The sequence below is a fragment of the Lentzea sp. NPDC058436 genome (assembly GCF_042721515.1).
In the GTDB taxonomy this organism is placed as follows: domain Bacteria; phylum Actinomycetota; class Actinomycetes; order Mycobacteriales; family Pseudonocardiaceae; genus Lentzea.
Genome location: NZ_JBHXLF010000002.1, coordinates 228,836 through 451,818 on the forward strand (window position 1 = coordinate 228,836; position 222,983 = coordinate 451,818).

Sequence of the window (222,983 nt, forward strand, 5' to 3'; positions counted from 1 at the left end):
ACGGGTAGACGCCGTGCCCGCCCTGGTCCGCGGTCACCATCGTGGCCCGCTGTCCGAAGGCCTTGCGCAGCTCACGTGCGCCGGACATCGGCGTGCCGGGGTCGCGTTCGTTCTGCAGCATCAGCACGTTCGACGGGCCCCGGTCCCCGATGCGCACCGGCGGTTCGGTGCGTTCGCGCGGCCAGAAGGCGCACGGACCGATGTTCGCCGTGACCCCGCCCAGCATCGGGTGCTCCTCCCGGTCCACGGCGACCGCGCGCTGGTAGTCGCGGACCGAGTCCGGCCAGCGCGAGTCACCGCAGATCACGTAAAGCCGGGCGGACATGGCGTTGTCGCGGTCGACCGACGGCGGCAACAGCACCGGCTGGTTCGTGTCGATCGCCTGCCACGTCTTGGCCAGCGCGAGCATCGCGGCGTCGCTGTAGAGGTACTCGAACGTGAGCCCGCGGAACGCCAGCCCGGTCACGCCCTGCACCGGCGCGGCGTCCAGGCGCCTCGCCAGCTCGAAGTACTTGGCGGTCACCTGTTCCGGCGTGGTGCCGAGGCCGTACTCGGGACGCGCGGCGGCGTACGCGGCGAAGTCCGGGAACCGCTCCTCCAGCCCACCGGCCATCCTGCGCAGAGCCGTGACGTCGTACCCACCGGCACCCAGGTTGCTGTCGAGCACGATCCGGTCGCCGCGCTGCGGGAACATCGTCGCGTACGCGGCACCGAGGTACGTGCCGTAGGAGGCGCCCAGGTACGAGATCTTCTTCTCGCCCAAAGCTTTCCGGATCCGGTCCATGTCGCGCGCGGTGTTCGCCGTGGTGGTGTGCGGCAGCATCTCCGCCGTCGGCGAGGTGGCGCACTGCTCGGCGATGGTGCGGGCGTACGCGGCCTCACGGGTGACGTCGTCCGAAGTGTGCGCGTACGAGGCGAAAGCACCGCGTGCCTGCTGTTCCGGGGTCAGCCCGCAGCTCACCGGCGTACTGCGGCCGACACCGCGCGGGTCGAACCCGATGAGGTCGTAGGTGTCCAGCACCTCCTTGGGCAGCCCCGATTTCGCGAGCAGCGCGGGGTAGCTCAACCCGTCGCCACCGGGACCGCCCGGGTTGGTCAGCAGGACACCGCGACGCTGCGCGGGTCGTTCGCTGGGCAGCCGGGAGATCGCGATCGTGATCTGCTTGCCACCGGGATGGCGGTAGTCCAGCGGGACTTCGAGGGTCGAACACTCCAGCCTGGGCGCCGCGACGCCTTCCGGGCACGCACCCCACGCCACGGTGTCCACTGCCGCCGCCGAGCCTGCGGGAACGGCGGCGGCCATCACGGCGGTCGCGGCGAGAGCGACCGGCAAGGTCCTGCGCATTCCTGTCCTCCAGAGTCGAAGCCGTGCTTGCGGTGACGAGTCTGTCCACTCCGCACCGCACGCACATCGGTCCGGCGAATGGACCGCACTGGACCCAGGTCGAAGGCGGTGATGCGACCTGAGTAGGGGGTGCTCTGGCCTTCGGACTCCTGCGCCGCCGTCGAGACTTCGCGACAATGACCAGGTGAGCACGGACAGGACACCGAGGTCAGCGAACTGGCTGGGGCAGGCGTGGCGGTTGGCGGCCGCCGCGCTGCTCGGCATCCCCTTCTGGCTCATCACCGCGACGCTCGTGCCGCCGGGGTGCGCGGCGACCACGTGTTCCTGGCTGACCACCGGCGACCCGCTGATCGCACTCGCCAGCCTGGTGCTGCTGTTGTGGCGACGCCGTTTCCCCTTCGCCGTGGCAGTGGTGGTCACGGTCGCCTCGGCCGGGTCGACGCTGGCCGCCGGCGCGGCGCTGCTGGCGTTGTGCTCGATCTCCACCCGCCGCCGCCCGGCCGAGATCGCCGTGGTGGTGCTGGCGTTCCTGGTCAGCTCCCAGCTGCTCTACGGCGTCTACCCGCTGGAGGTCCCGCCGGTCTCGTTGTGGCTGCAGCCCATCTTCCCGGCACTGAGCGCGGGCACCGCGGTGGCCGTAGGCGTCGCCATCGGCGCCCGTCGAGTCGAGGTGCGGTCCCTGCGAGAACGAGCCGAGAGCACGGAACGCGAGCAGCACGCCCGAGCCGCGCAGGCCAGAGCCCAGGAGCGCAACCGGATCGCCCGCGAGATGCACGACGTGCTCGCGCACCGCATGTCCCTGGTAGCCATGCAGGCAGGCGTGCTGGAACACCGCCACGACCTCACCGCCGAGGACAACCGCCTGCTGGTCCAAGGCATCGCCGAAGGCTCCCGCCAAGCACTAGAAGAACTGCGCGACGTCCTCGGCGTGCTCCGAGGCGATCCAGACCGCCCGGAACCACCACAACCCTCGCTGGACCACGTGCCCGCCCTGATCACGGACTCCCGCGGCTCCGGCCTGGACGTGACTCTCACCGACACCACGACAGGCCGGCCGTCCGACGCCATCGGCCGCACCGGCTACCGCATCGTCCAAGAAGGACTGACGAACGCCGCCAAACACGCCCCAGGCTCCCAGGTTCGCGTCACCCTGACCGGAACAGCCGGAAACGACCTGCACGTCGAGGTCCGCAACTCGCCCGCCACCGCACCAGGCAACCGGACACCGACCTCCGGCTTCGGCCTGCTGGGCCTGAAAGAACGCGTCGCCCTGGCAGGCGGCGCACTGGACCACGACCCCACGCCCGGCGGCGGCTACCGCCTCACCGCACGACTACCCTGGCCGGACCAGAACCTGCCCGAGGAGACCGTGTGACCAGCGAGCCGGTGCGCGTGGCCATCGTCGACGACGACCAGCTGGTGCGCATGGCCCTGCGGCTGATCCTTGAAGGCGAACCAGACCTGACCGTGGTAGCCGAGGCGGCAGACGGCGACGCGGCGCTCACCGCCGTGGACGAGCACCGCCCGGACGTGGTCCTGATGGACGTGCGCATGCCCGGCCGCGACGGAATCAGCGCCACCAAGGAACTTCTCACCCGCCCCGCACCACCGAAGGTGCTCATGCTGACCACCTTCGACTCCGACGAACTCGTCCTCGGCGCCCTGCAGGCCGGAGCACTCGGTTTCGTCTTCAAGGACACCCCGCCCCCACGCATCGTCGACGCCGTGCGCATGGTCGCCGAAGGAAACCCCGTGCTCTCCCCAGCGGCCACAGCGCGCGTGATCGCAGCCGCCACCAGCCCGCAGTCCTCCAGCACCCGCCGCGCGTCCCGCGAAGCCGCACGGGCGAAGCTCTCCGCCCTGACCGAACGCGAACTCGACACCGCGCGGGCCATCGCCGACGGGCTCAGCAACCCGGAGATCGCCGAACAGCTGCACATCAGCGTCGCGACGGTGAAAGCCCACGCCGGCAACCTGTTCGCGAAGCTGGCGGTCGAGAACCGGGTGCAGATCGCCCTCGTGGTGCGGGACGCGGAGGACTGAGTTCTCCAGCGGGGCGGTAACGGATGCGATCCGGGGACGCGCGGACGCGTTGCCCCTGCGAAAACCATTGGTGAACCGACTTGCCCCGCTGATCTACTGATGTGCCACGGTGAGTCTGCCGCGTGACGGAGGTAGTGGTTGTGACGAGTTATGACGCCCTCGCCGAGGTGTACGAGTGGCTCATCACCGATGCGAAGCTGACTCCGGCCGAGTTCGCCGCGTCGTTCGACGATGTCCTCAGTCTGCCGTCGAACGCCCGCGTCCTCGACTGTTCGTGCGGAACCGGCCAGTTGGCGGTCGGCCTCGCCGGTCTTGGCATCGAGGTTGTCGCAACCGACGCCAGCGAAGCGATGGTTCGTCGGACCGCGGAGTTGTCCGAGGAGTTCGGGGCAACTGTCCAGACAATGCGGGCGGACTGGGAAGAGCTACCCGACCATTTCGATGACGCCACCTTCGACATGGTGTTCTGCGTTGGCAACTCGCTGCACCATGCCGAGGGCGCGCGAGGCAGGGTTGCTGCGCTGGAGTCGATGTCACGACTTCTGCGCGGTGGCGGGCGCCTGGTGCTCACCTCCCGCACGTGGGAACTCGTGAGGGCCAGAGGTTCCCGGTTGGACATCAGTGACCGACTCGTCCGCAGGAACGGTCGCGACGCCGTCGTGGTCTACCGTTGGGACATCGCGCCGAATTGGGAGGACGAGCACCACATCGAGATCGCGATCGCGCAAGTGGATGCGGCTGGGCCGGTTCTCGCCCGCTCGGAACTGCTGTCGAGCTGGCCCTACCGATACGAAGAACTCGAAGTCGAGTTGCACCGGGTCGGACTTCGAGTGGAACTGAGCACGTTCAACCTTGAGGCCGAGAACTACACGGTGGTGGCGCGCAAGTTATGGACAACGGGCTCTTAGTCCGTGGCCGGCCCGCGCGGTGGCGACCAAGAGGCTTGCGTCTTCTCATTGGCATGAGCGAACTCGAGCAACGAGGTCAGCGGCATGAGAGTGCGTTCGCATGGTTCTGGTGGGGGAGGAACTGCTCCTCTGTTCGGGGTGACGCTCCACAAGTGTCGAAGTCGGCGCCGACTGGCGGAAAGGTCAGTGATAGTCCACAGCGCGCACCTGTGACCTCCGGGCCCGCCACGAAGCGTCGTCCGACTGTGCGGCCTTCATCCGCGCTGAGGGTGCCACGGCAGCTCATGGGCTGAGCCCATCCCATGCAATTGGAGCCAGATCCACAGCGCGTACTTCAGTTCGGGGACATTCGACGGCATGCGCAACGGCTACGCCGTCTTCCAGGTCGGTTCCGGCAAACACACGTTCCGCGCCGGAGCATGAGGCCGAACCAGGACTTCGGTCAGCACCCCGCGAATCACACGCCAAGGGCGACGCGCAGTTCGGCGATCGTCGCGTTGACCCCGACAGTCCTGCGAGCAGTCGTGAAGCCCATCCGGTGGTTGATCCTGATCATGTGGTCGTTGTCCGCGTTGGTGCCCGTGTAAACCCGGTCGACCTCAGACCGCTCAGCGCGCAACAGCCGCGCCATGTGCGCCTTGATGCACAGCCCGAGCCCGTGGCCGCGATGAGACGGCTCCACGACCGTGTCGAGTTGGTGGCCCCAGGTCGGAGCCGTGGAATAGATGTCCATCCTGGTCAGCCCAACGACCTCACCGGTGGACTCGCACACAGCGGCCACAACTCGTCGCTCGACACCGGTTTCGCGCGTTTCCGTCTCGCTGGCGCGGACACGCTCAACTGTCCACTCCGGCTGCTGAACGCTGGAGGTACCCGCCGGTGCGTCCCTCATGGCCGAGAGCGCGTTCGCGTAGGAGGCGACCAGATCTCCCGGTGTCGCGTCAACCCAGCTTTCCAGTCGGTAGCCGGTGGGAACCGGCACTTCCCACGTCGCCGGATCGACGTCGGCGAACTTCAGCAGTTGTATGACGGTCGCTTTGGCGGTGTGCATCTCCACGGCATCGGCCCATTTGTGTCCCGCACCGCCTTCGGTCAGATCCCAGCCTTCTACGACCGTGCGGCCCTGTGCTTCCAGTTCGGGCAGCACGGCCCTCAGCGTGGCGGTGCCCACGCCATTTCGCCTCAGCTCAGGCGACACGGTGATGTCAGTCAGCGCGACACCGCTGTTCTCCTCTTCGAGGTACGACACGATGGCCGAGGCCACGATCCTGCCTGCGTCCCGGGCGACCCAGATCGCGCGAGTTCCGAGACCCGCGGAAGGCTGACGCGCCGCGGCCACCCACTCGTCGAAGGAGTAGGCCACGTCGTCTTCGGGGCGATCCACCGCCCGAGCCGTCATCCAGAGCTCGTAGAAGGCTTCGAGGTCAGGTCGCTCAGCCTGTTCGAGGTCGAACTGTGCGACCTCGACGGGATCGGCGATCTTCTTCGTGCTCATCCTCATGTCTTCTTTCTGTTGGCACACACACTATTACCAGCACGCCGATCACCGCGATGCCGAACGCGGCCAACTGCATGAAGACGATGATCCCGGCGTGCAACCCGACCCCGAGCACGAACGCGCACCACCTGGAGCGCCGCCCTCCCCAGATCAGCACGGCCATCGCCAGCTGAACGGCGATCACCAACCAGCCCGCTGTCGCGACAGGCCAGTACGAGCGGAGCACTGGTTCCAGCAGCTCCAGCAACGCACGCGGAAATCCCGCATAGGGGTGGTGGGCGATGGCCAGCATCACGCTTCCCTGCCGCCACAACGGATCCATGAGCTTGGTCGTGGCAGCGGTGAGATAGATGACGCAGAGTTGCACCCTGAGCGCGATCATCCCGGTGAACGCTGCGCCTCGCCAGACGTCAGGCATCGGATCACGAGGCCGGGTCCATTGCCACGCACGATCATCACCGAGGCACACCGGGATCAGCAACATGGCCGCCACCTGCAGGATGCGGTCCGCGCCGTCCGAGTCCGGCATCGCGGTGGCCATGCTGAACGCCACGTACCAGTGCGGAATGCAGATGAACCTGGGGCGATACCCGGCCAGCACGAGGAGGAGAACCGAGATCGCCAGTGCCCGGCTGACGAGCAGGCCGTGGTCGAACACCCTTGTCACGCACCACAACGACGTCGACGAAAGACCGCTGCACACAACCCCGCCAGGAGACGTCTCCGTGACGAAGAACAGGTCGGGGTCCGCGCTGAACGTCAGCGTGGCGAGCTGGGCCAACGCCAGCACGCAACGCCCGATGGAGAGTGGAAGACCCCTCGGCTCGGCTCGCTCAGCACGCAGGAGCAGCCGCGTTCTCAGTTCCCCGAAGCGTTTCATCGTCCACAGTCGAGATCTACGAGAGCGACGCGGAACACCGTCCGCGCAGCGGACGGTAGCTGTGCCGCGGACGGAACTTCGGTCTTCTCCAGGGAGAACGCCAACCTCCCGCACAGGTGCGAACCGGGAAAGCCCGCCACCATCGGAAAGACGTCACTCCCGTCGAGATCGAACCCGCAGTCGACGGGGACAAGGCGTGTACACGACTGCCAGTGATCGTCCGGCACCCTTCGCGCGAACTGCCACGCTTCACCGTTGCGGGTCTCGGCCGCACGGCCGAGGCCGTTCCAGCCGATCTCGTCGAGCGGCGCCAATGCTCGTCCCGCATCCACGAAGCGGTAGGCGACGACCTCGTTCTTGTACAGCCCTGTGAAGAACGACCAGCGCTGCGGCCACATGACCGAGAACCCGTGCAGCCCGGGAATCCCGAGCTGCGCGAGCCATCCGAGTGTGAACCCGATCGTCAGCACCAGCGCTGTGAGCGCAAGACCCCTCGCACTCGTACGTGCAGCGCCGTCGTCAAGCACGCCACCGGACGCCGTGCCTTGCATCACTGCGTCGGTTTGGGAGGCCTCGTGAGGGCGTCTGGTCGGTCATCTGTGATGACCGAGTTGGCTGGCGACACCTCGCCGGACTCGCCCGCTGATGCGAGTCCCGAGACCCAGACAGCGGCGAACGCGGTGATGACCACCACAACTGCCTTCTTGCTCAACATTTCCCCCGAATCGATTAGCGCGCCGAGAGTGCTTTCAGTCGTGCGCCTCGGTCAGCACGTAGTCTGCCAGCGCTGCTACCCATCTGCTACCGAAACGCTACTCGAAGTGACGATCGCCCGTATGCTGGTCAGGTGAAATCGGAGTTTCGGCTGCTCGGACCCCTCGAAGTGATCTACTCCGGCAAGCCCGTCAAGGTCGGCGGTGCCCGTCAGCGCAAGCTCCTCGCGATTCTCTTGATCAATGCCAACCGTGTCGTCTCGGTGGACCAGCTCGTGGACGAGCTGTGGCAAGATCCGCCCCGCTCGGTGCGACAGCAGATCCACAACGCCGTCGGCGGTCTGCGCCGCTCGCTGGCGGATGCCGCCGGTGAGGTGCGGATCGTCAGAACCGATGTGGGATACCGCCTGGAAGTCCTTCCAGAGTCGATCGACTTCCAGCGCTTCAGCGACTTGGCCCGCAGAGCGGACAGCGCCAAGGCGCGAGGCGAGTTGTCCGCGGCGATCGAGCAACTCGATGCCGCGTTGTCCGCCTGGCGAGGCGATGCGTTGAGCGGCCTCGACAGCCCGGCGATCAACGCCGCCTCGGTGAGCATGAACGAGAGCAGGTCGACAGCTGTTGAGCAGATGTTCGCCTGGCGCCTCGAATCAGGCGAGTCGAGCTCGCTGGTCAGCGAGCTCACCCAGCTCGTCGCACAGCACCCGCTGCGGGAGTCGCTACGCGGAAGTCTCATGCGGGCGCTCTACCGAGGCGGTAGGCAGGCCGACGCGCTCGCCGTCTACGAGGAGGGCAGAAAGGTGCTGGCGGAGGAACTCGGCCTCGATCCCGGCGTCGCGCTCCGCGAACTGCACCTCGCCATCCTCAACGACTCAGTCGCCACACCCGCGGTGCCGAGCGGTGACGACGCGAAGACTGCCCGGCTGTCCGCCTCGTCCAGCCGGAGCCGCTCCAAGTCCTTCCTGCCTCATGACACGGTCGACTTCTCCGGACGGGCGGCGGAGCTCACCAAGCTGATCGAGGAAGTGGAGCGGGCACAGCCGACGACGCTCGTCATCTCCGCGATCGATGGAATGGGCGGTGTCGGCAAGACCACCTTGGCCATCCGGCTGTCCCACCAGGCCTCGCGAACCTTCCCGGACGGTCAGTACTTCCTCGACCTGCACGGGTTCAGCGCCGGCGTGGAACCGATCACCGCGGAGCAAGCGCTGGAGCACCTGCTGCGCGACAGCGGCGTCCCGCCAGAACTGGTGCCGTCCGAGACCGATGCCCGCAGCGCACTCTGGCGCGCGCAGCTGGCCGGCACGCGAAGCCTGGTGCTGCTCGACAACGCGATCGACGCGGCCCAGGTTCGCCCGCTGCTTCCGGGAAGCGCCGGCGTTCTTGTCATCGTCACCAGCAGACGCAGGCTCTCCGCGCTCGATGGCGCGGTCCCGCTGTCACTCGACGTGCTGTCACCGCGCGAAGCCGTGGAGATGTTCACGAAGGTCGTCGGCGAGTGTCGCGCTGAGGCCGAACCCGACGCGGTCGAGGAAGCCGTGCGGCTGTGCGGCCATCTGCCGCTCGCGATCCGCATCGCGGCCGCACGGCTTCGCGACCGCACCAGCTGGACCGTCGCCAACCTGGTCGACCGCATCCGCGACCAGGTGCGACGAGCTCAGTTCCTCGAGATCGAGGACCGCAATGTGATGGCGGTGCTGAAGGTCTCCGATCGGTACCTGCAGCCCCTGCAGCGCAGGGTGTTCCGTCTGCTGAGCCTGCACCCCGGCACGAGGTACGACGCCTACTCGGCCGCGGCGTTGGCGGACATCTCGGTCGATCAGGCCGAGTCCTGCCTGGACGCGCTCTACGACCTCAACCTGCTGAAGCAGGACTTGCCTGAACTGTTCTACTTCCACGACCTGGTCCGCGACTGTGCCCGGCAGTTGCTCGACGAGGCGGAAACCGCGCGGGAACAGCACGAAGCGGTAGGGCGTCTGCTCGACCACTACCTCGTCTCCACCGAGACCTGGTGCCGTGCGCTGTCCACCGGCACGTCCTTGAGCACGTTGAGCGAAGGCACATCGCAACGACAGGTTCGTCCCGTCGCCTCTCCCGCGGAGGCGGCAGCGGTACTGGAGCAGGAGTTCCCCAACATCCATGCCACCGCGAAGTTCGGCGCCGACCACGGCTGGCACGGCCACGCGTGGAGACTTGTGTGCGCTTCGGAACCGTACCTGCGGCTGATCAACTATGGCGGCAGATCGTACGAACTGTATGTCGACGCCGCGGCCGCCGCACACAAGGACGGCGACGTCTTCGGCGAATACCTCTGCTGGATCGGACTCGGGTCGGTGTGCGGGGAGCGCGGGGCGAAGGACGAAGCAATCCGCCACTTCGGCCATGCGCTCGATCTGGTGAGGAAACTCGGCGCGGCCGACCGCGAGGCGTCGGTGCTCATCCATATCGGTGTGATCCACATGGACATGGAGCTGCACCTCCAGGCCGAGCAGGAGCTCCGGACGGCGCTCCACCTGCTGAAGGACTACGACGACCATCCGAACCACGACGTGATCGTGCACAACCTCGCGGTGGCCTGCCGTGAGCTCGGGAAGTTCGACGAATCGCTCGATCACCTCGACACAGTTCTGTCAACGACTCTCGCTGACGACCAAGCGGGAAAGCTGGCGACCAGGTGCAATGTCGCGCTCGTGCTGCAGGAGCAACGGAAGTACTCGGACGCGGTCCGGGAGTTCGAAGAGGTGCTGGCAGGATGCGTGAAGATCGACTACAAACCCGGCCAGGCATGGGCTGAGCTGGGACTGTGCACCGCACACCGGCCACTCGGCAATCTCGTTGGCTCGATCGAGCACGGCCGTGCCGCCCTCACGCTGGGACGGCAGCTCAACATGCCCGACGTCGAGTGCGAAGCGCTCAATGCGTTGGGCGAGACCGCATTGGCCAGCGGCGACATCGACCACGCGGAAAAGGTGTACGTGCAGGCCGAGGAGCGAGCAGTGCACTTCGACTCCGCCCGCAACCGGGCGCGTGCGAAAGAGGGCTTCGCGCACATCGCTTGTGCGCGCGGCGAAACCAGCACAGCCGAGAAGTACTGGCGCGAGGCAGTTGACCTTTATCCCGCCGGATTGCACGAAGCAACACACGCGCGACAGCACCTCGACGGAATCGGCGATGAGCACACCACCTGTTTCCGGTGCGAGACCCTGGCGATCAGCAACGCTTGAATCGTGGACTGACGAGTAGCCGGGCGGGTAGTGCGGTGCTGCACCGTGACAGATGGATGCCCCCTGCTGGGGTGTGGGCACCCCGGAACTGATCTCATTTGCGCGCCCCTGGCACAGCCGGCTCGCTCGGCGGTGTTGTCGTGGGCGAAATGCGGAAGCCGATGCGGCTCAGTCGGCCGCGTAGCCTTACCGAAAGGCGCTGCCTCTTCAGTTGTGCCGCCTTTCGGCTTTCCGTCCGCGTGGGCTCGTGAGTGGATTGCGAGTGTGCGGGTCAGCCTGTGGTCCGGCGCGGACGGACCCAGTGGTAGCGAGCGCCGTCGTCTACTTCCCGGACAACGAGAACAGTCACTTCGCGTCGACGGAGATCACCGTGGCGCCGCAGCGACGGCGCGAGGGGGTGGGCACGGCTGTGCTGCGGGCGCTGTTGCCTGAGCCGGACAAACACGGCAGGGACCTTGGCCGAGGGACGGGATCTGGTCAAGGACGGAGCGGGAGACCGGTGGGCGGCGGCGGTTCGCTTGCGCGTCGCCAAGTCGGTGGTCTCGCAGACGCTGAAGGTCGAGGACGTCGACAGGTCGCTCTGGGACGTGCCGGTTCCTGACGGCTATCGCGTGGCGGCTTGGGCTGGTGCCGCGACCGAGGACCTGGTGGCGACCTACGCCTGAGCACTCTTCGCCATGCGCGACGCACCCGTCAGCGACTCCGCCTACAAGGTCGCCGAGTGGACTGCCGAGCGCGTGCGCGAGGAAGAGGCCGATCGCCGCGTGCAGGACGTTGTCCAGCGAGTGGTGGTGATGATCGACGAGGCGACGGATGAGGTCGTGGGCCTGCCCCAGATGGACTCCTACACGACCTATCCCAACAGGGGCATCCGGCAGGACACGGCCGTGGTCTCAGCCCATCGCGGCCATGGACTCGGGCGGTGTGTCAAGGCGCATCTGTTGCGTTCGCTGCTCGCGAAGCTGCCGGAGATCAACAGGATCTTCACCAACGTCAACGCCGGCAATGACCACATGGTCAGGGTGAACCGCCAAACAGGCTTCACGACCACCAGCACGACCGTCGCGGTCAGGGCGGTGATCTCCGATCTGGTGGATCGCGTCACACGGTCCGAGTAGCCGACGGATGCCAGGTGAGTAGCGCGAAACAACAAGGTCGACATAGGCCGCCCGCCCTGGGGGTGCGGGCGGCACACCGGCGTTCGGACTGTTCAACGAGTTGATCGGTGAGGTATCCATGTCGGCACCCACTGCAGATCTTCCGCCGCTGCGAAGCGCGCACTCGTCGAATCGCGGAGTTGAGTCGCGGGTGAGTGGAGCAACAACACGATGACGGGAAACACAATCGGCAGTGCGCAGGCTTCCGAGGCGGCCTGCGAGGAGTGGGAACACAACGCAGTCGAACGTAGTCCTGGGGGGACGATGAGCGTTGACGGATTCGTTGCTGCCGAAAACGAGGTCGACTGGCCGAGCGGCGGTCTCCGCCTAGGGGAAGCAGCGTCGGAACGAGTTCCGATCGCTCTGCTGCTCCCTGCGGATTCACCACGGCTGACAGGGGAGAAGATCGAACACGCGCGGCTCCTCGCGGAGGCGGGCTCGCCACTTCCACCAATCGTCGTGCACCGCACTTCGATGCGGGTGATCGATGGCATGCACAGGCTGAAAGCCGCGCGAATGCGCGGTGACGACAACATCGCCGTCCGGTTCCATGACGGTCTTGACGGCGACATGTTCGTGCTGGCGGTCGAACTGAACCGGGCACACGGCCTGCCACTGTCGCGTGCCGACCGGCGAGCAGCGGCACACCGCATCATCAAGTCGCACCCCGAGTGGTCCGACCGTCGTATCGCGAGCATCGCCGGACTCGCGGCGGCCACGGTCGGATCGATCCGCCGGTGTTCAACCGTTCAGTCCGAGCAGTCGAACACCAGAGTGGGCAAGGACGGCAGGTCCCGGCCCAGCGACGGCGGCGCGGGCAGGCGCCGGGCCGGCGAGTTGCTCACCCAGAACCCGGGAGCCTCTCTGCGCGACATCGCCAGAGCCGCAGGGATCTCCCCTGCCACGGTGAGGGATGTGCGTGACCGGCTGGCTCGTGGCGAGACACCTGACATCCGGCGGCAACCGGTTGTTGCCGCTGTCGGAGTTCCGGACGTGCCGCACGAGAACGCCGCCGGCGCGGTGGGTCTCATCACCAGCTTGAAGCGGGATCCCTCACTGCGCTTCACAGAGCTCGGCCGGGTCCTGATCCGACTTCTGGACTGCTCCTCGATGGACGTGAGGCAGCTGGACGAGCTGGTTCGGTCCGTTCCACCGCACCAGCGCGCCACCGTCGTGCGGTTGGCGCGCGAGTGCGCGGGTGTGTGGCAGACCTTCGCGGACCGGCTGGGACGGGAGTCTGACAGCGAGATGCGGTCAGCGTGAACGGACTGCTCCCGGTGGGCGCCGACCTCAACCCCAAAAGAAGTCTTTGACAGTTGGCCGGCCGGTCGGGCACCCTGCTTCGGTGACCGATGAACGGATCAGTGAGCTGCGGGCGGTGGCGCACCCGCTGCGGCTGCGCTTGCTGTCGCTGCTCACCGGCGCGCCGATGAGCAGCGCTGAAGCCGCTCGAGAGCTGGGTATCTCCCAGGCGAACGCCAGCTACCACCTGCGTCTGCTCGAGCGAGCGGGGCTGGTGGAGGTCGCTGAGGAGGTGAAGGTCCGGGGCGGTCGCGCCCGCCGTTACCGCGAAGTGGCGTCCCGGCGGGAGCGGTCGTCCTCGCCTGAGGCCGAGGTGGCCAAGTCGTCGACCGAGGCACGCGAGGTGTTCGTCCGAGCCTTGGTCGACGAGTTGGTGCGCCGCAACGCCCATCGTGTCGCGGGGCCTGTGCTGGACGTCGATGCCGAGCTGTGGGTGCCGTCGGAGACTTGGAAGGAATGTGTGAACGTCATGGGGGAGGTCGCGGTGCGATTGCACGCTGCTGCGAGCAAGCCTCGCACCCTGGGGACCGAGCGGGTCGCGGTCACGGTCTCGATGTTCCCGATGGACGCGTCGTGACGGCGGTGGGCCAGGTCAGCTCCTATCGAGGCTTGACGAAAAGCTTTTGGCTGTACTGGTCCGCTGTCACGACATCGGCCACCGGAACTGCGATCTCCGTGGTGGTGACGCCGCTTCTCGCAGTGATCACGCTCGGTGCCTCGCCCGTCGAGGTCGCCGTGCTGGCAGGGGTCGGGATGGTGCCGCCGCTGTTGCTGCAGGTGCTCACCGGGATGTGGGCGGACTCTGTGACGTCCCGCGTGCAGGTCCTCGTCGTCGCTGACGTCCTGAGGTGCCTGCTGACCGCCTGCATACCCGCGCTGTGGTTGGCCGGGTGGCTGACCTTCCCCCTGTTGGTCGTGGTCTCCGCGGCACGAGCGATCGTGGGGGTGTTCCACGGCGCGTTCTCGCCGGCGGTGATCGTTCAGATCGTTCCCGCCGACGCCCTGGTCAGTGCCAACGGCAAGCTCAACGGCACGCGGAGCGCCACGGACGTCGTCGGGCAGGGGTTGGGCGGTGTGCTGGCTTCGGCTTTCGCGCCCGCCCTGGCCATCATCGCCGACTCGATCTCGTTTCTGGTTTCGGCGGTGCTCTTCAGCCGCATCCGTGTGGCGGACCAACCGCCTCCCGACAGCGTCCAACGACGGCGATCCTTCTCGGTTCGCGATGTCGCGGGGCTGGCTGCCACGCTGGCAGGCCGTCCTGGCCTGTGGGTTCTCGTGGCGCTGGCCGCTGCGGGCGGCATCTCCGAGACCGTCTTCATCATCTTCTGCGTGCGCACCCTCGGCCTGTCGCCGTTCGCCATCGGGCTGCTCCTGGCCGTGGGCGCGATCGGCGGCGTCATCGGGGGCTTCACGACGGGCTGGTTGTCCCAACGGCTCGGGCGGTGGACCGGGCTCTTCGGGCTCGCGGCCACCGTGTGGGCGCTCGTGCCGCTGACCGTTGCCGAGCCGGGGATCACAGGCGTCATCGCCACGATCAACTTCGAGTTCGCGGGCGCGCTGGGCGGGACTGTCGCCCTCGCGAACGTCTTCGGACAACTGCAGGCCGGTGCTCAAGGGGGAACCATCGCGCGCGTCATGGCATTGGCAGGAAACGCATTGCAGATCGCGGCGTTGCTGGGCGTCGCGGCCGGCGGGCTGCTGGGCGAGCTGCTCGGTCCGCGCGGCGCGTTCATCGTGGCTGTGGTCGTGCTGGCACTGGCCTTCCTGCCGATCGCGGTCAAGGTCGCCAAGCGCACGCTCTAGTACGCCCGTTTCTGATTTCCGTCTCCACGCGGCCGGTTCGAGCTCTGCAGGCGCAGGCTCGTGCCGGCCGTTGTGCGTCGGGGCACGGTTTCTGGCTGCGTTCAACTCCTGAACACTTCGTACTTGCCCGTTCAGGTCAACTTCCTCATCGCTTGAACTGCCCGATCTGAATTCGTAGGCTCATGCCCCGTCAGTAGAGAGCACTCCACGAGCGAGTTTCTTTCGGTGCGTGCTCGGCTGGTCTTTTCGGGAATGCGACCGTTGATGGGGCTCTTTCGAACCGTCTTGGGGGTATTGGTGGATAGCCAGCGTTTTCAGGATTGTCTTTCGACGGCTGACCCGATGCCTGCTGAAACGGCTGGGCTCGCCAAGTCGTTCATGCGATCGCGCGTGCGGAAGTTGCAGTCGGTCCTGGCGGCCACGGACGACGGGCACATGATGGACGCCGTGCTGTGGCTGGGCCCGGAGCTGCATTTCTGCGCAGCGGTGGCTGAGCGGCATCCCGACGAGATCGCCGACCTTCCAGCGCGGCTGCGAGAGATGCTGGCCCGCAACCGCGGACCGGCGACCGAGCTGACCGCTGTGACCGCGGGCGACGGACCTCAGTGGGTCTCTTCGCTCATCGCCTCCATGAACCGGGACATCGGTGCTGTCGACAAGTCCGGCGCGATCTCTTCTGCCGGTCGTGCTCAGGCGGACGAGTGCCTGCGGACCGTGCGACGCGCCCAGTCGATCCTGACAGCGGCGTGGCCCGGCGCCGCAGTCGAAGTCGACCTGTTGATCCGCAGCATCGTTCCGGTGGTCGGTCACGCGTACAACTCGGGGTGCATGTTCGACTACTTCGGCGCCGTTCTTGTCTCCACGAGAACGCTGAACTCGGACGAGGCAGCCGTGGAGTTCCTCCTCCACGAGACCGGTCACACCGTTCACCACCTCATGTCCGCCTTCACGAAGTACGTCGAAAACGGCGACGAGCTGGTGGTGCACCCGTTGCGTCCAGACCCTCGTCCTGTCTCCGGAACCCTGCACGCCGCTTTCTCGCTCTACCGGATGTCCGAGGGCCTGTCGCGGCTGGCGGACAACGGTTACGGGTCGTCAGAGCAAGAAGAGCGGTTTGTCATGCATCGGGACAACCTTCGTCACACGCTCGACGTGCTCGGCGAATCGGCTCAGTGGACTCCGGCAGGCGAGAAGTTGTTCTCCAACCTGTCGGCGCGCGCCTACGCGTGATCGATCGAATTCATGTTCGTGTGGATGCAATCGGTCCGTTGATGAGCGTGCTCGCATAAATGAATGCACGACATCCCGGCTGCTTCCTGCTGCCGGGAGAACAAAGGAGTATCACATGTCACCGCAGCTGGTTGCCGATGTCCGCATCGATGACGAGAAGCACAAGGAACTGCTCGCTGAAACCATGCGGATGCTGGCCGCGGAGGAGCCGGCCGACGTGCACCTTCCCACGGTGATCGACCGGGACCTGGAGACCGCGCCGATCGCCTGGTACATCGCCTACGGCCAGAACGTCAGGGAAGAAGACATCCCCCAGGCGTGACCCAGGGGTGTCCTGCGACTCGGGCACGTCGTCCGGGCAGGGCACCGGTACTGAAGGAGGTGCGGCCGGGCCCCGGTCCGGCCGCACCTCCCGGCAGATCCACTTCCACTGACCTGGAGCACAACCATGACTGCCAGCACGGCCAACTCACCGTCCCTCGAGCATCAGATCCTCGAAGGAGTCACCAAGCTGCTCGACGACTACGCGGCCGTCAAAGCAGACGACGTCTGTCTGATCGCCTACAGCCCCGACACGCGTGCCTATGCCGCGCACATCCAGGTGGCGCTGACGTTGCGAGGCATGCGGGCCAAGGCGTTCGCCATGCGCCCGTTCATCGACCCCGAGGTGCGCGACAAACTGCACGCGCTCCTCACCCCTCCTCACGAGCTCACCGGCAAGCTCATCATCTTCACGATGGAACGGGACTCCATGTCCCACTACGACGTGTTCGCCGAGCTGCTCACCATGTATCCCAAGAACCAGCTCAAGATCATGCGCATCATCAGCGCATCCGACGAACTGTTCACCACGGCGTTCAACAAGACGCCGCGCGAGCTGGCCCTGCGCAACGCCACGCTGCTGAGCAAGATCAAGCAGGAGTCCCGGATCCGGGTGACGACTCCCCAGGGCACCGACCTCGACATCGAGCTGGACCACGACAAGTTCGACTGGATCAGCAACCGCGGAGCGTGGCGCCCAGGAGCGTTCACCATCCTGCCCGCCGGGGAGATCGCCTCTTACCCGGCGAACGTGAACGGCGTCCTGGTCGCCGACGGGGCGCTGAACGCCAACGTCGCGACCCGGATGGACATGCGGCTCGAGCACAACCCCCTGACGATCACGATCAAGGACTCCGTCGCCGGCGACTACGAGTGCTCCGACCCGGAGATCACCAGGCTGGTCGAGGGATGCTTCAACAGGGAGAACGGCCGCAACATCGGCGAGCTCGGCTTCGGCACCAACAACGCCACGCAGGAGTTCGTGGCCGACAACTCCCACATGAACGAACGCTTCCCCAGCCTGCACCTCGGGTTCGGCCAGCACAACCAGCCCGAGACCATCGTTCCGTACGTCGCCGAGATCCACCTCGACGTCATCACCAACGATGCCGACATCTACTTCCCCAACGCCGACGAGACGATCAGGATGTCGAACTTCGTCCCCATCCCGGGTATCGAGCACCCCGTTCTGATTCGTGACCAGGACATCACCGGCGACTGCTGCACCAGAGGATGTGCACCACGGCTGAAACTGGCGTGACGCCTTCGCGGGCGGATTGCGGCGAACCCGGTAGCGGAGCGCGGTCGGGCGCTGGGATCAATCGGATGCAGGCCGAAATCGAGAATCCATGCGCCTGATGCCGAGCAGTCGGCCTGACGACAAAACCATCGACAGGTCGACTGCTCGGGTGAAACACGCTGTGCCCAGCGTCCCTTCTTTCGATGGGTGAACCACTCCGCAGCGCAGGCGGGCGAGGTCCTCGATCGACGACCGGTTCGCTGGGAGAACCAGACCGTCGGGTCCCGCAACTTCGACCAAAGCTCTAGGGACACCAGGAGCCAGGAAGTGCTTCCGTGGTCGGTGTGCAGCCAGCAAGCCCGTACTGGAGCCAGCGCGTTCGGTGAGGTTGCGAAAGCGAGTTCCGCTGCTGTCGGGCCGCCCTCGAGTCGTCCAACCCGGCCGATTGACTCCAACGTCCGCCAGGTCCGACGTCCGCACATCGGCATGGTCGGACGTGCCTCGCGAACCAAGCACGGCGTCTGCGAGTTCGACGGCTGTCTTTCGAAGCCAGTAACCGCGTCCGGACCTTCGCGTGCGCCTGCGTCACGTCGAGCTGGTTTCGTGCTGGTGATCGCGGGACTGCCGGCGGGCACTGGACCGAGGTGCGCGCCCAGCGACCACGATGCGTTCGTGGAGGCCGGACTTGCTCAGCTGGAGACGATGAGAGTCGGCAGCGGTTCTTGCCACCCCGCCACTCGGGTCGATCACGGTCAGCTGCCGAAGCAGACAAAGGGGATCAGTGGTGCGATCAGCGAGGCCTCCGCCAGCGCACGAGGAGCTGGGACGCCTCTGCTGAGCCAAGCGTGGTAGGCGGCCATCACGTCGACGGCCGCGTCGTCCGCCACCCGGCAGAGACTCGCGACGACGGTTCTCGTTCCGCCGTAAAGCAGCGCGGCGGTGAACCCCAGCATTTCGTCACCGGCACGCACGACTGTGCGGCCAACGTCGCACGACGACAGCACGACGTGTTCGGGCACCTGATTCAGCTGGTGGATGTCGTAGGCCATCAGCGGGCCACCCACGAGGTCCAGCCGGGAGAACAGCACGTTGCCCGGCTCATGGTGCCCGTGGGCGGCGAAGTGCGCGAACTGTCTGCCGTCCAACGCCTGTAGGGTCGCTGGCACGGTCGCGTCAGCGCCGTCGAGCACTGTGCTGCCCGGCAGGATTGACGCGATGCGGCGCACCTCGGTGCTCGCGTGCGCGAGATCGGGCCCCGCGACGAGCAACTGACCATTGCGGCGCGCTGTGGAGGCGCGGCGGCGTCCGCGCATCCAGGCGGACGCCGACGGAGTGACGGTGACCGGTCGGCCGCGCAGGTCTGGTAGCAGCCCCCAGGGGATTGTGAACAGCGGCCCGGTCGGCACCACGACGAGGTCACGGTCGCCGATGTGCCTGCGAAGTGGCGAGATGAGGTTCTCGGTGAGCACGGTTAGTTGGTGCCGGATCGATCTGGTGATCACCTCGACCAGTTCGCTGCGCAGCACGCGGCCGCACAGTGCGTCGAGGTCGCCGCGCAACCGTGCCACCGCCTCGGAAACGGTGGCGAGGTCGCCCAGGTCGACGAGTGTCCCGCCGCCGCCGCCGGCGATCACAACGGCTCGGAGCCGGTCGCGGTCTGTCAGGAAGCTTGCCATGGCGCGGCTCTCGCCGAGTTCCTCTGCAGTGGCACGGAATCCAGCCACCGCGTCCGGTTCGCTCGCGCCTTCCGCCTGCCATCCGCGTGCCCTGATGTCGCGCTCCAGCGCGGCGCAACGCCGTACGGTGTCAAGGTCGCGCCTGCCCGCGAGCTCTGCGGTGCGGGCGAGCGTTGCCAGCCGCCGGAGTTCTGCCACCGCTTCGACAGTGTCTTGATCCGCAGACGGGCGCACGGGGCGCAACCGGAACGCTTGTGCGCGAGTGCGTTCAAGCCACGCGAACAGGGTGGCGGGCCGTCCGTGCCGCAACGAGTCCGCGAGACCGATCCCGGCCAGTTCGACGCCGAGCGCGGTGGTGCCCGTCTGCAGGTCCACGCTGCCGAACCGTCTGCGGTGCTCGCTGATTTCCGTCAGCCCGGCGCGGGCACGGGCCAGCGCACCGGACCGGTCGCCGATGGCCATTCGGAGTTCCGCACAAGCCAAGCGCCGCAACAGGATCAGCTCCAGCACAGGGTGGCCGCACCGGTGTGCCGACAGGTGTGCCTTCGCTTCGGCCAGCCTCCCCAGAGCAGTACACGCGCGCGCAGCCGTCAGCGTAGCTACCTCCGCGTCGTGCCTGAGCCCCAGCGCGAGGAGACGGTTCGCCAACGCGGGCGCCGCATCGGCCACCGCTCGGAACCGTCCGTGGCGCAGGTCGGCCCGCAGCCGGGTGAGCACCGCGATCGCGGCCCAGCTCTCGTTGCCGCGGCGGCGGAACCGGTGTTCGGCCCGGCGGGCCCACCGCCGGGCCGAGGTCAGATCTCCCTGTGCCACTGCGATCTGAGCTCGGGTCAGCTCAGCTTCGGCTCGCTCGTGTGTCGCGCCGGAGAGGCCGTGCAGCCCGGTCGGGGCATCCAGCTCGGCCGCCGCCTCGTCCGCTAGCCCTGCGCAGAGGAGCGCCCGTGCCCGGTCCACGGCCAGTACCGGCAGCAGCGCGGGAGCGTGCGCCGCGAACCCTCGCTTCGCTTCGCCGAACACCCGCAGTGCGGCCGGAATGTCGCCGACGAGGGTGTCCGAGTAGCCGCGGTTGAGCTGGATCTGCGCTAGCAGCAGGCGCTGGTCTGTTGCGGCAGCAAGCCGTTCGCACTGCTCGAGATCGGCACGCGCCTGCCGAACTCTCCCGGCGAGGTCGTGCACGAAACTGCGGTTGAGCAACGTTTTCGCGAGGCGGATCGGATCGGATTCCGCGGAGATCAGCGGAATCGCCGCGTCCAGGTACCCGACCGCCTCCTCCATCCGGCCGACCAGCATCAGCAGCAGGCCTCTTTGCTGGAGCAGGATCGCGCGGTCCTGCGGCGCGACGATCTCCTCCGCGCGGTCCAGCAGCTCGAAACCCCGCTCGTGGTGGCCGAGCTGGACCTCTGCGGCGGCGAGACTGATCAGCAGCTTGGCCTCGAGTGCCGGATCGCGGACCGCGCGCAGGCCTGCACGCAACAGCCGGGCGCCCTCCGCCGGGCGCCCGCTGCTGATCGCGTGGACGCCGCGCTGGTGCACCTCGCGCACGTGGCCGCTCATCAGAGCACAATCGACGGAGTGGTCACGGTTCCGTTGACGTGCAACAGAATCTGCGCCAGGCCACGTGACGCGCGGTCGAACGCGAACCTGCCGGCGACTGCCGTCATCTCCAGAGTCTCGCCCGACGCCAGCCGCAGCTCGATCCGCTGGCTCGCGGCCGGAATGAGCCACTCGTCCAACCACACAGCGTCGTCCGCGAGCACGAGGATGTTGACCATGACGGTCAGCAGGTCGCCGTCGAACGTGACCAGACGGGTGTTCGCGTCGCCACGAGCGCCGACGAACTCCTGCCTGCCGCTCCTCAGCACCTCCGTCGACGGCGTGGTCGTCTCCAACGCGAAGCACGTCAGGTTCACGAGCGTCGTCGGCGGCGGATCCAGCTCCGACCACATGGCCCGCGACTCTCCCAGCAGCCACTCGTCGACCGGCTCAGCCATCGGAATCCCCGATCAGTCCACTCAACTGCGCCAGGCATCGGCCACGCGCAGGACCGATTGTGCCGCGCGGCATCCCGAGCGCCGCGCTGATCTGGTTGTAGTCCGGCCGACGAACGAACGCGACGATCCGCGACAGCTGTTGGCACCGAACGGAAAGCTGCCGTACGGACTGCCAGAGATCGCGCGACACCGCCAGCTCCTCCGGGCCGGGCGCGTCGTCGGGCTGGTGGACCAGCGCGGTGTCGTCGACGAGCAACTTACTTCCGCGCTCCCGGACGATCCGCCACGCTTCCCGCTTGGTTACCGTAACGAGCCATGCCACCAACGCGGTCGGGTGCGAATTCCGTCCAGTCCGCCGATAAGCGTGAGCCATGTGCTGGACGACGTCCGCAGTGCTCTCGCGGTCCGCCCCTTGCGCGCGAGCGACGTGGCAGAGCATCGGGGTGAACTCACGTACGATCTCGTTCAACGCACCTTTGTTGCCTGCACGCGTCGCCTCGACCAACGACGCGAGCCGTTCGTCTGCCAGTCGTGCGGGCGAAGAGGTCATGTCTTGAGGAACCCCATGTCCCTCGCCAGTTCCGCGGCCAGCACGGGCGCGGCGAACGATGTTCCGCTCCACATCGAGAATCCGTTCGAGTAGTCGTCCGGATCGACCGTCTCACGGATGAAGTCGCGGGTCTCCACCCTGCGCGTTACGCCGCCGGAACCGGTGACCTTCGGGTACGTGCTGATCACGCACGCACCCGGACGCCAGTCCGTGACGTAGTCGCCCTGGTTGCTGAACCACGCCCGTGTGCCGTTGGGGTTGAGGGCACCGACCGCCCGCACCAGCTTCGCCCGCGACAGGGCCCCAGGGTAGAACGGCCTTGTCGTCGCGTCGTTGCCCGCTGCCGCCACGACCCGGACACCCCGGTCCACAAGGTCTTTGATGGTCTTGGTCATCGCCGAGGTGTAGAGGGCCGCGTTCACCGACTCGCTGTAGTAGCCGAGCGATAGGACGATGACGTCGACGTTCGTCGGCAACATGGCCAAACCGACGAGCACGTCGCCCTCGTGAGCGACGTTGTCCGAGCGGAGCACGCGCATCATCACCACCTCGGCGTCGGGCGCGTGCTGGTGGATGATTCCGGCGATGAACGTTCCGTGCCCGTAGGCGGAGTTGATGTCGTTGGAAACCGTGTCCGTCGTAATCGGCAGGTCGGCCGTGCTGGTGAGCACCGAGGTCGTCTCCCAGGGATATCTGCCTTTCAGCAGTTCCGCACGGACGACCTCTGGCCGCACGACGGCGCCGGTCGTGCCCAGTTCGCCGAACCACTCGTGCTCCGCCACACCAGTGTCCAACACCGCGACCACGGGCCTGCGGCATCCTTCGGGAACAACGTCCGTGCGTTGGGGCCGAACCGGTGAAGCCGCCGGCAGTCGACCGTATGGAGAGAGCATGGGGTACGCGCCGTAGCCGCCACCAACGCTGGCGTGCGGACCGTTCGGCGAATAGGTCGGTACACCGGCCAGCACCGCCCCCACGAGCAGGTGCTCCAGCGACGTGCCGTCAACAGCGCTTCGGTCCGTGGGTTCGGAGATACGACCACCCGCCGCCGCCTCCTCACGCAGTCGTTGCAGCACCGGCCAAGCGTCGACGACAGGCAACGCCCGCGCAGTTCGCTGTGCCAGGTCGAGAGGCATGATCCGGACCGGGAAAGGCAAGTGGTCCAGTTCGTCGGGCAGCGACGGAGGCTCGAGTGCGACGCCCAGTTCGCTGAGCACCACGTTGATCGGATTGTTGATGTTATCGGGGTTCGTGAGCCTGCGGACGTCGCGCTGCGGCATCAACAGGTGCTCGGCGAGATAGACCGTCTGACTCGGCGCTCGGTACACCGAAGCGCGATTCTCATCGTACCGGACCTCCGGAACCGCCTCGGCGGGTCTGAGCATCTTCGCCCGGTGCCTGTCGAGCGCCCATCTCGGCCACTCCGGCACATCGGCGTACTCGTCCTCGACCGGCTGATCCGGCCTTTGGATCACCATCGGGCATCCCCTCGCTGTAGCGGTTTCCGTATATCGCTGAGTGTGCATCCAACCCTCGGCAGATCCAGAAATTCGATAACAATGCGGTCACGAACATCTGAAATCGCTATCTGTTGCCAGTCCATCTGCCGCGGGTCTACCGTGCCGTGGGCAGGAAATCGCCGGAACTGCATTATTCGGCGATTGATCGAGAAGGGGGATTCCATGCGAAGGAAATTATTGAGAGTTGCTGCGACCATGATCCTGATCGGCAGCGTGATCACGGGGACCGCGGCCGCGGGGCACGCCGCACCGGTTGTGCCTCCGGTGTCGACGGAAGTCGCACCTACTGGCGTCGCAGCGAACCAGGCCGGGACGAGCGACCCGATCAGGCCGCTGATCTGCAGTGGTCACGCCATCGAGCACGGCAATTGGGCCAACATCGATCCGAACGCGAGTGGTATCGCGCGAATCGAATTGCGCGACTGCCAACCGGTCACGATCTGCAATGGCGGCGCGTGTCAGATCGTGCATGATGCGGGATGGATCATGCGTGTGTTCGGAAAGTGCTCGCCGGTGAATTGCGACTGGGGCTGGAGCAAGTCCGAGTTCCGGCTCTCGTCCGGCCACATTTACGGATCCTACGACCACGGCCATGCCGAGCGATATGTCTATGCGAAGATGTCGCAGTATCGGCCGGGTCACCTGTGGGTCTATTGGCGAACTGATTTCGTCGATTCGAACCGCCCTGACTACGAGATGCAGGAGTGGTTCAGTCGCGTGTGAAGGTGTCAAGCGGCATCGTTCCTGCTCAGCCGGGGACGATGCCGCGCTCGACGGTGTGCCGGGTTCTTCGACCCACCTAGGCGTGTCGAGAGTGGACAGTGCGGTCAACGGAGTACTGCCCATCGGGTGTGGCGGTGGAACTGAAGGTGCGTGGGCCTGCTGTCGAACGTCGGAAGTCGGCGCGTCGCTACCTCGTCGACGGCCTGATCCCATCCGACGCGACGCCCATTCACACCGCTTGGCGGCATGAGAGCGCGTTGGACGGCCAGCGACGTTCCACTGAACCCAAAGAGGTCGAATGCCTCACCAGGCCTCGACGTGCTTATGCAGTCCGCCACCGACGTCCGCATCGCCTTGAGTGAAGCACCAGCGCGGCGGGCCACCGTTGAAGATCAGCGCTGTTCTTGCACCGCTGATCTTCTATCGTCCTGCACGAGTCGCCGGAAGGGCGGCTCGTGCAGAACAGAACGTGGTCAGCGGTAAGCCTGCTCGGCAGCGGCCGGCATGGCCTCAGCCCGATCAGACGTCATCACACCATCCACCCTGACCAGGTCGTCGACTGGCTTTTCAGGGGCAGCACCGCCGACGAGCTCGTTGCACATCCCCTGCGCTGTCAACACTTCGGAGTCGCCGCTGACGCTCGCCGGTACGCCAGTAGCCGAGAGGGCGGCAAGGTGCTTGGCACGCCTGTCGATCGGTCTCGCGGACTCCCCACGCGAGGTGGTCACCTGCGTCGAACTGGTCGTTGGTGCCGCAATGCTCGACGTGCTCGGTTCCGAAGCCGGAGGCGCCGACATGTCAGGCGAGGAACCTCACCCGCAGCGGTGAGCGCAAACAGGACCACACCAACAGCAGCCAGGGCGAGCCGAACCCCGGCGGCAGGAGAGTACGTTCCCACTGACGAAGGAACGTCGTTGCAACTGTGGCCGGTCGGTCCAAATCGCGCGGTGGAACTCCACCCGGGATACTTCGGTCATCTGTACGAAGGCTTGCTCGCTCGCGATGACTGCGTCCGCAGGCGCCGGGCGTATGAAGCCGGGCCGGTGTGCGGGCGTGAGCGCCACCGCACCTCATGACGCCACCGTGGCCGCGACCTCGACGCTGTACCTCACCTTCCGCGGCGGGCCTGCTTCAGACCACTGCCGAACCTGGCGCGGGCGTGATGACTGAGCGAGACTGCGTCGATGGTTTCCGAATACGCCCAGAGCGACCAGTTCCGCGGCGCTCGTATCCACCTGTGCAACCTCGATGGTCTCGAGATCCGCGATTGCGAGGTGACCGGTCTGAAGATCGTCGACTGCTACGGCAGCGACGTCTACCTCGGTGGCCACTTCGAGCGCCTCGTCGTCAACGACGTCGACGTGACCGCCTACGTCGAGGCCGAGCTCGACAACCGGCACCCAGCGCGAGTGCAGGCGCGGGAGGCGGCTTCCCCCGAGGACTACCGGGCTGCCTGGGACGCCATCGAGACCCTGTGGGGCGCGACGCTCGACCGGGCGAGGCAGTTGCCCGAGGCCGCACTGCACGAGCAGGTCGGCGGCGAGTGGTCGTTCGTGGAGACGCAACGGCATCTGCTGTTCGCCTGCGATGCCTGGTTCGGCAACGCCGTGCTTGAGGAGGAAACGCCCTACCACCCGTTGGGCTTGCCCGCCGGGGGGACGCCGCCGGAGGAGGCGGCGAAGCTCGGCCTCACCCTCGAAGCCACCCCGACGCTCGATGAGGTGCTGGCGCCGCGGCTCGCCCGCATGGCCGCGATGCGGCGTGTCGTCGACGGGCTCACCGCGGCCGAACTCGACCGGGTGTGCGGCCGCAAGCCCGCGGACATGTATCCCGAGCAGGAGTACGTCGTGCGCCGCTGCCTCAAGGTTGTGCTGAAGGAAGAAGCCGAGCACCACCGGTACGCGGTGCGCGACCTGGCGGTACTCGAGGCAGGTGTGCCTGGATGAGAGTGCGTCCCCGCCGTTGTCGAACGTCGTTGCAGATGTTGGCCGGCTGGATCATGATCGCGCCGTGGAACTCGACTGGGGCTACTTTCGGGAGCTGTACGAAGGGTTGCTCGATCACGACGACGGCGTTGGCGAGCGCCGGGCGTACCTGAGCAGTCAGAGGCCGACCGCAGCCGAGCATCTGGCCGAGTTGGAGCCGCTGCGGAAACGGGAGCGAACACCTGCCGGCGGCTACTCCGGAGACGACGAGCAGTTGTGGCGGATCATGAAGCTGTACGGGCTCAGCCGTGTCAGTGACTACCTGATCGAAGCGTTCTGCACACGGGGAGAACCGCCCACCGAGTTCGGCACGACCGGAGAACGTGCCGACACCAGGGGCGGCGTCACCAGTGGGGTGAGGTCCGACGGGCTTGCCGTGCACACGGAGTTCTTCTCGGGCATCGGGCTGACCCCGTTCGACCACGCCGAGGCGTTCTCCCCGTTCCACCACGAGATCTTCACCGTGGTGCAGGATCCCTCGGCGACGAGCGTGACCGTGGAGGAGGTGTTGTGGCCCGGCCTGTGGTTCGGCGACCTGCTGTTCAGTCGCGCCGGTGTGCGAGTGCGGGCGCCGCAGCACCTCATCGACGCCACGGCGGCCACGACCTCGACGCTGTACTTCACCTTCCGTCGCCGGCCGCGCCCTACTGATGACTTGTCGCACGGCTGGGGGTCGAACTCGCAGTGGCGGACGTGCTTCAGCCGGTTCTACTCGGATGAGGAGGGGCTGCATCTCAACTGGGACGGCGAGGTGGACATCGCCGTCGATCCTCCAGCACCCCGAGCCGGTTGGTCCGAGCACGAGGTGGAACCGCTGCACCAGCGCCGAGAACTGCTGCTGCATCGTTGTCTCGTCAGCGATCCGCTGCCGGCTGACGAGAACGACCGGCACCCCTACGGCGATCGACTCAGCCTCACCTCCGCGGAGTGGCCGCTACGTCCGGAGTCACTCGTCGACATGTCGAGTGCCGAGTAACCCGACCGGCCTGAGCACCGTTTTAACGGTCGTCTCAGGTCCGCTCGGTATGAAGTGGGCATCGCCGGGTGACACGGCCCAGCAGCGCGGGAGAACCTCCGCGCGCCCCTGGAAAGGCAGCCATTCATGATCTCCGTGCTCGTGGTGGACGCCCAGCCGTTGCAACGCTTCGGGTTTCGCATGCTGTTGGAGAGCGCCCACGACACCGAGGTCGTTGGTGAGGCCGAGAACGGCACCGAGGCCGTTCGGCGGGCCGCTGAGCTCCGTCCCGACGTGGTGCTGATGGACCTCCGCATGCCGGGTGTCGACGGGATCGAGGCCACCCGGCGCATCGTCGCCGCCGGCGGGCGTTCGCGGATCCTCGTGCTGACGACGTCCGATGTGGACCGTTACGCGTTCGCCGTGCTGCGGGCCGGGGCGAGCGGGTTTCTGCTCGGGGACACGCGCCCGGAGGAGCTGCTCGCCGGCATTCGGGCCGTCGCCGCCGGGGACGCGGTGATCTCGCCGGCGCTGACCCGGCGGCTGCTCGACACGGTCGCCGGCCAGCTCGACGACGACCTCTGCTGGCCCGTGCGGAGGGATCCCCGGCTGGACTCCCTGACCGGCCGCGAGCACGAGATCCTGGTCGCCATCGGCCACGGGCTCACCAACGGCGAGATCGCGCGACGGTTCACGCTGTCGGAGTCGACGGTGAAGACGCACGTCGGGCGGGTCCTCGCCAAGATCGGCGCACGGGACCGGATCCAGGCCGTCATCCTCGCCTACGACCTGAGACTCACCCGCCCGGTCCAACGCTGTTGACCACCGGAACCCGAAGATCAGGCGAGCACCACCTGGCCTTCGACGACCTTGATCGGGATCTTGGTCAGCGGTGCGGGCGCCGGCCCTCCGGTCACCTGTCCGGACTCGTCGTAGGTGGCGCCGTGACAAGGGCACCGGAACCCAGGGCCGACGTAGGCGACCGGGCAGCCTTGATGACTGCAGGAGGCGTTGAACGCCAGGAAGGTGTCCGGCGCCGGGCGGAGGAGGTGGGCGGGCGTGCCGTTCGGCATCGTGAAGCTCTTCGACGACCCGACGGCGACGTCGTCGACCGCGGCGATCACCTGGCCGTGGACCACCGGTTCCGCCGGCGTGCCGGCAGGGCGCCGGGCGAGCGCCAGCACGCTGCCCGCGGTGACTCCGGCAGCGGTCACCGCCCCCGCGATCAGACCGCTCCGCAGCAGGGTGCGCCGCTCGACATCGTCCTGCACCGTCCCGTCGGGACGTGCCGGCAGGCCGAGCCGCACCTTCGCACGCAACAGCGCATTCAGGGACCACACCCCGGCGTCGCCCGCGATCAGCAACGGTGTCCAGGCGAACGCGAACACGATGTCCGCCCCCACGTAGTACGGCCGGGTCGTCCAGCTCACCGCCAGGAAGAAGCTGAGCGAGAGCAGGACACCGCCGAGCGCGGCGAGCCGGGTGAACAGCCCGAGCAGGGTGCCGAGTCCGACCGCGATCTCCCCGAACGCGATCGCCAGCCCGGCGACGGTCGCGTGGTCGGCGGCCAGCGAGACGAGCGGGCCGATCGGGGAGGTCGCGGCGGCGTTCACCATCTGCGCGTGGACACCGAGTGGAGAGGTGCCGTCCAAGTAGTGCGTGTCGAGGAGCTTGGAGAGACCGGCGAAGGCGAAGGTGCCACCGAGAAAAGCACGCAGTGGCAGCAACATCCAGGCCGGCGACCTCGGGGAATCCAGACGCAGCCGGGTCACTTGCGGGGAGAGACCGTCATGATGCCCGTGCACATCTCGTCGCTGGTGCCGTCGCCCCACACCACGTAGCGCGGCGGCAGCTTGCTCAACTGCGGCAACCGTTTGCGCAGCCCCGCGTCGTGAGTGCACGTCACCCGGAGCGTGTCCCCCGGACCGATCTCCACCGGTGACGGCAGCTTCACCAGCCGCTGGTTGTCGAAGTCGAACTGCGGCACGTCCAGCACCACCTTGGCGTTGGGCGTGCCGGGGTTGAGTTCGACCTTGATGGCGCGCCCGAGCAGGTGCATGTGGCCGAACCCGGCGAACAGCGTCATGGGCGCCTCCACCGCGTGGTCGCAGGTCTGGGTGTCACCGGGTTTCGGCGCGCTCTGGCCGCACTCCTCCAGTTGCTCGTCCGCGGTGCCGCCGACCTCCTGCCCGAACCGCTTCGTCACGTCCGCGATCGAGGCCGCCCGGTCGCAGAGCGGACCCGACTCGTCGGCGGTGCACGGCAGGTCGGTCGGTGCGTCGAGCGGCAACGTGTCGAGTTCCCGGGTCTGCGGCGTGCCGTCCGTCAGCCGCAGCCGCACCGCCGAGCGGTCGGACCCGGCCGGCTTGCCGTCGGTCGCGAGGAGGTTGTAGTGGAGCTGGAGGACGATCAGGCTGCCCGGTTCGAGCTTGAAGCCGACGTCCTGGGTGAACAGCGTCTCCGAGGCGCCGGGCGCCCAGGTGTCCACCCACGCCGCTTCCCCCTCCTCTACTTCGGCGCCGGCCACGCCGGTCCCGCCGAAGCACTGCCAGCCGAGGCCGGGGGTTTTCGCGTCCTGCTCCCGCACCGCGGCGGCGCCGCCCGGTGGCACCGCGTACACGATGGCGTGGTGCGCGATGGCGATGTTCTCGGGCGTGACCTGGGTTCCGGTCAGGAACGCCGTCTTGGTGAGGCCCGGATCGATCACCTGGCACCGGTACTCGTCCGTGCCGCCGCCCTCCGGCGGTGCGGGCGTGTAGGCCTCGGGCATCTTCAGGTCGACGAAGCGCTCGCCGGCGCGCAGCGGCAGTTGTGCGGCCGGCGGCTGGCCCGAGTGCGCGTTGTGCCCGCCGGGTGAGGTGGGCGCCGCACCGTTGCCGGCGTTCGACCCGCAGGCGACGACGGTGAACGCCGTCGCCAGCGCCATGGCGGCAGCCCCAAGCCTCCACAGTGGACCATCAGGTTTCTTCATGTCCTGAACGCTAAGACGAAATCCGTCCCGTTTCGTCGTACCGCGGTCGTCATCTTCGGGACGCGGGCGGCACGACGGTACTACTTCTCCGTCTTATTAACGGTCCTCTCATATTCGCTCGGTAGGAAGTCGCTGCCAGACAGGCGAAGCAACACATGTGGAGGAGGCTGGGAATGGCAGTCAACACAGCGAAAGCAGCGGCAGGCCGGTGGGTGCCGTGGCTGGTGATCGGCTTGTGGTTGGTGCTGACGGTCATCATGGGGCCGTTGAGCGGAAAGCTGAGTTCGGTCACCACCGACAAAGCCGCGGACACCTTGCCGGCCAACGCCGAGTCCACCAAGGTCGCGGTGCTGGAGGACGGTCTTCCCGGCGGGAACGACAACACGTTCGTCTTCGTGTACCACCGCGACAACGGCATGACCGACGCCGACCGCGCGACGGTCGAGCGCCACTACGACAGCCTCGCCAAGCAGTACCCACCCAAAACAGTGACCCCGGCCGGCGAAGACGACGAGGGCCCGCAGACGAGACCTTCCGCCGACGGCAAGGCGATGATGTTCACCCTCGACGTGAGCACGAGCTACGGCGCACCGGAGGCCGTCGTCGGCCCGCTGCGTGACGCCGCGAAGGACCGCCCCGCCGGTCTGCGACTCGACGTGACCGGACCGGCCGCGATCGAGGGCGACATGGACGCCGTCTTCGACGGCATCGACCTGCAGGTCCTGCTCACCACCATCGTCGTCGTGACGCTCCTGCTCATCATCACCTACCGCAGCCCGGTGTTGTGGCTCATCCCGCTGGTGGCCGTGGGCGCGGCCGCACTGACCTCGATGGCGACCGTCTACCTGCTCGTCAAGGGTTTCGGCATCGTGGTCAACGACCAGAACTCCGCACTGTTGACGATCCTGGTGTTCGGCGTCGGCACCGACTACGCGCTGCTGCTCATCGCCCGGTACCGGGAAGCGTTGCACCACCACGAGAACGTCCGGGTCGCGATGATCCACGCGTTGCGCGGCGCGGCACCGGCCATCGTCGCTTCCGCGGCCACCGTGGTCGCCGGCCTGCTCTGCCTGCTCGTCGCGGACCTCAACAGCACCAGCGGACTGGGCCCGATCGGCGCGGCCGGCATCCTGTGCGCGCTGGTCGCCATGCTGACGCTGTTCCCGGCGCTGCTGGTGGTGCTCGGCAGGCGGATCTTCTGGCCGGCCATCCCGCGGTTCGACACGGCCGCGGTGGAGAAGCCGGGGCTGTGGGTGCGGCTCGGCGCCGCCATCAGCCGCCGCCGGTGGGTGGCGACGCTCGGCTCGCTCGGCGTCCTGGGCGTGCTCGCCCTCGGTCTGACGGGCAACACCGGCGCCCTGCGGGAGCAGGACCAGTTCGTGTCCGCGCCGGAGTCGGTCACCGGCTTCACCGTTCTGCGGCAACACTTCCCGGAGCTCGCCGGCCAGCCGATGACGGTCTTCACGCGGCCGGCGCACCAGGAGCGGGTGCTCGACGTCGTCAAGGGCACCCAGGGTGTGGCAGTGGCCGTTCCAGGGGAGACCCGCGGTGGCTGGACCGACATCTCGGTGTTCCCGAAGGACGCGCCGGACACCGCTGCGGAGTACGACACGATCAAGCGGGTGCGCACCGCCGTGCACGCGGTGAACGGGGCGGAGGCGATGGTCGGCGGGCCCAGTGCGGAGCACCTCGACACCGCGGAGACCACCAGCCGCGACGAGAAGCTGGTGATCCCGTTGGTGCTCGTCGTCGTCCTGATCGTTCTCGCGCTGCTGCTGCGAGCGGTCGTGGCCCCACTGGTTTTGATGGCCACCGTGGTCGTCTCGTTCGCGGCGGCCTTCGGCGGCAGCGTGTTCGTCTTCGACACGATCCTCGGCTTCAAGGGTGTCGACTACTCGGTGCCACTGCTGGCGTTCCTGTTCCTGGTGGCGCTCGGCGTGGACTACAACATCTTCCTGGCCAGCCGGGCTCGGGAGGAGACCGTGCGTCTGGGCACCAGAGACGGCATGCTGAAAGCGCTTTCCGCCACCGGTGGCGTCATCACCTCGGCAGGCCTGGTGCTGGCGGCCACGTTCGCGGTCCTCACCACGCTTCCGCTGGTGATGCTGATCGAGGTCGGGTTCCTGGTCGCCTTCGGCGTGCTGCTCGACGCCCTGCTGGTGCGGTCGGTCCTGGTGCCCGCCCTCACCCTGCTGATCGGCCGGCGGATGTGGTGGCCGAGTCGACTGTCCCGGCCGGTCGAAGCGGTGCCGGAAGTTCAGCGGCCGCTCGTTGACGACGAGAAGCCCGCGCTGCAACGGTGAGCACGGAGGAGATCCGGGTCGGGGACTCAGTTCCCGGCCCGGATCTTCTTCACGGGCCCGACGGCCAAACGAGCGAAACAGCCGGAAGTTCGACCCGCAGCAGCGCGCCACCGCGTGCGGAACGGGCGACGGTGGCCCGGCCGCCGTGAGCGTCGACGACCCGCTGCACGATCGACAGCCCCAGACCGGATCCCGGCAACGCACGAGCGCTGTCGGCACGGTAGAACCGGTCGAACACCCGCGGTACGTCGGCCGTGTCGATGCCCGGCCCGGCGTCGTCGACCTCGAGCACCGCCGACGCGCCCAGGTCGCGGAGCCGGACCTGGACCGGCTGGTCCACGGGGGACCACTTGCCGGCGTTGTCGATGAGGTTGAGCACCGCCCGCTGGAGCGCGGCGGGACGCCCGCTCACCCACACGGAGGTCACGTCGAGCGCGACCTCGACGTCGGGCGCACGGGAACCTGCCTGGGCCGCGGCGGACGCCACCACGTCGGCGAGGTCGAGCAGTTCGGCGCTCTCGTCGCTGACGTCGCCGCGCGCCAGGTCGGTCAGCTCGGCGGCAAGCGTGCTCAACTCGGCCACCTGGGCGCCGAGGTCGTTGAGCAGCCGGGTCCGGCTCTCCGAGGGCAGTGCGCTGTCCAGGGTGCCGCGCCGATCGAGCCGGATCAGCAGCTCGATGTTGAGGCGCAGGCTGGTGAGCGGGGTCTTGAGCTCGTGGGCGGCGTCCTCGGCGAGCAACCGCTGGGCCTGCCGGGAGTCCCGGAGCGCGGCGAGCATGTCGTTGATCGACCGGATCAGCTGCCGGATCTCCCCACCGCCCTCGTCCGGGATGTCCGCGTCGAGATCCCGGGTGTGCGCGACACGGACCGCGGCGGCGGTCAGCCGGTCGATCGGCGCCAGCCCGGTTCGTGCCACGGCTCGCCCGACGAGGGCGCCGCAGACCACGCAGAGCAGCCCGATCAGCAGCATGCCCAACCCGAACGTGTTGATCGGGCTGTCGTCGGCGGCGCGGGCCACCTGGACCGCACCGCCGCCCGCCCGCACCGTGTAGACGAGGTAGCCGTCGTCGTCGCTGTCGCCCGACTCCATCAGGTCGGCCGACGCGCCCTGAGCCACGCGCGCGGCGTGCTCGCTGACCGGGGGCAGCGCGGGTTGGCCGACCGGCGTCCGGATCGAGCCGTCGGGCAGGACGACCCGCACCAGCCGGCCGGATCCCGGATACGGCGGCAGCTCGACCTGCGCCAGACCGGCGCGCTCCGCGTTCGCCGCGAGGAGGCGGGAGTCGGCGCGCAGCTGATCCTCCGCGCTGGCGCGCAGCTCCCCGTCCAGAAGCTCGCTGGCCACCTGGAAGGCCAGGAACACGCTCGCCGCGATGGCCGTCGCCGCGATCACCGTCAGCCTGGTCCGCAAAGACCGCCGACGCCACCAGCGGGTCAACCTGCTCACGGAGGAGTCTCCCGCAACGTGTACCCCAGCCCGCGCCGCGTGTAGATCAACCGCGGCTCGCCCCCGGCCTCCAGCTTGCGACGCAGGTAGCTCACGTACACCTGGAGGTTGTTGGACGTGACGCTCATGTCGAAACCCCAGATCGCCCCGAACAGCTCGCCTCGGGTCAACACCCGCGTCGCGTTGCGCACGAGGACCTCCAGCAGGAAGAACTCGGTCCGGGTCAGGCGGAGCGGCCGCCCGCCCCGCCACGCCTCGAACCTGTCGGGATCGACCCGGACGTCGGCGAACGTGAGGATCTGCGACTCGTCGTCACCCGGCGCCCGCCGGCGCAGCAGAGCCCGGACCCTGGCCAGCAACTCCTCGGTGGCGAACGGCTTGGGCAGGTAGTCGTCGGCGCCCGCGTCCAGCCCAGCGACCCGGTCGGAGATCTGATCCCGTGCGGTCAGCATCAGCACCGGCAGGTCCCGGCCCGCCGCCCGCAACCGCCGGCAGGTCTCCACCCCTCCGAGGCGGGGCATCATCACGTCGAGGATCAGCAGATCCGGCTCGTCGCCGGCGATTCCGTCGAGCACGGCGAGACCGTTGGCGACGGTGCTGGTGTCGTACCCCTCGACCTGGAGCACCCGCTCCAGCGACTCGCGGATGGCCGCCTCGTCGTCCGCGATCATGATCCGCACGTCGGCCCGTCCCTCCAGTCGATGCTTCGGCCGCTCATCGTCCCCGACCAACCTGAGGCCAGCGTTAGAGCGTCGCCGAGGAACCAATTCTGAGCGGCCTCCTTTCGGTTGTGCGATTACTGAGCAATGGGCGGAACGTGGCGTTTCCTGCAATAGCGTCTGTTTCATTCGTCGTGCGGGACTCCTAGCGGAGCAACGAACCAGGAGCGTTCGACCATGGGCGACACCGCCATCATCGGAGGCACCTCAAGCCTCGTTCGTGAACCCGTTGTGGACGCTTTCGCCGATCTGCGGGCCCCGCGCCGCGCAGACCAGGCACGTGCTCTGGGCCTGTACCCGTACTTCAAGGCCATGGCGCGGCACGGCGGCGGCACCGTGGTCGTGGACGGCGAGCAGTACGTCCTCACCGGTTCCAACGACTACCTGGGACTGACCCAGGACGAACGGGTGCGTGAGGCCGCGCGTGCCGCCGTGGACGACTTCGGCATGTCCGCCTCGGGATCGCGCTTCCTCACCGGAACACTCGAACTCCACGAGACCCTGGAAGCCGAACTGGCGGACTTCCTCGGCAAGGAGTCCGCGCTGATCTTCAGCGCCGGCTTCCTCGGGACCGCCTCGGCCGTCGCGTCGCTGGGCGGACGCCGCAACATCGTGTACTTCGACGACCAGAACCACGCGAGCATGATCGACGGCTCGCGGATGGCGGCGAACAAGCCGCGGCGCTTCCAGCACAACGACGCCGCCGATCTCGAACGCCTTCTCAAGGAGGACGAAGGACTGTCGGGTGGCCGTGTCGTCTACACCGAGGGCATCTTCTCGATGTCCGGCCACATCGGCGCCATCCCCGAGGTCGTGGAGGTCGCCAGGCGGTACGGCGCGCGGGTGGTGTGCGACGACGCGCACGCGACCGGTGTGCTCGGGCCGCGTGGCGAAGGGTCGCACGCGCACTTCGACCTGACCGACGAGGTCGACGTCGTGGCGGGCACGTTCTCGAAGGCCATGGCGTCCGTCGGCGGGTTTCTGGCCGGCACGACCGATGTCATCGACTACATCAGGCACACCTCACGGCCGTTCATCTTCAGCACCGCTCTGCCCGCGCCGAACATCGCCGCCAGTCTCGCGGCGTTGCGCATCATCCGCTCCGAGCCCGAGCACCGCGAGCAGATGTGGTCGAAGGTCGACTTCATGCGCCAGAACCTCCTGAGCCTGGGCTTCGACCTGCTCGGCTCCAACAGCCCGATCGTCCCCGTGCTGGTCGGCGACGAGAGCACCGCTTTCCAGTTCTGGCGCGGGTTGTGGGAGGAGAAGGTCTTCGCCACACCGGCCATTCCCCCTGCCGTGGCCGCCGGACGGAGCCTCATCCGCACCAGTTTCAACACCGCGCACAAACTTGAGCACCTGGAGCGCGTGCTGGCTGCGTTCGAGAAGGTGGGCCGTTCGTTGCGAGTGATCTCGTGACGCACCAGCAGGAGACGCGCCGCCTGTCGATCAGCACGGTGCCGGTGCCGGGTTGGCTGGAGTCGCGGGCATTGCGCGGCGGATCCGCGCGGACCAAGCACCTGGCCGAACCGCCGCCGGGCTCGGGCCTGCGGGCCGTGCCCGGTGACGCCGGGCTTCCCCTGGTCGGTCAGGGGCTTGAGTGGATGCGGTACGGCCCGCGGTTCGAACGCGCCAGGGTGACGCGGTACGGGCCGGTGTCGTGGATGAAGGCGTTCGGCATGAAGATGGCGATGGTCGGGGGCGCCGACGCCACCCAGGCCGTGCTGACCAACAAGGACAAGGCGTTCTCGCAGTCCGGGTGGAACCTGTTCTTCGACCCGTTCTTCAAGCGCGGCCTGCTGATGCTCGACGCGGAACACCTGCAGCACCGGCGGATCATGCAGCAGGCCTTCACCCGCCCCCGGCTCGCCGGCTACGCGGGGGTGGCGGGGCAGGTCGTCCGTGCGGGACTCGCCGACCTGCCGGACCGGTTCACCGTCCACCCGGCGATGGCCCGGCTCACCATGGGCATCGGGTCGCAGGTGTTCATGGCGAGCGCTCTCGAAACGAACGAGCCTGTGCTGCAAGCATTCCGGGCCGCGGTCGACGGCACCACCGCACTGGCGCGGTTCTCCGTGCCAGGCGGCAAGTGGCAGGCGGGATCGCGTGGCAGGAAGATGCTGGAGGAGTACTTCACGGCTGCCCTGCCCGGTAAACGGTCGAGCGACGGCAGCGACCTGTTCTCGGTGCTGGCCTCCGCGCAGGACGAGGACGGCCAGCGGTTCACCGACACCGAGATCGTCGACCACATGATCTTCCTGATGGTGGCCGCGCTCGACACCTCGGCCACCACGGCGACGGCGGCGATGTACTACCTGGCCCGCCATCCGGAGTGGCAGGAACGGGCCCGCGCCGAGTCCGTCGCCCTGGGGCCGGCGCCGGACATCGACGGCCTCGATCAGTTGACGACGCTCGACCTGGTGGTGAAGGAGTCGCTGCGCCTCGTCGCGCCCGTGCCCACCTTCGTGCGCAGGACGGTCCGCGACGTCGACCTCACCGGCTACCACCTGCCGGCCGGCACGACCACGATCGTCATGCCCGCCGCCAACCACTACGACCCGGCGTACTGGCGCGAGCCCGACGCGTTCGACCCCGACCGGTTCGCCGAACCGCGCAGGGAGGACCAGGCGCACCGGTTCGCGTTCGTGCCCTTCGGCGGCGGCGCGCACAAGTGCATCGGGATGGTGCTGGGCTTCCTGGAAGTCAAGACGATCCTGCACGAGTTGCTGCTGCGCCACCGGTGGCGGCTGCCGGAGGGCTACCGGATGCGGTGGGACTGGTCGAACACCCCGGTCCCGACCGGCGGTCTCCCCGTCCACCTCGACCGCGTCTGACACGTCCTGTGTGGACGGAACGCCGAAGATCCAGCACTGCTAGGGAGTTCCAATGAGAGTGGCGATTCTCGCGCACGGTTCGCGGGGAGACATCCAGCCGATGGTGGTGCTCGGCGACGAACTGCGGCGCCGGGGCCACTCGGTGGTGATGACGGTGAACGAGAACCTCGCGGCGTGGGTCGCCCGTGCCGGCATCGACGTCGTCCCGATGAAGCCGGACATGAACGCGCTCCTGACCTCCGAGTCGGCGCGGAACCTCATGGCGCAAGGCAAGGTCCTCGCGTTCCTCAAGGCGATGACCCAGGAGGAGCGCGAGGCGAACCGGTCGATCATCGACTCGTGCGTCACCGCGGCCCAAGGCGCCGACCTGGTGATCTCGACGATCACGACCGTGTACCGCGGCGAGTGCGTCGCGAAGGCGCTCGGCGTGCCGCACCGCACGTCCAGCCTGTACCCGGTCCTCGACGCGGAGAACCACGCGAGCTTCCTCTCGCCCGTCCGCGACCTGCGACTGCGCCGGCTGAACCTCGCCACCTGGCGCCTGCTGGACGCCGCCTTCTGGCAGGAGAACAAGCCGATCATCAACGAGATGTGCGACGTGCTCGGCATCGAGAGGTACGAGCGCGCCCCGCGCGTGGAGCTGATCCCGTCGGTGGCGATGTTCAGTGGCGAGGTCGCGTCGAGGCCGGCGGAATGGCACCAGCGGCACGAGATCGCTGGCTGGCAGGCGATGTCCGCCGACCTGCGGACCCGCCTCGGCGAGAACGTGCCGGACGCCCTGGACTCCTGGCTGGACGCAGGCAGCGCACCGATCTTCTTCGGCTTCGGCTCAACGCCGGTGGGCGACCCCGCGGCCATGTTGCGCGACATCGCCAAGCTGACACGAGAGCGCGGCCTGCGCGGACTGATCTGCGCCGGCTGGAGCGACTTCGGTGCCGACGGCGCCGAACTGCCCGACCACCTGTACCTCGCGAACAACGTCGACTTCGACGCGGTGCTGCCGCGCTGCCGGGCCGCGGTGCACCACGGCGGCTCGGGCACGACCGCGTCCGTCCTGCGCGCGGGCCTGCCGTCCGTCATCGCCGGAGTGCTCGCCGACCAGGCCTACTGGGCGTGGCGCGTCGAGAAGCTCGGCGCCGGCGTGCGCCTGCCGTTCCACAAGATCACGGGGGACCGGCTCGGCGCCGCCGTGGACGCGGCGCTGGCGTGCACCGCCCAGGCGAAGGAGCTCGGCTTGCGGGTCTCGGCGAACACCGTGCGGACGGCCGCCGCGGACGTCGTCGAGCGCTGGGCATCGGAGCTGGGAATCCAGCCGGTGGTGCACAACTGACGGGTCAGCCGCCGAACCGCCGGCGGGACTCGCGCACGTCGTCGAGGTGCGTGTCAGACCACTCGACGATGCTGACGAAGATCGGCCGCAACGAGGTCGCCAGCGGGGTGTTCTCGTACTCGACGCGCGGCGGCATCTCGGGGTGGTAGGAGCGCGAGACGAACCCGTCGCGCTCCAGCTGGCGCAGCCGCTGGGTCAGCACCTTGGGCGTGACGGCGGGGATGTGCTGCCGCAGTTCGCCGAACCGCATCCGGCCGTGGTGGTCGAGGGTCCACAGGACGTGCGACGTCCAGCGCCCGAACACCAGCTCCACGACGGGCGCGATCGGGCACGGGTCCGCGAGGTCGTCCACGCGCGTCTCCCAGTATCTTCTTGGTAACTAGTATCTTGAAGATACTAAAGTTCGCGTCGTACTTCCGACGACCTCAGGAGACGACGTGACGCAGCAGCAGGCCGAGACGGTTCCCGCTCGCAGCGGTCCCGCCCCGGCGACGACCCCGCGGACCCCGCACGTGCAGCTCGACCAGTTCGCCCCGGCGGAGATCCAGGCCGAGCTGTGGAGCCGGATGGCCGCGCTGGAGGGTGTCACGACGGGTCCCAGCGGCATCTCCTTCCCGTCGTCGCGCGCACTGCATCTCGACGAGGACGCCGCGACGGGCCCTGAGGACGCCTTCCTGGTGGGCACGGAGTTCGCCCACCTGCACGGCGACGGCAGCGGCAGTCTCCACCTCGCGCTGCCGCTGGACGTGGCGCACGAGGTGATCGCCGCGGGGTGGGCGGAGCAGCATCCCGTTGTCGCACTGGGTCTCGCGCACCCCACGCTCGTCATGCTCTTCGGGCCGCGCGACGCCGACGAGCTGGGGCTGGTGTGGGGACTCGTGCGGACGAGTCACGCCTACGCGCGGACCGGGGACGTCGTCCGCGCTCGGTGACGAGGTGTGCCGCACCCGGGAAGAGCGCGGCCTGGTTGCCGGGGCCGCGCGCTCGCAAGATCGATCGCATGGACGAACGGACTCCGGAGAACGTCGACGTGGTGGGCATGTGGGTCACCGCGGACGGTCACATCCGCCAGGAACTGCGTGCCGACGGCCGGTACGACGAGGCGCGGGGCACCCGTGCCAGTGCCTACACCGGCAGCTACTCGGTGACCGGTGCGCACCTCGACTACGTCGACGACACCGGGTTCACCGCCACCGGTGACATCCGCGACGGCGTGCTGCACCACGAGCATCTGGTGCTGTACCGCGAAAAATGACCACGCTTCCGGTGTGAAGCGACCCTCCTTGACGCAGGCGGTTCGCGCGCTAATATTTAGCGCGCGAACTAATGGAGGGACATTGATGGAACTCGTGCCCGGCAACACCCTGATCACCGCGACCCCCGACGAAGGACGCGCGCTCGCCATCAAGCTCGCCAGGCTGACCGTCAAGGCGACCCAGCCCGACGCCGACGTCCGCCAACGCCTGCGCCAGGCCTACGCGGAGGACCACCACAGCCTGATCGCCATCGCCCAGGTCGTCGCGACGGAGTACGCGACCATCGCCGCGGCGAACGACCACTGGCGCTGAGGAACGGGCAGGGCATGGGTGAGACTGGAGGCATGAAGGTGCACCGCATGCCGGACCAGCCGTGCTTCGCGCTCTACAGCGCGGTGAACGCCATCACCCGTGCCTACCGCCCGCTCCTGCAACCGCTGGACCTCACCTACACGCAGTACGTCGTGATGATGACGTTGTGGGAGCAGGACGGCGTGGACCTGCGCACCCTCGCCGAGCGCACCCTGCTCGACCCGCCGACCCTGACCCCGGTGGTGAAGCGGTTGGAGGCCAAGGGATTGCTCGCCCGCAGGAGGGCGGACGACGACGAGCGCCGCCTGGTCCTGACCGTCACCGAGGAGGGCCGGCGCCTCCAGTCGGAAGCGAACGAGGTGCCGGAGAAGATGCTCTGCCAGGTGGGCCTGACGCCCGCCGAGGAACGGCAGCTGCGCGCGCTCTGCGGACAGGTCACCGACGCCCTCGCGTCATCGAGGTGAGGCGTCCTCACGGCCAGGACCGCTCGACCCCGGTATCGCTCGGCTCGTCCAGGAACCCGGTGAAGCGAGGCTGACGACGTACCGCGGCCAGCGCCTCGTCACGGGTGCGCTGCACCCGCAACAGGTCCTGGGTGTCGGTCAACCGGATGGGCCGTGCCACCGTTCGCCGCCCTGCCACAACGGCGAATCCGATGCCCAGCTGGTCGGCGTGTTGCCGCGTCTCTAGCAACACGGCGATGCCGATCGAACCGAAGAACCCCACCTGGTCGAGATCGACCACCACCGCGGCGGCCCCGCCGGCGGTGCAGGTGAACAGCGCGTCCCGGATCTCGCGGAAGGTGTCGTGGTCGACATCACCGTGAACAGCGGCGATCACCACACCCTCGGCGGTGATGACCTCGACCTCGTCGTGCATGCTGCCCCCTCGACCCACAGACACGCGCCGGATTCGCTCCCGCTGCAGTCTGTACCCGCGCGGGATCCAGCTGACACTTCGTCTTGGGCGACCACGACGGCTGGGCCGCCTTCGGGAGACGCCCCGAAGACGGCCCGTCCTGTCAGGCCTGCTCGGTCCACCACTTCTGCCCGGTCTCACCCAGCGTCGAGATCGGGTCGTAGTACGGGTAGCGGCGGTTCAACGCCTCCGGGTCCTCCAGCTCGATCCCAGTCCGGTAGTTCTTGGTCCAGTAGGAGATCCCGAGCTCGCGGTCGTACTCCTCCAACTGGTGCACCCAGCGCTTCCCGACGTACGGCACGTCGCACACGATCCGCGGCGTGGCGTACCCAGGCAGATAGCCCATGATCGAGTGCTGGAGTTCCTGCGCCTCCCACACCGACACCCGCCAGTGCTCCGCGTTGGGGATCATGTCGCACATGATTCGGCGCCACGCCCGGCAGCAGCGTGACCTGCGGCAACGCGTCCTAATCGACGAAGATTCTGATCATGGGGCCCCTGTGGGTCCCTTTTGGATCACGCAGTTCGATCATGAACATTAGCTGGTCGCAGACCTTGCTTTGATCTTGGGGTTGCGATCGGAGATGCTGAGATCGGCTGTCTAGCCATGCATCATCCGCAAGTCCCTAGATGTCGCGGCTGCGGGGCATGCGGTCATCGCAACCCGCTGATTAAGAGTCCTCGGGTGGACCCTGGTGGAGGTGTCGGCTGATGTCGGCGGGTGCAGTTTCTGCACTTCAGGTGCAGGATCTCGAAGCATCACGTGCTGCCCGGTGCCAGTCTGTGTCGTCGCAGGTCAGGCTTCTCGGGTCCTCCCCGGGCTCGCAAACGGGCGCATTGCGAGACGTGTCGCGGGCGGTGACGGTGATCATCGCGGCGGTTGTGCCAGTCTGGCGCGAGAGGGCGGTGCATGGTGTATATCTTGCGCGGCGCATCGATGGTCTGATCACCTTCGCCGAGGGCAGGAACGTCCCTGAGCTGTGGTGCGGGCTGTGCAATCAGTTCGTCGTCGAGGGATCCCAGCAAGCCTCTGAGCTGTGAGCTTCCATTTTTAGGCATGATGCTGCACCGGTGCAGATGTCAACAGAGCTGTTTACATCGGTGTAGAGTTCCACGCGGCTGAGTGCGGCGCGGCGCTGAAAACACGCCGCCCCGCACTCATCTACTGGGTCAGCTACCGGAGAGCCACTTCAGTAACTCGATAGCCGCACCCGCCAACCCGACGGCGCAGGTCGTGTAGGCGATTACGATGGAGTGTCCGCTCCATCTAGCCCGTGACCTGCGCCTCGGATCTCTTGCACGACGCACCTCGCGTCGTTTCTTGTCACGACGCACATCGCGTCGCTTTCGAGGGCGAGTCAACCCTAGAACCCTTCTGTCGCAACAAGAGGGCAGGCGGTATGCCTACCCACGTGTCGCAGGCATGCCGGTCCGGGATGTGATCAACCTCGGCGTGAGTCAACGGCCGCTGACGCACGATCAGATTCTAGGACGCGATTGGTATAACCCCAACCGGGTGGCGCGCCCCTCGCTTCATGGCCTACGCGAATACGTTTCAAGATGTATTCGCAGGCAGAGCGTCTCGACCGCCTGACAAAAAGCTCAAAATTCCACTTCAGTCGTCCAGCTTGAGCGGGAATAATTCCTGAACCATTTAGGCGCGACAGAAGAAACTGCTGGGCTAGGCAGGCAAACCGGGAAGATTTGTTTTTTGCAGGAAAACCTGCTCGTCTACCGAAGTGAGGCGAAAAAATTTCTCCGCTATAGGGTTCGGCGCGAAAAATCGTCTCACTGCCTAGGGTGGGACAAGAACATTGCCCCGCAACAGCGTTCGGCACGAAAAATAACCTAGCCGCCCAGGTGCGGCAAGCCGTGCGTTGCAGTTCAGCAAGGGTGACCAAGCTTCTTGCCCGAGCGAGGGCAGTCTGGAACGACTTTGCGGACGACGTTGAACCTGCTGTTGCAGAGAGCTCGGCACATCAGCTGAGATCCACCAGATGACGTAGTGCTCCGAGGCGTACTGGTAGGGCGCTTGACCGCAGTCAAGGGTTTGCCGACGCCCACCAACAAGTGGCACTCGCTTCCGCTTCATGCAAGTAGTCGAGCTGCCGACGGTCTTCGAACCCGCACAGTGCCCACGGCTGTTGTCGAGCTCGCCGCCCACGGCCGCGCGGAGGTGACGTCGATGGGCATGCGGGGCAGCGGTGCTGTCGTCGTGCGCGACGGTCGTCTTGTCGCGGCGGCTGATCACACCTCGGTTGAGGCGGGTGCGCTGCGTGTGCCATATCCGCGGGACTGGCCTGGTGGAGCCGGCTTGACGCTCACAGCGGCAGTTCGGTGGTGAGCTTGATCGTCTGCATCGGGATCTCGGTCTTCACGGTCGTCACGCCTTTGATCCTGGTGAGGCGCTTGACCTGGAACAGCCGGTAGGGCTGAAGGTTGGCGGCGACGGTACGCAGGGGAAGTCCGTCTCGCTGACCATGAGGTGACACGAGACGACGTCGGGGAGCAGCAGGATCTGCTCGGTGAAATGGTCGATGGTCTCACCGTCCTGGCTGGTGAGCTCGACGCGGGCGAACACGGTGAAGCCCTTGCCGACGCGTGCCGCGTTCAGGATTGCCACGTAACGGCCGAAGATGCGGACTCGTCCAGCGCGGACGCGGCGGGAGCCCGATCGGGCGCATATTGTTCCGTGGGCCAAGGTCCGGGAGCACAGCTTCGACAACCTCATTGCGCTTTGCCCTACCTGCCACACTCGCTACGACCGTGATGAGATCGATCAGCCGGCGATGAGGCAGTACAAGGCCAACCTTGGGCTGCTCAACAGTCGGTATGGCGATGTTGAGCGTCGTGTGCTGACTCACTTCGCGATGAAGCCTGAAGTCAACGAGGTCTATCTACCTGGTGCTTCCAACTTGCTCGTGATGTACCTCGTCCAGGACGGGTACCTGGTGGAGGCGGAGACCTATCAGAGCCGGGCCACGCCAGACGGCTTCTTTGAGTTCGATGTCCCGGTGCTGCAACGGTATGACTTGACCGCGGCTGGCCGGGAGTTCGTGGAGCGATGGAGCAGGGCAGCAGCCCTGGTCTAGTCGCTCAAGCCGACCACCTGCTGTACCTGGACGTCCCGCGGCCCGCCAGAGTCTACATGGGGTCTGCCGCGCCGTTAGGTGACAGCGGAGGTGGTTCGCCGAGCATCGGAGCCGAGGCAGACTGCCTTCCATGCAGGTCGAGTCTGACTTGGTGATGGCTGCGGCTGGAGCGGCAGGATGTGCGACGACGGCTGCTGGTGGGTGAGCACTTGGCTATTGCGGAGTGGGTGAGTCCTTCCCGAGGCGTGTGCGCTTGCTGGCGGCTGGGGATGAGCGGCCGCTGAAGGGATGTCGTGCCCGCCGTGGCGCTGGTGTGAGCACAGGACCATTGACTGCTGGCGTTCTCCCGCTGACCCGAGTGCTGCCGAGGTGTGTGAGGTGTTGTTCGTCTGTGATGACTGGGCTGAAGGTCATCACGACATCGAGATCATGGACGCGACCGGCCGCACACTGGTCGCACTCCGGCTACCGGACGGGATGAAGGGATCACGCGCTTGCACGCGCTGATCGCCGACCACTCCGACGGTGTGGCATCGGAGCAGGTGCGGATCGCGATCGAGACGGATCGTGGGTGACAGGCCTCATCGCGGCGGGGTACCGGGGGTTCGCGGTGAACCCGCGCCAGACCGGCAGGCTCCGCGAGCGGTTCGTTCTGTCTCGCATCGCGTGGTCCCGGTACGGGATCGCCCACCGCGAGGAACGATCCACCTGGGCGGAAGACGTTCCCGTAGAACGCCATCGCGATGTCAGGGCTCGCGGTACTGGACGGTCCACCGCCTGCCGCGGTCGAGGCATCAGCGTGCCGCCTAGGTCGTCGCGCAGTGCTGGTCCCCAGGAAGCCAGCAGCGACTCTTCGCCCAATACCTGCTGACCGATTCCGTGCACGCACACGACCGACGGCACCGCACCCACCCAACATCGACATCCGGTTCAACGAGAGCATCGTTGCCGACCTCTCCTGTATTTCATGCCGTGTCGACGGAAGCCTGCCGTCACGGCCTCGGCGTGGCTGCAAGGTCTGCGAAAGCCAGGCTGGCATCACTGCGCCGACCGCATCGACCGGACGGTTTGAGTGAGTTGGTTGGTCAGCTTCGGGCGTTGACAAGCTGATGTCAAAGCGGTGCCCCAGCGCCCTGTTGTATTCGATTCCGCTTGGCATTGCGGTCGTAACGATCTCGGGCGGTTCAACGAAGTCAACCGAAGCGACGGGTTGAGGTGGCGCATGTTGGACGGGTTTTCTGCTCTATTTGAGGGGCTTGCCCCGGCCGCTGACGGAGTGTCTGGAGTGGCTGCGCTGGTCGCGCTTCTCGCGTTTCTGACGGAATTCGTTAAGGGGCGCAGTGATACCAGGTCATTTCGCCCGGTGGTCGGGTGGTCGGTCGCGATCGTCAGCTCGTTCGCCCTTGTCGTGGCGCTCTACGCGCTCCAGCGTACCGGCCTGTCGCCGATCGAAGGAGAAGGGCGTGCTCTTGGCACCGTCGCGGTTGCCAGCATCTTGCTTGTCGCGGCCGGAATCCTCACCGCTGTACTGACTCCGTCGGTCGATCGAAGCGCTTTCAGGGAACTGGCGAGTGCCGTCGAAGCGTTCGTACAGGGCTGCGACCCGGACGACCGGCTCGCGCGTTCGAACCGCGTTGCCCTCGGGCTCAAGGTGTCCTACGAAGTCGCTTGGTCGGGATCGACAACGACCAGCCGGGCACGAGACCTTGGCGCTGTTCGTCTTCCGACCGCGGCCGTGGCGGTGCTGGCCGGCCCGAGCGGCAGCGGTAAGAGTGTTGAGCTGCGCAGCCACATCATCTCGATTTGCCGCCGTGCCAAGCAACACCGCAGGCCGAGAGAACTCGCTGTTTACGTATCGGTGCGCATGCTGAAGGCCATCGAAGGGAAGATCACTCAGGACACGATCGCGGAGCAGTTGAGCGAGGCGGTTCGCCAGGACAACCGCGAGCTGGGCAGCCGACTGCTCGACTACCTCAACGGACGGCTCGGCCCGAGCTGGTTCTTCGCGTTCGACCTCGACGGCGAGCTGACGCGAGAACAAGAGACCGAGTACTTCGAAGCGGTGCGCAACTTCATGCGCCATCGGGACCGCGATCGCGCGGTGATCGCAGTGCGCCGCCGTTTCCCCGACGCCCAGCCGGTCTGCACGCCGTGTGAGCCCACTCCTCAGCGAGTCCGGGAACTGCTGCACATGCAGGACATAGTGGACGTTCCCGAAGGCATGCCGCAGGAGATCGCTGCAAGCCCTGCGATGATCATGCAGTTCGGTGCGCCGACCAAGCCGCTCGCAGCTGTGCTCGATTCCTTTGTTGCACAGTCCTTTCGGCACAACTCGCTGGGTGAGTCGACCAAGGCCATGCGTGCTCAGGCGGAAGACGTGGCATTCAGGCTGCTCTTCAACGCGTCCGAGCCTGTGCTGGACCGAGAGATGGAACCACTTCTGCGCGCGGGACTCGGACGCGTGGAGTGCGGCTCCTTCTCGTTCCGATACGAAGCTCTTCATGTCCACCTGGCCGCGTCTCATCTTGCGCGGTCCGCCGATGAGGTCTCCCTGACGCAGCTGTGCCAGGGAGACCTCAACCGCGCAGTTCTGCTGGACGCACTGCGGTGCGGCGGTGAAGGGTTTCTTGAGCGTCTCCTCAAACTCGTTGAGGAGTGGGTGAACGCCAACGTCGATGTGCCGGAGATCCTGGACACCACGTTGCCGCCGGCGTTCAAGTTCACCTGGCCCCCGACGCTGTCTCACGTCTTCGGCGTGCTCTGTGTCGCTCTTGACGAAATCCTGCCCATCAAGCTGAGCTCGCGCCTGCAGCACGTGATTGATCACCTCGTGTGGCTGGGAATGTTCGGTGGATCCAGAACGGATCGCGAACGCACGTTGGTCCTTCTAGGACTCGCGTCGCCTGGCCGCGTGCTGGACCTATATCGGCAAGCAGTGGCACTGGGAATATTTGACATCAGAACGATGTCCCTGATTGCCCTGCACATTAGGCAATCGCCAGCCGATGATGATCGATTGACGCTGCAGGATCGGGTGCTTATGCTTATCGGTGCACTGCTCGCCTGGACGGGAGGGCAGTTCTTTCCGAAGCGGAGGAGATTTGGGGAACCTGCGCTGCTGCTGGCGATGATGCGAGGAGTTATTGCAACGAACGTTGCTGTTTCTGCTGTTGGGTCTATGGCGTTGTTCATCCTCGGGTACAGTGGTGTGGGTCTCGCTGTTGGTGCCGTTTTCGTGACGCTGTCGCTGTTCTTGGCGTTCTTGGCGTGGAAAGTCCGGTCAGGCCCTCAAGATCTGAGTGTCTGGGCTGCGAAGACAGTATTCTGGTCTGCTTTCATTGGAGTGGTGGCTGCGGCCTATCTATCGCTGATCGCGTTCTTTAGCATGCTGAATGATATCTTATCAAGGGATTTTGCGTCTGCTCTGATTGGTCCACTGCTGCTTTGGCTCTTCAGTTGGCCGGTTGCCATGCTTGCCCAGGTGGTTCACGATCCGTTTCGTCAGCGTGGATGGCTGCTTCCGCAGCAAATATTTCTCGAGCTGCCAGCGTATCGATCTGAATTGACGCAGCTGAAGCGCATGCTGGTAAGGATGACCAGTCATCTGCGTTCGCCCAGGCGATGGATTGCCATTGGGATACCTGGTGCAGTTATTGCGTCGCTTACGTATGATCTTCCGATCCCTGGGGAAACGGAAATTGGTGTAGATGGCTCCATTGCGATGGTTTCGATGGTCGCGATCGGGGTCCTTCTTGTGCGTGCGCCTCGTGCGAAGAAGGTGGAATCTCCCGAGGTTGTGGGTCGGCAGATCGTTGATGGAACGATGACGAGTGACTTGCTGCTTCATGAACTCGCAACCAGGGCTGAGCAGGGTAGCGAGCGGATAACTGAACTTCTGAAAATGCTTGCAAGTGCACCGAGGGGCGCGCTCTTTGCTGTCGCAGATGTTTTGAACTCGTTTGAGAAGCTGTTGGAATTCCTTGAGCATACTTTGCCTACCCCTTTGACGCGAACTAGTAGTATTGGTGTGGTCAAGCGTGGTTTGTGGTTGTATGCCCCAGCAGGTAGTGTTCCTCAGTTGGTTGACTTGGCTGTGTCCTTTGATAAGGAGCACTCCGGTCTTCTGGTTCGCTTAGCTCATTCCAAAAACGACAGAAAATTACTCAGCGACGCGATCAAGGCTGCGACTTCCTGAGTGAGTCGGCTGTTGAACCGGCAGGTACTGCCCCACGCACGTGCCCTGCTCGATCACACCACCCCCGACACCGATTCCCCGCAGACCGGCCAGGTGCTCGACGCACTCGGCCGCTACCTGGAGGAGCAGGGCGAGATCGGCACTACCATCGCCCATCACACTCGCGCCACCAGCATCCAAGAACGCCTCCACGGCCCAGACCACCCGGGCACGCAGAATTCGCGGAGCAACCTGGCTCACGCCTATGAGTCGGCGGGTGATCTGGGCCGTGCGATCACGCTGTACAAGGCGAATCTCGCTGACTGCGAGCGGGTGCTAGGTCCCGATCACCCCACGACCAAGGCTGTCCGCTGGAACTTGGAAACTGCCAGAGACAGCTGAATGGCCTTGCTGTCACACACTAAACGCGCGACTCCATGTGCTACCCGGCAACGCCAGCAACATCTGCTCATCGGCAGTTGCGGACATCGACGCAAACGCCACATCGCATCCGCCCGGTCTCAATGAAACGTCTCCCGGGTCGGTCGTCCAGTGGCCGTGGGTGGGCATCAGCAACCAGCGGTTCCAGGCGCGCCAGAACCCGCTCGACTTCGTGAGCCTCAAGTCGCGGATCGCCGGCACGAGCAACAACTGCCTCGACCGACCGAGAGGTTGTCCGCAGGGGGGCGCGTTGCAGATCTGGGTCTGCAGCGGTACCGCCGCGCAGTCGTTCGGCGTTTTCCCGTCTGACGGCAGACCAGCTGCAGCGACCTGAGTCGTCGCGGCCGAGCTCTTGCCCGGACAGCGGGAGATGATCAGCTTCACTAGGCTTGGCGGAGTGGAGGGCACGACGAAACGCGCTGGGCTGCCGCGCTGGGCAGGCCCGTTCTACCTGGCCGCCGGCGTGATCACGCTGATCTGGGCAGGTGTGCTGTTCAACGACTTCCTGAACGTGCCCACCCGCTGCCCGGACACCAAGCTGCGCTGCGGCGCGTTCCTGACCACCTCGCTTCGCCAGTACACGCTCTCCTGGGTGGTCTTCGACATCGCGCTCGCGACAATGCTGGTTGTCACCGGCTGGCTGGCCCTGCGGCGGCGCGACCACGTGCAACTGCCCGCCGCGGTGACCGGCGCGTTGCTGTTCGTGGACGCCTGGTTCGACACGATGTCCAGCCCGCGCCGCGACCGCCCGCTCGCCTGGGCCCAGGCGCTGTTCGTCGAGCTGCCGCTCGGCCTGCTCTGCCTGTGGATCGCGTCGCGGGCGGAACGCGTCCGCAGGCAGCGACTCGCTGACGCGTTGCGCCGGCTGGAGGTCGGTAGGTGAAAAGGGGAAGTCCGCGGTGCCGCCGCCTGCGTCTTCCGCACCGCCTGACGATCGTCACCCCGGCTGAACACCCGACGAGTACGACAACCCGGTTCCCCTGCTCGACTACGGCCAGCGGCCTGCCGCCGCGTCGTGGACGGGATGCTGCAACCCGCACCAGCGCCACTACCGCCGAGCCCGGCCGCCAGGCCGTCACCGGCACGTGGTGGGCGTTCACCCTCGACCCGATCCACGCGCGCGAGCGCGTCGAGTACGACGGCCGCGTCTACCAGGTCGAGGGCGCCCCTGAACACTGGGAGCCCGGCTGGGTCGAGTTCATTTCGAGGCGACTCTGACCCACGTTGACGGGTAGGTAGACCGCGCCGGTTCGCACGGACGAAATCGGTCAACGCACGGATGATGGCCGGGCGCTCGCTCGGCTTCGCGCCCCAAGGAGCAGCCACCAAGATCCACACAGGAACGCTCGCCACGACAGCGGCGGCGGCCAGGGGCACCAAAAGTTAAAGAGGCACCACTTCCATATAGTCCATAACTGGCCAGAAGTGTCAAATGATCTTTCTGGCGGCCGTCAGAATCGATTCCGAGCGCCACTGCAGACGACCGATAGGGTGAAATTCGAACGCGTGTGCGGTCGTGGCTAAAGCAATGACTCCGCAGGAACGTGAGCGCTACGAGGCGCTCGTGATCGAGTTCCGCCGTCTCGTCAACGGTGTTCCCCGCTGGGATGTTCGCGAGGGATCAGACGGCCAGTCACAGATCGTGGACAGCACTTTCGATGAGGAGATCTTCCAGCCCTGCGGTCCGTGGGTGCCGAACCTGGTGCGGTATTTCGCACACGTGCGGCACGACTCGTCGCTGAAGCTGCTCGGGCTGCTCGACGCTGCGAGCGGACCGGACACGCGACGGTACGCGCTGGACTTCCTGGAGTCGCTGCGCTGCGCCTGCCCCCGCCTCCCAGCCTCCGGCCGAACCAAGGCTGATGACGTTCGCACGGGAGGTGACGCCCTATGGGTGACTTCAAGCCCGACCGCGCCGGTATCGCGGCGATCCTCAAGAGCGGCGAAGCCCGCGACATCGTGCGCATGGTGGCTCACTGGTCGCGAACGACGTCCAGACGCTGAGCCACGCCATCGAGGACAGGACACCGCTTCCGGTCGAGGTGAACGAAGAGAGCAACACCGACCAGCGCACCTGATCCAGCACAGCACCCTCAATGCCACCACGAAATCCGATTGCGGCGCAGCGTAGCGGGCTGACCGCGACGTTCTACTGCCACGACTCGGGTGAATCTTCCGCGCAATCCGTTCTCGTGCTAATGATTCCGGTCGCCGTGCCGACTGGCGTGGTGGCTAAGGGAGCAGCCGCGACTGATCTCGACCGTGAGGGGCTTCTGGGAGTGACCGATCATGAAGACCTCGCACGAAGCTGCACCTGTTCCAGGGACGCGCCGGACACATCGTGGTGAGCGGGGCTCGTGACGTGAACGCCGACGGTGGCCTTGTGCGGGCGGACGCGTCCGGTTCACCGGTAGCGCCTCGGTGGAGGGTCACGCGTTGTTCGGTTCCGGTAGTGATGCAGCGCATCCGCAGCCCGCCGTGGCGTCGACCCGTGCCGGCAATGTCTTCCAGCGTCCCCGCGCGGCCGCCGCGCAGACCGCGGTCTCCACCTCCGTCGGTGCCACGTCGCGGGGCCTGACCGCGGGCGGAGTCGGACTCGCCTCCGAGATGGCCGCTCAGGTGGTCAGCCAGCTCACCACGCCGGAGCCGACGATGTCCGGCCGCGGGGTCGAGGTGATCCGGTTCGTAGCGCAGGGCCTGAGCAACCGGGCGATCGCCTCGTCGCTCTTCCTCGCCGAAACCACGGTGGAGACGCACCTGGTCCGTCTCCACCGCAAGCTCGGAGCCGACAATCGCGCGGGCGCGGTGGTCGAGGCAGAGCGCCGCGCAGTTGTCGATCCCTAACAGGTGTCTTGGGCTCAAGCTGCGAGCCGCGCGGTGCGGGACCGACGTAGACAGGAGTTCAGTGCTTCGCCGCCGGAAGGCAGGCCTTCATCGTCGTCTGCTTCGGCTCCTGCTGGCCGCGAGGGCGCGTTTGACGGCCAGGGTCGCGCCGAGCGCGACCGCCGCGATGACAGCCGCAATCCAGGTCCTGTCTTCAGCGGGACGCTTGCGAGCAGGTTCATTCGGGCTCTCGACGATCGTGGCGTCCTGAGGACGGTCGGTAGCGATGCGTTCCCGCTGTCCCAGCACCACACCGCCGATGATCGTGAGAGCCATGAAGACGAAGGCCGCGTGGTGGACGTAGACACCCGCGGTCACGATCTTGCCTGGCCATCGTGTTGGTCCCGCGTCGCCGTTTCCAGTCAGTGCGGTCCAGACGTAGTAACAGGAATCGCCCAACGCAGTCCAAGGGTTCGACCGGTCAATGCGCTCGAACGGATCGAAGAGGATGGTGCTGCAGAACGTCGCGAGGACGCCGGTTGAGTAGGCGACGATGACCGCACCGACGAAGAAGGTGATCTCCGCAGTGCGGTTGTTCTGGAGGGCTAGGGCAGGGTTGTAGTAGGCCGTCCACGAACCCATGATCAGATGGCACAGGACGAGCTCTGTCGCGATCGACACTGAGCCGATCAGCAAAAGCAGGACAATCGCGAAGTGTGCGCTTCGTCCCCAGAGTCCCAGCTCGCGCACGTCGACCACAGAGGCGGAGAAAACCGTTGTGCCGCCGACAAGTCCTACGAAGGCGTAGTACGGCCAGGTGGATCGGATCAATCGCCACCACCCGGTCAGAGCGTGTCGCCGCCAGCCGGGACTTGTCCGGGCAAGTGTGCGACGAAGCCGGCCGAGACGCACTCCGAACGAGCGAAACAGCGCACCGGTGGTCTCGTACAGGACCGTGACCTGGTCGAAATCGGCCAAGCTCGCCAGGGACATCTCCCGGCGCCGGGAGGCGTAGTCGTTGCCTTTGGTCGCGATCCAGAGGAGTGCTCGTAGAAGCTCGTACACGCGTACGGCGGTCACTACGAGGAGCGCCGTCGCTGCGATCGCATGGGCGGTTCCGCTCACGGTGTCTCCTTGTACCGCATCTTCCTACGGGGCGTGGTGGGCGGCCTGGGGCGTCAGCCTGCGCATTTGGAGTAGGCGGTGCGCTCTGCAGAGAGCCTCGGTGGTGCGACCAGAAAAGTGGTGTGTCTTCGCGGCTAGTGCGAATCAAGGTTGAGGTTGCCTGCCCGCAGAGCGGTGACGAAGCCGGCGATGTCAGGGAACAACTGACGGTAGCTGCGGTTGTAGGTGCTTTCGAGGTGTGGCAACAACTTCCGCTTGAGAGCGGCCGGTATCACCAGCACGACGAAGGGCAGTTTCTTCGGCCGACCCGCTTTGCGAGATTCGGGAGCGAAGAGGGCGTTCAGGGCCTTGGAGCCTGGAGCGTCCGCCTGGTCGAGTGGCAGGCCGTCTATGCCTCGGGCGTTCAGGCCATCTGGAACGGCACCTGTCAGGAAGAGTCCTTCCTGGGCGACCATGCGCTGGTCCGGATACGACGGTCGGACCAGGAACGGGACTGCCTTCTCGTAGGAGATGGAGAGTGCGTTCTCCAGGTGCCAACCAAGTGGATCTTTCACCGTCCCCCAGGTTGCCGGCAGTTCATGGGCCGCGGTGGCGAGAACGTCGAGGCCGGTGACGTCAAACGCCATGAGTGCACCAGAAGTGTCCCGGCTCGATGTGGTTCTCTCGCAAGCGAACCACAGGGCGGTCATGGGATTGCTAGTGACATCAAGGAGCCGTGTGGGCGCTCCGTGATGCTGAAGGGTCGCGAGCACCTGTAGATCCGTTGCTGCTGCTCCGAGTTCCTTGCAGATACCCCACGACCGTGCTGCTCTGATCAAAGCCAGCTCTCGTAAGCGCACGTCGTCCTCAGCGATGAGCGATCCAGGGGTTCCCTTCAGGATCAGATCGCGGAGCAGCGACGACTGCAGCCGCCATTGACAGTTCGCCACGCCTCGCCACACGTAGCGCCTGCCCACCTGCAGAGTGCCCACGCGGCCTATCGCGCGCATGATGTCGTCGGCCGACTTGACCTTGTGCGCGAACCCGTTCCGGATCCAGTCGGCGGGGCTGTCGTAGGGGGTCATGAAATCCCTTCTCGAACCTCGGTCTGTGCTGGAGTCCAGATCACGGCTGTCAGGAGTGAATCGATTGGCTCGAGTGTTTGGTTACCGGCAGGGAGCTCTTGGAGGCTTTGCGGTCGGTCTTCTCGTGCAGCAGGCTGCCAACGTGACGGTCGAGGTCCTCGCGACGGGGCTGCCACGGTGGGCGAGAGTTGTTGCCGTGCGCACGAGGTGCCGGCTCGAAGACTCCGGGGTTCTGAAGGTGATGTGCTTGGCCGCTGCGACGACAGCTACTCCAGCGTCACCCCGGGCAGCAACCCGTGGCCGACCAACACAGCGTCTTCGACTGACCTTCGTCGCAGCTCCTGGATGAGGCTCGCCAGAACGAACCCCGGCTTTGGCGGGAGCCCTGCGACCGCGTGATGGGCAAGCAATTCCAGCATGTCCGGCGGAGCGGTCACTCCTATCTCGTGACAAGTGACCAGCGTTGCAACAACGAGCTGCTGGTAACGCTGAGTTCCTCTGGCCAAGCCGACCTCGGCGACCGCGCCAGCCAGTGCGGCTTTTGTGATGTCCACCAGCGCTGTCCTCGACTGAGCAGCAGCCACGGCGGCAATCGTCCGCCACACGCTCTCCCAATCGGGCAGGGAGCGCCACCAGCCTGGCCGGCTCAGCGCGACGTGCGCCGGTCCGATCTCCCAGTCGTGGAGTCTCGCCACGGCAACGATGCACTCCGGAGTGAGAGGCAGATCCACGACGTTGTGGAAGGCAAGGCGTTGGAGAACGACAGGTGAGTTCACAGAGCTGGACCGTTCTGACAGAACGGACAGCAGGTCTACCGTGCTGAACGTCCGAACGCCTCGACCACGAGCGGTCTGTCGGAGTACCGCGTCATCGCACCACAACGGAAGGTCGAGCTTGTTCGCCAGCGCGATGGCTTCTACGGCGGCACCCAGTCCCATGACGTCGGCGCGTTCGATGATCAAGCCTGACGCCAACACCTCGAGCGCCTCGGCCTGTTCTTGCAAGATCGCTCGCTGGGTGGGGCTGAGCTTGGTCCGCTCCACCGTCCCGTCCGCGCTGAGCGACGCGACAAAGGTCGCGATCGCCAACCCACGCACGGTGGCGCGGGTGTTGACCGCGTCGCCCACCGCTCCCCATGGTGCGATGAGTCTGGGGATCGCCGCCTTCAAGCGGCGCTTGTCGTCGTTGTCCAGCAGGGTGAGAAGGTGGATTGCGGAGAGATCGATCGTGCCCGAGCCTTGGTCGAGAGCCTCGTTTGCCGCTGCCTCACCTGCTCGGCGAAGACCTGTCGTGAGGTCGGACGCGAACAGAACTCCAGCCGGAGATTGCAGCAGTGCCGCACCGTAGGGCACTCGAACCAGCTGTGCGATGTCAGCACTGCTCTTCAGCCCGGAACGAAGCTGGTCGAGGTAATGCTGAACTGCAACCGGATCTGCCTGTTCCTGAGCGAGAACAGCCTGCAACGAAGCATCATCGCCCTTGACCTTGCGCACGCCGCGCGAGTCATGGCTGATTTCCTCGGCGAACCCCTTGACGGCCTCCGCCACCGAAGGACTGTAAGTCTCGTAGTCGCCAGTTGGTGCGTGGAACACTTCGCTCACGAGATGACCGATGATGGCGCTGCGTAGATCTCCTGGCGGCAACCTTCGCACCAAGTCGACCATGAGCAGAGCATCGTCGGCCGACAGCGAGACCCCAATGTGTAGCTGCATCCACAGTCTGATCTCGGCGTCCGTCGTGGGAACCGGCTTGTACCTGGCGAGAACTGCGCGCGCCTGTACTACATCGCCCGCACCGTGCAGCGCGGCAAGCAGGTTCCACGCGAGGTCGGGGTCTTCGTGCACGGCGAGGCCGATTCTCGCCACTCTGGTCGCTTCGGTGTACTGGCCATCCGCGACTTTCCGCGACAGGAGCCATTTGCACGCCTCAAGTCGTATGTCCACCGACAGAGCGTCGTTGGCGAGGATGGCGGCGCTGACTTCCTCAGCGCGGTCCAGCAGGTGATGACGGCGCAACAGATCAGCCAACAGCACCATCATGGTGGGGTCGGTTCGCGACCGGATCTGTTCCTCGCACTCCCGGATAGCCGCCTCAGGGCCGACCTGCTCCTCGAGGAGCGCGACCAGCGCGTGCACTGCTTGTGAATCACTGGAGATCAGTTCACGCAGCCGCGCGACACCCAGTTCCCGATCTGTGGTCCTGGCGAGGTGCTCGGCGCGCAGGATCTCCAGCGTGATCGAGGGAAGGATGCTCCGCCGCACCAACGAGTCTGCTGCCGCTGGCCACACCCCTAGACGCACCAACTTGGACACAAAACGTGCCGTGGCAGCGTCGTCCTTCGATTCCTGAGCCAGCTCGGTCCACATCGCTATACGTTCGGGCAGCGGGAGCCCGGCGTCCGTCTCGATCGCGGTCAACTCACGCAGCCGCGGGCCGGTCGGCAGCACCTGCTTGAAGAACTCCAGAGTTGAGTTGTTGCCCTCACCGAGCGCTGCCAAGGCGCCTAGGTGGGCGACAGCTTCGGAGACCGACTCGATCTCAAGGGCTGTTCCTCCTTGAGTGGTGGGTAAAGCCGTCTTGACTGCTTCGCGGTACTCGGCGTTCGACAGCTGGATCTCGACGAGCACCATCACCGCCTCCGCACTGGGGCCTGCCCAGCGTCGACGGTCCTCGACAGCTGCCTGAGCATGAGCGATCGCCCGTCGTCGCTCTTGCGGAGAGTGACTGCCTTCTTTCATCGCGCGTTGCCAGATGTTGCGGGCCAACTCAAGGCGGATACCACTGTGCGGCTCGCTGGACGTGTCCACTGCACGTTGTCGATAGGTGATCGCGGCGTTCAGATCGCCCCGGCGCACCGCGACTTCGCCGAGAAAGTTCAGCACCGTCGGTTCGCTGTCGAGCTCAGCCTCACTGGCCTCCCGGATGGACTGCGGCACCTCGACCTGTCCAGCAACGTCAACAGGAATAGCCAAGATCATGAAACCCACGTCAGCCAGCAGGATCTGGCCTCCATCGCGCGCACGACCGAAAAGTTCAGGTGCCCGCGACCGATCGTCGAACACCAGACTGAGCCCGGCGAACGCGAGGGCCCGCGCTGAACGCGGGCCTTCCGCCTCGGCCGCACGTTCGAACGCGTCGGCAGCTGCTCGATGACCTTCGTGGTCGCCTGCGTAAGCAGCAACCGCCATCCACAAGTCCTGGGCGACTTCGCTGTTCTCCAGCCAAGTCGGCCGTGCCGCTGTGATCGAGGCCGCTGTCATTGTCGGCTGCATGCGTCCGGTCGAGAGTCGGTCCGCAAGTTGAGCTGCTGCCAGTGAGTCCACCTGCGCCGCCCGACGCAGGTTTGCCACCGTGTCCGGTGGGAGGACACGGTAGTGCCGATACAAGGAGCCGACGAGGGTCTCGCTTCTTCCCCCGACTTCGAGCAGCTGGGCGAGCGCCGACCTGTCGAGCTGTTGTTCGCGAGGAACCGTCAGTTTGTAGGCCTTCTTTGTTTCCGTCACCGTGCTGGTGGACACGACTTCCCAGTAGGCCGTTCTATCGGCTTTGACGAGTACGACGACGACCGGAATCGAATGCCCGAGCCAGTACGAGATGTGGTCGGCATCGGGCCGGAAGACCCACCCGTCTGGAACTTCTTCGTTGAACCAGGACGGACCACTCTTGATCTGCAGGGCGATCAACCGGCCGGTCACCAGGTCATCGTCCGCCACGATCTCGGCGTGCGCGTCGATGCCGTAGTCCTTGACAGGTTGCTCGCGAAAGATCCAATCAAGTTCGTCTTCCACGAGGTCAGCGACGGCCCGGACCCCGCGGTCAGCGGCGCGGTCGGTGTTACCGCGCCGCATGCCGGGCGCTCGTTTGCCGTGAGGTCTGGCATCCTTGGACGAGCTGTCCGGCTGGGGTTCCACCGGCTGATTATCGAGCTGCAGGTGGTGTCCCGCAGGGAGAAACGCCCGGCGAAGTACTCACGACCTAGACCTGAGGTGACGGCGCTGCTCGCCGTCTTGCTCGTGCCCAGCGGTCGGCGTGAGACTGCATTGGCCTGATTGCAGGTCAGCCAGGATGCGGGACTGAGGTCGCACCGCATCCTGGCGGACACCGCGACGCCGATCACGCACGAACCGAGGCCCTGATGCTCGCGCCTTGTCACCTGCGATCGAGGTCGGCTGATGACTGTGCTCGCTCGGGCGTGCCTCCCGCCAGCTCCGTGCAGGACAGAAGCAGCGATACCCTGCTTACGCGGCCCTCTCGACCTCTCCCATCACCGCAAACTACCTGCGTTGTTGAGAGGCAGCTCGTCGCTCTTCGAGCGAAGAACCGCTTCGGACGCAAGTGCGGGAAGCCCGCAGCGCTTGGGCAATGACTTGACGATCAGGCTTTCAGCGCTCTCGAAGTACGTGGAACGGCGCCAGTTGGTCAACCAAGCGAATCGTGTTCCGGTGGCCGTCGGCATAGCTGATCTCGTAGTTGACAACGCCGAGCCAATCACCGTCGACACTGGGAAACGCCCGTGCAGCAGCCCATTGGCCGTTCCGGTCAGGTCGAGACCGTCAGCCACCCAGGTTCCCTGTCGGTGAATACGGCCTCGCAGTAGGCGTAGGCCACTGAGATCGCGTCGATGTCGGTGATGGGATTCGACTTCCACACGTGGGCGGGGTTCTGGTGAAACCGTGTCTTCACGCTGATTGCAACCTGGGCCTGCGACATCGAGGTAAGGAGGGTTCTCATCTGATCATCGGTGGGCTCGAACGCCGGCTGGCCGGAGTTGACTCGGTCGATTCTGATGCGTGTGAACATGTCGAGCCACTCATGCACGAACTCTCGGGCGGTGATGAGATCTCGTAGCCGACCGCGGTGCAGCTTCGGATTCTCCTTCAGAACGCGGGCTGTATCTCGCTCGAAGCCGACACGGCTCTCATGAGTCGCCAGCGGAATTTCTGGACGGTAGCCGTACTGGTTGCGCAGATCGTCGACCTCGTCGTCGGCGGGGCCACGCAGGGCATCGTGCTCAAGCTTGAAGTTGAGCTCGGCCATCGTGCGGTCGAACTCCACGGTGCCGGTGGCGCGACGAAAGTCTTCCGTCTTGTCATTGCCGTGCTCGTCGACGATCTTGAGTCCGCCGACCAGACCGAACGCATGTCCGATAGTCGATCTTATGAGCGGGTAGGCGAGTTCATCGGGCAACGGTTCACCAGTGATCGAGGCGATGCCGGCAATGAACTCAAGATGCCCTAAGGTGGGACGACCAAGCATGTACTGATACCCGGTCAGGGGTTCAAGGATGTCCGCCAGCGCACGACGTTGCTTCGGGTCGACGATCTTGGCGATCTCCCAGACATGGGATTCGCTCAGCGGAAAGGTCGCACGAGGTTCGCATGCTGCGCGACGCGCCGATTCGACAGGCGACCGTATGCCTGGACAGCCTTCGGATGACCTGTCCGCACTCTCGCCATCGCGACGATGTGATTCAGGTCGAGGTACACCAGCGGGATCTTTGGTCGCATCACTTGCGCCCAGACCAGCTTGTCAGCCATGGGCACTCTCGGCTGGCTTGTCACTGCACCTCTCCTTCCCGGATTCTCGGGTGGCGGCACATTACCTTCGGTCAGGCCTTGCTGACACTTCCTTTTGATGTGGCCGAATCGAACCGTCGGATTTCTGGCGCCTTGATGTCCGAAGGTGGTTTTAGTGAAAGGCTCTCCGGCTCACGGCGGAGGCAACGCAGCCCCTGGCTCGGTCCGCCATGGGGCGAGGTCGCTCGTCTGAGGAGAACGGCGCCCTGCTCGATCGCAAGGGGGTGTGTCGTCGTGCACTGGACCATTGCCCGGTCGAAGGACGTCCACTATGGATCGCGGCGACCGTCCATTGTGGACTTCTGGGGCCCCTTCTGGGCCCCTTCTCGTCGAGACTCAATGAGTCACGATGGGTCTGAACAGGCAAAACATGCCGATGGGGCCGTCCTCGGAAGGTGCTCCGAGAACGGCCCCATCGTGACCCATCAGGTCTGATCGGTCCACCACTTCTGGCCGGCCGTGCCGAGTGTGGAGATCGGGTCGTAGTAGGGGTAGCGACGGTCGAGAGCCTCCGGGTCTTCGAGCTCGATCCCGGTGCGGTAGTTCTTCGTCCAGTAGGAAATGCCCAGCTCACGGTCGTATTCGGCGAGCTGGTGCACCCACCGCTTACCGACGTACGGCACATCGCACACGATCCGCGGCGTCGCATACCCAGGCAGGTAGCCCATGATCGAGTGCTGGAGTTCCTGCGCCTCCCACACCGACACCCGCCAGTGCTCCGCGTTGGGGATCATGTCGCACATGTAGAAGTAGTACGGCAGGATGTTCGCTTCCCCTTGCAGCGCAAAGCAAAGGTCCAGCAGGTCGTCCGGCGTCGCGTTGACGCCCTTCATCAGCACGCCCTGGTTTCGGACGTCCCGCACGCCGACCTCCAACGCCGTACGCGCGGCCTCGGCGACGAGGGGGGTCACGGACTGTGCGTGGTTCACGTGGGTGTGGATCGCGAGGTTCACGCCGCGGCGTGAGGCGGTGCGGGCGACTCGCTCCAAGCCCTCGACGACCCGTGGCTGGAGCCAGTGCTGCGGCAGGCCCGCCAGGGCCTTGGTGGCGAGGCGAACGTCGCGGACCGTGTCGATGTCGAGCACGCGCATCAAGAACGACTCGAGCTGCGGCCACGGCACGTTCGCCACGTCGCCGCCGGAGACCACGACGTCGCGGACGCCAGGGGTCTTCTTCAGGTACTCGATCATCTGGTCCTGGCGGTCTACCGGCTTGAGCGAGAGCTTGTGCTTGTCGATCAACGGCGTGGAGTTGCCGACGAGGTCCATGCGGGTGCAGTGGCCGCAGTACTGCGGGCAGGTCGACACCATCTCGGCGAGGACCTTGGTGGGGTAGCGGTGCGTGAGGCCCTCGACGACCCACATCTCCGCCTCGTGCAGCGAGTCGCGCTGGGAGTGCGGGTGCGACGGCCACTGGGTGTCGCGGTCCGAGGAGACCGGGAGCATGTAGCGGCGGACCGGGTCGTTCAGGAACGCCTCGGTGAACGCGTCCGGGGTGAGGTCCGCGTCGACCGCCATCGTGTTGAACATCTGCGGCGGGATCAGCATCGACATCGTCGCGAAGGCGTCCATGTCCTTCGCGAGGTCGTCGTAGAACCTGTCGGTGAGCAGGTCGCCCGCGACCTTGCGGAGCTGCTTCACGTTCTTCACGCAGTTCACGCGCTGCCACTGGGCGTCGCGCCACTGCGCCTCGGTCACGTGCGACCAGCCGGGGAAGCGGCGCCAGTCCGGTTCGACCAGCTCTCGGCGGACGTACGTGTACGGCTGGCGGTCCAGCCGCTCCAGCGCCGTGGGGGCGTCGTGCAGCGCGGTCATCCGTACTCCTCAGCGTCGAGGTGGCGTAAAGATATCCTGTCATATCGCTAGGCTGCCGTAAATATTTCAGCTCAACGCCTGGTCGTGGGGCGGTTGGGAGCAAAGACGGGGTGTCGTGCGTTGAGGAGGTATGCCCCTCTTCGCGCTGCTGCTGATCGGCTTCTTCGCCGAGATCGCGGTCCTCGTCGCCGTCGGCAACGCCATCGGCGGGCTCTGGGTGATCGCACTGCTCCTGCTCAGCACCCTCGTCGGGTTGTCGCTGGTGCGCCGCCAGGGCGCGCAGACGATGGCCGCGTTCCGCGAGTCGGTGTTCCGGCGTCAGGAGCCGCACCAGGAGATGGCCGACGGCGTGCTGATCGCGACGGCCGGCGCGCTGATCATGGTGCCGGGCTTCATCAGCGACGTCGTCGCGTTGTTCCTGCTCTTCCCGCCCACGCGCCGGCTCGTGAGCCGCCGGATCGCGCGCAAGGCGGAGGCGGCGGCGCTCAAGTTCGAGCACGACCGCCGCTTCGGCGCCGGTCAGGTCGTCGAGGGCGAGGTCATCACCGTCGACGCCGACCCGGTCGTCATCACGGAGCGGCGCGAGATCAGGTGATCCGCGCGTACCGGCCCGGCGACCTGGACGCGCTGTACGACATCTGCCTCGACACCGGCAACGGCGGCCAGGGCGCGCGTCACCTGTTCGAGGACCCGCGTCTGATGGGTCACGCCTACGTCGGCCCGTACGTGGCGTTCGAGCCCGACCTGGTGTTCGTGGCGGAGGACGACGAGGGTGTCTGCGGCTACGCGCTCGCGACGGCCGACACGGAGGCGTTCGAAGACCGCTGCGACCGCGACTGGTGGCCTGACCTGCGCGTCCGCTACCCGTTGGTGCGGGATCCGAACCGGATCGTGCGGCAGATCCACGCGCCCGCGCGCGTCGACTCGATGCTGATCAAGGACTATCCGGCGCACCTGCACGCCAACCTGCTGCCCCGCGCGAAGGGCAGGGGCTTCGGCGGCACCCTCGTGCGCACCGTGCTCGAACGCCTGGAGAAGGGCGTGCATGTGCACGTGCGGCACCACAACACGCACGCGATCGGTTTCTGGGAGCACCTCGGCTTCCGCGTGATCGACTCCGCCGACAAGCTCGTGCTGGGCCTGCGCCTCTAGCCCAGGAGATCCTTCAGCAGGAGGTCGAAGTCGAAGACCTCCTGCCCGGCCGGCACCGCCGCGTAGGTCGACTTCAGGAACCGGCGCAGCTCCTCCGCTGACAGGTGGAACACCGCGTGCGAGTCCTCGGTGAACAGCTCCAGCACCAGGACGTCGCCGTCGGCGGGCCGCAGCCGCACGTCGCCGAGGCCGGTGGGGGAGAGCAGGCCCTCGGAGAGCAGAGCGCGCCCGACGAGCCAGGTCGACTCCTGGTCCCGAGTGTGAAAACGCATGGTCACGGCATGCGGATCGTCTGATCGGTACTGGAGGTCGACGCTCATCGGCTCGGCCGAGCCGTCGGGCCGGATGAACTCCACGACGGTGGCGGTGCCGAGCCTGGTCTCGTTGAACATCGCCGTTCCTCCTCCACGGTGAGGGTGCTGCATTCCACACGGCTCGTGGTTCGGATCGGTTCAACGCTTCCTCGAAGAAGGTTTTGGGTACCTGGAAGCGCATGACCGTTTACGGCATCCATGCGTCCCATGAGCAGGTCCACCCAACCGGTCTGCTGGCCGCCGTGAACCGGGCCGAGGAGGCCGGGTTCGTCGCCGCCATGAGTTCCGACCACTTCTCGCCGTGGAGCGCGCGACAGGGCCAGTCGGGCTTCGCCTGGTCCTGGCTCGGCGCGGCACTGCAGGCGACCGACCTGCCGTTCGGCGTGGTCACGGCACCCGGCCAGCGCTACCACCCGGCGATCACGGCCCAGGCGATCGGCACGCTCGGCGCGATGTACCCCGGCCGGTTCTGGGCCGCGCTCGGCACCGGCGAGGCGAGCAACGAGCACATCACCGGTGACGGCTGGCCCCGCAAGGACGTCCGCACGCAACGGCTGCGCGAGTGCGTCGACGTCATCCGCGCGCTCCTCAACGGCGAGGAGGTCAGCCACGACGGCCTCGTCACGGTCGACCGCGCGAAGCTGTGGACGCTGCCGGACGAGGTGCCGCTGCTGCTCGGCGCCGCGGTGAGCCCGGAGACCGCCCGCTGGTGCGCCGAGTGGGCCGACGGGCTGATCACCGTCAACGCGTCGCCCGACCGCCTGAAGGAGGTCGCGGGCGCCTACCGGGACGCCGGCGGCAAGGGCAAGCTCCACCTGCAGATGCACCTCAGTTGGGCCGAAGACGACGACACGGCTCTCGCGATCGCCCACGAACAGTGGCGCAGCAACGTGTTCCGTCCGCCCGTGTGCTGGGACCTCGAATTGGCCGAGCACTTCGACGTCGTCGCCGAGCACGTCACGCCGGAGGCGGTCACCAAGGTCGTGGACGTGTCGTCCGACCTCAAGTGGTACGCCGACCGCCTGCAGGAGTACGCCTCGCTGGGGTTCGAGGAGATCTACCTGCACCACGTCGGCCAGGACCTGATCCCGTTCGTCGACGCGTTCGGCGAGCACGTGTTACCGGAGGTGAAGGCGTGATCCGCACGTCCGACGTCTGGTGGAAGAACGCCGTCCTCTACTGCCTCGACGTGGAGACGTTCTCCGCCGAGGGCTTCCGCGGCGCCACCGAACGCATCGACCACCTTCACGCCTTGGGCGTCACGTGTGTGTGGCTGATGCCGTTCTACCCCACGCCCGAACGCGACGACGGCTACGACATCACCGACTTCTACTCGGTCGACCCCCGCCTCGGCACGCTGGGCGACTTCGTGGAGTTCGTGCGCGCCGCACGCGACCGTGGCATGCGCGTGATCGCCGACCTCGTCGTCAACCACACCTCCGACGAGCACCCGTGGTTCCACGACCCGGACAAGCGCGACTGGTACGTCTGGGCCGACGAGCCGCAGGAGGACGGACCGCAGGGGATCACGTTCCCGGACAAGGAGAACAGCCTCTGGGAGTACTCCGAGGAGGTCGGGAAGTACTACCTGCACCGCTTCTACAAGCACCAGCCCGACCTCAACGTCAGCAACCCCGAGGTGCGCGACGAGATCGCCCGCATCATGGGCTTCTGGATGGAACTGGGCCTGAGCGGCTTCCGCGTCGACGCCGTCCCGTTCCTGTTGGAGCACAACGACCCCAAGGACGCCGTCGACCTGCCCGACCCCCACGACTACCTCACGGACCTGAGGGCGTTCCTCAACCGCCGCAACGGCGAGGCAGTGCTGCTGGGCGAGGTGAACCTGCCGTACAAGGACACGATGCCCTTCTACGGCCAGGGCGTCGGCGACGAGCTGACCATGTGCTTCGACTTCGTCGGCATGCAGGCCATGTACCTGGCCCTGGCGCGGAAGTCGACCGGCCCGCTGGTCAAGGCCCTGCAGGAACGCCCGCAGCCGCCGCGCGACGGTCACTGGGCCACGTTCGTCCGCAACCACGACGAGCTCACGCTGGACAAGTTGCCGCTAGACGAACGCCAGGAGGTCTTCGACGCGTTCGGCCCCGACCCGAAGATGCAGCTGTACGGACGCGGCCTGCGCCGGCGGCTGCCCGGCATGTTCGACGGGGACCAGCGCCGCATCCGGATGGTCTACAGCCTCCTGTTCACCCTGCCGGGCACACCGGTGCTCTTCTACGGCGAGGAGATCGGCCTGGAGGAGGACCTGTCGCTGGAGGGCAGGCTCGCGGTCAGGGTGCCGATGGACTGGGAGACGGCGGGCAGGCAGCGCCACGAGAAGGACTCGCTGCTGACGTGGATGCGGCAGCTGGTCGAGTGCTACCGCGAGTGCCCCGAGCTGGCCTGGGGTGACGTGAAGGTGCTCGACGTCGGCGACCCGTCCGTGTTCGCCCACCGCGCCGAGTGCGACGGCGGCGTGGTGATCCTCGTGCACAACTTCGCCGACCAGGACGTGACCGTGCGCGTCCCCGCCGAGGGGGTGCTCACGAACGTGCTCACCGGCGAGGACGTGAAGCCGGCGAAGACCGGCGCCAAGGTGGACCTCGCGCCCTACGACTGCCGGTGGTTCCGCCTGAACACCGAGTGATACTTGCGCAGTCTTTACGCTTCACGTGAAGATATCTTCGAGACAGCGTCGTCGACCGAAGGATTTTCGCGTGAGCGCGTACGGACTGCACCGCGTCCTCGAACCCGCCGGCGTCCTGCCGCAGCAGGCGTGGCGGCTCGACGCGGAACCCGTGCCCGCCGCCGACGAGGTGGTCGTCGCTGTCGAGCGGCTCAACCTCGACGCCGCCTCGTTCCGGCAGCTCAGGGAGCAGCACGGCAGCGGTGCGGCGGTCCGTCAGGCCGTGCTCGACATCGTTGCCGAGCGCGGCAAGATGCAGAACCCGGTCACCGGGTCGGGCGGCATGCTGCTCGGCACCGTCCTGGAGGTGGGGCCGGAGTCGCCGCTCGGGCTCAAGGCCGGTGACCGGATCGCGACGCTGGTCAGCCTCACGCTCACGCCGTTGAAGATCAACGACGGCCTGCAGGACTGGGACGGCGAGGACGAGCAGGTGCCGTGCCGGGGGACCGCGGTGCTGTTCGGGAGGTCCATCGCGGCCGTGCTGCCGGACGACATGCCGAACGAACTGGCCTTGTCCGTGCTCGACGTGTGCGGTGCACCGGCGCTGACGGACCGTGTGGTGCGCAAGCACCCTGGTGGGTCGGTGCTGGTGCTCGGCGGTGGCGGTAAGTCCGGGTCGCTTTCTCTCGCGGCCGCGCGTCAGGCCGGTGCGTCGCGCCTCGTCGCGTTGGTGCCAACGGAACGTGAGGCCGCGCAGGTTCGTGAGTCCGGCCTCGCGGACGAGGTCGTGATCGCGGACGCACGCAATCCGGTCGCCGTGGCGGAGGCCGTGGGCAAGCAGGTCGACGTCACGGTCGTGTGCGTGGACGTGCCGGGGTGCGAGCACGGCGCCATCCTCGCCACCGCGGACGGCGGCACGGTGATCTTCTTCTCGATGGCCACCTCGTTCAGCGCGGCCGCCCTCGGTGCGGAGGGGCTCGCGGCGGACGTGGAGATGATCGTCGGCAACGGCTATGTGCCTGGTCACGCCCAGTTCGCGTTGGACCTGGTCCGGAGCCGGGCGGGTGTGCGCGCCCTGTTCGAGCAACGGCAGACTGCGTGACGTGAGTACGCAACTTTTGGTCGGCGGCCGCATCTACGCACCGGATGCGACGGCGATGGCCGTCACGGACGGTGTGGTCGTGTGGATCGGACAGGACTCGGTCGGGCACGCGCTGCACCCGGACGCCGAGGTCGTCAACCTCGACGGCGCCTTCGTCGCGCCCGCGTTCGTCGACGCGCACGTGCACGCCACGTCCGCCGGGCTGCTCCTGACCGGCCTCGACCTGACCAGGACGTCCTCTGTGGACGAACTGCTCCAACGCGTCCGCGACGCCGAGGGCCCCCTCGTGTGGGGGCACGGGTGGGACGAGACGCGCTGGCAGGAGAACCGTCCGCCGACGCGCGCCGAGATCGACGAGGCCGCCCAGGGCAAGACGGTCTACCTGTCGCGCATCGACGTTCATTCGGCGCTGGTGTCCTCGGACCTCGTAACCGACGAGGCCCGTGCCGCCGACGGCTACTCGGAGGACGGCCCTCTCTCGCGTGCCGCACACCACCACGTGCGCGGCACGGCGAAAGCCGCCATCACGCCCGAACAGCGCGAGGCCGCTCAACTGGCGTTCCTGCACTACGCGGCGTCACGCGGCATCGCGTCCGTGCACGAGTGCGCGGGCCCGGACATCTCCGGCGAGGACGACCTGCGTGAGTTGCTCGCGCACACCGAGGGCCCCGAGGTGGTGGCCTACTGGGGTGCCCACGAGCTGCCGTCGGTGACGGTGCGCGGCCTCGCCGGCGACCACTTCGTCGACGGCGCGATCGGTTCCCGCACGGCCGCGCTCGTGGACCCCTACGCCGACGCGGACACGAGCGGCGCCCTCTACCTGGACGCACGCCAGATCGCCGAGCACCTGGTCAAGTGCACCGAACTGGGGATTCAGGCGGGCTTCCACGTCATCGGCGACGCGGGCATGGCCGCGGTGGTCGAGGGCTTCGAGATCGCGGAGAAGGCGCTCGGCACCCCCGAACTCGCCTCCGCCCGCCACCGCCTCGAACACGTCGAGATGGTGTCGAAGGAGCAGGCGGAGAAACTGGCCGGGTGGGGTGTCATCGCCTCCGTCCAGCCGCTGTTCGACGCCGAGTGGGGCGGTCCGACCGGCATGTACGTGCAGCGCCTCGGGGACGAGCGCGGAGTGGGGCTGAACCCCTTTTCACGTCTCGCGGCCGCCGGTGTCGTGCTCGCGTTCGGTTCGGACACCCCGGTGACCGCCATCGACCCGTGGGCCGCCGTGAAGGCCGCTGTGCACCACAGGACCGACGGCCACGGCGTCTCACCGCGGGCCGCCTTCACCGCCCACACGCGGGGCGGCTGGCGCGCGGCGGGCGTGGACGACGGCCTGACCGGCACGCTCCAGCCCGGCGCACCCGCGACGTACGCGGTGTGGGAGACCGGCGACCTGGTCGTCGCCGGAAGTGACGCGCGCGTGCAGCGCTGGTCGACCGACCCGCGCTCGGGCGTGCCAGGACTGCCCGACCTCACCGGTCCCGCGCCCGTCTGCGTGCGGACCGTGCTGAACGGCCGGACTATCTACGAAAGGAAGTGACACATGGCGTTGCTCGACCTCGATCCGAACGTGGTCGCCACCGCGCGCAGGCTCGCGGCGCGGGCGGCCGAACCGGTGGTGTCCCTCGCGAAGGCGCACACCACCGTCGCCGTCGAGCGCGCCACACTTCGCCTCGCGGGCATCACCGGCGCGGACTCCACGCACCGCGCCGGTGACGTCCCGTGGGTCAACCGCGTGATCGACACGGTCCGCGAGCAGTGCGGGCTGGAGCACGGCGTGGTGCTGCCGGCGTTCCACGCGTTGAAGCAGCACAACCTGGGGTCACTCACGGAACTCGCCGAGGCCACCGCGGCGGGCCAGGTCCAGTTCACGATCCCGGCCGGCAAGGACCTGACGGCGGCGCGCAAGGCCTCGACCTCGGCCGTCGCGAAAGGACTGAAGACGGTCGACCGCAACCGGGCCCAGCGCGACAAGCTCGTCGCCAAGTGGGGCGACCCGGCGCAGCGCCCGTGGATCTACCTGATCGTCGCGACCGGCGACATCGACGAGGACGTCGTCCAGGCCCAGAACGCGGCCCGCGCGGGCGCCGACATCATCGCGGTGATCCGCTCGACGGGGCAGTCGCTGCTCGACTACGTGCCGGAAGGCGCGACGCACCACGGGTTCGCGGGCACGTACGCCACGCAGGAGAACTTCCGGATCATGCGGGCGGCGCTCGACGACGTGTCGAAGGAGGTCGGCCGGTACGTGCGGCTGACCAACTACGCGTCCGGCCTGTGCATGCCCGAGATCGCCGTGCTGGCAGGACTCCAGCGCCTCGACATGATGCTCAACGACTCGATGTACGGGATCCTCTTCCGCGACATCAACCCGATCCGCACGTTCGTCGACCAGCGCTTCTCCCGCCAGGTCCACGCCCGCGCGGGCATCATCATCAACACCGGCGAGGACAACTACCTCACCACCGCGGACGCCGTCGACGCCGCGCACACCGTCACCGTCTCCCAGTTGCTCAACGAGCACTTCGCCCACGAGGCGGGACTGCCCGACCACCTGCTGGGCCTCGGCCACGCCTTCGAGATCAACCCGAAGGTGCCCGACTCGTTCCGGCTGGAGCTCGCGCACGCGTTGCTGGCGCGGGAGCTCTTCCCCGACGCGCCGCTGAAGTGGATGCCGCCGACCAAGCACATGACCGGCGACGTCTTCGACGGCTACCTGCTGGACGGGTTCTTCAACCTCGCGGGTGTCCTGACAGGACAGTCCATCCTGCTCGTCGGCATGATGACCGAGGCCGTCGTGACGCCTTTCCTGTCGGACCGCGACCTGGCGCTGAAGAACGTCCGGTACGTGCTGAACGCCGCCGGCAGCCTGGCGGAGGACTTCCGCCCCGCGCCGGACGGTCTCATCGTCAAGCGCGCGCACCAGGTGCTCGGCGAGGCCGTCGACCTGCTGGAGCGCGTCGTCGACGACGGTCTGCTCAACGCGATCGCCGACGGCACGTTCGGCCTGATGAAGCGCCCGGCGGACAAGGGCAAGGGCGCCGACGGCGTCGTCGAGAAGGCCGAGACGTACTTCAACCCCGCGAGCGAGATGCTGGAGGCGAGCGATGTCTGACGCCAAGAAGTACGTGCGGCCGTACGGCGACACCACCGGCGACGGCATGATCCAGACGTCGTTCACGCTGCCGGTTCCCTTCGGTCCCAAGGCGGACGGCGCCGCACTGCAGCTCGCGAACAAGATGGGCATGGACCCCGCGATGGTGGTCCACTCGAACCCCATTGGCGACGACTTCACGTTCTTCGTCGTCTACGGCTCGGTGAAGCACCTCGTGGACCTGGACGAGGTCAAGGTCGTCGAACGCGAGTACCCGCTGCTCTCACCGTCCGAAGTGAACAGCGCGCTCAAGAAGGTGTTGCGGCGCAAGCTGGTCGTGGTCGGCGGCTGCATCGGCACGGACGCGCACACGGTCGGCATCGACGCGATCCTGAACATCAAGGGCTTCGCGGGCGAGAAGGGCCTGGAGTACTACCGGGAGCTGAAGGTCGTGAACCTCGGCGCCCAGGTCTCCGTTCCGGAGCTCGTGCGGTCCGCCCGCACCGAGAAGGCGGACGCGGTGCTGATCTCCCAGGTCGTGACCCAGCGGGACGCGCACATCCTGAACACGCAGGAGATGTCGGCGGCGTTCCGCGAGGCGATGGGGGACCGGCGGCCGCTGCTGGTGGCGGGCGGTCCGCGGTTCGACCCGCTGATGGCGGGCGAACTGGGGGTTGATCGGGTTTTCTCCCGGGGTACCACGCCGGGTGAGGTCGCGAGCTACCTGGTGCACGCGATGCAGGCAAAGAGAGGGGTCGCCGCGTGAGCGGGGCTTTGGTCGAAGGTTTCTCGGTGACACACCGCCGTTATGTTCCGCACTCGCACGCGCACTACGGCGGCAACCTGGTCGACGGCGCCTACGGGCTCGGCATGTTCGGGGACGTCGCGACCGAACTGCTGATCCACACGGACTCCGACGAGGGGCTGTTCGCGGGGTACAGCTCCGTGGAGTTCGCGGCGCCGATCCAGGCCGGTGACGTCGTCGAGGCGACGGCGACACTGGTGCGCGTCGGAAAGCGGTCGCGCGAGATCGAGTTCGAGGCGCGCGTCGTGTGCCGTTCGGCGCCCGAACGCGGTCCTTCGGCGGCGGACGTACTGCCTGAGCCGATTGTCGTAACGCGGGCCCGCGGCACGGTCGTCGCGCCGAAAGCCGCCGAATAACCCCAAAAATTAGTCCGAACCGTCTGGCGTCCTGCTTCGAATCCCCGCCGTGGGAAGGGAGCAGGACAATGCCAAGTAGCAACAAACAGCGATTACGCCGGGGTGCGATCGCCGCGGCCGTGGTCGCGGTGGCGGCGGCGATACCGGCGGCGCAGGCCTCCAGTCACCGCGAGGCACCACTGATCGCGGCGGACCCGGCGGTCGACAACACCGACGTGTACGCCTTCACCAGCCCCGACAGACCCGACACCGTCACCCTCGTCGCGAACTGGTTCGGGTTGCAGGAACCCAACGGCGGCCCCAACTACTACCCCTGGGCGACGGACGCGCGGTACGACCTCAACGTCGACTCCGACGGCGACGCCGTGCCGGACAAGACGTTCCGCTTCACGTTCACCACGGACGACCGGCGGGGCAAGGCGAACACCTTCCTCTACAACAACGGGCCGGTCACGTCGATCAACGACGACAACCTGTTGTTCCGCCAGAACTACACGCTCGAACTCATCGAACCGGGCAAGACCACCCAGCTCGTCAAGGGTGGCCGCGCGGCGCCCTCGAACACCGGCCCCGCCTCGTTCCCGAACTTCGGGGCGATCAGGGACCAGGCCACGGCGAAGATCCCCGGTGGCGGCCAGGTCTACGTGGGACCGTCCGAGGACTCGTTCTTCCTGGACCTGCGGGTGTTCGACCTCCTGTACGGCGGCAACCTGAAGGAGGTCAACCAGGACACCCTGATGGGCTACAACGTCAACACCATCGCCATCCAGGTGCCCAAGACGATGCTCGCGCTGAAGGGCGACCCGAAGCGCAACCCGGTGATCGGCGTCTGGAGCGACACCGAGCGCCGCACGCTGAAGCTCGACCCCGGCAAGGCGACCCCGCAGGGCAACTTCGTGCAGGTGTCGAGGCTCGGCAACCCGCTGGTCAACGAGGTGGTGTCGTCCGCGCCGCTCAAGGACGCGTTCAACGGGCTCGAACCCGTCAACGACGCGAAGGTCCAGGCGCTGCTGGACCGGGTGAACGACCCGGAGCTCGCACGGCTGATCCAGGCGATCTACGGCATCCCCGCGCCGAAGACGCCCCGCGCCGACCTCGTCGAGATCTTCCTGACCGGCATCACCACCAAGGCAGGCGGACCGATCAAGGCCGATCTCAACTCGCAGCTGAACAACGCCGACGTGGACCCGAAGAGGTTCCAGCCGTCGGAGATGTTGCGGCTCAACATGTCCACGCCGGTGACGCGCAACCCGAACCGGCTGGGAGTGCTCGGCGGTGACCTCCAGGGGTTCCCGAACGGGCGCAGGCTCAGCGACGACGTCGTGGACATCGAGATCCAGGCCGTGGTCGGAGCGGCGTTGACCGGCAAGCTCGTGCCGGCGCTCGCCAAGGGTGACCGGGTGAACGGCAACGACGTTCGCTTCGGTGACCGCTTCCCGTACGTCGGACTGCCGAGCAACCAGGCGGTCAACTCCCGCTAGACGAGGGTGCCTTCGAAATGTGGAAACCACTTCCGCTGCTGGCTGCCCTTTTAGCCGTCGCCGCCTGCGCTCCCCCGCAGGCGGCGACGCCCGCCGCCACGCAGACCTCCTCCTTGCAGCGCAACGCGGAGTCGTTGCAGGCCAAGCTCCGCAGAACCCCTCAGGACGCGGCCGCCTGGGCCCGGCTCGGGGCCACGCACGTCGAGCTCGCCCGCGTCACGTTCGACCCCCAGCACTACCCCCGCGCCGAGAAGGCGCTCACGGAGTCGTTGCGGCTCAAGCCCGACAGCAACGGCGAGGCGTTCATCGGCCGTGGAGCACTGGCGAACGCCCGCCACGAGTTCGCCGACGCCCGTGACTGGGGACAGCGCGCGGTGACGGCACTGCCGGACTCCGCCGCGGCCCAGGGCGTGCTGGTCGACGCGCTGACGCAGCTCGGCGACGACGCCGGTGCTTCCGTTGCGCTGCAACGCATGCTGGACCTGCGGCCGGGCGTGGCCTCGTTCACCCGCGCCGCCTACCACTTCGAGCTGCACGGCCGTCTGGACGAGGCGCGCGGGGCGATGGAGCGGGCGCTGGAGTCCTCCACCTCGCCCGACGAGGCCGAGTTCTGCCGGCTGCACCTGGACGAACTGGCCGGGCGCGACAGGCCGCTGGAGACCCACCGCGAGCTGGCGTCGAAGACGCCGTCGCCGGAGCACCTCGTCAAGTACGGCAAGGCTCTGGACAAGGCGGGCAAGCCCGCCGAGGCACGTGCGCAGTACGACCTGGCGTTGCGGCAGCTGCGTGCGCTGGGCGGCGACGACCTCACCGCGGCGTTGATCGCGGCGGACCACGGCGACCCCGCCGAGGCGTTGCGGTTCGCGGAGAAGGAGTGGGCGAAGCGGCAGAGCGTCTTCACCGCGGACGCCCTCGCCTGGGCCCTGCACGTCAACAAGCGGTCGGCGGAAGCGCTGCCGTTCTCGGACAAGGCGGTTGCCCTGGGCTGGCGTGATCCCGAGGTCCTGCGGCACCGCGAGGCGATCCTGGGGAGTCTGCGATGAGAGTTCTCCTGCTGGTGCTGTTCGGGATGCTGGTGATGGGCGGGGTGGCGCAGGCCCACCCGTTGAGCAACCTCAGCGTGAACCACTACGACGGGCTGAGGGTGTTCCCCGACCGGATCGAGCTGCGGTCCGTTGTGGACAGCGCGGAGATCCCGACCCTGCAGGACAGGGAGTTCGTCGACCCGCGCAAGCGCTGCGCCGAGCGCGCGAAGTCGTTGAACGCCATGGCCGACGAGCAGGAGATCCGGTTCGAGGTGCGCGACGCGGGCGTCGTGCGCCCGCCGGGGGAGGCCGGCCTGCCCACGATGCGCCTGACGTGCGAGTACACCGCGCTGCTGCCGTCGCGCGGTGAGGTCGAGGTGACGTTCAGCGACTCGTACCTCAAGGACAAGCCCGGCTGGCGCGAGATCACCGTCGTCGGTGTCGACATGGCGGTGTCCGGCGCGCCCGCCGAGTCGGTGAGCAACGAACTGCGCACCTACCCGGACGACCTGCTCTCGTCGCCGTTGGACGTCCGGGCGGTGCGGTTCCTGGCACAACCAGGCGAGGGGTCCGTCGTGACCCCGCCTGGAGCACTGGGTGAAGCCACGAAGGCGGCCGTCGGACTGGTGGGTGATCTCACCCCGGTGGTCGGAATCGGTGCGGTCCTGCTGTCTCTGGTGCTGGGGGCGTCGCACGCGGCGCTGCCCGGCCACGGCAAGACCGTGATGGCCGCCTACCTGGCGGGTTCGCGAGGAACCCGCCGCGACGCATTCCTCGTGGGAGCCACGGTCACCATCACCCACACGGCGGGGGTCCTGGTGCTGGGGTTGCTGCTCAGCGCGTCCAGCGCGATCGCGGGCGAGTCGGTGTTGCGCTGGCTCGGCATCGCGAGCGGCCTGCTGGTCGCGGTGATCGGAGGAGTGCTGCTCCGCTCGGCGGTGCGGTCCCGTGGTCGTACGCGGCACGACCACGGACATGGTCATGGGCACGGTCATGGACACGGCCACGGTCATGGTCATGGGCACCGCCGGGCGGGGCTCGTCGGAATGGGGGTGGCGGGCGGCCTGGTGCCGTCCCCCTCCGCCCTGGTGGTGCTGCTGGGCGCCATCGCGCTCGGCCGCACCTGGTTCGGCGTGGTGCTGGTGCTCGCCTACGGCCTCGGCATGGCGGCGACGCTGACCGCCGCCGGCCTGCTGCTCGTCTCGCTGCGGGACCGCTTCGGGCCACGTCTGGCCCGGTTCCGCAGGTTCACGGACTTCACGCCGCTCGGCACCGCGGCGCTGGTGATGCTCGTCGGAGTCGGTCTGGCCACGCGTGCGCTGGCCGGTTGATCAAGGAGAAGGAACATGAAGAAGCTCATCGTGCTGGCCGCCACCGCTCTGGCCCTGGCCGCGTGCAGCACCACCGAAGGCACCCCCACCGCCCAGTTCGACGACGAACGACAGGCGGACATCTCCTGCATGAAGCACCAGGAGCAGACACCGGGGGAGGCGTACTTCGACGAGGGCAACTGGGACACCGTCGTCTCGCTCTCGATCCTGCGCTACTACACCTCGAACGGCGCGAAGCCGTACTGCGACGGCAAAACCGCCACCGACGCCGACCAGGGCTGGCGCAGGCTCTACGTGCAGATGGGAGCCGAGAAGAACAACCTGCGCTGAATCCGACCGCAACCTCAGCCCCGTTCTCCCGTTGGTCAATACAGAAGTAGCTACATGTCGGGGAGGACGGGCGCAGTGAAGATCGACCACCAGGGTGAGACGCCTCCGTACGAGCAGGTGCGAGTGCACTACGCGCACGCCATCTCGAACCGGGAACTGCCGGTGGGCGCGAAGCTGCCCACGGTGCGTGCCCTGGCGAAAGACCTGGGCCTGGCGGTGAACACGGTGGCACGCGCCTACCGCGAGCTGGAGGAGGCCGGCCTCGTCGAGACCAGGGGCAGGGCCGGCACCGTGGTCAGCGCCAACGGCGACAGCAACCGCGAGCGGGTGCGGGCGGCGGCGGCCCAGTACGCGACGATGTCCGCGGAACTGGGCCTCTCGTCGCAGGAGGCCATGGAGATCGTGCGGGCGGCGCTGCGGCCGTAGTCACTCTTCCGGGTGGAATGCGGTTTCTTGAACCGGGACGTTCCACAATGGTCGTGTTCCGGGTCTACAGCGGCAACAGGTCCTGGGCGAGGCGGTTCGTGATCTCCCGCGCGCCGTCCTCTTCCCCGGCCATGGGGAATCCGCCGTTCTGGAACGCCCAGTTCAGGTAGGAGACGAACGGGATCGTGGTCTCCTCCCATCGGAACAGACCGTCGGCGCGGCCGTCGGGCAGGACGATTCCGTAGGGACCGCCGCCGCTGACGTTCTCCTTGTGGAGGCGGTCCGGCGCGAGCGGGAGCACGAACGGCCCGAGGCGCTCCTCCAGCCAGGCTGCGTGCGCGGCCGCCCCGGTGGTGGGAGGGGTGTGCGGACGGGTGGGGGTCCGCTCGTCGTCGTTGCGGTGGAACAGGAAACCCTCGCCGCGCAGCCGTTCGACGATCAGCTCGACGTTGTGCCTCGCCCGGCGGGCCATCTCGTCGCACACAGCTTGCGCCTCGTCGAGCCGGCCGGACTCCCGCACGTCGCCGATCTCGGCCAGTTCGTGCCACACCAGGTCTCGCTGCCCGTCCCGGTACCGCGTGAGCCAGTCGGTCATGCCGTGATGATCTCCCATCGGGCGTCGGCGATCGTGCGCGGGTGGTCACTGCTCCAGGGGCCCGTCGGCGGCCGAACGGACGTGTCAACCCACCGATCGGCGATCGGCGGTCAACTCCCCGTGGGCCTTCGGCGACACAGCGGGTACAACCCCGGCGACCAGCGCATATGTCACCCGTTCGCGCTCTTCTTTCGTCTCCCGGCGGAGCTAGGCTGCCTCCTGTACCGAGAATAACTGACTCGTCAGTCAATTTAGGAGTGCGCGATGGGGCGGACCGTCCGCGACGGCCTGCGGCTCACGGCGGAACAGCAGCAGTTCGTCGAGCTCGCCAGGAAGTTCGCGGCGGAGGAGATCCGCCCGCGCGCCCGTGCCGTCGACGAGGCGGACACCGAGTCGCCGCTCGACCTGTGGGAGAAGGCGGCGGCGGTCGGACTGACCTCGTTCATGCTTCCGTCGTCGGCCGGTGGTGGGGGTGCGGACCTGCTGACCCAGGTGCTGATCCAGCAGGAGCTGTGCCACGGGGACATCGGCATCGGCAACCTGATCACGTCCAACGGGTTCTTCAGCGCGCCGATCGAGCACCTCGGCACGTCCGAGCAGCAGGAGCGGTTCCTCGCGCCGCTCACCACCGAACGGCCGCCGATCACCGCCGTCGCCGTGACGGAGCCCGGCAGCGGGTCGGACGCGGCGAGCATCCGGACGTCGGCACACCTCGACGGCGACGAGTACGTCCTCAAAGGACAGAAGACCTGGATCTCCAACGCCCCGTACGCCGAGCTGTTCGTGATCTTCGCGACGGTGGATCCCGCGCTGAGGTCGCGTGGTGTCACGGCTTTCGTCGTGCCGCGGGACGCGCCGGGACTTCGGGTCGGGCCGCCGTTCAGGAAGATGGGGCAGCGGGCGATCGTCAACGCCGAGGTGTTCCTCGACGACGTGCGCGTGCCCGTGCGGAACCGGCTGGGTGAGGAGGGGCAGGGGTTCGCCGGACTGATGCGGACGTTCGACGCGTCGCGGATCCTCATCGGCGCGGCCACGACGGGACTGGCCCGTGCCGCGCTGGACTTCGCCACGGCGTACGCGGCGGAGCGCGAGCAGTTCGGGGTGCCGATCAACCGGCACCAGGCCGTGGCGTTCCGGCTCGCGGACATGGCGACCCGCGTCGACACCTCGCACCTGCTGACGGTGCGCGCGGCGACGTTGTACGACGAAGGGCTCGCCGTCGGGCAGGAGGCGGCGATGGCGAAGCTCGTCGGGTCCGAGAACGCCATGTGGTGCACGCACGCGGCCGTGCAGACGTTGGGGGGCTACGGATACTCCCGCGACTACCCCGTCGAGCGGTGGATGCGGGACGCGAAACTGGAGGAGATCGAGGAAGGCACGTCGGACATCCAGCGACTCGTCATCTCCAGAGGCCTGGGTGCGAGATGATCTTCTCCGATCCCGCGTCCGTCGCCGTGGTGGGCGCCAGCGACGACCCGGCCAAGTGGGGCCACTGGCTCGCTCGCGGTGCCCTCATCGGCCATGACCGCCGGGCCGTGCACCTGGTGAACCGGGGCGGCAAGGCCGTGCTGGGACGGCCCACGGTGCGCTCACTGTCCGAACTGGACGAAGCTCCCGAGCTGGTCGTTCTCGCCGTGCCGGCCGCACACGTGCCGGCTGTCGTGGACGAGGCACTGGCCGTCGGTGTGCGCGGGTTCGTCGGCATCACCGCCGGGATCGACGAGGGCGTGATCCGCCGGATCCGAGAGGCGGGCGCCCGGTTGCTCGGGCCGAACTGCCTGGGCGTGTTCGACGCGGCGACGTCGCTGCACCTCGCGTGGGGCCGGTTCCAGGCCGGTTCGCTGGGCGTGGTGTCGCAGAGCGGGCAGGTCGGTCTGGAGATCGCGGGGCTCGCGGCGTCGTCGGGCATCGGCGTCTCGCGGTTCGTGTCGGTGGGCAACCAGGCCGACGTGACGGCGACGGAAGCGTTGCTGGAGCTCGTTTCCCACGACCTGACCACCGTCGTGGGCGTCTACCTGGAGAGCTTCGGACCCGGCATCGTGGCGGCCATGTCGGAACTGCGCGCGGCCGGCAAACCCGTGGTGCTGCTGACCGTCGGTTCGTCCGTCGCGGCCCAGGAAGCCGCCCTGACGCACACCGGCGCCCTGACGTCCTCTTTGGACGTCGTCGACGCGGCCTGCCGGAGGGCGGGTGCGATCCGAGTCCTGACGCCCGCCGCCCTGGTCGACCTCGCGGCCGTGCTGACGTCCGGGGTGCCGCGCGGACGCAGGGTCGGCGTCATCTCCGACTCGGGTGGTCAGGGCGCGATCGCGGCAGATCTGGCCGTGGCGAACGGATTGGCTGTTCCCGAACTGTCCGCTGTGGATGGTCTGCCCGCCGGTGCGTCGAAGCGGAACCCGATCGACCTCGCGGGAGCGGGGGAGCAGGACATGACGAACTACGCCCGCGCGATCGAAGTCCTGGTGCGCGGAGGCGAGGTCGACTCCGTCGTGCTGTCCGGCTACTTCGGCAGCTACGGGGAGGACACACCGTCACTGGAGTCGCTGGAGGTGACCGTCGCCAACGAGATCTGTTCGCTGGCACGAAGACCCGGCGTCACCGTCGTCGTGCACAGCATGCGCGACGACTCCGCCGCGGTACGAGAACTACGGGCGGGCGGCGTGCCCGTGCACCACACGATCGAACGCGCGGTGGCCTCCCTGGGCCACGCGAGCCGGCTCACCGCGAACTCGCCGCAGATCACCCCGCGCGACACGACGACCAGCGCGTTCCAACCGGGCTACCTCGCCGCCCGCGAACTCCTGAACTTCGTGCGCTTCCCACGAGCCCACGCCGTCACCACGACCGCGGATGTCGAAACGACCACCCTGACGGGCCCGTTCGCGCTCAAGGCCGACTGGCTGACGCACAAGAGCGAGCACGACGCCGTGAAGATCAACCTCACGGACCCCGCGGCGGCGTTCGAGGAGATGAGGGCACGCCTCGGCCCCGGCACGTACGTCCTCGAAGAGATGGACACGCGCGAGCACACCGTCGAACTGATCGTCGGCGCCAGGCGCGACGACTCGTTCGGCCCGGTGGTGCTGGTGGGTGCGGGCGGCATCCACGCGGAACTGTTCCGGGACACCGTCGTCGAGCTGGCCCCCGTCACCGCCGCGACCGCGCGCGACATGCTGGCACGCCTCGCCTCCGCCCCGCTCCTGGAGGGCTGGCGAGGTGCCCCCGCACCCGACGTCGCAGCGCTGGCCGAGGTGGTCGCACGGGTCTCGGAGACGCTGGCGGCGAGGCCGGACCTGGCCGAGATCGAGCTGAACCCCGTGCGCGTGGGCCCCGACGGGGTCCTGGCCGTCGACGCGGTGGTCGTGTCCGGAATAACAAGCGCGCCGTTGACGTTGTCTGCTACAGTCCGTTTGTAACCGGCGGTGCGCCCAGGGCGCACGTAAGTTCCGATCCAGCTGCTGGACCATCCGAGATCCGCAGCGAACACCCGTCAGTTTCCCCAAGACCGGCGGACTCCAGATCAGCGCTCTCCTCCGGCACGGCCCACGGCCTGTGCGCGGAGTCGACGAGGCGCATCTCAAGCAACCCTCCTGAAAGGACAGACCCGATGCAGATCGGTCTACTCGACATACGCAACAACAAGGCATTTCTCGTTGACGGGCCTCAGGTTCCGCAGAGTCTCGTCAGGCAGTACGACCTGCGGCGCGGCGACCGGATCACCGGTGAGGCCGAGAACGACAGGCTCGTCAGCGTCGACACGGTGAACGGGCGCAAGCCGCACCAGCGGCCCAAGTTCGAGGAACTGACGCCGCTCTACCCCAACGAACGACTGCGGCTGGAGCACGACCCGGACGAGCTGACGAGCCGGGCGATCGACCTCGTCATGCCGGTCGGCAAGGGGCAGCGGGCGCTCGTCGTCGCGCCGCCCAAGGCCGGCAAGACCATTGTGCTGCAACAGATCGCGCAGGCGATCGCCAAGAACAGCCCCGAGGTCCAGCTCATCGTCGCGCTCGTCGGCGAACGGCCGGAGGAGGTGACCGACATGCGAACCACCATTCCCGGCGAGATGTTCACCTCGACGTTCGACGAGCACCCCAACGAGCACATCCGGGTCGCCGAACTCGCTGTGGAAAGGGCCAAGCGGCTCGTCGAGGACGGGCAGGACGTGGTGATCCTGCTCGACTCGCTGACCAGGCTCGGGCGCGCCTACAACCTCGCGCAGCCCAACGGCGGGCGCATCCTCAGCGGTGGCATCGACGCGAGGGCGTTGACGCCGCCGAAGCAGTTCCTCGGAGCCGCGCGCAACATCGAGGACGGTGGCAGCCTCACGATCTTCGCCACGGCGCTCGTGGAGACCGGGTCGCTGGCTGACACGGCGATCTTCGAGGAGCTCAAGAGCACCGGCAACGCCGAGCTGAAGCTCGACCGCAAGGCGGCGCAGCGGCGGATCTACCCCGCGATCGACCTCCAGCAGTCCAGCACCCGCAAGGCGGAACTGCTGGTGTCGCAACAGGAAATGGCCATCACGGACGCGTTGCGCCGGGCCATGGCCGACAGGGACGTCGACGTGCTGGTCGACGGGCTGCGCAAGACCCAGAGCAACGCCGAGTTCCTCCTCCAGATGTCGAGGTGATTGACTGACGGATGAGCTTTCTCCAGGTCACGTGGACCGATCCGGCCACGGGAGCGCGCGGTTTTCTCGTCATCGACCGGCTGGTGCGCGGGGTGAGCAGCGGGGGACTGCGGATGCGCGCCGGCTGCACGCTCGACGAGGTCCGCGGACTGGCCGAGGGCATGACCGCCAAGGAAGCCCTCAACTACGACCCCGACGCGCGGTACGTGCCGCTGGGCGGCGCCAAGGGCGGCATCGACTTCGACCCCTACGACCCGCGTGCAAAACAGGTTCTCACGGCCTACCTGTACGCCATGTCGCCCTACATCGAACGGTTCTGGACGATGGGGGAGGACCTGGGGCTGCGGCAGTCCACCATCGACGAGGCCATCGCGGAGATCGGCCTCCAGTCGTCCATCCAGGCCGTCTACCCGCTCCTGGACGACGAGCACAAAGCCCGCGAACGCCTCGCGGAAGCCTTCAGGACCACGGTCGACAGCATCAGCCTCGACGAACTGGTCGGCGGCTACGGCGTCGCGCAGGCCGCGTTGGCAGGGATCGAGCACCTGCGACTCCACAACCCCACCGCGTTCGTGCAGGGGTTCGGCTCGATGGGCGGCGCCACCGCCAGGTACCTCGCGAAAGCCGGAGTCAGGATCGTCGGACTCGCGGACGTCCATGGCGTCGTCGCCAACCCCGACGGACTGGACGTGGAAACCCTTTTGAAAACAAGAGATTCGCACGGCGGCATCGACCGCACGAAGCTGAGGCCGCAAGATCAGGAACTCGACGGCGGCATGTGGCTCGACGTCCAGGCAGACGTCCTGGTGCCCGCCGCCACGAGCTACGCGATCAACTCCGGGAACGCGAGCAGGGTCGCGGCGAAGCTGGTCGTCGAGGCCGCCAACATGCCCATCACCGCTGACGCGCGCCTCAACTCGCTGGTGATCCCGGACGTCATCGCCAACTCCGCCACGAACTCCTGGTGGTGGTGGACCCTGTTCGGCGATGTCGAACCCACCGCGGAGTCGGCGTTCGCGAAGATCAGCACGACCATGCGCCGGCTCGTCGCGCAGGTCGTCGACCAGCCCTCACCACGTGAGGCGGCACGAGAACTCGCCGCCGCCGCGCTGAAGGAGATCGACGCGCGGTTCTAGGCGTGTCCGCGACGTACAGTGGCGGTGAGGGGGAGGGGACAGGGTGTTCGGTTGGAAGAGGAAGCTCAACGGTCTCAACGGTCTGAGTGATCTGATGTCGCAGATCAGGCCCGACCTGAGTCGGGAATCGCTTGGTGTCGGGCCCGACTTCCCGGGCGTCGCCCCGAACCCGGCCCTGAGCAGTGATGCGCAGAAGCGCAACGCGGAACTGCGCACAGGGGTGCTCGCGCTCGGCGTTCTCGTCGGCTGGCGGGAGCTCAACAGCAATCCGCGCGTGGTCCTGATGTTCGACGTGGAGACCGCCGACGGCACGTCGTTCCGCGGTGTCGCGGACGAAGACCTCACGATCACCGAGCTCACCCGGCTCACCCTGGGACAGACGTTGCCCGTGCGCTACCGGCCGGCCGTCATGGACCACTACGTCGCCCTCGCCCGGGACGCGGATCCCGCCCGTGTGCGGCAGCTCTTCGACGAGATCGCGAGCCGCAGGCGGACCTGACCCGAAGCAATCGCATGGAATCAGGTTCTGCCGGACACCTAGAATCGGCTCATGCCAGGCCTGCAGACCACCAGCACGATCGCGGCCCCTCCCGAACGGGTCTGGGCGGTGGTCGCCGACGTCGAACGCTGGCCGGAGCGGATCCCGACCGTCGACTCGGCCGAACGCCTCGACGCCGGACCGCTGGCCGTCGGAGCGAGGACGAAGCTCAAGCAGCCCAAGCTGTCCGAGGCGGTGTGGACGGTCACGGAGCTGACCGAGGGCGTGTCCTACACCTGGGAGTCGAAGTCGCCCGGCGTCACCGTCGTCGCCACGCACCTCGTCGAGCCCCACGGGCAAGGCACGAAGCTCACCCTGTCGCTGACCGTCAAGGGGCCGTTGGCGGGCCTCGGCTGGCTGCTCACCAGGAAGATGACGCAGCGGTACGTCGAGACCGAGGCCGCCTCGATCAAAAAGGCCGCCGAGGGCTACAGCGGTCCGAGGAGCCAGGCGCCGGGCCCGTCCGCGTCCTCCGAGAAGTAGTACGCCCGCAACGCGGACAGCAGGTCCTCGGTCCCGATCAGACCGTCACCGTCGTGGTCGAGCCGGGCGTGCGCGGCCCGTGCGTCCGCCTCGGACACGTTCATCAACGCGCGCGACCACAGGACGTGCTCCTCGATGCCGAGGAAGCCGTCGCCGTCGTGATCGGCGACGGCCAGCAGCGCGTCCAGGTACGGCACGTAGACGTCGTCGAACGCTTCGGGACGGCCCAGCAGCCCGCGCACGAACGCGGACTTGTACTCCGCCAGGCTGATCCGCTCGTCGTCGTTGGTGTCGGTCATGGCGGCGAGGTGGCCCCACACGCTCAGCAGCTGCTCGTGGAACCGCTCGGCGGGCACGTCGTCGGCGGTGAGACCGAAGGCCTCGGTCAGCCGAGCGCTCGCCAGGTCGAAGTCCGAGCGCTCGACGAACCCGTCCTGGTCGCTGTCGTAGGTCGAGAACCTGCGACTGAGCCTGCGGTCCAGGAACGGCGTGATTTTCATACCCCCTTGTTACCCGCTCACCGCTTCTTGCGACGCGCCGGGGCGCCCACGTAGTCCGCGAGGTGCTCGCCGGTCAGCGTGGTGCGGCCGGCGACGAGGTCGGCGGGCGTGCCCTCGAACACGACCTTGCCGCCGTCGTGGCCTGCGCCGGGACCGAGGTCGATGATCCAGTCCGCGTGCGCCATCACGGCCTGGTGGTGCTCGATCACGATCACCGACTTGCCCGACTCGACCAGGCGGTCCATCAGCGCGAGGAGCTGTTCGACGTCCGCGAGGTGCAGGCCGGTCGTGGGTTCGTCCAGGACGTAGACGCCGCCCTTGTCCGCCATGTGCGTGGCCAGCTTGAGGCGCTGCCGCTCACCGCCGGACAGGGTCGTCAGGGGCTGGCCGAGGGACAGGTAGCCGAGGCCGACGTCCCGCAGGCGCTCCAGGATCGCGTGCGCGGCAGGCGTACGGGCCTCGCCGGAGCCGAAGAACTCGACGGCCTCGGCGACGGGCATCGCGAGCACCTCGGAGATGTCGCGGCCGCCGAACTTGAACTCCAGCACCGCCTGGTCGAACCGCTTGCCCTCGCAGACGTCGCACGGGGACTCGATCGTCGCCATGATGCCGAGGTCGGTGAACACGACGCCGGCGCCGTTGCAGTTCGGGCAGGCGCCCTCGGAGTTCGCGCTGAACAGCGCGGGCTTCACGCCGTTGGCCTTGGCGAACGCCTTGCGGATCGGCTCCAGCAGCCCGGTGTAGGTCGCGGGGTTGGAGCGCCGCGACCCCTTGATCGGCGTCTGGTCGACCACGATCGCACCCGAGTCGCGCGGCAGCGACTGGTGGATCAGCGAGCTCTTGCCCGACCCCGCCACGCCCGTGACGACGGTCAGCACACCAAGAGGGACGTCCACGTCGACGTCGCGCAGGTTGTTCGCGGACGCGCCCCGGATCTCCAGGACGCCGGTCTTCTCGCGCACCATCTCCTTCAGCGACGCGCGGTCGTCGAGGTGCCGGCCGGTCACCGTGTCCGACTTGCGCAGCCCCTCCAGCGAGCCCTCGAAGCAGATCGTGCCGCCGTTTCGCCCTGCACCGGGCCCGAGGTCGACGATGTGGTCGGCGATCGCGATCGTCTCGGGCTTGTGCTCGACGACCAGGACGGTGTTCCCCTTGTCCCGCAGGCGGAGCAGCAGGTTGTTCATCCGCTCGATGTCGTGCGGGTGCAGGCCGATCGTCGGCTCGTCGAACACGTACGTCACGTCGGTCAGCGCCGAACCGAGGTGCCGGATCATCTTGACGCGCTGCGCCTCACCGCCGGACAGCGTGCCGGCTGGCCGGTTCAGCGACAGGTAGCCGAGGCCGATCTCCACGAACGAGTCCAGCGTGTGCGCGAGCTTGTCGATCAGCGGCGCGACGGACTTGTCCTTCACCCCGCGGATCCACTCCGCCAGGTCGGTGATCTGCATGTCGCACAGGTCGGCGATCGACACGCCCTTGATCTTGGACGACCGCGCCGCCTCGGTCAGCCGGGTGCCGTCGCAGTCCGGGCACGTGCCGAACGTCGCCGCGCGGTCCACGAACGCCCTGATGTGCGGCTGCAGGGCCTCGCGGTCCTTGGACAGCATGGACTTCTGCAGCTTCGGGATCAGGCCCTCGTAGGTCAGGTTGATGCCGTTGACCTTGATCTTGATCGGGTCCCGGTAGAGGAAGTCGTGCAGTTCCTTCTTGGTGTACTTGCGGATCGGCTTGGCAGGGTCGATGAAACCGGACTGCGTGAACGTCTGCACGGTCCACTGGTTGTCGACGTTGTAGCCGGGCACCTTGATCGCGCCCTCGATGATCGACTTCGACTCGTCGTAGACCTCGGTCAGGTCGATGTCGGACACCTGGCCGCGGCCCTCGCAGCGCGGGCACATGCCGCCCGTGATGGAGAACTCGCGGCGCTCCTTGACCTTCTGGCCTGCCTTCTCGATCGTCACGGCACCCGCGCCGGAGATCGAGGCGACGTTGAACGAGAACGCCTGCGGGCCGCCGACGTGCGGCGTGCCGAGGCGGCTGAACAGGATGCGCAGCATCGCGTTCACGTCGGTCGCGGTGCCGACGGTCGAGCGCGGGTCGGCGCCCATCCGCTGCTGGTCGACCAGGATCGCCGTGGTGATGCCCTCCAGCAGGTACACCTCGGGACGCGGCAGCGTCGGCATGAAGCCCTGGATGAACGCGCTGTAGGTCTCGTTGATCAGCCGCTGGGACTCCGCGGCGATCGTGCCGAACACCAGCGAGCTCTTGCCGGACCCCGAGACGCCGGTGAAGACCGTCAGGCGGCGCTTCGGGATCTCGACGTCGACGTCGCGCAGGTTGTTGACCCGCGCGCCCTGCACGCGGATCAGGTCGTGGGTGTCGGCATCGTGCGCCGCCGCTGTCCTGGTCATGGCGCAAAACTAACTCGGGGACCGCGCTCCTGCCTTCTTGATTCCTGATTACCTACGCGCGGATTCGGTAGTGGTAGGTGCAGACCTCGCGGAACCCCGTGCGTTCGTACAGCCGGAACGCCGTGGTGTTCGCCTTCTCCATCTGCAGGTACATGTGGTTCGCCTCGCGCGCGGCCGCCCACGAGGCCAGTGCAGCGAGCACGGACCGTGCGGCGCCCTGACCGCGTGCGTGCGGGAGCGTCGCCATGCCGAACACCCCGGCCCACCCCTCCTCGGCCACGGCGCGGCCCACGGCCACCACCTGACCGTCCACCTCGGCGTACGCGTAGGCGGACGGGTGCTCGACGCGGCTGAGCAGGTCGCGTTCGGCGCTCACGTCCCGCGTCGTCACCGCCTGCCAGGCCGCCAGCCACTCGTCGGTCGCCCGGACCGTCACCTCGCCCGCGTCGGCGTGCGACTGGCGCAGCACGTCGGCGGTCGAGGCGATCTGCAGGGACATGTCGTGACCCCTCGCGTAGCCCCGGTCACCCAGCGTCCGGTCGAGGTCGTCCGCGCACACGCCCGGCGTGATCTGGAACCGCGCCCCTGACCCTCGTTCGGCGCAGAACTCCTCAGCCAGGTCCACCCTGTCCTCGCGGTCGTGCGGCAGCACCGCGCTCACCCACCAGGCGTCACCGGGGGAGTGCCGCAGCCACCAGCCGCCCGCCTCCTCGACGTGCGCGGCCGGCTGAGCCCGTGCCGCGTACTCCTGCAGCGTCTTGAGCAGCACGTCAGTCCAACGACCCCAGCAGCCAGTTGCCGGCCTCGGCGGGGTCCTCCGAGAAGTAGAACTCCCGGATCGCCGCCAGCAGGGCCTGTGTGGACAGCAGTCCGTCCTCGTCGGACAGCAGGTCGTGGATGCCGCGAGCGTCGCGTTCCGACAGACCCATCAACGCGCCGGTCCACTTCACGTGCTCCTCGACGGTGAGCTTGCCGTCGTCGTCGCCGTCCGCGACCGCCATCACGGCGTCGAGGAACGGCACGTAGCCCTTGTCGAACGAGTCCGGCGTCTCCAGCAGCCCGTTCGCGAACGCCGTCTTGTACTCGTCGGCGCTGATCCGCCCGTCGTGGTCCTGGTCGGTCACCGACACCAGGTGTTCCCAGAGACCTAAGAGCAGCTCGTGGAACCGGACGGCTTTCGGATCGTCGGCCTCCAGGCCGAAAGCCTTCGTGGTGCGCTCGCCCGCCTGTGTGAAGTCCTCCCGCTCGATGAACCCGTCGCCGTCGGTGTCGTACGTGCGGAAGCGGCGGGCCAGCTTGCGTTCCAGGAAGGCGGTGATTTCCATGAGGCCCCTTTTACCTCATTCGGCTGCGAAGCAACACGCCCGTTTCCGTTGAGTGAGGCGATCTTCACCTTCAGCGGCGGCCGCCTCCGGACAACGCGCTCGCGACGACGACCATGCCGATCATCCCGAGCACCGCCGCCATTCCGCCGGCAGCGGGTTTCGAAACCTGTTCTACCTGCGCGATCTTGCGAGGGGGCTCCGGCTGGCCGGGATTGACCACCGGCGGCTCGGGTTCGGGCGGGACCGGGGCGCTCAGCGACTCGATCCGGACGACCGCGCTCTCGCTGACCGCGCCGGCGGCACCCGCGCCGGACACCGTCAGCCGGGAGTTCACCGGTGCGACGACCTGGCACGTGTAGGTGACGCGTTGGCGGGGCTCCAAGGTCGGGAACGTCCTCAGGCACGCGGCGGGCTCGCCCTCGACCCGGACGTCGGCGACCGGGACGTCCGACGGGTTGCCGACCGTGACGGTGACCGTCACCTCCTCGCCGTCGAACGCCCGGTCCTTCGACCAGGCCGCGGCGATCGTCAGCCGCGGGTAGACCACCTTGACCTGCACGGACGCCGACGCCTCGACCTTGCCGCCGAGCTTGTCGGCCGCGGTGACGGTGGAGGTGAGCGTGCCGCTCTCGTCGCCCGCGGGGACCGTGCAGTCGACGGCCGCCGTGGCTCCGGGGTCGAGTTGGCCCTGCATCGGGTCGCAGGTTCCCCGTGTACGGGCTGCGAGGCCGAAGAGCGGGGTGTCGCCGGTGTTCGTGACGGTCGTCGTGAACTCGACGGCCTGGCCGGGGAGCGCGGTCTTCGGTTCGGCGGCGGTGGTCGCGCTCAACGCCGGGCGCAGCACGTCCACGGTCGTCTGCTTCTGCGTCGCGAGTGGATCGCCCGCAAGGCTGGCTCCCGTCGCCGCGACGGTCGCCGGGTAGTCGTCGTCGGCCGCCGTGGACTCGCATGTGTGTGTTGCGGTCGCGTGTGGAGCGATCGTGCCGATCTGCTTGCCGCACACGGTCACGTTCGCCGCCGGTGCGTCGCCGACGTTGGTGACGGTCGCGGTCTGGGTGACCGTGTCCTTGGCATGCGCGGCGGGGTTCTCGGGGGTGACGGCGAGGGTGAGCTCCGGGAGCGGGAACGACCACGTGACGCTCTGGATGAGGAACGCGTCGTCCGCGCGCTTGAAGCCCAGTTCGGCGCTCTTGGTGCCGGGCTTCAGGACGTTCTCGTCCACGGTCACCGTGCGCGCGTCGACGCTCATGTTGTTGGGGTACGCGGCACCCTGTGCGGACGACACGAACGCGTTGCGCCCGCCGATCGACGTACCGTTGACGAGCATCTGGTCGCCGTCCGTGGCCCAGTCGCCCTCGTAGGCGGTGAAGCCGACCTTCACGACCCCGCCGGTGGGGTGGGTCGGCGCGATCGGCGTGGTGAGCACCGGTTTCTGCGTGGGGAGCCGGACATGCCCGCCGTGCACCGCGATGTGGCGCTTCGCGGGTGCCGCAGCGGTGGCGTTCGCGAACTTCCACACGACCGTGAGCGACCAGCCGCCGAAGCAGTCGAACCCTTGGGGCGCCCAGACGTTCCCGACCGTGACGGTGCCGCTGGTGAGGGCGCGGGTGACGTCGGCTTCGGCGCTGTAGAAGGTGTTGTCGGTGTGGGAGAGGTCGTCCGGGGCGTCGATGGCGAACGTGCCGGGACTGACCGGGGTGCCGTTGAAGGTGACCGGATCCCTTGGTGCGCCAGGCGGGTTGACGGCGTCACGACAGGTGGCGCTGCCCGCCCAGCCGAGCTTGGCGTACGCGACGGTCGCGCCGGCCGGGATCGTCAGTTCGGCGGTGGAGGAGTTGAACGTGGCGGGATCGGCGTCGGCGTCGTTCCACATCATGCGGTGGCCGTTGTTGAGCGCCGAAGGCCCGCTTCCCTTGCGGTTCAAGGCGTCCACACAGGACTGCGGCGGGTATTTGGGGTAGTGCCCTGCCTGCTCGGGCGTCGGGCAGGTCAGGACGGAGTTGCCGACGACCACGACGTCCCCGTACACCGCCTCGTCGAACTGCGTGCGCCACACCTCGGCCGCGGCGACCGGCCCCGGCGTGAACAACGGGAGCAGCACCACGACGGCGATGAGGATCGGTACACGCATGCCACGCCTTCCGGTCGGGTCGGCGCACAGGTTGGCACGCTTCCGCGCGCTTGTCACCGCCCGTTGATCACCGCCTGATCACTCTCCGTCGAGGGTCTTGTGGTTCGGTTCTCCTGTTCGTGTCAAAGGCTTCCGCTTCTGGGATCCGATGTGGACGGGCTGTGCGTCGGGCGCGGGTGCCGTTGCTCTTGTCGAGCGCAGAAGAGTGCCGGGAAGCGTGGTGTTGGTGGTCAAACGGTGCCGGCTGTGGGGAGATGGAGGCCATGTGGACCGCGCTAGTCATCGTCCTCGCCTCGGTGGTCGTGACCGCCGTCGCCTGCCTCCTGTTCGGCGCTTCCCGCGCCCACGACCAGGCCGACGACAAGGACGCGGACTCGCGCGGCTTCCTCGGCGCGGTGATCAGCGGCCTGTTCATCGTCGCACTGGCCTTCTACATGGTGATCGTCTGGGAAGAGGGCGGCGCCGCCGAGGACAACGCCTCCCGCGAGGCAGCAGCCGTCGCCGACGTCTACTGGCAGACCGCCGCCATGCCCCAGCCCCAGCGCGACCACATCCGCTCCCTGCTCACCGAGTACCCGAAACTGGTGGCGGACAAGGAATGGCCGCTCCTGGCCCACGGCGAGTCCGACGCCTCGACCGCCGAGACGCTGAACTCCCTGCACGTCGAGATCGTCTCGCTCCCGGCCACCCCGGACGAGGTGAAGAGCGCGCGCGAACGGTCCGTGCAGGCGTTGCGGGAGATCACCGACCTGCGCCGCGACCGGCTCGACTCGGCCGGTGGGCTGGACAACACCGGCAAGATCATGCTGTTCGGGACGATCGCGGGGGCCATTGCGATGATCGTGTTCCCGTTGATGATCGGGTTCACCTCTCGGAAGCGGCACATCTTCCAGATGAGTCTTACGGCGGCACTGTTGTCGTTCGTGTGCGTGTTGTGCGTGGGGATGACGCAGCCGTTCGACGGGTGGTTCCGGGTGGAGCCGGAGTCGTTCACCAGTTTGACGGAGGAGTTGGCCGGGATACCGGTGGAGGAGAACCGGTGAGGTCGTAGAACCCTTCCAAGCCTGCTTCTTTCCGGTCAATTTGGGCCCGAAATGCTGGAGGGTCGGGGAGTTGCGGCGCTAGCTTCGCCCGCATGCCAAAGAGAGTGTCCACTGTGCTGGGTCGCGAGTTCGGCGACACCCTGCGAGAAGCGATCGCACGAACCGGCATGAGGGAGAGCGAGCTCGCGCGAAGGCTCAAGTGGGAGCACGCCAAACTGTCGGACCTGGTCAACGGCAAGGCCGGGGTCTCCCTCGACGACTTCACCTACCTGCTGGGCATGTGCCAGACCGCGCCGGACGAGTTCAAGTACTTGAAGGATCTCTACCTGGAATCGCGGGAGCGAGGCTGGTTGCAGCTCTACGACTCCCCGGTGCCGCCCCGGCTTCGAGCGCTGACCCGCAACCAGCAGATCGCGAAGACGGTGGTGACCTGGAGTTCGATGTTCCTGCCGGGCCTCGCCCAGATCGAGTCGTACGCTCGCGCTCTCGCCGAGAACTCGCCCTTCGTCGAGGCCAAGGACGTCGGAAAGCTGGTCACCGCTCGCATGGAGCGGCGAGAACTCGTGGCGAACACCAGGCGGTTCGTCTTCTACGTGTACGAACCGGTGTTGTGTTCGCCGGTCGGAGGTCTCGACGTGCTGGGGGAGCAGCTCCACGAGATCCTGCGCCTGATGGTTCGTCCGTACATCAGCGTTCGGATCGTGCCGGCCGGTCGAGCACTCACTGGCGACTTCACCATGCTGTCCTTCGCGAAGTACGAGCCGATGGCCTACGTCGAAGGCCTGAACTCGGCGCTGTTCCTCGACGACAGGTCCTCGATCGCGCTCTACGCGAAGGTGCTGGCAAAGCTGGACGAGGTCGCACTCGGCGAAGACGCTTCGCGGAGGTGGATCGATCGCCTTCTGACGCGCGGCTTCAGCCCGCACGACCCGCCCGTCGAACTCCTCGGGCGTGCCGGCACGTACTGAAACGCGCCGCCCGCCCCGAAGGACGAGCGGCGCGGTTTCCAGCGGCGGATCAATAGCCGCGGTCGGGCATGATCACCCAAAGCACGATGTAGACGACGAACTGCGGTCCGGGCAGAAGGCAGGACAGCAGGAACAGAAGGCGCACGGTGCCCGCCTTCATTCCCCAGCGCTGGGCGAGCCCCGCGCAGACACCCGCGATCATCCGGTTGGTCCTGGGCCTGCTCAAAGCAACTGTCGTGGTCATGTATCCAGGATGCCCACCACGAGCAGTTCCTAGCATCGGGACCAACCCTGAATTGACCCGGATGAGCGGCGTCACGCGAATCCAGGGATCCGAACTGCAACAGGACGGCCCTGGAAAGCGTTAGGCGACGGACGCGGTGGAGAGTTGGTCGACGAAACGCAGGCAGATGGTGCGCATCGTGTCGACCGTCATGGCCTGCGAGCCCGCCAGCACCTGCAGGGCCAAGCCGTCGAGCATGCTGACCAACATGTTCGCGAGCTCCACCGGGTCGCCGGACGCGGTGATGTCGCCGGAGGCCTGGCCGGCGCGGAAGATGCTCGCCACTATGTCGCGCCACTCGCCGTAGAAGCGCTCGTTGAGCTCCTGCAGTTCCGGGTTGCGGATGGCCTCGACCCAGAGCTCCACCCAGACCTTCCACGCCTCGACGGTCTCGGCGCCCTCGGGGAGGTACGACTCGACGACCATGCGCAGGCGGGTCAGTGGGGGCTCGTCCGACTCCAGGATCCAGCGGCGGCGGGTGACCGAGACCTCGAAGCAGTGTTCGAAGGCGGCGTCGGTGAGTTCGCGCTTGGTCTCGAAGTAGTAGTGGACCGTGCCACCCGAGACGCCGGCGTCCTTGGCAACGTCGGACACCCGGAGATGGCGGAAGCCCTCGGCCGCGATCACCTTGCAGGTCGACGCGAGTATCTGCGCCTTGCGTTCCGCTTCCACGCTTGGACGGGGCATCCGTCACCTCCTGGTCTGTGACGAACCTTACCGAAAGAGTGAACGCAGCTTGCGCTTGTCGACCTTTCCGACCTTCGTCAGCGGCAATTGAGGCAGGACCGTGACCCCTCTGGGCTGGTAAAGCTCACCCAGTTCGGCCACAACCGAATCGCGAATCCTGTCGACATCGACATCCGGTCCCTCCGCGACCAGGAACAGGTGCACGACCTCGCCGAGCGCGTCGTCGGGCTTGCCGACCGCCGCCGCCTGGCGGATTCCCGGAAGCGTCACGACGAAGTCGTCCAACAGGCGCGAGTAAACGTTGTCAGAGGTCCTGCCGGTGACGATGACGTCCTTGCTGCGATCGTTCAAATAGAGGTATCCGTCGGAATCCAAATGGCCCATGTCGCCGGTGTTGAACCAGCCATCGGCCGTTTCGCTCAACGGGGGTTCGCCCCTTCGGGTGTGAGTCGACACGCTTTTCGTCGACTCACACCCGGACCAATCTTGATGATCGGCGGAGCCCTTCATCACGAACGGGCCGCGCACCCACACGTTGTCGTCGCGGATCTCGACCTCGGTCAGCGGGTTGGGCTTGCCGACGGTGCGCAGCGTGTCCGGCTTCGCGAGGTCGACGGACGTCGCGGGCATCATCGAGATCGCCATCGCCTCGGTCATGCCGTACGCCTGGTTGACGACCGGGCCCCACCTCTCGATCGCCTGGCGCAGCCGCTTCGGGGCGAGCGGGGAGCCGCCCACGAGGACGGCGCCGAACTGCGGGCCGGGGCACTCGGGGTGGTCGAGGACCTCGTACATCATCGGCGGCACGAACATCGTGACGGTGATCTGCTCGTCGCGGGCGAGGCGCACGAAGGTGTCCGCGTCGAACGTCGAGGGGCCCAGCACCAGCTTCGACCCCGTGACCAGGGCGAGCTGGGTCGCGGCGGCGCCGCTGCCGTGGGTGATGAGCGTGTTGCACAGCAGGTTCGAGGGAGGCGTGTCCGCGAACGCCGCCCAGCGGTTGTCGTGGTGGTGGACCGCGAGCTTCGGCAGGCCGGTGGTGCCGCCGGTGTACATGACGGTGGTGAACGCGTCCGCGGGCGTGCGTTCGACCGGGTCGCCGGGGAGGTCGGCTAGGTGCCAGCCGTCGAGGCGGGTGCTGAAGGCCGGGTCGACGACGACGCCGGAGACCTCGGCGCGTTCGACGAGCGCCCTGAGTTCGCTCGGTCCTGGCTCCGGCGGCACGTAGACCAGCCGGGCGCCGAGCAGGTGGACGGCGACGGTCAGCAGGACCGCCTCGGGGGTGTTGCCGACGTACGCGGCCACGCCGTCGCCGGGGCCGATGCCGCGCCGGACGAGACCGTCGGCGAGCCGGAACAGCAGGTCACGGGCCTGCGCGCGGGTGAGTCTGGTGTCGCCGCCGATCAGTGCCTCGCGTTGGTCGTCCGTGGACAGCCGTTTCAACACAAGATCGACGTAAGTCATACGTCCTGTGTACTCCTGGGCCTCGTACGCTGATCGGGTGGTCGCACCCCCCATCGCGCCGGAATCGCCGGAATTGCCCGCGCGCAGGCGAAAAGTGAGCCGTCCTGTGCTGTTGCGCGTGGCACTCGCCGTGGCCGGCGGCGTGCTGGTCTACCTCAGCTTTCCGCCGCGTCCGCTGTGGTTCCTGGCTCCGCTCGGGTTCGCGTTGCTCGCCTATGTGATCTACGACAGGCGTGCGCGCGCGGGATTCGGGTACGGGCTGTTGTTCGGCCTCGGGTTCATGGTGCCGTTGCTGCGGTGGACCGGTGAGTTCGTCGGGCTGATCGCGTGGCTGCCGCTGGCGCTCGCGTGCGCGTTGATGATCTCGATCGGCACGGCCGCGATGGCGTTCGCCTCACGCGTGCCCGGCTGGCCGCTGTGGGCGGCGTGCCTGTGGGTGGCGGACGAGGCCCTGCGCGGGGTGTTCCCGTTCGGCGGCTTCACCTGGGGCAAGATCGCGTTCGGGCAGCCGGAGGGCTGGTTCCTGCCGCTCGCGTCGCTGGGCGGGGCGCCGCTGGTGACGTTCGCGGTGGTGCTGACGGGGTTCGGGCTGTTCTGGCTGGTCAGGAACTGGAAGCTCGCCGCGCCGCTGGTCGTCGTGCCGCTGGCGGTGGGCCTGGTGCTGCCCGTGGGGGTGGACGCCTCCGCCGGGACCGTCACCGTCGCCGCGATCCAGGGCAACGTGCCGCGCGCCGGCCTCGACTTCAACTCGCAGCGCCGCGCCGTGCTCGACAACCACGTGAAGAGGACCGTCGAACTCGCGGCCGACGTCGCCGCGGGCAAGGTCGAGCAGCCCGACGTCGTCATCTGGCCGGAGAACTCCTCCGACATCGACCCCTTCCGCAACCCCGACGCGGCCGCGCGCATCGACGAGGCCGCGAAGGCGATCAAGGCGCCGATCGCCGTGGGCGCCGTCGTGGTCGACAAGAACGACGGGCTGCCGCGCAACCAGGTGGTGCTGTGGGACCCGGAGAAGGGCGCCACGGACACCTACACGAAGCGCAAGCTGCAGCCGTTCGGCGAGACGATGCCGATGCGGTCGTTCTTCCGGCTGTTCGCGTCCGAGGTGGATCGAGCGGGCGTGTTCCAGCCCGGCACGGACCCCGAGGGTTTCGTCATGGGGCCCGCGAAGGTCGCGATTGACACATGTTACGAAGTGGCGTTCGACTCAGTGGTCCGCGACTCCGTGACGGCCGGCGCGACGATCATCGCGATCCCGACGAACAACGCCACGTTCGGGTACACGGAGATGACCTACCAGCAGCTTTCCATGTCCCGCGTGAGGGCGGTGGAGCACGGGCGGGCGGTGGTCGTGGCCGCCACGTCCGGGGTGAGCGCGATCGTCGAACCCGACGGTTCCGTCACTCAGAAGACTGGGCTTTTCGAGCCTGGTGCCCTGGTCGCGACACTGCCGCTGCGGTCACAGACTACGCTGGCGACTTGGCTAGGAGCCTGGCCCGAGTGGGTGATTGCCGCTGCGGGTCTTGTGGCGTTGGCGCCGGGCTTCATACGACGACGGAAGGACTCGAATGGCGCGGCAGCCTGACCAGGAACTCGGGCAGGTGCTGGTGGTGATCCCGACCTACAACGAGCGGGACAACATCGGAAAGATCGTCAAGAGGCTGCACACGGCACTGCCCGAGGTGCACGTCCTCGTGGTCGACGACGGCAGCCCCGATGGCACCGGCCAGCTCGCCGACGAGATGGCGGCCGCGGACGACCGGGTCCACGTGATGCACCGCACCGAGAAGGCCGGTCTGGGCGCCGCGTACGTCGCGGGCTTCCAGTGGGCGCTCGACCGCAACTACGGCGTCATCTGCGAGATGGACGCCGACGGCTCGCACGCGCCGGAGCAGCTGCACCGCCTGCTCGACGCGCTGCCGAAGGCCGACCTGGTCCTGGGCTCGCGCTGGGTGCCGGGCGGCGAGGTCGTGAACTGGCCCGCGCAGCGCAAGTTCCTGTCGCTGGGCGGCTCGCTGTACTCGCGGCTCGCGCTGGGCGCGAACGTCCGCGACATGACGGGCGGCTTCCGGGCGTTCCGCGCGGACACCCTGCGCAAGCTCAACCTCGCCTCGGTCGCGTCCGCCGGCTACTGCTTCCAGATCGACCTGCTCTGGCGGACGATCGAGCTGGGCTTCCGGGTTCGCGAGGTGCCGATCACGTTCCTCGAACGCGAGTTCGGCGAGTCGAAGATGAGCGGCAACATCGTCCGCGAGGCACTCATCCGGGTGACGAAGTGGGGCCTGCGCCGCCGAGGCAACCAGGTGAAGGCCCTGTTCACCGGCAAGAAGAAGTAAGCGCTGTTGGCGTGTCCGGCGGTTGCGAGGGCGACCGCCGGGCCGCACTGTTGGACGCATGGGCCTCGCCGACCGGATGATCCGCCTGCTCTGGGCGGTCGGCGGTGAGGACGTGGCGTCGCGCATCCTGAACGCGCATTGGCGGCTGCTTCCGACCGACGACCCGCTGGGCCGCGCGTTGCGATCACGCCTGGTGGAGGCGCTGCGGGCCGAGCTGCCCGGTCACGACGCCCAGATCCGCGAGGCCGTGCTGGTCGACGAGCTCACGCTGCTGGGGCCCGGCCGCGAGAGGCCGAGCCGGGCGGCGGTCCTGAAGATCGTGCGTGCTTTGCCGCGCTCCTGAACGGGTATCACCCGTGGCATGACGCTCGTATCCGAACGGCACCCCGTCCGCGCGCTCGGCCTGTTCGCGGGGGCGGTGCTGGTGACCGCCGTGGTCGGGTCGCTGTTCTCCGTGTCGGCGGGCTCGACGTACATGGCGCTGGAGCAGCCGTCGTGGGCGCCGCCCGCCTGGCTGTTCGGTCCGGTGTGGACGACGCTGTACGTGATGATCGCCGTCTCCGGGTGGCTGGCGTGGCGGGCCGGGGCGACACGCGGTGAGCTGGCGTTGTTCGGCGGGCAGCTCGTGCTGAACGCGCTGTGGACGCCGTTGTTCTTCGGTCTCGGCTGGTTCTGGGTGGCGTTCGCCGAGATCGTCGTGCTGTGGCTGGCGATCGTCGCGGTGCTCGTGGCGTTCTGGAGGCGCAGCACGGTCTCCGGGGCGCTCTTGCTGCCCTACCTGGCGTGGGTGAGCTTCGCGGGTGCCCTGAACCTGTCGATCGCGCTGCTCAATTGACGGGGGAGTCGCTGCGGGAACGTTCGACGGCGGTCGCGGCCACTCCAAGGCCGATCATCGCTGCGCCGAGGCCCAGGTGGAGCCAGTTGTCGGCGGTGTTGACCGGCAGGAAGTTCGAGTCGCCGTGCTCGCCGATCGCCGAGCCGTAGACCCACAGGAGCACGTAGAGGCCGCCGCCCGCCACCAGGAACATGCGGGAGAACTGGGTCGTCTTCGCCGCGAGCAGAGCGAACACCCCGAACAGCAGGTGCACGAGGTTGTGCAGGACGGACACGGCGAAGAGGCCGAGCAGGAGAGCGCCTGAGTGGCCGGCGAAGCCCAGCTCGTCGTAGTGCGTGGTGACGCCAGGGACGAACCCGAGCACACCGACGAGCAGGAAGGCCGCACCGACCACTGAGGACGCTGTTTGAACTGGTCGCATGCCAGGCGGCTACCCGGTGACGGCCGGGATGAACTCCCGCAGCACCTCCATCCCGGTCATCGCGGGGGCGCCGGCCGGTTCCGGGCCGAGCACGCGGGCCAGCACCGGGCCCAGGACCTCGCGGAAGAAGCGGTCGGCGTGGTCCTTCGAGTCCCACACGGCGATGACGCGGAACTCGCCGTCCGTCTGGCAGGCGTAGCGGGCGCGCAGGCCGTCGGGAGTGGTCGAGCCCATCACCTCGTCGAGCTGGCCGAGGGAACGGGTGGGCGGGGTCGCGATGGTGAGCCACATGGGGTCCTCCTTCAGTCGTCGCTGCTGAAGGTAGGGAGTTCGCGCAGGTCAGCCATCCGCCGCACTACTCGGTGCGGTACTCATCCACGCCGCGATCTGGCTGCGCGTGCTGAAGCCGAGCTTGGTGAGGATGTGCTGGACGTGATTCTGGGCGGTCCGCTCGGAGATCACCAGCCTCCGTGCGATCTGACGGTTGGTCATGCCCTCGGTGACCAGTGCCGCGACCTCGTGCTCGCGGCTGCTCAGCTCGGTCGTGGTGAACGCGGTCATGCCCAGCGCGCGGATCGTGCGGTCGGCGGCGCGCTGCACGGCGTCGGCGTCCCGGCCGAGAGCGCGCAACGCCGCCGCGAGGTGCCAGCGAGCCTCGGCGGCGAACGCGGGCGCGCCCGCGCGGGAGGCCTCGTCGACGGCGGTGGTGAGGTCGGCGACGGCCTGCTCGTGCTCGCCCAGCGCCAGGTGGCCGCGACCCAGCGCGAGGGTCACCGGTCCCATGTACGCGACGCCGTTGCCGGCCGCGTGCTCGCCGCGGAACTCCGCGAGCCGCGGCAGGACCAGCCTCAGGTCGTCGGTCAGGCCCAGTCCCGACGTCACGAGCACGGCGTCGACCAGGCCGGGCAGCACGAAGAACGCGGGCAGGTCCCACTCGGCGACCGGTCCCGACCGGCGGTAGAAGTCCAGCGCCTCGTCCCGGAAACCCGCGCGCAGCAACAGGAACGCCCGCGTGAGCTTCGCCATCAGCCGGAACCGCGGCGGCGGGTCGTGGAAGTGGCGTGCCAGCGCGAGGCCGTCCTCCGTGACGCCGAGGTGGCAGGAAAGCCCGCACTGCAAGGCGAAGTAGGCGCCGGACGCTGGTTCGCGCTCGATCGCCCGCATGCGGTCGTAGGCCCTGCGGCCCGTCTCCCGCGCTTCGGCGAACCGGCCCTGGGCCTGGGCGAGGCAGGCGGTCACGACTTCGAGGTGCCACAACGGGACCTCGCCCCCGACGCGCTCGCAGGCGAGTCTTAGTGCAGGCAGTTCTTCTTGCGCGGCAGCGAGTTCGCCGCTCTCCACCAGCGCGTGCACGCGCCACAGCGAACCCCACATCGCGCCGCGCGGGCTGTGCGTGCGATGGGCGAGAGCGATCATCTCGGTGGCGAGCCCCAGCCGTTCGGCGCGACCGGCCGGACCGGGACACGCCTCCTGCCTGGCGTGCAACGCTTCGGCGAGCGCCCGGTCGTCGCCGCGCGCGAGGGTGAGGGCCTCGCGGCTGAGCTCGTCGAGCCGGTGCTGTTCGCCGCTGTAGAACGCGAGATGGCTGCGTTGCGCCAGCAGACGGGAGCGGGTCGCCGGGCTGACTTCGTGCCGCAGAGCGTTGTCGCACAACGGGATCGCGACCGCGTTGACGCCCGCGCCGGGTGCGGCTTCGAGCACCAGTGCGGCCTCGGCGATCTGCTCGGGTGTCCCGGCCAGCTCGGCGGCGCGTTGGGCGGCCTGGACGCACGCCGCGAGGTCTCCGGCGAAGTAGGCGGCTCTGCCCAGCGCGACCTGGATCTCGTTGCTGTCTTCGAGTTCCGCGGCGGCGCGGTAGAGGCGCACACCCTCCTCGTAGGCGAGCCGGACCACCGCGTCCTGTGCCGCACGGATCGTCCACTTGAGCGCCTCTTCCTTTGCGCCGCAAGCGTTCCAATGCCGTGCGACATCGGCGTAGCGCGTGCTGTCCGTCATCGCCTCGGCGATCCGGCGGTGCAGGGCGCGGCGTTCGGCGGGGGAGAGCGCGGCCTCGACGGCGTCCCTGGTCAGCGCGTGCACGAACCGGTGCCCGGTCGCGTCGATCAACGTCGTCGCCTCGTCCAGCACGCTGATCGGCAGGTCCGACGCCCTGGCGGCGAGGTCGAGGTCGAAGTCGCGCCCGATCAGCGCCGCGGTCCTGAGAACGTGACGGGCCTCGGGGGAGAGCCGGGCGAGGCGTGCGCTGACGATGTCACGCACGCTGCGCGGAGGCCGGTCCGCGCGCCAGGTGCCGTCGTCGAGCGCGCGGGCGATCTCCGTGACGAACAACGGGTTCCCGCCGGTCAGCTCGGTGACCACGGCCGCGTGCTCCGCTCCGACCAGCTCCGCGACCTCGCCGGCGGACAGCCCGTGCAGGTCGATCCGGTCGGCCGAGCGCATGAGGTCGGCGACCGCCGGGCACGGATCGCGGAAGGTCGCGAACACCAGCACGTTCCTCAGGTGCGTGGCGAGGTGGCCGAGCACGAGCAACGACGCCTCGTCGGCCCAGTGGACGTCCTCGACGACGATCACCAGCCCGTCGCGGTCCAGCGCCGCCGCGACCGCGTCGAACACCCGGAACCGGTCCTGCGGCACCTCGGCGTCGTGCGCCAGCACGTGGTCCGGATCGGCCCCCGCCGCCTTCAACACCTGCCGCCACGGCCAGAACGCGGGCGCCCCGGCGGTCTCGACGCAGTGCCCCCACACGACCTCCCGCCCGACGGCGAGCGCGTGCCCGGCCAGCTCCTGGGCCAGCCGCGTCTTGCCGATGCCGGGCTCACCGCCGCAGAGCACCAGCCGTCCGGTCTCCGCCGCGAGCCACGACCGCGCCGCGGCGAGCTCACGGCCGCGCCCCACGACCTGCACGTCCTGGATGTCGCTCGGGCGCGCGACGACGTTTCCGCGATTAATCGTTCGCCAGCCCGTTCTGGATCAGGCAAGGTGGTCCGCATGCGCCGTTATCGCAGCTATCAGCCCAGCTCAGGCTCTCCGTCGTGACGCCGTAAGGCCTCGTCCGACGTCGAGAGCCGCCCGCCCGTGCGAACGGGTCGGGCGGCTTTTTCGTGCGCTTGAAATGTGTTCGAACAATGGTGGAGACGGGGCTGTGGAGCCCCGCCCGTCTGTAAAACGGGAGCCCTCGCGCAGAGTCGGTTCGACTCCGACCTCCACCACCGTTGCGCCACCGGGGTGAACCCCGGCAACGCACCCCGACCCGCCCACGACTTACCAGCGGAGGAAGGGGAAACATGTCCATCGACGTACAACAGCCCCGCCCGCTCGGCCTGGTCGGCAGCCGCGTGCACATCGCGGGCACGGCGGGCGGCGCGTTCGAGGCCCAGTTCGGCTACCGGATCCACGAGGGGCACGACGAGGTCACCGGTGGGTTCACCGCGGGGGACGGGGTCGGCGGCCACGGCCAGTTCCAGGTGCGGGTCGACGTGTCGGGGGCGTCGTTCGCGCTCGACCGGCTCTTCGTCGAGGTGTTCTGGGTGTCGCCGAAGGACGGTGCCGAGCTCGACAAGGTGATCGTGCCCGTCGTGTACGGGCCGCGGATCGTGCCCGGTTATCGCGTCTACCAGGAGTACGAGGTCAAGGCCGGCGACACGTTGTGGTCCATCGCCACGCAGTTCTACGGCTCCGGCAACCTCTACACGCGGCTGGTGCGGGCCAACCCGCACGTCATCACGGACCCCAACGTGATCAGCCAGGGGACCGTGATCAGGATCCCGCAGCCCTGATGTGACGCTGTGGGAGGACCGGGAGTTCAGGAGGTTCTGGCTCGCCGGGCTGATCTCGAACGCCGGGTCCGCGCTGTCGGGCGTCGCGCTGCCCGTCCTCATGTACTCGCTCACCGGCAGCGCCGCGTACACGGGAGCGCTCGCGGCGCTGACCGCGGCGCCGTACCTCGTGTTCGGGCTGGTCGCGGGCGCGCTCGTCGACCGCATGCGGCGGCGCTCGGTCATGGTCGTCACGGACCTGGTCAGCGCCGGGCTGCTGGCGAGCGTGCCCGTCGCGGCCGCACTCGACGCGCTCACGCCACTGCACCTGCTGCTGGTCGCGGGCGGGGTGGCTAGCGTCGGCGTCTGGTTCGACGCGGCCGGGTTCGGGGCCGTGCCCGCGCTCGTCGGCACCGACAACCTCGTCCGCGCCAACAGTGCGATCTGGAGCACCGCCACGGCCGTGCACATCGTGGCGCCGTCGGTGGCGGGTGTGCTGTTCGCGATCCACGGGCCCGCCGCGACGATGGCGCTCGACGCGGTGAGCTTCGCCGTGTCCGCGGCGCTCGTCCGGACGATCCTGCGGCCGCTGAACCCGGCCCGGCAGCCCCGCGCGTCCCTCACTTCGGACATCCGCGAAGGGCTCGAGTTCCTGTGGAGGGAGCCCGCGGTCCGGTTCTTCCTCGGCCTGGGACTCGGTCAGGCGGTCGCGGGTGGCGCCGTGTCCGGGCTGCTCGTCGTCTACGCCTTCCGCGTGTTCGACGTTCCGCAGAACGACGCGCGCGTGGGCGTGCTGTTCAGCGCGCTGGCCGCCGGGTCGTTCGCCGCCACCGTGCTCATGCCCGCGCTCAGCGACGCCTGCGACCCCCGCCGCATCGCCGCCGCCGGGCTCACCGCCGGGGTGGGCGTGCTGGGGCTGCTGGTGGGGGCGCGGGCGTGGTGGCTCGCCGTGCTCGGGATCGCGCTGTGGGGCCTGACCTCGACGGTCGTGATCGTCAACGGCATCACCGTGCGTCAGCTGATCACCCCTGATCGACTTCAGGGCAGGGTCAACCTGGTCGGGCGCATGGTGACGTTCGGCGTGGGGCAACCCGCCGGTGCGCTGGTAGGAGGCGTGCTGGCCGACGCGCTGTCGGTCCGTTCCGCGCTGGTGACCGCGGCATTACCGCTCGCTGTCGCCGCTGTGGTCGGATGGTCACGGGTGGTCAGCGAGAGCGGTGGTGAGTTGGGACACGGGCTCAAGTGAGGCTGTGCCGAGGACCTGGTGCCTTGTTGGTTTCATACAAAGCACGCTGCTCAACTCGTTCCGATCTAGCGGTTTTGCTACCGAGTAGTAGACGAGAGTGTGTACATCGATTGGGCGGCGTGTGCCGCTGGGGTCGTAATGTCCGCGAGGAGCCAAGTCGTTGTTCAGTCGTGTAGCGATCGTCAACCGCGGGGAAGCCGCAATGCGGCTGATCCACGCCGTCCGTGAGCTCGCCGCCGAGTCAGGGGAACGGATCGAGACCGTTGCCCTGTACACCGATGTCGACAAGTCGGCGCCCTTCGTGCGCGAGGCCGACCTGGCCTACAACCTCGGCCTGGCCGCTGACCGGCCGTACCTGAACCTTCAGGTGCTGGAGAAGGCGCTCGTCGAGACGAAGGCCGACGCCGCGTGGGTCGGCTGGGGCTTCGTCGCCGAGATCCCCGAGTTCGCCGAACTGTGCGAGAAGGTCGGCGTCACGTTCGTCGGCCCGTCCGCCGAGGCCATGCGCAAGCTCGGTGACAAGATCGGCTCGAAGCTGATCGCCGAGGAGGTCGGGGTCCCGGTCGCGCCGTGGTCGCGCGGTGCCGTGGAGAACCTCGAACACGCCTTGAAGGTGGCCGAGGAGGTCACCTACCCGCTGATGCTCAAGGCGACCGCCGGTGGTGGCGGCCGGGGCATCCGCAAGATCACCTCTCCTGCCGAGATGGAGGAGAACTTCGAGCGCACCAGCCTGGAGGCCGCGCGCGCGTTCGGCTCCGGCGTGATGTTCCTGGAGCGCCTCGTCACCGGCGCCCGGCACGTCGAGGTGCAGGTCATCGCTGACGGCCAGGGCACGGCGTGGGCGCTCGGCGTCCGCGACTGCTCGGTGCAGCGACGCAACCAGAAGATCATCGAGGAGTCGGCCTCGTGCGTGCTGGAGCCGCACCAGGTCGACGAGCTGAAGTCCTCGGCCGAGCGGCTCGCGAACGCGGTGGGCTACCGCGGCGCGTGCACCGTCGAGTTCCTCTACCACCCCGGTGAGAAGCTCTTCGCGTTCCTGGAGGTCAACACCCGCCTGCAGGTCGAGCACCCGATCACCGAGATCACCACGGGCTTCGACCTGGTCAAGGCGCAGCTGCACGTCGCGGGTGGCGACAGGCTGGAGGGCTCCAAGCCCACCGAGCTCGGCCACGCCGTCGAGGCCCGCCTGAACGCCGAGGACCCGGACCGCGACTTCGCGCCGTGCCCCGGCACGATCGTTCGTCTGGAGCTGCCCGCAGGCCCCGGCATCCGCGTCGACACCGGTGTGGCCGAGGGCTCGCAGATCCCCGCCGACTTCGACTCGATGATCGCGAAGATCATCGCGTACGGCCGCGACCGCGACGAGGCGCTCGGCAAGCTGCGCCGCGCCATGGCGGAGACGACCGTCATCATCGAGGGCGGCACGACCAACAAGAGCTTCGTGCTCGACCTGCTCGACGAGCCCGCCGTGATCGACGGCTCCGCCGACACCTCGTGGATCGACCGCGTCCGCGCCGACGGCGGCCTGATCTCGCACCGCCACTCCGCGATCGCGCTCGCCGCCGCGGGCATCGAGGTCTACGAGGACGAGGAGCAGATCAACCGCACCGAGCTGCTGGCGTCGTCGCGGGGCGGCCAGCCGCGCACGAACCACGAGGGCGCGGCCAAGCTGGAGTTCGTCCTGCGCGGCCAGCCGTACGTCGTCAACGTGGCGCGCGTCGGTGCCGCGAAGTACCGCGTCGGCGTGTCCGCCGCGGACTCCGAGACGGTGCTGACCGGTGACGTCGACGTCGAGCGGTTCGACCACCAGATCGGCCAGATCACCGTCAACGGCACGCGGTTCCGCGTCGTCACCGGCACGCACGGCGTCGTCCACCAGGTCGAGGTCGACGGCGTCACGCACCGCGTCACCCGTGACGAGGGCGGTGTCCTGCGTTCGCCGATGCCCGCGCTCGTCGTCGCCACGCCGCTCGCGGTCGGTGCCGAGGTCGAGGCCGGCGCGCCCGTGCTCGTGCTCGAAGCGATGAAGATGGAGACGGTGCTGCGCGCGCCGTTCCGCGCCCGGCTCAAGGAGCTGAACGTCGTCGTCGGCACCCAGGTGCCCGCCGGTGGCGCGTTGCTGAAGCTGGAGGAGGTCGAGGACGAGGCCGGCGCCGCCGAGGTGGCGAAGCCCGAGTCGTCGGTCGAGCTGGAGCTGCCGGAGCCGCCCGCGGACGTCCGTCCGGAGGAGCTCGCCGCCCGCGGTCGCGACGACCTGCGCGCGTTGCTGCTGGGCTTCGACACCACCGCGCTGGAGACCGCGCGGGTGCTGTCGAACTACATGGCCGCGCGCCTGGAGTCGCAGGAGCGGCCGCTGGTCGAGGAGGCCGAGCTGCTCGGCATCTTCGCCGACCTGAGCGACCTCTCGCGCAACCGCCCCGCCGGTGAGGAGACCAAGCCGGAGAACCACATCCACTCTCCGCGCGAGCACTTCCACACCTACCTGAAGACGCTCGACGCCGACCGCGCGGCGCTGCCGGAGAGCTTCCGCGCCCGGCTGGCGAACGTGATCGGCCACTACGGCATCACCGAGCTCGACCGCACGCCGGAGCTGGAGCAGGCCGTCTTCCGGATCTTCGTGGCGCTGCGCCGCGGTGTGTTCGACGCGGCCGTGGCGACCGCGCTGCTGCGCCAGTGGGTGGAGGAGGCGCCGCCGGTCGAGTCCGATCGCGTGCGCGTCGGCCTGGTGCTGGAGCACATCATCGCCGCGACGCAGGTCCGCTACCCGCAGGTGGCCGACCTCGCCCGCAGCGTCGTGTTCACCTGGTTCGCGCAGCCGCTGGTGCGCCGCACCCGTGCCCGCGTGCACACCGAGGTCCGCAGGCACCTGATCCACCTCGACGCCAACCCGCAGGCGGCGGACCGCGAGGAGCGGATCGTCGCGATGGTGGCGTCCGCCGAACCGCTGGTGCGCCTGCTCGGGCAGCGCATCGGCAAGCCCGGCGCGGACAACACCCCGTTGCTGGAGGTGCTGGCCCGGCGCTACTACACCAAGAAGGCGCTGGAGAACCCGCGCGTGAGCGGCGCGTTCTTCGTCGCGGAGAACGAGCCGGAGCAGACGCGTCTCGTCTCGACCGCCGTCGAGTTCCCGTCGCTGGCGGACGCCGTCGGTGACGTCGTCAAGCACGGCAACGGAAGCGCCGTCGTCGCGGACCTCTACGTCAACTGGGCCGACGGTCCGTCCGACCAGGACGAGATGGCCGCCGGACTCGGTGCGGCGCTGGCCGCGCACCAGCTGCCGCCGTCGATCACCCGCATCACCACCACGGTGGCGGGCCGTCGCGGCGAGTCGATGCACCACCACTTCACGTTCCGCCCGTCGTCCGGCGGGTTCGCGGAGGAGAGGCTGGTGCGCGGGCTCCACCCGCGCATCGCCGAACGCATGCAGCTGGAGCGGTTGCGGGAGTTCGACCTCACGCGTCTGTCCTCAGTGGACGAGGACGTGTACCTGTTCCGCGCCGTGGCCAAGGCGAACAAGTCCGACGAGCGCCTCGTCGCGCTGGGCCAGGTCCGCGACCTCACGCCGTTGCGCGACGACGAGGGCCGCATCGTGGCCCTGCCCGCCGCCGAGGACGTGCTCGCGACCTGCCTGGACGGCATCCGCCGGGCCCGCGCGCAGGCCGGTGGTCGCACCCGTCTCGCGACCAACCGCGTGGTGCTCTACGCGTGGCCGCCGACCGAGCTCGGGTCGAAGGACCTGGACGCGATCGGTCAGCGCGTGCTGCCGACGACCGCCGGCCTGGACCTGGAGGAGGTCCTGTTCCTGGCGCGCCGCAGGGATCCCGTCTCCGGTGAGCTGACCGACATCGGCGTGCGGATCGCCCAGGACGCGGGCTCGGGCGTGCGGTTCTCGTTCGTGCAGCCGCCGACCGAGCCGATCCAGCCGCTCGACGACTACCGCCAGAACGTCCTGCGCGCCCAGTCGCGCGGCACGATCTACCCGTACGAGCTGGTCGACATGCTCGTCGGCGACGGCGGGTCGTTCGTGGAGCACGACGTCGTCGACGGCACCCTGGTGCCGGTCGACCGGCCGCGCGGTGGCAACAAGGCGGGCATCGTCGTCGGTGTGGTGACCACGCCGACCCCCGCGTACCCCGAGGGCATGAAGCGCGTGGTGCTGCTCGGCGACCCGACCAAGTCGCTGGGCGCGCTGGCCGAGCCCGAGTGCTCGCGGGTGATCCACGCCATCGACCTCGCCGAGTCGCTCTCCGTTCCGCTGGAGTGGTTCTCGCTGTCGTCCGGCGCGAAGATCTCGATGAGCTCCGGTGTCGAGAACATGGACTGGGTGGCCGCGGCGCTGAAGCGGATCGTCGAGTTCACGCAGGACGGTGGCGAGATCAACGTCGTCGTCAACGGCATCAACGTCGGCGCCCAGCCGTACTGGAACGCCGAGGCCACGATGCTCATGCACACCAAGGGCATCCTGGTCATGACGCCGGACTCGGCCATGGTCCTCACCGGCAAGCAGGCACTGGACTTCTCCGGTGGCGTGTCGGCGGAGGACAACTACGGCATCGGCGGCTACGACCGCGTCATGGGCCCGAACGGCCAGGCGCAGTACTGGGCCCCGAACCTGCGGTCGGCGTTCGACGTCCTGCTGGCGCACTACGAGCACAGCTACATCGCGCCGGGTGAGTCCTCTCCGCGTCGTGTGTCCACTTCGGACCCTTCTGGTCGCGATGTCTCGTCCTACCCGCACGTCGTCGGCGACAGCCCGTTCACCACGGTCGGCGAGATCTTCTCGATCGAGTCGAACCCGGACCGCAAGAAGCCGTTCGACATCCGCACGGTGATGCGGGCGCTGTCCGACCAGGACCACGAGGTGCTGGAGCGCTGGGCGGGCATGGCCGACGCCGACACCGCCGTGGTGCAGGACGTCCACCTCGGCGGCATCCCGGTCACCCTGCTGGGCGTCGAGTCGCGCGGTGTCTCCCGCACCGGCTTCCCGCCCACCGACGGCCCGGACACCTACACCGCCGGCACGTTGTTCCCGAAGTCGTCGAAGAAGGCGGCCCGCGCGATCAACGCGGCCTCCGGCAACAGGCCGCTCGTCGTTCTGGCGAACCTGTCCGGCTTCGACGGCTCCCCGGAGTCGATGCGCGAACTGCAGCTGGAGTACGGCGCCGAGATCGGCCGCGCGATCGTGAACTTCCGCGGCCCGATCGTCTTCACGGTGATCTCCCGCTACCACGGCGGCGCGTTCGTGGTCTTCTCGAAGGCCCTGAACCCGTCCATGACGGTGCTCGCCGTCGAGGGCTCCTTCGCCTCGGTCATCGGCGGCGCGCCCGCCGCGGCCGTGGTGTTCGCCCGCGAGGTCGACGGCCGCACGGCCAACGACCCGCGCGTGAAGAAGCTGGAGTCGGCCGTGGCCGAGGCCTCGGGTGCGGAGCGGGCGGCCCTGACCGCCGAGCTGGCGTCGACGCGTCAGTCGGTGCGGACGGAGAAGCTGAACGAGATGGCCGCCGAGTTCGACCGGGTGCACAGCGTGCAGCGCGCGGTGGAGGTCGGGGCGGTCGACGCGATCATCTCGGCGGCGGAGCTGCGGCCGGCGATCATCAAGGCGATCGAGAGCGGTCTCGCGAAGAAGTAGCCCTTTAGGATCAGGCCCGGTCATCCCGTTGGGTGGCCGGGCTTTTTTCTTCCTGGGGGATCTTCATGCGTGACAACTCCGAACTGACCGATTCGGACGGTCCGGGCCGGCCGGTCGTGAACTCGGCGCTCGCTGAGCTTCTCGCGCACCGCTCCGACTACGACCACCTCCTGATCGCCGGCGCCATCGCCGACCACGGTGTCTTCGTTCCGGTGGCGGCCAACGGCTCCGTGATGTTCATCGAGGGGCCCTGGCTGCCGTGCTTCGTCAGCGAGGAGAGCTGCGCCGAGCGGATGCCGGAGGCGGCAGGCGCCCTGTTCTGCGACGCACTGGGGCTGTTGGACATCTGCGAGCTGACCGGCGTCGTGACGGTGGTGATGCACTCGCCAGAAGGCCTCACCGGCCTGCCGGTGTCACTGCTGCTGCGCACCTTGCGGGACCGCGGCTGGGACACGGCGGGGGAGCGGTTGCTGCCGCGTCCGTCCACGCACGCGCTGGCCGAGGCGCTTCGCGAGGCGGTGGGACGGCGGATCGCGGAGTTCCCCGCGGTCAAGATCGTCTGGGTGTCGCAGGGGCGGCTGGCCGACACCGGTGACGTGCACGTGATGGTGCACATCGCTGTGGAGGAGCGGAGTCCGTCGTCATCAGCGGGCGCGTTGCTGGATGCGCTCGCCGGGGACGTGGTGCGCGGTGATGGCGATCCTCGGGTCGTGGCGCTCTCGCTGAACACCACGGCGGACGCCGAAAGTGTGACGTGGCTGGAGGGCAGGGGGCTGGACCCGGTACGGGCACCGGCGCGGGCGAAGCGGTGGTGGAGCCGCTGATCACTCGTTGCTGACCCCGAACGGCACGTGCACGCACGGCACCGTGGAGATCAGGTGCCCCCGCTGGTCGTCGAAGAAGATGTGCGGTCGCAACACGTCCAGGATCGGCGCCTTCTTCAACCCTCCCAGGAAGAACGCATCGTTCACCGTCAGCCCCCAAGCCTTGAGGCTGTTGATCGCCCGCTCGTGGGCGGGCGCGGACCGAGCCGTCACCACCGACACCCGGATCCGGTCCTCGGCGACGCGCTGGATCCGGTTGACGCCCGCGAGGAAGTTCCGCAACGGCCCGGGGTCCAGCGGCGTGACGACGTTGGTGGCCTCGTGCTGCTGGAACCGGTCGAGCCCGCCGCTCTGGTAGATCCGCTCGGACGCGTCGTCGGCCAGGACGCCGTCGAAGTCGAACGCGATGCGCAACGCCGGGTCGTCATCGTCCTGGAACGACGACTTGAGCACCTGGCCCGCTGGCATTCCGGCAGCCGTGGCCTTGCGGACGTCGTTCTCGTTGGCGGACAGGAAGAGCGACATGTTCAGCGCCGGCATGAACTCGTGCGGGGCGCGGCCCTCGGTGAAGATCGCGCGCGTGATCGTCAGGCCGTGGTGCGCGGCGGAACGAAGGATCCTCAGGCCCGTGTCGGGGGAGTTGCGGGAGAGCACGATGACCTCGACCAGGGGCCCGAGCGCGTTGAGGTGCAGCAGGCGGCGGAGGAACGGGAACGCGACGCCCGGTGCCAACGCGTCGGCCAGGTGCGCTTCCTGGTAGGCGCGGTAGGCCTGTTCGCCCTCCGACACGAAGACGGCGTCGGACTGCGTCAGGTCGAACAGAGCGCTCGACGCGACGCCTACGACCAGCAGGTTCTCCAGGCTGGGAGCCACAGCGGTGATCGTAGCCGCCGGTTCTGGTACGGTCGTACCAATGTACTGGGTTGTGCTGGTGGTCTCCGGGGTGCTGGAGGCCGTGTGGGCCACGGCGCTGGCGGCGTCGAACGGGTTCCGCCGTCCGTGGCCGGTGGTGGTGTGGGCCGTGACCATGACGCTGAGCCTCGTCGGGCTCGCGTGGGCGATGCGGGGGATCCCGGTCGGCACGGCGTACGCGGTGTGGGTCGGCGTGGGAGCCGTGCTCACGGTGCTCGTCGCGGTGCTGCGCGGTGAGGAGAAGCTCGGAGTGGCGCGCGCTTTGCTGCTGGTCGCGTTGATCGGCTGCGTCGCGGGCCTGAAGGTGGTGAGCTGATGTACTGGGCCGTGTTGCTGGTGAGCGCCGTGCTCGAAGCGGTCTGGGCGACGGCGCTGTCCCAAGGGGCCTACGTGCTGTTCGTGGTCGCAGCCACGCTGAGCATGGTCGGGCTTTCCTTTGGTATGAAACGCATTCCCGTCGGGACCGCGTACGCCGTATGGGTCGGCATCGGTGCTGCCCTGACGGTGGCGTGGGCGATGATCACCGGCGAGGAGTCGGTCTCCGTGTGGAAGATCGTGTTCCTCACCGGGATCATCGCCTGCGTCATCGGCCTGAAGTTCCTGAAGTCAGGAGGTTCAGGCGTTGATCGTCCACCGCTGGTTGGCGGTTCCGGCGCAGTCCCAGAGCTGAAGCCTGGTGCCGTCGGCGGAGCTGTTGCCGGTGGCGTCGAGACACCTTCCTGACGCCGCGTTGCGCAGCTGACCGTTGGCCTCGGCCGTCCACTGCTGGTTGCCCGCACCCGTGCAGTCCCACAGTTGCGTCACGGCGCCGTTGGCGGTGCCGGACGCGTCGAGGCACTTGCCCAACGCGCGCAACGTGTTGCCGTTGCGGGTCCACTGCTGGGCGTTGGTGCCGTTGCAGGAGTAGAGCTGTACCGCGGAGCCGTTGGCGGAGTTCGCCGCGGCCACGTCGACGCACTTGCCGCCGAAACCGGTGATGGTGCCGCCGGTCGGAGGCTGGGGGTTGCCGTTGCCGGCGGTCTCCCAGATGGCGTTGAGCAGGCTGGTGCTGCCGGTCGTGTCCTGGGAGAGCTCCCAGTTCATGATGCCGCCCGCGTTGGCCAGCGCCCACGTCGTCTTGCGCTTGATCGTGGGGATGCCGTTGTACTGGTTGCCGTTGTAGCTGTCGCGGTTGGCGTTGGCCGGGTCCTGCGCGACGAGGTCTCGGTAGGAGATGTAGGTCGGCCGGCTGTAGAACGGCACACCGAGAACCGCCTTGCTGGCGGGCAGTCCGCGGTTCTTCCAGAAGTTGACGGAAGCGATCGACCAGTCGTAGTTCGCGTGCGGGCTGCCGCCGTCGTAGGCCATGATGTTCAGCCAGTCGACGATGCCGAACACCGCGGGCTGCACGCCGTTCGCCGTGCCGCCTTCACTCACGACCGCGGCCGTGAGCAGCTTGCCGCGGCTGTGCAGCTCGTTGCCCAGCTGCTGCATCATCGCGGTGTAGTTGTTCGCCGAGGTGCCCGGGTCCGGGTACTCCCAGTCCATGTCGACGCCGTCGAGGTTGTACTGGTTGACGAGGTTGACCAGGCTGTTGACGAACGTCGTGCGCGAGCTCGCGTTGCCGGCGAGCTGCTCGAACGCCGAGTCGTTGCCGTCGTTCCAGCCGCCGACCGCGATCGAGACCTTGACGCCCGCGGCGTGACCGCGGCTCACCAGCGTCTGCAGCTTCCCGGGGTCCGGCACGCCCTGGAGCGTCCCGTTGCCGTTCGGCAGCACGAACGAGTAGTTGATGTGCGTGAGCTTGTTGTAGGGGAGGGAGTTCACGTCGCCGGACCACGACGGCATGTAGCCGACGCTCTTGAACCCGGCGGGGTAGGCGGCCTGCGCGGCAGGCGCCATGACTGTCAGTGTCGCCGCGGCGGCGGCCAGCGCTAGGCCGGCGGCACCGAGGCGGGAGCGGAATGAACGCATTGCAGGGAGGCCTTCCACTTCGTCGAGCGCCCACGGCGACGTTAGTGGTCTAGACCGGTTGCGGGAAGATCGACTAGGTACCGGAACTGATCCCGGTCTACCTGCGGAAACGTCACCGCAGGTAGGAGGCCCCGTTCACATCCATGACCGTGCCGCTGGCCCAGAGAGCGCTTTCCGACGCGAGCCAGGCGACGGCCGAGGCGACCTCGTCCGGCTCTCCCACGCGCCCGAACGGGCTCTGCGCCCGGATCGCGTCGCCGGCGGGGCTCGCCAGGAGGTCGGTGACCATGCCGGTCCGCACGAACCCCGGCGCGACGGCCGCGACCGCGATGCCCTGCGGCGCCAGTGACTGCGCGAGCGACTGGGTCATCGCGTGCAGGCCCGCCTTGGCCGCGCCATACGCGGGAGCGTCCGGCTCACCCCGGTACGCGCCCCGCGAGCCGACGTTGATGATGCGGCCGCCCTCGGTCATGTGCCGCACGGCGTGCCAGGCGAGGTCGGCCGGTCCGTACAGGTTGAGCTCGACCGTGCGGCGCCAGGCCTGCTGCCACTCCTCGAACCCGGTCGTCGCGATCGGGTGGTGGAAGTAGATGCCCGCGTTGTTGACCAGGACGTCGAGACCGCCGAGCTTCTCGACGGTCTCGCTGACGATCTGCTCCGCCTGGTTCGCGCCGAGGTCTCCCTGGACGGTCACGTGGCCGTCGCCGGGCAGGTTCGCGGCCACCTGTCGTGCTTCGTCCGCGCCGGAGCGGTAGTGGACGGCGACCTGGTGGCCGGCCGCCGCGAGCGCGTGGGCGATGGCGGCGCCGATGCCGCGGGAGGCTCCGGTGACGAGTGCGCGTCGAGTCATGCGGAGATCATCCCTGACTGTTGATCAGCCACTTCCCGTTCTGCTGCACGAACGTGAACGTGGGCGTCTCGGTCATGGCGACGTTCGAGCCCTGCATGTACTGCAGCGTCACGGTCACGGCGTTGTCGCCCTGCGGCACGAAGTTCGACAGCTGCACCGAGGTGTACTGGCGCCAGAAACCCTGGTAGCCGTCGTAGGTCAGCCCTCGCCCGGCCTTGAAGCTCTCGGTGAGCAGGGACCAGCCGGTCTGCAGGTCGCCGGGGATCAGCGCGTAGTACGCGGTGATCGCCTCCTGCGCGTTCTTCGGTCCCGCGGGCGGTTCCGGCTGACCCTGGCCCGGGGTGCTCGCGGGCGGGTTCGTCTCGGAGTTCGCCGGGGGCGGCGTCTGGCTGTTCGCCGGGTCCGACGCGGGAGGCTGGTTCTGGCTCGTCGTCGGCTGGTTCGACGTGGTGCTCGTGCCCGTCTGGCCGGTGGCCGGCGGCTGGGCGTTGTTCTTCTCGCCCTTGGGCCACAGCAGGAACGAGCCCACGCCCACGGCGATCACGAGCAGCACGATCGCGATGGGGACCAGCGGGAACTTGCGGCGGTTCTCGTCGGGTTCCGCCGGGGGGACGGGCGGGGTGGCGGCCGGGGGAGTCGGAGCCGGGACGGTGGGGGCCGGGGTGGGGGCCACGACGGTCGGGCGGGCCTCGGGTTCCGGAGCCGCCTGTTCCGGGGGCGCGACCGGTGCAGCCTGTTCCACGACGGGCTCCGCGGCCGGTTCCGCCACAGGCTCCGGCGCCGGTTCCGGCGTGGTCTCAGGCTCCGGTTCTGGTTCGGGCTTCACGGGCGGAGCGGTCAGGCCGGCCGCCTCCACGGCTGCCGCACCCGCGACCAGACCGGCCGCGGCGGCCGCGGCCTCCTGCTTCGCCTTCTCGGCCGGTTGGGCCTCGATCGGGAGCTGCACGGTCGCCGGGATGATCACGGTCGCCTCGGACACCTGCGGCGTCTCGTTCACGACGGCGGCCAGCAGGTGCACGGCCTCCTGCATGCTCGGGCGGCGCTCGGGGTCGGTCGCGAGCAGCCGGAACAGCACCGGGGACAGCAGGGGACCCGCGTTGGCCGGAGGCATGATCGAACCGCCGGCGACGCGGTGCAGCATCGCGAGGTGGTTGTCCGCGGTGCCGAACGGCGGGCCGCCCTCGACGGCGTTGTAGAGCGTGGCGCCGAGCGAGAAGACGTCGGAGGGCAGGCCCGCGTCCTCGCCGCGCGCGACCTCCGGGGAGAAGAACGCGGGCGTGCCGACGGTGCCGGTCGCGGTGGCGGTGCCGTCGTCGGTGGCGCGGGAGATGCCGAAGTCGGTGATCTTGACTTCCTGGTCGCCGATCAGCACGTTGCCGGGCTTCACGTCCCGGTGCTGGATGCCGTGGCGGTGCGCGGCGGCCAGCGCGGCGGCGGTGTAGCACCCGATCCGGGCGACCTCGCGCGGCGGCAGCGTGCCCTGCTCGGTGATGACGGCGGCGAGGCTGCGGGAGGGCAGGTACTCCATGATCAGCCAGGGGCGGCTGTCCTCCTCCACGACGTCGTAGACGCGGATGGCGTTGGGGTGCTCCAGGCGGGCGGCAAGACGCGCCTCGCGCATGGCCCTGGCCTTCGCACGGTCCACCCTGGCGTCGTCGAGGCCGTCCAGCGCGAGCAGTTCCTTGGCGGCCACCACGCGGTGTAGTTGCTCGTCGTAGGCCTGCCAGACGACTCCCATCGCCCCTTGGCCGACCTTCTGCTTCAACTGGTAGCGGCTGCCGATGAGCCTGCTGCTCTCCTCCACGCGGGTGCTCCCGTCCCCTCTGATCACTCACAAGTGTGACGGTTGCCGCGTTCGTCGTTGACTGTAACCCCACTTGGGGGTACATATGGGGTTATGCCGAAAATCAATGTATATCTGCCCGATGAACTCGCGGAGACCGTGAAGGACATGAACATTCCGGTCTCGGCGATCTGTCAGAGAGCGCTCGAAGGCTCGGTGAAGCGGATCGCCGCGATTCGGGCACTCACGGTCGAAGACCTCGAACGCGACACCCTCCCGCAGTTCACCGCTCGCGCCTGGAACGCGCTCCAGATCGCCGCCGGGCTCTCCCTGGGCACCGGGCTCGGCACCGCGCAGCTCCTGGCGGGCATCGTGCGGGAGGAGGGCAACCTCGCCCTGGACGTCCTCCGCGCCCTGGACGTCGACCCGCGCGGCCTGGCCACGTCCGTCCAAGCCGGTGAGGGCGAGAAGCCCGGTTTCGCCGACGACGGCGCCGCCGCGCTGGAGTTGGCGGTCGTCGAGGCCATCGCGCTGGGACACAACTACATCGGCTGCGAGCACCTGCTGCTCGGCGTCGTCGCCGAACCGAACGGTCCCGGCGGTGCGGAATTGCGCGAGCTGGGCGTGGAGATCAAGGGAGCGCGCCGAGCCGTTCAGACGGCACTGGCGGGCATCATCCACTTCCAGAAGCAGCAGAAGGCCGCCCCGGACGCGGCGAAGGTGCTGGAAATGATCATGACCCGGCTGGCTCGGCTGGAGCAGCACGCGAGTATCGGCTGACGAGCTCCGCGCCGATGCGCGCCAGGTGGTCCTGCACCTCGGGCGACTCGACGGTGATCAGACCGCCCCACCCGGCGACGTTGCGGGCGATGTCGAGCGGGCGTGGCGCCGTCAGCTCGACCCTCGTGTGCTCGCCCTGCTCCTCGACGACCGTGCAGTGGCGTCCGTGCTGGTGCTGGAAGACCTTCAGGAACCTCGTGGGCACGAGCACGGTCGCCGACGTCTCCGAGCGCTTCGCCTCGACGGCCGTGACGACCTCGTCCCAGGCGCCGGCGAGCTCGAAGCCGGCGGGCCGGGAGGCCGGGGCACCGGTGAGGGACACGCCCAGGATCCGGTCGAGCCGGAACGTGCGCTGCCCGTCCGCGGTGCCGGCGACGAAGTACCAGGTGCCGTCCTTGTCCACGAGTCCCCACGGGTCGACCTCGCGTCCCTTCGGCGCCTCGCCCCGCTTCTGGTAGGTCAGCCGCACGCGCACCTGTTCGACCACGGCCCGTTGGAGCTGGGCCACCAGGACGGGCCTGTCCCTGGTGTCCTCGCCCCACGCGGCCGTGTCGACGACAGTCGCGTCCGCGGCGGCCTCCGCGTCGGCGCGGAACGTCTGCGGCAAGGCCCTCACGAGCTTCCTGAGCGCGGACTTGATCTCCGGGGCGACGGACGCCGCCGGCCCCGCGATCAGGAACAACGCCTGCGCCTCGGCCGAGGTCAGCCCGCTGAGGTCGGTGCGGGCGCCTCCCACGAGCGCCCACCCGCCGCCTCTGCCCGGCTGGGGGTACACGGGCACTCCCGCCGCGGACAGCGCTTCGAGGTCGCGCCGGGCGGTGGCGTTCGAGACCTCGAGCTCCGCGGCCAGTTCCTTCGCGGTCACCCGGCCGCGGGCCTGCATCAGCAGGAGGGTGGCGACGAGACGGTCAGCGCGCATGTCTCCAGGTTCCCGCAAAAAGTGCTCACTGGATGAGCACTTTACGGCCGAAGCTCGAACCACACCGACCCGAAGTTTTCTGGAGGCAGCTGTGTTGCGAGGAATGTCGACCGTGTCCTACTTCGCCGACGACGTGACCGAGGCCCGCGACTGGTACGCGCGGTTCCTCGGCGTCGAGGCGTACTTCGAGCGGAGCACCCCCGACGGCGTGCTCGCGTACGCCGAGTTCCGCATCGGCGACTACCAGGCCGAACTGGGCATCGTGCAGCGCCGGTTCGAGGTGACGCCGTCCGACGGCCCGGCGGGCCAGATCCTCTACTGGGCGGTCGACGACCTCGACGCGACCCTGGCGAGGCTGTCGGCGCTGGGCGCCAAGACCCACGACGAGCCGCGCGTACGAGGGGAGGGGTTCGTGACGGCGTCGGTGGTCGACCCGTTCGGCAACATCCTCGGCGTCATGACCAACGTCCACTACATGGCGGTCGCGGAGCAGCGGCGCCCGCCTATCCTGCCTGGATGACGAGGCTCGCCATCACCGGCCACCGCGGGCTCTCCGCCGAGGTGGAGGCGGAGGTCGACCGGATGATCCGCGCCGTGGTGGGCGAGGCGCCAGGCCCGGTGGTCGGCATGTCGTGCCTGGCGGACGGTGCCGACGCGGTCTTCGCCCAGGCCGTGCTGGACGTGGGAGGCGCGCTGGTCGCCGTGCTGCCCGCCACGACGTACCGCGAGGCGTTGCCCGAGAACTACCTTCCGGTCTACGACAGGCTGCTGGCGCGGGCGGACGAGGTCGTGCGGCTGCCGTTCGAAGCACCGGACCCGCACGCGTACATGGAGGCGAGCAAGCGGATGATCGACGAGTCCGACGTGCTGCTCGCCGTCTGGGACGGGCTGCCGGGGCGGGGTCCCGGTGGCACGGCCGACGCGGTGGCCCACGCGCGGTCGAGGGGCGTTCCGGTCACGGTGCTGTGGCCGGAGGGCGCCGTCCGTTGAGCACGAACTCCTTGGGGGAGCTGTGAAGACCATCGAACTGCCTGACGGCGCCGTCATCACGGGCCGCGGCCTGCGCGACGGCAAGCTCGTCGAGCCGCACCCCGAGTACGGGGTGTACCTGCAACCCCGGCCGGTCGACGTGCCGTGGCCGCACGACTGGATCGAGTGGCCGGACTTCCGACTGCCACGCGACCACGACGCCGCGATCGCGCTGATCCGCTCGCTGCACGCCCGCGCGTTGTCCGGCGAGAAGGTCGAGGTGGCGTGCAGTGGTGGCGTCGGCAGGACCGGGACGGTGATCTCGTGCCTGGCCGTGCTGGCGGGCGTTCCGGCGGCCGAGGCCGTGGCGTGGACGCGCGCGCACTACCACCGCCGTGCCGTCGAGACGCCGTGGCAGAAGCGGTGGGTGCGGAACTTTCCCGGCTAGGCCCTGTGTCGCGGACCTGACTTCGACACAGGCTTTAGGAGTCGAGCTCGACCACGGTGCGCTTGTGCACCAGGTCGACGACCTCGGGCGGTACCGAGTCGCCGGCCGCGAGCAGCCGGGGCAGCAGCGCGGCCTCGGTGGTGACGGCGCGGAAGAACAGCTCGACCGTGACGTCGTGGTCGGGCCGGTGCACGACGGTGATCTCGTCGCCCGGTCCGACCAGACCTGCTTCGAGAACGCGGAAGTAGGCGCCGGGCCTGGCTTCCCGGGTGAACCGCTTCACCCAGCCGCGCTGCCCGAGGAACTCGGCGAACGTGCGGCACGGGATGCGCGGCCCGGTGACCTCCAGCAGGGCCGTGCCGATCCGCCAGTGCTCGCCGACGAGTGCGTTCGTGTGGTCGATGCCCTGCGTGGTCAGGTTCTCGCCGAACTGGCCGTTGTCCAGCGTCACGCCGAGCTCGGACTGCCACCGGTCCAGATCCTCGCGGGCGTAGCCGTACACGGCCTGGTACTCGCCGCCGTGCACGGTCCAGTCGGCGATCGAGTCACCCGCCACGCCACCGCCCGCCGAACCCTTGGGGCCCACCGGGCTGATCTGCAGCGGCCCGTCGACCGGGCGTTTGTCGATGCCGGTGGCGCCCGCTCGGGCGTAGTCGACGGGAACGGTCTTCCTGGCGACGTTCAGCGAGAGCACGACGGGCATGCGCCCGAGGTTATTGCGCGACGGCGCGGGCGTCGATCGAATTGACGTAGTCCTGGTAGACGCCCACCTTGTGCGTGATCAGGTCCATGCAGTCCTGCAGCTGCTCCATCTGCAGGCGGACGCGTTCCTGGTGCTCCTTCAGGATGTCCAGGCGCTGCAGCTCGTTGCCGTCGCCCTGCCGGACCAGGTCCGTGTAGCGGCGGATCTCCGGCACCGGCATCCCGGACATGCGCAGCATGATGCACATCCGCAGCCAGGCGAGGTCCTGCTCGGTGTACACGCGACGGCCACCCGGTCCTCTGTGGACCTGGTGCGCGAGGATGCCTTCCTTCTCGTAGAACCGCAGCGCGTGCACGCTCAGTCCGGTGCGTTCGGCCACCTGTCCGATGCTCAGCCCCATGTCCCCGAGCATAGGCTTGACCTAGAGTCGGCTCTACTTCGTAGGTTCTGCCGCATGAACATGCGCTATCGCGTTCTCGGGGGAACAGGCATCGAGGTCAGCCACCACTGCCTCGGTGCCATGATGTTCGGCTCCGTCGCCAACAACGACCACGAAGAGGGCGTGCGGATCATCCACCGCGCCCTCGACGCGGGCATCAACTTCGTCGACACCGCCGACATGTACTCGGCCGGCGACTCGGAGGAGATCGTCGGCAAGGCTTTGAAGGGCCGTCGCGACGACGTCGTGCTGGCCACGAAGGTGCACTTCCCGCTGGGGGAGGGGCGCAACCGCAGCGGCAACTCGCGGCGGTACGTCCTGAAGGCCGTCGAGGACAGCCTGCGGCGGCTCGGCACCGACTGGATCGACGTGTACCAGGTGCACCGGCCGGACTACCGGACCGACGTCGAGGAGACGCTGTCGGTGCTCACGGACCTGGTGCGGGACGGGAAGATCCGGGCGTTCGGCTGTTCGACGTTCCCCGCCGAGGAGATCGTCGAGGCGCACCACGTGGCGCTGAACCGCGGGCTGATGCGGTTCAGGACCGAGCAGCCGCCGTACTCGATGCTGGCGCGCGGGATCGAACGCTCCGTGCTGCCGACGGCGCAGCGGCTCGGCATGGGTGTGCTGGTGTGGAGTCCGCTGGCCAGCGGGTTCCTGTCGGGCAGGCACCGGCGGGGCGCGTCGGCCGAGGCGTTCCGCGCGACGCTGACGCCCGAGCGGTTCGACGAGTCGCTGCCGGGCAACGCGGCGAAGTTCGAGGCTGTGGAGCAGTTCGCGAAGCTCGCCGACGAGATGGGGGTGTCGTTGCCCGCGCTGGCGATCGCGTTCGTGACGGCGCATCCGGCGGTGACGTCGGCGATCACCGGGCCGCGCACGATGGAGCAGCTGGAGTCGTTGCTGGAGGGCGCTTCGCTGGTGCTGACCGACGACGTGCTCGACCGCATCGACGAGATCGTGCCGCCCGGCATCGACACCTACGACGTGCACGGGGCCTGGAAGCCCGCGTCGCTGCTGGAGGTCCACCAGCGACGCAGGCCGCTCGATCAGCGCTGACTCACCACTCCTGGGTGGTCAGGCCGGTGCCCAGGTAGATCTGGTCGAACCCGTTGCCGTCGTTGTCGTCGGTGTAGACGACGGTGACGCGGCCCCACGGGTCGACGCCCACGGCGGGCTCGTCCTGCCTGCCGGTGGCGTTCGAGACCGTGAGCTGCCGAGCGGGACGGCCCGTGGTGGTGCCGTCGGGGTTGTAGGCGCTGGTGTGGACGTCCTGCGCCTCGGTCGTGGTCACCGCGACCCCGAGCTGGTCGTCGATGCCGATCTGCGGGTCGGTGCCCGTCGTCGCCGCCACGGCACCCCGTGAGGTGCCCGCCGCGGTGAACGACTGGACGCGGACGCCCGACTGCTGCCAGGCGATCGCGAAGTCGCCGTTGAAGTTGGCCGCCACGGCGGGACATGTGCCCTGTCCCGTCGTGGTCTGCGCCAGCTTCACGCCTCCGGCCGGTGCGACGATCTTGCGGGCGACGTTCGCGTCCGCCTCCCACACGATCACGGCGTTGCCCGCCGCGCCCATCGCGACCTGCGGCTTGGCGTGCGTGCCGCCGGCGTTGTTGACCTGGGCCTCGTAGGACTTGGAGCTGAGGGACGCGAACATGCTCACCCGCGCGGTGGACGGGTTCGTGCCCTGCTTGTCCTCCCACGTGACCGCGAAGCCGGCGGAGTCAGGGTCCGCCGCCACGCTGGGGAAGTACTGCTGGCCGTCGGCGTTGGCGTTGGCCGTGCCGGAACCCGAGACGGTCCCGGTCGCGCTGACGGAGCGGACAGCGATGTTGTAGTAGCCGTTGCCGTCCGGGTCCTCCGACCACACGACGACGGCGCTGCCGTCCTCGCGCACCGAGACGTCGGGCTGCCAGTGGCGCCAGTTGCCGGTGCCGCCGGTGGAGAGCTTCTTCTCGTAGACCGACGCGCCCTCCTTGTAGAGGCGGATCCAGACGTCGGAGTGGATCGGGTCCTCGGGCGCGGTGGTGTCGCGGTCGTCCTCCCACACGACGGCCGTGTAACCGTTGCGGGAGGCCGAGACGGACGCGTTGTCCTGGTCACCGGTCGAGTCGCTGTTGACCGTGGACCACGTCATCGGGGCGGGTGCCAGCAGGAGGCTCGCGATCAGGAGTGTCTTCACGGCGCCTGCAATCCGGGGTTGGCGGCCTCGACGACGTAGCTGCCGACGGTCTTGACCGGGTAGTCGCGCACGGTGACCTTGTCGACTGCGCGGAAGTCGACGTTCATCTGCGTCGAGGTGGTGCGCGTCTTCACGTAGCCGCGCAGGTTCTTGAAGTACTTGACGTGCGGGTTCAGCGTCGGGTTGAGGCTGTTGTCGGCCGCGTTGCCGTCACCGCCGGACGTGATCGACGTGGTGACGAGCTCGGTGCCGATGATCCGGTTCTGGGTGCCGTAGTTCTGCATGAGGTTCGCGCCCCAGCTGCGGTGCACGTCGCCGGTGAGCACGACCGTGCCCTTGTTGCCGTTGGTGTCCCACGCGTTCTGGATGCGTGCGCGGTTGGCGGTGTAGCCGTCCCACGAGTCCATGCTCTTGGACCCGTCGGCGGCGGCGAGCCGTTGCGCGAAGAACACCTGCTGGCCCAGGAGGTCCCAGGTGCCGAGCTTCTGCCTCAGGCCGTCGATCAGCCACGTCTCCTGCGAGGAGCCTGTGAGCGTGCGTGCCGCGGCGTCGGCTTCCGGGCAGACCTTCGTGCCGTCGCCGCACGCCTGGTCGTCGCGGAACTGGCGGGTGTCGAGCATGTGGAACGTGGCGAGGCTGCCCCAGCGGACCCTGCGGTGCAGCAGCATGTTCTCGTTCGTCGGTGCCTGGGCGCTGCGCAGCGGCATGTGCTCGTAGTAGGCCTTGTAGGCGGCCGCACGTCGTGCCTTGAAGTCACCGGCGGGGCTGCTGTCGTTGCGGACGAGGTTCGCGTAGTTGTTCTCGACCTCGTGGTCGTCCCAGACGACGAGCCAGGGCGCGGTGGCGTGCGCTGCCTGCAGGTCCGGGTCGGTCTTGTACTGGGCGTGCCGGACGCGGTAGTTCGCGAGCGTGCTGATCTCGGTGGCGGGCGCGAACTTGCGGACCTTCGTGGTGGTGGCGGCGCCCTCGTAGATGTAGTCGCCGAGGTGCAGGATCAGGTCGGGGTGTTCCTCCGCCATCCGGCGGTAGGCCGTGAAGTAGCCCTCCTCGTAGTGCGAGCACGAGGCGAAGAGCATGGTGAGCTCGGGCTGGGTGCCGACGGCCGGTGCGGTGAGGGCGCGGCCGACGGGGGAGATGTGGCCACCGGTGCGGAAGCGGTACCAGTACTCGCGTCCCGGCTCCAGACCGGTGAGGGTGACGTGCACGGAGTGGGCGCTCGCCTGGGCCGTGGTGAACGTGCCCGTGCGGGCTATCGCGGTGAAGCGCTCGTCGGTGGCGACCTGCCATTCGACGGCGGTGGCGGTGTTCGGCATGCCGCCGAGGCCGTCGGCGTTGAGGGGGTTGGGGGCGAGGCGGGTCCAGATCACGAACCCGTCCGCCGATGGTTCGCCGGACGCGACACCCAGGGTGAAGGGGTACCCGATCGCGTTGGCCAGTGCGGGAAGTAGAACTCCGGCGCTCGCTCCCGCGAGGCCACCCACGATGAAGGTACGTCTCCGTAACGTGGTCATGGGACGGAGAGTTACCGGACGCGGGTAAAGGCCCGCCTAATTGAGTGTGGCTTCAAAGTGGTTTCCCACCAGGCGAAGGCGGCGCGGTCGTCGAGGTGGATGTCGAACGCGTCGGCGAGCAGTTCGGCGGCGCTGAGCGGCAGGCCGGTGTCGCGGACGGCGCGGTAGAGCAGGGCGACGTGGTCGCGGGACCAGGTGTCGAGGCACAGGCCGGGTAATCGCTCCGCCTCGCAGCAGGGCTGGGCGCACACGACGACGTCGAACCACTCGTCGTCGTGGTCGTTGAACGCGACCGTGACGCCGAACCGGTCGGGGTGCAGCCCGGTGACTCTGCTGCGGCGGGTCTCGTAGTGCAGGTCGTGGGGCAGCGCGGCGAGCCTTCTGGCCGCGCAGCGGTCGGGGCCGGTGATCAGCACGGGGTCGTGGTGGGCGCCGCTGTCGAGCACGACGACCTCCCACGTGCTGCGGGTGAGTCTGAGCGCGGTGGCGAGGCCGGAGACGCCGGCCCCTACGACGAGTGCTGTGGCCATGACCAGCCCCTTCCCCTAGGATTGAGGCTAGCGAATGTTCAGAAATTTCTGAAGACAGGGTGGCTGTGACGGGCGAGACAGATCGCAGGGAGGCCGCCGAGCACCTGGCGCTCACGCTGGTCGGCGCCGGGATGCAGCGCATGGGGGCGCGTGCTCTGGCGGCGTTCCTGTTCTCGGAGAAGGACACGCTGACCGCGGGGGATCTGGCTCACGAACTGGGTGTGAGCGCGGGTTCGGTGTCCGGCGCGGTGAAGATGGTCGCGCAGATGGGCCTGATCGAGCGGATCCACGTCGCGGGCAGCCGGCGTGAGCACTTCCGGATGCGCGACAACGCCTGGACGACGCTGTACTCGCGTCAGCACTCCGTGGTCGACGACGTGCTGCGTGCCGTCGAGAAGGGCGTGGACGCGGTCGGGGCCGGTCGCGCGCACGACCGGCTCGAGTACATGCGGGACTTCTACACGTTCCTGCTCAACGAGGCGCCGATGCTGGTGGAGCGCTTCGAGCGGCAGCGTCGTGCAGGACGCCGTTCATGATCAGGTCGAGCATCCGCCTCGCCTGAACCGGGTCGCCGTTCTGGGCGACGCCGACCAGCAGCGCCATCAGGTCCATGGGCTCGGTCTCGGCGCCCAGCGGCTCCAGCAGGCTCGACACGGCCTCGGTCATCTTCGCGCGGCTGTGCTCGAACGGGTTCAGGCCCAGCGCGATCACGGCCTGCAGCGCGTCCTTGAGGTCCCGTTTCGTGGCGGCGTAGGCGATGAAGCGGTCCATCCACTCCCTGAGCGCAGCCTCGGGCCCGTGCGTCTGCAGCAGTTCGGGCGCCGCGTCGCAGAGCTTCTCCAGTTCCGTGCGGTAGACCGCCTCGATCAGCGCCTCGCGGGTGGGGAAGTGGCGGTAGAGCGTGCCGATGCCGACGCCCGCCTTCTTCGCGATGGCGCCGAGCGTCACGTCCTTCTCGTGGGTGAACGCGTCGAGCGCCACCTCGATCAGCAGCCCCCGGTTCCGGACCGCGTCTGCACGCACTTCATCACTCCTATGGGGTACGTCACTTGCTAAACGGAGGCCCCTCCGCTTACTGTGGAACTCGAACCGGAGGCACCTCCGTTTCAGTGTACGACACAGGTTGGGGAAATCTGATGAGCGAGCGCATCACCACCCCGTTCGGGTTCGAGAGCACGGCTCTCGAGGTCGTCGAGGGCGTCGACCTGTCCGGCCGTCGCGCCGTGGTCACCGGTGGGGCGTCGGGCATCGGCGTCGAGACCGTGCGGGCTCTGGCCGCCGCCGGAGCCGAGGTCACCATCGCGGCGCGCGACGTCGAGGCGGGCCTGCGGGTCGCCGCCGAGGTGTCCGCGTCGACCGGCAACAAGGCCGTTCTGGTCGCTCCGCTGGAGCTGACCTCGCAGGAGTCGGTCAAGGCCTTCGCCGCGGCGTGGGACGGGCCGCTGCACCTGCTGGTCAACAACGCGGGTGTCATGGCCCCGCCGCTGACCCGCACGCCGGAGGGCTGGGAGCTCCAGTTCGCCACGAACCACTTCGGCCACTTCACGCTGACGCTCGGCTTGTTCGCCGCGCTGCGCGCCGAGGGCGCCCGCGTCGTGAACGTCAGCTCCGCGGGCCACCTGAGCAGCCCCGTGGTGTTCGACGACATCCACTACGAGCGCCGCGAGTACGACCGCTGGCAGGCGTACGGCCAGTCGAAGACGGCGAACGTCCTGTTCGGCGTCGAGGCGGGCCGTCGGTGGTCCGGCGAGGGCATCACGATGAACGCGCTGATGCCGGGCGGCATCCTGACCGCGCTGCAGCGCCACATCACCCCGGAGGAGCTGGAGGAGCGGCGCCGCCTGCGCGGCGGCTCGAACCCGTTGCGGCTCAAGACTCCGGAACAGGGCGCGGCCACCACGCTGGTGCTCGCCGTGTCCCCCTTGGTGGAGGGCCGTTCGGGCCTCTACTTCGAAGACTGCGAGGAGGCGCTCCCGCACGCCGAGGGCATGAGCAACGGGCTGGCCGCCTACGCGACCGACCCCGAGGCCGCCGCCCAGCTGTGGAAGGTCTCCGAGGAAACGCTGAAGGTGCAGGCATGATCACCACAGGATTCGGTCCCGAGACAACGGCACTCCAGGTCGTCGAAGGCATCGACCTCTCGGGCCACCGGGCCGTCGTCACCGGCGGCGCCTCGGGCATCGGCGTCGAAACGGTGCGCGCGCTGGCGGTAGCCGGCGCCGAGGTCACCATCGCGGCCCGCGACATCGACACGGGCGAACGAGTCGCGACCGCGCTCGCCAAGTCCACCGGCGCGCACATCACGGTGGCGCACCTGGACCTCTCCTCACAGGCATCGGTGAAGGCCTTCGCCCGCAACTGGGACGGCCCGCTGCACCTGCTGGTCAACAACGCGGGCGTCATGGCAACCCCGCTCACCCGCACGCCGGAGGGCTGGGAACTCCAGTTCGCCACGAACCACCTGGGCCACTTCGCCCTCACCCTGGGCCTCTTCAACTCCCTGAGGGCAGAAGGCGCCCGCGTCGTGAACGTGAGCTCCTCGGCCCACCTCATGAGCGACGTCGTCTTCGACGACATCCACTACGAGCACCGCGCCTACGACCGCTGGCAGGCCTACGGCCAGTCCAAGACCGCGAACATCCTGTTCGGCGTGGAGGCGGGCCGCCGCTGGTCCGGCGAGGGCATCACGATGAACGCCCTCATGCCCGGCAGCATCGCCACGAACCTCCAACGCCATCTGACGCAGTCAGAACTACAAGACCGCATCCGCCAAAGCGGCGCCACCACCCGCCGAGTCAAGACCCCAGAGCAGGGCGCCGCCACCACCCTCGTCCTCGCCACCTCACCGCTCCTCAAGGGCGTGTCCGGCAAGTACTTCGAGGACGGCAACGAGGCCGGCCCGGCAGAGCCGGGCAACTACGTCCGGGGCATGGCCCCGTACGCCCAGGCCGAGGAATCGGCCGCCCACCTGTGGAAGGTCTCCGAGGAAACCCTCTGGTCCCTCAAGGCGGCCTGACCCCAGCTGGCGGGGGAGATCGAGGTGTCGGCCAGAGAGGGGGCGGCTGGCTTCGGTCAGGCCTGTAGTGCGACCAGTTGCCCGGCCGGGTGTGCAGCCCGGCCGGGCATGTCGTGCTTCCGGCGGTTCGCGAGCTGGCGGCGGCATGATCTAGGGCCGCACCTCCTGGCAGCCGACAAGGCCAACGTGCCTTGGGAGGGGTGGCGCGACGGCCGCCGAGTCGTTCGCTGCAAACGCCAATCGCTCTGGCTGGCGACATGCCGCAGCGCAGTTCCGGCAGGTGACATGGTCAACGTGCCTGGGATGGCGACGCAACGGCCGCCGAATCGTTTGCCACAGCCGTCATCTGCGCCGACTGGTGGCCATATCTGCGCCGACTGGCGACATGGCGGCCACCCGCGTGGGCCAGCGGCATATCCCCTGCCGCCCTGGAGTTGTCGCGCCAGCCCGTCGGTGAAGCGCGACCCAGGTGAGGCCGCACATCCGGTAACTGCGCCCGAATGCAGGTTGCCGTTGTGCAACGGGCAATCCGCTCACACGGCCACCCGTCAGCCGCGCGTTCGTGCGAACAGACCCGGCACCGCACCCCAACGCACCAAACCGAGAACACTGTTCTTGACTTTCGTTCGAGAGGTGCGCTTGACTCTGCCCGAACCGAGAACACTGTTCTCGCAAATCGAGCAGAGGGGCAACGCCATGACCACGACCACCGAACGCCCTGTCGTCTCCCGCCGCTGGGACCACATCGGCCGAGGCGTGATGGCCTTCAACTCCGTTCTGACGTTCGCCGTCTTCGTCAACGGGTTCTTCCTGATGGCGGCCGCGAACGACGACCGGCTCATGGTCGAGGGGTGGCGCACGTTCGGCTATTTCGTGTTCAGTGCGATGTGGGCGCTTCTCGCGTTCCGCCCGCGCCAGGTGCCGGGAATCTGGGAACTGGTGCTGTTCCACAAGGTCGCCGCGTCGGTGCTGGCCTTCAGCATCATCGACACCGTCGAGGGCGCGCAGTCATCGATCAGCGATCCTTGGGTCGCGCTGTCGACCGCCTTCGCCTACGTGGCGTGCCGCGGCTGGTTGTCGTGGGGATCGCTCAAGCGCGACAAGGACCCCGCGCTCGTCGCGTGACCAAACGCGAAACGAGAACACTGTTGACTGTAGGGTGGGCGCGTGGCCACGACGCGACAATCAGCACGTGAACAGATGATGCGCGACATCGTGCGCGTCGGCCGGGAGCACCTCACCTCGGTTCTCCCGGCTGATTTGTCCCTTCGCGCCGTGGCGCGGGATCTGGGCGTGGTGCCGTCGGCGCTCTATCGCTACGTGCGTGACCGTGACGCGCTGATCACGTTGCTGATCGTGGACGCGTACGACAGCCTCGGGGACGAGGTCGATGAGGCGCTCAAGGCGACGTCGCGTCGCTCTTACCGCAAGCGTCTGGAGGCTGCGGTGCTGGCGGCGCGGGCGTGGGCGGTCCGTGAACGGTCCAGGTTCGCGCTTCTCTACGGTGCGCCCGTGCCGGGTTACGCGGCGCCGGGGGAGCAGACCGTCGCGCCGGGCACGCGGGTCATCGCGGCCATCGCCACGCTCGCCGACGACGCGTGGCGGGCGGGTGATCTCCAGCCCGTGGAGGCCACGCTGAGCCGCACCGTTCGCACCGACATGGAACGGCTGCGTCGCACGTACGGGATCGACATGCCGGCGAACAACGTCTCGCGCGTGTACGGGCTTTGGTCGGCGATCATCGGTGCGATCCTGTTCGACGTCTTCGGGCACTACGCCTCGGACACGCTCACCGAGCCGGAGGAGTTCCTCCGCGCGCACGTGGACGCGCTCGCCGCCACGATCGGCCTCTGACGGGTAGAGGTCTGGACCACTTCGTGCTCTAATGACTGTGGGTCGCCGCCTGTATGCGAGAGGTGAGCGAATGTCCGCCCGCTTGTTGCCGAGGGCACTGACAGCCCTGCTTCTGCTCATGAGCACCCTGCTCATCCCGTCCACCGCCCAGGCGGCCGACACGTGCGCGCTCAAACCCCGTCCCGCTGGCAAGGTCCTGCACGGGTACTGGGAGAACTGGGACGGCGCGTCCAACGGGGTCCACCCGCCGTTCGGCTGGACGCCGATCACCGACAGCCGCATCAAGCAGCACGGCTACAACGTGATCAACGCGGCGTTCCCCGTCATCCGCTCCGACGGCACCGTGCTGTGGGAGGACGGCATGGACACCGGTGTGAAGGTCGCGACGCCTGCCGAGATGTGCGCGGTCAAAGCCGCCGGGGCGACCATTCTGCTGTCGATCGGTGGCGCCACGGCGGGCATCGACCTGAGCTCGGCCGCCGTCGCGGACCGGTTCGTCGCGACCGTCGTGCCGATCCTGAAGAGGTACAACTTCGACGGGATCGACATCGACATCGAGACCGGGCTGGTCGGCAGCGGCAACATCAACCAGCTGTCGGCCTCGCAGGCCAACCTGGTCCGCATCATCGACGGCGTGCTCGCGGCGATGCCGGCCGGGTTCGGGCTCACCATGGCGCCGGAGACCGCGTACGTGACGGGTGGCAGCGTCGCGTACGGCTCGATCTGGGGCGCGTACCTGCCGATCGTCAAGAAGTACGCGGACAACGGCCGTCTGTGGTGGCTGAACATGCAGTACTACAACGGGTCCATGTACGGCTGCGCCGGCGACAGCTACTCGGCCGGGACCGTGCAGGGCTTCGTCGCGCAGACGCAGTGCCTCAACAAGGGGCTGGTCGTGCAGGGCACCACGATCAAGGTGCCCTACGACAAGCAGGTTCCCGGGCTGCCCGCGCAGCCCGGTGCCGGCGGCGGTTACATGAACCCCACCCTGGTCGGGCAGGCGTGGAACAGCTTCGGCGGCCAGCTCAAGGGCCTGATGACCTGGTCGATCAACTGGGACGGCTCGAAGGGCTGGACGTTCGGCGACAAGGTGAAGTCGTTGCAGGGGCGTTAGAGCACGATGGTGTTCTGCCCCGCGGCGATTCGCCAGCCTTCGTCCTCTTTGGACAGGATGTAGATCGGCGAGCCCTCGTTCTGGTCCAGGATGAGGGTGCCGTCGGGGCGGACCGGGCGCTGGCGGATCTTCACGGCCGCCACGTCGGGCCGGATGAACAGGACGTGCGCCACCTCGTACGTGGCGGTCGCCTCCTTCGCCGCGCCGGGCAGTACCTGGCGGGTGAAGGAGGCGATCTCGTCACGGCCGTTGAGGCGCTTGCCGTGCGCGGTGGTCCAGATCGCGTCCTCGCGGAACAGCGAGATGAACTCCTCGGCGAGCTCGTTCTGCTGGGAGTGCTGGACGGTGGCGACGAGCGCTTCGATGTCTGCGAGATCGGTCATGCCGAAGATCGTCGTACCTCGACCAATCTGGAGGTCAAGGCCCGGCCGCGCACAGCGTTTCGGAGGCGGTGTGCGCGGCCGGGCCTCGCGGGTCACTTTCGGGGCGCGACCCGGGACTCGTAGGACGCGGGCTTGTACCAGGGGTTGAAGAAGCAGCCGGTGCCGTACTTCTTGTCGTGGACCGAGCAGGACGCCGCGATCAGGAACGAGTTGGAGCGGACGCCCCACTTCTCCCAGGTCTGCAGCGACTGCATGGCCGCGGCGTACTCGGAGTCGCTGAACGCGCTGTGCGTGGCCTCGGTCGTGAAGGTCTGCACGAGGTTGTACCAGCGGCCGGCCTTCTGCACGGTGTCGCGATAGGCGGACTCGTGCTCGACGAACGCCGTGGGGTCGCCGATCGCGTGCACCGACAGCACGGGGATGTCGATCTTGCCGGTCAGGTCGCTGTCGTACGCGAGCTGCGCGCGGGCCTCGGGGTCGGCGGCGAAGCGGGCGACGCCGGCGTTCAGGGCGGCGTCGTCGTGCGAACCCTTGTACACCACACCGGTGTTGCTGAACGGGTTCTTGCCGCCCAGCCGGTTGTGCACGATGTCGCGGAACGTGAACGTCGCGAAGTTCAGGTGCGAGTTCAGCGTCTCCTCGGGGATCTTCGTGACGGTGAGGACGTCGGTGAGCTTCTGCTGCTGCTCCGGCGTGCGACTTCCCGCCACACCAAGGCATTCCTCGATCCGCCCGCGCAGCCCGGCGGTCGTCATCGTCGAGTCGGCGCGCAGACCCTGCCACAGCGGGTACTGCACCTCGGACGGACGCGGGTGGTTGCCGCAGTAGTACTGGTAGACCGCGCGCAGGTCGACGCGGTAGTCGTAGCCGCGCGAACCGCCGGCCATCACGCCGCTCGTGAGCAGGGCCGCGTCATAACCCTTGTACAGCTCGATGGTCTTCGCCGCGACGTTGCCGCCCCACGACTGCCCGTGGATGTACACCTTGCTCGGCTTGAGCATCGCGCTGACCATCTTGCGCAGGTTGTCGGTGTCCTCGGCCGCCATCCGCGTGCCGTACCCGCCGCGCCGGTAGGAGGTGCCCGCCCACGCGTAGCCCTCCTTGACCATCACGGACCACCGGTTGAGGTCGTCCCGCGTGCGCTCCGGCGTCGGCTCACCCAGGTCAGGTCCGCCGTGCGAGTGCACGACCAGAGTCTTGTTCCACTTCTTCGGCACGGCGATCGTGTAGTACGCGCCGTTGGCGTCCCGGCCCTCGTAGCAGGTGGTGCCCGCGGGGACGTTCTCCGGGCACGGCGCGGTCGGGGGCAGGTGCACCGGAGACGTGAGACTCGCGGTGAGTGCGAATGCCAGCAGGACGTTCATGGCGGGAATCGTGGGTCCAGCCGGGATAGTGGTCCAGCTCACCCGCGCAAACTTGGGATTTACCTGACGTTACGAGCGCGTCACGCGGCGGAAGCGGACGCTGTTCAGCACGTGCCGCGCCCACGCGTGGTCGGCCAGGTCGTCGTGCACGCACGTCACGACGACCATCTCGCCGAACCGCGCGACGTGCCCGTGGAACTCGTGCCGCGTCACGCCGTCCGAGCTGGTCGTGAGCCACAACGCGTGCCGCAGCTCGACGCCGTCGCGCACGAGGAACTGCTGCTCCTCCGGCACGTCCGGCGCGCCCTCCAGCGCCATCTCCAGGAACTTGTCCGCGGGTGTGCTCATGGCGCGGCGGACGTCCACGAACACCGCGCGGCCGGGGCCCGCGAACCGCAGGCCCTCCTCCAGCAGGTGCGGGGTGAGGCCTGCGGTGCGTTCGATGCTCCACGTGCCGGGCAGCTTCTGCCGGATCGAGATCGGCAGCTCGATCAGGTATCCGCTGAGCACCTCGTCGCGGTCCCAGGTGGTGCCGAGCAACGGGTGCTGAACGTATTCGGGCAGGTCATCGGCCTCGCGGACCTCGGCGACCACCGGTGCGCCGCGCAGGCCGTCCCACGGTTTGACGTCGTGCGCGAACGTGCCGGTGAACCGCAGCGAGGCGTAGCCGGGGCCGTCCCAGACCTCGTGGGCGTGCCGGGCGGCCTCGGGCTCCACGCGCATCCAGGCGCCGAACCACAGCTCCAGGTCGCAGGTCAGCTCGACGGGCAGCACGCAGCGGACGTAGGCGGCGTCGTCGGCCAGCAAGACGTTGCCGCCGGCCTTCAGAGACGGGTTCCGCACGCCGGGAGGCAGGCCCAGGTCGAGGTCGATCGCGCCGGAGTCGTCGGACTCGGCACCGCAGCACTCGCAGGCCGTCACCCGATGAACCGGACGCTGTTGAGCACGTGCTGCGCCCACGAGCGGTCCGCCGGGTAGCGGTGCACGCAGCGCACGGAGATCATCGTGCCGGGACGGACGACGTGTCCGTGGAACACCTGTTCCTCGTGGCCGTCGATCACCTCGCTGAGCCAGAACGCGTGACGCAACTCGGGGCCGTCGTGCGACACGGAGTGCTCGGCGCTCGCGGGGAAGCCGTCGAGGACCGCGCCCAGGAAGTCGCTGACGCTGCCGCCGGTGAGGTCGGCGTAGACGTCGAGCGCCACCCGGCGGTCGGGGCTCGTGAACCTGACCGTGCGGCCGTCGACCGCGCACCGCATGCCCTCGCTGCGTTCGACGGTCCAGACCTCTCCGAGCGTCTCGCGGACGGGGATCGGCAACGGGTGCCGGATGCGGCACAGCACCTCGTCGCGGTCCCATTCCCGCTCCAGCAACGGGTGCGAGGTGAAGTAGGGCAGCTCGTCGGTGTTGAGCACGGTCGCCTCGACGGGCACCCCCAGCAGGTCCCACGGCTTGATGACGTTCGCGAACGTGCCGGAGATCCGCAGGTTCGCGTACTGCTCGTCGTTGTCCCACACGGCGTGGGCGTACATCGCGTCGACCTTGGAGATCTGCGTCCACGCGCCGAACACGATCTCGGTTCCGCCGGTCAGCCGAACCGGGAGCAGACAACGGATGTAGGAGTCGCCGTCCGGCCCGACGAGCAACCCGCCTGTCGGCGCGCCGAGCCGCTCGCCCGGCACGCCGAGCAGTTGCTCCGGACGGTTCAACCTGTAGTCGATGCGGTCCGTAGAGGTGATCTCGGCTCCGCAGCATCCGCATTGGACGGTCATGCGGAAGAGATTAGAGCTCCTCGTCCGTCAGCAGTCGAGAGCGCACCAGAAAACGCACTCCCAGTGGTGCCTCCAGCGAGAAACCGCTCCCACGACCGGGCACGACGTCGATCGTCAGGTGCGTGTGGCTCCAGTACTCGAACTGAGACGCGGACATCCACACCGGCACCACGAACGAGTCCACGGCCAGATCGCCGAGGTGCACGTCCGACGCGCCCGTGCGGAACTCCCCGAGGGGATAGCACATCGGCGCCGAGCCGTCGCAGCAGCCGCCGGACTGGTGGAACATCAGGTCGCCGTGGTCGGCCCTGAGGCCGCGGAGCACGTCCGCGGCCTCAGGGGTCAGTGCGACGCGGGGCATCAGAAGAAGCCCTGGGCGTTCTGCGAGTAGCTGACGAGCAGGTTCTTCGTCTGCTGGTAGTGGTCGAGCATCATCTTGTGGTTCTCGCGGCCGATGCCGGACTGCTTGTAGCCGCCGAACGCCGCGTGCGCCGGGTAGGCGTGGTAGTTGTTCACCCACACGCGGCCCGCCTGGATGTCGCGGCCGGCGCGGTAGGCGACGGAACCGTCGCGCTACCACACACCCGCGCCGAGGCCGTAGAGGGTGTCGTTGGCGGTCTTGATCGCGTCGTCGTAGTCGGCGAACCGGGCCACGGAGACGACCGGGCCGAAGATCTCCTCCTGGAAGATCCGCATCTTGTTGTCGCCCTCGAAGATCGTCGGCGTCACGTAGTAGCCGCCGGACAGCTCGCCGCCGAGGTCGGCGCGCTCGCCGCCGGTCAGGATGCGGGCGCCCTCCTGCTTGCCGATGTCGATGTACGACAGGATCTTCTCGAGCTGGTCGTTGGACGCCTGCGCGCCGATCATCGTGTCGGTGTCGAGCGGGTGGCCCTGCTTGACGGCCTTCGTGCGCTCGACGGCGTCGCCCAGGAAGCCGTCGTAGATGTCGCTCTGGATCAGCGCCCGCGACGGGCAGGTGCAGACCTCGCCCTGGTTCAGCGCGAACATCGTGAAACCTTCGAGAGCCTTGTCGTAGAAGGCGTCCCGCTGCGAGGCCACGTCGTTGAAGAACACGTTCGGCGACTTGCCGCCGAGCTCCAGCGTGACGGGGATGATGTTCTCGCTGGCGTACTGCATGATCAACCGGCCGGTGGTCGTCTCGCCGGTGAACGCCACCTTCGCGACGCGGCGCGAGGACGCGAGCGGCTTGCCGGCCTCGACGCCGAACCCGTTGACGATGTTCAGCACGCCCGGCGGGAGCAGGTCGGAGATCAGCTCGTTCAGGACATGGATCGACGCGGGCGTCTGCTCGGCGGGCTTGAGCACGACCGCGTTGCCGGCGGCGAGGGCGGGCGCGAGCTTCCAGACCGCCATCAGGATCGGGAAGTTCCACGGGATGATCTGCGCGACGACGCCGAGCGGCTCGTGCAGGTGGTAGGCGACGAGGTCCTCGTCGATCTGCGAGATGCCGCCCTCCTGGGCGCGGATGGCGCCAGCGAAGTAGCGGAAGTGGTCGATCGCGAGCGGCAGGTCGGCGGCCAGGGTCTCGCGGACCGCCTTGCCGTTGTCCCACGTCTCCGCGACCGCGAGCATCTCGAGGTTCGCCTCGATGCGGTCGGCGATCTTGTTCAGGATGTTGGCGCGCTCGGCCACCGACGTCTTGCCCCACGCGCGGGCGGCGCCGTGGGCCGCGTCCAGCGCTCGTTCGACGTCCTCGGCGGTGCCGCGGGCGATCTCGGTGAAGTCCTCACCGGTGACCGGCGAAGGGTTGGCGAAGTACTGGCCCTTGGCGGGCGGCACGTACTCGCCTCCGATGTAGTGGTCGTACCGGTCGCGGAACGTGACCACGCTGTCCGGCTGTCCTGGAGCCGCGTACTTCGCCATGGGGCTTGCCTCCCGCGTCGTTGCGAACAGGCGGCGAACGTAGAACCGGCAACGTTTCACCCACGTTGCATCCGATCGGAGTACTCGCAGGCTTGCTCACGCGGTGCTATGGACTGCATCCTGGACCGATGGACCCAGTGGACCTGGGTGCCGCGCGTCCGGTGATCTCCGAGTCGTGGCGGCGCTCCCTCGCCGCGCACATCGACCCGGACAGACACGAGGCGCCGGTCGTCTACGCCCCAGACGAGATCGCCGACCTGCGCGGCACGCACCCGCTGGCCGCCACCGTGCCGCTGCTGCGGCACACGCTGTCGATGGACGACACGATCATGATCGTCACCGACACCCGCGGCCACATCCTCTGGTGCGAGGGCGACAACCAGGTCCGGCACAAGGCCGAGCGCGTCCACCTCACCGAGGGCTCGCGCTGGAGCGAGGACGTGATCGGCACGAACGCGATGGGCACCGCCCTCGCGACCGGCAAGCCCGTCACCGTCCACTCGCGCGAACACCTCGTGCGCACCTACCACGGCTGGACGTGCGCGGCGAGCCCGATCCACGACCCCCACACGGGGCTGTTGCTCGGCGTCGTGGACGTCAGCGGGCCGCTCAAGACCATGCACCCGGCCGTCGCGCAGCTCGTGTCCGCCGCCGCCCAGCTCGCCACGCACCACCTGCAGCGGTTCGCGCCGCGGCAGCACGTGCTGACGCTGAACTTCCTCGCCGGGCTGCACGCCGACCTGGACGGACGGCCGCTGACGCTGACGTTGCGCAACGCCGAGGTGCTGACGGCACTCGCCCTGCACCCCAAGGGCCTGACGGCCGAACAGCTCGCGTTGTTGCTCTATGGTGAGCGCGGGAACCCGACGACGGTCCGCGCGGAGCTGCACAGGCTGCGTGCGCAGCTCGGTGCTGTCCTGTTGACGAGGCCGTATCGGCTGGACGCGGTGGTGCGCGGCGACTTCCTGGACGTGCGGACGGCTCTGCGGTCCGGCGACGCGAGCGGGGCGACGCGGCACTACAGCGGTGATCTGCTGCCCCGGTCGGACGCCCCGGTGATCCGCGAGGAGCGGGTCGACCTCGCCGCCGCGGTGCGCAGGGGCGTGCTGGAGCGCGGGGACCTCGATGCGCTGCTGTCGTTCGCGGACAGCGGTGACGACGCCGAGGTGCTCGAACGGCTGCAGGTGCTGCTCCCGGCCACCGACCCTCGTCACGCTCTCGTCTCCTCGCGCCTGCGAAGGGCGCTGGAATAGGCTTTCCCGCAAGGGGAGGGCAAAAGTGAAGCAGTGCATCAACTGCATGACCCGGTTGCCGCGCAAGGACGTCACCGAGGTCGCGTGGTGTGCTTTGTGCGAACCGTGTCTGCTGCTCGTCGCGGACCAGATGAAGGTGGTCCACGACCGTCCGGGCGGCGCGGAGGTGCAGATCCGGCAGTGCGGCTGGTGCGGTGTCGCGCGCTCGTGCGGCACCGGCTGGCGCACGAGGTGCCTGGTGTGCCTGGACGACAGGTCGGTGCCGGACCCGGCGGTGCAGAAGAACGCGCACCGGCTGGAGCTCGGCGGGACGTGGCGGGAGAACTCGGAGTTCCTCGCCGCGACGACCGTGAAGCTCCGGCTGGCCAAGTACTTCCGGCCGGGCTGGACCGTGCTCGCGACGGACGTGCACGGGCTGCCGTGGACCGGATACCGGTGGCTGACGAAGTCGCACGGCACGTGGGGCCGCAACGACGAGACAGGGGAGGTGCAGCGGCTCAAGCGCGTGCGCGGTGAGGCGGCGCTGCTCTACCTCGTTCGGTACGGGAAGGTGCTCACGTTCGGTCGCGGCACCGAGGACAGGGTGAGCGGGCACGTCGCGCAGGGCGCGGTGCCGGTCCTCGTGCTGTCCGCGCCCAGCGAACGGGTCGTGGTCGCGCGGGACGGGCTCAAGCGCGTCCACCGCAGCGAGATGGTCTCGCAGCGGACGCCGGTCGACCTCTTCCAGGCGCTGCCGGACGGTCTCGACGTCACCGATCGGTTTCTGCCGAGTTGATCGGGCCGCCGCCGGGTAGTCCAGGACCGTGGACGACGTCGTGGTGGTGGGACAGATCGCGAGGGACCTGGTCCTCGTCGTGGACGAGGTGCCGGGTCCCGGCGGCACGGCGCCCGTGCGGGAACGCCGGGAGTTGCTGGGCGGCAAGGGCGCGAACATCGCCGTCGGGCTGGCCCAGCTGGGCGCGCCGGTCGCGCTCGTGGGCGTGGTCGGGGACGACGAGGTGGGTGCCCGGCTGCTCGCGCGGGCAGGGGCGGACGGCATCGCGACCGGCGGGGTGGTCGTCCGGCCGGGCTGCCGGACCGGGCTGATCGTGGATGTCGTCGCCGATGGCTGGCGCTACCTCGAAGACCTCCCCGACGGCGTGCTGCTGCGCGAGGACGACCTGCCGATGGACCTCATCGCACGCGCGGGCGCCGTCGTGGTGCAGCTCCAGCAACCGCCTGAGGTCGCTCTCAAGGCCGCACGGGCCGCCTCCGGGCGGGTGGTGCTCGACGGAGCCCCCGAACGGCTGCGAGACGAACTGCTGGCGTGCGCCGACGTCGTGCGCGCCGACCACCACGAGGCCGAGCTGCTGACCGGCCGCCGGATCACGACCGCGGACGACGCGCTGGAGGCGGCACGCGAGCTGAAGGGCCTCGAACTCGTCGCGTTCGCCGTGAACGACGTGGGCAACGTGTTCGCGTGGGACTCCGGGGAGCTGGTGGTGCCCCTGGGAGACGTCGAGGTGGTCGACACGACCGGGGGCGGGGACGCGTTCGTCGCGGCGCTCACGTTCGCCCTCACGCGTGGAGACGGTCCCGAGGCGGCGGCGAGGCTCGCCGTGGAGGCCTCCGGGGCGACCGTGACCCGTGCGGGAGGACGGCCGAGCCTCACCGGACGCTGATCAGCCGAGTTATCGTTACTGCACGTCCGGTGAGGGGAGGGGTCCGCGTGCGAGTGATCGCCGTCGTGCTGTTGCTGCTGCTGTCCGCCACGCCCGCGCACGCCGCGACCGGCACGTACCTGCGCTTCGGGCACTTCTCGAAGGACCAGGCGCGGGTCGACGCCGTGCTCGACGGGGTCAAGCTCGGCACGCTCGACTACGCCGACCTGGACAACTACCGCCGCGTCGAGCCGGGGGAGCACGTCGTCGAGTTCCGCATGTCCGAGCCGGGCAGCCCGCTGCTGCGGTCGCTCACGGTGCGGGCGGGCTCGGGCAACGCGTACACGGTCGTCGACCTGTCGTCCACGATGAAAGTCCTGGAGGACGACGTCAGCCTCCCGGCGAACGGGCAGGCCCGGCTCCGGGTGATCAACGGCGGCGACGCCGAGATGGACCTGGTGCGGGCCGGCGTGTCCGTGCACCGCGCCGTGCAGGCGAACTCCTCGACCGGGTACCTCGACCTGGCGCCCGGTTCGGACGCGCTGGAGATCCTGCAACGCGGCAAGGACGCGACGCGCCTCGAAGCCGCGATCGAACCGGGTGGCGTCTACTCGCTGCTGGTCAGCGCCCGGCGGATCGAGCTGCGGACCGACGCGAAGGCCGCGGAGGTCGTGCCCGGCGGCGGGCAGGAGACCGGGTTCGGCGGCATGGCGGGCGGCTGGGACTGGCTCACCGCCCTGGTGATCATGCTGATCGTCGGCGTCGCCATGTACTCGGTGCGCGGCCGGCTGTTCCGGTTCGGCTGATGGCCAAGGCCAAGCTCCTGATGGGAGCGGCGATCGTGGTCACGCTGATCTACGTGGTCAAGGGGCCCGGCGGCGACGAGGCGCCCGAGCCGGTGACGGTGCTGATCCCGTCGATCGGCGTCGACACGACGCTGGAGGCCCTGGAGGTCGACTCCGCGGGGGCGCTGGAGGCGCCGAAGCGCGCGGACACGGCCGGGTGGTACGCCAAGGGCGTCGCGCCGGGGGACCGCGGCCCGGCGGTGATCGCGGGACACGTCGACTCGAAGACCGGGCCCGGGGTGTTCTTCCGGCTGCCCGAGCTGCGGCCCGGCGCCGAGGTGCTGGTCGAACGCGAGGACGGCAGCAAGCTCACGTTCGTCGTCAGCGGCACCCACACGACCGAGAAGACCCTGTTCCCGACGGCCGCCGTGTACGGTCCGACGCCGTTGTCGGAGCTGCGGCTCGTGACGTGCGGCGGCGAGTTCGACCGGGTCGCGGGCAGCTACCGCGACAACATCATCGTGGACGCGGTGCTCAAAGCCTGACCGTCTCGTCCGCCCACCTGGTCAGCAGCGTGGCGTCGTGCGAGATCGCGAGCACGCCCGCGCCGGAGCGCTCCTGGTAGGCGCGGATCACGCCGACCAGCGCCGCGGTCGTGGAGGCGTCCAGCATCGTCGTCATCTCGTCGCAGATCAGGTAGCGCGGGTCGAGCGCGAGCGCGCGGGCGAGGCAGGCGCGTTGCAGCTGGCCGTCGCTGACCTCGTGCGGGCGGCGGCCCAGCAGGTCGTCGGTGAGCATCACGAGGTCGGCCAGTTCGTCGACGCGGTCCGTGCTCTTCAGCGGCTCCGCGATCGCCTGGCGGAGGGTGAAGCGCGGGTCGACCGACAGCCTGGGCTGCTGGAACAGCACGCCGATCTTCGTGCGCTGGGGCGCCTTGAACCGGAACCCGGTGACCGTCTCGCCGTCGATCTCCACGGTTCCGGCGAACGGCTTGTGCAGCAACGCGAGCACACGGGCCACAGTGGACTTGCCCGACCCGCTCGGCCCTGCCAGCCCGACGGTCCGTCCGGGGTGGACGGTGAGGTTGACCCCGGTGATCACCGGGGTGCTGTAGCCGGCGGTCACGTCCTTCGCGGTCAGCACGGGCGGTGGCACGCGACGGCGTGCGGGTCGTCGGTCAGCACGGGGCGGTCCTCGCAGATCGCGGTGGCCTGCTCGCAGCGCGGGGCGAACGCGCAGCCCGCCGGCAGGTCGGTGAGCAGGGGCGGCTGGCCGGGGATCGGCAGGAAGTCGCGTTCCGGCAGGGCGTTGGCGAGGCCTCGGGCGTAGGGGTGCTTCGAGCGGTCGAGCACCTCGTGCGCCGGGCCGACCTCGACGATCCGGCCCGCGTACATCACCGCGATCCGGTCGGCGACCTTGTGCGCCGCCGCCAGGTCGTGCGTGATCAGCAGGACGGCGTGGCCGTCGTCGACCAGTCTGCGGAACTCGTCCAGCAGCCCGTCCACGAGGTCGCGGTCGAGGCCGGTGGTCGGTTCGTCGGCGATCAGCAGCGGAGGGTTGCCCACGAGAGCCAGGGCGTTCGCGACGCGTTGCGCCATGCCGCCGGACAGCTCGTGCGGGTAGCGGTCGAGGTGCTCGGGCAGCAGACCGGCCCGTTCGGCGGCCTGGTCCGCGTCGCCGCCCAGGACCTTCGCGGCCTCCTGGAGCTGGGACCGCGCGGTGCGGACGGGCGTGAGGTGGCTGGCAGGGCTCTGCGGGATCAGCCCGATCTGCCGGCCTCGCACGGTGGTCGCCAGCTCGTGGTCGGTCGCCGCGAGCAGGTCCACGTCACCGAGCCGGGCGCTGCCGCTCGTCTCCGCGTTGCCCGGCAGGAACCCGAGCAACGCGCTCGCCAGCACCGTCTTGCCGCAGCCGCTCTCGCCGACCAGCGCCACGCACTCGCCGGGCCGGATGCGCAGCGACACGTCGTTCACAGCCTCGACGGTCGCGCCCTTGAGCGCGAACCGCACCGACACCCGGTCGATCTCCAGGTTCACCACGTCAACTCCGTGCGCCGCTTGGGGTTCAGCCGGTCCCGCCACACACCGCTCACGCCGGACACCGCCAGCGTCGTGATGATCAGCAGCAGTCCCGGCGCCAGCGACATCCACCAGCCGCCGATCAGCAACGAGCGCTGGGCGTCGTTGATCATGTTGCCGATGCTGGCCGCGTGCGGCGGCAGTCCGAGGCCCAGGAACGACAGCGCCGTCTCGTGCCACACCGCGTGCGGGACCATCAGCGTGGTGGCGAGCAGGACCTGCGGGGCGACGTTCGGCAGCAGGTGCCGGGTCATCACCTGGAACCGGGAGGCCCCGCCGACGATCGCCGCGTCGATGAACGGCCTGGTGCGCAACGACAACACCTCCGACCGCACGATCCTGGCGGCGGTGAGCCAGTGCGTCAGGGCGATCGAGATGATCACGGCACTCAGGCTCGGCCGCAGGATCGCGACGATCACGATGCCCAGCAGCAGGTGCGGCACCGAGGCGATCGCGTCGACCACGCGCATCATGATCCGGTCGAACCACCCGCCGATCGACCCGGCCAGCGCGCCGACGGCCGTGCCCGCGACCGCCGAGATCACCGCGGCGACCACACCGACCGTCAGCGACACCCTGAGCGCGTAGACGCAGCGGAGCAGCACGTCGCGGCCCAGTTCGTCGGTGCCGAACAGGTGTGCGGCGGACGGCGGCTGGTTGGCGATCGCGAGGTCGACGTACTGCTCGTTCAGTTCGACGAACAGCGGCACGACCAGGACGGTGAGGGCCACCAGGCCGAGGACGACCGCGGACGGCAGGAGCCGCCACTTCGGTGAGCGGGGCGGGCTCGCGGCGGTGAGGCGGCTGCGCGGGGTGGGACGCCAGGTCAGGTCAGCCATCGAGCGCCACCCTCGGGTCGGCCAGCGCGTACAGGACGTCGGCCAGCAGGTTGCCCACCAGCACCACGCCCGTCGCCATCACGGTCAGCGCGCCGAGCAGCGCGAAGTCGACGTTCAGCGCGGCCTCCACGGTCGCCCGCGCGATGCCCGGCCACGAGAACACCGTCTCCACCAGCAACGCGCCGGTGATCAGCTCCGGCAGCCGGGCGCCGAGCAGCGTGAGGAACGGCAGCAGCGAGGTGCGCAGCGCGTGCCCCGACACCACCAGGTGGTCCGGCAGTCCGCGGGACCGCGCGCCGATCACGTGGTCCTGGGTGAACGACTCCAGCAGGTTCTGCCTCACGAACAGCACGAACCACGGCGCCTGCGAGATCGCCAGCACCGCCACCGGCAGCACCATGTGGACGGCGACCCCGCCGACCGACACCGGTTCGGAGCCCGTCGTGACACCACCGCCGGGCAGCCATCGCAGCTGCAGCGCGAAGACGTACAGCACGGCGAGGCCGAGCCAGAAGACCGGCGCGGCCTCCAGCGCGTAGCAGCTGCCGGTGATCGACCTGTCGAGGAACGACCCCTGCCGCCACGCGGCGAGCGTGCCCAGCAGCAGCCCGAGCACCAGCGCCAGCGTGAACCCGACCGACACCAGCAGCACCGTCCACCCGAGACGGTCGCCGATCACCGCGGACACGGGTTGCTGCAACGACAGCGAGTCGCCGAGGTCGCCGGTGACCGCGTGCGTCAGCCAGGCCCAGTACTGCGCGACGACGGGTTCGTCGACGCCCCAGTTCGCGCGCAGCTGGGCCACGCGTTCCGGGGAGGCGCCGATGATCCGGACGCCGAAGTAGCGCTCCACCGGGTCGAACGGGCTGGCCTTGGCCAGCACGAAGAGGGCGAAGCTGACCACGAGCAGCACCGGGACCGCGAAGGCCAGGCGGCGCAGCGCGAGCCGGCCGATCGCCTTGCCCCGCGTCACGACTTGGGTGTCCAGCGTTCGAGGTTCCACCACACGGCGTGCACGAGGCCGTGGTCGTGCGGCTCGACCTGGGTCTCCTGGCCGTTCCACTTGTCGCGGATCACGTAGGTGTGGTCGAGGAAGACGAGGAAAGCCCAGCCGGGATCGGCCGAGTAGGCCTTCTGGAACTCGTCGTAGGCCTTCTTGCGAGCGGCCGGGTCGAGGCTGCGGCGCGCGGTGTCGAGCGAGGTGTCCACAGTGGAGTTCCGGTACAGCGTCATGTTCACGTAGCCGTCCTGGCCCGCGTACCTGCTGTGCAGCAACGTGTAGGCGGCCGTGTCCGGGTCGTACGGGTCGCCGCCGCCCCACACCGACGCGGCCTCCTTGCGGCGCTGCAGCATGATGTCGAACGTCGTGGCCTCGACGGGCGCGTCGATGCCGAGCTTCGCGATGTCGGACGCCGTGGCGAGGGCCAGTTCCTTGCGCAGCACGTCCGGCGCGGGGTAGAGCACGGGCAGCTTCGCGGGCTGGCCGTCCTTGGCGCGCTTGCCGTCCGCGCCCTTGCGCCACCCTGCCTCGTCGAGCAGCCTCCCGGCCTCGGCGACGTCGTAGCGGAACGCGGAACCCTCGTCGTACCAGTCCTTCAGGTACGGCGAGATCGGCGTGGACGCGGGCTTGCCGGAACCGGCCAGCACGGCGTCGATCATGGCCTGGCGGTTGATGCCGAGGTTGATCGCGCGCCGGACCTCCGGGGTCGAGGTGAACGGCAGCTCGGACGGGATGCCGAGACCGCGGTAGTCCGCCGACGGGTTCTGCACGATCTTGTAGCCGGACCTGTCCCTGTAGGTCTGCGCGAGCTTGGGCGGCAGCACCGTGCCGTCGAACTCACCGGCGGCCATGCGGGTCGCGCGGGCGTTGTCGTCCGGCACGAAGACGACGGTCACGGACTTCACCGCGGGCACGCCGCCCCAGTACTTCTCGTTGGCCTTCAACACCATCCGGTCGCCCTTGCGCCACGTCTCGACCGTGTACGGGCCGGTGCCGACGGGCGTGGTGTTGAACGGCGCGCTGTTGATGTCCGCGTCCTTGAGCTTCGCGGCGGGCACGATGCCGAGCGCGAGCTGCTGCGCGAACGGCGCGTAGGGGTAGGAGAGCGTGAACTCGACGGTGGCCGGGTCCTTCGCCACGACGTCGGCCAGCGCGTCGAACCGGGACGCGATCGTGGAGTTCACCTTCTTGTCCACCACGGACTTGTAGGTGAACACGACGTCGTCCGCGGTGAGCGGGGTGCCGTCGGAGAACGTGATGTCCTTGCGCAGCTTGGCCGTCCACGTCAGGCCGTCCGCGGACGCCGTCGGCAGCTCGGAGGCCAGCGCGGGCTTGAGCGCGAGCGAGGCGTCGCGCGCGACCAGTCCGTCGAAGATCTTGGCTGCGCCGTCGGGCGCGTAGCCGAGCACGGGGTTGAGGTTCTCCGGTTCGCTGCCCGCGCCGATGACGATCGACGTCGCCGGTGCGGTGGTCGAGCCGTCGGGTGAGGTGCACCCCGCCAGCAGAACGAGGGCCAGCAGAGCCGCGCGCCGCATCCAGTTCCTCCCAGGTGTCCGTGTTGCCGGGAGAAGCTAACAGCAAGCATCTTGCAATAAGCAATACCTTGCACGACTGCGCGCAGGTCACGGACGTGCCAGCATGCGTGGCATGACCAACGGAGTGCACACCCACGAGCACAGCCACGGTGACACGACTCATACGCATCCCCACGGGGCGCATGCGCACGACCACGTCGAGCACGAGCACACCCACACGCACGACGGCGAAACGCACTCACACGCGCACGTGCACGACGCGGGCCACGTCGAGGAGCATTCGCACTCCCACTAGTGCGACTCGCGGGTGACCTCGCTGCCGCTGGAACCGACCAGGAAGTCCAGGTCGGCTCCGGTGTCGGCGCCGAGCACGTGGTCGACGTAGAGCCGTTCCCAGCCGCGCTTCGGTGACGCGAACGCCTGCGTCATCGCCGTGTTCGGCGTGCGCTGCAGGAAGTCCGGCGCCTCCACGTCGATCCGCCGGTTCTCCACGTCCAGCACGACGACGTCGCCCGTGCGGACCAGCCCGAGCGGTCCACCCGCCGCCGCCTCCGGCGCCACGTGCAGGACGACGGTGCCGTACGCCGTGCCGCTCATGCGCCCGTCGCAGATCCGGACCATGTCGCGGACACCCTGTTCCAGCAGCTTCTTCGGCAACGGCATGTTCGACACCTCGGGCATGCCGGGATAACCGCGCGGGCCGCACCCCCGCAGCACGAGCACGGAGTCGGCGTCCACGTCGAGATCGGGGTCGTCGACGCGGGCGTGGAAGTCCTCGATGCTGTCGAACACCACGGCCTTCCCCCGGTGCCGCAACAGGTGCGCGGACGCCGCCGCCGGTTTGATCAACGCACCCGACGGCGCCAGGTTGCCGCGCAGCACCGCGATCCCGCCCTCGGCGATGATCGGCTCGGTCCGCGCGCGGATCACCTCGGGGTCCCAGATCGGCGCGTCGTCGAGGTGCTCGACGAGCGGCCGGCCCGTGACCGTGAGCCCGTCGGGGTCGAGCAGGTCGCGCACCTCCCGCAACACGGCGAGCAGCCCGCCGGCGCGGTGGAAGTCCTCCATCAGGAACCGCCCGGCCGGCTGCAGGTCGACCAGCAGCGGCACGCCCGAGCCGACGCGGTCGAAGTCGTCGAGCGTGAGGTCGACGCCGAGCCGTCCGGCGATCGCGAGCAGGTGCACCACGGCGTTGGTCGACCCGCCGATCGCGGCCAGCGCCACGATCGCGTTGTGGAAGCTGGCCTTGTTAAGGAACGTGCTGGGCCTGCGGTCTTTTGCTATGAGTTCCACGATCAGTTTTCCGGTGCCGTGGGAGGCTTCGAGGAGCCTGCTGTCCGGTGCAGGCGTGCCCGCGACACCGGGGACGACGGTGCCCAGCGCCTCCGCCACCAGCGCCATCGTCGAGGCGGTGCCCATGGTGTTGCAGTGGCCGCGGCTGCGGATCATCGCCGACTCGGAGCGCAGGAACGCCTCCTGCGACAACGTGCCCGCGCGCACCTCCTCGGACAACCGCCACACGTCCGTTCCGCACCCCAGCGGAACACCGCGGAACGTGCCGGTCAGCATCGGCCCGCCCGGCACCACCACGGCGGGGATGTCGACGGACGCGGCGGCCATCAGCAACGCCGGAATGGTCTTGTCGCACCCGCCCAGCAGCACCACGCCGTCCACGGGGTTGGCGCGCAGCATCTCCTCGGCGGCCATCGCGGCCATGTTGCGCCACAACATGGCGGTGGGGCGGACGTTGGTCTCGCCCAGCGACACCACGGGCAGGTTGAGCGGGATGCCACCGGCCTCGTAGACGCCGTTGGAGACGGACTTCGCCACGTCGTCGAGGTGCGCGTTGCACGGCGTGAGGTCGGAGGCGCTGTTGGCGATGGCGATCTGGGGGCGGCGGAAGGCGTCGTCCGGGGTGCCGCGCCGCATCCAGGCGCGGTGGATGTAGGCGTTGCGGTCGTCTCCGGCGTACCACTGCTCGCTGCGTAGTCCCACTGCGCGCCTCCTAGCGGTCGTTCGCTGAGCATAGGGGGAGTGGTTTCTGGTCATCCCTATTGCTTCAGTGTGGACCGAAGTCAGTCGCCTCCGTTGCACGAGCGAGAAGGAGTGCGGAGGTTCGAAGCAAACACGCTGCCGATCGGGAACGTTCCGTTCGGTGATCGGGAGCCTGGCCGCCGGTGATCGGGAACGTGCCGGCCCCAATCGCCGGGTCTGCCCCCGCACTCCCGCGCCTTCTGCAATGATTCGGGCAAATCGGTCAATCCGGCGCGTGTGGAAGGAACTGTTGATGGAGTGGATGGCGAGCCCCGAGCTCTGGGTCGCGTTCGCGACCCTGTTGCTGCTCGAGATCGTGCTCGGGATCGACAACGTCATCTTCATCTCGATCCTGGCCGGGCGCCTGCCGGAGGAGCAGCGGCGGCGGGCCCAGGTCGTGGGCCTCTCCCTGGCACTGATCACGCGCCTGCTGCTGCTCGCGTCGCTGGCGTGGGTGATCGGGCTGACGGCGCCGTTGTTCACGGTGTGGGGCCAGGAGATATCGGGACGTGACCTGATCCTGGTGCTGGGCGGTCTCTTCCTGCTCGGCAAGGCGACGTTCGAGATCCACGAACAACTTGAGGGCGCCGACCACGCCAAGGAGCGCAAGGCCGTCTCGTTCGCGAGCGTGATCGCGCAGATCCTGGTGCTGGACATCGTCTTCTCGCTCGACTCGGTCATCACCGCGGTCGGCATGGTCGACGAGCTGGGCATCATGATCGCGGCCGTGGTCGTCGCGATGGTCGTGATGCTGTTCTCCGCCAAGGCGATCTCGGAGTTCGTGAACCGCCACCCGACGGTGAAGATGCTCGCGCTGTCGTTCCTGCTGCTGATCGGCGCGAGCCTCATCGCCGAGGGCTTCGACCAGCACATCCCGAAGGGGTACGTGTACGGGCCGATCGCGTTCTCGGTGTTCGTGGAGTTCCTGAACCTGCGGATGCGGGCGAAGCGGTCCAAGCCGGTAGAACTGCACGGCACGTACGTGAAGGACTAGAGCAGTTCGTCGGACACGGTGAACTCGGTGTCGCACGCCGGGCAGGTCGCCTGACCGAAGAAGTGCCGGAAGACGCGCACGGCCTTGGACTGGCCGTGCGCGTCGGCCGTTTCGCAGACCCGCCGGCCCACGCCGTCGAGCTTCGCGGGGTCAGCGGGGCGCAACGGTCGTTCCTCGTCCTCTTCGGTGCGGCTGACGCCGTCGCCGATGACGATGTACATCGGCGTCTCGCACTCGGGGCACTCGACCTCGTACTCCTCGTCGCTCATGCCCCACGACAGGACGTCCGCCGCGTCGAGCACGCCTTCGAGCACCAGAAGGCCCTCCAACAGGTAGGAGTAGGTGTCCTCGTCGGCGTCGGGCAGCAACGCGCTCGCCGTGGCCTGCAGCGTGGTGATGGAGGTCGCGTGCTCGGCGCGGACGGTCTCGTCGCCACCGTCGGCGATGATGCCCGCCGCGAGCAGGACGGCGTCGGCGTTGTTCATCGCCGCGAGGTGGGGGAGCGCCGCGTAGCTGGCGGAGTAGCTGGTGCCCTGGTGGCACAACGAACTCCACAGTTCGGTCCACGCCTCCTGGTCGCCGGTGGCCGCCCGGTCGAGGAGGGCGGGAACGTTCTCGGCGGTGCCGTAGGCGTGGTGCAGAACAGAAAAGTCCGTCATGCCCGTGATCAGATCACGGGCATGACGGACCGTTGAGCGGGGTCAGCCGACGGCGACCGGCTCCTTCTTGTCCTTCTTCTCGATCTCGTCGAGCGCGGTGCCCTCGACGTCGAGCTCCGGCAGCCAGCGCAGGAACTTCGGCAGCCACCAGGCGCGCTCACCGAGCAGGGCGAGCGCGGCCGGCACGAGCACCATGCGGACCACGAACGCGTCCACGAAGATGCCGACGGCCAGGGCGAACGCGATCGACTTCACGGTCGGCTCGCCGGCCGGGACGAAGCCCGCGAACACCGAGAACATGATCAGCGCGGCGGCGATGACGACCGGGGCCGCCTGGCGGAAGCCGGTGGTGATGGCCTCGATCGGCTTGGCGCCGCGGTGGTGCGCCTCGTGCATCCGGGACACCAGGAAGATCTGGTAGTCCATGGCGAGGCCGAACAGGATGCCGATCACCAGGATCGGGGTGAGGCTGATCAACGGGCCGGTGCCGTCGAGGTTGACCGCGTCCGCGAGCCAGCCCCACTGGAACACCGCGACCGTGGCGCCGAGCGACGAGCCGATGGTCAGCAGGAAGCCGAGCACGCCCACGAACGGCACGAGCAGCGAGCGGAACACCAGCACCAGCAGCACGAGCGCGAGGCCGACGACGACCGCGAGGTAGATCGGCAGCGCCTTGTCGAGGGACTTGGCCACGTCGACGCTCACCGCGGTGGCGCCCGTGACGTACGCCTTGCCACCCTCCACACCGGACAGTTCGGTGCGCAGGTCGGCGACGAGCTTCTCGGTCTCGGCGGTGTCAGGGCCGGACTTCGGGATCACGGTGACGAGAGCGGACTTGCCGTCCTGGCTCGGCTGGGCCGGGGTGACCAGTGCGACGTCGGACAGCTTCGTGATCGGCTCGGACGCCTTGGTGGCCGTCGCGGCGGCGCCGTCGCCCTCGAACAGGACGATGATCGGGCCGTTGAAGCCCTCGCCGAAGCCCTTCGCGAGGATCTGGTCCGCGCGCTCCTGGGTGGAGTTGGCCGGCGCCTTCTGGATCAGCGTGGTGTCCATGGACGCCACCGGGATCGAGACGATGCCGAGCGCCACGACCGAGAGCAGCAGCGCGGCGACGCGGTTGCGGGTGACGGCGCCTGCCCAGCCGCGGACGACACCGCGGTCCTTGGGCTCGGAGGCCTCCGCGGCGCGTTCCTTGCGGGTCAGCACCCGGCGTCCGAGCATGCTCAGCACCGCGGGCACCAGCGTGATCGCGATCAGGACCGCGACGACGATCGTGGCGGCGGCCGAGACGCCCATCTGCGTGAGGAACGGGATGCCCGCGATCGCGAGGCCCACCAGCGCGATCACCACGGTCAGGCCGGCGGTGACGACGGCGGAACCCGCGGTGCCGACGGCGGTCGCGACGGCGTGGCCGACGTCCGAACCGCGTCGTAGCTCCTGGCGGTAGCGGTTGATGATGAACAACGCGTAGTCGATGCCGACCGCGAGCCCCAGCATCGAGGCGAGGATCGGCGTGGTCGACTGCAGGTCCATGAACCCGGTGGCGATCGTGATGCCGAGCGCGCCGATGCCCACGCCGATGGCGGCGGTGAGGAGGTTCATGCCCGCCGTCACGAGCGAGCCGTAGGTCAGCGCGAGCACGACCAGCGCCAGCACGACACCGATGGCCTCGGTGGCGCCGCCGATGTGCGGGACCTCCTGCATCGCGGTGCCGCCGACCTCGACGGTCAACCCGGCCGCGCGGGCCTTGTCGACGGCCTTGAGCAGGTCGGCGCGCTGCTCGGCGGTGACCTCACCGGGCTTCACGTCGTAGGTGACGGTGCTGTAGCCGACGTTGACGTCCTGGTTGACGCTCGGCGCGGCCGGGTCCAGCGGGTTCGTCGCCGATCGCACGCCCTTCAGCGCTGACTCGTCCGCCACCAGGTCGGTGATGGTCTTGAGGTGCTGCGGCAGCTTCTGGCCGTCCGGCGCCTGCAGGACCACCCTGGCCTGCGCGGTCTCGCCGGAGCCGAACGTGTCCTGGATGCGCTCCAGGGCCGTAGTCGACTCCTGCCCGGGGATGGACATCGAGTTCGACGTCTCACCACCGAGCGTGAACGCGCCGGCACCGGCGCCGATCAGCACGAGAAGCCAGATCAGGACGACGGGGAGACGGCGCCGGTGAGCGCTCATTCCCAGTTTGTAGAGCAGTTTCGCCATGATGGTCAGGCCTCCTGGTGCCCGAGTGCGTCGTAACAGGTGGAGAGGATCAGGGGACGCCACAGCGTCTTGTCACCCTGTTGGTTGGCCAAAAGGGTGAGCACGGCCATGGCGCTCAGCGCGCCGACGATCCGGATGGCGCGCGGCAGTTCGGCGGCGGGGTCGATCACGAACATCTCGTTGAGCAGCAGCTCGTCCTGCGCCTGCTGCGGGTCCTCGCCGGGGGCCGTCATCGACCGGAAGAGCAGCGCGACCATCCCCGGCCGGTCGAGCGCGTAGTCGGTGAGCAGCTCCAGCGAACGCCGGTCCCGCTCTGGGCCGGCGGGGATGTCCTTGACCAGGTCGAGGACGTGCTGGGTGATGATCCGGCTCTGCGCCCACGCCGCTTCGAAGAGAGCGTCCTTGCTCGGGAAGTGGTGCAGCAGGCCCGCCTTCGACAGGCCGACGGCGTCCGCGAGGGACTTCAGCGACGTCTGCTCGAAGCCGTGCCGCGCGAAGAGCGCGGCGGCAGCGTCGAGGATGTTCTCGTCGACCGCGGTCCTGGGCTGTCGTGGCATGTGGACGACTTTACGGCGTTCACCAACCGATTCGGTAGGTTTACCGACCGAAATGGTCGGTGGCGTTCGTCACCACAATGGATGAGTGATCACGATGCAGCCGGTCGTCGAAGTGACTTGGAGTGACGTCGTGGCGTTGTCCGGACGGATGACCCGCGAGGAGTTCGACGTCGTGGTCGGTCCTGATCTCGTGGATGAACTGCTCCACGAGGAGATGGTCATCCTTGCGGGCGGCGTGCGGGTGTCGGACACCTCGACAGGCCTGCGGATCGAACCCGGATGTTGCTTCGGGCTGGAGAACTGGCGCGACTGGGCCGGCGTGCTCGACGGCGAGGTGTCGTGGCTCGGGCACTCACCGGCCCCCGGCGTGGAGCGTGCCGACGGCGTCCTGCGGCTGTGGCGCGACGAGAGTCGCCGGGACGAGCCCGCCTGCGAGTTCCCCCTCGCGGACCTTCCGGGACATCTGGAGGGCGTCCGGCAGGACCTGATCGCGTTCCTGGGGCTGCTGCGCGCGTGGGCGCCGGACGGCCTGGGCGAGCGGCTCGCGGCGGCGTTCGACCACCACTTCCACGTGAGTCCGCCTCTGTGAGAATGGGCCGATGTTCGTCTTCGACGCGGAACTCTGGCTGTGGGACGCCCGCCGCATGGACACCTGGACCTTCGTGACGCTCCCCGAGGACGTCTCGGACCAGATCCGCGACGTCGCCACGCCCGGCACCGGCTTCGGCGCGGTCAAGGTGCGGGCCGGGGTCGGTGCCAGCACGTGGTCGACGTCGGTGTTCCCGGACAAGCAGTCCGGCTGCTACGTCCTGCCGGTGAAGGCCGCCGTGCGCAAGAAGAACGACGTCGGGCCCGGCGATGTCATCGAGGTGACGGTGGAGCTGGTCTAGGGGACGTCCGGGGCGCTAGAGGGTCCAGTCGATGTCGGCGTAGATGGCGGCGTGGTCGCTGGCCGCGTGCACCTCGTCGGTCATGGTTTCGTAGACGTCCCAACGGTTGCGAGTGCGCGGGCCGCGCCACACGCCCTTGCGGAAGATGCCGCCGCCGGTGGCCTTCGCGAACAGCGGGGGCGTGAGCAGGACGTAGTCGATCTTGCCCTTCTCGTTGACGCCGCGGTAGGTGCCGAGGCGGTGGTCCCAGTCGAAGTTCTCGTGCTCGCTGATGTCCCGCAGTCCGGTGCGCTGGAACAGCGGGCGCAGGCACTCGCTGTCCGCCGTGTCGTTGAGGTCGCCCACCACGGCGATGTGTTCGTGGCCCTCGTCGCGCAGACGGTTCACGATGCGGGCGATGCGGACCGCCTGGCGGAACCGTCTGCGGGCGCCGAGCGGGTCGCCGGGAGTGCTGTAGCCCTTGGACTTCAGGTGGTTCACGAGCACGACGACCTCGGGTCCGGCGGGCGTGCGGACGTGGTACTCGGCGCAGTCGCGGGAGAAGACGAAGCCCGACCTGTCCTGTGCGTACACGTGCGTGCGCATCATGATGACCTGGTGTGCGTCGCGGGTCAGCAGGCCGACGTTGATGCCGCGCTCGTCGTTGCCGTCGACGAGGTGGACCTCCTCGTACGGGGTCCAGCCGACGTGCTTGAGCATCGACGCGGAGAACATGTGCAGCAGTTCGCGCGACTCGGCCTCGACGACGCCGAGCACCTGGGCGCCGACGTCGCGCATCACCTGGGCGGTGTGCCGGGTCGCGAGTTCGCTGATGGGTTCGGTGGTGAGCTCGACCCAGCCGACCCACGACTCGCGACCGCTTGCCACGACTGAGGTTTCGCCGGTGCGGTGCCGGGCGAGGAACCGGCCGCGGATGCGCCGCAGGATCGCGTACCTGCTCCGGTCACTCCTGAGCAACTCCAGCGTCGTCAGGTGTTCTTTGAGCTCTTCCTTGACTTCCGGGGTGTAGGTGTCGGCGGCGATGAGTTCGTTGAAACGGGCGTGGGCGGCCAGGATCGGAGCCGCGTGCTTGGTCGCGTTGCGGCCCATCACTTTGGGGCGCTCGAACATGTTCTCCACGTTGAACGACCCGATTCGCGTGGTGCTCACGAGTTCCAGGGTCGCATGTGGAGGAACGTGTTCGCCCTGGTCCGCTCGGGTGATCTTTCGACACAGGCACTACACCCGGCTCAGCTGCCGCCCGCTCTCGATCAGCTCGTCGGTGAACGAGTCGAGCGCCTCGGCGAAGTCGCGCTGGTCCGGCTCGTGCCAGTCCTGCAACTGGTCGAGCAGCCACCGCCGCCACGCCACCACGAGCTGGGCGAACACGTCCGACCCCCGGTCGGTGAACCGGTAGCCGTCGTCACCGAACGCCAGGTGCCCCGACCGCACGAGGGCCCGCGCGGTCGGTTCGAAGATGCCGCCGGGCACCTTCGTCATCTCGGCGATCTCGTCCAGCGTCGCCACGCCGTCGTCCGTTGACGCCCGGTACACGCGGCCGAGCAGCCACGCCTGTTCCAGCGGCAGGTCGACGCCGGAACGGCGCAGCACGGCCAGACCGGGGTCCTCCGGGGACTTCGCGACCACCGTGGAGACCAGCTTGCGCAGCTCGTCGTAGGAGTTCGACGGCGGCGCGGCGAAGCTCTCGCCCACGCCGCTGTTGCCCGACGCCGACGCACGGGACGTGTCCCGCAGCTGCACCTGCGGCAGGAAGACCGCCACCAGCAGGGCGACCAGGCCGATCGGGGCGGCGATCAGGAACATCATCTGCACGGTCTCGGCGTACCCGGCGACGATCGGTGCCCTCACCGCGTCCGGCAGTGCGTGCACGGCGGCCGGGCTCGCGATGGCGCGCGGGTCGACGCCCGGCGGGACCACGAGGTGCTTCGGCAGCTGGTTCGCGTAGATCGTGCCGAAGATCGCCACGCCGAACGAGCTGCCCATCGTGCGCAGGAAGCTGATGCCGGACGTCGCGACGCCGAGGTCGGTGTAGTTCGTGGTGCTCTGCACGACGATCACCGGCACCTGCATCACCAGGCCGATGCCCGCGCCCAGCACCACCATGAACGCGCCCATCGCCCAGTAGCTGGTCGACGCGTCCAGGAGGGACATCAGGAACAGGCCCGCGGTGAGGACGACCGAGCCGACGATCGGGAACGGCCGGTAGAGGCCCGTGCGGCTGATCGTGTTGCCGGTGAGCAGCGCCGTGGACATGAGCCCGGCGATCAGCGGCAGCATCCACAGCCCGGACGCCGTGGCCGACTCGCCGCGCACGTACTGCAGGTAGATCGGCAGGTACGTGATGCCGCCGAGCATCGCGAACCCGACGACGAAGCTCAGGATGCCCGACACCGTGAACACCCTGCTGCGGAACAACCTCATCGGCAGCATCGGCTCGGCCGCGCGCTGTTCCACGAACACGAACGCGACGAGGAGCACCACCGATCCTGCCGCCATCAACAGGATCGTCGGCGACGTCCACGCGTACTCGGTGCCGCCCCAGCTCGTGACCAGCGTGAGTCCGGTGGCCGCCAGCGCGATCAGCGCGATGCCGGCGTAGTCGATCTTCGGGCGCCCCTCGGTCCTGATCGTGGGCAGCGCCGCGACCGCGACCAGCACCACCGCGATGCCGAGCGGGATGTTCACGTAGAACGCCCACCGCCAGCTCAGGTGGTCGACGAACAGCCCGCCGAGCAACGGCCCTGCGACCGTCGCGACGCCGAACACCGCGCCCGCGAGGCCCTGGAACTTGCCGCGTTCCTTCAACGGCACGACGTCCGCGATGATCGCCGTCGAGGTGACCATCAACCCGCCCGCGCCCAGGCCCTGGATCGCGCGGAACGCGATGAGCGTCCCCATCGACTCCGACCAGCCCGCGAAGAACGACCCGACGAGGAACAGCGCGACGCTGACCAGGAACGTCTTCTTGCGCCCGTAGAGGTCGCCGAACTTGCCGATCAGCACCGTCATGATCGTCTCGGCGAGCAGGTAGGACGTCACCACCCACGACAGGTGCGCGCCGCCGCCCAGGTCGGCCACCATCGTCGGCAGCGCGGTGGACACGATGGTCTGGTCGAGCGCGGCCAGCAGCATGGAGAGCAGAACGGCCGCGACGACCAGGTTCCGCCTGCGGGTGTCGATCATCTCGGGCACTCGGGGATGATCGCGCAGGTTGGACGACCTCGCAGGGGGAGGAACACGGGTGGGTGCCAGGGCGGCGCTGGTGGTGTTCGGCGACGCGCGGGCGGTGCGGCGCGGTGGCGTGCCGGACCGGTCGGCGGCGGAGGCGGTGGTCCGCGCGCTGCGGCCGGGTTGCGCGGTCGAGCCGGTCGAGGACGGCGAACTGGCCGACGAGATCTGCCCTGCCGACGGGTTCACGTACGTGGCGGTGCTGCCGGACGCCACGATCGTGTGCGACCGGGAGTTGGCGACCGTGCCGGTGGCGGAGCACGTGCTGGACTACGCCGGAGACCGAGCGCTGGCCGTGTTCGCCGGGAGCCCGCTGGCCTTCGCCGAGTGGGCGGCGGACGGCACGCTGCTCCGCGCGCAGCACGCCGGATCGCACGAACTCGCGGACACCGTCGCCCTGGAGATGTTCGGGTTCACCGCGGAGAACCCGCCCGCCGGCCTCGTGGTGCACGGTTTCCGGGTGACGCGCTCGGAGCCGGCAGGTCTTCGCGTCACGGCGGCCGAGCGGTCGTTGACCACGCAAACAGACTAGGGTCGAAGGCGTTCAGCCGAAGGAGGCCGTCTTGATCTTCATCACCGCCAAGTTCCGCATCCTGCCCGAGCACGCCGAGGCGTGGCCGGAGATCAGCAGGAGCTTCACCGAGGCCACCCGCGCCGAGCCCGGCTGCCTGTGGTTCGACTGGTCGCGCAGCCTCGACGACGCGAACGAGTACGTCCTCGTCGAGGCGTTCCGCGACGGTGACGCGGGCGGCGCGCACGTGAGCTCCGAGCACTTCAAGAACGCTCAGAAGGAGCTGCCTCAGTACCTCGCCGAGACGCCGCGCATCGTCAGCCAGAACGTCGAGCAGGACGACTGGTCGCGGCTCGGCGAGATGGAGGTTCCGCCACGCGGGTGAGCCTGGCCCGGATCGTTTGGTGCAGGCGGTTCCTCCGCCAGAGGATGGCCCGATGGACGCCTTCGTGGAGTTGTCCGCCGAGCTGACCGGGTTCTCGGCGGAGGAGCTGAGGTCGACCGGACTGGTCGAGCAGTACCGCGCGCTGACCGACGGCGCGTCCGAGGCCGAGATCATCCGGCTCTGGTACACCGGGGTCTGGCGCGGGGTGATCCCGAGCGAGCGCGCCTACGCCGAAGGCCTGGCGTGGAAGGCCGTCGGGGTCGCCGCGCCGGGCACGGCGGGGCCCGGGTTCGGCAGCTGGGAGTCCAGACCGCGCAGAGGCGCCCGGTGAGGGCCGTGGTCGTCGGCGCGGGGTTCGCCGGCTCGATCGTCGCGAAGGTGCTGGGGGACAACGGGTTCCGCGTGCTCGTGCTGGAGGCGGGCGCCGAGCCGAACGAGGACGCGGTCGGCAGGTACCGCACGGCGCTGGTGAAGTCGCCGCTCAAGCCGTACCGCACGACCGCCGCCGCGCCGTCGAGCGACTACCTGGTCAACACCGGGCCGCACGCCTACTCCAGCCCCTACCTGCGGATGAACGGCGGCACCGGCACCGCCTGGACCGGGATCACGCCCCGGATGCGCCCTGACGACTTCCACACCGCAGACCTGGGCCATGGCCGCAACTGGCCGCTGGGCTACGACGACCTGGAGCCCTACTACCGCGCGGCGGAGTGGGAGATCGGGATCGCGGCCGACGCCGACGAGCAGCGCCAGCACGTTCCCGTCGCGGACGGCTACCGCTATCCCATGCACGCCTTGCCCCGCACGTACCTCGACCACGCCGTCGCGTCCGTTGTGGACGGTGCCGTCGTGGACGGCCGTGAGCTGCTCGTCACGGGCACACCGCAGGCGCGCAACGGGGTTCCGGTGCCGGGCTACCGGCCGGACGGGCACCGGTGCGCCGGCTTCGCGAGCTGCGTGCCGATCTGCCCGGAGAACGCCAAGTACACGCCGCACCGCACGCAGAAGCAGTGGTCCGCCAACGTCGAACTGCGCACCCGTTGCGTGGTGAACCGCGTGCACGCCGACGAGTTCGGGCGCGTCACCTCGGTCGGCTACCAGCGCTACGAGGACGACACCTCCGGCAGGCACACGCGGCACTCGGCCGAGGCGGACGTGGTGGTCCTCGCCGCGCACGCCATCGAGAACGCCAAGCTGCTGCTGATGTCCGGGCTCGCCAACAGCAGCGACCAGGTCGGCCGCAACCTGATGGACCACCCCGCCCTGCTCACGTGGGCGCTCATGCCGCAGGCGGTCGGCCCGTTCCGCGGTCCCGGCTCGACGACGGGCATCGAGGCGTTCCGCGGTGGCCCGCAACGTCGCGGGCGGGCGCCGTTCCGCATCGAGATCGGCAACTGGGGCTGGGGCTGGTCGGCAGGCAGCCCCGACTCCGACACGGCGGAGTTCGTCGCGGCGGGCCTGCGCGGCACGGCACTGCGCGAGGCGGTGGCGGACCGCGTCAGCAGGCAGTTCGCCCTCCAGTTCGAGATCGAGCAGGAGGCGGACCCGGCGAACCGCGTGACGCTCGCGGCGGAGACGGACCCGCTCGGCAACCCGCGCCCGTCGATCCACTACGGACTGTCCGACTATGTCAAGGACGGGCTGCTGGCCGCGAAACGCGTCTCGGACCGCATCTTCGAGCTCCTCGGCGCCGAGGACCACACCTCGTACAAGCCGGACGAGGAAAGGTACTTCGAGCACGACGGCGAACCGCTGCGGTACTGGGGCGCGGGGCACAGCGGCGGCACGCACGTGATGGGCGCGTCGCCGCGCGACTCGGTCGTCGACCAGTGGCAACGGTGCTGGGACCACCCGAACCTGTACGCGGTGGGGTGCGGCAGCATGCCGTCGCTGGGCACGTCGAACCCGTCGCTCACGATGGCCGCGCTGGCGCTGCGGACGGCGGAACACCTCGTGTCACCCGCGCGCTGAGGAAGTTCCGCGCAGAATGTCGAAAGCTCCGTGACGTCGATCGACGCAGGGGTGGCGGCGCGGCGCCGCCAGTCGACACCGAGGAGACGACATGCGTTTCATGCTCATGCACCGCGTCCAGGAGGACGACCCCGCTTCGTGGGAACCGAACCCCGAGCTCATCGCGCGGATGAACGCGTTCGTGGAGAAGCTGACCGCGAACGGCGTGATGCTCGGCGCCGAGGGTGTGCAGAAGCAGGGTGCGGTGGTGCGCAGGCGCGGCACGGCGATCAGGTCGGTCGACGGGCCGTTCGCGGAGGCCAAGGAGGTGGTCGGCGGGTTCCTGCTGATCAACGCCGCGGACCTCGCCGAGGCCACGGCCGTCGCGCAGGAGTACATCACCTGCTTTGCGGGCGTCGAGGAGATGTCGGTCGAGGTCCGGCGGGTCGCCGAGGCCGAGGACATCGAGCCCTACCTGGACAGGTAACCCAGTTCGACGACGAACCACTCGCCGTCGAGCTCGACCGGCCCGCCGGGGTCCAGCCGCACGTCCTCGTCGTCCAGCGCGACGAGGACGTGCGGCCCGTCGAGGTCCAGGGCCTTGTCGACGACGGTGCGGACGCTCACGTCGTCGGCGCGGATGTCCAGCGGTTCCGGCACGTTCTCGCCGAGGTCCTTCAGCTCGACCAGCCGGTTGCGGTAGGAGGTCGTGCCGGTGTTGGTGAGCCGGTGCACGGGCGACACGGGCCGGTAGACGTGGCCGCCGCGGTGTTCGGAGATGAGCCGGGGTTCGCTGCCGTCGAGCCAGTCCATGCGGCCGTCCGAACCCTCGACGCTGAGCACGACGTACGGGTTGTGGTGCAGATGCCAGGAGTGCGTCTCGCCGGGTTCGAGCGCGACCTCCCACACCCTGATCACCGGGTCGTCGTGCAGCACGCGCTGACCGACGTCGACGAGCACGACCTCCTCGCCGGACGGTGAGATCACGACGTCACCCCGCAAGGCGCACCTCCTGCAGATAGCGGTTCTGTACGGACTGCCACGACGTGGCGGTCCACGGTTCGACGTGGGCGATGTGCGCGTCCGGCCGCAGCAGGACGACGACCTCGCCGAAGCGCTCGCGCACCGAGTCGCCGGGGTCGAAGTAGGCGCGGGCGCGCAGGCCGGAGTGCGGCGCGTCCCACCGGCTCACGACCACCTGCCTCAGGCCGGGTTCGTCCGGGGGCAGGAACGGCCGGCGGCGCGCGTCGGTGAGGTGCAGCGCCAGGAACGTGTCGCGGCACAGCTCGTGCAGGTGGACCGGGCCGCGCAGACCGAAGATCCGCAGGTCCGGGGCCCGGTCGCCGACCTGCAACGGACCGGTGCGCGTCATCGACCAGTCCGCGCCCAGCCGCACACCGAGCAACGTCCGCGTCATCGCGTCCTGCCAGCCCGCGACTGAGTCCGAGCGCCGCGACATCACCGCGCGCGCCGCCTCCGCCATCGCGCCGGAACCGTGCACGGCCACCGGTTTCTGCTCGGCCTCGTAGCCGTCGAGGAGCTCGGGAGCCGCCCACCCGCGCAGCACCCACGCCAGCCGCCACGGCAGGTTGGACGCGTCGAGCACCCCGGTGTTCAGGCCCAGCGCCCACATCGGAGTGATCAGGTGCGCCGCGTCGCCCAGCAGGAACACCCGCCCGTCGCGCCACGACGACGCCACCCGGTGGTGCACGGTGTAGACGTTGCTGCCCAGCACCTCCAGCGAGTCGACCTCGCCGACGAAGTGACGCGCCTTGTCCCGCAACTCTTCGACGGACGGCTCGGCGCGGCCGGGTGCCAGCGGGAACACGAACCGCCAGCAGTGCGGCTGCCGCACCAGGACCATCCACTCCTCGCGGTCGCCGAAGTAGGCCAGGTACGGGTAGTCGCGCGGGTTGCCGACGTCGAGGTCGCACACCAGGTCGACCAGCACGTACCGCTGCTCCAGCGTGTGCCCCTCGACGCGCACGCCGAGCCGTTCGCGCACGGTCGACCGCCCGCCGTCGCACCCCAGCACGTACGCGGCCTCGAAGCCGACGATTCCATCCGGAGTGGACAGTCGCAGCGTGACACCGTCGTCGTGCTGCACGAAGTCCGTGAGGCGGTGCCTCATCCGCAACGCTCCGGGGGCGCGTTCGTGCAGCACCTCGGCCAGCACCGGCTCCAGCTCGTGCTGCGGAACGTTGACGACGAACGGGAACCGCGTCTCGTCAGCCAGTGCGGAAAGGAACACGCTCCCGGTCGACGTCCCGGTCGCCCGGTCCACCTCGCCGATCTCGTCGAGCCGCAGCGACGCCTCCAGCACCGGACCCAGCGCGTCGTACCGGTCGAGCACCTCCAGCGTGCGCGTCAGGACCGTGCCCGCCCTGGTCTCGCTCGACAGGTCGGCGCCGGCCTCGAAGACGACGACCGGAACCCCGTGCGCCACCAGGCCCAGTGCGGTGATCAGCCCGACCGGGCCCGCGCCGATCACGGCCACCGGACGATCGGACGTGTTCATGCACCCTCCCCGCCCCCTATGTTCGACCATGAGGGTGCTCTCGGGGGAGGGAACATGAGGAAAGCGTTTTCAGTCCTGCTCGTCCTGATGGCGGTCGCGGCCTGTTCGTCGCCTGCCGAGACCAAGCAGAAGGTCAACTACCTGACGTCGTTCGGCTCGTTCGGCCGCGACGCCTACGTGTACGTGGCCCAGGAGAAGGGGTTCTTCGAGCAGGCGGGGCTGGACGTCACGATCACGCCGGGCACCGGCAGCGTCGACGTCCTGAAGCTGGTCTCGACCGGTCGCGCGGACTTCGGCATCGCCGACTTCACCGCCACCGCGATCACGACGGCCAAGGAGAAGCTGCCGGTCACCGTGCTGGCGGCGGTCCAGCAGCGGTCGCTGGCCGCGATCGTCGCGCTGGAGGGCGGCACGATCGGCAAGCCCGCCGACCTGGAGGGCAAGAAGATCGGCGACCAGCCCGGTTCGACGAACCAGGTCATGTTCCCGGTCTACGCCAGGGCGGCCGGCATCGATCCCGCGAAGGTCCAGTTCGTCCCGTCCGCGCCGCCCGCCCTGCCGCAGCTGCTGGCGGCGGGTCAGGTCGACGGCATCGGCCAGTTCGTCGTCGGCAAGCCGTTGATCGAAGCCGCGGCGAAGGGCAGGAGGGCCGTCGTGCTGCCGTACGGCGACCTGGTGCCCGACCTCTACGGCAACGCCTTGGTCTCCTCCAAGGACACCGCGCGGAACAAGCCGGAGCTGGCCAAGAAGTTCATGGACGCGTTGCTCAAGGGCCTGGAGTATTCGATCGAGCACCCGGACGAGGTCGGCCCGATTCTCAAGAAGTACCAGCCGACCCAGGACGCGGGCGTGGCGAGCGCGGAGGTCGGGCTGATGGCGCCGTACGTCAGGCCGTCCGGCTACAGCGGACGCGTCGGCGGGATCACCGAGGACCGGGTCGGCAAGGTGGTCCGCACGCTCGTCGAGGCCGGTGCGATCCCGGACGGGTCGTTGGCGCCCAACGACTTCGTGTCCTTCGGGAACTCGCCCAAGTGATCACCCTGAACGGGGTGTCGCACGCCTTCGGCGGCGTGCGCGCGCTTGACGGCATCGACTTGGAGGTCGGCGAGCACGAGTTCGTGGCGGTGATCGGGCGGTCGGGCTGCGGCAAGTCGACACTGCTGCGGCTCGTCGCCGGGCTGCTCACGCCGTCCGCCGGCGAGGTCGTCGTGGCGGGGGAGCGGGTCACCCGGCCGCGGCGCGACGTCTCGGTCATGTTCCAGCGGCCGGCGTTGCTGCCGTGGCGGACGGTGCTGGCCAACGTCCTGCTGCCGGTGGAGATCTTCGGCCTCGGGGATCACCGCGACCGCGCGCACGAGCTGCTGGAGCTGGTGGGGCTCGGCGGGTTCGAGAAGCGGTTGCCGCACGAGCTGTCCGGCGGCATGCAGCAACGGGTATCGCTGTGCCGGTCGTTGATCCAGAGCCCGCGGGTGATGCTGATGGACGAGCCGTTCTCCGCTCTGGACGCGATCACCCGCACCGAGCTCTCCGAGGAGCTGCAACGGGTCCAGCTCGCCCGGCCGCGCGCCGTCCTGTTCGTGACGCACTCGATCGACGAGGCCGTGCTGCTCGCCGACCGGATCGTGGTGCTCAGCCCGCGGCCCGGCCGGATCCACTCGGTGGTGGACGTCGGCCTGCCCCGGCCGCGTGCGCTCGGGCGGGTCGAGCTGGACGCGGTGAGCCGTGAGCTGCGCGGGCTGCTGGTGACGGCATGAGGGCCGTGCTGCCGGTGCTGGGACTGCTGGGGATCGTCGGCGTCTGGTGGCTCGCGACGATCGTGTTCGGGATCGAGCCGCTGCTCGTGCCGTCGCCCGCAGACGTCGTGCGGTCGTTCCTGGAGCTACCCGGCTACCTGCTCGAACAGACGCTGATCACCTTGTGGGAAGCCGTCTCCGGATTTGGACTGTCCATTGTGATCGGTGTCCCGCTCGCGCTGCTGATCGTCGGGTCGAGCGTGCTGGAGCGGATGTTCTACCCGCTGCTGGTCGCCCTGAACGCCGTGCCGAAGGTCGCCATCGCGCCGATCGTGGTGGTGTGGTTCGGGTTCGGCGTCTCGTCGAAGGTGCTGATGGTCGTGCTGGTGTGCGTCTTCCCGATCGTCATCTCGACGGCGTCCGGCATGAAGTCGACCCCGGCCGAACTTGTCGAGCTGTTCCGGTCGCTCGACGCCACCCGCACGCACGAGTTCTTCAAGCTGCGCCTGTGGCACGCGCTGCCGCAGGTCTTCGTCGGCCTGAAGGTGTCGATCACGCTGGCGGTCATCGGGGCGGTGATCGGCGAGTTCGTCGGGGCGAACGCCGGGCTGGGGTACGTGATCATGCTGTCCGGGGCCAGTGCCGACACCTCGCTGGCGTTCGCGGCGATGGGGCTGCTCGCGATCGTCAGCGTTGCGCTCTTCTATGCCCTGACCTGGGCCGAGCGGAAGCTCGTGCCCTGGGCGGAGGAACACCGCCAGGATCAGTCGTGAAGGTAGCCTGAGGCGCATGGCACGCCCCCGCAAGTTCGTAGAACGTGACGTCATCAGCAGTGCCAGCGAAGTGTTCGTCGTGAACGGTCTCGCCGCCACGACGCTGGACGATCTGGTGCGGGCGACCGGGCTGGGGAAGCAGAGCCTCTACAACGCGTTCGGCGGAAAGCGGGAGCTGTTCCTGCGGGCGCTCTCGGAGGACCGCGACGAGGCGGCGCGGGCCGTCTCGGAAGCGCTCCAGCACGGTGACGCGTCCCCGCTGGAGCGGGTCAGGGGCCACATGCTGCGCATGGCGATCGAGTTCAGCCGCAGCGACAGCCGGGTCTCGCTCGCCACGCGTGCCCTCGTCGAGTCGACCGGCGAGCAGGACCAGCTCTCGACGGTGACCAGGGCCGGCATCGAGGAGCTCGCCGGGATCTACGAGCACTGCCTCGGGGACGCCCAGCGCAACGGCGATCTTCCGGAGGACGCGAACCTGCCGTCGCTGGCGATGTACTTCGTCGCCGTCACCAGGGGGATGGAGCTGCTCGGCAGGTCGGGGGTCGGTCGTGCCGCGCTCACCGCTGTCGCACTAGACGCACTTCGCGTGCTCCCCGGCCGGGCGGACGCGGATCCCGCGCAGGCGTAGAGCCTCCACGGCTCCCCATGGCGTCGCTCACACCTCTCCCCAGTTATTGCCTGTCTGGTCAAAAACTGTTTTATTGACCAGGTAGACAAAAACTAGGGAAGAGTGGCCATGAGCGTTCTGAAGGACAAGGTCGCGGTCGTGACCGGCGGAAATGCGGGCATCGGCCGAGCGATCGCACGGGCGTACCACGCCGAGGGCGCGCGGGTGTTCGTCACCGGTCGCCGCCAGGCGCAGCTCGACGAGGTCGAGGCCGAACTCGGTTCCAGGGTGACCGGGATCCGCTGCGACGTGGGCCGGCTCGACGATCTCGACAGCCTCTACGCGACGGTCGCCGAGCAGGCCGGCCACATCGACGTCCTGGTCGCCAACGCCGGGATCGGCGTCGTCGCCCCGCTCGGGGAGATCACCGAGGAGCAGGTCGACGCCATGTTCACCACCAACGTCAAGGGCCCGCTGTTCACCTTGCAGAAGGCGCTGCCGCTGCTGTCCGAGGGAGCGTCGATCATCTTCACCGGATCGTCGGCCGCCACCCGGCCGCAACCGGCCCTGCCCGTCTACGGGGCGACCAAGGCCGCGCTGCGCAACCTGGTCCGCGGATTCGCCCACGGCGCCGGGGCGGGCGGATACCGCATCAACATGCTCTCGCCCGGCGGCACTCGCACCCAGGGCCTGATCGACCTGATCCCGGCCGACCAACTCGCCACCATCGGGTCCGTGATCCCCCTCGGCCGCCTGGCCGAGCCCGAGGAGATCGCCGCGGCGGCCGTCTTCCTCGCCTCCGACGCCTCCAGCTACCTCAACGGCTCCGAACTCGCCGTCGACGGTGGCAGCGCGCAGATCTAGGCCTGTCCACGCCAAGCGCTAACGGGCCAGGCGGTCGAGCAGTTCGCCGAGCAGCGCGCGTTCGCCCGGCGTCAGGTCGCCGGGATCGTCGGCCACCTGGGCGCGCAGGGTGAGCGCGGTGCTCGCGCGCGTCGCCGGCGCGCCGGCTGACGGCGCGTGCAGCACGCCCGCCAGTGCGGCCTCGCGGACCCGTTCGGACAGCCCGAAGTCCGGCTCCGGCTGCGTGATCAGGGTCAGCGTGATGCCGACGTTCGCGGCGAGCACCTGCTCGGCGGCGTCGTCCGCGGGCACCTTCAGCAGGCCCTGCGCGGCGGCCTCGGTGAACCGCTCGCGCAACGCGGCGTGTGCGGGAGCTGTTACGGCGCAAGGCTTTCCCGGCTCGGCACGGCCGTAGAGCAGCGCGTAGAACGACGGGTGCTCCAAGCCGAACCGCACGTGCTTGTCCCAGCCCTCGCGCAGGTCGCCGAGCGGGTCGCCGGAGCTCTCGACCGCCGTGTACTGGGTGAAACCGTGGTTCACCACGGCGTCGATCAGGCCCTGCTTGCTGCCGAAGTGGTGGTACAGCGTCGGGGCCTGCACCCCGGCGCGGTCGCACACCGCCCTCGTGGACACCGTGCCGCCGCCCTCCAGCAACTCCGCCGCGGCGAGCAGGAGCCGATCCCGTGCGTTCTGCATGGTTGCTACATTACCGCATGTAGCGCTACATTGCGTTCTATAGCGGAAGGAGAAGTCCATGAGGACTTGGTTCATCACCGGTGGGACGCACGGCGGGTTCGGGATGGTCTACGCGGAGGCGGCGCTGGAGCAGGGCGACCAGGTCGTGCTGACCGCGCGTCGGCCCGCTGAGCTGCGGGAATGGGCTTCGCGGTACGGCGACCGCGTGCTGGTGCTGCCGCTCGACGTCACCGACGGCGAGCAGGTGCGTGCGGCGGTCAGGACGGCGGAGGAGCGGTTCGGCGGGATCGACGTGCTCGTCAACAACGCGGGCCGCGGCTGGTTCGGCTCGGTCGAGGGTGCGCCCGACGAGACGATCCGCCGCACGTTCGACCTCAACCTGTTCGCCGTGGTCGAGGTGATCCGCGCGGTGCTGCCGGGGATGCGGGCGCGCGGCGACGGCTGGATCGTGAACATGTCGTCGGTGGCGGGCCTCGTCGGCGCGCAGGGTTTCGGCTACTACTCGGCCGCGAAGTTCGCGCTCGAAGGTCTGTCGGAGTCGTTGCGTCACGAGGTCGAGCCGCTCGGCGTGCGCGTGCTCGTCGTGGAGCCGGGCGCGTTCCGCACCAAGGCCTACGCCGGCTTCCAGGACGAGCCCGTCAACGAGGTGGTCGACGCCTACGTGCCGATGGTCGAGGGCGTCAAGGCGGCGTTCGTGGACCACAACGGCAAGCAGGAGGGTGATCCCGAACGCGGAGTGCGCGCCGTGATCAGCGCGATGAACGCACCTGTTCCGCCGCAACGGATCGTGCTCGGCAACTCCGGCTACGACGTCGTGGTCGCGATGCACGAGAACGCTCTCGCGGAGCTGCGCGAGAACGAGAAGCTCTCGCGCAGCGCGGACTTCTAGCCGGCCGAACCACCGGCGGCCAGGCGCATCAGGTCGGAGTCGAGGTCGATCGTCAGCTCCGTGCCGCCCGCGCTGCCGTACTCGTGCTGGTAGCTGCCCCACGACTCGTCGCGCACGGACTTCTCGAAGCCCGACGTCATGAGCGCCACCAGTTCGAGGGCCGCGCGGTCGATGCGCTTGTTCAGGCCGTTGTCCTGCCAGTCCTCGGTCGAGGCGAACAGCGACGTCGGCACGACCACGGTCCGCAGGTAGGCGAACAGCCCGCGCATCTGGTCGTCGACCACGAGCGCGTGCCTCGCGGTGCCGGCGGTCGCGGCGAGCACGACGGGCTTCGCGATCAGCAGGTCGTTGTCGAGGATCTGGAAGAACGACGTGAACAGCCCGCTCGCGCCCGCCTTGTAGACAGGGGTGCTCGCGACGATCGCGTCCGCGTGCTGCAGCGTGGCGATCGCCTTCTGCAGCTTGGGTCCGACGTGGTTGGACACCAACGCGTTCGCGATCTCGGAGGCGAGCTCGCGCAGTTCGATCACGCTGGTGCCGACGGTCTGCGACCGCTTGCCGGCGAGCGTGGTGACACGTCCGGCGACGCGGTCGGCGAGCAGGCGGGTGGACGACGGGTCGCTGGTGCCCGCGGACACCACCACCAGCTGGAAGTTCTGGCCCATTACTCCTCGCTCTGGCTGAGCTTGCCGGTGATCGCGGCGAGCTGGTCGAGTTCTTCTGGTGTCAGCACGCTCAGGGCGCGCGTGACGCTGCGTGCGTGCGGGCTGCCGATCTGCCGCTGGGTCGCCCGGCCCGCCGGGGTGAGCGACAGGCGCACACCCCTGCGGTCGCCGGGGTCGGGGCACCGGTCGACGTAGCCCCGTTCGACCAGGCGCTCGACCATGCGGGACAGGGCGGGCTGGCTCAGCAGCACGTGGCGGTTCAGCTCACTCATCCTGAGTGGACTGTCGCACTTGGACAGCTGGTACAGCACGTCGTACTCCCGCATGGTCAGGTCGCCCCAGATGTCCTCCGCGTTGAACTGCTTCATCAACACGGAGTACGCCTTCATGAGCGACTCCCACGCCTCGTTGGCTCTGGTCACTTCTCGTCCTGGTACGGCGAGCCACCCGTGACGTTGTCACCCCGGTTGGCGTTCGGCCGCGGCTGACGGGCGGGCTTGTCGCCGTACTTGTCCTTGACGCGTCCCGCGTGCGTCGGCGGCTTGGCGGTCTCCGGGTCCTGCCGCGCCTCCATCTCCTTGCGCAGCACCGGAACGACCTCCTCGCCCAGCAGGTCGAGCTGGTTGAGCACGGTCTTGAGCGGCAGGCCGGCGTGGTCCATCAGGAACATCTGGCGCTGGTAGTCGCCGAAGTGCTCGCGGAAGGTCAGCGTCTTGTCGATGACCTCCTGCGGGCTGCCGACCGACAGCGGCGTCTGCTCCATGAAGTCCTCCATCCGCGGCCCGTGGCCGTAGACGGGGGCCTCGTTGAAGTACGGGCGGAACTCGTTCAGCGCGTCCTGCGACCGCTTCGCGATGTACGCCTGACCTCCCAGGCCGACGATGGCCTGCTTCTCCGTGCCGTGGCCGTAGTGCGCGTACCGCTGGCGGTAGAACTTGATCAGCCGCATGTAGTGCTCTTTCGGCCAGAAGATGTTGTTCGCGAAGAACCCGTCGCCGTAGAAGGCGGCCTGCTCCGCGATCTCCGGCGTGCGGATCGAGCCGTGCCACACGAACGGCGGCAGGTCGTCCAGCGGACGCGGCGTGGAGGTGAAGCCCTGCAACGGCGTGCGGAACTTGCCCTCCCAGTCCACGACGTCCTCGCGCCACAACCGGTGCAGCAGGTTGTAGTTCTCCAGCGCCAGCGGCAGGCTCTGCCGGATGTCGGCGCCGAACCACGGGTAGACCGGCGCGGTGTTGCCGCGGCCCAGCATCAGGTCCATGCGGCCCTTCGCCAGGTGCTGCAGCATCGCGTACTCCTCGGCGATGCGCACGGGGTCGTTCGTGGTGATCAGCGTCGTCGCGGTGCTGACGATCAGCTTCCTGGTCTTCGCCGCGATGTGGCTGAGCAGTGTCGTCGGCGCGGACGAGAAGAACGGCGGGTTGTGGTGCTCGCCGATCGCGAACACGTCGAGCCCGACCTCCTCGGCCTTCTCCGCGATCTGCACGATCGCGTCGATCCGCTCGGCCTCGCTCGGGGTCTCGCCGCTCACCGGGTCCCTGGTGATGTCGCTCACCGAGAAGATTCCGAACTGCACGGCACCCGCCTCCTTCAAAGTTAGTGACTAATGCGTTTGCATCTACTCTAACGCCTGGGCGCCCGATCCATTCCCATTACCCTGATCACATGTCGCTGGGCGTGGGGGACGCCGGCTTCGGCTACGGCGGAGTCCCCGTTTTCGCAGGTCTGTCGTTCGCCGTGGAGCCCGGCGAGGCCGTGGCCGTCGTCGGCGCGAACGGCACGGGCAAGTCGACGCTGCTGCGCTGCCTGGTCGGCGCGGAGGTGCTCGACACCGGCACCGTGCTGTTCGAGGGCTCCCCGCTGGACGAGTCGTCAGCCGCGTTCCGCGCCGCCGTCGCGTCGCTGCTGGACGACGCCGACTACTTCCCGGATGTCTCCGTCGTGGAGCACCTGCGGCTGCTGGCCTGGTTGCACTCGTCCGACGAGGACGTGTCGGGGGTGCTGGCGGAGGTCGGGCTGTCGGCGGTGGCCGACCAGCTGCCGCCCACGCTCTCCTCGGGCCAACGGCACCGGCTCGGGCTCGCGTCCTGCTTCGTGCGACCGCGTTCGGTGCTGGTGCTGGACGAACCCGAGCAACGCCTGGACGTGGCCGGACGCGCCTGGCTTCGCGCGCGGCTGCTGGCGGAGAAGGCCGCCGGGGTAGCCGTGGTGTTCGCGTCGCACGACGCCGAACTGGTGGAGGCGGTGGCGTGCCGGACCGTCGTGCTGTGACCGCGTGGGCCGTGGACCGCCGGTTGCGGACGCCGCTGCCGTGGCGGTTCGTGGTCGCGCGGCTGTACTCGCGGCTGGTGGTCTTCGGGATCATCGGCCTGGTCGGGTACGGGTGGGCGTACGCCGGGCTGACGAAGGCGCCCCAGCCGGGGAGCGCCTGGAGTGCTTTGTGGTTGGCGGTGCTGGGTGCCGCCGTGCTGATGAAGGTGGCGCTGGCGTTCGGGCCGGTGTTCGCCGGTGCCGACCGGATGTTCTGGGTGTTCAGCTCGCCGGTTCCGCGCGGGGCGTTGCTGCGGCCCCGGTTCTTCGGGCTGCTGCTGGTCGGGGCAGGGGTGGGTGCCGCCTGGCCCGCGGTGGTGTTCGGGCTGGTGGGCGCGGTGGTGTCGCCGCTGGTCGCGGTCGTGTGCGGGGCTGCTGCAGGGGTCGCCGTGGTGGCCTCGGCCGTGGTGGCGCAGCGCGGGCGGGTGCGGCCGCAGGGGTGGCTGAGCGGCCTGGTCGGGGTGGCGGTGGTGGCGCTGCTGGTGCCTCTCGGCCTGCGCGCCGAGCCGGGGGCAGGACCGGGGGTGGTGGGCTGGTCCAGCGGGGAGGTGGGCTGGTCCGGTGGGCCGGTCGGGGTGGCCGCCTGGGTGGTGGCGATCGGCCTGGCCGTGGCGGCGAGCGCGTCGGTGCGGCGACTGCGGCGGTCCGACCTCGCGGCGGGAGGTGCGCTGGCCGGGGTGGCGAAGGTGTCGGTGAGCTGGTTCGACCTCGCGCTGCTCGGGGCGATCCTCGCCGAGCGCAGGGCGCGCGCCCTCGGGCGGGTGAAGTCCACTCGGCTGGGGCCGCCCCTCGGGCGGGTGAAGTCGGCTCAGCTGGGGCCGCCCCTCGGGCGGGTGAAGTCCGCTCGGCTGCGGTCGCGCGGGCCGACTCCGTTCTCCCGTGTCGCCGCTCTCGCCTGGACCGACGTCCTCCGCCTGCGCCGCACCCCCAACGCGGCCCTCGTCTGGACCGCGCTGCTCCCGGCCCCCGCACTCGTGGCCCTCGGAGGCGAGCTGTCGTTCGCGCCCGCCGCCCATGTCGTCGCCGCGTTCCTGGCCACCGACCGGCTCGCCGCGGGGCTCAAGTTCGTGTGCCGGTCACCCGCGATGCGCCGGATGCTGGGCCTGCCCGACAGGACGTTGCGGCTGGCGCACCTCGTGTTCCCCGCGGCCGGGGCGGTGCTGTGGTGTGCCGTCACCACGGCGTTCACGCCGCACGTGTCCGTGCTCAACGGGCTCGTGTCGGCGGTGGGCGCGGTGGCGGTCGTCTACCGCATCGCCACCCGGCCGCCGGTCGACCACGGTGCCGCGATCGTCGACTTCGGACTGTTCGGGCCGACGCCGCTCGGGCTGATCGTGCAGCTCAGCCGCGGTCCGGCGTTGCTGGCCGTGCTCGCAGTGGTGCAGATGTCGCTCTAGGCGAGCAGTCCGGCCACGCGGGCGGCGGTGGCGACGGTGGACTGCGGGTTCTGGCCCGTCACGAGGGTGCCGTCCACGACGACGGTGCTCGACCACGGCTCGCCGCCCGAGAGGCGGGCGCCCAGGGAGGTCAGCCGTTCGGCGACCGAGTAGGGGACGTTCAGGCCGCCCTGGCGCTCCTCCTCGTCGGTGAACACCGCGATCTCCTTGCCGGCGAACACGAACGTGCCGTCCGCGCGCACCGCGCTGAGCAGGCCCGCCGGTCCGTGGCACAGGGCCGCGACGACCTTGCCGTTGTCGTGGAAGTCCGCGAGAAGGGCGCCGAGCGTCTTGTCGAACGCCAGGTCCGCCATCGGGCCGTGCCCGCCGGGCAGGTACACGGCGTTGAACGAGCCGGCGTCCACATCGGACAGCGAGACCGGCGAGCGCAGGTCTTCGAGTGAGGCGACGGCGTCGTCGAACGTGCCGTCGAGGCTCGCCTTGTCGACCGTCGGCACGACGCCGCCGGGCGTTGCCAGGGTGACCTCGACGCCGGCCTCCCGCAGCACGCGCACGGACTCCACGACCTCCTCGGCCCAGAACCCCGTCGGGTGGCTCGACCCGTCCGCCAGGGTCAGCGAGTCGGCGGCGGACACGACCATCAGTAGCTTCTTCATGTGTCCCAGGACATCACAGATCCGTAGAACGTGCCGATAGAGCTATAAGCTGAGTTATGGCTACGAGCTTGACGGACCTCGACCTTCTGGTCACGTTCCTGGAGATCTACCGGGGCGGCTCGCTGACCAGCGCGGCGTCGCGCCGGGGGCTCACCCAGCCGGCGGTCAGCGGTCAGCTCGCGAAGCTGGAGAAGGAGCTCGGCGCGACGCTGTTCGTGCGCACCAGCCGCGGGGTCACGCCCACACCCCGTGCCGACGACCTGGCCCGCCGGGTCGGGCAGCACCTCGACCAGCTCACGAAGGCGCTGGACCCCGAACCGGCCCTCCACGGCACGGTCCGGATCGGGGGAGCGGCGGAGTTCATGACCGTCAGGGGCCTGCCCGCGCTGGCCCCGCTGACCCGCGGCGGACTTCGGTTCGAGGTCGTGTTCGGCCTGGCGAACGACCTGCTCGCCGACCTCAGGGCCGCGAAGCTCGACGTGGTGCTGTCCTCGGTGCGGCCGCCGGCCGGGTTCACCGCGACACCGCTCACCGACGAGGAGTTCCTGCTGGTGGGGCCGCCGCTACTGGCCAGGACCGTGGACAGGGACCTGCTCGCGCAAGACCCGGCGCGCGCCCTCGAACACCTGCCGCTCGTCGCCTACTCCGGCGACCTGCCGATCCTGCGCCGCTACTGGCGCAGCGAGTTCGGCAGGCGCCCGCGCACCACCGCCACGATCACCGTGCCGGACCTGCGCGCGGTGCTGGCCGCCGTGATCGCCGGGGCGGGCGTGTCAGCCCTGCCGCGCTACCTGGCCGAACCGGCGCTGGCCGCGGGGTCCGTCGAGCAGTTGCACCACCCGGAGGTTCCGCCGCTCAACACCCTCTACGTGGTCACCCGAGGCGCGACCACGGCAGCGACCGACGCCGTCGTGGAGCACCTGAGGTCACGCGACTGGGGCGTGCTCTAAACGCTGCGCAGCACCGACACGACGATGCCGAGGATGACGGCCTTGTCGCCGTCGATCACCGGGTAGGCCTCGTTGCGCGGTTCGAGGTACACGTGGCCGCCCTTGCGCTGGTACACCTTGACGGTCGCCTCCTCCTCGATCATCGCGGCGACGATCTGCCCGTTGTACGCCTCGTGCGTCTGCCGGACGACGACCGTGTCGCCGTCGCAGATCGCGGCGTCGATCATCGAGTCACCGCGGACGCGCAGCGCGAACACGTTGCTGCCGCGGCCGACCAGCCCGCGCGGCAGGTGCAGCACCTCGTCCACGTGCTCGATGGCGGAGATCGGCGCGCCGGCGGCGATGTCACCGACGACCGGCACCGAGATCGAGTCCCCCGACGCCCTGCCCGGCACGACGGGCGCGCCGCTGAGGAACACCCGCACGTCCATCGGGCGCGTGATCGAACCGCCGCGCTTGAGGAAACCCCTGTCCTCCAACGCCGCCAGGTGCTTCGAGACGCTGGACGACGACTTCAGGCCGACGGCCTCGCCGATCTCGCGGGTGCTGGGGGAGTAGCCGTGCTCGACGACCCAGTCGCGGATGGCGACGAGGATCTTCTGCTGGCGTTCCGGCAGCACCGTCGTGTCGAGTTCGAGATCGTCGTAGGCGGTCATCCGGCGATAGTAGTAATCCGCTTGCCAGACACGATCGGGTGGTCGTTCGATCATGAGATGACCTCTGCCTGGGTAGGAGAACTCGTCCGGCTGCGCGGTGTCGAACCGGAGGACTGGGAGGCCTTCCACCGGTTCGACGACAACACCGGCGACATGAGGCGGATGGACCGGATCCACCCGCCGCGATCCGCTGCCGCGCAACGGGAATGGGCGCAGAAGACGGCGCTGAAGGACCAGGACGAGAGGGTGTTCCTCGCCGTCGAGTCGTTGGCGGACAACGCGGTCGTGGGCATGATGACGACCAGCGAGATCGACCACCGCGCCGGCCGGTTCATGTACGGGGTCGCGATCGGCACCGGCCACAAAGGACGCGGCTACGCGACGGAGGCCGTGCGGCTGCTGCTGAGCTACATGTTCGGCGAGCGGCGGTTCCACAAGTGCGAGGCGGGCGTGTGGGCGTTCAACGACGCCTCGATCGCGTTGCACCGCAAGCTCGGCTTCACCGAGGAGGGCAGGCTGCGCGACCACGAGTTCTTCGCCGGACGCCACCACGACGCGGTGCTGTTCGGGATGACCGCCGCCGAGTTCGCCGCCCGCCACCCGTTCCCGCGCGAGATCTGACCGGCTGCCCCACGATGTGGCCGTGAGCACACGCCGGGAACGCTCGTGGGGCCTGCGACCAGGTAGGTCCGTGCGAACCCGAGAGGCGCCGGTGGCGCTGACACCCGGAGTGGCGCCGGCCGTGCTGGACGAGGCCGCGCTGCTCACCCTCTACGAATCGACGGCCGAACGGCTGCACCGCTACGTGGCCAGGCGGGTCGGTGCCGACACGGCGCAGGACGTGGTCTCAGAGGCGTTCCTCGTGCTGTGGGACCAGCGGGCGGGCCAGGCCTACGACGCCGACGCCGTCCGCGCCTGGCTCTACGGCGTGGCGACGAACCTGCTGCGCGGCCACGTCCGCGCCGAGGAGCGCAAGCTGCGGGCGTGGAGCAAGGAGCACGCGGCGCGCACTGACGTGGCCGACATCGGGGAGCGGGCCAGCGCCGCGGCGGACGCCGGCACGCTCGCCGGACCGCTCACCGCCTGGCTCGCCGAACTGCGCGTCGAGGAACGCGAGGTGCTGCTGCTGCACGCGTGGGCGGACTTCACGCCGGCCGAGATCGCCGTGGCGCTCGACGTCCCGGTGGCCACCGTCCGCACCCGCCTGCACCGCGGCCGGGCACGGCTGCGCACCCGCCTCGCGGCGACCGACCACGACTTCAAGGAGGACAGCCATGTCTGAGCCCACCAAGCCCGAGACCCTCGACCGCGTGCTCGACGCCGCGCTGTCCCGTGCCGGCGACGAGCCCGTCGCGTTCGACGTGGCCGCCGGCAGGACCGCACTGGCCACCGCGCTGAAGGACCGCGCCGCACGACCGGTCGAGAGCAAGCCCCGCCGCACCCGCTGGCTCGCCGCCGCGGCCGCCGTCACCGTGCTGACGGGAGCGGGCCTCGCCGCGTCGACCGTCGACCTCACCGGCGGCAACTCCGCGACCGCCGCCGAACAGCTCGTCAAGGCCGCCGACCTGGCCTCCCGCGTGGTCGAACGCCCGGTCGGACCCGGCCAGTTCCGCTACGTGCGCAGCCGCTACCACGGCATCACCGTCGAGTACGGCTCCACCAAGGCGTGGACCACCGACGCGGGGACCGACGAGTGGATCCCCGCCGACCGCCGCGACGAGTGGCTGCAGAAGATCGTCGTCGGGCAGGTCGAGTGGCTCGACGGTCACGAGGGCGAGGGCAGGCCGGACGGCGGCCCGTTCAAGGACGGCCAGGAGTTCCGCGGCAAGTGCGGCAGCTACTCCTTCTACGCCGAGGGCCAGCCGGACCGGTGCACCAACGGGACGTTCTCCAACCCGACGCCGGAGTTCGTCGCGTCGCTCCCGAAGGACCCCGCGGCGATGCTGGACAGGCTGAGGGAGCAGGGCCACGCCGGTGACGCCGGCGCGCTCATGTCGGCAGGCGAGGCGCTGAACTCGGGGCAGTACCCGGCGGAGGTGCGGGCGACGATCTTCCGCGCGCTCGCGCTGATCCCCGGCCTTGTCGTGACCGACAAGAAGGCCAACCTCGACGGCAAGGAAGGCGTCGCGCTCGGCATGAAGTACTTCGACGACTTCATCGAGTTCATCGTCGACCCGGAGAACGGGGACTACATCGGACGCCGGGAGACCGTCGCCGAGGACCTTCCGCAGGAGAAGGGCGGGCTGGAGAAGGGGACCGTCCGCAGTTCGTCGGCGGTGACCACGAAGATCGTGGATTCACAGGGCGCCCGCTGACGACCCACATGCAACCCTGGGGTTGCGCATCCTCGGGGGGATGTGCAACTCTAGGGTTGCACTTATTGGCCGACCTGGGAGTTGTCGTGAGCGTGGACCGGATCGAACGCGAGACCCTGATCGAGGCACCGCTGCAGCGGGTCTGGCAGCTGGTGACCGAGCCGGGGTTCTGGGTGGCCTCCCAGCCGTCCGGGACCGCGGTCGAGGGGGAGACGACCCTGTGCCGGCACGAGGAGCACGGCGAGTACCCCGTGCGGGTCGTGACCGTGACGCCGCAGACCTACGTGGCCTACCGCTGGGCCAGCGCGTTCAGCGGGCAGGAGCTGACCGCGAACAACACGACGCTGGTCGAGTTCACCCTCACGCCCGAGGGAGCCGCGACCCGGCTGAAGGTCGTGGAGAGCGGGTTCTCGCAGCTCGCAGGCTCAGAGGAGCTGCGCGCGCAGGCTCATCGGGACAACACGGGCGGCTGGGCCGAGGTGCTGGAGGCGTTCGCGAAGAAGGCCGCCGCACTAAGTTGAACGCGTGCCCAAATCAGCCGACCGAGGCCGCCGCACCCGTGAACAACTGATCGACGCCGCCGCGCAGCTCGTGGGCGAGGTCGGCTGGGGTGCGGTGACCACGCGGCTGGTCGCGGAACGGGCCGGCGTCAACGCCGCGCTCGTGCACTACCACTTCTCGTCGGTGTCCGAGCTGCTGGCGACGGCCGCGCTGCAGCACGCGACCCGGATGCTGGCCGAGTCGGCGGACGCGCTGCGGGAGGTGTCGCCGGCCGAGGGCGTCGAGCGGCTCTTCGCGGACCTGTCCCGCTTCACCGGAACGGATCCCGAGTCGTTGCTGCTGGCCGAGGCGTTCTTGGCCGCGCATCGGCTGCCGGAGCTGCGCGAGGGCCTGGCGGCGCTGGTCGCCGACTTCCGGGGGCGGGTCGCCGACTGGTTGCGGGCGTCGGAGGTGAAGGACGCCGACTCGGTGGCGTTGTTGCTGGGTGCGGCCATCGACGGGCTGGTGCTGCACCGCGCGCTCGACCCGTCAGTCGACTTCCGCGCGGTCGCGGGCCCGTTCCGGCGTCTCGTCGCGGGCTGACCAGCGCGGCTCCCCGCCGGCCTCGGCGAACGCGGCCAGCGCCTCGACCAGGCCGTGCCGCAGGTGCTCCGGCATGCGCGCGACGATCCTGCTGATCTCGGCCCGCCTGCGGGCCATCACCTCGGTGACGACCCTGCTGCCCTCGGCGCTCGCCACGACCACGACCTCGCGCTTCGTGGCCGGGTTCGGCTCCCGGTCGACCATGCCGGACGTGATCAGGCGGTCGATCATGCGCTTCGCCGTGGACGGGTTGACCTCCAGGAGGTCGGCGAGCGCGGTGAGGCTCATCGGGCCGCGGCTGTCGAGCAGCACGACCATCCTGAGCTGCGGCAGCGTGAGCGTCTCCTCGACGGCCGCGAGCGACCGCGCCGACACGGCTACCAGCAGGCGGGACGCGGTGAGCACCGCGTCGGTCAGTTCGTCGACATCGCTCACTCCCCCAGTTCTAGCAGGATGCGCTCCTGGTAACGAAACGATAAACATTGCACTGTGCAACGGTCGACGCGCCGTGGTCTGTCCGTACCTCTCGGCATGCGGATACTTCTGGTCGCGGTGCTGGTGTTGATGGTCGGAGCGCAGCCCGCGTTCGCTCAGCAGGATCTGGGGCCGGACTACGTGCAGACGCGGTTCGGGCCGATGGGGCCTGCCGGGCGCGACCTGCTGCAGAAGGTGGCGCTCGCGGGGTTGTGGGAGGGGCCCGCCGGGCGGATGGGGCTGGAGAAGTCGTCCAGCCCGAAGGTGCAGGAGGCCGGGCGGCACCTGATCGAAGGGCACGCTGACCTGGACCGGCGCACCGTCGAGCTCGCGCGGACGCTGAACGTGGACCTGCCGACGCGGCCCAGCGAGGCGCAGCAGGGGTGGCTGGACGAGATGGAGGCCGCGCCCGCGCGCAGCCCCGAGTTCGACCGCGTGTTCGCGAACAGGCTTCGTGCGGCGCACGGCGTGGTCTACAAGTTCCTGGCCACGGTGCGCACGGGCACGCGCAACACCGCGATCCGCGACTACGCCAAGGTCTGCATGGACACCGTCCTCGACCACATGACGGTGCTGGAGGCCACCGGGGTGGTCGACTTCAACGACACCGAGGCGATCCCGCTGGCGCTGGTCGCGCAGCCGTCTTCCGTCGCGCCGTCCGCTCCCGTCGCGCCGCCTCAGCAGTACTCGCAGCCTCAGCAGCAGGACGACAGCGTGTCCGACGGCGCGATCGGGCTGGGCGTGTTGGCGCTGGTCGTCGCTGGTCTGTGGTTCTGGACGAGCGGGCGGAGCAGCCGCCGGATGCATCCGTAGTGCTAAGTTGGGCATATGCCTAAGTCGAATGCCCAACGTGCGTTGATCGTCGGAGCGGGGATCGCCGGGCTCACCACCGCGTGGTGGCTGGAGCGCGCCGGCTGGGACGTCCTGGTCGTGGAGAAGGCGCCGTCGTTCCGCGAGGGCGGCTACATGATCGATTTCTTCGGGCCGGGTCACGAGGTGGCGCGGCGGATGGGCCTGCTGCCGGAGCTGGAACGGCGGCGGGCGCCGATCTCGTCGGTGACGAGCGTGGACTCGCGCGGCCGGCGGCGCGGTGAGATCTCCGCGGACGCCTACGAAGCGGTCGCGGACGGCGTGATCAGCCTGTTGCGCGGCGACCTGGCCGCCGTGATCCGCGACGACGTGCGCGCTCCGATTCGTTACGGCACAACGGTTTCCGCTGTCGACGACGGGCTGGTGACGTTCTCGGACGGGTCGACGGGGGAGTTCGACCTCGTGGTGGGCGCCGACGGCGTGCACTCACGGGTGCGGGAGCTGGTGTTCGGGCCGTCGTTCGTGCGGTACCTCGGGCACCACGTGGCGGCGTTCTCGATCCGGGACGCTGAGCTGAGCGCCCGGATCGGCTACCGGTACCAGATGCTGACGGTCCCGCACCGGATGATCGGGTGCTACGCCGTGCGGGACGGCTCGATGGCCGCGTTGATGTTGCACCGGTCGCCTGTGGCCGACCTTCCCGCTGATCCGGCGGCAGAGCTGCGGACGCGGTTCGGCGACCTCGGCTGGGTCGCGCCGTCGTTGCTCTCCGTTGTGCCGCAGGACGTCTACTACGACGAGGTGTCCCAAGTGGACATGCCGGTGTGGCATCGCGGCAAGGTCGTGCTCGTCGGCGACGCGTGCGGGGCGGTCTCGCTGTTCGCCGGCCACGGGGCATCGCTCGCGATGACCGGCGCGTGCGTGCTGGCGGAGGAGTTGTCCGCGGGCCTCGACGGCGCCTTCGAGCGCTACCAGGCCCGGCTGAAGCCCGCCGTGGAGCGCACCCAGGAGTTCGGGCGGCGGTTCATCGGCTGGATGGCGCCCTCGTCGGCGTGGCGGATCTCGTTGCGCGACCTGGTGTTCCGGCTCTCCGGACTGCCCGTCGTGCGCACCCTGATCCGCGGCTCGCTGGTGCCGGACGTCGACGGCGTGCTCACACCCGCAGCACCCGCAGGCACAGCCGCCTGAGCACCTCGCGCAGCTCGTCGTCGGTCAGGTGCGGGAACGCGGCGATCACCGGGCCGACGTCGCTCGCCAGGAACCACGCGGCCCGCTGGTCGTCGCTCGGTTCGGGACCGTAGAGGAGCTCCATGGCCCGGCCGGCGAGCCTGGCCAGCTCGGCGTTGATCCGCTCGTTGCGGCGCACGCTCGGATCGGTCTGCCCGAGCGGGGACAACGCCCTGTTGGCGATCACCTGGTCCACGAACCCCGCGACCACGTACTCCGCGCGCGCTCGCTTGCCCTTGATCTTCGCGGTCTCGTCTAGCATCGACTCGAAGAACGCGATGGTGTTGTCCAGCAACGCTTCCAGGATCGCCGACTTCGTGCGGAAGTAGTAGTAGACGTTCGCCTTCGTCACGTCCATCTCGTCCGCGATCGTCTGCAGCGACGTCGCGTCGTACCCGTGGCTCGCGAACAGCCTGCGCGCGGTGACGAGGATCGTCGCACGGGTGCGTTCGGCTTGGGCGGCACGGGTCATGCGGCGATGGTACAGTCAGTTTCGTTAGCCGATCGGCTAACAAAACAGGAGGTTGGTCGTGACTGTTCTGGTGACCGGCGGCACGGGGTTCGTGGCCGGCTGGACCATCGAGGCGTTGCTGGAGCGCGGCTACGACGTGCGCACGACGACGCGTGGCCGCCGTCCGGTCGTGCCCGGCCGCTACGAGGTCGTGACGGCGGACCTGATGTCCGACGACGGCTGGGCCGAGGCGATGAAGGGCGTGCGGTACGTGCTGCACGTCGCGTCTCCCATGACCGGCGGTGACGACCTGGTCGGCCCGGCGCGCGACGGCACGTTGCGCGTGCTGCGGTTCGCGGTGGAGGCGGGCGTGGAACGCGTCGTGATGACGTCGTCGTGCGCCGCGGCGACGCCACCGCGGAACGCGACCGGCTCGTTCGACGAGACGGTGTGGACGGACCCGTCGGGCGTGAAGATCGACGAGTACCGCCGCTCCAAGCTGCTGGCCGAGCGGGCGGCGTGGGAGTTCATGCGCGACAAGGACACCTCGCTCGTCACGGTGCTGCCCGGCGCCGTCTTCGGCCCGATCCAGACGCGCGACAACATGGGTTCGGTGCGGGTGATCGAGCGGATCCTCGGCGGCATGCCGGGCGTGCCGCGCATCGGTCTCAACATCGTCGACGTCCGCGACGTCGCCGACCTGCACATCAGGGCCATGACGGCGCCTTCCGCGGCGGGGGAGAGGTTCATCGCCGTCAGCGAGTTCATGTGGATGGCCGACGTGGCGCGGTCCCTCTCGGTGGCGTCCCGCGAGCTGCCGGACTTCGTGGTGCGCGCGGCCTCGTTGGTGGCCAAGGACATGCGGCCGCTCGTGCCCATGCTCGGCCGCGACTACACCTACTCGCACGCCAAGGCGTCGTCGATGCTCGGCTGGGCCCCGCGCCCCGCCCGCGACACCGTCGTGGAGTGCGCCGCGAGCCTGCGCTAACGGGCGTCGTAGGTTTCGCGGTTGATCAGCACCTCCGAGATGTGCTCCTCCGCCCACCGGCACAACGCGAGCAACGGCTCGTGCAGCGTGAGCCCGAGCTCCGTCAGCTCGTACTCGACCCGCGGCGGCACCTCCGCGAACACGTGCCGCGTGACGAGCCCGTCGCGTTCGAGGTCTCGCAACGTCTCCGTCAGCACCTTGCCGCTGATGCCGTCGAGCTGCGCCTTCAGGTCACCGAACCGCGCGCGGCCGTTGCCCAGCACCGAGACCGCCATCGCCGTCCACTTGTTGGCGATGCGCGCCAGGCTCGTGCGCGACGGGCAGGTGGCCGCGAGCACGCTCCAGTCCGGCATGGTCTGTGACATGGCGCACATCCGTCCAATGGTTACGTTGAGGTAATTGGTTACTTTTCGTGAGCATAGGTCAACCGCAAGGAAAAGGAGAGACTTATGACCACCCCGCTCGCCGTCGTCACCGCCTACTTCGAGGCCCTGGAGTCCGGCGACCTCGCCACCGTCGCCGCCCAGTTCGCCGACGACGTCGTGTGGCACCAGCCCGGCGACAACCAGTTCTCGGGCCTGCACCGCGGCAGCGACGCCGTCGGGGCCATGATCGGCGGGATGATGGCCGTGTCCGAGGGCACCTTCTCGTTGAGGCGCAACGCTCCGCTGGGGGTGAACGGAGACCTGGTGGCGGGCTCGGTGCACTGGACGGCCACGCGGCCCGGAGCCGAGATGGACGGCGTCGGCGTCGACCTGATGCGCGTCGTCGACGGCAAGGTCGCCGAGGTGTGGCTGTTCACGGCCGACCCGGCGGAGGAGGACGCGTTCTGGGGCCGCGGGTGAATTCGGCGCGTCCCGCCACCCGAACGGGCTAGATCACGACAGACTGTGGGCGTGGAACGGGATCGCAGGTGGGCGGACAAGGGTGAGGCCATCGGGCACGGCGTGAGCTGGCTCGCGCGGTGGAGTCTGCGGACGGCGCTGGCCGCGCTCGGCTTCTGGATGGTGTTCTGGCTGATCGGCACCCTGTGGGTGGTCGTGATGCCGGTGCTGCTGGGGTTGCTGATCACGACGGTGCTGTGGCCGCCGGCGCGCTGGATGATGTCGAAGGGCCTCAACTCGGCCCTGTCGGCGACGATCGTGCTGATCGTCGGGCTCGGTGTGCTGGGCGGGGTGATCGCGGCGATCTCGTCGTCGATCGCGTCCGGTGTGCCGGAGATCGCGCAGAGCGCGCAGAAGGCGATCCAGCAGCTCCAGGACTGGGCGTCCGGGCCGCCGTTCAACCTGCGCGGCAGCGACCTCGACCGGCTCATCTCGCAGGGCGTCGACCAGCTCAAGTCGAGCATCGGGTCGATCGCGGGCGGGCTGCTGACCGGGGCGGGCGCGGTGACGTCCGGCCTCGTGACGGGGCTGGTGGCGCTGCTGCTGGCGTTCTTCTTCGTGAAGGACGGCTCGCGGTTCACGCCGTGGCTGCGCGGCGTCGTCGGTGAACGGGCCGGCGGCCACCTCACGACGGTGCTGGAGCGGGTCTGGGTCACGCTCGGCAGCTTCATCCGCAGCCAGGCGATCGTGTCGCTGATCGACGCCGTGTTCATCGGCCTCGGCCTGGTCATCCTGGGCGTGCCGCTGGCGATCCCGCTGGCCGCGCTGACGTTCCTCGGCGGCTTCATCCCGATCATCGGCGCGTTCATCGCCGGCGCGCTGGCTGTGCTCGTCGCCCTGGTGAGCAACGGCCTGACCACCGCGATCATCATGCTCGCGATCGTCATCGTCGTGCAGCAGGTCGAGGGCAACGTGCTGCAGCCCATCCTGCAGTCCCGCAGCCTGCGCCTGCACGCGGCCGTCGTCCTGCTCGTCGTCACCGCCGGCACGTCGCTCTACGGCATCGCGGGCGCGTTCTTCTCCGTCCCGGTCGCCGCAGCCGTGGCCGTCGTCGTCCGCTACCTGGGCGAAGTCATCGAAGCCAGGTCCGTAATGGTTACGTCACAACCTGACGGGGATGAATCGGGCGAGACCGAGCGTTCTCCTGAGTGAACACCGAGAAGAGGAGCGTCACAGTGACGGAGAAGGCAGTTCTCGCAGGCGGCTGTTTCTGGGGCATGCAGGACCTGTTCCGCCGCCACCCCGGCGTCGTCGCCACCCGCGTCGGGTACACCGGCGACCCCAGCACGCCGAACGCCACGTACCGCCGCCACGGCAACCACGCCGAGGCCATCGAGATCACGTTCGACCCGGAGCAGCTCAGCTACCGGCAGATCCTCGGGTTCTTCTTCCAGATCCACGACCCGTCGACCCGCAACCGCCAGGGCAACGACATCGGCGCGAGCTACCGTTCGGCGATCTTCTACACCGACGACGCGCAGAAGAAGGTCGCGGAGGAGACCATCGCCGAGGTCGACGCCTCGGGCAAGTGGCCGGGCAAGGTCGTCACCGAGGTCACGCAGGAGTCGGACTTCTGGCTGGCAGAGCCCGAGCACCAGGACTACCTGGAGCGCTACCCCAACGGCTACACGTGCCACTACGTGCGGCCGGAGTGGCAGCTCGGCGAGCGTTGATCGAGATCGTCGCGCTGCACGTCTCACCCGTGCACGCCTTCGAGGGCCGTCCGTCGGACGGCCCTCGTCCCGATCCAGGGCCCGTGTCGCGCGATCGCGTCGAGATCCGCGCGGGGCTGGGCGTGGTCGGCGACCGCTACTTCAACCACCCCGCGCACCGCAACGCGGCGATCACCTTCATCTCGGCCGAGTCGGTGGAGCCGTGGGCCGTGGATCCGTTGCTGGCGCGTCGCAACGTCGTGGTGCGCGGGTTCGACGTGGACTCGCTGGCGCGGGGGACCGTGTTCAGCCTGGACAGCGGGGACGGGCCGGTGCGGTTCGAGGTCCACCGGCCGGCGCACCCCTGCGCGTGGATGGACCAGGTGATCGGGCCGGGGGCGTTCAAGGGGTTGCGGGGCAAGGGCGGCGTCCGCTGCGTGCCGCTGGACGACGGGGTGCTGAGCACCGGGGAATCGACTGTCGTGGTGGGCGCATGAAGTGGTTGCGCCGCAAACCGACGATCATCGCCGCCGTGGGTCTAGTCGTGGTCTTGATCGCCGCGGTCTCCCTGTGGAACGTCAGCAGCGCCCGCACGTTCCAGTTCTTCGGTGACCTGGTCGCCCGCGGCGAGACCGGCGACAGGCTGGTGGCCCTGACCTTCGACGACGGCCCCGACCCCGCCGGCACGCAGATCGTCCTGGACCTCCTGAGAGCCGAGCAGGTTCCGGCCACGTTCTTCCTCATGGGCCGCGACCTCGACAAGCACCCAGACCTGGGCAGGCAGATCGCCGAGGCCGGCCACGAGATCGGCAACCACACGTTCCACCACCCCCGCATGATCGGCGTCCTGCCCGGCACGGTGGCGAAGGAGATCGAGGACACCGACGACCGGATCCGCAGGACGGGCTACACCGGCGACATCCACTTCCGGCCGCCCCACGGCAAGAAGCTCTTCGCCCTGCCGCACTACCTGAAGCAGCACCACCGCACGACGGTCATGTGGGACGTGGAACCGGATTCCGCGGGCACGCCCACCGCGCAGGAGATCGCCCGGCGGACGCTCGCGGAGACCAGGCCGGGCTCGATCATCCTGCTGCACCCCATGTACGCGAGCCGCGACCAGACTCGCCAGGCTCTCAAGCCGATCATCACCGGTCTCAAGGAGCGCGGCTACCGGTTCCTCACCGTGTCCGCGCTCCTGCGCCACCGCTAGATCAGGTCGGCCAGCTCCACCCGCCGCAGGAACTCCCCGCGCACCCGGTCCGCTACTGCGTTCACAACCTCGGCGCCATCGGACGACGGGTCGACGTGCACGCGGAACGGAGGCTGCGCGGCACCCACCACGTCCACGATCGCGTCCGCCACCGCACCGACGTCCGCCCACGACGGCTCCAGCTCGGCCAGCCGCTCGCCCACCTGGTCCATCAGACCGGGGTAGAGCTCCTCGTACTCCGCCGCCCGCGCGGTGTCGGCGGGGGTGCCGCTGTGCGCGAAGTGGTTGGTGCCGTGGGTGAACGCGCCCGGCACGACGATCGTGGTGTCGATGCCGAACCGCAGCAGCTCGGCGCGGTAGGAGACCGCCACGGCGTCCATCGCCGCCTTGGCCGCGAAGTACGGCGCGAGGTACGGGGGAGTGCCGCCGCGCGTCGAGCTGGAGCCCACCCACACGACGTGGCCGGAACGCTGCCCGCGCAGGTGCGGGAGGGCGGCGCGGTTCACGCGCTGGGTGCCCAGGACGTTGACGTCGTAGAGGGCCGCGTACTGCTCCGGCGTGAACGCCTCGGCCGGGCCGGTGACCATGTGGCCCGCGTTGTGCACGACCACGTCCAGCCGTCCCTGGTCGGAGATGATCGACTCGATCGCGGCGTCGGCGGAGTCCTGCGACTGCACGTCCAGTTCGACGGCGTGCACGTCGGCCTTGTTCTCGGCACCGAACTTCTGCAGCTCCGAGACGGCGGAAGCGTTGCGGCCCAACGTTTCCCGCATTCCCGCGTAGACCGTGTGGCCGGCGAGGGCCAGCCTGCGGACGGCGAGTGCGCCGAAGCCGCTCGATGCGCCCGTGACGACGATGACCTTGCCCATCAGATGATGCCTCCGTTCGCACGAATGGTCTGGCCGTTGACCCAGCGCGCGGGGCCGGCCAGGAAGGAGACGACCTCGGCGATGTCGGTGCCCTGCCCGAGGCGTTCCAGGGGCGGCTGCTTCGCGAGGGTGTCGATCGTCGCCTGGTCCTTGCCGTCGAGGAACAGCTCGGTGGCCGTGGGGCCGGGGGCGACGGTGTTCACGGTGATGTCGCGGCCGCGCAGCTCGCGGGCCAGGATCAGCGTCAGCGCCTCGACGCCGCCCTTCGACATCGCGTAGGCGCCGTACTGGGGGAAGCGCAGGCCCACCACGGACGACGAGACGTTGACGATCGCGCCGCCGTCGCGCAGGGTCCGCGCGGCCTGCTGGTTCACGACGAACGTGCCGCGGGCGTTGGTGCGCATGATCTTGTCGAACGTGTCGAGGTCCATGTCCGCGACGGTGCCGAGCGGCATGATGCCGGCGGAGTTCACGACGACGTCCACGCCGCCGAACGTCTCCGCGGCCAGCGCGAACGCGGCGGCAACGGCTTCCTCGTCGCCGACGTCGGCCTGGGCCGCGACCGCCTGGCCACCGTCCGACCTGATCTTCTCGACGGCCTCGTCGGCCGCTGTCTTGTTGCCGGCGTACACGATGACGACGGCCAGGCCGTCGGCGGCGAGACGTTCGGCCGCCGCCCGTCCGATGCCCCTCGATCCGCCGGTGACGATCGCAACGCGAGTCATGTCGAAGCTCCTAGCTGCTGTTTCCGTCGTTACCTCAATCAAGTTAGCACTGATATCGAATCAGCGCTACTGCTCGCGTGTTATCGTTGTTACATGGACACGAGAGAGCGTCTGGTGAAGGCTGCGGCCGACCTGCTCGTCGAGGGCGGCAAGGAAGCGGTCTCCACGCGCGCGGTCGCGACGGCCGCGGGGGTGCAGGCGCCGACGCTGTACCGGTTGTTCGGCGACAAGGACGGGCTGCTCGACGCCGTGGCGGCGCACGGCTTCGCGGGCTACCTCGCGTCCAAGCAGGAGATGGGGGCCACCGGCGACCCGGTGGACGACCTCCGCCGGGGCTGGGACCTGCACATCGGCTTCGGCCTGGCGCGGCCCGCGTTCTACCTGCTGATGTACGGCGAGCCGCGCAAGCGTGAAGCGCGGCTGGAGGCGGACGCGATGCTCCGCGAGATCGTCGGCCGCATCGCGTCGGCGGGTCGCCTGACGGTCCCGGTGGAGCAGGCGGCGCAGTTCGTGCACGCGACGGGCCTGGGCGTGGTGCTGGCGCTGATCGCGACGCCGGAGGAGGACCGCGACCTGGGGCTGATCACGTTCACGCGCGAGAACGTGATCAGGGCGATCACGAAGGACGCCTCACCGGACGAGTCGACGGACATCCCGAGCCGCGCGATCGCTCTGAAGGCCGCACTGGAAGAGGACCCGCCCCGGATGCTGTCGCACGCGGAACGGGTCCTCCTGGCCGAGTGGCTCGACCGAGTGGCGAAGTGATCAGGCGTTCGGGTCGAACGGGATCCCGGCGGGCTTCGCGATGTTCAGGTTGTGGTTGAACGCGCCGTCCTTGATCGCCAGGGACGCGCTGCCGAAGTTCGCGTTCACGAGCTTGTCGCGCACGCCGGCCGGGAAGCGGTCCCAGCTGACCAGGTCGGGGTACTGGTAGACCCCGTAGTGGTTCTCGGCCTGCTCGCCGTTGCCGGCCAGCCGGAAGCAGTGCGTGCTGGCGCCGTCCTTGTGGTAGATGATCTTCGGGTGGGTGCCTTCCCACTGCACGTTCGCACGCGGGTGGGTCTTGTACTTGCCGTGCTCCGACGTCGAGACGAACTGGGCGACGTCGTTCTGCACCCAGACGATCACGTGCTCGATGTCGTGGCGGTGGCCGCAGCAGTCGATCAGCGGAACGGCCTGGTCCTTCTCGAAGTACAGGTCGTACAGGTAGGCGCACCAGCCGTTGTTGCACTTGGAGCGGCTGTAGGAGTTGGTGTTGTCCAGGTCCGACCTGTCGTGGCAGTTGCCGTTCAGCGCGCCCGAGTTCTTCAGGCCCGGCGCGATGTCACCGGTCGGCGAGATCGCCGGGGTGGGGTAGCAGCCGTCGCCGTCGTAGTCGAACGCCGGCTGCCACTTGCCGTCGGCCTCCTCATAGTTCGCGGGGATGGCCCTGGGCGGGTCGGCGAGCGCGACACCCGGGACGAGCACGGTGATCAGCAGGGCGCCGGCGAGCGCGGACAGGAGTTTCTTCCTCAACGTCAGCCTCCGGTGAGCAGGGGAGCGGAAGGCCTTGCGAGGCAGAAGGTGGTACATGAACGGCGTTCACGTCTAGTGACTTCGCCAAATCTTTGCCGTACCGGGAATTTAACAACCCCGTCGCAACGGGTTGATCCACCGGAGTTCACCTGGCACCGTTTGGCATCGTTCGACGTGCCCCCGCGCCGAGGAGCTGTGGTGAGCTTTCACTGGGAGAGCCCGGTCTTCCTCGACGAGGCGGATCAGAACGGGCTCCTTCAGCCCTCGCGGTTCGTCCTGCACCTGGAACGCGCGCAGGCCGCGTTGCACGCGTCGATGGGGCTCGACCGGACCAGCGATCTGACCTTCGTGGTCAAGGAGTTGCACGTCGAGTTCGGCGCGGTCGTCACCGTGCCCGGCGTGCTCCCGGTCGAGATCACCGCCGAGCGCATCGGTTCCACCAGTGCCCGCTACGGATTTCGGTGCGGGCACCACGCTTCGGGCTACCGGGTGATCGTCAAGGTGGGGCCGGACGGCCGCCCTGCGGAGTGGAGCGAGTGGTACCGCACGGCGTTCGAAGGGCTCCGCTGAAGCCCGTCACCCGCGCGCAGAGCCGACCTTCCAGTACCCGCTGAACATGATCGCCTTGCGGTCCACCCCGCGGTCCTTGGTCAGGTGCCGCCGCACCCCGCTCGCGAGCCCAGACTCCCCACACGCCCACGCGTAGTCCACAGTGGACGGCGCCTGCTCCTGGATCGCCTTCAGCACCGCGGATCCGGGCTCGGCGTCGCCCCGGTACACCCACTCCACGTCGAGGTCGAGCTTGTAGGACTCGTCCGGCACCTCGACGAACACGTGCAGCGGCCGCGTCTCCACCTCAAGGATCGCGGCGAGTGCGGGCAGTGCGGTCTCGTCGGCCGCGAGCAGCACCGAGCCCTCGGCGGGCGGGCGGTAGGCCTAGCCGCCGGCGCGGAAGCCCGCCTGGTCGCCCGCGACGGCGCGGCGTGCCCAGCGGGTGCCGGGGCCCGCGTCGCCGTGCACCACGAAGTCGACGTCGATCTCGGCCACGTCGGGGCGGTGCGCGCGGACGGTGTACCAGCGCAGGTCCGGCCTCGTGTCCTCGGGCATGTCGCGCAGCGCCGTGCGGACGTTGATGCGGTCGTCGGACGGCATGACGAGGTCGCGGCCGGTCGCGACCATCAGGCCGAAGTACTCGTCGGGGCCCGTGACCGCGTACGAGGTGAACTCCGGCGCGTGGAAGGTGATCCGGCGCATGTGGTCGCCCAGTTCGGTGACCGCGGAGACGGTCATGACGAACTGCTCGAAGACCTCGCGGCGGTTCGCGGGGGCCATCATCATCTCGGCGGCCTTGGTGGCTGCCTTGAGGGTGAACCTCTCGAAGGCGGAGTAGCGCGTCATGCCCGCAAACTACACCTTTGGTTAGGCTTGCCTAAACCCTCGGGCGAAATCGAGATCATTGCCGCACACTGCGGAGATGTTCCCCAGGACCGCGCAACAGCAGTGGTGGTTCGAAGAGCCCGCCAGCAAGAACCGCAGCCAGGCCCTCGGCCTGAGGCTCGCCATCGCGTACCACCAGCGGGACGCCGAGGCCGTCGAACGGATGCTGCCCGACGACGAGGGTGAGGTCTGGCTCGTCATGGGCGCGCTGGAGAACGGCCTGCTCGGGCTCAACCAGATCTACCCGCCCGGCCCGCCGGACGAGGTGTGGGAACGGGTCACCCCGATCATCGACGCGTCCGCCCCGAGGGGTGTCGCGGCACAGATGCGCGCGCTGCTCGCCGCGATGTCGCACGCCATGTACAACGCCACGCTCGGCGAGGTCAACGCACGCAAGGAAGAGGAGCCGTACGTCGGCGCGCACCTGTACGCGGCCATCACGGCGATGCGCGCTGACGAGCACGAGGGCAGTATTCAGCGGATGCGGGCGAAGGCCGACGAGCTGGATCTCGCGTAGCCGACCTGGGAAAACGCGGTTGAGGCGTAGGTAACAGCAACCCGGACGTGCATGCTCATACATTGTCGTGCATAATTCTCAATGTGTCCAAGGTGCTCACTTCACTTCCGGCCGGCGAACGCGTCGGCATCGCCTTCTCCGGTGGTCTCGACACCTCCGTCGCGGTCGCGTGGATGCGTGAGAAGGGCGCTGTGCCCTGCACGTACACCGCGGACATCGGCCAGTACGACGAGCCCGAGATCGAGACCGTCCCCGGCCGCGCAGGTACCTACGGTGCCGAGATCGCGCGACTCGTGGACTGCCGTGCCGCGCTCGTCGAGGAAGGCCTCGCGGCGCTGGCGTGCGGCGCGTTCCACATCCGCTCCGGCGGTCGTGCCTACTTCAACACGACGCCGCTCGGGCGGGCCGTCACGGGCACCATGCTCGTGCGCGCCATGCTCGACGACGACGTGCAGATCTGGGGCGACGGCTCCACCTACAAGGGCAACGACATCGAGCGGTTCTACCGCTACGGTCTGCTCGCTAACCCGTCGCTGCGGATCTACAAGCCGTGGCTCGACGCCGCGTTCGTGACGGAGCTCGGCGGCCGCAAGGAGATGTCCGAGTGGCTGCTCGAGCGTGACCTGCCCTACCGGTCGAGCGTCGAGAAGGCGTACTCGACCGACGCGAACATCTGGGGCGCGACGCACGAGGCCAAGTCGCTCGAACTGCTCAACGAGGGCATCGAGATCGTCGAGCCGATCATGGGCGTCAAGTTCTGGGACCCGTCGGTCGAGATCGCGACCGAGGACGTCACTATCGGCTTCGACCAGGGCCGCCCGGTCACCATCAACGGCAAGGAGTTCCACGACGCCGTCGACCTGGTGCTGGAGGCCAACGCCATCGGTGGCCGCCACGGTCTGGGCATGTCCGACCAGATCGAGAACCGCATCATCGAGGCCAAGAGCCGCGGCATCTACGAGGCGCCCGGCATGGCGCTGCTCTACATCGCCTACGACCGCCTCGTGAACGCGATCCACAACGAGGACACCGTCGCGGCGTACCACAACGAGGGCCGCAAGCTCGGCCGCCTGCTGTACGAGGGCCGCTGGCTCGACCCGCAGTCCCTGATGCTGCGCGAGTCGCTGCAGCGCTGGGTCGGCGCCGCCGTCACCGGCGAGGTCACGCTGCGGCTGCGCAGGGGCGACGACTACTCGATCCTCGACACGTCCGGCCCGGCGTTCAGCTACCACCCGGACAAGCTGTCGATGGAGCGCACCGAGGACTCGGCATTCGGCCCTGTCGACCGCATCGGCCAGCTGACCATGCGCAACCTCGACATCGCGGACTCGCGCGCCAAGCTGGAGCTCTTCGCGGGCCTCGGCATGGTCGGCAACCGCCAGTCGGCGCTCATCTCGGCGCTGCCGGAACCGACCCAGCTGATCGGCGAGGTGCCGGACGGCGGCGCGGAGGCCATCGCCTCGCGCGGTGAGGTCTCGGCGGCCGACGAGCTGCTCGACGCGGCGGCCATGGAGTTCGGCACGGACTGATCTTCAGCACGAACGGGGTGGGCGACCGCGGGTCGCCCACCCCGTTGTCACGTCTGGGGCCACATCGAGTAGATGACGTTGTCCTCGTCCGCGCACACGACCTGCGGCATGATCCCCTCGGGGACCTGGTTGCACGACATCGGCCCGATCTCGATCGCCGGCAGGCCCGTCTTCGGGTCGGAGCGCTGGGCGTAGTAGTCGAACAGCACGGCGCCGGCCTGGTCGCAGTTCAGCCTCCCCGCCGGGGTCTCCACCACGACGGCCAGCATCGGCTTGCCGAGCGCCCCGGTGAACGGCGTCTCGCAGTACTGCGACGGCATGCCCTCGTACTGGTCGGGAGACACCCCGTTCAGCGCGGTGGTCCTGCTCGCCGTCGTGGTCGTGGGCGCGGACGTGGTCTCCTGGCGCGTCGTCTGCTCCTGGGTCGTGCGGTCCGGAGTGGACTCGCCGGTGGAGGGTGTCCCGGTGACGCTCGGGGCGCAGCCCGCCGCGAGTACGGCGAGCAGCACAGGTGTGATCGAGAACCTCATGCCCCCGAGGTCGGCGTGGACCCGGATCTCGTTACCCGACCAGGCCCTGTCCTGCAAGTTCGTTTGGTGAGAGACGCGGGCGAGAGACCCGGAGGCGCCGCCGCCGCGGCGGCCTCATACCGGGCGTATTCGGACGTTGCGGCGGTGGCGCCTCCGGGTCCCTCGGCCGCCGCTCTCGCCCGACGAGACTTGCGGGACAGGGACTAGTCTTCCGGCCCGTGTCGATCAGGGAGAACTTCGCGCGGCCGGCGGTGCTGCTCAACCCGGCCGCCGGCGAACCGACGGACGCCGACAGCCACATCGGCGGGCCGGTGCTGTGGCCGATCGACGAGCCGTGGCCGTGGTGCGAGGGCGACGGCCACTACGACATCAACGTCAAGTCGGAGGGCGTGAGGCTGCCGTTCGTCGGTGCCTTGCAGCTCTACCGGCGCGACTTCCCCGAACTGCCGTTCCCCGAGGGCACGGACCTGCTGCAGGTCTTCCTGTGCACGGTGCACCACATCGGGGTCGGTGGCCCTGACGTGCGGCTGGTGTGGCGCGACTCCTCGACCGTGGTCGAACTGGTCGAGGAGGAGCCGGAACCCTCCGTGCAGGAGGAGATCTACGTGCCCACGGTCAACGTGCTGGAGCCGATCAGGTTCACCGAGTATGCGCACCCGTACGACCGGCCGGAGGAACTTGAGGACGAGGAGTGGCCGGAGACGTCGGCCGGCACGAAGATCGGCGGCTGGACGTGCTGGTGGCAGACCGGCCCGGCCACGTTCACGTGCCCGGAGTGCGGTGCGGAACAGCGGCAGACGCTGTCGCTGGGCACGCGCGAGCCGTCCGGTGAGCACGTCGAGTGGGCGTTCGGGCGCGACGGGAACCTGAACGTCCTCACCTGCGAGAAGGACGTCCGGCATCCGTTCCACGTGCACGTCGACTGAGCGCGGCCACGCCGCCCAGCAGCACGAGCAGGATCGCGGCGAACCACGTCATCACCGCCGCCGGGGTCAGGTACCGGGTCGCGAGGCCGATCGACAGCGACGGCACGCTCAACCCGAGGTAGGCGATGAAGAACAACGTCGCCAACGCCTCACCGCGCTTCTCCGGCGCCGCCATCGCCGCGACCGCCCCGATCGACGCCTTGAACTGCACGCCCGCGCCGACACCGGCGATCGCGCCGCCGACCAGGAACACCGGGAAGCTCGTCGTGTGCATCCCGGCGACGACCAGCAGCACGCCGATCGCCTGACCACCCAGGCCGATCGCGCGGCGGACACCCGGCGTCAGCTCACCTGTCACGGTCTGGGCGAGCGCCGCCCCGCCGAACACGAGGAACACCACGAGCCCGGCCAGCAGGCGTGACGGGTGGTGCAGCTCGCCCGCCACGAAACCGGGTGAGACGGACGTGAACACGCCGAACACCGCGAACGCGGTGAACGCCCCGGTGGCCGCGGCGAGGTAGCCCGCGCGGTCGCCGTGGTCCGTGCTGATCCGCTGCGGGCGGTACGGGACCCGCGAGCGCACCACTGTCTCCGGCGTCAGCGCGACCGCGGCGATGCTCACCGCGAGCAGCACCGCCAGCACGACGTACGGGGTGCTCAGCGGAGACGGCGCGTACTGCGCGAGCACACCGGAGACCAGCGCGCCGACGCCGAGCCCGCCGATGTTCGCGGCGGTCGACACGATCTCGAACCGGCGCGGGGACGCTCCCGGCCGGTGCCGCGCGTGCAGGTCGAAGAGGTAGGCGGTGGCGGTCGCGGCGATCATGCCGACGCCCAGGCCGTTGACCACGCGGGCGACGACCAGGACCGGCAGCGACGTGCTGGTCAGGAAGAGCAGTGCGGAGACGATCTCCAGCCCCAGCGCGGGGATGAGCACGGTCTTGCGGCCGATCCAGTCCGAGACGTGGCCCGCCAGCACCAGGCTGACGACCACGCCGACGGCGAAGGCCGCGAACACGACGGTGATCGCGAACGTCGACAGGCCCTCGCGGGCGACGTAGAGCGGGAAGAGCGGGGCGGGCACGGTCGAGTAGGCCATCGCGACGAGGAAGGTCGCGGCCACGGCCCAGAAGCCCCGGCCGTGGTGCTTGCTCGTGCGGGATTCTGCGACCGGTGATTCGAGGAGCACGGACATGACTCCACCCTGCGCGCCTGGATGTATCACGTCCAACGAAAGTTGAAGCTGAGGATCATCACTTTCTGAGATACTCGCTGGTGTGGATGTTCGTCAGCTGGAGTACTTCGTAGCGGTCGCGGAGGAGGGCAGCTTCACGCGTGCCGCCGCACGTGTGCACGTCGTCCAGTCCGCCGTGTCCGCCGCGATCAAGACCCTCGAACGCGAGCTCGGCGCCACCCTGCTCGACCGCAACTCCCAGCGCGTCCTGCTCACCGACGCGGGCGAGGCGCTGCTGCCCAAGGCCCAGGCCGTCCTGGACGCCGTGACCGAGGCGAAGGACGCCGTGGCACAGGTGAGGGGAGGCCTGACGGGGACGGTCCGGCTCGGCACGCTGAACGCGATGACCCTCATCGACCTGCCGGCGCTGCTCGGCGAGTTCCACCGCCGTCACCCCGGCGTGCTGGTGCGCACCAACGCGGCCACCACGGGCTCCATCGGGCTCGTCGAGCTGCTGCTGGACCGCAGGCTTGACGTGTCCTTCGTGTCGCTGCCGGGGGAGGTGCCGGCCGGGATCGTGCTCGACGAGCTCACCCACTCGGTCATGCACCTGGTCGTGCCGCACGACCACCCGCTGGCGGCGAGGACCGAGGTGTCCATCGCGGAGCTCGCCGGCCTGGACTTCATCGACTCACCGCTGGGCTACGGCAACCGCGCCGTGGTGGACCGCGCGTTCGCGGCCGGCGCGGTTCCCCGTCACGTGACCCTGGAGATGTCGGACCTGTTCACCGGCGTCGACTACGTGCGCCACGGCCTCGGCATCGCGTTGCTGCCGGGCTACGTCCTGCGCGACACGAGGGACGTCGCCGTGCTCCAGGTGACCGGCGCGGACCTGCGCTGGCCGGTCGGGCTGGCCCGACCGGCCGACCGCGCTCCGAGCGCCGCGACCAGGGCGTTGATCGCGGTGGTGCACGAGTTCCTCAGCCGGTGACGCAGGTGAAGCTCGCCGCGCTGTCCGGATCGCCCGCGCGGTACCGGGGCCAGGCGGGGTACTCGCACAACGGACGGGTGCGGTCGTGCGCGATGTCGGTCACCACGGGGTTGCGCGGCGACCGTCCACTCGCGACCCACTGTTCGAGTGCCGTGAGCGAGTCCCATCCGGCGGCGAACGCCGGGGTGCCGAAGTTGGCGTGGTTCGCGCCCGGCACCACGTAGTAGCGCAGGAACTCCCGTGTCTTCTCGGGGCCGAGGAGGTCGCGCACGCGTTCGTAGTAGTCGTTGGTCGAGAGGTGCGAGACGAGCTCGTCCGCCGCGCCGTGCACCAGGATCAGCTTGCCGCCCGAGCGCGCGAACGGCCGGAGGTCGACGTTGTTGCGGTCCTGGATCGTGGACAACCGGCTGATCCGGTCGAGCCACTTCCCGGGCCTGCGGGGATCCAGGTCGAGGGAGTTGAAGGCGGGGTCGCGGGTCAGGAAGTGCTTCACCCACTGGTCCCAGTACTGCATGCCGTACCCGCTGGTGACCGGCATCGGGTTGGCGGGCGCGGTCGTGCCGAACCCGAGGAACGGCGTCCGCATGTCGGCACCCGACAGGAACGGGAAGCCGGGGTACTGGGTTTCGCCGCTCGCGACGCGGTACGGCCACCGGAACGGCGTCGACATCGCCGTCACGGCACCGATCTGGGCATCGGAGAGGCAGGTGGGGCCCGTGTCCGCGCCATCGGGGCAGCGCAGGACACGGGGGTCGAAGTGGCACGCGCCCAGGTTCGAGACGACGCGGTCCGAAACGCCGTCAAGCCCGTCGCACGCGCTGATCACGTTGTCGTACAACAAGGTCTGCTTCGCCGGGCCGGGGAATGTACCGGGGCGGGAGAGGACCTGCGTCAGGTGGCCCAGGTACAGGACCTCGGCGAGGTTGTTCCACGCCGGATAGCCCGAGATCACGCCGTCGAACGCCTGCGGCCACCGCTGCGCGACGATCAGCGCCTCACGCCCGCCGGTCGATCCTCCGGCGAAGAACGTTCCGGCAGGGCTGCGCCCGTAGGCACGGCGGATCAGGAACTGGCTCGCGTCATGCGTCTTCTTCAGCGCGTCACCCGCGGCGAAGTTGCGCACCGCCTCGTCGTTCACGCCGAACGAGCCGTCGAGCGACGGCACGGCCACCGGTCCCTGCTGGTGGCCGGAGTCGCTGGCGAACACCGCGTACCCGCGCGCCAGGGGAGCCGGCGCGGTCGAGAACGGCACGTTCCCCGTCAGCGCCGGGATCGTGCCGTTGTAGCCACCGCCGCCGAACATCATCGCCTTGCGGTTCCAGCCGTGCGGCAACGAGATCCGCATCTTGATGGCGGGCGCCGACCGGTCGACCGGGTACAGGTCGGCGTCGACCTGGCAGTGCTCGACCGTCCGTCCACTCACGACACTGCTCGTCGTGGCGGCCGCGGTGACGCGACCACCCGTGGTCGGCAGGCTGATCGCCGAGGCCGGGATCCGCACCTGGTTCAGCGAGGCGCACTCCGGCACGGTCGTCGGCGCAGTGGCGAGGGCGGGGCCGGCGCCGAGCAGCAGCACCCCGGTCGCCGCGACAGCGAGCGTCTTCACGTCGGACCCCTTTCAGCGGTAGAGGTGCGTGCCGGGGACGGCCTGCGGGTCCTCGCGGACCTCGGCCGGGTTCGTCTCGGGCAGGAACCACGCGCTGACGAACGTGATCAGCCCCATCAGGGTGATGTAGGCGGCGACGGGGACCGTGCTGCCGGTCTCGGCGATGAGCGCCGTCATGAGGAACGGCGTGCCACCGCTGATGATGATCGCGGAGAGCTGGTAGGACAGCGACGCGCCGGAGTACCGGACGTTGGGCGCGAACAGCTCGCCGAGGAAGCTCGCGATCGGGCCGTACGTGAGGCTCTGGAAGATGAACCCGACCACGACGGCGACGAAGATCAGCGGCAGTGACGCGGTGTTGACGAGCCCGAAGTACGGGAAGCCCCACAGCGCCACGCCCAGTCCGCCGACGAGGATCAACGGCCGGCGCCCGATCCGGTCGGAGACGTGCCCCGCCCACGGCAGCGCAGCGAGCATCGCCACGGAACTGAGCAGCACGACGGCGAGCAGCCCGTCGCGGTCGAGCTTCAACGACGTGGTGCCGTAGTTGAGAAGTCCGGCGATGCTCACGTAGAAGAGGCTGTTGGTGGCGGACAGGATGCCGCAGGCGAGCAGGATCGTGCCCCACCGGCTCCGGATCACCTGCGCGAGCGGGGCACGCACGACCGCGCGTTCGGGCCGGGAGACCTCCTTCTGCAACTGGCGGAACTCCGGGGTGTCCTCCACTTTGGACTGGATGTACAGCACCACGGCGAACATCACGACGCTGACGAGGAACGGGATCCGCCAGCCCCAGCTCAGGAACGCGTCGTTCGGCATCAGCCCGCTGGCCGCCACGAAGATCAGGTTCGAGATGATCACGGCCACCGGAACGCTGGTCTGCCCGAACGTCCCGGCGAACCCGCGCCGCTTGGGACTCGCGGACTCGGTCAGCAGCAACATGATCCCGCCCCACTGACCACCCGCCGCCAGTCCCTGCAGGAACCTCAGCGTCACCAGCAGGATCGGAGCCAGCGCACCCACCGCCGACGCGCTGGGCAGGCAGCCGATCAGGAACGTCGCGGCGCCCATCAGCGCGAGACACGTGACCACAACCGGCTTGCGGCCGTACTTGTCCCCGAAGTGCCCGGCGAGCACCCCGCCGATCGGACGCGCCACGAAGCCCGCCCAGAACGTGCTGAACGCGAGCAGCGTGCCGGTCAGCGCCGAGGACTGCGGGAAGAACACCTTGGGGAACACCAGCGCGGCCGCGGTGCCGTACAGGAAGAAGTCGTACCACTCGATCGAACTGCCGATCAGCCCCACGGTCAGCAGCTTGCGGAAGCCGCGGCGGCGGGTCGCGTCGGTCTGGGCGGACTGCTCTTCGGGCTGGGCCAGAGGGGTTGCCATACATGCCGCCTTCGTCGATGAACCGGCAGGTGATGGCGGCCAATGCTAGGGCGGTGGCACCCTCCGGTTGAGGTCCGGATCACACACCGCTGAGGCTGGTTCGGTGGGCCTTTCCTCTACCGGCCGATGGGTGAGAATGGCCCGGTGAGCATCGACCCGAGTGAGTCGCACGAGCTCGTGCGCCGCCAGCGCGAACTGGCGTCGCTGTACGCCACGGCCAAGTCGCTGACGGCCCTCGGCGAACTGGACGACGTGCTGCAGTCGATCGTGCGCCACGCCCACGACCTGATGGGCACGGACTTCACGTACCTCTCGCTGGTCGCGGACGGCAGGCTGTCGGCCAAGGCGGCCGAGGGGACGATCTCGGCGGCGTTCCTGAGCGCGACCATCCCGGCGGGGGTCGGGCTCGGCGGCAAGGTGCTCGCGACCAGGCGCCCGCAGTGGGTGCCCAACTACGCCGCCTCGACCCTCATCGACCACGACGCCGGCTTCGACCGCCTCGTCGTCACGGAGGACCTGGTCGCGCTCCTCGGTGTGCCGCTGGTGATCCGCGACGAGGTGGTGGGCGCGCTGTTCGCCGCCTACCGCTCCGAACGGTCGTTCCACGCGGGCGAGATCGCGTTGCTCAGCGCGTTCGCCGACCACGCGGCGGTGGCGCTCGACAACGCGCGGCTCTACGAGGAGAGCCGCAAAGCGTTGCAGGAGCTGCGGAAGCACGTCGCCGTCGTCGAACGGGCGCAGGCGATCCACGAGACCCTCACCGGTGTGGTGCTGGAGGGAGGCACGCCGGACGACGTCGCCCAGCTCCTCGCCGGACAGCTGGGCGGGACCGTCGTCGTGCTCGACAGGGCGGCGGGAACCCGTTCCGGCCGGGTCACGACGTCGGTCGACGCCGACGGGATCGCGCACAGCGTGGCCCCGATCCGGGCGGGCGACAGCCACCTCGGCGCGCTGTCGTGGAGCCGGAAGGCGTTGCCGGAGCAGGACGTCTCGGACGAGATGGACCTGCGCACCCTCGAACGCGCCACGCACATCCTCGGGCTGCTGATCCTGAAGGAACGCGCGGTCGCCGACGCCAGCGAACGGCTCAGCGGCGAGCTGCTGACCGAGCTGATGGTCGGCAGCCCCGGCATCAGCCCGTCGCAGCGGTCACGCGCGCAGGCCAGGCACATCAACGCCGACCGGCTGAACCTGGTGCTGGTCGCGGACTCGCCCGCGCTGACCTCGACCGAGCTCGCGCGGCACCTGCACGACATCGCGAAGGACCGCGCCGGACTGGCGGGCGAACACCTGGGCAGGGCCACGATGATCGTGCCCAGCACCGACGACGAGCGCACCGTCGAGGACGTGCACCGGCGGCTCCGGCGTGCGCTCGGCGGTTCCGTCGTCGTGGTGGGGGAGCGGGCCGCCGGCCACGACTGGACGCGCGCGTTCTCGCTGGCAAGTCGTTGTGGCGCGGTCATCCGGGCTCTCGGGCACACCGACCGGGGCGTCACGACGAGCCGGTACGCGCTGTACGCGATGATCTTCGACGCCGACCGGGTGCGCGAGCTCGACCGGTTCCTCGACACCTCCGTGGGTCCGCTGGCCGACTACGACCAGCGACGCGGCACCGACCTCGTCGGCACCCTCAGCGCCTACTACGACCACCGCGCGAACGTCGCCGCGACCGCACGCGCGTTGCACGTGCACGTCAACACGTTGCTGAAGAGGCTGGACCGGGTCAGTGACGTTCTCGGTGCGGACTGGCGCACCGAGAACGACCTGGAGCTGCAGCTAGGCCTGCAGCTGTTCCGCTTGCGCGACCTGGGTTGAGCCGCGCAGGGCGCTCTTGGAGAGCTTGCCCGTGCCGGTCTTGGGCAAGGCGGTCCGGAAGACGACCTCGTCGGGCAGCCACCACTTGGCGACCGCGGGCGTGATGTGCCGCAAGAGCTCGTCCCCGGTGGTGGCGCTGCCGTCGCGCAGCACGACGTAGGCCACCGGCCGTTCGCCCCACTTCGGGTCCGGGCGCGCGATCACGGCGACCTCGACGACGTCGGGGTGCGAGGTGAGGGCGCTCTCCAGCTCGACCGAGGAGATCCACTCGCCGCCGGACTTGATCAGGTCCTTCATCCGGTCGACGAGCCGGATGTAGCCGTCGGTGTCGATCGTGGCGAGGTCGCCGGTGCGCAGCCAGCCGTCGTCGGTGAAGCTCTCCACCGCGTCCACCTGGAAGTAGCCGCCCGCCACCCAGGGGCCCGCCACCTGCAGCTCGCCGATCGCCCGGCCGTCGCGGGGGAGTTCCTGGCCCGTCTCGACGTCGGCGATCCGCAGGTTCACGAGTGGCAGTGGCTGGCCCTGCGCCGCCCGCACCGCGGTCCGTTCGGGCTCGGTCGTGCCGGAGTGCTGGGTGCGGGTGCCGCCGATCGTCCCGACAGGACTGATCTCCGTCATGCCCCAGGAGTGGGTGATCGGGACGCCGAGCGCGGCCCGGAACGTCTCGGACAGCGCCGGGGCGATCACCGAGCCACCGCCGAGCAGGAACCGCGTGGCGCTCAGGTCGTGGAACGCCAGCTGGGGAACCAGGCTCGTCCACACCGTCGGCACGGCCCCGGCGACGGTGACGCGTTCGGTCTCCATCAGCGTCAGCAGGTGCGTCGGGTCCGACGACGGGCCGGGCAGCACCAGCGAGGCGCCCGTCATCATCGCGCCGTAGGGCAGGCCCCAGGCGTTGGCGTGGAACATGGGCACGATCGGCATCACGACGTCGCTCTCGCACAGGCCGATGAACCCGGCGGCGAGCGTGCCCAGGCAGTGCAGGATCGTCGAGCGGTGGCTGTACAGCACGCCTTTCGGCGGCCCGGTCGTGCCGGAGGTGTAGCAGAGCCCGGAGGCCAGGTTCTCGTCGGCGAGCGTGAACGAGTCCTCGAACGAGCCCTCGAACGGTTCGGCGGCCGTGACCAGGTCGTCGTAGTGCAGGACGCGGGGGTCGGCGGGGATCGGCTCGTCGCTGTCGTCGGGCAGGACCACCCAGTGCCGGACCTTCGGCATCCGGTCGGCGCTGGGCCAGATCCTCGGCAGCAGCGCGCGGTCGACGAACACGACGTCGTCCTCGGCGTGGTTGACGATGTACTCGAGGTGCTCCGCCGACAGCCGGATGTTGATGGAGTGCAGCACCCGCTTCGTGATCGGCACCGCGAGGTAGAGCTCCAGGTGCCGACGCGTGTTGGTGGCGAACGTGGCGACCCGCGCGCTGGCCGGGACACCGAGCGAGTCGAGCGCGGTCGCGAGCCGTCGTGTCCGCGTGGCCACCTCGGCGTACGTGACGCGCTCGCCGACCGTCACGACCTGCTTGTGCGCGTACAGCCGCTCGGCCCGCTCCAGCACGTGCGCGAGGGTGAGCGGCCGGGGTTGCATCAGCCCGTCCATGGGAAGTCACACTAAGTGAGCTCCTGGACGGGCGAGAGAGGAGAACCTTCCACTCATCTCCCTGTTGTGGCAGCGATTTCTCACACCGCTTCAGGCGCGGTAGGCGTCGCACGCCAGCGTGATCAGGTCGGTGAGGTGCTGCGGTGGCTGGTCCTTCCACCACGCGAGCCACACCGCGATCGGCGGCGCGTCCACCACGGCCCGGTAGGCGACGCCGGGGCGCGGGTTCAGGCTCGCCGTCGCCTCCGACGTCATGCCGACGGCCTGCCCGGCGGCGATCAGCGTCAGCCACTCGTCGACGCTGCTCGTGTTGCGGACGACGGCCGGCGCCTTGCCGGGTTGCCAGAGGTCCAGGGTGGTCGTGCCGGTGCGGTCGTCCACGGCCAGCGAGTAGCGGGCCAGGTCGGCGAGCTTGAGCGAACGCTTGCGCGCCAACGGGTTGTCCGTCGCGACCACACCGTAGCGGCGTTCGGTGCCCAGCAACGCCGTCTCGAACCTCGTGTCCTCCAGGGCTTTGCGCACGACGGCGATGTCGGCGGTGCCCTCGGCGAGCCCGGCCGTCAGCGAGTTCGACTGCGCGAACACCAGCGGCAAGCCGGGATGCTGTGCGGCCCAGGCCTTCTGCACGCGCCGGGTGTGCTTGCCGAGCGCCGCCCAGGCGTAGCCGATGCGGAGCTCCGTCAGCGACTGGGACGCGATCCGGTGCAGGTGCGCGACCTCGTCCAGCACCCGCCGCGCGCCTTCGAGCACCTGGGCGCCGGTCGTGGTGAGCGAGACGTGCCGCGGTGAGCGCTGCAGGAGCCGCACGCCCAGGGTGGCTTCGAGCGCGGCGACCGAACGGGACACGGACGCCTGGGTGAGGCCGAGGGTGGTGGCGGCGTCGGTGAAGGTGCCGGCGTCCACCACGGCGACGAAGGCCTTCAGATGCCGCAGGTCCATGCCGTCGAATCTATACGTCAGACGTATCGTCGGCACGGCCGATGCATTTCCCGTATCGCACTCGGGACCGCAGGCTGGCGGCATGAAGAGCCTCGGTGGATTCGCCACGATGACCGCCAGCGCCGCCAGCAGTCAGCTCGGCGCCGCGGTGGGCGCGCACGCGTTCGCCACGATCGGCCCGGCCGGGGTGGTGGCCGTCCGCCAGTTCGTCGCCGCCGCAGTGTTGCTGCCCGTCGCCCGCCCGAACCCGCGAAGATTCACCTGGGCGCAGTGGTGGCCGACGATCGCGCTCGGCGTGGTGTTCGCGACCATGAACCTCAGCCTCTACACCGCCGTCGACCGGATCGGGCTGGGTCTCGCGGTCACGCTGGAGGTCCTCGGGCCGCTGTGCGTCGCGCTGGCGGCGTCCCGCACCCGGCTCGACTTCCTGTTCGTGCTGATCGCGGCCGCCGGCGTCTACGTGCTGGTGCTGCCGGGGCCGTCCAGCGACTGGATCGGCATCGGCGCCGGACTGCTGGCCGCGGCGAGCTGGGCCGCGTACATCCTGCTCAACCGCCTGGTCGGACAGCGGCTGCCCGGCCTGCAGGCGCCCGCGGCGGCGACCAGCGTGTCGGCGCTGCTGTACCTGCCGGTCGCGGTGTTCCTGATCGTCCAGGGGCACTTCAGCGGCATGGCCGTGCTGTACGCGGTGGCGGCCGGCATCTTCTGCAGCGTGGTGCCCTACGCGGCCGACGTGATCGTGCTGCGCAAGGTGCCCGCGAGGCTGTTCGGGCTGGCGTGCAGCGCGCATCCGGTGCTCGCCGCCCTGGCCGGTCTCGTGCTGCTGGGCGAGACCCTGGAACTCCACCACTGGGCTGGAATCTTGCTCGTCGTCACCGCCAACGCACTCGCGGTGACTTGCTCTCAGTGGTCTGGATCACCTACCGTCGACCCTGAAATGTGAATCCAATTCACTTAGCGGGGTGTTCATGCGGACGAAAGTCTTGACGGTGGTCGCCGCACTCGTCGGTGCGGCGCTGGTCAGCGGACCGTTCGCGTGGGCGGAACCCGAGCCGTACCTCGTGGGCCGGGGCATCTCGGACGTCACCGGCCCGGCCGCCGAGAACGGCATGATGGGCTACTCGAAGTTCGACCAGAAGACGACGGGCCTGCACCAGCGGCTGCGGTCGCGGGCCTACGTCGTGGTCGACCGCACCACGAACAAGCGCGTCGCGTACGTCAACGCCGACCTCGCGATGATCTTCCGCGCGGTGCAGGAGGGCGTGCTCGCGAAGCTCCAGGCCAAGTACGGCACCACCTACACGCGCGACAACCTGCTGCTGTCCGCCACGCACACGCACAGCGGTCCCGGCGGCCAGTCGCACAACATCGCCTACAACCTGTCGATCCTCGGCCTGCAGCCGCAGGCGCTCGCGGCCGTGGTCGACGGCATCACCGAGTCGGTCGTCGAGGCGCACGAGGACGTGAAGCCCGGCTCGATCAGCCTCGGCGTCGGCGAGCTCACGAACGCGTCGGTCAACCGGTCGCGCGTGGCGTTCGACCGCAACCCGGACAAGGGTTCCTTCCCCGCCGGTATCGACCCGCAGATGACAGTGCTGAAGTTCCGGCAGTCCGGGAACGACGTCGGCGCGATCAGCTGGTTCGCGACGCACAACACGTCGATCACCAACGCCAACACGCTGATCAGCCCCGACAACAAGGGCTACGCGGCGTACCAGTGGGAGCACGACGACGAGGGCGTCCGTTACCTGGACAACACCGCGGGCTTCGTGGCGGCGTTCCCGAACACCAACGCGGGCGACATGTCGCCGAACCTCAACCTGAAGCCCGGTTCCGGCCCCACCGAGAACGAGTTCGAGAACGCCCGCATCATCGGCGAGCGCCAGAACCGCAAGGCGCAGGAGATCTACAACGGCCCGCAGAGCACCATCTCCGGCGGCGTCGACTCGCGCATGCGGTTCGTGGACATGTCGGCCGTGCAGGTCGAGGGCCGCTTCACCGACACCGGCCAGCCCGGCACCACCTGCTCCGGCGTCGTCGGCGCGTCGACCATCGCGGGCAGCATCGAGGACGGCCCGGCCATCCCCGGCTTCGCCGAGGGCATGCAGTCGCCGTGGAAGAAGCTGTTCGAGCCGCTGCAGATGGAGGTCCCGCAGTGGCTGCGGGACTGCCAGTTCCCCAAGGCGTCGCTGGTGCCGACGGGTCTGATCGGTGCCACCCCGAACGTCGTGCCGCTGCAGATCGTCCGCATCGGACAGCTGCACCTCGTCGCCGTGCCCGGTGAGGTCACGATCACCGCGGGCCTGCGCATCCGCAAGGCGGTGGCCGCCGAGGCCGGTGTGCCGCTGCAGAACGTGCTGATCCAGGGCTACGCCAACGACTACAGCCAGTACGTCACCACGCCGGAGGAGTACGACTCGCAGCAGTACGAGGGCGGCTCCACGTTGTTCGGCCGGAACACCACGCCCGCCTACCAGCAGGAGTTCGGCAAGCTGGCGGCGTCGATGAAGGCCGGCACCACGCTGCCCGCCGGCCCGACGCCGGGCAAGCCGCCGTTCACCGAGATCAACCTGCAGACCGGCGTCGTGCTCGACGACAAGCCCGCGGACAAGAAGTACGGCGACGTGCTCACCGCCCCGAAGGCTTCGTACGCGCGCGGCGAGACCGTCACGTCCGTGTTCGTCACCGGCCACCCGAAGAACAACCTGCACCGCAACCACACCTTCCTGGAGGTGCAGCGGCAGGTGAACGGCGCCTGGGTGCGCGTGGCCGACGACGGTGACTGGTCCACGCGCTACAAGTGGGAACGGGTCGGCATCGCGTTCTCGAACGCCACGATCACCTGGCAGATTCCGGCGGACACGCCGGCGGGCACCTATCGGATCGTGCACCACGGTGACGAGAAGAGCGGGTGGACCGGGAAGATCAGCGGGTTCACGGGGGCGACGGCGGGCTTCACGGTCGGCTGAGGTCGGCCGGGAGTCGGCTGAGGGACTCGCATTCCCGCTGCGGGCTTCCCCGTCAGCTGGGACTCGCTTTGCCCAAGCGGGCTCCTCGTCAGCTCAGGAACTCGCCACCCGCGGCGGTGGCGAGTTCGGGGCCGAAGGCGGCCGCGGGCGTGTAGGCGCCGGGCTTGCCCTCGCCCCTCGCGAGCCGTGCCGCGACCTCCGCGGACACGCCCGCGGTGAAGTCCATGCCCTCACCCGCTTTCAGCCACCCCTCGCGGGTCGTGCCGTCGGGCCAGGTGACCACGGCGTGCCCCCAGGAGTGCGTGCGAGGGCTCGGCGCGGCCTTGGTCTCGACCCCGGCCATCCGGCCGATGGCGAAGCGCCGCAACGGTTCCAGCGCGAGCAGCCGTCCCGCCAGCGGCAACACGGCCCTCATGACCGGTGAGGCGGGCATCATCGCGGTGGCGGCGATGACCTCCGGTGCACCGCTTGCTCGTTGAGCTGCCAGCAGTTCGGCGGACGGCGCCTCGGAGACGGCGGCTTGCTCACCGTCGGGCAGGTGGAGGGTCCGCGCGCCCGTGCCGATGCTCGACTTCGTCAGGGAGCCGTTGCGGAAGCGGCGCCCGCCGGTCACGAGCACGTCGATGATCGACGCGGCCAGGGCGCTGCCCAGCAACCCGGCCTCGATGGCCACCGCCGCCACCGCGTCGACCCGCACCTGAGCAGGTACCGGCCTGCCCTCGCACAGCTTCGCGACGACGGCTTCCGTTGCGAGGACGCCGAACCCGGCGCCCGTGACGAGAGTGCTGCCCGCCGCCGCGGCCTCGTCGTGCAGCGCGAGCAACCGTGGGACGGCGGTCAGGTCCGCGGCCTGGTCGAGGTAGTGCCCGCCGGGCAGGCAGGCGCGCGCGATGGTCGTCGCGGACTCGCCGTAACCACCGATGGTGTTGACGACGACGGCGGGTCGTTCCTCCCTGATCGCCGCCGCGATGCGCTCGGCGCCGTCCGCGATCACCACCCGCAGGCCGGTCGACGCCGCCAGTTCACTTAGCCGTGCGCTCTCCCTGCCGACCAGCACGACGTTCTCGCCGCGGTCGAGCAGGGCGGTGGTGACGGCGCGGCCGACGCGTCCCGTAGCGCCCAGAACCCAGATGCTCATGGCTTTCCTCCGAGTGACGTCTCAGTGTGTCATCACCAACGTAGCACGGGTGACGGCACACTGAGACATCACTGGGTAGGATGACGGCGTGGCCAGGTGGGATCCGGGAACCGAAGATCGTCTCAGGCGGGCGGCGCTCGAACTGTTCGTCGAGCACGGGTACGACGACGTGACCGTCACGCAGATCGCCGAGCGCGCGGGCATCACGCGCCGCTCGTACTTCCGCTACTTCCCGGACAAGCGCGAGGTGCTCTTCGCCGGCTCGGAACAGCTGCCGCCCGTGATCGCCGAGGCCGTGCGCGCCTCGGAGGAGACGTCGCCGCCCGCCATCGCGCTCGATGCGGCCAGGCGGGTCGGCGTCCTGCTCGTGGAACGCGTCGGCCGCACGGTCGAGCGTCGTGCGGTGATCGCGTCCAGTCCGGAACTGCAGGAGCGCGAACGGACCAAGAGCGCCGCGATGACGGCGGCCCTGGCCGACGCGCTGGCCGAGCGCGGTGCTGTGGAGCCCGGCCTCCTGGCCCGGCTCGTCGCTGTCTGCCTCCAGGAGGCCTTTGAGCGCTGGCTCGACACGGGCGAGGACTTCGGGGCGTGCTTCGATGCGGTCGTGGCGTCGGTTCGCTCGGCGGCGGAGCTATTCCCGTCATCGGTGAGGTCGTGATTACGTTGTGCACGATTTAATCGCGCACTAGCTTTATGGCATCCGACCCGAAGGAGCAGCCATGAAGCGCCCAGTCCTCGAACCCGCCGCCGCCGAGTTCGCCGCCGCGACCGCCCAGCGCCCGTTCCTGTTCGAGATCACCCCCGAGGAGGGCCGCAAGGCCGTCGACGAGGTGCAGTCGGGCGAGATCGACAAGCCCGAGGTCGACGAGCAGTGGGTGGAGCTCGACGGCTTCAAGGTCCGCGTCGTCAAGCCTGCTGGTGTCGAGGGTCAGCTTCCCGTCGTCCTCTACATCCACGGCGCGGGCTGGGTCTTCGGCAACGCCCACACCCACGACCGCCTGGTCCGCGAACTCGCCGTCGGCACCGGCGCGGCCGTCGTCTTCCCGGACTACTCGCGCTCGCCAGAGGCCCGCTACCCGGTCGCGATCAACCAGAACTACGCCACCGCGCAGTGGATCCAGACCTCCGGCGCCTCGTACGGCCTGGACGCCTCGCGCGTAGCGGTGGCCGGCGACTCGGTCGGTGGCAACATGGCGGCGGCCTTGACGTTGCAGGCCAAGGAACGCGGTGACGTGCCGCTGAAGGCCCAGGTGCTCTTCTACCCGGTCACGGACGCGGCCTTCGACACGGACTCGTACCTGCAGTTCGCCGAGGGCTACTTCCTGCGCCGCGACGGCATGCAGTGGTTCTGGGACCAGTACACGACCAACCCGGTCGAGCGCGCCGAGATCACCGCGTCCCCGTTGCGCGCCACGCTCGACCAGTTGGAAGGCCTGCCCCAGGCACTCGTCATCACCGCCGAGGCCGACGTCCTGCGCGACGAGGGCGAGGCCTACGCCGACAAGCTGCGCGCGGCCGGTGTGCCCGTCACCGCCGTCCGGTACGCGGGCGCGATCCACGACTTCGTGATGCTCAACGCGTTGCGCGGCACGCACGCGGCTGAGGGCGCGATCAGCCAGGCGGTGGCGTTCCTCCGCAAGGCGCTGAACGACTAACCGCGCGACGTCCTGGTGACGTGGAACGGCGTGCCCTGCTGGCACGTGGTCATCGCACCGGGATCAGCCCGCCCGCTCACCTCCACCACGGCGCCGGCCACCGCGATCGCGGGGTCGGCGCCGAGCAGCAGGTACTGCTCACCGGGCGTGGAGAGCAGCGTGCACCCGGACTCGACCCCGGCGGACACGGTGCCACGCACCGTCTTCAACGTCGGGTCGAGCGCACGCGACGGCGTCGGCAGCGTGGGCGGCGGCGGTGCGGACGTCGGTACCGGGACGCTCGGTGGGGCCGAACTCGGCGGCGACATCACCGCCGTGGACGTCACCACGCTCGGCGGGCTCGACGCGGGCACCTGGGGCGGCGGCACTTGGCCGCACGAAGCCAGGACCAGACACAGCAGCACGGCCGCTAACCCACGCATCTGAACGTCACCTCCGATGGACCACCGCGACCGGGCACGGCGCGTGGTGGAGCACAGCGTGGCTCACCGAACCCAGGATCGCACGCGTCACGGCGCCGCGGCCGTGGCTGCCCACCGCGACGAGAGCAGCGCCGTCGGCCGCTTGGAGCAACGCGCGGGCGGGCGCGTCGAAGACGACCTCGTGTGCCACGTGCACGTCCGGCCAGCGCGCGGCGTGGGGTGCGAGCTGTTCGTCGAGCAGCTTGGAGAGGTCCGCGCGGACGTGGTCGACGTCCGGCTCGGGCAGTTCGGCCCAGCCCGCGTCGTTGAACGCGTAGACGGCGAGCAACTCGCGGCCGTGGCGGGCGGCGTACTCGAAGGCGAACGCGATCGCGTCGGTGGACGTGTCGGAGCCGTCGACTCCCACGACCACGCGGCCGTCGACCGGGCCGGAGCGCGTCACGATCACGGGGCGGCCGGCCGTCGACACGAGTTCGATGGCGGTGGAGCCCAGGAACATCTCCGCGATGCCGGTGCGGCCGGACGAGCCGAGCACGAGCAGGTCGCCGGGTTCGGCGGCGAGGACGTCGACCGGGCGGCCGATGCGCACGTGCGTGGCGACCTCCAGCGACGGCCAGCCCTCGCGGATCTCCGCGGCCAGTTCGGCCAGGTGGTCCTCGGCGGCCTTGGACATCGTCTCCTCGGTGACGAACTCCGGCACCGGGATGGACATCGGTGTGAACACCGGTTCTGGCAGGGGAGCGCGTACCGCGTGCACGACCTGGAGCGCCGCACCGCAGCGGGATGCTTCCTCGGCACCGAACCGCACCGCGCGCCTGGCCAGGTCGGAACCGTCGAAACCGACGACGACCGTCGACATGGAAACCACCTCCGACCGGGAAGTACCCGATCGGAGGTGGTTCCAAAAGTGATCTACGTCCGAACTAGTTGATGACGAACTGCGAACCCGGCTCGATCGTGATGTTGCCGTCACGCGAGTTGGTGATCGTGACGTTCGTCAGGCGCGCCGACCCGCGGGCCTGGGCCATCGCGAGGATGCCCGAGCCGTTGTTGGACTTGTCGATGCGCACGTTGGTGATCTGCACGTCCGGCATGCCGCTGCCGCCGCCCTTGAACTGGATCCCGTCGTAGGTGGAGTCGAGGATCTCGGTGTCGCGGATGACGACGCCGGGGATCGGCAGGTTCTGCGAGAACAGCGTGATGGCGCCGAACTCCTGCGCCTCACCCCAGAACGCGCCGCCCGTGCGGTACAGGGCGTTGTTGGCGAGCGTCGTGGTCCCGCCGAACGGCAGCGGGTCGTGGTCGGTCGCCAGCATGATGCCCGGGTAGTTCGCCGTGTCGGAGATGATGTTGTTCTCCGCGCGGTTGTTCGAACCGCCGTAGATCGCGATTCCGTTGGCACGCCACGGAAGTGCGATCGTGTTGTTGAGGAACGCGTTGCCGCTGCCGACGTCGAGGTTCTGGTCCTTCACGTACTTCGACGCCCACACGGCCAGCGCGTCGTCGCCCGTGGTGCGGAACGACGAGTTGAACACCGTGGAGTTGCGGGTGCCGTTGGTGAAGTTGATGCCGTCGGCGTAGGTGTTGCGAATGCGCATACCGCTGAACTGCAGGCCGTCGCCGGGGTTCCAGCGGTCGGGCAGGTTGGTGTAGTCGCGGCCGACCCAGACACCGACGTTGGCGTGCTCGATCCACACGTTGGTGACCTTGGTGTTCTTGCCGAACCGGCCGGTGAGGCCGACACCACCCTCGGCGTTGCCGTCTCCGCCGCGGATCCGGCCGGAGCCGAAGATCGAGAAGTCGGAGAGCTGCGTGTTGTCGTCGATGTCGAACCCGAAGTTGCCCTCGTGCGGGTGGTTGATCGTGTTCGCGTCCTGCGGCTGGGTGAGCGAGAACAGCTGCGAGTGCCACATGCCGGCGCCGCGGACCGTGACGTTGCGGATGCCGACCTGGTTGTACTGGCCGGAGTTGAACAGCGTCAGGATCTTCTTCTCCTGGCGGAACTTGCCCTCCGGGATCCAGACACAGGGGATCTCCCCGTTCTGGTCGGCCGTCACGGCGCGCTGCAACGCGTCCGCGTCGTCCGTCTGGTCGTTCGCCGTGGCACCGTACTGCGTGATCGACACGCACTCGGACGGCTTCGACGCGGCCGGGGCCACCTGCTCCAGGTCGATCAGGTCGATGACGTAGAACTGGGCGTTGTCACCGGAGTCGCGCTGCAGCTTGAACTTCGTGCCGGCCGGGTAGCTCGAGGCCAGCAGCTGCGAGGTCTCGTCGAACAGCCTGCGGGCGTCGCCACCCGGACGGTTCGTGAGGCCCTCGGGGTCGTCCGTCGTGCCGTAGAGCCAGCTGTGGCGCGACGAGAACGTCAGCTTCTGCACGAACTGGTCGTTCGCGTAGAGGCTGATCGTCGCCTCCTGGCCACCGCCCGCGGCGGCGTCCGGGATGGAGTTGCGCACGACGATCGAGTTGGTGCTGACCGTCGAGGTGACCTCCACGAACTGGCCCTGCGCGTCGAGGCGCACCGACTTGCGGCCCGAGGACTCGGACCCGAAGTTGGTGTGTCCGAACGTGCGCTCGGCGTCGGCCTGCAGCAGCGTGCCCTGGTAGCGGCCCGCTTCCGCTTCGTACGAGGTGAACGGCACCGAGGCGCCGCGTCCGACCACAATGGACTGGGTCGCGGTGTTGTTGGTCTCGTTGGTCTCCGCCACCACGTTGGTCGCGTCGGCGGTCGCCGTGGCCGTGGCCCCGCCGTTGGTGGCGGTCCAGGTGCCGACGTTGACCGTGACGGTCTGACCGGCGTTGATCGCGCCGGTGTTGGCGTTGAGCGTGCTGCCGCCGACGGACACGCGGGTCACCGAGGCGCCCGCCGCCGACGTGCCGCGGTTGTTGACCGACACCGCGAACGTCACCTGCTGGCCGGCCGCCGGGGACGACGGGTTCGGCGTGACGCCGGTGATCTGCAGGTCCGGTCCCGGTGCCTGGCCGACGACCAGGGGAGAGCCGGAGGTGAAGGTGTTGTTGCCCTCGTTGGTCTCCGCGACCTGGTTGGCGGGGTCCACCGTGGCCGCGGCCGCGTAGGACCCGGCGCCACGACGGCCCGCGTCGACGGTGACGGTGGCCGTGGCTCCGGCGGCGAGAGCGCCGACGGACGCGGTGCCCGCGACGGTGCCGCCGAGGGTGGCGTTCAGCGTCGTCGCGCCGGACGCCACGGTGCCGCCGTTGCGCACGGTGGCGGTGAGCCTGATCGCGTCGGCCTCACTGGGGCTGGCCGGCGTCCACGTCAGGTTCGTGACGGTCAGGTCGGGTGCCGGTGCGGACGCGCCGAACACCTGGAACTCGGCGACCTGGCCGCCGGGCGCGCCGGTGTTCGAGTAGAAGTGCAGCCGCACGTCGGAGGCCCGCCCGCTCACCGGGACGGTGACGGTGTTGCCGGTGGCCGGGTCGAACCGGTAGTCGGCGCGCGCCTTCAGGGTCGCGAACGCGGAAGCGCTTGCCTCCTTGCCCAGCACCTCGAAGTTCTGCGTGCGGGCGCCCCACGCGGAGTCGGGGTTGAGCTTCACGACGACCGAGGTGATGTCGGCGTTGGAGCCCAGCTTCGCCGTCAGGTGACCGGGAAGGCCGTTGGACTCCCAGTACGTGCCGGTGTTGCCGTCCACGGCGTTGGCGGGCACGAAGTTGTGCACGTGCCCGGACTCCTCGACCGGCTTGCCCGCCGCGAGGTTGTCACCGGCGGGCGGCGGGTCGACCGGTCCGGACTCGCCGTGCACCTCGAACTCGCTGAGCTGGCCCGCGGACCAGCCGGAGTTCGCGGTGATCGTGACGCGCACGTACCGGGTGTCGGTGGCCGCGAAGTCCAGCGTCACCGTGTTGTTCGAGCCGGGGGAGAAGACCCGCGCGCCGGAACCGACGAGGTCGCTGAACTGCGAGCCGTTCGCACTTCCTTGCACGGCAAGCGTTTGCGAGCGCTGCTCCCAGGTCGCGGGCAGGCGCAGCACGACCTTGCTGACGCTGCGCGACGAGCCGAGGTCGGCCTGGAGCCACTGCGGGAACACACCGTTCGTGCTCTCCCAGTAGCTGCCCTGGTTGCCGTCACCGGCGTTGCCGGCCCCGTACGGGCCGTTGCTGCTGGACGCGGTCAGGTTCGCGGACAGCCGGACAACCGCTGCTCCTGCCGTGGGGGTCAATCCGAACAGTGCGAGGGCGCTGACTACGGCAGCACTCACCGCACGCTTCAACAGCGTGTTTCTCATTGAATTGTCCTTCGTGGCAGGGGTATCAGTTGTTGACGTTGATCGTGAAGGTGGACGTCGTGTTCTTGATGTCCTGGAAGTTGTTGCTGAACCGCAGGCCGTTGAAGGTCACGGAACCCACGGGCGGGCCCTGACCCGGTTCGGGCATCTCGTTGGCCCACAACCCGAAACCGGACTTGGCGTCGAACGCGTCGCCGGACTTGCGCGCGCCCGAGATGCTCACGTTGGACAACACCGTGTCCTGGAAGCTGTTCTCGGCCGCACCGTTGTACTTGGTCTGGAACATGATTCCGCTGTACGTCGGATCGATGATCTCGACGTCGCTCACCCGGATCCCCGTGTACTTCTTGGACGCGGAGAACATCCAGATCGCGCCGAACGTCTGCGCTCCCCAGAAGTGTCCGCCGGAGCGCACCAGGGTGAGGCCGCTGAACGTCGTCGGCTCGGGCCCGAAGTCCTCCATCGGGTAACCGAAGTCGAGCGAGCTGATCGTCACCGCGGAGTAGGTGAGCGTGTCCGCGATGTAGATGTTGCGGAAGATGTTGTTCTTGCCGCCGTAGACAGCGAGACCGGCCGCGCGCCACGGGGTCGTGACGCTCAGGTTCTCGAACACGTTGTTCTGCTGGCCGGTGCCGCCGTTGTCGGTGGCGGCGAACAGCGCGAACGCGTCGTCACCGGTCGAGCGGGCCTCGATGTTGGCGATCCGGTTGCCCGACGATCCGTTCGTCATGTTGAGCCCGTCCGCGTACATGTTGCGGATGCGGCTGTCCTTGATGACGTTGTTGTCGACGTTGTTGCCCCAGAACAGGCACATCATGTGCTCGACCCAGATGTTCTCGATGGTCATGTTCTGGACGCCGGCGAAGTCGAACACCTTGCCGGGGCCGTCGTTGCGCTGCGTGTAGTTGCCGAACACGGCGAACCCGCTGAACGTCGATCCGCTCGCGGACGACTGGGCGGAGAAGCCGAGGTCGGTGTTCTCCTGCGTCTGCGGGGCCTGGAACCGGGTGAACCAGGGACCGGCGCCGATCACGCGGATCGCCTTGCCGTAGACGTTGAACTTCTGCTGCGTCTGGTAGGTGCCCGCGGGCAGGTAGACGCCGATCAGGTTGCCGGTCGTGTCCATCCGGACGCGGTCGAGCGCGTTCTGCACGTCCTGGTGGGTGAACCCGGCGGGCACGGCATAGCGTGCGGCATCGGGGTTTCCAGCGGCCGTCACCTGTTCGAAGTTCACGAAGTCGATCGCGTAGTTCGTGGTGTTGGCCGCGTCCTTCTGCAGCTTGATCTTCGTGCCCGCCGGGAACGTCGAGTTGAGCATCACGTTCGCCTCGTCGTAGATGTGACGCGGCCCGCCCGCTCCCGGCGAGTTGCCCGGGGACGCCTCGTTGCCGTAGAGCCACATGTACTTCGACGTCAGGTCGATGGCCTTGTGGAACTGGCCGTTGACGTAGACGTTGAGGTTCGAGGTGATGCCGCCGCCACCGGAGCTGTCCGGGATGGAGAACCGGGTGACGAGGGTGTTGGTCGGACCCGACGTGGTGAACTCGACCGACTGGCCGGTGCCGTTCAGCGTGACGGCACGGCGGCCGGACGCCTCACCGGCGAGGTCGCCGATCGTCCTGTTCGGACTGAGGACCTGCGCGCCACCGCCGACGGTGGCGTCCTCGGCCTCGATGTGCTGCCACGGCACGCTCGCACCGCGACCGATGAACAGCGACTGCTCACTGGTGTTGTTGCCCTGCTTGGCGGGGATCTCGTTGCCGTCGTTGGCGATCACCGTGCGCACGGTGTAGCGGCCGTCGGCGGCGGGCCACGTGCCGAGGCTGACCGCGGCGGTGGTCGCACCGGCGTTGATCGTGCCGTTGTGGCTGCCGGTCAGCGTGCGGACCGTCTGGCCGCTGCTGTTGAGGATCGTGACCGTGATGCCGTGGGCACCGGCCGCCGACGCGATCGTGCCCTGGTTCTTGAGCGCGACGCTGAACGTGGTGCTCTGGCCGTTGCTCGGGTTGCTCGGCGACCAGGACGGCACGGCGACCAGGTCGGAGCTCGGGACCGGCGTCACGACGATCGGAGACGGGTGCAGGCGCGAGTTGTTGGTCTCGTCCTGTTCCGCGACCTTCTTGGTCTCGTCGACCTTGGCCGTGTACTCGTAGCTGCCGGACGGGCGGGCCGAGATCGTGGTGCTCACGTTCGCCTGCGCACCGGCCGCGAGGGCGCCGACCTGGGCCGTGCCGACACTCGTGGTGCCGAGGAAGAACGTCACGTCGGTCGCGCCGGACGCCGCCGTGCCCGCGTTGCGGACGGTGGCGTTGAGCGTGATCTGGTCGGTCTCGACGGGGCTCGTCGGCGTGACCGACGTTCCGGTGACGGTGAGGTCGGGGTTCGGGGCAGGGGTGCCGAACACCTGGATCTCCGCCACCTGGGTGCCGGGGGCACCGGTGTTGGACGTGCCGCGCAGCTGGAGGTCGGCGACCCGCCCCGCGGCGTTGATGGTGATGCTGTTGCCGGTCGCCGGGTCGAATCGGTAGTCGCGGCCGGCGACGAGGCTGGTGAACCCGGTCGCGTTCTGCTCGCGGCCGAGGACCTCGATGTTCTGCGTGCGGGCGCCCCACGCGGTGTCGGGGCTGAGCTTGACCGCGACCGAGCTGACGTCCGCGTTCGATCCCAGTTGGACGGTCAGCGTTCCCGGGAAACCGTTGGACTCCCAGTAGGTCTGCACGTTGCCGTCGTTCGCGTTGGCGGCGACGAAGTTGTGCACGTTGTTGTTCGCGGTGACGGGCTTGCCCTGCGCCAGGTTCGTGCCGGTGGCGCCTTCGCGCGTCACGGTGTTGCTGGCGGGGGACTGGTTGCCCGCCGCGTCCTTGGCGATCACGTGGTAGCTCACGCGCAGGCTGTCGGGCTGGCTGTCGGTGTGGGTCGTGCCGGTGACCGTGGTGCGCAGGACGCCGTTGGCGTAGACGTCGTAGGCGGTGACGCCGACGTTGTCGTTGCTGGCGTTCCAGGTCAGCCGGATCTGCCCGGACTGGGGCTGGGTGAAGGCGAGGCCGGTCGGCGCCGCGGGGGCCTGCGTGTCACCGCCCGTGGGGCCCTGCACCTCGAACTCGCTGATCTGGCCCGCCGGCCAGCCGGTGTTCGCGGTGATCCGCAGCCGCACGTACCGCGTGGTGGCGGCGGTGAAGTCGATGGTGACGGTGCTGTTGCTCGCCGGGTTGAACTCGTAGCCCCTGCTCGCCACCAGGTCCGAGAAGTTCTGGCCGTCCGTGCTGCCCTGCACGGAGAGGGTCTGGGTGCGCGCGCCCCACCCGGCGGTCGGGAGCTTCAGCACGACCCGGTCGGCCTTCAGCGCGGCGCCGAGGTCGGCCTGGATCCACTGCGGGAACGCGTTGTTCGCGCTCTCCCAGTACGTGCCCTGGTTGCCGTCACCCGCGTTGCCGGGGCCGTAGTTCTGGCTGACGCTGCTCGCGCTGTAGGTGGCCTGCAACTGCGCGCTGACCGCCGCTTCGCGGACTTCGAGCTTGGCCGTGGTCCTGGTGGCGCGGACGTGCCGGACCAGCGTCGGGTCGACCTGGAAGGTCACCTTGCCGTTCTTGAACTCGTGTGGTCGTTCCGCGACGAGAGTCGACCAGCCTCTGCCGTCGAGGCTCGTCTGCACGGCGAAGGTTTCGCTGCTGTTGCGGGACGACGTGAGCGTGACCTGGTCGATCCGGGTCTGCTTCGAGAGGTCGAGGCCGACCGGTGCCGCCTGGGCCGCGGGGAAGATCGTCAGGGTGGCCGCGACGGTGACCAGTGCCGTTATCGGGGCTAGCAGGGAGCGAGCGCGTGTCGTCGGTGACATGGCGGGCTTGGCCCTTCTCGGTGGGGACGCGAGGGGGTGTGGCGCGCCTCACCGTAGAAGTGTCCAGCAGATTACCGCAATATCTCGACGTGATTGCGCAAATTTGCGACATAGAGCTCTGAACAGGAAAGATGGGTGCTGCAACCCGTGTTCGACCAGTGTCCCAGCGTGCGCAAGGGCGATCACCAGCGGCTGGACAGAGCGGGTCGGCGGAGGTTCGGGCCCGAATCTGCCCGAAAAATTTGATTTGATCTCGATGCGGCTGCTTGCGCTCGCTTGCCGCGGGCTTGCGGTTGTTGCGTAAAGCTTGCGCAAGTTTCAGAGCTTCGCGAACAACCTTCTGGTTCGGTTCAGCAGATCCAGCCTGTGCTCACGCCGCCGCAGCGAGTGCCCCTCGCCGGGGTAGACGACGAGTTCGGAGTGCTCGACGGCCCGGTGCAGCAGCTCGGCTTGCTCCACCGGCACGTTGGTGTCGTCCGCGCCGTGCACGATCAACATCGGCGTGCTGATCCTGGACGCGTAGGTGAGCGGGCTGTGCTCCGCGCTGTCGCCGAGCGCCGCCTCGAACGCGCCCCACTCGCCGGTGTTGATCAGCCGCGGCCAGTCGGAGATTCCCGCCCCGACCAGCGCCGCCTTGAACCTGTCCGTGCGCGTGGTCGCCCAGGCGGCCATGAACCCGCCGTGGCTCCAGCCCGCGATGCCCAGCCTGTCCGGATCGGCGATCCCCCTGGCGACGAGCAGGTCGATGCCCGCCTCGACGTCGTGCCACTCCTCCTGGCCGACCTTCTTCGCGACGGCGGCCGCGAACGCGTGGCCGTGCCCCTGTCCGCCTCTCGGGTTGGGCAGGAAGGTCGCGATGCCCTGGTGGGCGAACCACTGCCCGGACGGCACCCAGTGCAGCTGCAGGTCGTCCGTCCAGCGGTCGTAGGGGCCGCCGTGCACGATCGTGACGAGACGAGACGGTCCGTCTCGTTCTGTGGCGCCGACGGGGAGCACCAGGAGGCCGTCGAGTTCGAGGCCGTCGCGGGCGCGGTAGTGCAGGCGCTCCTGCGTGCCCCAGGCGATGCCGTCGAGGTCGTCGTAGCGGGGCGGCAGGTGTGATCCCCTGACGCGGCCGAGGAAGGTGCCGTCGAGGCGCTGGAACTCCGTGTCGAGCCCGGTCGCGACCACCACGACCGGCGCGTTGCCGTCGTCCTGCACGAGGTCGATCGGGCATGCTCGCATGCCCTCGGTGAGGTTGCGGTGGCGCTGGTCGAACACGGCGTTGCCGCCCTGCAGGTGCGGCGGTGTGAGCGCCAGGTAGCAGACCTCGTCGCCCCACCACACCGGCGAACCGGCGTCCGCGGGTGTCCGGCCCAGGTCGGTGATCCGGCCGTTCTCGATCACGTGCAGCGCCGGGTTCAGCAGGCCGGGATCGATCTCCGGCGACGACCAGGTGATCACCGCCAGCCTGCCGTCGGGGTGCCGCGCGACCTCGGCGACGTGACGGCCGGGAACGCTCACCCCGACCGGCGCGGGCTTGGCGCGCGGTGGACGGTGGCCGGCGACGATCTCGTCGGTCAGTTCGCGCACCCCGGCTCCCTTCGCTTGATCTCCAGCTAACTACAGGTTCTACGGTCGGGTCCATGACGGTTCTCGTGACGGGGGCGACCGGGAACGCCGGACGCCAGGTGGTGAACGAGCTGCTCGCGCTGGGCCAGGAGGTCCGCGCGGTCACCAGGAACGCGGCCGCGGCACGACTTCCGGCCGGGGTCGAGGTCGTCGAGGGCGACCTGACCAGGCCGGAGACGATCCCGTTCGACGGCGTGACCGGAGTGCACCTGCTGACGAACGCGGGTGACGACTACGCGGAGCTGCTCACCGGGCCGGACCTGGTGGCGCGGGCGGAGAAGGCGGGCGTTCGCAGGGTCACCGTGCTGTGGAGCGGGTCGCGGAGCCCGCTGGAGGACGCGGTCACCGCGAGTTCGCTGGAGTGGACCGTGTTGCGGCCCGTGGACTTCATGTCGAACGCGCTGGTCTGGGCCGAGTCGGTGCGCGACCTGGGGGAGGTGCGGGAGCCGTTCGCGTACGCGCGGAGTGCGCTCGTACATGAGGGCGACATCGGCGCGGTGGCGGCCGCCGTGCTCGTGAGGGGTGGGCACGGCGGCCGCACGTACACGCTGACGGGGCCGGACGCGCTGTCCGTGCCGCAGCAGGTGGCCACGATCAGCGCGGCGATCGGGCGGGAGATCACCTACGTCGAGCAGTCCGAGCAGGAGGCGCGCGACGAGATGCTCGCGGCCGGACGGCCCGCCGAGGTGGCCGACTTCCTGTTGCGGTGGAAGAAGGACATGCCCGCCGAGGGGTACACGGTGGTCTCGGACGTCGAGGACGTGCTGGGACGGCCCGCGCGCTCGTTCGCCTCGTGGGCTCGCGAGCACGCGGGCGCGTTCGTCAGCGCAGCAGGTACGCGTCGATGATCGTCTGCTCGACGGTCTGACCGCTGCCGGACGCCTTGGCGCGCAAGGAGACCGACTTCGCGTCCTTCGGGTGCGCGAGCAGGACGCGGCTGGCGGTGATCGGCGTGCGCTTCCACGTGGTGCCGCCGTCGTAGGAGACCTCGACGGACGTGACGCGGACCGAGTCCACCTGGGACTGCGTCGAGACCGGCACCGCGAGCAGCTGGCCTGCGTGGGCGAAGCCGTCGTCGTCCAGCTGCGGCGTGAAGCGGATGACCGACAGCGGCAACGCGGTCCGCTCGGACGTGGTGCCGCTGCGGAACGTCCAGACCCCGGACACCTTGCTGCTCAAGGCGTTGGCGCGGGTCGCGGACGTCTCGACGCGGTAGTTCGCGGTGCCGGGCTGGACGTCGAGCATCGCCCAGCCCGCTTCGGTCGTCTCGACCGCCTTGACGCCGTCGCGGTACACCGTCGTCTTCGCCTCGGTCGTGGGGCCGTAGCCCTCGTTGCCTGCGCTGTCGCCGTACAGCGGCACGGTGACGCGGACGAAGTCGCCGGTGCGGAACGAGTGCGGGACGTCGCGCGCCGGCGGCAGTGCGGGGCCGAACACCGCGCGGTTGAACGGTTCCACGTACGACCGGCCCGGCTTGTAGTGCCGCAGCGGGGTGACGAGCGCGCCGATGTTGCCGGTCTGGTCGAACAGGTTGAACCTGCGCGACCAGTCACCGCCCTCGCCGCCGTAGTACTCGGTGCGCTGGCCCGCGACGAAGTTGTCCAGCGAGCCGTAGGTCCAGTCGGCGCGTCCCTCGGGGGACGAGGTGTGGCCGATCGACGCGCTCTGGCCCGGCTTCAGGGCGGGCATGTCGACCCTGACCGTCGCGAGGTCCCTCTTCAGGACCGTCTTCGTCAGGCCGTTCGGCGCGGATCCCTTCTGGTACCAGGCGAGTCCGTAGAAGTCGGGGCCCGCGGTCCAGAAGGTCGCGATCTTGCCGGTGACCTCCTTCGACTCGGGGCCGATGCTCGCGACGCCGAGGTGGTCGACGGAGCCGCCGACGGAGAAGTTGCCGAAGGTGTAGTTCGTGCCGTTGACGACGCGTTCGAAACCGGTCTGCAGCAACGAGAGCTGCGCGGTCACCGGCAGGGTCACCTTGACCGGCTTGGCCTGGCGGGCGTCGAGGGTGATCGTCGCCGGCCCCGAGACCGTCAGGTTCGGGTAGTTGATGACGTCGTGGGTGTACGGACCGGTTCCGGACGACATCACGCTGCCGGTGAGGATGTAGCGGCCCTTGGCCACGCGGGCGAGGCCGGTCGTGCTGTTCGGCCAGACGCGGGCGCCCGTGTCGACGTTGGTGAGACTGGCGAACGTCGAGGTCGTCGTGGCACCGGAGCGCTGGATGCCGGTGACCGTGAGGTCGTAGCTCTCCACCTCCAGGTCGGCGACGACGGCCGTGCGCAGGCCGCTCGCGACGACCGAGCCGCCGAACACACCGCCCGCCGGCTGCTTGGCCAGGTCCGCGGTGACGGTGGCCTTGGCCGTGCCGCCCGCCGGGACCGTGAGAGTCGCGGGGGAGACGGTGAACAGCGTGCCGGTGGTGTCGGTGGACAGGTCGAGCGTGACCGGCTCGGAGCCCGCGTTGGAGTAGGTGATCTCCTTGCTCAGCGGGGTTTCCCCGGTGTGCGGCCACTGGTGCGAGCCGAAGCTGAGGCTCGTCGGGCTCGACGTCACGTTCTGCTTGATCAGCTTGGCGACGTCGACGCGGCCGGAACCCTGCTCGAACGGCGTGAGGTTCGCGGTGGGCGTCGTGGTGCCGGTGAGCCGCGCCTTGAGGGCGGTGCCGTCCAGTTCGGGGTGCTGCTGACGCAGGAGCGCCGCCGCGCCCGCGACGTGCGGGGTGGCCATCGACGTGCCGTCGAGCGAGGTGTAGCCCTCGGCGACCGGCGGGCCGATCCGGCCGGCGGAGTGCAGCGCGGCGACGATGCCGACACCGGGTGCGGTGAGGTCGGGCTTGAGCGTGCCTGCCTGCGTCGGGCCGCGGCTGGAGAAGTCGGCGATCTTGTCGTCGTGGTCCACCGCGCCGACGGTCAGTGCCGCGTCGGCCGAGCCGGGCGAACCGACGGTGCGCGCGTTCGGACCGCTGTTGCCGGCGGCGATGACGAACAACGTGCCCTTCTCGGCGCTGAGGCGGTTCACGGCCTCTTCGAGCGGCTCGACCGCGGGGGTGTCGTAGCCGCCGAGGCTCATGTTGATGATCTGGGCGCCCTGCTCGATCGCCCACTCCATGCCGGCGATGATCCCGCTGTCCTGGCCGGAACCGTTGTCGCCCAGCACCTTCACGTCGAGGATGCTCGCGTCCGGCGCGACACCGCGGTACTTGCCGCCGCTCTTCGCGCCGGTGCCCGCCACGATTGACGCGACGTGCGTGCCGTGGCCGTAGCGGTCGACGTTGTCCGGCGAGCTCGTGAAGTTGCGCTCGCCGATCTCGCGGTCCTGGAGGTCCGGGTGGGTGTTGTCGACGCCCGTGTCGAGGACGGCGACCGTGACGCCCTTGCCGGTGAAGCCCGCCGCGTAGGCGGCCGGGGCGTTGATCTGGGCGACGCTGCGGTCGAGGTTCGCCTTGCGCTTGGCGTCGAGCCAGATCTTCTTGGCGCTTGAGGTGGCGAGGGTGCCCACGAGCGGGGTCTTGGCCGCGTCGAACGCCACGCCGTTGATGCTGCGCAACTGAAGTCCGGACTGCGCGCTGAGGGTGCCCTCGGGGTAGGTGGCGATCACCGGCAGAGCGCCGTCGTACGTGGCGAGCTCGGTGACGTCGAAGAGCCGCTCGTCGAGGCGGCCGTCCGCGATCAGCGGGATGGCGTCGTGCGGCACCACGTACTCATGGCCCTGCACGGTGTAGGTGGAGAACAGGACGCGCTCACGGCCGGGGGCCGGCTTGACCGCGCGCTGGCCGGTGAGGACCTGGTCACCGGTGATCAGCGTGACGGTCGGCGCCGCCGCCGACGGTCTCGGGGGAGTGGCTTGGGCCTGTCCGGCGGTGAGCAGGGCGCCGGTCAGCACGACGACTCCGAGTAAGCGCACCCGGTCCTCCGTAGGTCTCGTGAGAGCGTTCTCACGGACCGTAGTGAGGTGCTCACGTGGGTGACAAGGTCTACACCAATTTCCGGTACGCTTTACTCTTCTTTCGTGACAGGCCTGCGTGAACGCAAGAAGGCGGCGACCAGGGAAGCGCTGGGTGACGCCGCCTGGAGTCTGTGCGTGGAGCACGGCCTCGACCGGGTGACGGTCGATCAGATCGCTCGGGCGGCCGGCGTGTCGCTGCGGACGTTCTTCAACTACTTCTCGTCGAAGGAAGAGGCGGTCGTCGCCGGCGACACGGCCACGGCGCTCGCGTTCGTGGAGGAGTTCGCCTCACGCCCGTCGGACGAACCGGTGCTGGTCGCGCTGCGCGAGGCGTTGCACTCGATCTACCCGAGCCACGTCGACCTCGACCGGCTCCGCCAGCTCCGCGAGCTGCGCCGCCACCCGGCACTGCTGCCGTACGTGTTCGCCGCCTACTCGGCCCGCGAACAGGCGCTGACGGAGGCGATCGCGGTGCGCTGCGGGGTGGATCCGCTGGTCGATCCCTACCCGGCGGTGACGGCCTCGACGATCCTCGCGTCGATGCGCGCGGTCATGCAGTGGTGGCTGGACACCCCTCAGGCCACGGAGCGCTACACGGCCGCCGAGCTGGTCGGCCGGATGATCGACCAGCTCGGCGCCGGGTTCACCAGGTGACCGGCAGGGAGTGCACGCCGTAGATCGACATGTCGGTCCGCAGCGGGATCTCGTCGGCCGGCACGGCGAGCTTCAGCGTCGGCAACCGGCGCAACAGCTCGGTGAAGCCCACCGCCATCTCCACCCGCGCGAGCTGCTGGCCGAGGCACTGGTGAATCCCGTGCCCGAACGCCACGTGGTGCCCGCGCGGCCGGTCCACCCGGAGCTCGTGCGGCTCCTCGTACTGGCTGTCGTCGCGGTTGACCGCGGGCACCGACACCACGACCGTCTCACCGGCGCGAATCGTGACGCCGCCGATCTCGACGTCCTCCTTGGCGTGCCGCGAGACACCCGAGCTGATGATCGACAGGTACCGCAGCAGCTCCTCGACGGCGTTGTCGATCAACTCCGGGTCTTCGTGCAGCCGGGCGAACTGCTCGGGGTGCTCCAGCAGCGCGAACGTGCCGAGCGCCAGCATGTTCGCCGTCGTCTCGTGGCCCGCGATCAGCAGCAGGTTCGCGATGCCGACGAGCTCGTCCTCGTTGAGGTCGGTGTCGCGCACCAGCCCGGACAGCAAGTCGTCGCCGGGGTTCTCCTGCTTGGCGCGCACCAGTTTCTGCATGAACTGGCGCATCGCGAGGTTGTTCTTGATCTGCTCGTCGACCGTCGTGCTGAGACTCAGCAGCTTGGCCGTGCGCTGCTGGAACTCGTCGCGGTCGCCGTAGTCGACGCCGAGCAGCTCGCAGATCACGAGTGACGGCACCGGCAGCGCGAAGTCGTGCACGAGATCGGCGGGCGCCCCCTTCGCGATCATCGCGTCGAGCGCCTCGGTGACGATCTCGTGCACGCGCGGCGTCAGGTCACGCATCCGGCGCACGGTGAACTGCCCGGTCAGCAACCGGCGGAAGCGCGTGTGCCGCGGGGCGTCCATGAAGATGAACGACCCGGCCTGCCGCTCCGGCGGGAACATCTCCGCGTGCAGCTCGGGGGAGATCAGCGCCCTGGCACGCGGACTGTTGATCCGGTCCGAGCTCATCTGCGGCGCCGCCAGCACCGCCCGGGCCTCGTCGTGCCCGGTGACGAGCCAGACGACGTCGCCGTTGTGCTCGATCCGGTGGATCCGCCCCTGCCCGCTCAGCTCGGTCAGGCCGGTAGCGGGGTCGAACGGGCACCCGGCGCGCTTCTCGATGAGTTCGGCAGGCAGCTGGGGACGGATGAGCTCCGCCGCGTTGCGCTGCCGCTCGGCCGTGGTCATGGCTTCCCCTGTCTGACCCGGTGTGACCAGGTCGTGGCTCGGCGTCACCTCCAAGCTACCGAAACTTGCGCGTTGTGCAAGATTTTTAGGTGGTCCTTTAGGTTGCTTGGGGTGAGGGCCGCGGTGGGGGTGGGGGTTTGTGGGCGGCGAGGGCTCTGCGGGCTGCGGGGTTGAGGCTGGTGGGGGCTCTGCGGAGCTTGCGGGCTGAGGGTGGCGAGCCCGCGGGTTGCGGGCTTCCGGTCTGCAGGGCCTGTGGGGTTGCGGCGGAGGCGTGTGGTCGGTGGTCTGCGGGGTCGGGGGCTTGCGGCCTGTGGGGCTTGCGGGTTGCGAGGCCTTGCGGGCGGCGGGCTCCTTCGGCCTGCGGTTCATCAGGCCGAAGGAGCCCGCCGAGCCACAGGCCCGTTCAAGTCGCGGACCCGGCCGGGCCGCAGGCCCCTCCGGCCACCGGCCCACTCAGACCGCGAACACCTGCGCGTCGTCCGCGAACGCCTTGAACTCCAGCGCGTTGCCCGCCGGGTCCAGCAGGAACATCGTCCACTGCTCGCCGGCCTCCCCCTTGAACCGCACGTACGGCTCGATGACGAACTTCGTGCCGGCGGCCTTCAGCCTGTCCGCGAGCACCTGGAACTCGTCGACCGTCAGGACCAGGCCGAAGTGGGGGACGGGTACGTCGTGGCCGTCGACCGGGTTGCTGGCCCGCTCGGTCCTGCGCGGTGCGAGGTGGGTGACGAACTGGTGGCCGTGCAGGTTCCAGTCGATCCAGGTGTCGGAGCTGCGGCCCTGTTCGAGGCCGAGGGTCTCGCCGTAGAAGTGGCGGGAGGCGGCGAGGTCGTCGACGGGCATGGCGAGGTGGAAGCGCGGGATGTTCGGCATGTAGGGATGTTAACATTGCGACAAGATGTTGGTTGTTAACATTGCTCACATGACGGTGGGGCCGGCACGGCGGCGCGGGTTGGGCAGCGAGGTCGCGGACATGGTCCGCGAGGCGATCTTCGACGGTCGCTACCCGCCGGGCAGCGCGTTGCGCGAGGTGGAGTTGGCCGAGGCGCTTGAGGTCTCACGGGGGCCGGTTCGGGACGCGTTGCGGTCGCTGGCTGGGGAAGGCCTGGTCAACGCGGAGTGGCATCGCGGGACGACTGTGGCGGTGTTGTCGTTGCAGGACGTCGCCGAGTTGGACAGCCTGCGCGGTGCTTTGGAGGTGCTCGCCGTTCAGCGCGTCGTGGCGACGGGTGCGTCGCTGGACCGGATCGCGGCGGCCGCGGAGGAGATGGAACGTGCCAGGACGCCGCACGAGATGGTGCGGTGCGACATCGCCTTCCACGACGCCGTGTACGCCGCGGCCGGGCACTCGCGGCTGGTCCAGGCCTGGGAGGCGATCCGGTCGCAGGTGCAGCTGTTCCTGATCACGCGCGTGCAGGTGAGCACGGACGGGTACCTGGAGCAGATCCGCGAGGAGCACCGGGACCTGGTGGCGGCGTTG

The 222,983-nt window shown here is 68.9% G+C and carries 218 protein-coding genes, 1 tRNA gene and 3 pseudogenes (2 of these 222 running past the window's edge); 126 read left to right on the forward strand and 96 right to left on the reverse strand.

Annotated features, from left to right (window positions below; translation table 11 throughout):
- Positions 1-1,345, reverse strand: partial view of an alpha/beta hydrolase gene (locus tag ACFWN2_RS08505; protein WP_382425878.1) — the 5' portion only. 98 nt of this gene lie to the left of the window's left edge; only the first 1,345 of its 1,443 coding nucleotides appear in the window; it begins with the start codon at positions 1,343-1,345; its stop codon lies off the left edge, out of view.
- Positions 1,346-1,529: 184 nt separating this feature from the next.
- Here ACFWN2_RS08505 and ACFWN2_RS08510 point away from each other — a divergent pair, with 184 nt between their 5' ends.
- From ACFWN2_RS08510 to ACFWN2_RS08520, 3 genes are all read left to right on the forward strand, one after another.
- Positions 1,530-2,720, forward strand: a complete 1,191-nt coding sequence (locus ACFWN2_RS08510; RefSeq protein ID WP_382425879.1) for a sensor histidine kinase — start codon at positions 1,530-1,532, stop codon at positions 2,718-2,720.
- On the forward strand, positions 2,717-3,388 hold the full coding sequence (locus ACFWN2_RS08515; protein WP_382425881.1) for a response regulator: 672 nt from the start codon (positions 2,717-2,719) through the stop codon (positions 3,386-3,388). The genes ACFWN2_RS08510 and ACFWN2_RS08515 overlap by 4 nt, the downstream gene beginning before the upstream one ends.
- Before the next feature lie 122 nt (positions 3,389-3,510).
- Positions 3,511-4,296: a class I SAM-dependent methyltransferase gene (locus ACFWN2_RS08520; RefSeq protein ID WP_382425882.1), complete on the forward strand. Its 786-nt coding sequence runs from the start codon at positions 3,511-3,513 to the stop codon at positions 4,294-4,296.
- A 457-nt stretch (positions 4,297-4,753) separates the two neighbouring features.
- Here ACFWN2_RS08520 and ACFWN2_RS08525 read toward each other — a convergent pair whose 3' ends face one another.
- The 3 genes from ACFWN2_RS08525 to ACFWN2_RS08535 form a co-directional block, all read right to left on the reverse strand.
- Positions 4,754-5,791 carry a GNAT family N-acetyltransferase gene (locus tag ACFWN2_RS08525; protein ID WP_382425883.1) on the reverse strand — a complete coding sequence of 346 codons (1,038 nt, stop codon included), beginning with the start codon at positions 5,789-5,791 and terminating at the stop codon, positions 4,754-4,756.
- Positions 5,730-6,452: a hypothetical protein gene (locus ACFWN2_RS08530; RefSeq protein ID WP_382425884.1), complete on the reverse strand. Its 723-nt coding sequence runs from the start codon at positions 6,450-6,452 to the stop codon at positions 5,730-5,732. The genes ACFWN2_RS08525 and ACFWN2_RS08530 overlap by 62 nt, the downstream gene beginning before the upstream one ends.
- Before the next feature lie 218 nt (positions 6,453-6,670).
- Positions 6,671-7,225: a hypothetical protein gene (locus ACFWN2_RS08535; RefSeq protein ID WP_382425886.1), complete on the reverse strand. Its 555-nt coding sequence runs from the start codon at positions 7,223-7,225 to the stop codon at positions 6,671-6,673.
- Between the two features lie 296 nt (positions 7,226-7,521).
- Between ACFWN2_RS08535 and ACFWN2_RS08540 the strand changes: the two genes are divergently transcribed.
- The 9 genes from ACFWN2_RS08540 (at position 7,522) to ACFWN2_RS08580 (ending at position 17,682) form a co-directional block, all read left to right on the forward strand.
- The gene (locus ACFWN2_RS08540; protein ID WP_382425887.1) at positions 7,522-10,608 is read left to right on the forward strand and encodes a BTAD domain-containing putative transcriptional regulator; all 3,087 of its coding nucleotides are present in this window, start codon (positions 7,522-7,524) and stop codon (positions 10,606-10,608) included.
- 455 nt (positions 10,609-11,063) lie between these two features.
- Complete coding sequence (locus ACFWN2_RS08545; RefSeq protein ID WP_382425889.1) at positions 11,064-11,273, forward strand: hypothetical protein; 210 nt, start codon at positions 11,064-11,066, stop codon at positions 11,271-11,273.
- A 12-nt stretch (positions 11,274-11,285) separates the two neighbouring features.
- Positions 11,286-11,726 carry a GNAT family N-acetyltransferase gene (locus ACFWN2_RS08550; protein ID WP_382425891.1) on the forward strand — a complete coding sequence of 147 codons (441 nt, stop codon included), beginning with the start codon at positions 11,286-11,288 and terminating at the stop codon, positions 11,724-11,726.
- A gap of 210 nt (positions 11,727-11,936) precedes the next feature.
- Positions 11,937-13,028 (forward strand): ParB and winged helix-turn-helix domain-containing protein, encoded by a 1,092-nt coding sequence (locus ACFWN2_RS08555; RefSeq protein ID WP_382425893.1) that lies wholly within the window; start codon positions 11,937-11,939, stop codon positions 13,026-13,028.
- A gap of 82 nt (positions 13,029-13,110) precedes the next feature.
- Positions 13,111-13,644: an ArsR/SmtB family transcription factor gene (locus ACFWN2_RS08560; RefSeq protein WP_382425894.1), complete on the forward strand. Its 534-nt coding sequence runs from the start codon at positions 13,111-13,113 to the stop codon at positions 13,642-13,644.
- Between the two features lie 32 nt (positions 13,645-13,676).
- A complete protein-coding gene (locus tag ACFWN2_RS08565; protein WP_382425896.1) occupies positions 13,677-14,870 on the forward strand; it encodes an MFS transporter in 1,194 nt (397 codons plus the stop codon).
- A gap of 225 nt (positions 14,871-15,095) precedes the next feature.
- A complete protein-coding gene (locus ACFWN2_RS08570; RefSeq protein ID WP_382425897.1) occupies positions 15,096-16,100 on the forward strand; it encodes an aKG-HExxH-type peptide beta-hydroxylase in 1,005 nt (334 codons plus the stop codon).
- 115 nt (positions 16,101-16,215) lie between these two features.
- Positions 16,216-16,422 carry a hypothetical protein gene (locus ACFWN2_RS08575; RefSeq protein WP_382425899.1) on the forward strand — a complete coding sequence of 69 codons (207 nt, stop codon included), beginning with the start codon at positions 16,216-16,218 and terminating at the stop codon, positions 16,420-16,422.
- A gap of 126 nt (positions 16,423-16,548) precedes the next feature.
- Positions 16,549-17,682, forward strand: coding sequence for a hypothetical protein (locus ACFWN2_RS08580; protein ID WP_382425901.1), 1,134 nt, complete (start codon positions 16,549-16,551; stop codon positions 17,680-17,682).
- A 731-nt stretch (positions 17,683-18,413) separates the two neighbouring features.
- On the opposite strand, the gene ACFWN2_RS08585 is transcribed toward ACFWN2_RS08580, so the two are convergent.
- Genes ACFWN2_RS08585 through ACFWN2_RS08600 form a run of 4 tightly spaced genes read right to left on the reverse strand, consistent with a single transcriptional unit; the run spans position 18,414 to position 23,356 of the window.
- Entirely contained in the window at positions 18,414-20,891 is a 2,478-nt protein-coding gene (locus tag ACFWN2_RS08585) for a CHAT domain-containing protein (RefSeq protein ID WP_382425903.1), read from the reverse strand.
- The gene (locus ACFWN2_RS08590; protein ID WP_382425905.1) at positions 20,891-21,328 is read right to left on the reverse strand and encodes a hypothetical protein; all 438 of its coding nucleotides are present in this window, start codon (positions 21,326-21,328) and stop codon (positions 20,891-20,893) included. The genes ACFWN2_RS08585 and ACFWN2_RS08590 overlap by 1 nt, the downstream gene beginning before the upstream one ends.
- Positions 21,321-21,878: an RNA polymerase sigma factor gene (locus ACFWN2_RS08595; RefSeq protein WP_382425907.1), complete on the reverse strand. Its 558-nt coding sequence runs from the start codon at positions 21,876-21,878 to the stop codon at positions 21,321-21,323. Before ACFWN2_RS08595 ends, ACFWN2_RS08590 begins: the two co-directional genes overlap by 8 nt.
- Positions 21,875-23,356 (reverse strand): S8 family serine peptidase, encoded by a 1,482-nt coding sequence (locus ACFWN2_RS08600; protein WP_382425909.1) that lies wholly within the window; start codon positions 23,354-23,356, stop codon positions 21,875-21,877. The genes ACFWN2_RS08595 and ACFWN2_RS08600 overlap by 4 nt, the downstream gene beginning before the upstream one ends.
- Positions 23,357-23,593: 237 nt before the next feature.
- Between ACFWN2_RS08600 and ACFWN2_RS08605 the strand changes: the two genes are divergently transcribed.
- Complete coding sequence (locus ACFWN2_RS08605; protein WP_382425911.1) at positions 23,594-24,121, forward strand: hypothetical protein; 528 nt, start codon at positions 23,594-23,596, stop codon at positions 24,119-24,121.
- Between the two features lie 473 nt (positions 24,122-24,594).
- On the opposite strand, the gene ACFWN2_RS08610 is transcribed toward ACFWN2_RS08605, so the two are convergent.
- A complete protein-coding gene (locus ACFWN2_RS08610) occupies positions 24,595-24,918 on the reverse strand; it encodes a DUF732 domain-containing protein (protein ID WP_382425913.1) in 324 nt (107 codons plus the stop codon).
- A gap of 387 nt (positions 24,919-25,305) precedes the next feature.
- Between ACFWN2_RS08610 and ACFWN2_RS08615 the strand changes: the two genes are divergently transcribed.
- The 3 genes from ACFWN2_RS08615 to ACFWN2_RS08625 all read left to right on the forward strand — a co-directional run bounded on the left by ACFWN2_RS08615 (position 25,306) and on the right by ACFWN2_RS08625 (position 27,883).
- Entirely contained in the window at positions 25,306-26,067 is a 762-nt protein-coding gene (locus tag ACFWN2_RS08615; RefSeq protein ID WP_382425915.1) for a DinB family protein, read from the forward strand.
- Between the two features lie 64 nt (positions 26,068-26,131).
- A complete protein-coding gene (locus tag ACFWN2_RS08620) occupies positions 26,132-27,082 on the forward strand; it encodes a hypothetical protein (RefSeq protein WP_382425916.1) in 951 nt (316 codons plus the stop codon).
- A gap of 126 nt (positions 27,083-27,208) precedes the next feature.
- Positions 27,209-27,883, forward strand: a complete 675-nt coding sequence (locus tag ACFWN2_RS08625; RefSeq protein WP_382425918.1) for a response regulator — start codon at positions 27,209-27,211, stop codon at positions 27,881-27,883.
- 17 nt (positions 27,884-27,900) lie between these two features.
- On the opposite strand, the gene ACFWN2_RS08630 is transcribed toward ACFWN2_RS08625, so the two are convergent.
- Positions 27,901-28,791, reverse strand: coding sequence for a Rieske 2Fe-2S domain-containing protein (locus tag ACFWN2_RS08630; RefSeq protein ID WP_382425920.1), 891 nt, complete (start codon positions 28,789-28,791; stop codon positions 27,901-27,903).
- Positions 28,792-28,829: 38 nt separating this feature from the next.
- Positions 28,830-30,032, reverse strand: coding sequence for a hypothetical protein (locus ACFWN2_RS08635; RefSeq protein WP_382425921.1), 1,203 nt, complete (start codon positions 30,030-30,032; stop codon positions 28,830-28,832).
- Between the two features lie 173 nt (positions 30,033-30,205).
- Between ACFWN2_RS08635 and ACFWN2_RS08640 the strand changes: the two genes are divergently transcribed.
- Positions 30,206-32,335, forward strand: a complete 2,130-nt coding sequence (locus ACFWN2_RS08640; RefSeq protein WP_382425923.1) for an MMPL family transporter — start codon at positions 30,206-30,208, stop codon at positions 32,333-32,335.
- 49 nt (positions 32,336-32,384) lie between these two features.
- Here the strand turns inward: ACFWN2_RS08640 and ACFWN2_RS08645 are convergent, their stop codons facing one another.
- Together ACFWN2_RS08645 and ACFWN2_RS08650 are read right to left on the reverse strand one after the other, a co-directional pair.
- Positions 32,385-33,782 (reverse strand): ATP-binding protein, encoded by a 1,398-nt coding sequence (locus ACFWN2_RS08645; protein ID WP_382425924.1) that lies wholly within the window; start codon positions 33,780-33,782, stop codon positions 32,385-32,387.
- Entirely contained in the window at positions 33,779-34,462 is a 684-nt protein-coding gene (locus ACFWN2_RS08650) for a response regulator transcription factor (protein WP_382425926.1), read from the reverse strand. Before ACFWN2_RS08650 ends, ACFWN2_RS08645 begins: the two co-directional genes overlap by 4 nt.
- 216 nt (positions 34,463-34,678) lie before the next feature.
- On the opposite strand from ACFWN2_RS08650, the gene ACFWN2_RS08655 reads away from it, so the two are divergent.
- The 3 genes from ACFWN2_RS08655 to ACFWN2_RS08665 are packed head-to-tail and all read left to right on the forward strand — an operon-like array spanning position 34,679 to position 38,665.
- Positions 34,679-35,920, forward strand: coding sequence for an aminotransferase class I/II-fold pyridoxal phosphate-dependent enzyme (locus ACFWN2_RS08655; protein WP_382425928.1), 1,242 nt, complete (start codon positions 34,679-34,681; stop codon positions 35,918-35,920).
- On the forward strand, positions 35,917-37,335 hold the full coding sequence (locus ACFWN2_RS08660; RefSeq protein ID WP_382425929.1) for a cytochrome P450: 1,419 nt from the start codon (positions 35,917-35,919) through the stop codon (positions 37,333-37,335). Before ACFWN2_RS08655 ends, ACFWN2_RS08660 begins: the two co-directional genes overlap by 4 nt.
- A gap of 52 nt (positions 37,336-37,387) precedes the next feature.
- Positions 37,388-38,665 carry a glycosyltransferase gene (locus ACFWN2_RS08665; RefSeq protein ID WP_382425930.1) on the forward strand — a complete coding sequence of 426 codons (1,278 nt, stop codon included), beginning with the start codon at positions 37,388-37,390 and terminating at the stop codon, positions 38,663-38,665.
- Positions 38,666-38,669: 4 nt separating this feature from the next.
- Here the strand turns inward: ACFWN2_RS08665 and ACFWN2_RS08670 are convergent, their stop codons facing one another.
- A complete protein-coding gene (locus ACFWN2_RS08670; RefSeq protein WP_382425932.1) occupies positions 38,670-39,017 on the reverse strand; it encodes a winged helix-turn-helix transcriptional regulator in 348 nt (115 codons plus the stop codon).
- A gap of 85 nt (positions 39,018-39,102) precedes the next feature.
- Between ACFWN2_RS08670 and ACFWN2_RS08675 the strand changes: the two genes are divergently transcribed.
- From ACFWN2_RS08675 to ACFWN2_RS08690, 4 genes are all read left to right on the forward strand, one after another.
- On the forward strand, positions 39,103-39,597 hold the full coding sequence (locus ACFWN2_RS08675) for a luciferase family protein (protein ID WP_382425933.1): 495 nt from the start codon (positions 39,103-39,105) through the stop codon (positions 39,595-39,597).
- Positions 39,598-39,665: 68 nt separating this feature from the next.
- Entirely contained in the window at positions 39,666-39,920 is a 255-nt protein-coding gene (locus ACFWN2_RS08680; protein ID WP_382425934.1) for an Atu4866 domain-containing protein, read from the forward strand.
- A gap of 85 nt (positions 39,921-40,005) precedes the next feature.
- Entirely contained in the window at positions 40,006-40,233 is a 228-nt protein-coding gene (locus ACFWN2_RS08685) for a hexameric tyrosine-coordinated heme protein (RefSeq protein ID WP_382425935.1), read from the forward strand.
- A 14-nt stretch (positions 40,234-40,247) separates the two neighbouring features.
- Positions 40,248-40,697 (forward strand): MarR family winged helix-turn-helix transcriptional regulator, encoded by a 450-nt coding sequence (locus ACFWN2_RS08690; RefSeq protein ID WP_382425937.1) that lies wholly within the window; start codon positions 40,248-40,250, stop codon positions 40,695-40,697.
- A 7-nt stretch (positions 40,698-40,704) separates the two neighbouring features.
- Here the strand turns inward: ACFWN2_RS08690 and ACFWN2_RS08695 are convergent, their stop codons facing one another.
- Positions 40,705-41,112, reverse strand: a complete 408-nt coding sequence (locus ACFWN2_RS08695; RefSeq protein ID WP_382425938.1) for an STAS domain-containing protein — start codon at positions 41,110-41,112, stop codon at positions 40,705-40,707.
- Between the two features lie 142 nt (positions 41,113-41,254).
- A pseudogene (locus tag ACFWN2_RS08700) lies at positions 41,255-41,572 on the reverse strand (lysine 2,3-aminomutase); the annotation flags it as partial.
- 290 nt (positions 41,573-41,862) lie between these two features.
- On the opposite strand from ACFWN2_RS08700, the gene ACFWN2_RS08705 reads away from it, so the two are divergent.
- The gene (locus ACFWN2_RS08705; RefSeq protein ID WP_382425940.1) at positions 41,863-42,192 is read left to right on the forward strand and encodes a hypothetical protein; all 330 of its coding nucleotides are present in this window, start codon (positions 41,863-41,865) and stop codon (positions 42,190-42,192) included.
- A gap of 1,280 nt (positions 42,193-43,472) precedes the next feature.
- Here the strand turns inward: ACFWN2_RS08705 and ACFWN2_RS08710 are convergent.
- Positions 43,473-43,643, reverse strand: a complete 171-nt coding sequence (locus ACFWN2_RS08710) for a hypothetical protein (protein WP_382425941.1) — start codon at positions 43,641-43,643, stop codon at positions 43,473-43,475.
- Between the two features lie 144 nt (positions 43,644-43,787).
- Here ACFWN2_RS08710 and ACFWN2_RS08715 point away from each other — a divergent pair, with 144 nt between their 5' ends.
- From ACFWN2_RS08715 to ACFWN2_RS08740, 6 genes are all read left to right on the forward strand, one after another.
- Entirely contained in the window at positions 43,788-44,243 is a 456-nt protein-coding gene (locus ACFWN2_RS08715; RefSeq protein WP_382425942.1) for an HNH endonuclease signature motif containing protein, read from the forward strand.
- A 1,285-nt stretch (positions 44,244-45,528) separates the two neighbouring features.
- On the forward strand, positions 45,529-48,438 hold the full coding sequence (locus ACFWN2_RS08720; protein ID WP_382425943.1) for a hypothetical protein: 2,910 nt from the start codon (positions 45,529-45,531) through the stop codon (positions 48,436-48,438).
- Entirely contained in the window at positions 48,439-48,819 is a 381-nt protein-coding gene (locus ACFWN2_RS08725; RefSeq protein WP_382425945.1) for a tetratricopeptide repeat protein, read from the forward strand. It begins immediately after the preceding gene.
- 436 nt (positions 48,820-49,255) lie between these two features.
- Positions 49,256-49,741, forward strand: a complete 486-nt coding sequence (locus tag ACFWN2_RS08730; protein ID WP_382425946.1) for a hypothetical protein — start codon at positions 49,256-49,258, stop codon at positions 49,739-49,741.
- Positions 49,738-50,076 (forward strand): hypothetical protein, encoded by a 339-nt coding sequence (locus ACFWN2_RS08735; protein ID WP_382425948.1) that lies wholly within the window; start codon positions 49,738-49,740, stop codon positions 50,074-50,076. Before ACFWN2_RS08730 ends, ACFWN2_RS08735 begins: the two co-directional genes overlap by 4 nt.
- A gap of 1,260 nt (positions 50,077-51,336) precedes the next feature.
- The gene (locus ACFWN2_RS08740; protein WP_382425949.1) at positions 51,337-51,702 is read left to right on the forward strand and encodes a LuxR C-terminal-related transcriptional regulator; all 366 of its coding nucleotides are present in this window, start codon (positions 51,337-51,339) and stop codon (positions 51,700-51,702) included.
- Between the two features lie 87 nt (positions 51,703-51,789).
- On the opposite strand, the gene ACFWN2_RS08745 is transcribed toward ACFWN2_RS08740, so the two are convergent.
- The 7 genes from ACFWN2_RS08745 to ACFWN2_RS08775 form a co-directional block, all read right to left on the reverse strand.
- Positions 51,790-52,806: a hypothetical protein gene (locus tag ACFWN2_RS08745; RefSeq protein ID WP_382425950.1), complete on the reverse strand. Its 1,017-nt coding sequence runs from the start codon at positions 52,804-52,806 to the stop codon at positions 51,790-51,792.
- 134 nt (positions 52,807-52,940) lie between these two features.
- The gene (locus tag ACFWN2_RS08750) at positions 52,941-53,870 is read right to left on the reverse strand and encodes an FRG domain-containing protein (RefSeq protein ID WP_382425951.1); all 930 of its coding nucleotides are present in this window, start codon (positions 53,868-53,870) and stop codon (positions 52,941-52,943) included.
- A gap of 266 nt (positions 53,871-54,136) precedes the next feature.
- The gene (locus ACFWN2_RS08755) at positions 54,137-57,781 is read right to left on the reverse strand and encodes a DUF4365 domain-containing protein (RefSeq protein ID WP_382425952.1); all 3,645 of its coding nucleotides are present in this window, start codon (positions 57,779-57,781) and stop codon (positions 54,137-54,139) included.
- 353 nt (positions 57,782-58,134) lie between these two features.
- A complete protein-coding gene (locus ACFWN2_RS08760) occupies positions 58,135-58,431 on the reverse strand; it encodes a hypothetical protein (RefSeq protein WP_382425954.1) in 297 nt (98 codons plus the stop codon).
- Entirely contained in the window at positions 58,410-59,126 is a 717-nt protein-coding gene (locus ACFWN2_RS08765; RefSeq protein ID WP_382425956.1) for a hypothetical protein, read from the reverse strand. The genes ACFWN2_RS08760 and ACFWN2_RS08765 overlap by 22 nt, the downstream gene beginning before the upstream one ends.
- Before the next feature lie 95 nt (positions 59,127-59,221).
- Positions 59,222-59,407: a hypothetical protein gene (locus tag ACFWN2_RS08770; RefSeq protein ID WP_382425958.1), complete on the reverse strand. Its 186-nt coding sequence runs from the start codon at positions 59,405-59,407 to the stop codon at positions 59,222-59,224.
- 464 nt (positions 59,408-59,871) lie between these two features.
- Positions 59,872-61,260 (reverse strand): KamA family radical SAM protein, encoded by a 1,389-nt coding sequence (locus ACFWN2_RS08775; RefSeq protein ID WP_382425960.1) that lies wholly within the window; start codon positions 61,258-61,260, stop codon positions 59,872-59,874.
- Positions 61,261-61,390: 130 nt separating this feature from the next.
- Here ACFWN2_RS08775 and ACFWN2_RS08780 point away from each other — a divergent pair, with 130 nt between their 5' ends.
- Together ACFWN2_RS08780 and ACFWN2_RS08785 are read left to right on the forward strand one after the other, a co-directional pair.
- Positions 61,391-61,855, forward strand: a complete 465-nt coding sequence (locus ACFWN2_RS08780) for an FxsA family protein (protein ID WP_382425961.1) — start codon at positions 61,391-61,393, stop codon at positions 61,853-61,855.
- Positions 61,852-62,412 carry a GNAT family N-acetyltransferase gene (locus tag ACFWN2_RS08785; RefSeq protein ID WP_382425963.1) on the forward strand — a complete coding sequence of 187 codons (561 nt, stop codon included), beginning with the start codon at positions 61,852-61,854 and terminating at the stop codon, positions 62,410-62,412. The genes ACFWN2_RS08780 and ACFWN2_RS08785 overlap by 4 nt, the downstream gene beginning before the upstream one ends.
- On the opposite strand, the gene ACFWN2_RS08790 is transcribed toward ACFWN2_RS08785, so the two are convergent.
- A complete protein-coding gene (locus ACFWN2_RS08790; RefSeq protein ID WP_382425964.1) occupies positions 62,409-62,804 on the reverse strand; it encodes an SsgA family sporulation/cell division regulator in 396 nt (131 codons plus the stop codon). The genes ACFWN2_RS08785 and ACFWN2_RS08790 overlap by 4 nt on opposite strands.
- Positions 62,805-62,905: 101 nt before the next feature.
- On the opposite strand from ACFWN2_RS08790, the gene ACFWN2_RS08795 reads away from it, so the two are divergent.
- The 12 genes from ACFWN2_RS08795 to ACFWN2_RS08850 all read left to right on the forward strand — a co-directional run bounded on the left by ACFWN2_RS08795 (position 62,906) and on the right by ACFWN2_RS08850 (position 75,299).
- On the forward strand, positions 62,906-63,865 hold the full coding sequence (locus tag ACFWN2_RS08795) for a TIGR03885 family FMN-dependent LLM class oxidoreductase (protein WP_382425966.1): 960 nt from the start codon (positions 62,906-62,908) through the stop codon (positions 63,863-63,865).
- Positions 63,862-65,370 (forward strand): alpha-amylase family protein, encoded by a 1,509-nt coding sequence (locus ACFWN2_RS08800; RefSeq protein WP_382425968.1) that lies wholly within the window; start codon positions 63,862-63,864, stop codon positions 65,368-65,370. The genes ACFWN2_RS08795 and ACFWN2_RS08800 overlap by 4 nt, the downstream gene beginning before the upstream one ends.
- A gap of 70 nt (positions 65,371-65,440) precedes the next feature.
- Positions 65,441-66,451: an L-erythro-3,5-diaminohexanoate dehydrogenase gene (locus tag ACFWN2_RS08805; protein ID WP_382425970.1), complete on the forward strand. Its 1,011-nt coding sequence runs from the start codon at positions 65,441-65,443 to the stop codon at positions 66,449-66,451.
- Positions 66,444-67,991, forward strand: a complete 1,548-nt coding sequence (locus ACFWN2_RS08810; RefSeq protein WP_382427418.1) for an amidohydrolase — start codon at positions 66,444-66,446, stop codon at positions 67,989-67,991. Before ACFWN2_RS08805 ends, ACFWN2_RS08810 begins: the two co-directional genes overlap by 8 nt.
- A 3-nt stretch (positions 67,992-67,994) precedes the next feature.
- Entirely contained in the window at positions 67,995-69,566 is a 1,572-nt protein-coding gene (locus ACFWN2_RS08815) for a lysine 5,6-aminomutase subunit alpha (protein WP_382425972.1), read from the forward strand.
- On the forward strand, positions 69,559-70,311 hold the full coding sequence (locus ACFWN2_RS08820) for an OAM dimerization domain-containing protein (protein ID WP_382425974.1): 753 nt from the start codon (positions 69,559-69,561) through the stop codon (positions 70,309-70,311). The genes ACFWN2_RS08815 and ACFWN2_RS08820 overlap by 8 nt, the downstream gene beginning before the upstream one ends.
- Positions 70,312-70,337: 26 nt before the next feature.
- Complete coding sequence (locus ACFWN2_RS08825; protein WP_382425976.1) at positions 70,338-70,706, forward strand: hotdog domain-containing protein; 369 nt, start codon at positions 70,338-70,340, stop codon at positions 70,704-70,706.
- Between the two features lie 68 nt (positions 70,707-70,774).
- Complete coding sequence (locus ACFWN2_RS08830; RefSeq protein ID WP_382425977.1) at positions 70,775-72,187, forward strand: DUF4331 domain-containing protein; 1,413 nt, start codon at positions 70,775-70,777, stop codon at positions 72,185-72,187.
- A gap of 17 nt (positions 72,188-72,204) precedes the next feature.
- Positions 72,205-73,230, forward strand: a complete 1,026-nt coding sequence (locus ACFWN2_RS08835; protein ID WP_382425979.1) for a tetratricopeptide repeat protein — start codon at positions 72,205-72,207, stop codon at positions 73,228-73,230.
- Positions 73,227-74,543, forward strand: a complete 1,317-nt coding sequence (locus ACFWN2_RS08840) for a nickel/cobalt transporter (protein ID WP_382425981.1) — start codon at positions 73,227-73,229, stop codon at positions 74,541-74,543. The genes ACFWN2_RS08835 and ACFWN2_RS08840 overlap by 4 nt, the downstream gene beginning before the upstream one ends.
- Positions 74,544-74,558: 15 nt before the next feature.
- Positions 74,559-74,873, forward strand: coding sequence for a hypothetical protein (locus ACFWN2_RS08845; protein WP_382425982.1), 315 nt, complete (start codon positions 74,559-74,561; stop codon positions 74,871-74,873).
- A 75-nt stretch (positions 74,874-74,948) separates the two neighbouring features.
- Positions 74,949-75,299 (forward strand): GntR family transcriptional regulator, encoded by a 351-nt coding sequence (locus tag ACFWN2_RS08850; protein ID WP_382425983.1) that lies wholly within the window; start codon positions 74,949-74,951, stop codon positions 75,297-75,299.
- Between the two features lie 64 nt (positions 75,300-75,363).
- On the opposite strand, the gene ACFWN2_RS08855 is transcribed toward ACFWN2_RS08850, so the two are convergent.
- Positions 75,364-75,894 (reverse strand): hypothetical protein, encoded by a 531-nt coding sequence (locus ACFWN2_RS08855; protein WP_382425985.1) that lies wholly within the window; start codon positions 75,892-75,894, stop codon positions 75,364-75,366.
- A gap of 264 nt (positions 75,895-76,158) precedes the next feature.
- Between ACFWN2_RS08855 and ACFWN2_RS08860 the strand changes: the two genes are divergently transcribed.
- The 6 genes and pseudogenes from ACFWN2_RS08860 to ACFWN2_RS08885 all read left to right on the forward strand — a co-directional run bounded on the left by ACFWN2_RS08860 (position 76,159) and on the right by ACFWN2_RS08885 (position 82,684).
- A complete protein-coding gene (locus ACFWN2_RS08860) occupies positions 76,159-77,322 on the forward strand; it encodes an acyl-CoA dehydrogenase family protein (protein WP_382425987.1) in 1,164 nt (387 codons plus the stop codon).
- Positions 77,319-79,310, forward strand: a complete 1,992-nt coding sequence (locus ACFWN2_RS08865) for an acetate--CoA ligase family protein (protein ID WP_382425988.1) — start codon at positions 77,319-77,321, stop codon at positions 79,308-79,310. Before ACFWN2_RS08860 ends, ACFWN2_RS08865 begins: the two co-directional genes overlap by 4 nt.
- A 200-nt stretch (positions 79,311-79,510) precedes the next feature.
- Positions 79,511-80,527 (forward strand): annotated as a pseudogene (rho, locus tag ACFWN2_RS08870) (transcription termination factor Rho); the annotation flags it as partial.
- A gap of 11 nt (positions 80,528-80,538) precedes the next feature.
- Positions 80,539-81,663, forward strand: a complete 1,125-nt coding sequence (locus ACFWN2_RS08875) for a Glu/Leu/Phe/Val dehydrogenase dimerization domain-containing protein (protein WP_382425990.1) — start codon at positions 80,539-80,541, stop codon at positions 81,661-81,663.
- Positions 81,664-81,706: 43 nt separating this feature from the next.
- A complete protein-coding gene (locus ACFWN2_RS08880) occupies positions 81,707-82,162 on the forward strand; it encodes a hypothetical protein (RefSeq protein ID WP_382425992.1) in 456 nt (151 codons plus the stop codon).
- 51 nt (positions 82,163-82,213) lie between these two features.
- Entirely contained in the window at positions 82,214-82,684 is a 471-nt protein-coding gene (locus tag ACFWN2_RS08885; RefSeq protein ID WP_382425993.1) for an SRPBCC family protein, read from the forward strand.
- Here the strand turns inward: ACFWN2_RS08885 and ACFWN2_RS08890 are convergent.
- The 5 genes from ACFWN2_RS08890 to ACFWN2_RS08910 all read right to left on the reverse strand — a co-directional run bounded on the left by ACFWN2_RS08890 (position 82,630) and on the right by ACFWN2_RS08910 (position 89,051).
- On the reverse strand, positions 82,630-83,184 hold the full coding sequence (locus ACFWN2_RS08890; protein ID WP_382425994.1) for an EF-hand domain-containing protein: 555 nt from the start codon (positions 83,182-83,184) through the stop codon (positions 82,630-82,632). The two genes, ACFWN2_RS08885 and ACFWN2_RS08890, sit on opposite strands and share 55 nt — an antisense overlap.
- A gap of 17 nt (positions 83,185-83,201) precedes the next feature.
- Entirely contained in the window at positions 83,202-85,595 is a 2,394-nt protein-coding gene (locus ACFWN2_RS08895) for an ATP-binding cassette domain-containing protein (RefSeq protein WP_382425996.1), read from the reverse strand.
- Positions 85,596-85,647: 52 nt separating this feature from the next.
- On the reverse strand, positions 85,648-86,364 hold the full coding sequence (locus ACFWN2_RS08900; protein ID WP_382425998.1) for a GNAT family N-acetyltransferase: 717 nt from the start codon (positions 86,362-86,364) through the stop codon (positions 85,648-85,650).
- Between the two features lies 1 nt (position 86,365).
- Positions 86,366-86,920 carry an EF-hand domain-containing protein gene (locus ACFWN2_RS08905; RefSeq protein ID WP_382425999.1) on the reverse strand — a complete coding sequence of 185 codons (555 nt, stop codon included), beginning with the start codon at positions 86,918-86,920 and terminating at the stop codon, positions 86,366-86,368.
- 70 nt (positions 86,921-86,990) lie between these two features.
- Positions 86,991-89,051, reverse strand: a complete 2,061-nt coding sequence (locus ACFWN2_RS08910) for a hypothetical protein (RefSeq protein ID WP_382426001.1) — start codon at positions 89,049-89,051, stop codon at positions 86,991-86,993.
- 263 nt (positions 89,052-89,314) lie between these two features.
- Between ACFWN2_RS08910 and ACFWN2_RS08915 the strand changes: the two genes are divergently transcribed.
- Both ACFWN2_RS08915 and ACFWN2_RS08920 read left to right on the forward strand, forming a co-directional pair.
- Positions 89,315-90,094 (forward strand): hypothetical protein, encoded by a 780-nt coding sequence (locus ACFWN2_RS08915; RefSeq protein WP_382426003.1) that lies wholly within the window; start codon positions 89,315-89,317, stop codon positions 90,092-90,094.
- A 92-nt stretch (positions 90,095-90,186) separates the two neighbouring features.
- On the forward strand, positions 90,187-91,062 hold the full coding sequence (locus ACFWN2_RS08920) for a helix-turn-helix domain-containing protein (RefSeq protein WP_382426005.1): 876 nt from the start codon (positions 90,187-90,189) through the stop codon (positions 91,060-91,062).
- A 49-nt stretch (positions 91,063-91,111) separates the two neighbouring features.
- Here ACFWN2_RS08920 and ACFWN2_RS08925 read toward each other — a convergent pair whose 3' ends face one another.
- The 3 genes from ACFWN2_RS08925 to ACFWN2_RS08935 form a co-directional block, all read right to left on the reverse strand.
- Positions 91,112-91,306: a PspC domain-containing protein gene (locus tag ACFWN2_RS08925; protein ID WP_093588499.1), complete on the reverse strand. Its 195-nt coding sequence runs from the start codon at positions 91,304-91,306 to the stop codon at positions 91,112-91,114.
- A gap of 120 nt (positions 91,307-91,426) precedes the next feature.
- The gene (locus ACFWN2_RS08930; protein ID WP_089911415.1) at positions 91,427-92,032 is read right to left on the reverse strand and encodes a TetR/AcrR family transcriptional regulator; all 606 of its coding nucleotides are present in this window, start codon (positions 92,030-92,032) and stop codon (positions 91,427-91,429) included.
- A gap of 27 nt (positions 92,033-92,059) precedes the next feature.
- Entirely contained in the window at positions 92,060-93,496 is a 1,437-nt protein-coding gene (locus tag ACFWN2_RS08935) for a class I adenylate-forming enzyme family protein (RefSeq protein WP_382426006.1), read from the reverse strand.
- 94 nt (positions 93,497-93,590) lie between these two features.
- Here ACFWN2_RS08935 and lnt point away from each other — a divergent pair, with 94 nt between their 5' ends.
- The 4 genes from lnt to ACFWN2_RS08955 are packed head-to-tail and all read left to right on the forward strand — an operon-like array spanning position 93,591 to position 96,667.
- Positions 93,591-95,081 (forward strand): apolipoprotein N-acyltransferase, encoded by a 1,491-nt coding sequence (lnt, locus tag ACFWN2_RS08940; RefSeq protein ID WP_382426007.1) that lies wholly within the window; start codon positions 93,591-93,593, stop codon positions 95,079-95,081.
- On the forward strand, positions 95,065-95,832 hold the full coding sequence (locus ACFWN2_RS08945; RefSeq protein WP_382426008.1) for a polyprenol monophosphomannose synthase: 768 nt from the start codon (positions 95,065-95,067) through the stop codon (positions 95,830-95,832). The genes lnt and ACFWN2_RS08945 overlap by 17 nt, the downstream gene beginning before the upstream one ends.
- A gap of 58 nt (positions 95,833-95,890) precedes the next feature.
- A complete protein-coding gene (locus ACFWN2_RS08950; RefSeq protein ID WP_382426009.1) occupies positions 95,891-96,175 on the forward strand; it encodes a hypothetical protein in 285 nt (94 codons plus the stop codon).
- A gap of 18 nt (positions 96,176-96,193) precedes the next feature.
- Complete coding sequence (locus ACFWN2_RS08955; RefSeq protein ID WP_382426011.1) at positions 96,194-96,667, forward strand: TspO/MBR family protein; 474 nt, start codon at positions 96,194-96,196, stop codon at positions 96,665-96,667.
- On the opposite strand, the gene ACFWN2_RS08960 is transcribed toward ACFWN2_RS08955, so the two are convergent.
- From ACFWN2_RS08960 to ACFWN2_RS08970, 3 genes are read right to left on the reverse strand one after another with little or no spacing between them, the layout of a single operon-like run.
- Positions 96,660-97,088 carry a DUF4383 domain-containing protein gene (locus ACFWN2_RS08960; protein ID WP_382426013.1) on the reverse strand — a complete coding sequence of 143 codons (429 nt, stop codon included), beginning with the start codon at positions 97,086-97,088 and terminating at the stop codon, positions 96,660-96,662. The genes ACFWN2_RS08955 and ACFWN2_RS08960 overlap by 8 nt on opposite strands.
- A gap of 9 nt (positions 97,089-97,097) precedes the next feature.
- On the reverse strand, positions 97,098-97,379 hold the full coding sequence (locus ACFWN2_RS08965; RefSeq protein ID WP_382426014.1) for a hypothetical protein: 282 nt from the start codon (positions 97,377-97,379) through the stop codon (positions 97,098-97,100).
- Positions 97,380-97,427: 48 nt separating this feature from the next.
- Positions 97,428-99,992 carry an ATP-binding protein gene (locus ACFWN2_RS08970; RefSeq protein WP_382426016.1) on the reverse strand — a complete coding sequence of 855 codons (2,565 nt, stop codon included), beginning with the start codon at positions 99,990-99,992 and terminating at the stop codon, positions 97,428-97,430.
- Between the two features lie 223 nt (positions 99,993-100,215).
- Here ACFWN2_RS08970 and ACFWN2_RS08975 point away from each other — a divergent pair.
- The 5 genes from ACFWN2_RS08975 to ACFWN2_RS08995 all read left to right on the forward strand — a co-directional run bounded on the left by ACFWN2_RS08975 (position 100,216) and on the right by ACFWN2_RS08995 (position 108,542).
- A tRNA-Tyr gene (locus ACFWN2_RS08975) sits at positions 100,216-100,297 on the forward strand.
- A 75-nt stretch (positions 100,298-100,372) separates the two neighbouring features.
- Positions 100,373-100,864, forward strand: a complete 492-nt coding sequence (locus ACFWN2_RS08980) for a Gmad2 immunoglobulin-like domain-containing protein (protein ID WP_382426018.1) — start codon at positions 100,373-100,375, stop codon at positions 100,862-100,864.
- 1 nt (position 100,865) lies between these two features.
- Positions 100,866-102,089, forward strand: coding sequence for an MFS transporter (locus tag ACFWN2_RS08985; RefSeq protein ID WP_382426020.1), 1,224 nt, complete (start codon positions 100,866-100,868; stop codon positions 102,087-102,089).
- A 160-nt stretch (positions 102,090-102,249) separates the two neighbouring features.
- Positions 102,250-107,718 carry a carboxyl transferase domain-containing protein gene (locus tag ACFWN2_RS08990; RefSeq protein WP_382426022.1) on the forward strand — a complete coding sequence of 1,823 codons (5,469 nt, stop codon included), beginning with the start codon at positions 102,250-102,252 and terminating at the stop codon, positions 107,716-107,718.
- Positions 107,719-107,783: 65 nt separating this feature from the next.
- Positions 107,784-108,542 (forward strand): hypothetical protein, encoded by a 759-nt coding sequence (locus ACFWN2_RS08995; RefSeq protein ID WP_382426023.1) that lies wholly within the window; start codon positions 107,784-107,786, stop codon positions 108,540-108,542.
- On the opposite strand, the gene ACFWN2_RS09000 is transcribed toward ACFWN2_RS08995, so the two are convergent.
- Positions 108,543-109,415, reverse strand: a complete 873-nt coding sequence (locus ACFWN2_RS09000) for a 5'-nucleotidase (RefSeq protein ID WP_382426025.1) — start codon at positions 109,413-109,415, stop codon at positions 108,543-108,545.
- A 40-nt stretch (positions 109,416-109,455) separates the two neighbouring features.
- Between ACFWN2_RS09000 and ACFWN2_RS09005 the strand changes: the two genes are divergently transcribed.
- Together ACFWN2_RS09005 and ACFWN2_RS09010 are read left to right on the forward strand one after the other, a co-directional pair.
- Positions 109,456-109,770 carry a DMT family transporter gene (locus ACFWN2_RS09005; protein WP_382426026.1) on the forward strand — a complete coding sequence of 105 codons (315 nt, stop codon included), beginning with the start codon at positions 109,456-109,458 and terminating at the stop codon, positions 109,768-109,770.
- Complete coding sequence (locus ACFWN2_RS09010; RefSeq protein ID WP_382426027.1) at positions 109,770-110,177, forward strand: DMT family transporter; 408 nt, start codon at positions 109,770-109,772, stop codon at positions 110,175-110,177. The genes ACFWN2_RS09005 and ACFWN2_RS09010 overlap by 1 nt, the downstream gene beginning before the upstream one ends.
- Here the strand turns inward: ACFWN2_RS09010 and ACFWN2_RS09015 are convergent.
- The 3 genes from ACFWN2_RS09015 to ACFWN2_RS09025 all read right to left on the reverse strand — a co-directional run bounded on the left by ACFWN2_RS09015 (position 110,070) and on the right by ACFWN2_RS09025 (position 114,061).
- On the reverse strand, positions 110,070-111,335 hold the full coding sequence (locus ACFWN2_RS09015) for a glycosyl hydrolase family 18 protein (RefSeq protein ID WP_382426028.1): 1,266 nt from the start codon (positions 111,333-111,335) through the stop codon (positions 110,070-110,072). The two genes, ACFWN2_RS09010 and ACFWN2_RS09015, sit on opposite strands and share 108 nt — an antisense overlap.
- Positions 111,336-111,519: 184 nt before the next feature.
- Complete coding sequence (locus ACFWN2_RS09020) at positions 111,520-112,257, reverse strand: SDR family NAD(P)-dependent oxidoreductase (protein ID WP_382426029.1); 738 nt, start codon at positions 112,255-112,257, stop codon at positions 111,520-111,522.
- A gap of 7 nt (positions 112,258-112,264) precedes the next feature.
- Positions 112,265-114,061 (reverse strand): protein kinase, encoded by a 1,797-nt coding sequence (locus ACFWN2_RS09025; protein ID WP_382426031.1) that lies wholly within the window; start codon positions 114,059-114,061, stop codon positions 112,265-112,267.
- 147 nt (positions 114,062-114,208) lie between these two features.
- On the opposite strand from ACFWN2_RS09025, the gene ACFWN2_RS09030 reads away from it, so the two are divergent.
- Entirely contained in the window at positions 114,209-114,820 is a 612-nt protein-coding gene (locus ACFWN2_RS09030) for a Clp protease N-terminal domain-containing protein (RefSeq protein WP_382426032.1), read from the forward strand.
- On the opposite strand, the gene ACFWN2_RS09035 is transcribed toward ACFWN2_RS09030, so the two are convergent.
- Positions 114,774-115,739 carry a helix-turn-helix transcriptional regulator gene (locus tag ACFWN2_RS09035; protein ID WP_382426033.1) on the reverse strand — a complete coding sequence of 322 codons (966 nt, stop codon included), beginning with the start codon at positions 115,737-115,739 and terminating at the stop codon, positions 114,774-114,776. The two genes, ACFWN2_RS09030 and ACFWN2_RS09035, sit on opposite strands and share 47 nt — an antisense overlap.
- A gap of 103 nt (positions 115,740-115,842) precedes the next feature.
- Here ACFWN2_RS09035 and ACFWN2_RS09040 point away from each other — a divergent pair, with 103 nt between their 5' ends.
- Genes ACFWN2_RS09040 through ACFWN2_RS09050 form a run of 3 tightly spaced genes read left to right on the forward strand, consistent with a single transcriptional unit; the run spans position 115,843 to position 117,156 of the window.
- On the forward strand, positions 115,843-116,259 hold the full coding sequence (locus ACFWN2_RS09040) for a VOC family protein (RefSeq protein ID WP_382426035.1): 417 nt from the start codon (positions 115,843-115,845) through the stop codon (positions 116,257-116,259).
- Positions 116,256-116,729 (forward strand): hypothetical protein, encoded by a 474-nt coding sequence (locus ACFWN2_RS09045; RefSeq protein WP_382426036.1) that lies wholly within the window; start codon positions 116,256-116,258, stop codon positions 116,727-116,729. Before ACFWN2_RS09040 ends, ACFWN2_RS09045 begins: the two co-directional genes overlap by 4 nt.
- 22 nt (positions 116,730-116,751) lie before the next feature.
- On the forward strand, positions 116,752-117,156 hold the full coding sequence (locus ACFWN2_RS09050; protein WP_382426038.1) for a protein-tyrosine phosphatase family protein: 405 nt from the start codon (positions 116,752-116,754) through the stop codon (positions 117,154-117,156).
- A 34-nt stretch (positions 117,157-117,190) separates the two neighbouring features.
- On the opposite strand, the gene ACFWN2_RS09055 is transcribed toward ACFWN2_RS09050, so the two are convergent.
- Positions 117,191-117,859: an MOSC domain-containing protein gene (locus ACFWN2_RS09055; RefSeq protein WP_382426040.1), complete on the reverse strand. Its 669-nt coding sequence runs from the start codon at positions 117,857-117,859 to the stop codon at positions 117,191-117,193.
- 10 nt (positions 117,860-117,869) lie between these two features.
- Positions 117,870-118,259: a MerR family transcriptional regulator gene (locus ACFWN2_RS09060; protein ID WP_382426041.1), complete on the reverse strand. Its 390-nt coding sequence runs from the start codon at positions 118,257-118,259 to the stop codon at positions 117,870-117,872.
- Positions 118,260-118,319: 60 nt separating this feature from the next.
- Between ACFWN2_RS09060 and ACFWN2_RS09065 the strand changes: the two genes are divergently transcribed.
- Entirely contained in the window at positions 118,320-119,354 is a 1,035-nt protein-coding gene (locus ACFWN2_RS09065) for an aldo/keto reductase (RefSeq protein ID WP_382427419.1), read from the forward strand.
- Between the two features lies 1 nt (position 119,355).
- On the opposite strand, the gene ACFWN2_RS09070 is transcribed toward ACFWN2_RS09065, so the two are convergent.
- From ACFWN2_RS09070 to ACFWN2_RS09080, 3 genes are read right to left on the reverse strand one after another with little or no spacing between them, the layout of a single operon-like run.
- On the reverse strand, positions 119,356-120,477 hold the full coding sequence (locus ACFWN2_RS09070) for a hypothetical protein (RefSeq protein WP_382426043.1): 1,122 nt from the start codon (positions 120,475-120,477) through the stop codon (positions 119,356-119,358).
- Complete coding sequence (locus tag ACFWN2_RS09075; RefSeq protein ID WP_382426044.1) at positions 120,474-121,988, reverse strand: alkaline phosphatase D family protein; 1,515 nt, start codon at positions 121,986-121,988, stop codon at positions 120,474-120,476. Before ACFWN2_RS09075 ends, ACFWN2_RS09070 begins: the two co-directional genes overlap by 4 nt.
- A gap of 11 nt (positions 121,989-121,999) precedes the next feature.
- The gene (locus ACFWN2_RS09080; protein ID WP_382426046.1) at positions 122,000-122,518 is read right to left on the reverse strand and encodes an NAD(P)-binding protein; all 519 of its coding nucleotides are present in this window, start codon (positions 122,516-122,518) and stop codon (positions 122,000-122,002) included.
- Between the two features lie 65 nt (positions 122,519-122,583).
- Here ACFWN2_RS09080 and ACFWN2_RS09085 point away from each other — a divergent pair, with 65 nt between their 5' ends.
- Positions 122,584-123,054: a GbsR/MarR family transcriptional regulator gene (locus ACFWN2_RS09085; protein WP_382426047.1), complete on the forward strand. Its 471-nt coding sequence runs from the start codon at positions 122,584-122,586 to the stop codon at positions 123,052-123,054.
- Here ACFWN2_RS09085 and ACFWN2_RS09090 read toward each other — a convergent pair.
- On the reverse strand, positions 122,990-123,541 hold the full coding sequence (locus tag ACFWN2_RS09090; RefSeq protein ID WP_382426049.1) for a TetR/AcrR family transcriptional regulator: 552 nt from the start codon (positions 123,539-123,541) through the stop codon (positions 122,990-122,992). The genes ACFWN2_RS09085 and ACFWN2_RS09090 overlap by 65 nt on opposite strands.
- A 113-nt stretch (positions 123,542-123,654) precedes the next feature.
- Here ACFWN2_RS09090 and ACFWN2_RS09095 point away from each other — a divergent pair, with 113 nt between their 5' ends.
- The 5 genes from ACFWN2_RS09095 (at position 123,655) to ACFWN2_RS09115 (ending at position 128,502) form a co-directional block, all read left to right on the forward strand.
- Positions 123,655-124,599 (forward strand): SDR family NAD(P)-dependent oxidoreductase, encoded by a 945-nt coding sequence (locus ACFWN2_RS09095; RefSeq protein ID WP_382426050.1) that lies wholly within the window; start codon positions 123,655-123,657, stop codon positions 124,597-124,599.
- Entirely contained in the window at positions 124,596-125,534 is a 939-nt protein-coding gene (locus ACFWN2_RS09100; protein WP_382426051.1) for an SDR family NAD(P)-dependent oxidoreductase, read from the forward strand. The genes ACFWN2_RS09095 and ACFWN2_RS09100 overlap by 4 nt, the downstream gene beginning before the upstream one ends.
- Before the next feature lie 696 nt (positions 125,535-126,230).
- Complete coding sequence (locus ACFWN2_RS09105) at positions 126,231-126,659, forward strand: hypothetical protein (RefSeq protein ID WP_382426053.1); 429 nt, start codon at positions 126,231-126,233, stop codon at positions 126,657-126,659.
- Between the two features lie 42 nt (positions 126,660-126,701).
- Complete coding sequence (locus ACFWN2_RS09110; protein ID WP_382426054.1) at positions 126,702-127,388, forward strand: TetR/AcrR family transcriptional regulator; 687 nt, start codon at positions 126,702-126,704, stop codon at positions 127,386-127,388.
- 70 nt (positions 127,389-127,458) lie between these two features.
- A complete protein-coding gene (locus ACFWN2_RS09115) occupies positions 127,459-128,502 on the forward strand; it encodes a chitinase (RefSeq protein WP_382426055.1) in 1,044 nt (347 codons plus the stop codon).
- Here ACFWN2_RS09115 and ACFWN2_RS09120 read toward each other — a convergent pair.
- The 6 genes and pseudogenes from ACFWN2_RS09120 to adh form a co-directional block, all read right to left on the reverse strand.
- Positions 128,499-128,885 carry an SgcJ/EcaC family oxidoreductase gene (locus ACFWN2_RS09120; RefSeq protein ID WP_382426056.1) on the reverse strand — a complete coding sequence of 129 codons (387 nt, stop codon included), beginning with the start codon at positions 128,883-128,885 and terminating at the stop codon, positions 128,499-128,501. The two genes, ACFWN2_RS09115 and ACFWN2_RS09120, sit on opposite strands and share 4 nt — an antisense overlap.
- Positions 128,886-128,977: 92 nt before the next feature.
- Positions 128,978-130,249 carry an alpha/beta hydrolase family protein gene (locus ACFWN2_RS09125; protein ID WP_382426057.1) on the reverse strand — a complete coding sequence of 424 codons (1,272 nt, stop codon included), beginning with the start codon at positions 130,247-130,249 and terminating at the stop codon, positions 128,978-128,980.
- Positions 130,250-130,318: 69 nt separating this feature from the next.
- Positions 130,319-131,170 carry a hypothetical protein gene (locus ACFWN2_RS09130; protein WP_382426058.1) on the reverse strand — a complete coding sequence of 284 codons (852 nt, stop codon included), beginning with the start codon at positions 131,168-131,170 and terminating at the stop codon, positions 130,319-130,321.
- Positions 131,167-132,021 (reverse strand): hypothetical protein, encoded by an 855-nt coding sequence (locus ACFWN2_RS09135; protein WP_382426059.1) that lies wholly within the window; start codon positions 132,019-132,021, stop codon positions 131,167-131,169. The genes ACFWN2_RS09130 and ACFWN2_RS09135 overlap by 4 nt, the downstream gene beginning before the upstream one ends.
- Positions 132,022-132,031: 10 nt before the next feature.
- The gene (locus ACFWN2_RS09140; RefSeq protein WP_177229609.1) at positions 132,032-132,382 is read right to left on the reverse strand and encodes a DUF779 domain-containing protein; all 351 of its coding nucleotides are present in this window, start codon (positions 132,380-132,382) and stop codon (positions 132,032-132,034) included.
- Positions 132,382-133,905, reverse strand: a pseudogene (gene adh / locus ACFWN2_RS09145) (aldehyde dehydrogenase). The gene ACFWN2_RS09140 and the pseudogene adh overlap by 1 nt, the downstream one beginning before the upstream one ends.
- Positions 133,906-134,033: 128 nt before the next feature.
- On the opposite strand from adh, the gene ACFWN2_RS09150 reads away from it, so the two are divergent.
- From ACFWN2_RS09150 to ACFWN2_RS09170, 5 genes are read left to right on the forward strand one after another with little or no spacing between them, the layout of a single operon-like run.
- Positions 134,034-135,158 carry a GAF domain-containing protein gene (locus tag ACFWN2_RS09150; protein WP_382426062.1) on the forward strand — a complete coding sequence of 375 codons (1,125 nt, stop codon included), beginning with the start codon at positions 134,034-134,036 and terminating at the stop codon, positions 135,156-135,158.
- Between the two features lie 25 nt (positions 135,159-135,183).
- Entirely contained in the window at positions 135,184-135,933 is a 750-nt protein-coding gene (locus ACFWN2_RS09155; RefSeq protein ID WP_382426064.1) for a hypothetical protein, read from the forward strand.
- Positions 135,934-135,961: 28 nt separating this feature from the next.
- Entirely contained in the window at positions 135,962-136,819 is an 858-nt protein-coding gene (locus ACFWN2_RS09160; RefSeq protein WP_382426065.1) for a PfkB family carbohydrate kinase, read from the forward strand.
- A 47-nt stretch (positions 136,820-136,866) separates the two neighbouring features.
- The gene (locus ACFWN2_RS09165; protein WP_382426067.1) at positions 136,867-137,604 is read left to right on the forward strand and encodes a DUF4397 domain-containing protein; all 738 of its coding nucleotides are present in this window, start codon (positions 136,867-136,869) and stop codon (positions 137,602-137,604) included.
- Entirely contained in the window at positions 137,604-138,128 is a 525-nt protein-coding gene (locus ACFWN2_RS09170) for a class F sortase (protein ID WP_382426069.1), read from the forward strand. The genes ACFWN2_RS09165 and ACFWN2_RS09170 overlap by 1 nt, the downstream gene beginning before the upstream one ends.
- Here the strand turns inward: ACFWN2_RS09170 and ACFWN2_RS09175 are convergent.
- Genes ACFWN2_RS09175 through ACFWN2_RS09195 form a run of 5 tightly spaced genes read right to left on the reverse strand, consistent with a single transcriptional unit; the run spans position 138,118 to position 143,035 of the window.
- Complete coding sequence (locus ACFWN2_RS09175; protein ID WP_382426071.1) at positions 138,118-138,738, reverse strand: ABC transporter ATP-binding protein; 621 nt, start codon at positions 138,736-138,738, stop codon at positions 138,118-138,120. The two genes, ACFWN2_RS09170 and ACFWN2_RS09175, sit on opposite strands and share 11 nt — an antisense overlap.
- A complete protein-coding gene (locus ACFWN2_RS09180; protein ID WP_382426072.1) occupies positions 138,720-139,622 on the reverse strand; it encodes an ABC transporter ATP-binding protein in 903 nt (300 codons plus the stop codon). Before ACFWN2_RS09180 ends, ACFWN2_RS09175 begins: the two co-directional genes overlap by 19 nt.
- Positions 139,616-140,500, reverse strand: coding sequence for an ABC transporter permease (locus ACFWN2_RS09185; RefSeq protein ID WP_382426073.1), 885 nt, complete (start codon positions 140,498-140,500; stop codon positions 139,616-139,618). Before ACFWN2_RS09185 ends, ACFWN2_RS09180 begins: the two co-directional genes overlap by 7 nt.
- Complete coding sequence (locus ACFWN2_RS09190; RefSeq protein ID WP_382426075.1) at positions 140,493-141,473, reverse strand: ABC transporter permease; 981 nt, start codon at positions 141,471-141,473, stop codon at positions 140,493-140,495. Before ACFWN2_RS09190 ends, ACFWN2_RS09185 begins: the two co-directional genes overlap by 8 nt.
- Complete coding sequence (locus tag ACFWN2_RS09195; protein ID WP_382426077.1) at positions 141,470-143,035, reverse strand: ABC transporter substrate-binding protein; 1,566 nt, start codon at positions 143,033-143,035, stop codon at positions 141,470-141,472. The genes ACFWN2_RS09190 and ACFWN2_RS09195 overlap by 4 nt, the downstream gene beginning before the upstream one ends.
- 112 nt (positions 143,036-143,147) lie before the next feature.
- Between ACFWN2_RS09195 and ACFWN2_RS09200 the strand changes: the two genes are divergently transcribed.
- Positions 143,148-143,330 carry a zinc transporter Slc39a7 gene (locus tag ACFWN2_RS09200; protein ID WP_382426079.1) on the forward strand — a complete coding sequence of 61 codons (183 nt, stop codon included), beginning with the start codon at positions 143,148-143,150 and terminating at the stop codon, positions 143,328-143,330.
- Here ACFWN2_RS09200 and ACFWN2_RS09205 read toward each other — a convergent pair.
- Positions 143,327-145,030: a dihydroxy-acid dehydratase gene (locus tag ACFWN2_RS09205; protein WP_382426080.1), complete on the reverse strand. Its 1,704-nt coding sequence runs from the start codon at positions 145,028-145,030 to the stop codon at positions 143,327-143,329. The two genes, ACFWN2_RS09200 and ACFWN2_RS09205, sit on opposite strands and share 4 nt — an antisense overlap.
- Positions 145,031-145,304: 274 nt before the next feature.
- On the opposite strand from ACFWN2_RS09205, the gene ACFWN2_RS09210 reads away from it, so the two are divergent.
- Positions 145,305-146,063 carry a TerC family protein gene (locus ACFWN2_RS09210; protein WP_382426082.1) on the forward strand — a complete coding sequence of 253 codons (759 nt, stop codon included), beginning with the start codon at positions 145,305-145,307 and terminating at the stop codon, positions 146,061-146,063.
- On the opposite strand, the gene ACFWN2_RS09215 is transcribed toward ACFWN2_RS09210, so the two are convergent.
- The 3 genes from ACFWN2_RS09215 to ACFWN2_RS09225 are packed head-to-tail and all read right to left on the reverse strand — an operon-like array spanning position 146,060 to position 149,478.
- Positions 146,060-146,722 carry a hypothetical protein gene (locus ACFWN2_RS09215; protein ID WP_382426084.1) on the reverse strand — a complete coding sequence of 221 codons (663 nt, stop codon included), beginning with the start codon at positions 146,720-146,722 and terminating at the stop codon, positions 146,060-146,062. The genes ACFWN2_RS09210 and ACFWN2_RS09215 overlap by 4 nt on opposite strands.
- Positions 146,723-146,764: 42 nt before the next feature.
- Positions 146,765-148,921 (reverse strand): MMPL family transporter, encoded by a 2,157-nt coding sequence (locus ACFWN2_RS09220; protein ID WP_382426086.1) that lies wholly within the window; start codon positions 148,919-148,921, stop codon positions 146,765-146,767.
- 5 nt (positions 148,922-148,926) lie between these two features.
- Positions 148,927-149,478 (reverse strand): TetR/AcrR family transcriptional regulator, encoded by a 552-nt coding sequence (locus tag ACFWN2_RS09225; RefSeq protein ID WP_382426088.1) that lies wholly within the window; start codon positions 149,476-149,478, stop codon positions 148,927-148,929.
- An 85-nt stretch (positions 149,479-149,563) separates the two neighbouring features.
- Here ACFWN2_RS09225 and ACFWN2_RS09230 point away from each other — a divergent pair, with 85 nt between their 5' ends.
- Both ACFWN2_RS09230 and ACFWN2_RS09235 read left to right on the forward strand, forming a co-directional pair.
- Complete coding sequence (locus ACFWN2_RS09230) at positions 149,564-150,067, forward strand: hypothetical protein (RefSeq protein WP_382426089.1); 504 nt, start codon at positions 149,564-149,566, stop codon at positions 150,065-150,067.
- A 10-nt stretch (positions 150,068-150,077) separates the two neighbouring features.
- Entirely contained in the window at positions 150,078-150,368 is a 291-nt protein-coding gene (locus ACFWN2_RS09235; protein WP_382426091.1) for a DUF1905 domain-containing protein, read from the forward strand.
- A gap of 15 nt (positions 150,369-150,383) precedes the next feature.
- Here ACFWN2_RS09235 and ACFWN2_RS09240 read toward each other — a convergent pair whose 3' ends face one another.
- Positions 150,384-151,517, reverse strand: coding sequence for an endonuclease/exonuclease/phosphatase family protein (locus ACFWN2_RS09240; protein WP_382426093.1), 1,134 nt, complete (start codon positions 151,515-151,517; stop codon positions 150,384-150,386).
- A gap of 69 nt (positions 151,518-151,586) precedes the next feature.
- Positions 151,587-153,551, reverse strand: a complete 1,965-nt coding sequence (locus ACFWN2_RS09245) for an MDR family MFS transporter (RefSeq protein ID WP_382427421.1) — start codon at positions 153,549-153,551, stop codon at positions 151,587-151,589.
- Positions 153,552-153,609: 58 nt separating this feature from the next.
- Between ACFWN2_RS09245 and ACFWN2_RS09250 the strand changes: the two genes are divergently transcribed.
- The 5 genes from ACFWN2_RS09250 to ACFWN2_RS09270 all read left to right on the forward strand — a co-directional run bounded on the left by ACFWN2_RS09250 (position 153,610) and on the right by ACFWN2_RS09270 (position 156,929).
- Positions 153,610-154,128, forward strand: a complete 519-nt coding sequence (locus ACFWN2_RS09250) for a DUF6928 family protein (RefSeq protein ID WP_382426094.1) — start codon at positions 153,610-153,612, stop codon at positions 154,126-154,128.
- 31 nt (positions 154,129-154,159) lie between these two features.
- Positions 154,160-154,492 (forward strand): putative quinol monooxygenase, encoded by a 333-nt coding sequence (locus ACFWN2_RS09255; RefSeq protein WP_382426096.1) that lies wholly within the window; start codon positions 154,160-154,162, stop codon positions 154,490-154,492.
- Positions 154,493-154,544: 52 nt separating this feature from the next.
- Positions 154,545-154,823: a hypothetical protein gene (locus tag ACFWN2_RS09260; protein WP_382426098.1), complete on the forward strand. Its 279-nt coding sequence runs from the start codon at positions 154,545-154,547 to the stop codon at positions 154,821-154,823.
- The gene (locus ACFWN2_RS09265; RefSeq protein ID WP_382426100.1) at positions 154,820-156,463 is read left to right on the forward strand and encodes a GMC family oxidoreductase; all 1,644 of its coding nucleotides are present in this window, start codon (positions 154,820-154,822) and stop codon (positions 156,461-156,463) included. Before ACFWN2_RS09260 ends, ACFWN2_RS09265 begins: the two co-directional genes overlap by 4 nt.
- Before the next feature lie 91 nt (positions 156,464-156,554).
- Entirely contained in the window at positions 156,555-156,929 is a 375-nt protein-coding gene (locus tag ACFWN2_RS09270) for a YciI family protein (protein ID WP_382426102.1), read from the forward strand.
- Here ACFWN2_RS09270 and ACFWN2_RS09275 read toward each other — a convergent pair.
- Both ACFWN2_RS09275 and ACFWN2_RS09280 read right to left on the reverse strand, forming a co-directional pair.
- Complete coding sequence (locus ACFWN2_RS09275; protein WP_382426103.1) at positions 156,914-157,429, reverse strand: hypothetical protein; 516 nt, start codon at positions 157,427-157,429, stop codon at positions 156,914-156,916. The two genes, ACFWN2_RS09270 and ACFWN2_RS09275, sit on opposite strands and share 16 nt — an antisense overlap.
- 4 nt (positions 157,430-157,433) lie before the next feature.
- Complete coding sequence (locus tag ACFWN2_RS09280) at positions 157,434-158,960, reverse strand: FAD-dependent monooxygenase (protein WP_382426104.1); 1,527 nt, start codon at positions 158,958-158,960, stop codon at positions 157,434-157,436.
- 54 nt (positions 158,961-159,014) lie between these two features.
- Between ACFWN2_RS09280 and ACFWN2_RS09285 the strand changes: the two genes are divergently transcribed.
- From ACFWN2_RS09285 to ACFWN2_RS09305, 5 genes are all read left to right on the forward strand, one after another.
- Entirely contained in the window at positions 159,015-159,995 is a 981-nt protein-coding gene (locus ACFWN2_RS09285; protein WP_382426105.1) for an ABC transporter substrate-binding protein, read from the forward strand.
- Positions 159,996-160,009: 14 nt separating this feature from the next.
- The gene (locus tag ACFWN2_RS09290; protein ID WP_382426107.1) at positions 160,010-160,714 is read left to right on the forward strand and encodes an ABC transporter ATP-binding protein; all 705 of its coding nucleotides are present in this window, start codon (positions 160,010-160,012) and stop codon (positions 160,712-160,714) included.
- Positions 160,711-161,466, forward strand: coding sequence for an ABC transporter permease (locus ACFWN2_RS09295; protein ID WP_382426109.1), 756 nt, complete (start codon positions 160,711-160,713; stop codon positions 161,464-161,466). Before ACFWN2_RS09290 ends, ACFWN2_RS09295 begins: the two co-directional genes overlap by 4 nt.
- A 16-nt stretch (positions 161,467-161,482) precedes the next feature.
- Entirely contained in the window at positions 161,483-162,094 is a 612-nt protein-coding gene (locus tag ACFWN2_RS09300) for a TetR/AcrR family transcriptional regulator (RefSeq protein ID WP_382426110.1), read from the forward strand.
- Positions 162,095-162,202: 108 nt separating this feature from the next.
- Entirely contained in the window at positions 162,203-162,937 is a 735-nt protein-coding gene (locus ACFWN2_RS09305; protein WP_382426112.1) for an SDR family NAD(P)-dependent oxidoreductase, read from the forward strand.
- An 18-nt stretch (positions 162,938-162,955) separates the two neighbouring features.
- Here ACFWN2_RS09305 and ACFWN2_RS09310 read toward each other — a convergent pair whose 3' ends face one another.
- On the reverse strand, positions 162,956-163,612 hold the full coding sequence (locus ACFWN2_RS09310; RefSeq protein WP_382426114.1) for a TetR/AcrR family transcriptional regulator: 657 nt from the start codon (positions 163,610-163,612) through the stop codon (positions 162,956-162,958).
- 58 nt (positions 163,613-163,670) lie between these two features.
- Between ACFWN2_RS09310 and ACFWN2_RS09315 the strand changes: the two genes are divergently transcribed.
- The gene (locus ACFWN2_RS09315) at positions 163,671-164,501 is read left to right on the forward strand and encodes an SDR family NAD(P)-dependent oxidoreductase (protein ID WP_382426116.1); all 831 of its coding nucleotides are present in this window, start codon (positions 163,671-163,673) and stop codon (positions 164,499-164,501) included.
- Here ACFWN2_RS09315 and ACFWN2_RS09320 read toward each other — a convergent pair.
- The 3 genes from ACFWN2_RS09320 to ACFWN2_RS09330 are packed head-to-tail and all read right to left on the reverse strand — an operon-like array spanning position 164,498 to position 166,742.
- Positions 164,498-165,166 carry a CE1759 family FMN reductase gene (locus ACFWN2_RS09320; RefSeq protein WP_382426117.1) on the reverse strand — a complete coding sequence of 223 codons (669 nt, stop codon included), beginning with the start codon at positions 165,164-165,166 and terminating at the stop codon, positions 164,498-164,500. The two genes, ACFWN2_RS09315 and ACFWN2_RS09320, sit on opposite strands and share 4 nt — an antisense overlap.
- Positions 165,166-165,588 carry a MarR family winged helix-turn-helix transcriptional regulator gene (locus ACFWN2_RS09325; RefSeq protein WP_382426119.1) on the reverse strand — a complete coding sequence of 141 codons (423 nt, stop codon included), beginning with the start codon at positions 165,586-165,588 and terminating at the stop codon, positions 165,166-165,168. Before ACFWN2_RS09325 ends, ACFWN2_RS09320 begins: the two co-directional genes overlap by 1 nt.
- Complete coding sequence (locus ACFWN2_RS09330) at positions 165,585-166,742, reverse strand: LLM class flavin-dependent oxidoreductase (protein WP_382426121.1); 1,158 nt, start codon at positions 166,740-166,742, stop codon at positions 165,585-165,587. Before ACFWN2_RS09330 ends, ACFWN2_RS09325 begins: the two co-directional genes overlap by 4 nt.
- Before the next feature lie 89 nt (positions 166,743-166,831).
- On the opposite strand from ACFWN2_RS09330, the gene ACFWN2_RS09335 reads away from it, so the two are divergent.
- Both ACFWN2_RS09335 and ACFWN2_RS09340 read left to right on the forward strand, forming a co-directional pair.
- Positions 166,832-167,437: an ATP-binding cassette domain-containing protein gene (locus ACFWN2_RS09335; protein ID WP_382426123.1), complete on the forward strand. Its 606-nt coding sequence runs from the start codon at positions 166,832-166,834 to the stop codon at positions 167,435-167,437.
- A complete protein-coding gene (locus tag ACFWN2_RS09340) occupies positions 167,434-168,873 on the forward strand; it encodes a DUF6297 family protein (protein WP_382426125.1) in 1,440 nt (479 codons plus the stop codon). The genes ACFWN2_RS09335 and ACFWN2_RS09340 overlap by 4 nt, the downstream gene beginning before the upstream one ends.
- Here ACFWN2_RS09340 and ACFWN2_RS09345 read toward each other — a convergent pair.
- On the reverse strand, positions 168,870-169,529 hold the full coding sequence (locus ACFWN2_RS09345; protein ID WP_382426126.1) for a type 1 glutamine amidotransferase domain-containing protein: 660 nt from the start codon (positions 169,527-169,529) through the stop codon (positions 168,870-168,872). The two genes, ACFWN2_RS09340 and ACFWN2_RS09345, sit on opposite strands and share 4 nt — an antisense overlap.
- A gap of 56 nt (positions 169,530-169,585) precedes the next feature.
- Between ACFWN2_RS09345 and ACFWN2_RS09350 the strand changes: the two genes are divergently transcribed.
- Positions 169,586-170,479, forward strand: a complete 894-nt coding sequence (locus ACFWN2_RS09350) for a LysR family transcriptional regulator (RefSeq protein ID WP_382426128.1) — start codon at positions 169,586-169,588, stop codon at positions 170,477-170,479.
- Here the strand turns inward: ACFWN2_RS09350 and lexA are convergent.
- Positions 170,476-171,135 (reverse strand): transcriptional repressor LexA, encoded by a 660-nt coding sequence (gene lexA / locus ACFWN2_RS09355; RefSeq protein ID WP_382426129.1) that lies wholly within the window; start codon positions 171,133-171,135, stop codon positions 170,476-170,478. The genes ACFWN2_RS09350 and lexA overlap by 4 nt on opposite strands.
- Positions 171,136-171,192: 57 nt before the next feature.
- Here lexA and ACFWN2_RS09360 point away from each other — a divergent pair, with 57 nt between their 5' ends.
- From ACFWN2_RS09360 to ACFWN2_RS09380, 5 genes are all read left to right on the forward strand, one after another.
- Positions 171,193-171,756 (forward strand): GNAT family N-acetyltransferase, encoded by a 564-nt coding sequence (locus tag ACFWN2_RS09360; protein ID WP_382426131.1) that lies wholly within the window; start codon positions 171,193-171,195, stop codon positions 171,754-171,756.
- Positions 171,757-171,826: 70 nt separating this feature from the next.
- The gene (locus ACFWN2_RS09365; protein WP_382426133.1) at positions 171,827-172,417 is read left to right on the forward strand and encodes an RNA polymerase sigma factor; all 591 of its coding nucleotides are present in this window, start codon (positions 171,827-171,829) and stop codon (positions 172,415-172,417) included.
- On the forward strand, positions 172,410-173,450 hold the full coding sequence (locus tag ACFWN2_RS09370; RefSeq protein ID WP_382426135.1) for a CU044_5270 family protein: 1,041 nt from the start codon (positions 172,410-172,412) through the stop codon (positions 173,448-173,450). Before ACFWN2_RS09365 ends, ACFWN2_RS09370 begins: the two co-directional genes overlap by 8 nt.
- A gap of 86 nt (positions 173,451-173,536) precedes the next feature.
- Positions 173,537-173,971, forward strand: coding sequence for an SRPBCC domain-containing protein (locus ACFWN2_RS09375; protein ID WP_382426137.1), 435 nt, complete (start codon positions 173,537-173,539; stop codon positions 173,969-173,971).
- A 4-nt stretch (positions 173,972-173,975) separates the two neighbouring features.
- Positions 173,976-174,533: a TetR/AcrR family transcriptional regulator gene (locus ACFWN2_RS09380; RefSeq protein ID WP_382426138.1), complete on the forward strand. Its 558-nt coding sequence runs from the start codon at positions 173,976-173,978 to the stop codon at positions 174,531-174,533.
- Here ACFWN2_RS09380 and ACFWN2_RS09385 read toward each other — a convergent pair.
- Positions 174,480-174,968: a MarR family winged helix-turn-helix transcriptional regulator gene (locus tag ACFWN2_RS09385; RefSeq protein ID WP_382426140.1), complete on the reverse strand. Its 489-nt coding sequence runs from the start codon at positions 174,966-174,968 to the stop codon at positions 174,480-174,482. The genes ACFWN2_RS09380 and ACFWN2_RS09385 overlap by 54 nt on opposite strands.
- A 96-nt stretch (positions 174,969-175,064) precedes the next feature.
- Between ACFWN2_RS09385 and ACFWN2_RS09390 the strand changes: the two genes are divergently transcribed.
- Positions 175,065-175,820: a DUF4142 domain-containing protein gene (locus tag ACFWN2_RS09390; protein WP_382426142.1), complete on the forward strand. Its 756-nt coding sequence runs from the start codon at positions 175,065-175,067 to the stop codon at positions 175,818-175,820.
- A gap of 15 nt (positions 175,821-175,835) precedes the next feature.
- Positions 175,836-177,005 carry an FAD-dependent oxidoreductase gene (locus ACFWN2_RS09395; protein ID WP_382426143.1) on the forward strand — a complete coding sequence of 390 codons (1,170 nt, stop codon included), beginning with the start codon at positions 175,836-175,838 and terminating at the stop codon, positions 177,003-177,005.
- On the opposite strand, the gene ACFWN2_RS09400 is transcribed toward ACFWN2_RS09395, so the two are convergent.
- The gene (locus ACFWN2_RS09400; protein WP_382426145.1) at positions 176,971-177,516 is read right to left on the reverse strand and encodes a TetR/AcrR family transcriptional regulator; all 546 of its coding nucleotides are present in this window, start codon (positions 177,514-177,516) and stop codon (positions 176,971-176,973) included. The genes ACFWN2_RS09395 and ACFWN2_RS09400 overlap by 35 nt on opposite strands.
- A gap of 58 nt (positions 177,517-177,574) precedes the next feature.
- Between ACFWN2_RS09400 and ACFWN2_RS09405 the strand changes: the two genes are divergently transcribed.
- Complete coding sequence (locus ACFWN2_RS09405; protein WP_382426147.1) at positions 177,575-178,483, forward strand: NAD-dependent epimerase/dehydratase family protein; 909 nt, start codon at positions 177,575-177,577, stop codon at positions 178,481-178,483.
- On the opposite strand, the gene ACFWN2_RS09410 is transcribed toward ACFWN2_RS09405, so the two are convergent.
- Positions 178,480-178,848, reverse strand: coding sequence for a winged helix-turn-helix transcriptional regulator (locus ACFWN2_RS09410; protein ID WP_382426148.1), 369 nt, complete (start codon positions 178,846-178,848; stop codon positions 178,480-178,482). The genes ACFWN2_RS09405 and ACFWN2_RS09410 overlap by 4 nt on opposite strands.
- An 84-nt stretch (positions 178,849-178,932) precedes the next feature.
- Here ACFWN2_RS09410 and ACFWN2_RS09415 point away from each other — a divergent pair, with 84 nt between their 5' ends.
- Genes ACFWN2_RS09415 through ACFWN2_RS09435 form a run of 5 tightly spaced genes read left to right on the forward strand, consistent with a single transcriptional unit; the run spans position 178,933 to position 182,232 of the window.
- Complete coding sequence (locus tag ACFWN2_RS09415) at positions 178,933-179,328, forward strand: nuclear transport factor 2 family protein (RefSeq protein ID WP_382426149.1); 396 nt, start codon at positions 178,933-178,935, stop codon at positions 179,326-179,328.
- A 51-nt stretch (positions 179,329-179,379) separates the two neighbouring features.
- Positions 179,380-180,519: an AI-2E family transporter gene (locus tag ACFWN2_RS09420; protein WP_382426150.1), complete on the forward strand. Its 1,140-nt coding sequence runs from the start codon at positions 179,380-179,382 to the stop codon at positions 180,517-180,519.
- 23 nt (positions 180,520-180,542) lie between these two features.
- Positions 180,543-181,040: a peptide-methionine (S)-S-oxide reductase MsrA gene (gene msrA / locus ACFWN2_RS09425; RefSeq protein ID WP_382426151.1), complete on the forward strand. Its 498-nt coding sequence runs from the start codon at positions 180,543-180,545 to the stop codon at positions 181,038-181,040.
- The gene (locus ACFWN2_RS09430) at positions 181,019-181,516 is read left to right on the forward strand and encodes an MOSC domain-containing protein (protein WP_382426153.1); all 498 of its coding nucleotides are present in this window, start codon (positions 181,019-181,021) and stop codon (positions 181,514-181,516) included. The genes msrA and ACFWN2_RS09430 overlap by 22 nt, the downstream gene beginning before the upstream one ends.
- Positions 181,513-182,232, forward strand: coding sequence for a polysaccharide deacetylase family protein (locus ACFWN2_RS09435; protein ID WP_382426155.1), 720 nt, complete (start codon positions 181,513-181,515; stop codon positions 182,230-182,232). Before ACFWN2_RS09430 ends, ACFWN2_RS09435 begins: the two co-directional genes overlap by 4 nt.
- Here the strand turns inward: ACFWN2_RS09435 and ACFWN2_RS09440 are convergent.
- On the reverse strand, positions 182,229-183,101 hold the full coding sequence (locus tag ACFWN2_RS09440; protein ID WP_382426157.1) for an SDR family oxidoreductase: 873 nt from the start codon (positions 183,099-183,101) through the stop codon (positions 182,229-182,231). The two genes, ACFWN2_RS09435 and ACFWN2_RS09440, sit on opposite strands and share 4 nt — an antisense overlap.
- The gene (locus tag ACFWN2_RS09445) at positions 183,101-183,826 is read right to left on the reverse strand and encodes an SDR family oxidoreductase (protein WP_382426159.1); all 726 of its coding nucleotides are present in this window, start codon (positions 183,824-183,826) and stop codon (positions 183,101-183,103) included. Before ACFWN2_RS09445 ends, ACFWN2_RS09440 begins: the two co-directional genes overlap by 1 nt.
- A 93-nt stretch (positions 183,827-183,919) precedes the next feature.
- On the opposite strand from ACFWN2_RS09445, the gene ACFWN2_RS09450 reads away from it, so the two are divergent.
- On the forward strand, positions 183,920-184,591 hold the full coding sequence (locus tag ACFWN2_RS09450) for a TetR/AcrR family transcriptional regulator (RefSeq protein WP_382426161.1): 672 nt from the start codon (positions 183,920-183,922) through the stop codon (positions 184,589-184,591).
- Here the strand turns inward: ACFWN2_RS09450 and ACFWN2_RS09455 are convergent, their stop codons facing one another.
- Positions 184,592-185,341, reverse strand: a complete 750-nt coding sequence (locus tag ACFWN2_RS09455) for an NPP1 family protein (protein WP_382426162.1) — start codon at positions 185,339-185,341, stop codon at positions 184,592-184,594.
- A 198-nt stretch (positions 185,342-185,539) separates the two neighbouring features.
- Here ACFWN2_RS09455 and ACFWN2_RS09460 point away from each other — a divergent pair, with 198 nt between their 5' ends.
- Positions 185,540-185,911, forward strand: a complete 372-nt coding sequence (locus ACFWN2_RS09460) for an acyl-CoA thioesterase (protein WP_382426163.1) — start codon at positions 185,540-185,542, stop codon at positions 185,909-185,911.
- A gap of 6 nt (positions 185,912-185,917) precedes the next feature.
- On the opposite strand, the gene ACFWN2_RS09465 is transcribed toward ACFWN2_RS09460, so the two are convergent.
- A complete protein-coding gene (locus ACFWN2_RS09465; protein WP_382426165.1) occupies positions 185,918-186,250 on the reverse strand; it encodes a siderophore-interacting protein in 333 nt (110 codons plus the stop codon).
- A 27-nt stretch (positions 186,251-186,277) separates the two neighbouring features.
- Positions 186,278-186,739, reverse strand: a complete 462-nt coding sequence (locus ACFWN2_RS09470) for a siderophore-interacting protein (RefSeq protein WP_382426166.1) — start codon at positions 186,737-186,739, stop codon at positions 186,278-186,280.
- Positions 186,740-186,815: 76 nt separating this feature from the next.
- Between ACFWN2_RS09470 and ACFWN2_RS09475 the strand changes: the two genes are divergently transcribed.
- Positions 186,816-187,295 (forward strand): hypothetical protein, encoded by a 480-nt coding sequence (locus ACFWN2_RS09475; RefSeq protein WP_382426168.1) that lies wholly within the window; start codon positions 186,816-186,818, stop codon positions 187,293-187,295.
- A gap of 83 nt (positions 187,296-187,378) precedes the next feature.
- Positions 187,379-188,824: an argininosuccinate synthase gene (argG, locus tag ACFWN2_RS09480; protein WP_382426169.1), complete on the forward strand. Its 1,446-nt coding sequence runs from the start codon at positions 187,379-187,381 to the stop codon at positions 188,822-188,824.
- A 47-nt stretch (positions 188,825-188,871) separates the two neighbouring features.
- Here the strand turns inward: argG and ACFWN2_RS09485 are convergent, their stop codons facing one another.
- Complete coding sequence (locus ACFWN2_RS09485; RefSeq protein ID WP_382426171.1) at positions 188,872-189,354, reverse strand: hypothetical protein; 483 nt, start codon at positions 189,352-189,354, stop codon at positions 188,872-188,874.
- 218 nt (positions 189,355-189,572) lie between these two features.
- On the opposite strand from ACFWN2_RS09485, the gene ACFWN2_RS09490 reads away from it, so the two are divergent.
- The gene (locus ACFWN2_RS09490) at positions 189,573-190,280 is read left to right on the forward strand and encodes a hypothetical protein (protein ID WP_382426173.1); all 708 of its coding nucleotides are present in this window, start codon (positions 189,573-189,575) and stop codon (positions 190,278-190,280) included.
- Here the strand turns inward: ACFWN2_RS09490 and ACFWN2_RS09495 are convergent.
- Entirely contained in the window at positions 190,231-191,475 is a 1,245-nt protein-coding gene (locus ACFWN2_RS09495; protein ID WP_382426175.1) for an MFS transporter, read from the reverse strand. The two genes, ACFWN2_RS09490 and ACFWN2_RS09495, sit on opposite strands and share 50 nt — an antisense overlap.
- 82 nt (positions 191,476-191,557) lie before the next feature.
- Here ACFWN2_RS09495 and ACFWN2_RS09500 point away from each other — a divergent pair, with 82 nt between their 5' ends.
- A complete protein-coding gene (locus tag ACFWN2_RS09500) occupies positions 191,558-192,445 on the forward strand; it encodes a LysR family transcriptional regulator (protein WP_382426177.1) in 888 nt (295 codons plus the stop codon).
- Here ACFWN2_RS09500 and ACFWN2_RS09505 read toward each other — a convergent pair.
- Positions 192,435-194,051 carry a tannase/feruloyl esterase family alpha/beta hydrolase gene (locus tag ACFWN2_RS09505; protein WP_382426179.1) on the reverse strand — a complete coding sequence of 539 codons (1,617 nt, stop codon included), beginning with the start codon at positions 194,049-194,051 and terminating at the stop codon, positions 192,435-192,437. The genes ACFWN2_RS09500 and ACFWN2_RS09505 overlap by 11 nt on opposite strands.
- A gap of 12 nt (positions 194,052-194,063) precedes the next feature.
- On the reverse strand, positions 194,064-195,440 hold the full coding sequence (locus tag ACFWN2_RS09510) for an MFS transporter (protein WP_382426181.1): 1,377 nt from the start codon (positions 195,438-195,440) through the stop codon (positions 194,064-194,066).
- A 144-nt stretch (positions 195,441-195,584) separates the two neighbouring features.
- Between ACFWN2_RS09510 and ACFWN2_RS09515 the strand changes: the two genes are divergently transcribed.
- Positions 195,585-197,255, forward strand: coding sequence for a helix-turn-helix domain-containing protein (locus ACFWN2_RS09515; RefSeq protein WP_382426183.1), 1,671 nt, complete (start codon positions 195,585-195,587; stop codon positions 197,253-197,255).
- On the opposite strand, the gene ACFWN2_RS09520 is transcribed toward ACFWN2_RS09515, so the two are convergent.
- Both ACFWN2_RS09520 and ACFWN2_RS09525 read right to left on the reverse strand, forming a co-directional pair.
- The gene (locus ACFWN2_RS09520; RefSeq protein WP_382426185.1) at positions 197,217-198,848 is read right to left on the reverse strand and encodes a long-chain fatty acid--CoA ligase; all 1,632 of its coding nucleotides are present in this window, start codon (positions 198,846-198,848) and stop codon (positions 197,217-197,219) included. The two genes, ACFWN2_RS09515 and ACFWN2_RS09520, sit on opposite strands and share 39 nt — an antisense overlap.
- 90 nt (positions 198,849-198,938) lie before the next feature.
- Complete coding sequence (locus tag ACFWN2_RS09525; protein WP_382426186.1) at positions 198,939-199,787, reverse strand: LysR family transcriptional regulator; 849 nt, start codon at positions 199,785-199,787, stop codon at positions 198,939-198,941.
- 82 nt (positions 199,788-199,869) lie between these two features.
- Between ACFWN2_RS09525 and ACFWN2_RS09530 the strand changes: the two genes are divergently transcribed.
- Both ACFWN2_RS09530 and ACFWN2_RS09535 read left to right on the forward strand, forming a co-directional pair.
- Positions 199,870-200,730 (forward strand): DMT family transporter, encoded by an 861-nt coding sequence (locus tag ACFWN2_RS09530; RefSeq protein ID WP_382426188.1) that lies wholly within the window; start codon positions 199,870-199,872, stop codon positions 200,728-200,730.
- A gap of 25 nt (positions 200,731-200,755) precedes the next feature.
- Positions 200,756-202,756: a neutral/alkaline ceramidase gene (locus ACFWN2_RS09535; RefSeq protein ID WP_382426189.1), complete on the forward strand. Its 2,001-nt coding sequence runs from the start codon at positions 200,756-200,758 to the stop codon at positions 202,754-202,756.
- A gap of 88 nt (positions 202,757-202,844) precedes the next feature.
- Here the strand turns inward: ACFWN2_RS09535 and ACFWN2_RS09540 are convergent, their stop codons facing one another.
- Positions 202,845-203,894, reverse strand: coding sequence for a saccharopine dehydrogenase NADP-binding domain-containing protein (locus ACFWN2_RS09540; RefSeq protein ID WP_382426191.1), 1,050 nt, complete (start codon positions 203,892-203,894; stop codon positions 202,845-202,847).
- Positions 203,895-203,982: 88 nt separating this feature from the next.
- Here ACFWN2_RS09540 and ACFWN2_RS09545 point away from each other — a divergent pair, with 88 nt between their 5' ends.
- Both ACFWN2_RS09545 and ACFWN2_RS09550 read left to right on the forward strand, forming a co-directional pair.
- Positions 203,983-204,552, forward strand: coding sequence for a TetR/AcrR family transcriptional regulator (locus ACFWN2_RS09545; RefSeq protein WP_382426193.1), 570 nt, complete (start codon positions 203,983-203,985; stop codon positions 204,550-204,552).
- A gap of 61 nt (positions 204,553-204,613) precedes the next feature.
- A complete protein-coding gene (locus ACFWN2_RS09550) occupies positions 204,614-205,549 on the forward strand; it encodes an alpha/beta hydrolase (protein WP_382426195.1) in 936 nt (311 codons plus the stop codon).
- Here the strand turns inward: ACFWN2_RS09550 and ACFWN2_RS09555 are convergent.
- Positions 205,546-205,749, reverse strand: coding sequence for a hypothetical protein (locus ACFWN2_RS09555; protein WP_382426197.1), 204 nt, complete (start codon positions 205,747-205,749; stop codon positions 205,546-205,548). The two genes, ACFWN2_RS09550 and ACFWN2_RS09555, sit on opposite strands and share 4 nt — an antisense overlap.
- On the opposite strand from ACFWN2_RS09555, the gene ACFWN2_RS09560 reads away from it, so the two are divergent.
- Positions 205,739-205,975, forward strand: coding sequence for a hypothetical protein (locus ACFWN2_RS09560; RefSeq protein ID WP_382426198.1), 237 nt, complete (start codon positions 205,739-205,741; stop codon positions 205,973-205,975). The two genes, ACFWN2_RS09555 and ACFWN2_RS09560, sit on opposite strands and share 11 nt — an antisense overlap.
- A 3-nt stretch (positions 205,976-205,978) precedes the next feature.
- Here ACFWN2_RS09560 and ACFWN2_RS09565 read toward each other — a convergent pair whose 3' ends face one another.
- The 4 genes from ACFWN2_RS09565 to ACFWN2_RS09580 all read right to left on the reverse strand — a co-directional run bounded on the left by ACFWN2_RS09565 (position 205,979) and on the right by ACFWN2_RS09580 (position 215,631).
- Positions 205,979-206,830, reverse strand: a complete 852-nt coding sequence (locus ACFWN2_RS09565; protein ID WP_382426199.1) for a universal stress protein — start codon at positions 206,828-206,830, stop codon at positions 205,979-205,981.
- 64 nt (positions 206,831-206,894) lie between these two features.
- Positions 206,895-210,224, reverse strand: a complete 3,330-nt coding sequence (locus tag ACFWN2_RS09570) for a CARDB domain-containing protein (RefSeq protein ID WP_382426200.1) — start codon at positions 210,222-210,224, stop codon at positions 206,895-206,897.
- Between the two features lie 25 nt (positions 210,225-210,249).
- Positions 210,250-214,059 (reverse strand): discoidin domain-containing protein, encoded by a 3,810-nt coding sequence (locus tag ACFWN2_RS09575; protein ID WP_382426202.1) that lies wholly within the window; start codon positions 214,057-214,059, stop codon positions 210,250-210,252.
- A gap of 318 nt (positions 214,060-214,377) precedes the next feature.
- On the reverse strand, positions 214,378-215,631 hold the full coding sequence (locus tag ACFWN2_RS09580; protein WP_382426204.1) for an alpha/beta hydrolase family protein: 1,254 nt from the start codon (positions 215,629-215,631) through the stop codon (positions 214,378-214,380).
- Between the two features lie 53 nt (positions 215,632-215,684).
- On the opposite strand from ACFWN2_RS09580, the gene ACFWN2_RS09585 reads away from it, so the two are divergent.
- Positions 215,685-216,518, forward strand: coding sequence for an NmrA family NAD(P)-binding protein (locus ACFWN2_RS09585; RefSeq protein ID WP_382426205.1), 834 nt, complete (start codon positions 215,685-215,687; stop codon positions 216,516-216,518).
- Here the strand turns inward: ACFWN2_RS09585 and ACFWN2_RS09590 are convergent.
- On the reverse strand, positions 216,493-219,573 hold the full coding sequence (locus ACFWN2_RS09590) for a S8 family peptidase (protein WP_382426207.1): 3,081 nt from the start codon (positions 219,571-219,573) through the stop codon (positions 216,493-216,495). The genes ACFWN2_RS09585 and ACFWN2_RS09590 overlap by 26 nt on opposite strands.
- Positions 219,574-219,678: 105 nt before the next feature.
- Between ACFWN2_RS09590 and ACFWN2_RS09595 the strand changes: the two genes are divergently transcribed.
- Positions 219,679-220,269, forward strand: a complete 591-nt coding sequence (locus tag ACFWN2_RS09595; RefSeq protein ID WP_382426209.1) for a TetR/AcrR family transcriptional regulator — start codon at positions 219,679-219,681, stop codon at positions 220,267-220,269.
- Here the strand turns inward: ACFWN2_RS09595 and ACFWN2_RS09600 are convergent.
- Positions 220,259-221,503, reverse strand: a complete 1,245-nt coding sequence (locus tag ACFWN2_RS09600) for a cytochrome P450 (RefSeq protein ID WP_382426211.1) — start codon at positions 221,501-221,503, stop codon at positions 220,259-220,261. The genes ACFWN2_RS09595 and ACFWN2_RS09600 overlap by 11 nt on opposite strands.
- Positions 221,504-221,956: 453 nt before the next feature.
- Positions 221,957-222,376 (reverse strand): VOC family protein, encoded by a 420-nt coding sequence (locus ACFWN2_RS09605; RefSeq protein ID WP_382426213.1) that lies wholly within the window; start codon positions 222,374-222,376, stop codon positions 221,957-221,959.
- A 49-nt stretch (positions 222,377-222,425) separates the two neighbouring features.
- Between ACFWN2_RS09605 and ACFWN2_RS09610 the strand changes: the two genes are divergently transcribed.
- A protein-coding gene (locus tag ACFWN2_RS09610; RefSeq protein WP_382426215.1) for a GntR family transcriptional regulator crosses the window boundary here: on the forward strand, positions 222,426-222,983 show its 5' portion. The gene runs 126 nt beyond the window's last position; only the first 558 of its 684 coding nucleotides appear in the window; it begins with the start codon at positions 222,426-222,428; its stop codon lies beyond the right edge, outside the window.

Bases quoted from the DNA above. Each gene is read 5' to 3' on its own strand.
- ACFWN2_RS08525 (WP_382425883.1), bottom strand. From the start codon at position 5,791: ATGAGCACGAAGAAGATCGCCGATCCCGTCGAGGTCGCACAGTTCGAC.
- ACFWN2_RS08535 (WP_382425886.1), bottom strand. From the start codon at position 7,225: ATGCAAGGCACGGCGTCCGGTGGCGTGCTTGACGACGGCGCTGCACGT.
- ACFWN2_RS08550 (WP_382425891.1), top strand. From the start codon at position 11,286: ATGCGCGACGCACCCGTCAGCGACTCCGCCTACAAGGTCGCCGAGTGG.
- ACFWN2_RS08555 (WP_382425893.1), top strand. From the start codon at position 11,937: ATGACGGGAAACACAATCGGCAGTGCGCAGGCTTCCGAGGCGGCCTGC.
- ACFWN2_RS08575 (WP_382425899.1), top strand. From the start codon at position 16,216: ATGTCACCGCAGCTGGTTGCCGATGTCCGCATCGATGACGAGAAGCAC.
- ACFWN2_RS08580 (WP_382425901.1), top strand. From the start codon at position 16,549: ATGACTGCCAGCACGGCCAACTCACCGTCCCTCGAGCATCAGATCCTC.
- ACFWN2_RS08585 (WP_382425903.1), bottom strand. From the start codon at position 20,891: ATGAGCGGCCACGTGCGCGAGGTGCACCAGCGCGGCGTCCACGCGATC.
- ACFWN2_RS08590 (WP_382425905.1), bottom strand. From the start codon at position 21,328: ATGGCTGAGCCGGTCGACGAGTGGCTGCTGGGAGAGTCGCGGGCCATG.
- ACFWN2_RS08595 (WP_382425907.1), bottom strand. From the start codon at position 21,878: ATGACCTCTTCGCCCGCACGACTGGCAGACGAACGGCTCGCGTCGTTG.
- ACFWN2_RS08600 (WP_382425909.1), bottom strand. From the start codon at position 23,356: ATGGTGATCCAAAGGCCGGATCAGCCGGTCGAGGACGAGTACGCCGAT.
- ACFWN2_RS08605 (WP_382425911.1), top strand. From the start codon at position 23,594: ATGATCCTGATCGGCAGCGTGATCACGGGGACCGCGGCCGCGGGGCAC.
- ACFWN2_RS08610 (WP_382425913.1), bottom strand. From the start codon at position 24,918: ATGTCGGCGCCTCCGGCTTCGGAACCGAGCACGTCGAGCATTGCGGCA.
- ACFWN2_RS08615 (WP_382425915.1), top strand. From the start codon at position 25,306: ATGGTTTCCGAATACGCCCAGAGCGACCAGTTCCGCGGCGCTCGTATC.
- ACFWN2_RS08625 (WP_382425918.1), top strand. From the start codon at position 27,209: ATGATCTCCGTGCTCGTGGTGGACGCCCAGCCGTTGCAACGCTTCGGG.
- ACFWN2_RS08630 (WP_382425920.1), bottom strand. From the start codon at position 28,791: ATGTTGCTGCCACTGCGTGCTTTTCTCGGTGGCACCTTCGCCTTCGCC.
- ACFWN2_RS08635 (WP_382425921.1), bottom strand. From the start codon at position 30,032: ATGAAGAAACCTGATGGTCCACTGTGGAGGCTTGGGGCTGCCGCCATG.
- ACFWN2_RS08640 (WP_382425923.1), top strand. From the start codon at position 30,206: ATGGCAGTCAACACAGCGAAAGCAGCGGCAGGCCGGTGGGTGCCGTGG.
- ACFWN2_RS08655 (WP_382425928.1), top strand. From the start codon at position 34,679: ATGGGCGACACCGCCATCATCGGAGGCACCTCAAGCCTCGTTCGTGAA.
- ACFWN2_RS08665 (WP_382425930.1), top strand. From the start codon at position 37,388: ATGAGAGTGGCGATTCTCGCGCACGGTTCGCGGGGAGACATCCAGCCG.
- ACFWN2_RS08680 (WP_382425934.1), top strand. From the start codon at position 39,666: ATGGACGAACGGACTCCGGAGAACGTCGACGTGGTGGGCATGTGGGTC.
- ACFWN2_RS08685 (WP_382425935.1), top strand. From the start codon at position 40,006: ATGGAACTCGTGCCCGGCAACACCCTGATCACCGCGACCCCCGACGAA.
- ACFWN2_RS08690 (WP_382425937.1), top strand. From the start codon at position 40,248: ATGGGTGAGACTGGAGGCATGAAGGTGCACCGCATGCCGGACCAGCCG.
- ACFWN2_RS08695 (WP_382425938.1), bottom strand. From the start codon at position 41,112: ATGCACGACGAGGTCGAGGTCATCACCGCCGAGGGTGTGGTGATCGCC.
- ACFWN2_RS08705 (WP_382425940.1), top strand. From the start codon at position 41,863: ATGTCGGCGGGTGCAGTTTCTGCACTTCAGGTGCAGGATCTCGAAGCA.
- ACFWN2_RS08715 (WP_382425942.1), top strand. From the start codon at position 43,788: ATGCGGACTCGTCCAGCGCGGACGCGGCGGGAGCCCGATCGGGCGCAT.
- ACFWN2_RS08750 (WP_382425951.1), bottom strand. From the start codon at position 53,870: ATGACCCCCTACGACAGCCCCGCCGACTGGATCCGGAACGGGTTCGCG.
- ACFWN2_RS08765 (WP_382425956.1), bottom strand. From the start codon at position 59,126: ATGCTTGGTCGTCCCACCTTAGGGCATCTTGAGTTCATTGCCGGCATC.
- ACFWN2_RS08770 (WP_382425958.1), bottom strand. From the start codon at position 59,407: ATGGCTGACAAGCTGGTCTGGGCGCAAGTGATGCGACCAAAGATCCCG.
- ACFWN2_RS08775 (WP_382425960.1), bottom strand. From the start codon at position 61,260: ATGACCGCGCTGCACGACGCCCCCACGGCGCTGGAGCGGCTGGACCGC.
- ACFWN2_RS08780 (WP_382425961.1), top strand. From the start codon at position 61,391: ATGCCCCTCTTCGCGCTGCTGCTGATCGGCTTCTTCGCCGAGATCGCG.
- ACFWN2_RS08790 (WP_382425964.1), bottom strand. From the start codon at position 62,804: ATGTTCAACGAGACCAGGCTCGGCACCGCCACCGTCGTGGAGTTCATC.
- ACFWN2_RS08795 (WP_382425966.1), top strand. From the start codon at position 62,906: ATGACCGTTTACGGCATCCATGCGTCCCATGAGCAGGTCCACCCAACC.
- ACFWN2_RS08815 (WP_382425972.1), top strand. From the start codon at position 67,995: ATGGCGTTGCTCGACCTCGATCCGAACGTGGTCGCCACCGCGCGCAGG.
- ACFWN2_RS08820 (WP_382425974.1), top strand. From the start codon at position 69,559: ATGTCTGACGCCAAGAAGTACGTGCGGCCGTACGGCGACACCACCGGC.
- ACFWN2_RS08830 (WP_382425977.1), top strand. From the start codon at position 70,775: ATGCCAAGTAGCAACAAACAGCGATTACGCCGGGGTGCGATCGCCGCG.
- ACFWN2_RS08835 (WP_382425979.1), top strand. From the start codon at position 72,205: ATGTGGAAACCACTTCCGCTGCTGGCTGCCCTTTTAGCCGTCGCCGCC.
- ACFWN2_RS08840 (WP_382425981.1), top strand. From the start codon at position 73,227: ATGAGAGTTCTCCTGCTGGTGCTGTTCGGGATGCTGGTGATGGGCGGG.
- ACFWN2_RS08845 (WP_382425982.1), top strand. From the start codon at position 74,559: ATGAAGAAGCTCATCGTGCTGGCCGCCACCGCTCTGGCCCTGGCCGCG.
- ACFWN2_RS08855 (WP_382425985.1), bottom strand. From the start codon at position 75,894: ATGACCGACTGGCTCACGCGGTACCGGGACGGGCAGCGAGACCTGGTG.
- ACFWN2_RS08860 (WP_382425987.1), top strand. From the start codon at position 76,159: ATGGGGCGGACCGTCCGCGACGGCCTGCGGCTCACGGCGGAACAGCAG.
- ACFWN2_RS08865 (WP_382425988.1), top strand. From the start codon at position 77,319: ATGATCTTCTCCGATCCCGCGTCCGTCGCCGTGGTGGGCGCCAGCGAC.
- ACFWN2_RS08875 (WP_382425990.1), top strand. From the start codon at position 80,539: ATGAGCTTTCTCCAGGTCACGTGGACCGATCCGGCCACGGGAGCGCGC.
- ACFWN2_RS08885 (WP_382425993.1), top strand. From the start codon at position 82,214: ATGCCAGGCCTGCAGACCACCAGCACGATCGCGGCCCCTCCCGAACGG.
- ACFWN2_RS08890 (WP_382425994.1), bottom strand. From the start codon at position 83,184: ATGAAAATCACGCCGTTCCTGGACCGCAGGCTCAGTCGCAGGTTCTCG.
- ACFWN2_RS08895 (WP_382425996.1), bottom strand. From the start codon at position 85,595: ATGACCAGGACAGCGGCGGCGCACGATGCCGACACCCACGACCTGATC.
- ACFWN2_RS08905 (WP_382425999.1), bottom strand. From the start codon at position 86,920: ATGGAAATCACCGCCTTCCTGGAACGCAAGCTGGCCCGCCGCTTCCGC.
- ACFWN2_RS08910 (WP_382426001.1), bottom strand. From the start codon at position 89,051: ATGCGTGTACCGATCCTCATCGCCGTCGTGGTGCTGCTCCCGTTGTTC.
- ACFWN2_RS08915 (WP_382426003.1), top strand. From the start codon at position 89,315: ATGTGGACCGCGCTAGTCATCGTCCTCGCCTCGGTGGTCGTGACCGCC.
- ACFWN2_RS08920 (WP_382426005.1), top strand. From the start codon at position 90,187: ATGCCAAAGAGAGTGTCCACTGTGCTGGGTCGCGAGTTCGGCGACACC.
- ACFWN2_RS08925 (WP_093588499.1), bottom strand. From the start codon at position 91,306: ATGACCACGACAGTTGCTTTGAGCAGGCCCAGGACCAACCGGATGATC.
- ACFWN2_RS08930 (WP_089911415.1), bottom strand. From the start codon at position 92,032: ATGCCCCGTCCAAGCGTGGAAGCGGAACGCAAGGCGCAGATACTCGCG.
- ACFWN2_RS08935 (WP_382426006.1), bottom strand. From the start codon at position 93,496: ATGACTTACGTCGATCTTGTGTTGAAACGGCTGTCCACGGACGACCAA.
- ACFWN2_RS08945 (WP_382426008.1), top strand. From the start codon at position 95,065: ATGGCGCGGCAGCCTGACCAGGAACTCGGGCAGGTGCTGGTGGTGATC.
- ACFWN2_RS08950 (WP_382426009.1), top strand. From the start codon at position 95,891: ATGGGCCTCGCCGACCGGATGATCCGCCTGCTCTGGGCGGTCGGCGGT.
- ACFWN2_RS08955 (WP_382426011.1), top strand. From the start codon at position 96,194: ATGACGCTCGTATCCGAACGGCACCCCGTCCGCGCGCTCGGCCTGTTC.
- ACFWN2_RS08960 (WP_382426013.1), bottom strand. From the start codon at position 97,088: ATGCGACCAGTTCAAACAGCGTCCTCAGTGGTCGGTGCGGCCTTCCTG.
- ACFWN2_RS08965 (WP_382426014.1), bottom strand. From the start codon at position 97,379: ATGTGGCTCACCATCGCGACCCCGCCCACCCGTTCCCTCGGCCAGCTC.
- ACFWN2_RS08980 (WP_382426018.1), top strand. From the start codon at position 100,373: ATGTCCATCGACGTACAACAGCCCCGCCCGCTCGGCCTGGTCGGCAGC.
- ACFWN2_RS08995 (WP_382426023.1), top strand. From the start codon at position 107,784: ATGCGTGACAACTCCGAACTGACCGATTCGGACGGTCCGGGCCGGCCG.
- ACFWN2_RS09005 (WP_382426026.1), top strand. From the start codon at position 109,456: ATGTACTGGGTTGTGCTGGTGGTCTCCGGGGTGCTGGAGGCCGTGTGG.
- ACFWN2_RS09010 (WP_382426027.1), top strand. From the start codon at position 109,770: ATGTACTGGGCCGTGTTGCTGGTGAGCGCCGTGCTCGAAGCGGTCTGG.
- ACFWN2_RS09015 (WP_382426028.1), bottom strand. From the start codon at position 111,335: ATGGCGCCTGCCGCGCAGGCCGCCTACCCCGCCGGGTTCAAGAGCGTC.
- ACFWN2_RS09020 (WP_382426029.1), bottom strand. From the start codon at position 112,257: ATGACTCGACGCGCACTCGTCACCGGAGCCTCCCGCGGCATCGGCGCC.
- ACFWN2_RS09030 (WP_382426032.1), top strand. From the start codon at position 114,209: ATGAACATTCCGGTCTCGGCGATCTGTCAGAGAGCGCTCGAAGGCTCG.
- ACFWN2_RS09035 (WP_382426033.1), bottom strand. From the start codon at position 115,739: ATGCGCGCTGACCGTCTCGTCGCCACCCTCCTGCTGATGCAGGCCCGC.
- ACFWN2_RS09040 (WP_382426035.1), top strand. From the start codon at position 115,843: ATGTCGACCGTGTCCTACTTCGCCGACGACGTGACCGAGGCCCGCGAC.
- ACFWN2_RS09045 (WP_382426036.1), top strand. From the start codon at position 116,256: ATGACGAGGCTCGCCATCACCGGCCACCGCGGGCTCTCCGCCGAGGTG.
- ACFWN2_RS09055 (WP_382426040.1), bottom strand. From the start codon at position 117,859: ATGCCCGTCGTGCTCTCGCTGAACGTCGCCAGGAAGACCGTTCCCGTC.
- ACFWN2_RS09060 (WP_382426041.1), bottom strand. From the start codon at position 118,259: ATGGGGCTGAGCATCGGACAGGTGGCCGAACGCACCGGACTGAGCGTG.
- ACFWN2_RS09065 (WP_382427419.1), top strand. From the start codon at position 118,320: ATGCGCTATCGCGTTCTCGGGGGAACAGGCATCGAGGTCAGCCACCAC.
- ACFWN2_RS09075 (WP_382426044.1), bottom strand. From the start codon at position 121,988: ATGACCACGTTACGGAGACGTACCTTCATCGTGGGTGGCCTCGCGGGA.
- ACFWN2_RS09080 (WP_382426046.1), bottom strand. From the start codon at position 122,518: ATGGCCACAGCACTCGTCGTAGGGGCCGGCGTCTCCGGCCTCGCCACC.
- ACFWN2_RS09095 (WP_382426050.1), top strand. From the start codon at position 123,655: ATGAGCGAGCGCATCACCACCCCGTTCGGGTTCGAGAGCACGGCTCTC.
- ACFWN2_RS09100 (WP_382426051.1), top strand. From the start codon at position 124,596: ATGATCACCACAGGATTCGGTCCCGAGACAACGGCACTCCAGGTCGTC.
- ACFWN2_RS09105 (WP_382426053.1), top strand. From the start codon at position 126,231: ATGACCACGACCACCGAACGCCCTGTCGTCTCCCGCCGCTGGGACCAC.
- ACFWN2_RS09115 (WP_382426055.1), top strand. From the start codon at position 127,459: ATGTCCGCCCGCTTGTTGCCGAGGGCACTGACAGCCCTGCTTCTGCTC.
- ACFWN2_RS09120 (WP_382426056.1), bottom strand. From the start codon at position 128,885: ATGACCGATCTCGCAGACATCGAAGCGCTCGTCGCCACCGTCCAGCAC.
- ACFWN2_RS09125 (WP_382426057.1), bottom strand. From the start codon at position 130,249: ATGAACGTCCTGCTGGCATTCGCACTCACCGCGAGTCTCACGTCTCCG.
- ACFWN2_RS09135 (WP_382426059.1), bottom strand. From the start codon at position 132,021: ATGACCGTCCAATGCGGATGCTGCGGAGCCGAGATCACCTCTACGGAC.
- ACFWN2_RS09140 (WP_177229609.1), bottom strand. From the start codon at position 132,382: ATGCCCCGCGTCGCACTGACCCCTGAGGCCGCGGACGTGCTCCGCGGC.
- ACFWN2_RS09150 (WP_382426062.1), top strand. From the start codon at position 134,034: ATGGACCCAGTGGACCTGGGTGCCGCGCGTCCGGTGATCTCCGAGTCG.
- ACFWN2_RS09170 (WP_382426069.1), top strand. From the start codon at position 137,604: ATGGCCAAGGCCAAGCTCCTGATGGGAGCGGCGATCGTGGTCACGCTG.
- ACFWN2_RS09185 (WP_382426073.1), bottom strand. From the start codon at position 140,500: ATGGCTGACCTGACCTGGCGTCCCACCCCGCGCAGCCGCCTCACCGCC.
- ACFWN2_RS09195 (WP_382426077.1), bottom strand. From the start codon at position 143,035: ATGCGGCGCGCGGCTCTGCTGGCCCTCGTTCTGCTGGCGGGGTGCACC.
- ACFWN2_RS09200 (WP_382426079.1), top strand. From the start codon at position 143,148: ATGACCAACGGAGTGCACACCCACGAGCACAGCCACGGTGACACGACT.
- ACFWN2_RS09215 (WP_382426084.1), bottom strand. From the start codon at position 146,722: ATGACGGACTTTTCTGTTCTGCACCACGCCTACGGCACCGCCGAGAAC.
- ACFWN2_RS09220 (WP_382426086.1), bottom strand. From the start codon at position 148,921: ATGGCGAAACTGCTCTACAAACTGGGAATGAGCGCTCACCGGCGCCGT.
- ACFWN2_RS09225 (WP_382426088.1), bottom strand. From the start codon at position 149,478: ATGCCACGACAGCCCAGGACCGCGGTCGACGAGAACATCCTCGACGCT.
- ACFWN2_RS09235 (WP_382426091.1), top strand. From the start codon at position 150,078: ATGTTCGTCTTCGACGCGGAACTCTGGCTGTGGGACGCCCGCCGCATG.
- ACFWN2_RS09245 (WP_382427421.1), bottom strand. From the start codon at position 153,551: ATGATCGACACCCGCAGGCGGAACCTGGTCGTCGCGGCCGTTCTGCTC.
- ACFWN2_RS09260 (WP_382426098.1), top strand. From the start codon at position 154,545: ATGGACGCCTTCGTGGAGTTGTCCGCCGAGCTGACCGGGTTCTCGGCG.
- ACFWN2_RS09270 (WP_382426102.1), top strand. From the start codon at position 156,555: ATGCGTTTCATGCTCATGCACCGCGTCCAGGAGGACGACCCCGCTTCG.
- ACFWN2_RS09280 (WP_382426104.1), bottom strand. From the start codon at position 158,960: ATGAACACGTCCGATCGTCCGGTGGCCGTGATCGGCGCGGGCCCGGTC.
- ACFWN2_RS09285 (WP_382426105.1), top strand. From the start codon at position 159,015: ATGAGGAAAGCGTTTTCAGTCCTGCTCGTCCTGATGGCGGTCGCGGCC.
- ACFWN2_RS09295 (WP_382426109.1), top strand. From the start codon at position 160,711: ATGAGGGCCGTGCTGCCGGTGCTGGGACTGCTGGGGATCGTCGGCGTC.
- ACFWN2_RS09300 (WP_382426110.1), top strand. From the start codon at position 161,483: ATGGCACGCCCCCGCAAGTTCGTAGAACGTGACGTCATCAGCAGTGCC.
- ACFWN2_RS09305 (WP_382426112.1), top strand. From the start codon at position 162,203: ATGAGCGTTCTGAAGGACAAGGTCGCGGTCGTGACCGGCGGAAATGCG.
- ACFWN2_RS09310 (WP_382426114.1), bottom strand. From the start codon at position 163,612: ATGCAGAACGCACGGGATCGGCTCCTGCTCGCCGCGGCGGAGTTGCTG.
- ACFWN2_RS09315 (WP_382426116.1), top strand. From the start codon at position 163,671: ATGAGGACTTGGTTCATCACCGGTGGGACGCACGGCGGGTTCGGGATG.
- ACFWN2_RS09320 (WP_382426117.1), bottom strand. From the start codon at position 165,166: ATGGGCCAGAACTTCCAGCTGGTGGTGGTGTCCGCGGGCACCAGCGAC.
- ACFWN2_RS09335 (WP_382426123.1), top strand. From the start codon at position 166,832: ATGTCGCTGGGCGTGGGGGACGCCGGCTTCGGCTACGGCGGAGTCCCC.
- ACFWN2_RS09345 (WP_382426126.1), bottom strand. From the start codon at position 169,529: ATGAAGAAGCTACTGATGGTCGTGTCCGCCGCCGACTCGCTGACCCTG.
- ACFWN2_RS09350 (WP_382426128.1), top strand. From the start codon at position 169,586: ATGGCTACGAGCTTGACGGACCTCGACCTTCTGGTCACGTTCCTGGAG.
- lexA (WP_382426129.1), bottom strand. From the start codon at position 171,135: ATGACCGCCTACGACGATCTCGAACTCGACACGACGGTGCTGCCGGAA.
- ACFWN2_RS09360 (WP_382426131.1), top strand. From the start codon at position 171,193: ATGACCTCTGCCTGGGTAGGAGAACTCGTCCGGCTGCGCGGTGTCGAA.
- ACFWN2_RS09370 (WP_382426135.1), top strand. From the start codon at position 172,410: ATGTCTGAGCCCACCAAGCCCGAGACCCTCGACCGCGTGCTCGACGCC.
- ACFWN2_RS09390 (WP_382426142.1), top strand. From the start codon at position 175,065: ATGCGGATACTTCTGGTCGCGGTGCTGGTGTTGATGGTCGGAGCGCAG.
- ACFWN2_RS09395 (WP_382426143.1), top strand. From the start codon at position 175,836: ATGCCTAAGTCGAATGCCCAACGTGCGTTGATCGTCGGAGCGGGGATC.
- ACFWN2_RS09400 (WP_382426145.1), bottom strand. From the start codon at position 177,516: ATGACCCGTGCCGCCCAAGCCGAACGCACCCGTGCGACGATCCTCGTC.
- ACFWN2_RS09410 (WP_382426148.1), bottom strand. From the start codon at position 178,848: ATGTCACAGACCATGCCGGACTGGAGCGTGCTCGCGGCCACCTGCCCG.
- ACFWN2_RS09415 (WP_382426149.1), top strand. From the start codon at position 178,933: ATGACCACCCCGCTCGCCGTCGTCACCGCCTACTTCGAGGCCCTGGAG.
- ACFWN2_RS09435 (WP_382426155.1), top strand. From the start codon at position 181,513: ATGAAGTGGTTGCGCCGCAAACCGACGATCATCGCCGCCGTGGGTCTA.
- ACFWN2_RS09440 (WP_382426157.1), bottom strand. From the start codon at position 183,101: ATGGGCAAGGTCATCGTCGTCACGGGCGCATCGAGCGGCTTCGGCGCA.
- ACFWN2_RS09445 (WP_382426159.1), bottom strand. From the start codon at position 183,826: ATGACTCGCGTTGCGATCGTCACCGGCGGATCGAGGGGCATCGGACGG.
- ACFWN2_RS09450 (WP_382426161.1), top strand. From the start codon at position 183,920: ATGGACACGAGAGAGCGTCTGGTGAAGGCTGCGGCCGACCTGCTCGTC.
- ACFWN2_RS09470 (WP_382426166.1), bottom strand. From the start codon at position 186,739: ATGACGCGCTACTCCGCCTTCGAGAGGTTCACCCTCAAGGCAGCCACC.
- ACFWN2_RS09475 (WP_382426168.1), top strand. From the start codon at position 186,816: ATGTTCCCCAGGACCGCGCAACAGCAGTGGTGGTTCGAAGAGCCCGCC.
- ACFWN2_RS09485 (WP_382426171.1), bottom strand. From the start codon at position 189,354: ATGAGGTTCTCGATCACACCTGTGCTGCTCGCCGTACTCGCGGCGGGC.
- ACFWN2_RS09495 (WP_382426175.1), bottom strand. From the start codon at position 191,475: ATGTCCGTGCTCCTCGAATCACCGGTCGCAGAATCCCGCACGAGCAAG.
- ACFWN2_RS09510 (WP_382426181.1), bottom strand. From the start codon at position 195,440: ATGGCAACCCCTCTGGCCCAGCCCGAAGAGCAGTCCGCCCAGACCGAC.
- ACFWN2_RS09520 (WP_382426185.1), bottom strand. From the start codon at position 198,848: ATGGACGGGCTGATGCAACCCCGGCCGCTCACCCTCGCGCACGTGCTG.
- ACFWN2_RS09525 (WP_382426186.1), bottom strand. From the start codon at position 199,787: ATGGACCTGCGGCATCTGAAGGCCTTCGTCGCCGTGGTGGACGCCGGC.
- ACFWN2_RS09530 (WP_382426188.1), top strand. From the start codon at position 199,870: ATGAAGAGCCTCGGTGGATTCGCCACGATGACCGCCAGCGCCGCCAGC.
- ACFWN2_RS09535 (WP_382426189.1), top strand. From the start codon at position 200,756: ATGCGGACGAAAGTCTTGACGGTGGTCGCCGCACTCGTCGGTGCGGCG.
- ACFWN2_RS09540 (WP_382426191.1), bottom strand. From the start codon at position 203,894: ATGAGCATCTGGGTTCTGGGCGCTACGGGACGCGTCGGCCGCGCCGTC.
- ACFWN2_RS09550 (WP_382426195.1), top strand. From the start codon at position 204,614: ATGAAGCGCCCAGTCCTCGAACCCGCCGCCGCCGAGTTCGCCGCCGCG.
- ACFWN2_RS09565 (WP_382426199.1), bottom strand. From the start codon at position 206,830: ATGTCGACGGTCGTCGTCGGTTTCGACGGTTCCGACCTGGCCAGGCGC.
- ACFWN2_RS09570 (WP_382426200.1), bottom strand. From the start codon at position 210,224: ATGAGAAACACGCTGTTGAAGCGTGCGGTGAGTGCTGCCGTAGTCAGC.
- ACFWN2_RS09575 (WP_382426202.1), bottom strand. From the start codon at position 214,059: ATGTCACCGACGACACGCGCTCGCTCCCTGCTAGCCCCGATAACGGCA.
- ACFWN2_RS09585 (WP_382426205.1), top strand. From the start codon at position 215,685: ATGACGGTTCTCGTGACGGGGGCGACCGGGAACGCCGGACGCCAGGTG.
- ACFWN2_RS09600 (WP_382426211.1), bottom strand. From the start codon at position 221,503: ATGACCACGGCCGAGCGGCAGCGCAACGCGGCGGAGCTCATCCGTCCC.
- ACFWN2_RS09605 (WP_382426213.1), bottom strand. From the start codon at position 222,376: ATGCCGAACATCCCGCGCTTCCACCTCGCCATGCCCGTCGACGACCTC.